The sequence below is a fragment of the Kitasatospora sp. Root107 genome, assembly GCF_001424875.1.
Lineage (GTDB): Bacteria > Actinomycetota > Actinomycetes > Streptomycetales > Streptomycetaceae > Kitasatospora.
Map to the genome: position 1 here is coordinate 1 of NZ_LMCT01000023.1, position 227426 is coordinate 227426.

Annotated in this window: 212 protein-coding genes, 13 tRNA genes, 1 other RNA gene, 4 pseudogenes and 1 riboswitch (1 of these 231 running past the window's edge); of the genes and pseudogenes, 107 read left to right on the top strand and 123 right to left on the bottom strand. The window is 71.5% G+C overall.

The features are described from left to right. The 6 genes from ASC99_RS20030 to ASC99_RS20055 form a co-directional block, all read right to left on the bottom strand. Positions 1-713: maltotransferase domain-containing protein (locus tag ASC99_RS20030; RefSeq protein ID WP_157531643.1), on the bottom strand; the 713-nt coding region annotated here is incomplete at its 3' end. A gap of 41 nt (positions 714-754) precedes the next feature. Then, a complete protein-coding gene (locus ASC99_RS20035) occupies positions 755-1351 on the bottom strand; it encodes a DJ-1/PfpI family protein (protein ID WP_057234002.1) in 597 nt (198 codons plus the stop codon). 19 nt (positions 1352-1370) lie between these two features. Beyond that, complete coding sequence (locus ASC99_RS20040; protein WP_057234004.1) at positions 1371-3041, bottom strand: thiamine pyrophosphate-binding protein; 1671 nt, start codon at positions 3039-3041, stop codon at positions 1371-1373. Positions 3042-3136: 95 nt separating this feature from the next. Further along, positions 3137-3973 carry a type 1 glutamine amidotransferase domain-containing protein gene (locus tag ASC99_RS20045; protein WP_057234006.1) on the bottom strand — a complete coding sequence of 279 codons (837 nt, stop codon included), beginning with the start codon at positions 3971-3973 and terminating at the stop codon, positions 3137-3139. A gap of 155 nt (positions 3974-4128) precedes the next feature. Then, complete coding sequence (locus ASC99_RS20050) at positions 4129-4602, bottom strand: nuclear transport factor 2 family protein (protein WP_057234008.1); 474 nt, start codon at positions 4600-4602, stop codon at positions 4129-4131. 84 nt (positions 4603-4686) lie between these two features. After that, a complete protein-coding gene (locus ASC99_RS20055; protein ID WP_057234009.1) occupies positions 4687-6171 on the bottom strand; it encodes an MFS transporter in 1485 nt (494 codons plus the stop codon). Positions 6172-6475: 304 nt separating this feature from the next. Here ASC99_RS20055 and ASC99_RS20060 point away from each other — a divergent pair, with 304 nt between their 5' ends. From ASC99_RS20060 to ASC99_RS20095, 8 genes are all read left to right on the top strand, one after another. Then, positions 6476-7156, top strand: a complete 681-nt coding sequence (locus ASC99_RS20060; RefSeq protein ID WP_057234011.1) for an SDR family oxidoreductase — start codon at positions 6476-6478, stop codon at positions 7154-7156. Further along, positions 7153-7584, top strand: coding sequence for a VOC family protein (locus ASC99_RS20065; protein WP_057234013.1), 432 nt, complete (start codon positions 7153-7155; stop codon positions 7582-7584). Before ASC99_RS20060 ends, ASC99_RS20065 begins: the two co-directional genes overlap by 4 nt. A gap of 39 nt (positions 7585-7623) precedes the next feature. Further along, complete coding sequence (locus tag ASC99_RS20070) at positions 7624-9096, top strand: ankyrin repeat domain-containing protein (protein WP_057234015.1); 1473 nt, start codon at positions 7624-7626, stop codon at positions 9094-9096. A gap of 43 nt (positions 9097-9139) precedes the next feature. Then, positions 9140-9448, top strand: coding sequence for a muconolactone Delta-isomerase family protein (locus ASC99_RS20075; RefSeq protein WP_057234017.1), 309 nt, complete (start codon positions 9140-9142; stop codon positions 9446-9448). A gap of 35 nt (positions 9449-9483) precedes the next feature. After that, positions 9484-10170, top strand: a complete 687-nt coding sequence (locus ASC99_RS20080) for an EthD family reductase (RefSeq protein ID WP_057234019.1) — start codon at positions 9484-9486, stop codon at positions 10168-10170. 22 nt (positions 10171-10192) lie between these two features. Beyond that, the gene (locus ASC99_RS20085) at positions 10193-10882 is read left to right on the top strand and encodes an SDR family NAD(P)-dependent oxidoreductase (protein WP_057234021.1); all 690 of its coding nucleotides are present in this window, start codon (positions 10193-10195) and stop codon (positions 10880-10882) included. Positions 10883-11024: 142 nt separating this feature from the next. Then, positions 11025-11951, top strand: coding sequence for a TMEM175 family protein (locus tag ASC99_RS20090; RefSeq protein ID WP_157531644.1), 927 nt, complete (start codon positions 11025-11027; stop codon positions 11949-11951). Positions 11952-12045: 94 nt separating this feature from the next. Beyond that, positions 12046-12735: an NADPH-dependent F420 reductase gene (locus ASC99_RS20095; RefSeq protein WP_057234026.1), complete on the top strand. Its 690-nt coding sequence runs from the start codon at positions 12046-12048 to the stop codon at positions 12733-12735. A gap of 87 nt (positions 12736-12822) precedes the next feature. On the opposite strand, the gene ASC99_RS20100 is transcribed toward ASC99_RS20095, so the two are convergent. The 5 genes from ASC99_RS20100 to ASC99_RS20120 all read right to left on the bottom strand — a co-directional run bounded on the left by ASC99_RS20100 (position 12823) and on the right by ASC99_RS20120 (position 20669). Continuing rightward, on the bottom strand, positions 12823-14037 hold the full coding sequence (locus tag ASC99_RS20100) for an IS701 family transposase (RefSeq protein WP_235502848.1): 1215 nt from the start codon (positions 14035-14037) through the stop codon (positions 12823-12825). Positions 14038-14116: 79 nt separating this feature from the next. Next, positions 14117-16279, bottom strand: coding sequence for an AGE family epimerase/isomerase (locus ASC99_RS20105; RefSeq protein ID WP_057234028.1), 2163 nt, complete (start codon positions 16277-16279; stop codon positions 14117-14119). Next, on the bottom strand, positions 16276-18396 hold the full coding sequence (glgX, locus tag ASC99_RS20110) for a glycogen debranching protein GlgX (protein WP_235502847.1): 2121 nt from the start codon (positions 18394-18396) through the stop codon (positions 16276-16278). The genes ASC99_RS20105 and glgX overlap by 4 nt, the downstream gene beginning before the upstream one ends. 112 nt (positions 18397-18508) lie before the next feature. Beyond that, positions 18509-19201, bottom strand: coding sequence for an SDR family oxidoreductase (locus ASC99_RS20115; protein ID WP_057234031.1), 693 nt, complete (start codon positions 19199-19201; stop codon positions 18509-18511). A 124-nt stretch (positions 19202-19325) separates the two neighbouring features. Next, the gene (locus ASC99_RS20120) at positions 19326-20669 is read right to left on the bottom strand and encodes a sugar phosphate nucleotidyltransferase (RefSeq protein ID WP_057234033.1); all 1344 of its coding nucleotides are present in this window, start codon (positions 20667-20669) and stop codon (positions 19326-19328) included. A gap of 368 nt (positions 20670-21037) precedes the next feature. Here ASC99_RS20120 and ASC99_RS38740 point away from each other — a divergent pair, with 368 nt between their 5' ends. The 3 genes from ASC99_RS38740 (at position 21038) to ASC99_RS20130 (ending at position 22755) form a co-directional block, all read left to right on the top strand. Then, entirely contained in the window at positions 21038-21490 is a 453-nt protein-coding gene (locus tag ASC99_RS38740; RefSeq protein ID WP_157531646.1) for a hypothetical protein, read from the top strand. A gap of 150 nt (positions 21491-21640) precedes the next feature. After that, complete coding sequence (locus tag ASC99_RS20125; protein WP_057234035.1) at positions 21641-22582, top strand: metallophosphoesterase; 942 nt, start codon at positions 21641-21643, stop codon at positions 22580-22582. Positions 22583-22681: 99 nt separating this feature from the next. Next, positions 22682-22755, top strand: a tRNA-Pro gene (locus tag ASC99_RS20130). Positions 22756-22839: 84 nt separating this feature from the next. On the opposite strand, the gene ASC99_RS20135 is transcribed toward ASC99_RS20130, so the two are convergent. From ASC99_RS20135 to ASC99_RS20195, 15 genes are all read right to left on the bottom strand, one after another. After that, positions 22840-23988, bottom strand: coding sequence for a site-specific integrase (locus ASC99_RS20135; protein WP_057234037.1), 1149 nt, complete (start codon positions 23986-23988; stop codon positions 22840-22842). Beyond that, positions 23985-24233: a helix-turn-helix domain-containing protein gene (locus tag ASC99_RS40765; RefSeq protein WP_057234039.1), complete on the bottom strand. Its 249-nt coding sequence runs from the start codon at positions 24231-24233 to the stop codon at positions 23985-23987. The genes ASC99_RS20135 and ASC99_RS40765 overlap by 4 nt, the downstream gene beginning before the upstream one ends. Then, the gene (locus ASC99_RS20145) at positions 24226-25593 is read right to left on the bottom strand and encodes a replication initiator (protein ID WP_235502845.1); all 1368 of its coding nucleotides are present in this window, start codon (positions 25591-25593) and stop codon (positions 24226-24228) included. The genes ASC99_RS40765 and ASC99_RS20145 overlap by 8 nt, the downstream gene beginning before the upstream one ends. A gap of 63 nt (positions 25594-25656) precedes the next feature. Then, positions 25657-25827: a hypothetical protein gene (locus ASC99_RS39765; RefSeq protein ID WP_200948367.1), complete on the bottom strand. Its 171-nt coding sequence runs from the start codon at positions 25825-25827 to the stop codon at positions 25657-25659. A 5-nt stretch (positions 25828-25832) separates the two neighbouring features. Continuing rightward, positions 25833-26018: a hypothetical protein gene (locus ASC99_RS20150; protein ID WP_057234041.1), complete on the bottom strand. Its 186-nt coding sequence runs from the start codon at positions 26016-26018 to the stop codon at positions 25833-25835. Between the two features lie 138 nt (positions 26019-26156). Further along, a complete protein-coding gene (locus ASC99_RS20155; RefSeq protein WP_057234043.1) occupies positions 26157-26705 on the bottom strand; it encodes a GGDEF domain-containing protein in 549 nt (182 codons plus the stop codon). Between the two features lie 77 nt (positions 26706-26782). Then, positions 26783-27316 carry a hypothetical protein gene (locus ASC99_RS20160; protein WP_057234045.1) on the bottom strand — a complete coding sequence of 178 codons (534 nt, stop codon included), beginning with the start codon at positions 27314-27316 and terminating at the stop codon, positions 26783-26785. 14 nt (positions 27317-27330) lie between these two features. After that, complete coding sequence (locus tag ASC99_RS20165) at positions 27331-27519, bottom strand: hypothetical protein (RefSeq protein ID WP_057234046.1); 189 nt, start codon at positions 27517-27519, stop codon at positions 27331-27333. A 13-nt stretch (positions 27520-27532) separates the two neighbouring features. After that, entirely contained in the window at positions 27533-27724 is a 192-nt protein-coding gene (locus ASC99_RS20170; RefSeq protein ID WP_057234049.1) for a mobile element transfer protein, read from the bottom strand. 15 nt (positions 27725-27739) lie between these two features. Next, a complete protein-coding gene (locus ASC99_RS20175) occupies positions 27740-28417 on the bottom strand; it encodes a DUF2637 domain-containing protein (protein ID WP_057234050.1) in 678 nt (225 codons plus the stop codon). 75 nt (positions 28418-28492) lie between these two features. Then, positions 28493-28675 (bottom strand): hypothetical protein, encoded by a 183-nt coding sequence (locus ASC99_RS20180; RefSeq protein ID WP_157531647.1) that lies wholly within the window; start codon positions 28673-28675, stop codon positions 28493-28495. Beyond that, the gene (locus ASC99_RS40770; protein WP_157531648.1) at positions 28672-28845 is read right to left on the bottom strand and encodes a hypothetical protein; all 174 of its coding nucleotides are present in this window, start codon (positions 28843-28845) and stop codon (positions 28672-28674) included. The genes ASC99_RS20180 and ASC99_RS40770 overlap by 4 nt, the downstream gene beginning before the upstream one ends. Before the next feature lie 84 nt (positions 28846-28929). Further along, the gene (locus ASC99_RS20185; RefSeq protein WP_057234053.1) at positions 28930-30309 is read right to left on the bottom strand and encodes an FtsK/SpoIIIE domain-containing protein; all 1380 of its coding nucleotides are present in this window, start codon (positions 30307-30309) and stop codon (positions 28930-28932) included. Between the two features lie 5 nt (positions 30310-30314). Further along, positions 30315-30662 (bottom strand): hypothetical protein, encoded by a 348-nt coding sequence (locus ASC99_RS20190; RefSeq protein ID WP_057234055.1) that lies wholly within the window; start codon positions 30660-30662, stop codon positions 30315-30317. A gap of 137 nt (positions 30663-30799) precedes the next feature. After that, positions 30800-31579, bottom strand: coding sequence for a GntR family transcriptional regulator (locus ASC99_RS20195; RefSeq protein ID WP_057234056.1), 780 nt, complete (start codon positions 31577-31579; stop codon positions 30800-30802). A 17-nt stretch (positions 31580-31596) separates the two neighbouring features. Here ASC99_RS20195 and ASC99_RS20200 point away from each other — a divergent pair, with 17 nt between their 5' ends. Continuing rightward, the gene (locus ASC99_RS20200) at positions 31597-32067 is read left to right on the top strand and encodes an NUDIX hydrolase (RefSeq protein ID WP_057234058.1); all 471 of its coding nucleotides are present in this window, start codon (positions 31597-31599) and stop codon (positions 32065-32067) included. Between the two features lie 395 nt (positions 32068-32462). Here ASC99_RS20200 and ASC99_RS20205 read toward each other — a convergent pair whose 3' ends face one another. After that, positions 32463-33623, bottom strand: a complete 1161-nt coding sequence (locus ASC99_RS20205) for a DNA sulfur modification protein DndB (RefSeq protein WP_057234060.1) — start codon at positions 33621-33623, stop codon at positions 32463-32465. A 284-nt stretch (positions 33624-33907) separates the two neighbouring features. Here ASC99_RS20205 and ASC99_RS20210 point away from each other — a divergent pair, with 284 nt between their 5' ends. Next, positions 33908-34135, top strand: coding sequence for a hypothetical protein (locus tag ASC99_RS20210; protein WP_157531649.1), 228 nt, complete (start codon positions 33908-33910; stop codon positions 34133-34135). Between the two features lie 159 nt (positions 34136-34294). Then, positions 34295-34353: transfer RNA gene (locus ASC99_RS38750), tRNA-OTHER, on the top strand. 108 nt (positions 34354-34461) lie between these two features. Here ASC99_RS38750 and ASC99_RS39770 read toward each other — a convergent pair. Next, the gene (locus ASC99_RS39770) at positions 34462-34710 is read right to left on the bottom strand and encodes a hypothetical protein (RefSeq protein WP_057234064.1); all 249 of its coding nucleotides are present in this window, start codon (positions 34708-34710) and stop codon (positions 34462-34464) included. 87 nt (positions 34711-34797) lie between these two features. Here ASC99_RS39770 and ASC99_RS20220 point away from each other — a divergent pair, with 87 nt between their 5' ends. Both ASC99_RS20220 and ASC99_RS20225 read left to right on the top strand, forming a co-directional pair. Next, positions 34798-35499, top strand: coding sequence for a maleylpyruvate isomerase family mycothiol-dependent enzyme (locus ASC99_RS20220; RefSeq protein WP_057234066.1), 702 nt, complete (start codon positions 34798-34800; stop codon positions 35497-35499). A 617-nt stretch (positions 35500-36116) separates the two neighbouring features. Continuing rightward, a pseudogene (locus tag ASC99_RS20225) lies at positions 36117-36878 on the top strand (collagenase); the annotation flags it as partial. Between the two features lie 319 nt (positions 36879-37197). Here ASC99_RS20225 and ASC99_RS20230 read toward each other — a convergent pair. Then, positions 37198-38196, bottom strand: a complete 999-nt coding sequence (locus ASC99_RS20230) for a phosphotransferase family protein (RefSeq protein ID WP_057234069.1) — start codon at positions 38194-38196, stop codon at positions 37198-37200. 164 nt (positions 38197-38360) lie between these two features. Here ASC99_RS20230 and ASC99_RS20235 point away from each other — a divergent pair, with 164 nt between their 5' ends. Both ASC99_RS20235 and ASC99_RS20240 read left to right on the top strand, forming a co-directional pair. Further along, positions 38361-38960 carry a TetR/AcrR family transcriptional regulator gene (locus tag ASC99_RS20235; protein ID WP_057234071.1) on the top strand — a complete coding sequence of 200 codons (600 nt, stop codon included), beginning with the start codon at positions 38361-38363 and terminating at the stop codon, positions 38958-38960. Next, on the top strand, positions 38953-39300 hold the full coding sequence (locus ASC99_RS20240) for a nuclear transport factor 2 family protein (protein WP_057234073.1): 348 nt from the start codon (positions 38953-38955) through the stop codon (positions 39298-39300). Before ASC99_RS20235 ends, ASC99_RS20240 begins: the two co-directional genes overlap by 8 nt. Here ASC99_RS20240 and ASC99_RS20245 read toward each other — a convergent pair. Continuing rightward, positions 39275-39733, bottom strand: a pseudogene (locus tag ASC99_RS20245) (helix-turn-helix domain-containing protein); the annotation flags it as partial. The gene ASC99_RS20240 and the pseudogene ASC99_RS20245 overlap by 26 nt on opposite strands. On the opposite strand from ASC99_RS20245, the gene ASC99_RS20250 reads away from it, so the two are divergent. Beyond that, positions 39721-39915, top strand: a complete 195-nt coding sequence (locus tag ASC99_RS20250) for a hypothetical protein (protein ID WP_057234077.1) — start codon at positions 39721-39723, stop codon at positions 39913-39915. The pseudogene ASC99_RS20245 and the gene ASC99_RS20250 sit on opposite strands and share 13 nt — an antisense overlap. Positions 39916-39929: 14 nt before the next feature. Here the strand turns inward: ASC99_RS20250 and ASC99_RS20255 are convergent, their stop codons facing one another. Further along, a complete protein-coding gene (locus ASC99_RS20255; RefSeq protein ID WP_157531650.1) occupies positions 39930-40622 on the bottom strand; it encodes a TetR/AcrR family transcriptional regulator in 693 nt (230 codons plus the stop codon). 112 nt (positions 40623-40734) lie between these two features. On the opposite strand from ASC99_RS20255, the gene ASC99_RS20260 reads away from it, so the two are divergent. From ASC99_RS20260 to ASC99_RS20275, 4 genes are all read left to right on the top strand, one after another. Beyond that, entirely contained in the window at positions 40735-41370 is a 636-nt protein-coding gene (locus ASC99_RS20260; RefSeq protein WP_057234078.1) for an NADPH-dependent FMN reductase, read from the top strand. Between the two features lie 12 nt (positions 41371-41382). Next, the gene (locus ASC99_RS20265; RefSeq protein WP_082598476.1) at positions 41383-42816 is read left to right on the top strand and encodes a DHA2 family efflux MFS transporter permease subunit; all 1434 of its coding nucleotides are present in this window, start codon (positions 41383-41385) and stop codon (positions 42814-42816) included. Positions 42817-43032: 216 nt separating this feature from the next. Further along, complete coding sequence (locus ASC99_RS20270; RefSeq protein WP_235502844.1) at positions 43033-43773, top strand: ABC transporter ATP-binding protein; 741 nt, start codon at positions 43033-43035, stop codon at positions 43771-43773. After that, a complete protein-coding gene (locus ASC99_RS20275; RefSeq protein WP_057234082.1) occupies positions 43770-46583 on the top strand; it encodes an FtsX-like permease family protein in 2814 nt (937 codons plus the stop codon). Before ASC99_RS20270 ends, ASC99_RS20275 begins: the two co-directional genes overlap by 4 nt. Positions 46584-46674: 91 nt before the next feature. On the opposite strand, the gene ASC99_RS20280 is transcribed toward ASC99_RS20275, so the two are convergent. After that, positions 46675-46944 (bottom strand): hypothetical protein, encoded by a 270-nt coding sequence (locus tag ASC99_RS20280; protein ID WP_057234084.1) that lies wholly within the window; start codon positions 46942-46944, stop codon positions 46675-46677. A gap of 94 nt (positions 46945-47038) precedes the next feature. After that, positions 47039-47464, bottom strand: a complete 426-nt coding sequence (locus ASC99_RS20285) for a hypothetical protein (RefSeq protein WP_057241183.1) — start codon at positions 47462-47464, stop codon at positions 47039-47041. Positions 47465-47749: 285 nt separating this feature from the next. On the opposite strand from ASC99_RS20285, the gene ASC99_RS20290 reads away from it, so the two are divergent. The 3 genes from ASC99_RS20290 (at position 47750) to ASC99_RS20300 (ending at position 50392) form a co-directional block, all read left to right on the top strand. Next, positions 47750-48259, top strand: coding sequence for a hypothetical protein (locus ASC99_RS20290; RefSeq protein WP_057234088.1), 510 nt, complete (start codon positions 47750-47752; stop codon positions 48257-48259). A 64-nt stretch (positions 48260-48323) separates the two neighbouring features. After that, positions 48324-50141 carry a prolyl oligopeptidase family serine peptidase gene (locus ASC99_RS20295; RefSeq protein ID WP_082598477.1) on the top strand — a complete coding sequence of 606 codons (1818 nt, stop codon included), beginning with the start codon at positions 48324-48326 and terminating at the stop codon, positions 50139-50141. Beyond that, positions 50138-50392: a hypothetical protein gene (locus ASC99_RS20300; protein WP_157531651.1), complete on the top strand. Its 255-nt coding sequence runs from the start codon at positions 50138-50140 to the stop codon at positions 50390-50392. The genes ASC99_RS20295 and ASC99_RS20300 overlap by 4 nt, the downstream gene beginning before the upstream one ends. Positions 50393-50404: 12 nt before the next feature. On the opposite strand, the gene ASC99_RS20305 is transcribed toward ASC99_RS20300, so the two are convergent. The 10 genes from ASC99_RS20305 to ffs form a co-directional block, all read right to left on the bottom strand. Next, a complete protein-coding gene (locus ASC99_RS20305) occupies positions 50405-51193 on the bottom strand; it encodes an SURF1 family protein (RefSeq protein WP_057234466.1) in 789 nt (262 codons plus the stop codon). Between the two features lie 277 nt (positions 51194-51470). Next, entirely contained in the window at positions 51471-52511 is a 1041-nt protein-coding gene (locus ASC99_RS20310; protein WP_057234094.1) for a hypothetical protein, read from the bottom strand. Then, positions 52504-53025, bottom strand: coding sequence for a SigE family RNA polymerase sigma factor (locus ASC99_RS20315; protein WP_057234096.1), 522 nt, complete (start codon positions 53023-53025; stop codon positions 52504-52506). Before ASC99_RS20315 ends, ASC99_RS20310 begins: the two co-directional genes overlap by 8 nt. 224 nt (positions 53026-53249) lie before the next feature. Next, the gene (locus ASC99_RS20320) at positions 53250-54314 is read right to left on the bottom strand and encodes an aspartate-semialdehyde dehydrogenase (RefSeq protein WP_057234098.1); all 1065 of its coding nucleotides are present in this window, start codon (positions 54312-54314) and stop codon (positions 53250-53252) included. Then, on the bottom strand, positions 54311-55591 hold the full coding sequence (locus ASC99_RS20325) for an aspartate kinase (protein ID WP_057234100.1): 1281 nt from the start codon (positions 55589-55591) through the stop codon (positions 54311-54313). The genes ASC99_RS20320 and ASC99_RS20325 overlap by 4 nt, the downstream gene beginning before the upstream one ends. A gap of 306 nt (positions 55592-55897) precedes the next feature. Then, complete coding sequence (locus tag ASC99_RS20330; protein WP_235502842.1) at positions 55898-56587, bottom strand: DUF5063 domain-containing protein; 690 nt, start codon at positions 56585-56587, stop codon at positions 55898-55900. Then, a complete protein-coding gene (recR, locus tag ASC99_RS20335; protein WP_057234470.1) occupies positions 56580-57179 on the bottom strand; it encodes a recombination mediator RecR in 600 nt (199 codons plus the stop codon). The genes ASC99_RS20330 and recR overlap by 8 nt, the downstream gene beginning before the upstream one ends. A 163-nt stretch (positions 57180-57342) precedes the next feature. Further along, positions 57343-57681, bottom strand: coding sequence for a YbaB/EbfC family nucleoid-associated protein (locus ASC99_RS20340; RefSeq protein ID WP_082598478.1), 339 nt, complete (start codon positions 57679-57681; stop codon positions 57343-57345). 85 nt (positions 57682-57766) lie between these two features. Continuing rightward, complete coding sequence (locus ASC99_RS20345; RefSeq protein WP_057234104.1) at positions 57767-59920, bottom strand: DNA polymerase III subunit gamma and tau; 2154 nt, start codon at positions 59918-59920, stop codon at positions 57767-57769. A gap of 48 nt (positions 59921-59968) precedes the next feature. Beyond that, an RNA gene (gene ffs, locus ASC99_RS36725) (signal recognition particle sRNA small type) lies at positions 59969-60065 on the bottom strand. Between the two features lie 128 nt (positions 60066-60193). Between ffs and ASC99_RS20350 the strand changes: the two genes are divergently transcribed. Continuing rightward, positions 60194-60278 (top strand) — tRNA-Ser (locus tag ASC99_RS20350). A gap of 107 nt (positions 60279-60385) precedes the next feature. On the opposite strand, the gene ASC99_RS20355 is transcribed toward ASC99_RS20350, so the two are convergent. Beyond that, positions 60386-61516 (bottom strand): GDSL-type esterase/lipase family protein, encoded by a 1131-nt coding sequence (locus tag ASC99_RS20355; RefSeq protein ID WP_057234106.1) that lies wholly within the window; start codon positions 61514-61516, stop codon positions 60386-60388. A gap of 167 nt (positions 61517-61683) precedes the next feature. Here ASC99_RS20355 and ASC99_RS20360 point away from each other — a divergent pair, with 167 nt between their 5' ends. After that, positions 61684-62178: a MarR family winged helix-turn-helix transcriptional regulator gene (locus ASC99_RS20360; RefSeq protein ID WP_057234108.1), complete on the top strand. Its 495-nt coding sequence runs from the start codon at positions 61684-61686 to the stop codon at positions 62176-62178. A gap of 338 nt (positions 62179-62516) precedes the next feature. Then, positions 62517-64628 carry an MMPL family transporter gene (locus ASC99_RS20365; RefSeq protein WP_063857135.1) on the top strand — a complete coding sequence of 704 codons (2112 nt, stop codon included), beginning with the start codon at positions 62517-62519 and terminating at the stop codon, positions 64626-64628. 117 nt (positions 64629-64745) lie between these two features. Here the strand turns inward: ASC99_RS20365 and ASC99_RS20370 are convergent, their stop codons facing one another. After that, positions 64746-65522, bottom strand: coding sequence for a hypothetical protein (locus ASC99_RS20370; protein ID WP_235502841.1), 777 nt, complete (start codon positions 65520-65522; stop codon positions 64746-64748). A gap of 307 nt (positions 65523-65829) precedes the next feature. Here ASC99_RS20370 and ASC99_RS20375 point away from each other — a divergent pair, with 307 nt between their 5' ends. The 5 genes from ASC99_RS20375 to ASC99_RS20395 all read left to right on the top strand — a co-directional run bounded on the left by ASC99_RS20375 (position 65830) and on the right by ASC99_RS20395 (position 69847). Beyond that, positions 65830-66411 (top strand): RNA polymerase sigma factor, encoded by a 582-nt coding sequence (locus ASC99_RS20375; RefSeq protein ID WP_082598479.1) that lies wholly within the window; start codon positions 65830-65832, stop codon positions 66409-66411. Beyond that, complete coding sequence (locus ASC99_RS20380; RefSeq protein ID WP_057234112.1) at positions 66408-66740, top strand: hypothetical protein; 333 nt, start codon at positions 66408-66410, stop codon at positions 66738-66740. Before ASC99_RS20375 ends, ASC99_RS20380 begins: the two co-directional genes overlap by 4 nt. Before the next feature lie 9 nt (positions 66741-66749). Continuing rightward, the gene (locus ASC99_RS20385; protein WP_063857136.1) at positions 66750-68069 is read left to right on the top strand and encodes an acyltransferase; all 1320 of its coding nucleotides are present in this window, start codon (positions 66750-66752) and stop codon (positions 68067-68069) included. A 73-nt stretch (positions 68070-68142) separates the two neighbouring features. Further along, positions 68143-69135, top strand: a complete 993-nt coding sequence (locus ASC99_RS20390; RefSeq protein WP_057234116.1) for a GlxA family transcriptional regulator — start codon at positions 68143-68145, stop codon at positions 69133-69135. Positions 69136-69223: 88 nt separating this feature from the next. Further along, positions 69224-69847 carry an isochorismatase family protein gene (locus ASC99_RS20395; RefSeq protein WP_057234118.1) on the top strand — a complete coding sequence of 208 codons (624 nt, stop codon included), beginning with the start codon at positions 69224-69226 and terminating at the stop codon, positions 69845-69847. Positions 69848-69917: 70 nt separating this feature from the next. Here ASC99_RS20395 and dacB read toward each other — a convergent pair whose 3' ends face one another. The 6 genes from dacB to ASC99_RS20420 all read right to left on the bottom strand — a co-directional run bounded on the left by dacB (position 69918) and on the right by ASC99_RS20420 (position 75944). Beyond that, on the bottom strand, positions 69918-71504 hold the full coding sequence (gene dacB, locus ASC99_RS20400) for a D-alanyl-D-alanine carboxypeptidase/D-alanyl-D-alanine-endopeptidase (RefSeq protein WP_082598480.1): 1587 nt from the start codon (positions 71502-71504) through the stop codon (positions 69918-69920). A 159-nt stretch (positions 71505-71663) separates the two neighbouring features. After that, positions 71664-73019: a carotenoid oxygenase family protein gene (locus ASC99_RS20405; RefSeq protein WP_057234122.1), complete on the bottom strand. Its 1356-nt coding sequence runs from the start codon at positions 73017-73019 to the stop codon at positions 71664-71666. A gap of 48 nt (positions 73020-73067) precedes the next feature. Further along, positions 73068-74522 carry an MFS transporter gene (locus ASC99_RS20410; protein ID WP_057234124.1) on the bottom strand — a complete coding sequence of 485 codons (1455 nt, stop codon included), beginning with the start codon at positions 74520-74522 and terminating at the stop codon, positions 73068-73070. 60 nt (positions 74523-74582) lie between these two features. Continuing rightward, positions 74583-74744, bottom strand: a complete 162-nt coding sequence (locus ASC99_RS38760) for a hypothetical protein (RefSeq protein WP_157531652.1) — start codon at positions 74742-74744, stop codon at positions 74583-74585. Between the two features lie 91 nt (positions 74745-74835). Beyond that, positions 74836-75399: a TetR/AcrR family transcriptional regulator gene (locus ASC99_RS20415; protein ID WP_057234126.1), complete on the bottom strand. Its 564-nt coding sequence runs from the start codon at positions 75397-75399 to the stop codon at positions 74836-74838. 59 nt (positions 75400-75458) lie between these two features. Beyond that, positions 75459-75944, bottom strand: coding sequence for a MarR family winged helix-turn-helix transcriptional regulator (locus ASC99_RS20420; RefSeq protein WP_057234127.1), 486 nt, complete (start codon positions 75942-75944; stop codon positions 75459-75461). Between the two features lie 108 nt (positions 75945-76052). Between ASC99_RS20420 and ASC99_RS20425 the strand changes: the two genes are divergently transcribed. From ASC99_RS20425 to ASC99_RS20435, 3 genes are all read left to right on the top strand, one after another. After that, positions 76053-76898 (top strand): NAD(P)H-binding protein, encoded by an 846-nt coding sequence (locus tag ASC99_RS20425; RefSeq protein ID WP_057234129.1) that lies wholly within the window; start codon positions 76053-76055, stop codon positions 76896-76898. An 18-nt stretch (positions 76899-76916) separates the two neighbouring features. Next, on the top strand, positions 76917-77330 hold the full coding sequence (locus tag ASC99_RS20430; protein ID WP_057234131.1) for a MarR family winged helix-turn-helix transcriptional regulator: 414 nt from the start codon (positions 76917-76919) through the stop codon (positions 77328-77330). A gap of 71 nt (positions 77331-77401) precedes the next feature. After that, a complete protein-coding gene (locus ASC99_RS20435) occupies positions 77402-78163 on the top strand; it encodes a group II truncated hemoglobin (RefSeq protein ID WP_057234133.1) in 762 nt (253 codons plus the stop codon). Between the two features lie 102 nt (positions 78164-78265). On the opposite strand, the gene ASC99_RS20440 is transcribed toward ASC99_RS20435, so the two are convergent. Both ASC99_RS20440 and ASC99_RS20445 read right to left on the bottom strand, forming a co-directional pair. After that, a complete protein-coding gene (locus tag ASC99_RS20440; protein WP_057234135.1) occupies positions 78266-78814 on the bottom strand; it encodes a GNAT family N-acetyltransferase in 549 nt (182 codons plus the stop codon). Between the two features lie 29 nt (positions 78815-78843). Further along, on the bottom strand, positions 78844-79500 hold the full coding sequence (locus tag ASC99_RS20445; protein WP_057234137.1) for a DUF998 domain-containing protein: 657 nt from the start codon (positions 79498-79500) through the stop codon (positions 78844-78846). Between the two features lie 144 nt (positions 79501-79644). On the opposite strand from ASC99_RS20445, the gene ASC99_RS20450 reads away from it, so the two are divergent. The 5 genes from ASC99_RS20450 to ASC99_RS20470 all read left to right on the top strand — a co-directional run bounded on the left by ASC99_RS20450 (position 79645) and on the right by ASC99_RS20470 (position 88200). After that, positions 79645-79968, top strand: a complete 324-nt coding sequence (locus tag ASC99_RS20450; RefSeq protein ID WP_057234140.1) for a YciI family protein — start codon at positions 79645-79647, stop codon at positions 79966-79968. Between the two features lie 60 nt (positions 79969-80028). After that, positions 80029-81990, top strand: coding sequence for a DUF6596 domain-containing protein (locus tag ASC99_RS20455; RefSeq protein WP_082598481.1), 1962 nt, complete (start codon positions 80029-80031; stop codon positions 81988-81990). A gap of 324 nt (positions 81991-82314) precedes the next feature. Continuing rightward, positions 82315-84075 carry a S8 family serine peptidase gene (locus ASC99_RS20460; protein WP_057234142.1) on the top strand — a complete coding sequence of 587 codons (1761 nt, stop codon included), beginning with the start codon at positions 82315-82317 and terminating at the stop codon, positions 84073-84075. A 178-nt stretch (positions 84076-84253) separates the two neighbouring features. After that, positions 84254-87007, top strand: coding sequence for a LuxR family transcriptional regulator (locus ASC99_RS20465; RefSeq protein ID WP_057234144.1), 2754 nt, complete (start codon positions 84254-84256; stop codon positions 87005-87007). Positions 87008-87195: 188 nt separating this feature from the next. After that, complete coding sequence (locus ASC99_RS20470) at positions 87196-88200, top strand: DUF4190 domain-containing protein (protein WP_057234146.1); 1005 nt, start codon at positions 87196-87198, stop codon at positions 88198-88200. 2 nt (positions 88201-88202) lie between these two features. Here the strand turns inward: ASC99_RS20470 and ASC99_RS20475 are convergent, their stop codons facing one another. Continuing rightward, positions 88203-88553, bottom strand: coding sequence for a DoxX family protein (locus tag ASC99_RS20475; protein ID WP_057234148.1), 351 nt, complete (start codon positions 88551-88553; stop codon positions 88203-88205). Positions 88554-88666: 113 nt separating this feature from the next. On the opposite strand from ASC99_RS20475, the gene ASC99_RS20480 reads away from it, so the two are divergent. Beyond that, entirely contained in the window at positions 88667-89110 is a 444-nt protein-coding gene (locus tag ASC99_RS20480) for a MarR family winged helix-turn-helix transcriptional regulator (RefSeq protein ID WP_057234150.1), read from the top strand. A gap of 7 nt (positions 89111-89117) precedes the next feature. On the opposite strand, the gene ASC99_RS20485 is transcribed toward ASC99_RS20480, so the two are convergent. After that, a complete protein-coding gene (locus ASC99_RS20485; protein WP_057234152.1) occupies positions 89118-89897 on the bottom strand; it encodes a TetR/AcrR family transcriptional regulator in 780 nt (259 codons plus the stop codon). A gap of 103 nt (positions 89898-90000) precedes the next feature. On the opposite strand from ASC99_RS20485, the gene ASC99_RS20490 reads away from it, so the two are divergent. Next, on the top strand, positions 90001-90381 hold the full coding sequence (locus ASC99_RS20490; protein WP_057234153.1) for a VOC family protein: 381 nt from the start codon (positions 90001-90003) through the stop codon (positions 90379-90381). Between the two features lie 70 nt (positions 90382-90451). Continuing rightward, a complete protein-coding gene (locus ASC99_RS20495) occupies positions 90452-91057 on the top strand; it encodes an HhH-GPD-type base excision DNA repair protein (protein WP_057234155.1) in 606 nt (201 codons plus the stop codon). On the opposite strand, the gene ASC99_RS20500 is transcribed toward ASC99_RS20495, so the two are convergent. Beyond that, entirely contained in the window at positions 91050-91256 is a 207-nt protein-coding gene (locus tag ASC99_RS20500) for a KTSC domain-containing protein (protein ID WP_057234157.1), read from the bottom strand. The genes ASC99_RS20495 and ASC99_RS20500 overlap by 8 nt on opposite strands. Positions 91257-91298: 42 nt before the next feature. Between ASC99_RS20500 and ASC99_RS20505 the strand changes: the two genes are divergently transcribed. Beyond that, positions 91299-92018: a hypothetical protein gene (locus ASC99_RS20505; RefSeq protein WP_057234159.1), complete on the top strand. Its 720-nt coding sequence runs from the start codon at positions 91299-91301 to the stop codon at positions 92016-92018. Here the strand turns inward: ASC99_RS20505 and pyrB are convergent. Then, positions 92009-93043 carry an aspartate carbamoyltransferase gene (gene pyrB / locus ASC99_RS20510; protein ID WP_057234161.1) on the bottom strand — a complete coding sequence of 345 codons (1035 nt, stop codon included), beginning with the start codon at positions 93041-93043 and terminating at the stop codon, positions 92009-92011. The genes ASC99_RS20505 and pyrB overlap by 10 nt on opposite strands. Positions 93044-93239: 196 nt before the next feature. Beyond that, positions 93240-93779, bottom strand: coding sequence for a YbhB/YbcL family Raf kinase inhibitor-like protein (locus ASC99_RS20515; RefSeq protein ID WP_057234170.1), 540 nt, complete (start codon positions 93777-93779; stop codon positions 93240-93242). A gap of 49 nt (positions 93780-93828) precedes the next feature. On the opposite strand from ASC99_RS20515, the gene ASC99_RS20520 reads away from it, so the two are divergent. Continuing rightward, positions 93829-94536, top strand: coding sequence for a rhomboid family intramembrane serine protease (locus tag ASC99_RS20520; protein WP_057234172.1), 708 nt, complete (start codon positions 93829-93831; stop codon positions 94534-94536). Between the two features lie 112 nt (positions 94537-94648). After that, positions 94649-95803 carry a hypothetical protein gene (locus ASC99_RS20525; RefSeq protein WP_057234174.1) on the top strand — a complete coding sequence of 385 codons (1155 nt, stop codon included), beginning with the start codon at positions 94649-94651 and terminating at the stop codon, positions 95801-95803. 93 nt (positions 95804-95896) lie between these two features. Here the strand turns inward: ASC99_RS20525 and ASC99_RS20530 are convergent, their stop codons facing one another. Further along, the gene (locus ASC99_RS20530; RefSeq protein ID WP_057234176.1) at positions 95897-97429 is read right to left on the bottom strand and encodes a helicase HerA-like domain-containing protein; all 1533 of its coding nucleotides are present in this window, start codon (positions 97427-97429) and stop codon (positions 95897-95899) included. 148 nt (positions 97430-97577) lie between these two features. Between ASC99_RS20530 and ASC99_RS20535 the strand changes: the two genes are divergently transcribed. Both ASC99_RS20535 and ASC99_RS20540 read left to right on the top strand, forming a co-directional pair. Beyond that, positions 97578-97898: a type II toxin-antitoxin system VapB family antitoxin gene (locus ASC99_RS20535; protein ID WP_057234178.1), complete on the top strand. Its 321-nt coding sequence runs from the start codon at positions 97578-97580 to the stop codon at positions 97896-97898. Positions 97899-98106: 208 nt separating this feature from the next. Then, positions 98107-98775 (top strand): LytR C-terminal domain-containing protein, encoded by a 669-nt coding sequence (locus ASC99_RS20540; protein ID WP_057241178.1) that lies wholly within the window; start codon positions 98107-98109, stop codon positions 98773-98775. Positions 98776-98841: 66 nt separating this feature from the next. On the opposite strand, the gene upp is transcribed toward ASC99_RS20540, so the two are convergent. Beyond that, entirely contained in the window at positions 98842-99477 is a 636-nt protein-coding gene (gene upp, locus ASC99_RS20545; protein ID WP_057234182.1) for a uracil phosphoribosyltransferase, read from the bottom strand. Between the two features lie 173 nt (positions 99478-99650). On the opposite strand from upp, the gene ASC99_RS20550 reads away from it, so the two are divergent. From ASC99_RS20550 to ASC99_RS20580, 8 genes are all read left to right on the top strand, one after another. After that, positions 99651-99854 carry a hypothetical protein gene (locus ASC99_RS20550; protein ID WP_057234184.1) on the top strand — a complete coding sequence of 68 codons (204 nt, stop codon included), beginning with the start codon at positions 99651-99653 and terminating at the stop codon, positions 99852-99854. Positions 99855-100051: 197 nt separating this feature from the next. Further along, positions 100052-100615, top strand: coding sequence for a hypothetical protein (locus ASC99_RS20555; protein ID WP_057234186.1), 564 nt, complete (start codon positions 100052-100054; stop codon positions 100613-100615). A 29-nt stretch (positions 100616-100644) separates the two neighbouring features. Next, entirely contained in the window at positions 100645-101142 is a 498-nt protein-coding gene (gene tadA / locus ASC99_RS20560; protein ID WP_057234188.1) for a tRNA adenosine(34) deaminase TadA, read from the top strand. Positions 101143-101186: 44 nt separating this feature from the next. Beyond that, positions 101187-101276: transfer RNA gene (locus ASC99_RS20565), tRNA-Ser, on the top strand. A 473-nt stretch (positions 101277-101749) separates the two neighbouring features. Then, positions 101750-101890, top strand: a complete 141-nt coding sequence (locus tag ASC99_RS39460) for a hypothetical protein (RefSeq protein ID WP_162257901.1) — start codon at positions 101750-101752, stop codon at positions 101888-101890. Positions 101891-101959: 69 nt separating this feature from the next. Beyond that, positions 101960-102253, top strand: coding sequence for a Dabb family protein (locus ASC99_RS20570; protein WP_057234190.1), 294 nt, complete (start codon positions 101960-101962; stop codon positions 102251-102253). A gap of 132 nt (positions 102254-102385) precedes the next feature. After that, positions 102386-103384, top strand: a complete 999-nt coding sequence (locus ASC99_RS20575) for an RNA polymerase sigma factor SigF (protein ID WP_369824343.1) — start codon at positions 102386-102388, stop codon at positions 103382-103384. A 153-nt stretch (positions 103385-103537) separates the two neighbouring features. Continuing rightward, entirely contained in the window at positions 103538-104440 is a 903-nt protein-coding gene (locus tag ASC99_RS20580; protein WP_057234194.1) for an RNA polymerase sigma factor SigF, read from the top strand. Between the two features lie 3 nt (positions 104441-104443). Here ASC99_RS20580 and ASC99_RS20585 read toward each other — a convergent pair whose 3' ends face one another. Together ASC99_RS20585 and ASC99_RS20590 are read right to left on the bottom strand one after the other, a co-directional pair. Further along, on the bottom strand, positions 104444-105334 hold the full coding sequence (locus tag ASC99_RS20585; RefSeq protein ID WP_057234196.1) for a tyrosine-protein phosphatase: 891 nt from the start codon (positions 105332-105334) through the stop codon (positions 104444-104446). Between the two features lie 150 nt (positions 105335-105484). Then, positions 105485-105688 carry a hypothetical protein gene (locus tag ASC99_RS20590; protein WP_057234198.1) on the bottom strand — a complete coding sequence of 68 codons (204 nt, stop codon included), beginning with the start codon at positions 105686-105688 and terminating at the stop codon, positions 105485-105487. A gap of 164 nt (positions 105689-105852) precedes the next feature. On the opposite strand from ASC99_RS20590, the gene ASC99_RS20595 reads away from it, so the two are divergent. Beyond that, entirely contained in the window at positions 105853-106821 is a 969-nt protein-coding gene (locus ASC99_RS20595) for an aldo/keto reductase (RefSeq protein ID WP_057234477.1), read from the top strand. A 122-nt stretch (positions 106822-106943) separates the two neighbouring features. Here the strand turns inward: ASC99_RS20595 and ASC99_RS20600 are convergent, their stop codons facing one another. The 3 genes from ASC99_RS20600 to ASC99_RS20610 all read right to left on the bottom strand — a co-directional run bounded on the left by ASC99_RS20600 (position 106944) and on the right by ASC99_RS20610 (position 112252). Continuing rightward, the gene (locus ASC99_RS20600; protein ID WP_057234200.1) at positions 106944-107882 is read right to left on the bottom strand and encodes a C40 family peptidase; all 939 of its coding nucleotides are present in this window, start codon (positions 107880-107882) and stop codon (positions 106944-106946) included. Then, complete coding sequence (locus ASC99_RS20605; RefSeq protein ID WP_057234202.1) at positions 107879-109102, bottom strand: SPFH domain-containing protein; 1224 nt, start codon at positions 109100-109102, stop codon at positions 107879-107881. Before ASC99_RS20605 ends, ASC99_RS20600 begins: the two co-directional genes overlap by 4 nt. A gap of 165 nt (positions 109103-109267) precedes the next feature. Next, positions 109268-112252 (bottom strand): Ig-like domain-containing protein, encoded by a 2985-nt coding sequence (locus ASC99_RS20610; protein ID WP_057234204.1) that lies wholly within the window; start codon positions 112250-112252, stop codon positions 109268-109270. Between the two features lie 371 nt (positions 112253-112623). On the opposite strand from ASC99_RS20610, the gene ASC99_RS20615 reads away from it, so the two are divergent. After that, positions 112624-113805: a globin domain-containing protein gene (locus ASC99_RS20615; protein WP_057234206.1), complete on the top strand. Its 1182-nt coding sequence runs from the start codon at positions 112624-112626 to the stop codon at positions 113803-113805. An 82-nt stretch (positions 113806-113887) separates the two neighbouring features. Here the strand turns inward: ASC99_RS20615 and ASC99_RS20620 are convergent. From ASC99_RS20620 to ASC99_RS20630, 3 genes are all read right to left on the bottom strand, one after another. Then, positions 113888-113960, bottom strand: a tRNA-Arg gene (locus ASC99_RS20620). A gap of 39 nt (positions 113961-113999) precedes the next feature. Next, positions 114000-114075: transfer RNA gene (locus tag ASC99_RS20625), tRNA-Arg, on the bottom strand. Between the two features lie 129 nt (positions 114076-114204). Next, positions 114205-114298: transfer RNA gene (locus tag ASC99_RS20630), tRNA-Ser, on the bottom strand. 202 nt (positions 114299-114500) lie between these two features. Here ASC99_RS20630 and ASC99_RS20635 point away from each other — a divergent pair. Next, complete coding sequence (locus ASC99_RS20635) at positions 114501-117665, top strand: PAS domain-containing protein (protein WP_057234208.1); 3165 nt, start codon at positions 114501-114503, stop codon at positions 117663-117665. An 85-nt stretch (positions 117666-117750) separates the two neighbouring features. On the opposite strand, the gene ASC99_RS20640 is transcribed toward ASC99_RS20635, so the two are convergent. Further along, a complete protein-coding gene (locus tag ASC99_RS20640) occupies positions 117751-118770 on the bottom strand; it encodes a helix-turn-helix transcriptional regulator (RefSeq protein ID WP_057234210.1) in 1020 nt (339 codons plus the stop codon). A gap of 173 nt (positions 118771-118943) precedes the next feature. Here ASC99_RS20640 and ASC99_RS38765 point away from each other — a divergent pair, with 173 nt between their 5' ends. The 13 genes and pseudogenes from ASC99_RS38765 (at position 118944) to ASC99_RS41950 (ending at position 141263) form a co-directional block, all read left to right on the top strand. Further along, on the top strand, positions 118944-119105 hold the full coding sequence (locus ASC99_RS38765) for a hypothetical protein (protein WP_157531654.1): 162 nt from the start codon (positions 118944-118946) through the stop codon (positions 119103-119105). 191 nt (positions 119106-119296) lie between these two features. Then, positions 119297-119557: an acyl carrier protein gene (locus ASC99_RS20645; protein WP_057234212.1), complete on the top strand. Its 261-nt coding sequence runs from the start codon at positions 119297-119299 to the stop codon at positions 119555-119557. Between the two features lie 31 nt (positions 119558-119588). Further along, a pseudogene (locus ASC99_RS42165) lies at positions 119589-119891 on the top strand (AMP-binding protein); the annotation flags it as partial. Between the two features lie 109 nt (positions 119892-120000). Further along, positions 120001-128973 carry a non-ribosomal peptide synthetase gene (locus ASC99_RS41945; RefSeq protein WP_162257903.1) on the top strand — a complete coding sequence of 2991 codons (8973 nt, stop codon included), beginning with the start codon at positions 120001-120003 and terminating at the stop codon, positions 128971-128973. Between the two features lie 35 nt (positions 128974-129008). Continuing rightward, a complete protein-coding gene (locus tag ASC99_RS20655; protein WP_057234216.1) occupies positions 129009-132956 on the top strand; it encodes a non-ribosomal peptide synthetase in 3948 nt (1315 codons plus the stop codon). 80 nt (positions 132957-133036) lie between these two features. Then, positions 133037-134332 (top strand): MFS transporter, encoded by a 1296-nt coding sequence (locus ASC99_RS20660; RefSeq protein ID WP_057234218.1) that lies wholly within the window; start codon positions 133037-133039, stop codon positions 134330-134332. A gap of 35 nt (positions 134333-134367) precedes the next feature. After that, positions 134368-134556, top strand: a complete 189-nt coding sequence (locus ASC99_RS20665) for an MbtH family NRPS accessory protein (RefSeq protein WP_057234219.1) — start codon at positions 134368-134370, stop codon at positions 134554-134556. Positions 134557-134585: 29 nt separating this feature from the next. Continuing rightward, complete coding sequence (locus ASC99_RS20670) at positions 134586-135632, top strand: MupA/Atu3671 family FMN-dependent luciferase-like monooxygenase (RefSeq protein WP_057234222.1); 1047 nt, start codon at positions 134586-134588, stop codon at positions 135630-135632. Then, positions 135629-136144: a flavin reductase family protein gene (locus tag ASC99_RS20675; protein WP_057234224.1), complete on the top strand. Its 516-nt coding sequence runs from the start codon at positions 135629-135631 to the stop codon at positions 136142-136144. The genes ASC99_RS20670 and ASC99_RS20675 overlap by 4 nt, the downstream gene beginning before the upstream one ends. Further along, positions 136141-137778, top strand: coding sequence for an ABC transporter substrate-binding protein (locus ASC99_RS20680; protein ID WP_057234225.1), 1638 nt, complete (start codon positions 136141-136143; stop codon positions 137776-137778). The genes ASC99_RS20675 and ASC99_RS20680 overlap by 4 nt, the downstream gene beginning before the upstream one ends. 1 nt (position 137779) lies before the next feature. After that, entirely contained in the window at positions 137780-139315 is a 1536-nt protein-coding gene (locus tag ASC99_RS20685) for an amino acid adenylation domain-containing protein (RefSeq protein WP_057234227.1), read from the top strand. Beyond that, entirely contained in the window at positions 139312-140517 is a 1206-nt protein-coding gene (locus ASC99_RS20690) for an ATP-grasp domain-containing protein (RefSeq protein ID WP_057234229.1), read from the top strand. Before ASC99_RS20685 ends, ASC99_RS20690 begins: the two co-directional genes overlap by 4 nt. Then, positions 140514-141263, top strand: coding sequence for a 4'-phosphopantetheinyl transferase superfamily protein (locus tag ASC99_RS41950; RefSeq protein WP_057234231.1), 750 nt, complete (start codon positions 140514-140516; stop codon positions 141261-141263). Before ASC99_RS20690 ends, ASC99_RS41950 begins: the two co-directional genes overlap by 4 nt. 15 nt (positions 141264-141278) lie before the next feature. On the opposite strand, the gene ASC99_RS20700 is transcribed toward ASC99_RS41950, so the two are convergent. Together ASC99_RS20700 and ASC99_RS20705 are read right to left on the bottom strand one after the other, a co-directional pair. Then, positions 141279-142937, bottom strand: coding sequence for a long-chain fatty acid--CoA ligase (locus tag ASC99_RS20700; RefSeq protein WP_057234233.1), 1659 nt, complete (start codon positions 142935-142937; stop codon positions 141279-141281). Positions 142938-143093: 156 nt separating this feature from the next. Then, positions 143094-143990: a DUF1906 domain-containing protein gene (locus ASC99_RS20705; RefSeq protein WP_057234234.1), complete on the bottom strand. Its 897-nt coding sequence runs from the start codon at positions 143988-143990 to the stop codon at positions 143094-143096. A 117-nt stretch (positions 143991-144107) separates the two neighbouring features. Between ASC99_RS20705 and ASC99_RS20710 the strand changes: the two genes are divergently transcribed. After that, positions 144108-145067, top strand: coding sequence for a DMT family transporter (locus tag ASC99_RS20710; RefSeq protein WP_063857137.1), 960 nt, complete (start codon positions 144108-144110; stop codon positions 145065-145067). 212 nt (positions 145068-145279) lie between these two features. On the opposite strand, the gene ASC99_RS20715 is transcribed toward ASC99_RS20710, so the two are convergent. The 6 genes from ASC99_RS20715 to wrbA all read right to left on the bottom strand — a co-directional run bounded on the left by ASC99_RS20715 (position 145280) and on the right by wrbA (position 150612). Beyond that, on the bottom strand, positions 145280-145609 hold the full coding sequence (locus ASC99_RS20715) for a hypothetical protein (protein ID WP_057234236.1): 330 nt from the start codon (positions 145607-145609) through the stop codon (positions 145280-145282). A gap of 488 nt (positions 145610-146097) precedes the next feature. Continuing rightward, positions 146098-147324, bottom strand: a complete 1227-nt coding sequence (locus ASC99_RS20720; RefSeq protein WP_057234238.1) for a 3-hydroxybenzoate 6-monooxygenase — start codon at positions 147322-147324, stop codon at positions 146098-146100. A 76-nt stretch (positions 147325-147400) separates the two neighbouring features. After that, positions 147401-148498 carry a transaldolase family protein gene (locus tag ASC99_RS20725; protein ID WP_057234241.1) on the bottom strand — a complete coding sequence of 366 codons (1098 nt, stop codon included), beginning with the start codon at positions 148496-148498 and terminating at the stop codon, positions 147401-147403. After that, positions 148498-149259: an SDR family NAD(P)-dependent oxidoreductase gene (locus tag ASC99_RS20730; RefSeq protein WP_057234243.1), complete on the bottom strand. Its 762-nt coding sequence runs from the start codon at positions 149257-149259 to the stop codon at positions 148498-148500. Before ASC99_RS20730 ends, ASC99_RS20725 begins: the two co-directional genes overlap by 1 nt. A gap of 33 nt (positions 149260-149292) precedes the next feature. Beyond that, on the bottom strand, positions 149293-149793 hold the full coding sequence (locus ASC99_RS20735; protein WP_057234245.1) for an AtaL-like protein: 501 nt from the start codon (positions 149791-149793) through the stop codon (positions 149293-149295). A gap of 198 nt (positions 149794-149991) precedes the next feature. Further along, positions 149992-150612, bottom strand: a complete 621-nt coding sequence (gene wrbA / locus ASC99_RS20740; protein WP_057234247.1) for an NAD(P)H:quinone oxidoreductase — start codon at positions 150610-150612, stop codon at positions 149992-149994. Positions 150613-151059: 447 nt separating this feature from the next. On the opposite strand from wrbA, the gene ASC99_RS20745 reads away from it, so the two are divergent. Next, on the top strand, positions 151060-151935 hold the full coding sequence (locus ASC99_RS20745) for a shikimate dehydrogenase (protein WP_057234249.1): 876 nt from the start codon (positions 151060-151062) through the stop codon (positions 151933-151935). A 95-nt stretch (positions 151936-152030) separates the two neighbouring features. On the opposite strand, the gene ASC99_RS20750 is transcribed toward ASC99_RS20745, so the two are convergent. Beyond that, entirely contained in the window at positions 152031-153245 is a 1215-nt protein-coding gene (locus tag ASC99_RS20750; protein ID WP_057234251.1) for a transposase, read from the bottom strand. Between the two features lie 303 nt (positions 153246-153548). On the opposite strand from ASC99_RS20750, the gene ASC99_RS20755 reads away from it, so the two are divergent. Then, positions 153549-154397, top strand: coding sequence for a ScbR family autoregulator-binding transcription factor (locus ASC99_RS20755; RefSeq protein ID WP_057234253.1), 849 nt, complete (start codon positions 153549-153551; stop codon positions 154395-154397). Here the strand turns inward: ASC99_RS20755 and ASC99_RS20760 are convergent. Both ASC99_RS20760 and ASC99_RS20765 read right to left on the bottom strand, forming a co-directional pair. Beyond that, positions 154334-155317 (bottom strand): NAD(P)-dependent oxidoreductase, encoded by a 984-nt coding sequence (locus tag ASC99_RS20760; RefSeq protein WP_162257904.1) that lies wholly within the window; start codon positions 155315-155317, stop codon positions 154334-154336. The genes ASC99_RS20755 and ASC99_RS20760 overlap by 64 nt on opposite strands. Positions 155318-155319: 2 nt before the next feature. Next, the gene (locus tag ASC99_RS20765) at positions 155320-156471 is read right to left on the bottom strand and encodes a ScbA/BarX family gamma-butyrolactone biosynthesis protein (protein WP_082598488.1); all 1152 of its coding nucleotides are present in this window, start codon (positions 156469-156471) and stop codon (positions 155320-155322) included. 269 nt (positions 156472-156740) lie between these two features. Between ASC99_RS20765 and ASC99_RS40795 the strand changes: the two genes are divergently transcribed. After that, the gene (locus ASC99_RS40795) at positions 156741-157403 is read left to right on the top strand and encodes a ScbR family autoregulator-binding transcription factor (RefSeq protein WP_082598489.1); all 663 of its coding nucleotides are present in this window, start codon (positions 156741-156743) and stop codon (positions 157401-157403) included. An 84-nt stretch (positions 157404-157487) separates the two neighbouring features. Here the strand turns inward: ASC99_RS40795 and ASC99_RS40800 are convergent. The 8 genes and pseudogenes from ASC99_RS40800 to ASC99_RS20810 form a co-directional block, all read right to left on the bottom strand. Beyond that, positions 157488-157964: pseudogene (locus ASC99_RS40800) on the bottom strand (shikimate kinase); the annotation flags it as partial. A gap of 1 nt (position 157965) precedes the next feature. Continuing rightward, the gene (locus ASC99_RS20780; RefSeq protein ID WP_057234264.1) at positions 157966-159945 is read right to left on the bottom strand and encodes an anthranilate synthase family protein; all 1980 of its coding nucleotides are present in this window, start codon (positions 159943-159945) and stop codon (positions 157966-157968) included. Positions 159946-159996: 51 nt separating this feature from the next. Then, positions 159997-160632 carry an isochorismatase family protein gene (locus ASC99_RS20785; RefSeq protein WP_057234267.1) on the bottom strand — a complete coding sequence of 212 codons (636 nt, stop codon included), beginning with the start codon at positions 160630-160632 and terminating at the stop codon, positions 159997-159999. A 119-nt stretch (positions 160633-160751) separates the two neighbouring features. Further along, on the bottom strand, positions 160752-161525 hold the full coding sequence (locus ASC99_RS20790) for a 2,3-dihydro-2,3-dihydroxybenzoate dehydrogenase (protein WP_057234269.1): 774 nt from the start codon (positions 161523-161525) through the stop codon (positions 160752-160754). 81 nt (positions 161526-161606) lie between these two features. Continuing rightward, positions 161607-162830 (bottom strand): 3-deoxy-7-phosphoheptulonate synthase, encoded by a 1224-nt coding sequence (locus tag ASC99_RS20795; RefSeq protein WP_057234271.1) that lies wholly within the window; start codon positions 162828-162830, stop codon positions 161607-161609. Positions 162831-163207: 377 nt separating this feature from the next. After that, positions 163208-163639: a transketolase C-terminal domain-containing protein gene (locus ASC99_RS20800; RefSeq protein ID WP_057241174.1), complete on the bottom strand. Its 432-nt coding sequence runs from the start codon at positions 163637-163639 to the stop codon at positions 163208-163210. A gap of 155 nt (positions 163640-163794) precedes the next feature. After that, positions 163795-163882 (bottom strand) — tRNA-Ser (locus ASC99_RS20805). Between the two features lie 73 nt (positions 163883-163955). Then, entirely contained in the window at positions 163956-165569 is a 1614-nt protein-coding gene (locus ASC99_RS20810; protein WP_057234274.1) for a S1C family serine protease, read from the bottom strand. A 202-nt stretch (positions 165570-165771) separates the two neighbouring features. Next, a riboswitch (TPP riboswitch) is annotated at positions 165772-165919 on the top strand. Here ASC99_RS20810 and ASC99_RS20815 point away from each other — a divergent pair. The 4 genes from ASC99_RS20815 to ASC99_RS20830 all read left to right on the top strand — a co-directional run bounded on the left by ASC99_RS20815 (position 165912) and on the right by ASC99_RS20830 (position 170012). Beyond that, the gene (locus ASC99_RS20815) at positions 165912-167249 is read left to right on the top strand and encodes a cytosine permease (RefSeq protein WP_057234276.1); all 1338 of its coding nucleotides are present in this window, start codon (positions 165912-165914) and stop codon (positions 167247-167249) included. Its footprint overlaps the riboswitch before it by 8 nt. Positions 167250-167353: 104 nt before the next feature. Next, a complete protein-coding gene (locus tag ASC99_RS20820; protein WP_235502836.1) occupies positions 167354-168163 on the top strand; it encodes a glycerophosphodiester phosphodiesterase in 810 nt (269 codons plus the stop codon). 221 nt (positions 168164-168384) lie between these two features. Continuing rightward, positions 168385-168912, top strand: coding sequence for an ATP-binding protein (locus tag ASC99_RS20825; RefSeq protein ID WP_082598492.1), 528 nt, complete (start codon positions 168385-168387; stop codon positions 168910-168912). A gap of 113 nt (positions 168913-169025) precedes the next feature. Then, positions 169026-170012: a DUF5926 family protein gene (locus ASC99_RS20830; protein ID WP_057234484.1), complete on the top strand. Its 987-nt coding sequence runs from the start codon at positions 169026-169028 to the stop codon at positions 170010-170012. Between the two features lie 206 nt (positions 170013-170218). Here ASC99_RS20830 and ASC99_RS20835 read toward each other — a convergent pair whose 3' ends face one another. Continuing rightward, positions 170219-170938: a bifunctional DNA primase/polymerase gene (locus tag ASC99_RS20835; RefSeq protein ID WP_235502835.1), complete on the bottom strand. Its 720-nt coding sequence runs from the start codon at positions 170936-170938 to the stop codon at positions 170219-170221. Positions 170939-171434: 496 nt separating this feature from the next. Between ASC99_RS20835 and ASC99_RS20840 the strand changes: the two genes are divergently transcribed. Together ASC99_RS20840 and ASC99_RS20845 are read left to right on the top strand one after the other, a co-directional pair. Then, positions 171435-172784 (top strand): PP2C family protein-serine/threonine phosphatase, encoded by a 1350-nt coding sequence (locus tag ASC99_RS20840; RefSeq protein ID WP_057234281.1) that lies wholly within the window; start codon positions 171435-171437, stop codon positions 172782-172784. Positions 172785-172914: 130 nt separating this feature from the next. Continuing rightward, positions 172915-174414: an aminopeptidase P family protein gene (locus ASC99_RS20845; protein ID WP_057234283.1), complete on the top strand. Its 1500-nt coding sequence runs from the start codon at positions 172915-172917 to the stop codon at positions 174412-174414. Positions 174415-174467: 53 nt separating this feature from the next. On the opposite strand, the gene ASC99_RS38770 is transcribed toward ASC99_RS20845, so the two are convergent. From ASC99_RS38770 to ASC99_RS20870, 5 genes are all read right to left on the bottom strand, one after another. Next, positions 174468-175841 (bottom strand): hypothetical protein, encoded by a 1374-nt coding sequence (locus ASC99_RS38770; RefSeq protein WP_057234285.1) that lies wholly within the window; start codon positions 175839-175841, stop codon positions 174468-174470. After that, positions 175838-176503, bottom strand: coding sequence for a SigE family RNA polymerase sigma factor (locus ASC99_RS20855; RefSeq protein WP_082598493.1), 666 nt, complete (start codon positions 176501-176503; stop codon positions 175838-175840). The genes ASC99_RS38770 and ASC99_RS20855 overlap by 4 nt, the downstream gene beginning before the upstream one ends. 109 nt (positions 176504-176612) lie before the next feature. After that, complete coding sequence (locus ASC99_RS20860; RefSeq protein WP_057234287.1) at positions 176613-176813, bottom strand: hypothetical protein; 201 nt, start codon at positions 176811-176813, stop codon at positions 176613-176615. Positions 176814-176934: 121 nt separating this feature from the next. Next, positions 176935-178113: a hypothetical protein gene (locus ASC99_RS20865; protein ID WP_057234288.1), complete on the bottom strand. Its 1179-nt coding sequence runs from the start codon at positions 178111-178113 to the stop codon at positions 176935-176937. A gap of 161 nt (positions 178114-178274) precedes the next feature. Beyond that, complete coding sequence (locus tag ASC99_RS20870; RefSeq protein ID WP_057234290.1) at positions 178275-178742, bottom strand: rhodanese-like domain-containing protein; 468 nt, start codon at positions 178740-178742, stop codon at positions 178275-178277. A 130-nt stretch (positions 178743-178872) separates the two neighbouring features. Here ASC99_RS20870 and ASC99_RS20875 point away from each other — a divergent pair, with 130 nt between their 5' ends. Next, complete coding sequence (locus ASC99_RS20875; RefSeq protein ID WP_082598494.1) at positions 178873-179910, top strand: helix-turn-helix domain-containing protein; 1038 nt, start codon at positions 178873-178875, stop codon at positions 179908-179910. Here the strand turns inward: ASC99_RS20875 and ASC99_RS20880 are convergent, their stop codons facing one another. Beyond that, positions 179911-180681: a MerR family transcriptional regulator gene (locus ASC99_RS20880; RefSeq protein WP_057234292.1), complete on the bottom strand. Its 771-nt coding sequence runs from the start codon at positions 180679-180681 to the stop codon at positions 179911-179913. A gap of 171 nt (positions 180682-180852) precedes the next feature. Here ASC99_RS20880 and ASC99_RS20885 point away from each other — a divergent pair, with 171 nt between their 5' ends. Then, positions 180853-181575 carry an aquaporin gene (locus ASC99_RS20885; protein ID WP_369824342.1) on the top strand — a complete coding sequence of 241 codons (723 nt, stop codon included), beginning with the start codon at positions 180853-180855 and terminating at the stop codon, positions 181573-181575. Between the two features lie 11 nt (positions 181576-181586). On the opposite strand, the gene ASC99_RS20890 is transcribed toward ASC99_RS20885, so the two are convergent. Next, the gene (locus tag ASC99_RS20890) at positions 181587-182195 is read right to left on the bottom strand and encodes a flavodoxin family protein (RefSeq protein WP_057234294.1); all 609 of its coding nucleotides are present in this window, start codon (positions 182193-182195) and stop codon (positions 181587-181589) included. Positions 182196-182229: 34 nt separating this feature from the next. Next, positions 182230-182664: a PPOX class F420-dependent oxidoreductase gene (locus ASC99_RS20895; RefSeq protein WP_369824341.1), complete on the bottom strand. Its 435-nt coding sequence runs from the start codon at positions 182662-182664 to the stop codon at positions 182230-182232. Between the two features lie 179 nt (positions 182665-182843). Between ASC99_RS20895 and ASC99_RS20900 the strand changes: the two genes are divergently transcribed. Together ASC99_RS20900 and ASC99_RS20905 are read left to right on the top strand one after the other, a co-directional pair. Next, the gene (locus tag ASC99_RS20900; protein ID WP_057234494.1) at positions 182844-183977 is read left to right on the top strand and encodes a sensor histidine kinase; all 1134 of its coding nucleotides are present in this window, start codon (positions 182844-182846) and stop codon (positions 183975-183977) included. Next, positions 183974-184609, top strand: a complete 636-nt coding sequence (locus ASC99_RS20905) for a response regulator transcription factor (RefSeq protein ID WP_057234298.1) — start codon at positions 183974-183976, stop codon at positions 184607-184609. The genes ASC99_RS20900 and ASC99_RS20905 overlap by 4 nt, the downstream gene beginning before the upstream one ends. A gap of 31 nt (positions 184610-184640) precedes the next feature. Here the strand turns inward: ASC99_RS20905 and ASC99_RS20910 are convergent, their stop codons facing one another. Beyond that, positions 184641-187043, bottom strand: coding sequence for a right-handed parallel beta-helix repeat-containing protein (locus tag ASC99_RS20910; RefSeq protein ID WP_157531658.1), 2403 nt, complete (start codon positions 187041-187043; stop codon positions 184641-184643). Between the two features lie 249 nt (positions 187044-187292). Between ASC99_RS20910 and ASC99_RS38775 the strand changes: the two genes are divergently transcribed. Both ASC99_RS38775 and ASC99_RS42170 read left to right on the top strand, forming a co-directional pair. After that, a complete protein-coding gene (locus ASC99_RS38775) occupies positions 187293-187448 on the top strand; it encodes a hypothetical protein (RefSeq protein WP_157531659.1) in 156 nt (51 codons plus the stop codon). Between the two features lie 185 nt (positions 187449-187633). Continuing rightward, entirely contained in the window at positions 187634-189082 is a 1449-nt protein-coding gene (locus ASC99_RS42170) for a 1-phosphofructokinase family hexose kinase (protein ID WP_369824340.1), read from the top strand. Here the strand turns inward: ASC99_RS42170 and ASC99_RS20920 are convergent. The 3 genes from ASC99_RS20920 to ASC99_RS20930 all read right to left on the bottom strand — a co-directional run bounded on the left by ASC99_RS20920 (position 189075) and on the right by ASC99_RS20930 (position 191038). Beyond that, positions 189075-189836 (bottom strand): DUF4239 domain-containing protein, encoded by a 762-nt coding sequence (locus tag ASC99_RS20920; RefSeq protein WP_057234301.1) that lies wholly within the window; start codon positions 189834-189836, stop codon positions 189075-189077. The two genes, ASC99_RS42170 and ASC99_RS20920, sit on opposite strands and share 8 nt — an antisense overlap. Positions 189837-190142: 306 nt before the next feature. Next, positions 190143-190215, bottom strand: a tRNA-Lys gene (locus tag ASC99_RS20925). Between the two features lie 121 nt (positions 190216-190336). After that, positions 190337-191038, bottom strand: coding sequence for a DNA polymerase beta superfamily protein (locus ASC99_RS20930; protein WP_255359263.1), 702 nt, complete (start codon positions 191036-191038; stop codon positions 190337-190339). 126 nt (positions 191039-191164) lie between these two features. On the opposite strand from ASC99_RS20930, the gene ASC99_RS20935 reads away from it, so the two are divergent. From ASC99_RS20935 to ASC99_RS20945, 3 genes are all read left to right on the top strand, one after another. Continuing rightward, positions 191165-192349 (top strand): DNA glycosylase AlkZ-like family protein, encoded by a 1185-nt coding sequence (locus tag ASC99_RS20935; protein WP_057234305.1) that lies wholly within the window; start codon positions 191165-191167, stop codon positions 192347-192349. 51 nt (positions 192350-192400) lie between these two features. Next, positions 192401-193150, top strand: coding sequence for an SDR family oxidoreductase (locus ASC99_RS20940; RefSeq protein WP_057234307.1), 750 nt, complete (start codon positions 192401-192403; stop codon positions 193148-193150). 66 nt (positions 193151-193216) lie between these two features. Continuing rightward, complete coding sequence (locus ASC99_RS20945; RefSeq protein WP_057234309.1) at positions 193217-193930, top strand: tyrosine-protein phosphatase; 714 nt, start codon at positions 193217-193219, stop codon at positions 193928-193930. Between the two features lie 16 nt (positions 193931-193946). Here ASC99_RS20945 and ASC99_RS20950 read toward each other — a convergent pair whose 3' ends face one another. The 4 genes from ASC99_RS20950 to ASC99_RS20965 all read right to left on the bottom strand — a co-directional run bounded on the left by ASC99_RS20950 (position 193947) and on the right by ASC99_RS20965 (position 198769). Next, the gene (locus ASC99_RS20950; protein ID WP_057234310.1) at positions 193947-194753 is read right to left on the bottom strand and encodes a TIGR02452 family protein; all 807 of its coding nucleotides are present in this window, start codon (positions 194751-194753) and stop codon (positions 193947-193949) included. Positions 194754-194854: 101 nt separating this feature from the next. After that, positions 194855-197134, bottom strand: a complete 2280-nt coding sequence (locus ASC99_RS20955) for a DEAD/DEAH box helicase (protein ID WP_057234312.1) — start codon at positions 197132-197134, stop codon at positions 194855-194857. An 853-nt stretch (positions 197135-197987) separates the two neighbouring features. Further along, positions 197988-198356 (bottom strand): CrcB family protein, encoded by a 369-nt coding sequence (locus ASC99_RS20960; RefSeq protein ID WP_057234498.1) that lies wholly within the window; start codon positions 198354-198356, stop codon positions 197988-197990. Beyond that, a complete protein-coding gene (locus ASC99_RS20965; RefSeq protein ID WP_082598510.1) occupies positions 198353-198769 on the bottom strand; it encodes a CrcB family protein in 417 nt (138 codons plus the stop codon). Before ASC99_RS20965 ends, ASC99_RS20960 begins: the two co-directional genes overlap by 4 nt. 96 nt (positions 198770-198865) lie before the next feature. Between ASC99_RS20965 and ASC99_RS20970 the strand changes: the two genes are divergently transcribed. The 4 genes from ASC99_RS20970 to ASC99_RS20985 all read left to right on the top strand — a co-directional run bounded on the left by ASC99_RS20970 (position 198866) and on the right by ASC99_RS20985 (position 199619). After that, a complete protein-coding gene (locus tag ASC99_RS20970; protein ID WP_057234316.1) occupies positions 198866-199207 on the top strand; it encodes a metallopeptidase family protein in 342 nt (113 codons plus the stop codon). Between the two features lie 105 nt (positions 199208-199312). Further along, positions 199313-199385 (top strand) — tRNA-Glu (locus ASC99_RS20975). A 59-nt stretch (positions 199386-199444) separates the two neighbouring features. Continuing rightward, positions 199445-199518, top strand: a tRNA-Asp gene (locus ASC99_RS20980). Between the two features lie 27 nt (positions 199519-199545). After that, a tRNA-Phe gene (locus ASC99_RS20985) sits at positions 199546-199619 on the top strand. A gap of 60 nt (positions 199620-199679) precedes the next feature. On the opposite strand, the gene ASC99_RS20990 is transcribed toward ASC99_RS20985, so the two are convergent. Next, complete coding sequence (locus ASC99_RS20990) at positions 199680-200462, bottom strand: alpha/beta fold hydrolase (protein ID WP_057234318.1); 783 nt, start codon at positions 200460-200462, stop codon at positions 199680-199682. 104 nt (positions 200463-200566) lie between these two features. Here ASC99_RS20990 and ASC99_RS20995 point away from each other — a divergent pair, with 104 nt between their 5' ends. Beyond that, complete coding sequence (locus ASC99_RS20995; RefSeq protein WP_057234320.1) at positions 200567-201094, top strand: PadR family transcriptional regulator; 528 nt, start codon at positions 200567-200569, stop codon at positions 201092-201094. 97 nt (positions 201095-201191) lie between these two features. On the opposite strand, the gene ASC99_RS21000 is transcribed toward ASC99_RS20995, so the two are convergent. After that, positions 201192-201395, bottom strand: a complete 204-nt coding sequence (locus tag ASC99_RS21000; RefSeq protein ID WP_045694210.1) for a cold-shock protein — start codon at positions 201393-201395, stop codon at positions 201192-201194. Between the two features lie 340 nt (positions 201396-201735). Here ASC99_RS21000 and ASC99_RS21005 point away from each other — a divergent pair, with 340 nt between their 5' ends. Continuing rightward, the gene (locus ASC99_RS21005; RefSeq protein ID WP_057234322.1) at positions 201736-201954 is read left to right on the top strand and encodes a hypothetical protein; all 219 of its coding nucleotides are present in this window, start codon (positions 201736-201738) and stop codon (positions 201952-201954) included. Positions 201955-201996: 42 nt separating this feature from the next. On the opposite strand, the gene ASC99_RS21010 is transcribed toward ASC99_RS21005, so the two are convergent. From ASC99_RS21010 to ASC99_RS21020, 3 genes are read right to left on the bottom strand one after another with little or no spacing between them, the layout of a single operon-like run. Beyond that, positions 201997-203013: a hypothetical protein gene (locus ASC99_RS21010; protein WP_057234324.1), complete on the bottom strand. Its 1017-nt coding sequence runs from the start codon at positions 203011-203013 to the stop codon at positions 201997-201999. A 47-nt stretch (positions 203014-203060) separates the two neighbouring features. Continuing rightward, on the bottom strand, positions 203061-203414 hold the full coding sequence (locus tag ASC99_RS21015) for a WXG100 family type VII secretion target (RefSeq protein ID WP_057234326.1): 354 nt from the start codon (positions 203412-203414) through the stop codon (positions 203061-203063). A gap of 50 nt (positions 203415-203464) precedes the next feature. Beyond that, the gene (locus ASC99_RS21020) at positions 203465-204322 is read right to left on the bottom strand and encodes a class I SAM-dependent methyltransferase (protein ID WP_063857146.1); all 858 of its coding nucleotides are present in this window, start codon (positions 204320-204322) and stop codon (positions 203465-203467) included. A 119-nt stretch (positions 204323-204441) separates the two neighbouring features. Here ASC99_RS21020 and hrpA point away from each other — a divergent pair, with 119 nt between their 5' ends. Beyond that, positions 204442-208407: an ATP-dependent RNA helicase HrpA gene (gene hrpA / locus ASC99_RS21025; protein WP_082598495.1), complete on the top strand. Its 3966-nt coding sequence runs from the start codon at positions 204442-204444 to the stop codon at positions 208405-208407. Positions 208408-208555: 148 nt separating this feature from the next. Then, positions 208556-208629 (top strand) — tRNA-Asp (locus ASC99_RS21030). A 346-nt stretch (positions 208630-208975) separates the two neighbouring features. Here the strand turns inward: ASC99_RS21030 and bldC are convergent. Both bldC and ASC99_RS21040 read right to left on the bottom strand, forming a co-directional pair. Continuing rightward, entirely contained in the window at positions 208976-209182 is a 207-nt protein-coding gene (gene bldC, locus ASC99_RS21035) for a developmental transcriptional regulator BldC (protein WP_014137253.1), read from the bottom strand. Positions 209183-209709: 527 nt separating this feature from the next. After that, the gene (locus ASC99_RS21040; protein ID WP_057234328.1) at positions 209710-210594 is read right to left on the bottom strand and encodes a hypothetical protein; all 885 of its coding nucleotides are present in this window, start codon (positions 210592-210594) and stop codon (positions 209710-209712) included. A 143-nt stretch (positions 210595-210737) separates the two neighbouring features. Between ASC99_RS21040 and ASC99_RS21045 the strand changes: the two genes are divergently transcribed. Next, on the top strand, positions 210738-211913 hold the full coding sequence (locus ASC99_RS21045) for a Glu/Leu/Phe/Val dehydrogenase dimerization domain-containing protein (RefSeq protein ID WP_057234330.1): 1176 nt from the start codon (positions 210738-210740) through the stop codon (positions 211911-211913). 360 nt (positions 211914-212273) lie between these two features. Next, positions 212274-212525: a DUF3073 family protein gene (locus ASC99_RS21050; RefSeq protein ID WP_057234333.1), complete on the top strand. Its 252-nt coding sequence runs from the start codon at positions 212274-212276 to the stop codon at positions 212523-212525. Between the two features lie 161 nt (positions 212526-212686). Here ASC99_RS21050 and purM read toward each other — a convergent pair whose 3' ends face one another. From purM to ASC99_RS21065, 3 genes are all read right to left on the bottom strand, one after another. Continuing rightward, the gene (gene purM / locus ASC99_RS21055) at positions 212687-213775 is read right to left on the bottom strand and encodes a phosphoribosylformylglycinamidine cyclo-ligase (protein ID WP_057234335.1); all 1089 of its coding nucleotides are present in this window, start codon (positions 213773-213775) and stop codon (positions 212687-212689) included. Between the two features lie 73 nt (positions 213776-213848). Beyond that, positions 213849-215429 carry an amidophosphoribosyltransferase gene (purF, locus tag ASC99_RS21060; RefSeq protein WP_057234337.1) on the bottom strand — a complete coding sequence of 527 codons (1581 nt, stop codon included), beginning with the start codon at positions 215427-215429 and terminating at the stop codon, positions 213849-213851. A gap of 219 nt (positions 215430-215648) precedes the next feature. Beyond that, the gene (locus ASC99_RS21065) at positions 215649-216473 is read right to left on the bottom strand and encodes a diacylglycerol kinase (protein WP_235502833.1); all 825 of its coding nucleotides are present in this window, start codon (positions 216471-216473) and stop codon (positions 215649-215651) included. 126 nt (positions 216474-216599) lie between these two features. Here ASC99_RS21065 and ASC99_RS21070 point away from each other — a divergent pair, with 126 nt between their 5' ends. Beyond that, positions 216600-217883, top strand: a complete 1284-nt coding sequence (locus ASC99_RS21070; protein ID WP_057234339.1) for an adenylosuccinate synthase — start codon at positions 216600-216602, stop codon at positions 217881-217883. A 67-nt stretch (positions 217884-217950) separates the two neighbouring features. On the opposite strand, the gene ASC99_RS21075 is transcribed toward ASC99_RS21070, so the two are convergent. Next, entirely contained in the window at positions 217951-218598 is a 648-nt protein-coding gene (locus tag ASC99_RS21075) for a ScbR family autoregulator-binding transcription factor (RefSeq protein ID WP_063857139.1), read from the bottom strand. 388 nt (positions 218599-218986) lie between these two features. On the opposite strand from ASC99_RS21075, the gene ASC99_RS21080 reads away from it, so the two are divergent. The 3 genes from ASC99_RS21080 to ASC99_RS21090 all read left to right on the top strand — a co-directional run bounded on the left by ASC99_RS21080 (position 218987) and on the right by ASC99_RS21090 (position 221730). After that, positions 218987-219928 carry a ScbA/BarX family gamma-butyrolactone biosynthesis protein gene (locus ASC99_RS21080; RefSeq protein WP_057234341.1) on the top strand — a complete coding sequence of 314 codons (942 nt, stop codon included), beginning with the start codon at positions 218987-218989 and terminating at the stop codon, positions 219926-219928. Then, the gene (locus tag ASC99_RS21085) at positions 219922-220614 is read left to right on the top strand and encodes an HAD family phosphatase (protein WP_235502832.1); all 693 of its coding nucleotides are present in this window, start codon (positions 219922-219924) and stop codon (positions 220612-220614) included. The genes ASC99_RS21080 and ASC99_RS21085 overlap by 7 nt, the downstream gene beginning before the upstream one ends. A 138-nt stretch (positions 220615-220752) precedes the next feature. Continuing rightward, positions 220753-221730, top strand: a complete 978-nt coding sequence (locus ASC99_RS21090; protein ID WP_057234346.1) for a response regulator transcription factor — start codon at positions 220753-220755, stop codon at positions 221728-221730. A gap of 209 nt (positions 221731-221939) precedes the next feature. On the opposite strand, the gene ASC99_RS21095 is transcribed toward ASC99_RS21090, so the two are convergent. The 7 genes in view from ASC99_RS21095 to ASC99_RS21125 are tightly spaced (at most 2 nt apart) and all read right to left on the bottom strand, a layout consistent with a single transcriptional unit that may run on beyond the window. Continuing rightward, the gene (locus tag ASC99_RS21095) at positions 221940-222188 is read right to left on the bottom strand and encodes a hypothetical protein (protein WP_057241173.1); all 249 of its coding nucleotides are present in this window, start codon (positions 222186-222188) and stop codon (positions 221940-221942) included. Then, positions 222188-222994 carry a thioesterase II family protein gene (locus tag ASC99_RS21100; protein WP_057234350.1) on the bottom strand — a complete coding sequence of 269 codons (807 nt, stop codon included), beginning with the start codon at positions 222992-222994 and terminating at the stop codon, positions 222188-222190. Before ASC99_RS21100 ends, ASC99_RS21095 begins: the two co-directional genes overlap by 1 nt. Continuing rightward, positions 222991-224007: a hypothetical protein gene (locus tag ASC99_RS21105; RefSeq protein ID WP_057234352.1), complete on the bottom strand. Its 1017-nt coding sequence runs from the start codon at positions 224005-224007 to the stop codon at positions 222991-222993. Before ASC99_RS21105 ends, ASC99_RS21100 begins: the two co-directional genes overlap by 4 nt. Then, positions 224004-225203: a cytochrome P450 gene (locus ASC99_RS21110; protein WP_057234354.1), complete on the bottom strand. Its 1200-nt coding sequence runs from the start codon at positions 225201-225203 to the stop codon at positions 224004-224006. The genes ASC99_RS21105 and ASC99_RS21110 overlap by 4 nt, the downstream gene beginning before the upstream one ends. Continuing rightward, on the bottom strand, positions 225200-226012 hold the full coding sequence (locus ASC99_RS21115) for a methyltransferase domain-containing protein (RefSeq protein WP_057234356.1): 813 nt from the start codon (positions 226010-226012) through the stop codon (positions 225200-225202). The genes ASC99_RS21110 and ASC99_RS21115 overlap by 4 nt, the downstream gene beginning before the upstream one ends. A 2-nt stretch (positions 226013-226014) precedes the next feature. Next, positions 226015-227217 (bottom strand): acyl-CoA dehydrogenase family protein, encoded by a 1203-nt coding sequence (locus ASC99_RS21120; protein ID WP_057234357.1) that lies wholly within the window; start codon positions 227215-227217, stop codon positions 226015-226017. Continuing rightward, a protein-coding gene (locus tag ASC99_RS21125) for an acyl-CoA dehydrogenase family protein (protein ID WP_057234359.1) crosses the window boundary here: on the bottom strand, positions 227210-227426 show its 3' end. 956 nt of this gene lie beyond the right edge of the window; the window shows 217 of its 1173 coding nt (coding positions 957-1173); its start codon lies off the right edge, out of view — the gene reads right to left on this strand; the stop codon is at positions 227210-227212. The genes ASC99_RS21120 and ASC99_RS21125 overlap by 8 nt, the downstream gene beginning before the upstream one ends.

Genomic DNA, 227426 nt, shown 5'->3' on the forward strand with positions numbered 1-227426 from the left:
CGGAAGGTGCCGGAGACCGGCGGCTGGTTGCCGTCCGGGTCGATCACCGCACCCTCGGACCGCGGGAAGAACTCGTACCACGACCCGAACAACGCCCGCTCCCGATGGACCGTCAGCTCCACCGGCTGCACGGTCGAGAGCAGCTCCCGGAGCGGATGGTCAGCCAACCGTGCGGTGACCGCCGGGGCGTGGGCCGCCGCCAGCCGCTGCGCGGCCGGGACGTCCAGGTCGAGCAGGGTGGCGGCGGCCGTCAGCACGGCGGTCCGCCCCGCTCCCCTGGGGCCGGCCAGGGCCGCCCGGCGCAGCAGCTCCGCGCCCTCCTCCAGGGTGACCTCGACGTCCTGGCCGGCCGGGATCTTGATGTCGGCGCGGTGCAGCCAGCTTTCGACCGGATCGCTCCAGGCTTCCACGGTGTAGGTCCAGCGGCCGGGCACGGTCGGCGTCACGTACGCACCCCAGCGGTCGGTGCCCGGCGCCAGCTCCCGCATCGGGGTCCACGGACCGCGCCGCCCGCGCGGACCGCGCAGCACCACGTTGGCGCCGAGCGCGTCGTGGCCCTCCCGGAACACCGTGGCGCTGACCAGGAACCGTTCACCGACCACGGCCCGGGCCGGGCGGCTGCCCCCGTCGACCGCCGGCTTGACGTCCAGCACGGGTATCCGGCCGATCGGGGTGGGCTGTCTGCGGGGCGCCCCTGCCTTGATGGTGCTCATCTTGCCGATGTCCTCTCACGGTTGGGCGGCTACCCGCCTGGTCAGACCACTTCTCCGAGCCGGCGCCTGGTCCGGGCGGCGAGCTGGTCGATGATGGTGCGGGCGAAGACGTGGCAGTGGTTGCCGGTCCGGGCGGTGACCAGGTCCTCGTCGACGACGACGTCCTGGTCCACGTAGACGCCGCCCATGTTGCGCAGGTCGCCGAGCAGGTTGTTGTGCACGACGGCCTTGCGCCCCTGGATCACCGAGGGGATCGGCGCGGCCAGCCACATGCCGTGGCAGATGATGCCCTTGACGATCGCCGGGTCCGCGAAGGCCCGGCGCAGGAAGGTCACCGCCGGGGGAAGCGCCTGCACGTCCTCGGTGTACCTGAGCCGGTCGGCGACGATGCCGGAGGGCACGATGACGGCGGCGAACTCCCGGAGCCCGTACTCGTCCAGGTCCTCGAAGGACTCGGTGACCTCGAACGGCATCCGGTGCTCGTGCCCCCGGAAGACCAGTCTCTCGTTGCCCCAGAGCCGGGTCAGGAAGCGCACCTCGGCGCCCTCCTCGGCGAACCGGCGCTGGTAGTAGAGGATTTCGGGCTCGTAGAAGTCGCTCTCCATCAGGACCGCGATCTTCTGTCCGGTCAGCCGCATGGCGGCCCCTCCTTCCAGGTCAGTCACGACCGATGACCAGGTCGATCAGGAACGGTCCCGGGTGCGCCAGCGCCCGTGCGATGGCCGGGGCGACCTCCGCCGGCTTCTCCACCCGTACGGCCGGGACGCCCAGCGACTCGGAGAGCGCCGCGAAGTCGATCTCGGGCCGGGAGAGGTCGAAGATGCCGGGGAAGTCGTGGTGCTCGATGTCCTGGCTCCGCCAGTACTGCTCGATGTTGTCGTCGAGCAGCTTGTAGCGGCCGTTGTTGCAGATCACGAACTTGGCGGCGATGTCGTACCGGGCGGCCGTCCACAGGCCCTGCACGGTGTACATGCTGCCGCCGTCCCCGGTGAAGCCGACCACCGTCCGCTCGGGGTGGGCGAGCTTGGCGCCGATCGCGCCGGGGATGCCGACCCCGAGCGAGCCGCCCCGGGTCTGGTGCCAGTGGCCGGGCTCGTTCGGCGGGTTGTACCGGAAGATGCCGGGCGAGGAGGTCAGCGCCTCGTCGAACAGCACGGCGTCGGGCGGGAGTTGGCGGGACAGCTCGCGGCCGAAGTACGCGGCGGTCAGCGGACCGCCCTCGTCGGCGGCCAGGTCGCGGGCGACCGCGTCCGCGTAGGCGGCGGCCTTCTTGTCGGCCAGCCCCTGGATGCGCTCGGCCACCGCCTGCTGCCGCTCGGCGGACTGACGCTCCGTCAGGGCCTCGGTCAGCCTGGCCAGCGAGAGCTTGGGGTCGGCGACCAGACCGAGGTCGACCGGGAAGTTCTTGGCTATCGCCCCGCTGTCGAGGTCGATGTGGACCACCGGCGCGCCCTCGGCGAAGACGCCGTCGAGCAGCGGGTAGACCTCCGGCAGGGCATAGGTGCCGACGATCAGCACGGCATCCGCCGCAGCGGTCACCCGGCTGCTGTTCTCGCCGAACATGTGGCCCAACTGGCCCTGGTAGAGCGGGTGGTCGGCCGGCAGGTTGACCTCCGCCCAGTCCGCCCCCCAGACCTCGGCGCCCCACACCTCGGCGAACCGGGCCAGCTCCGCCTGCGCGTCGGCGAAGTGCACCCCGTCCCCGGCGATGATCAGCGGCCGCTCGGCGGCCGCCAGCAACGAGGCGGCCAGCCCGATCGTCCCGGCGTCCGGGACCACGGCGGTGTGCAGGTAGGAGGTGGGGACGGCCGGCTCGCTGGTCGGCCGGTCCAGCACGTCGGCCGGCAGCACCACCAGCACCGGTCCGTACGGCGGGGTGGCGGCGACCTTGAAGGCCCGGCGCAGCACCCGCAGGGTGGACTCCGGATCGACCACCCTGGTGGCCCACTTGGTGACCGGCTTGGCCATCCCGACCAGGTCGGCGGCCATCTGGGCGTCCATGCTGTCGTACGCGAGGCCGGACTCGCCGACCACCACCACCAGCGGCGCGTGACCCCGCATCGCCTGGTAGAGCATGCCGATGCCGTTGCCCAGGCCCACCCCGGAGTGCAGTTGCAGCAGGGTGGGCGTGCGGGTGGCCCGGGCGTAGCCGTCGGCGATGCCGACCACCACGGCCTCCTGGAGCGCGAGCACGTACTCGATCTCGGGGAAACCCCGCAGCTCGTCCAGGAAGCCCTGCTCCACGGTGCCGGGATTGCCGAACATGTACTTCACGCCGTCGGCTTTGAACTGCTCGAGCATCGCCACCCGGGCGGGCCTGCTGGCCATGGCTTGCGTACCTCTCGATCGGTGGACTGTACGGAGGGGCCGGGAACGGGCGGCCGGCCGGTATGCGCCGGGGCGCGGCCGCCCGTCTCCACGGGTCAGGCCTTGAAGCCCCACTGGCGCAGGCCCTGCTCCAGCACCTCGACGACCTTCTGGCCGGTGAGGTAGGAGTCGGGGGTCGAACGCCCGGTGATGAACGGGTAGTCGACGATCACCGAGGTCTCCTTGCCGAAGTTGCCGTGGTAGGCACCGTCGGGAGCGGTGGCGTCGCGCAGGATGTACTCCAGCGGGTACGGCGGCGGGCCGATCACGAAGTCGGTACCCATGAAGCCGGTGCCGTCCTTGTAGTCGTACTCGATGCAGTGCCCGGTGACGTGCTTGTTGCGGATGATGCTGGCCCGGTCGTCCTGCTCGCGGGCGAAGGCCAGGCAGGCCACGCCGTAGCACTCGGCGGCGATCGGCAGGCCCAGGTTGTAGAAGGCCAGCACCAGGTCGTGCACCCGCCAGTTGTTGGCGAGGTCGACGATCGGACCACTGCCGCCGACGATCAGCAGCGCGTCGTACCGGTCGGCGATCTGCTCCTGGACGTGCTCGCGGCGGTGGTTGTAGCCCTCCCAGGCGCGCAGGAAGTCGTTGCGGCTGCGGTACGGCCGGTCCGGCAGCCAGGACGACAGGTCGAGCGGGTTGTCCAGGCGGTTCGAGCCGTCGAACGCGCGGACCTTCTCGGCCATCTCGGTGCTGGTCACCGAACGGCCGAGCGGCGGGTCGATGTACTCCGGGTCGTAGCTCGGCGGCAGGGCCACCGCGCGCTTGCCGGTCGGGGTCGCGAAGGTGATCTCGTAACCGGCCTTGTCGAAGGTCTCGAGCGGGCCGATCAACTCCTCTCCCCAGTAGCCGTACTCGGAGAGGACGATGAGAATGCGCTTCTTCGCCATCGGCGTTGGTCTCCTTCAAAGGGATTGCGTGCCGGCCACGAGCGGGCTGGTGCCCCGGTGGCCCCACTCCTGTCTACCGGCTCACGAGGACTCCAACTGCCTTTCCAGACAGCCGAGTTGGGCATGCGGTAAGTCGGAGGAAGTACTGTGCGAGGTCAGTCGGCGTAGGTCAGGGCGGCCTTGGTGATCAGGCCGTCCGCGATGTCGAAGGCGTAGTTCGCCCGGAAACCGCCGGAGCCGCCGGGGGCGAAGACCACCAGCATGGTGGTGCCGTTCTCCCGCGGGGTTTCGCGCAGGACGGTGAGCCGCCCGCCGATCACTTCGGAGGCGGCCCAGTGCCGGATCGCCTCGTGACCGCGGATCTCACGGCCGACGTCCACGATCAGGCCGTCGGGATGGAAGGAGGCCACCAGGGCGTCCAGGTTCTTGGCCTCGACCGCGTCGACGTAGCTGCGGGCGGCCGGCGGCAGCGCCTGCAGGGTCTGCGGCGCACTGGTGGTGGGATCGTTGCGGATCGACTGGACCACGGTGGCCCGCACCGGGTCGGAGGAGTAGCCGATGACCAGCGCGCCGGTCACTGCGGCCACGGCCAGCCCGCCGGCGACGAAGGTGACGGTGCGTCGGGACATGGTTCACGCTCCAGGAGATCGGGAGCCCGACCCGCCGGGGACACTGCCCCGGCGGGTCGGACCACGAGGATTCCGGACAGTGGTTCAGCGACTTCCGGCCGTCTCGCGCCCCTCGACGCCGGCCTCGGCCTCGGCCGGGGCGTCGGCGACGGGCTGCTGCTGCGACTGCGGACGGATCCCGAACAGCGCGATCAGCACGCCGGCCAGGGAGAACAGGCCCGCCGCGAGGAAGGCCCAGCGGTAGCTGGTGACCCCCACGCCGGAGCCCTCGGTGACCACGGTCGCCGTCATCACGGCGGTCAGCACGGCGACACCGACACCTGCACCGATCTGGTACGAGGCGGTGATCAGGCCGGAGGCCACACCCTGGCGGTCGTCCGAAACCCCGCTCACCCCGGCGATGTTGACGGTCGGGTAGACCAGGCCGTTGCCGATGCCGTGGATGATGATGGCCGGCAGCAGCACGGTGACGAAGTTCGCGTCGTGGCCGATCCGCAGGAAGAGCAGCACGCCCGCGCCCTGGAGGATCATGCCGACGGCGGTGACGGTGCGGACACCGAACCGGCCGACCAGCGGGCCGGACGCGTACTTGGCGGTGGCCACGATGACCAGGCCGAGCGGCAGGAAGCAGAAGGCGGTCTGGAGAGCGGTGTAGCCCAGGGTCTCCTGGAGGTACAGGCTCGCCACGAACTGCCAGCCGATGGTGGAGCAGGCCCAGACGATGCTCACCAGGTTGGCGCTGCTGAGCGTCGACGAGCGGAAGATCGAGAGCGGGACGAGCGGGGCGCGGTGCCGGGCCTCGATCAGGACGAAGCCGATGAGCAGCACCACGGCGCCGCCGATCGTGCCCAGGGTGGCGACCGAAGCCCAGCCCCAGGCCGGGGCCTGCACCAGACCGTAGACCAGCAGCATCGCACCGGCGGTCGCGGTGACCGCGCCGCCGACGTCGAATCCGCCCCGCCGGCCGGAGCCGGTGGCACGGTCGTCGCCGATGATCAGCGGGCTGGCGATCAGGACACCGAGCGCGATGATGGCGGGCACGAAGAAGACCAGCCGCCAGTTGATCTCGGTCAGCACGCCGGAGAGCACCAGGCCGAAGCTGTAGCCACCGGCCCCGGTCATCGCGAAGATGCCCAACGCCCGGTTGCGCTCGGTGCCTTCGCGGAAGGTCGTGGTGATCAGCGACATCGCCGCGGGCGCGGTGAACCCGGCAGCGACGCCCTTGAGCACCCGGGTGGCCACCAGCAGCGAGCCGTCGGTGAAGAAGCCGCCGAGCATGCTCGCGATGATGAAGACGACGGTCGCCGCGACGAAGGTCCGCTTGCGACCCCACACGTCGGCCACTCGGCCGCCCAGCAGCAGGAAGCCGCCGTAGCCGACCACGTAACCGGAGACGAGCCACTGCAGTGAGCCGTCGGACAGGCTGAGCGCCTGCTTGATGCTCGGCAGCGAGACGCCGAGCACCGAGTTGTCGAGCGAGTCGAGGAAGACCGCCGCGCAGAGCACGAGGAGCGAGAGGTTCTTCCTTCGTTCCGTCAGCGCCGAGGCTGTGCGTTCGATTGTGGTCATGGTGTGTCAGGCTCCTCGCTCTTCCGGATCGGAAGGAACGTCGAGGCGGAGCCCCGCGGAGGACCGCCCCCGCCGGGGCATGACAGTGCGCAAGCAGTTAACTATGAGCGCGAAGAGCTGTCAAACCATCAGTCAATTCATCGTCAGGCCAGGACCCGGATCCGCATCATCCCTGCTCACAGAGCCCAGAGGTCACAAGGCTTGTACCTTGTCACTTTTATGGTTGACTAGAAATGACTGCACTGGTTAAGTCTGCTGACGTTAAGTCCGGTCACCCCTGACCTGCCGCACACCTGGAGGTTTCATGGACAGCCCCATCGCGGTGATCGGCGGCCGTGGCCGCACCGGCCGCCTCGTCGTGCAGAAGCTGCTCCAGCGCGGGGAATCGGTCCGCGTGCTCAGCCGGGGTGCCCGGCACGGCCAGGGCGCCGAGTTCGTCCAGGGCGACGTGCGGGATGCCGGCTCACTGGTCAAGCCGCTGGCCGGGGTCTCGGCCGTGGTCTACGTGGTCGAGCCCGGCACGTCCGACTCCGGCCCCGACAGCCCGCGCGCCACCATGTTCGACGGCGTCCGCAACGCCCTCGCCGCCGCCACCGCCGACGGCAACCGCCCGCACTTCGCGCTGGTCAGCCAGATCTACGTGACCCGGCGCAGCCACTCGATGAACAGCTACGGCCGTCTGCTCGACTGGCGGCTGGCCGGCGAGGACGCCGTCCGCGAGTCCGGCCTGCCGTACAGCGTGGTGCGACCCAGCTGGCTGACCGACCGGCACAGCGCCGGCAATCAGGTCCGGCTCGAGCAGGGCGACACGGGCGACGGCAAGATCTGCCGGGACGACGTCGCCGAGGCCGTCGTCCAGTCGCTGTACACCCCGGCAGGCGCGGGGATCACGTTCGAGATCTACAACGAGTCCGGCAGTGCGGCCACCGACTGGCCGGCCCTGTTCGCCGCCCTCGACCACACCGCCCCGGCGGTGGCCGAATGAGCACCGCCCCCGCCCGGCCGATACCCGCGCTGACCCTCTCCGGCTGCCTCTCGGTCGCCGACCTGGACGCCACCGCCACCTGGTACGCCGAGGCCCTCGGATTCCACACCGTCCGGCGGCACACCTTCACCGAGTTCGGCGCCGAGGTCGCCTACCTCAGCAACGGCACGCTGGCCCTGGAGCTCCTCCAGGTCACCGACGGCATATCGCTGCAGCGGCCGGCCCCGCCGAACCACGGCGCACTGCACGGTCTCACCCAACTCGCGTTCTACGTCAGCGATCTGGACCAGACCGTACGCGAGCTGCGCGAGCGAGGCGTCGAGCCGGTGACCGACATCGCCGATGTGCCCGTGCTCGGTGTCCGGGCCCTGTTCGTGCGCGATCTCGAAGGCCACTACATCGAGTTCATCCAAGCCGACTGGCTCTGACGACCCGTCGGCAACAGCCGCCCACAAGGAGCCTTGCACATGAGCGAAGAGCAGCTGAGCGCCGCCACCCGCGCGGTGGCCGAGCGCTGGTTCACCGCACTGACCACCGGGGACTTCCCCACCGCCCTCGACTGCCTGGCCGACGACGTGGAGTGGGTGAACTACGCCCCCGTGCCCGGCTACAACGACGACATGCCCTGGATCGGGACCCTGCACGGCAAGGACGCCGTCCTGGCGAGCCTCGGCGTCTTCACCTCCCTCGTCGAGGTCGGCGAGGAGGTGCTGGTGCGGCTGAGCGTCGACGGCGAGAACGCGGCCGGCGTGATCCACGAGCGGTCCGTGGTCAAGGAGAACGGCCTGCCGTTCGAGATCGAGTTCATCCAGTGGCTGACCGTCCGGGACGGCCGGATCATCCGCTGGAAGTCGTACACCGACCCGTCCGAGATCGTCCGCGCGCTCCGCGGCGACCACGGCGCGCGCAGCACGCACACCAGCCTGGCGCTGCTGGAGGCCGTCCGCGCCCGGGACACCGCGGCCGTGAACCGGCTGATCGCCCAGGGTGCCGACCCCGGCAGCCGGGACCAGGCGACCGGGCTGACCGCGCTGATGACCGCGGCCGGCCAGGCCGACGCCGCCACCGTCCGGGTCCTGCTCGCCGCCGGGGCGGACCCGCTGACCGCGGACACCCGGGCCGGTGCCACCGCCCTGCACAAGGCGTGCCAGGGCGGCAGCGTCGAGGTCGCCCAGGCGCTGGTCGAGGCGGGCGCCTTCGTCGACGCGGTCGCCCCCACCACCGGCCACACCCCCCTGATGGACGCGCTCTGGTACAAGTTCCCCGACCTGGTGCGGTACCTGCTCGGCCAGGGGGCCGGCCTGGAGGTCTACACCCACTACGGCTTCTCGCTCAAGCAGCACTTCGAGTACGAGCTGAACGTCAACACCCGTGGCAAGGACCTGCTGCTGCAAGCCGAGGAGCACCTCAACAACCGGCGCTCCCAGGACAGTTCGGCCGTCCAGGCGCAGCTTCTGATGGCCGCCGTGGCGGCCGGGGACACCGCTCGGGTGCCCGGCCTGCTGGCGGCCGGCGCTCCGGTCGACGAGATCTTCCCGCGGCTGAACGGCTTCAACGACGGGCACACCCCGCTGCACGTGGCCGCGCGGGACGGACACACCGACATCGTCGTCGCCCTGCTCGCCGCCGGGGCCGACGTCAACGCGGTGGAGCCGTGCTTCGGTGCCGTCCCGCTGCACAAGGCGGTCTACAACGGCCACGCCGCGATCACCGGGCTGCTGGTCGCCCGGCCGGGCATCCAGCTGGACTTCCAGGGCGCCACCAACGGCTACACCCCCCTGCACGACGCGCTCTGGCACGGCTACGAGGACTGCGTGCGGATCCTGCTGGACGCCGGTGCCCGCACCGACCTGGTCGGGCACGACGGCAAGCTCCCGTACGACCTCGCGGTCGAGGTGTTCGGCGACGGGCACCCGCTCGCCATCGAGCTGAAGTCCTGACCACCCGGCACCACCCTTCCCCGCACCACGACAGGAGATCGCCATGCTGTTCTACGTCCAGATGAAGTGGAAGCACGAAGGCCGGATCACCCTCGACGAGCTCTGGGAGCTGGAGCAGGAAGAGGCCGAGCACGCCCAGGAGACCATCAACTCCGGGTTCTGCGTCGGGATCTGGAAGGTGGCCGCGCAGAAGCGGGTCATCGCCATCATCGAGTCCCCGGACGCCGAGGAGCTCGACCGCACCGCGCTCGGCCGACTGCCGATGCGCGAGTACCTGGAGTTCGAGACGGTCTGGCCGCTCCGTGACTACCTCGGCTTCGCCGAGGACGTCAAGAAGCGCTACCAGGTCTGACCCGGCCCGCCTCACCCACACACCACGGAGCCCCGATGATCCATCAGTTGATCTTCGCCCACCCCAAGCCCGGGATGAGCGAGCAGGAGTTCCAGCGCTACTGGCTGGACGTGCACGCCCCGAACTACGCGGCCAAGATCCCGCAGATCCGCAAGTACTGCGTGGACACCCGCATTCCGCTCGGCCCCGAGCCCGCCGACCCGCTCTGGAGCGGCATAGCCGAGATCTGGCTGGACAACGACGAGGACCAGCTCGCCTCGCTGCAGACCCCCGAGTTCCTCGAGGGCGCCCGGCTGGACGAGCCGCGCTGGGCCGCCTTCTGGCGGACCGTCGTGCTGGACACCGACGCGCAGGTTCTGCTCCCCGGCCCGGGCACCGAGCGGCCGGAGGGCACCAAGCTGGTGATCCTGGCCAAGCGCGCCAACGGGACCACGGTGGAGGACTTCCGCCGCCGCAGCCTGGAGGGCCACGCCAAGACGGCGCTGGACGTGCCGGGTGTGGTCCGGTACGTGCAGGGCTTCGTCCGTGACGGCGCGTACGCGATCGGCGAGTCCCTGCTGGACGTCGCCTACCAGCTGAGCTTCGAGAACGAGGAGGCACTGCGCCTGGCGGTGGACTCCGCGGAGTTCGGCCGACTGCTGGCGGACCTGGAAGAGTTCACCGAGCCGCGCTACATCCACCAGCTGGCGGTCCGTGAGCACTGGATCATCGGGGCCGAATAGCCGATCGGGCCGGGAGGCCGCCGTGAACCGTACCGCTCTCGTCACCGGTGCCAACCGTGGCATCGGACTGGAGACCTGTCGTCAACTCGCCACCGCCGGACTGGACGTGGTCCTCTGCTCCCGTGAACCCGACCGCGGCCTGGCCGCCGCGGCCGGCCTGGCGGGGCTCCGCGGCCGGGTACGGGTCGAGCAGCTGGACGTCGAGTCGGCGGAGAGCGTGCTGGCCTGTGCCGGACGGCTCGCCGCCGACGGCGTGCGGGTCGACGTCCTGGTGAACAACGCCGCGGTCTACCCGACCACGGGGTTCTTCGCCGCCGACGAGGACCTGTTGGAGCACACCTGGCAGGTGAACCTGGTGGGTGCCTTCCGGACCTGTCAGGCGTTCGTGCCGGGCATGGCCGAACGCGGCTGGGGACGGGTGGTCAACGTCTCGTCCGGCGGCGGCTCGCTCGACGCGGGCCTCCCCGGGCCACCGTTGTACGGGATCACCAAGGCGGCGCTCAACGCCCTGACGGTGACGCTCGCCTCCACCGTGCCCGCATCGGTGAAGGTCAACGCGGTCTGCCCGGGCTGGGTCCGTACCGACATGGGCGGCGCCGGCGCCCCACTGAGCGTCGCTCAGGGCGCCGACACCGTGGTCTGGTTGGCACAACTTCCCGAGTCCGGCCCCACCGGCGGTTTCTTCCGCGGGCGCAAGCCCATCCCCTGGTAGCCAGTCGGCCCGGGGGCACCGATCCCCCATACCGGTGCCCCCGGGCCGGCGACTCCCCTGGAGGTAGTCGACTGTGAAGAGCAGTCAGCAACATCAGAGCCAGCATCAGCATCAGCACGAGACGGCTCCCGAGCCGGTGGAGATGAACTCCGCCCGTCTGGAGGCGTTCAGCGACGGGGTGTTCGCGATCGCGATCACCCTGCTGATCCTGGACATCCGGGTACCGAAGGAAGGGCCGCTGCTCCAGGGCCTGATCCACGAGTGGCCCGCCTACTGTGCCTACGTCGTCAGTTTCCTGATCATCGGCATGGTGTGGATGAACCACCACACCATGCTGTTCTACATCCGCAAGGTCGACCGGGGCCTGCTGCTGTTCAATCTGCTGCTGTTGATGAACGTCGCGTTCATCCCCTTCCCGACCCACGTGCTCGCCGAGGCGATGAGCTCCGGCGAGGGCGGACGAACGGCAGCGGTGTTCTACGGCCTGACGCTCACCCTGGGCGGTATCCCGTTCAACGCGATCTGGGTGTACGCCTCACGCGGGCACCGGCACCTGGGCAACATGATCACGCCCGAACAGGCCGCCGTGATGCGCCGTCACTTCCTGATGGGGCCGGTGCTCTACCTGGGCGCCACCCTGGTCGGGCTGATCAGCGCGGTGGCCAGCCTCACCATCTTCGGGGTGCTGCTGCTCTTCTACATGATCGAGGTGCTCAGCTCGGTCGGGCACTCCCAGTCCGACGCACAGGCCAGGCCGCCGATCAAGACGGTGGGGGCGGTGGCCGAACCGCCGACGCCCGCGCCGCCGACGCCCGAACTGCCGACGCCCGAACCGTCGGACGCCGTCACGGCATCCGCCCCGGCCCCGGCGGACCAGGAGCATGCGCAGGAGCACGAGCACGAGCAGGACGACTCCGACACCGCCCCCACCCCGCTGCGCAAGCCGACCCCCACCCAGGCGAGCGCGGCACCGGAGCTGCGTGCGGTTTCCACCGTCGTGCCCCGGCCGAGCGTCCCGGTGGCGGTCGGCAGCGGGGAACGCTGCACCAACTGCGGCCGCGCCGACTGACGGCACGTCCGTTCCGCCCGCTGCCCTGCCGAGTCCTGACCGACCCGGCAGGGCAGCGGCGTTCACGCCCGTAGTTCTTCGAAGGAGGACCACCATGCAGTACGCGGTCATCGGTACCGGAGTCGTCGGCCGGACCCTCGCGGCCGGCCTCGCCGCCCTCGGACACGAGGTCACCGTCGGGACCCGGGACGTACGGCAGACCCTGGAGCGCACTGAGCCCGACGGCTACGGCACTCCGCCGTACTCGCAGTGGAGCACCGACCACCCCGGCATCCGGCTCCGCACCTTCGCGGAGGCGGCACACGGCGCCGAGGTGGTGGTCAACGCCTCGGCGGGAGCGGCCAGTCTGGCCGCGCTGACCGCCGCCGGCGCCGACAACCTCGCGGGCAAGCTGCTGATCGACGTGGCCAACCCGCTGGACTTCTCACGAGGCATGCCGCCCACCCTGAACCCGGTCAACACCGACAGCCTCGGGGAGCAGATCCAGCGCGCGTTCCCGGCCGCCCGGGTGGTGAAGACCCTCAACACCATGAACACCGCCGTCATGGTCGACCCCCGGCGGGTGCCCGGCCCGCACAACGTCTTCGTCTGCGGCGACGACGAGACGGCCAGGAAGGAGGCGGCCGGGCTGCTGGCCGACCTCGGCTGGCCTTCGGACTGGGTGATCGATCTCGGCGACCTGACCGCCGCCCGCGGCCTGGAGCAGATCCTCCCGCTGTGGCTCCGGATCTGGGGCACGCTGGGCCACGCGGACTTCAACTTCCTGGTGCAGCGGGCCCGGTGAGCTTCGGCTGAGCGCGCAGCACTGAGCACGAGAGAGCCTCGGGGGGCCGGAACCACCCGAGGCTCTCTCGTGCTCAGTGCTGCGCGCTCAGCCCACCTCGGCCTGGAGCACGGGCTCGGCCGCCGCGCCCTCCAGCTCCTGCAGGGTGTGGAAGCCGAGCGCAGCGGAGGCCAGGGTGACGTGGTGGTGCCAGCCCCGGAACGACCGGCCCTCGAAGTCCGCCAGGCCGTACCGCTGTTGCAGGCGTTCGCAGCCCGTACCCGAGCTGTGCCGCAGCCCGGCGAGCGCGACCACCTCGGCGAGCTGGTCGGCCGGCAGGTTGGTGACCCACTGCGAGCGCGGCTGCGGGCGGCCGAACGGCCACTCCACCACCAGGTTGCGGGCCGGCCGACGGCGGATGCCGGACATCCGGGAGGGCAGCACGGCCGGGCCGCCCGGGAGCCCCAGCACCATGAACTGCGAGTGCCTGCGCCGGGCCGCCGAGCCGTCCCGCCAAGCCAGCACGGTGCCCGCGTTCCGGCTGCCGAGGAGACCGGCCAGGTCGGCGACCGACCGACGGACCGCACCGGGACGGCCCGGCGGGGTGGGGACGGACAGCATCGTGCTCGGGCCCACTTCGAGCAGGTAGGACAGACCCCGGCCCTCCAGGCCGAGCTGCAGCGGCTCGAGGTCCGGCTGGTTGGACCAGTCGGCGAGCACGGGAGCCCGGGGGACGTTCCACTCCAGGATCTGGTCGAGCGACTGCAGGACGTACTCCCAGCGCGGCCGGTGCCGCTGCTCGTCCGGGAGATGGGCCTGCGACCGCAGCTGCTCGTCGGCGTCCCACTGACGGGGCAGCAGCAGGTGCCAGTTGACCGGCAGGCTCCCCTCCGCGTGCACCAGTGAAGTGGCCAGCGCCAGCTGGCAGTTCATCATCCGGCCGGCCGACGGCGCGAACTGCCGGGCCACCCCGACCGACCGGGACCCGTTCTTCTGGAAGGCCACCTCGTCGAAGGCCCAGGCCAGCGGCTCCGTCAGGGCGCTGACCCGCTCGGCGAGGTGGCGCCGGACGTCGTTGCACTCCCAGGTGGACTGGCTGACGAACTGTTGGATCGGCTGCACCACGCGTCGCCCCAGCACCGCTTCGGTGATGTTCGCCGGAGTCCTGCGCCCGGAGCCGTGGAGCAGACCACGCAGGTAGACCTCGCCCCACCGGCGCTGGTCGCTGCGGGCAAAGCAGGCGAAGAGCTCCCGGCAGTAGTCGGAGAGCCCGTCCTGCTGCTCCCGGTCAGGTGCTTCGCGGAGGTGTGCGATCGTGGCCACAACAGTCCTTCGGAGTCTCGGAAAAGGGGCCTGTCCTCCCCCGCGCCGTAGTCAGCAGGGGAGGACAGGCGCTATGGGGTCAGGCGTGTTCGGGGCAGGTGTGGTCCGGGTCCAGCACGAAGGCGTCGGTGGCGATCAGCGCCTGGGTCACCTCCGGCAGCGCCGAACCGACGATCACGAAGTCCACGTCCAGGCCGACCTTGGTGCGCTGGAAGAGCAGCTCGTTGATGGCCGGACGGGCGATCTCGGTGACCTTGCACAGGTGGAACTCCACCCGCTCGGGACCGACCGACAGGGCCTCGCTCATGCCGCGGCGGAACTTCTCCAGTTCCTCCAGGTCGACGATGCCCTCCAGGAAGATGTGCGTCGTCCGGCCGTCGAAGTCGCTGCGGATCCGCAGCCGCATGTCGGCCGGCTCGACCGCGACCCGCACCCGCAACGGCTGGTCGGAGACCGGCAGATTGACCGTCAGCTCCTTCGGGTCGAAGTCCTCGTACGGCTGGTCGTCGATCCACACCCGGTCGATCTGCACCGAACCCGGCGGCAGCAGGTCGGGCGAGACCCGCAGCACCCGGTCCGGGAAAGACTCCGGTAGCGGCCGGAAGTGCAGGGTCAGCGGCGAGGAGGTGATCAGCAGACCGGTGTACGCGGCGGCCAGGTAGCAGAGCTCCAGCGCGTGGTAACCCGCCATCGAGTGGCTGCCCTTGAGCCGCTCGGTGCCGAGCAGGTAGGGGATGCCGTTGGCCAGCACGTTGAAGTAGACGCCGCCGTCGTCGTAGTCGAGGAAGAAGGCGTTGTAGAACGCCGCCGCCTCGCGGGCGAGCCGCTTGTGCTCCGGGTCGCCGGACACCCCGGCCAGGATCAGGTAGGCCAGGATCGACTGCTCCTGCTGCCACCAGGCCTTGCGGTCGTGCCAGACCAGCCGGTGCGCACCGCTGTCCGGGTCCGCCCGGCGCTCGACCACGTCGTACCAGCCACCGCGCTGCTGGTCGCTGCCGACCGACGGCATCATCTCGGCGATCCGCTCGGCCAGCGTCGCGTACTCGGGCTTGTCGCGCAGGGCCCGGATCCGGGTCAGGTTCCAGGCGATCTTCAGGTTGTGGCCGACCACGGCCCGGTCCTGCTGCCAGCCCCAGGTCCGGTCCGGCGTCCAGTCCTCGTGGAACCGCTCCTGGACGAACGGGCTGGCCGGCTCGTCCGGGAAGTGCCGGGCGATGTCGTCGGCGGTCTGCTCCAGCAGCTCGGCGAAGTCCTCCCGGCCGGTGGCCAGGTAGGCGTTGATCAGGTACGCCGGGGCGTGGTCGCCGACCGAGTTCCAGTTCTTCCGGGCCCGGTTGCGACCGAGCGCGTCGGAGCGCGGGTCCATGGTGATCGGGTCCAGGTGGGAGAAGAAGCCACCCCGGTCGTGGTCCTCGAAGTACCGGTGGAACAGCGCCACGGTGTGGTCGATGTCGTTCAGGATCCGCGGGTCGCCGGTGATCCGGTAGGTCTGGGTCGGCCCGGCCAGCGCGTAGATCTGCTCGTACATCGGGATGGCGTCGAAGTCGTCGCCGAACTCGGAGGCGAACACCTTGCGCTGGCCGGCCGGGGTGATGTCGATGCCGTGGTACCAGTAGGCGATGCCCTCCCGGTCGTCGCTCACCCGCATGTGCTCGCGCAGGTAGTCGGTGCCGGACTCGGCCGCGTCCAGGAAGCGCTGCTCACCGGTGAGCAGGTAGGCGGTGGACAGGCCGTAGACCAGCCGGGAGATGGTGTCGGTCTCCTGCCGCACGTCCTGGCCGGCCGAGTCCGGCAGGTGGGTGCCACTGAGCGTCAGCTTGGTACGGAAGTTGCGCCAGTCGTACACCCCGTCGGGGAAGTGCCCGCGCAGGTAGAAGTCCGCTATCTCGGCGGCCTGCTGCACCCACCAGCCGGGCTTCTCGAAGACGTACGTGCCACGGCTCTCCTCCGGGAAGGTGATCTGCCGGGCCTCGATCCGCTCGCCGCCGTCCCACTGGTGGAACAGGCCGTGCACGAAGACGTAGCGGCCCTCGGCGAGCATGTCGCGGGTGGCGCCGGAGGTGTCGCGCACCTCGTCGCCGAGGTTGCGGACGATCTGCGAGCCGAGGAAGCCGTCCAGGTGGATGGTGAACTCGCGGCCGTCGGAGGTCCGCAGGCCGAAACGCTCGCGGGTCGGCTCGTAGGACGTCACGTAACCGGCGATGCTGTCGGAGTACGTACGTCGGGTCTCGGGTGCGCTCATCGGTGGATGCCTCCGTCGTGGGGCAGCGAGGTCAGGACGACCACGCTGCGACCGTGGGCGTGGTAGATGTGGCCGGTCACCGGCTCCTCCGTGCCGGGCGGCAGGATGTCGGCAGGGCCCTCGAACGCCGTGTCGACGGTGCGGGCCCACTGGTGACCGGTGATCCGCGGCAGCTCGAAGTCGAGGCCGAAGTGGAACATGTTGAGGATCACGTGCGTGTCCGGCTCCCCGCCGAACCCGGCCAGGGTGAACGCGAGCACCCGGGCGTCGGAGTCCTCCCAGCCCGGCTGCTCCAACCTGGTGCCGTGCCAGGTGACGTCCGGCAGGTCCCGGTCGTTGCGGCGGCCGGAGAAGAAGTGCGGCTCGCGGACGGCCCTGGTCCGCTTCCGGAAGCTGATCATCTCCTGGAAGAAGTGCCGGGTCTCGGTGTTCTTCTCGGACTGCTCCCAGTCCAGCCAGGCGATCGGATTGCCCTGGCAGTAGGCGTTGTTGTTGCCGTCCTGGGAGTTGCGGAACTCGTCGCCCGCCAGGATCATCGGCACGCCCCGGCTCAGCATCAGCAGCGCGACGTGGTTCTTGATCTGACGGATCCTCAGCCGTTCGATGTCGAACGCGTCGGTGGGCCCCTCGACGCCGCCGTTCCAGCTGAAGTTCTCGTGCGAGCCGTCCGCGTTGGACTCGCCGTTGGCGTGGTTGTGCTTCTCGTTGTAGCTGACCAGGTCGTTCAGCGTGAAGCCGTCGTGGCAGGTGATGAAGTTGACGCTGTTGGTGGGCAGTTCACCACTCTTGCTGAACAGGTCGCGGGAGCCGCCGATCCGGGTGGCGACCGCGCCGACCAGCCCGCCGTCGCCACGCACGAACCGGCGTATGTCGTCCCGGTAGGGCCCGTTCCACTGCGACCAGCGCTTCCCGGGGAACCGGCCCACCTGGTAGAGGCCGCCGCCGTCCCACGGCTCCGCGATGATCTTCGTCTCGGAGAGGATGCCGGACAGCTCGATGCCCCAGAGCACCGGCGGCACGTCCATCTCGTACCCCTCGGCGCCGCGCGAGAGCTCGGAGGCGAGGTCGAAGCGGAAGCCGTCCACGTGGTGCTCGGTCACCCAGTACTCGAGGCACTCGATGATGAACTTGGCGACCGCGGGGTGGTTGGCGTTGATCGCGTTGCCGCAGCCGGTGAAGTCCATGTAGTGCCGGCGGTCCTGCGGCCACAGGTGGTAGTAGGTCTCGTTCGCCTGGCCGCGGAAGCTGATGGTCGGGCCGTGCTCGTTGCCCTCGGAGGTGTGGTTGAAGACCACGTCGAGGATGACCTCGATCCCCGCCTTGTGCAGGGCCTTGACCATGTCGCGGAACTCGGTGATGTGGGTGCACTCGCAGGCGTCCGAGCAGTACCCGGTGTGCGGGGCGAAGAAGCCGAACGGGTCGTAGCCCCAGTAGTTGTGCAGCGGGGCCCCGTTCGGGCCGGTCCGCAGCACCTGCCGCTCGTCGAAGTCGAAGACCGGCAGCAACTCCACGGCGGTGACGCCGAGTTCCTTCAGGTACGGGATCTTCTCCACCACGCCGGTGAAGGTGCCGGGATGGGTGACCCGCGAGGTCGGCGACGCGGTCAGGCCGCCGACGTGCACCTCGTAGATGACCGAGTCGGCCAGCGGCGTGCGCAGCGGCTCGTCGCCCTCCCAGTCGTAGCCGTCCAGGTCCACGACCATGCTGCGCATCGAGTACGCGCAGTTGTCCTCGGGGCCGATCGCCCTGACCCGCTCCCAGAGGGAGTTGACGTTGGCCCGCGCGTAGGGGTCGAGCAGCACCTTGCGGGGGTTGAAGCGGCTGCCCGAGTCCTTGGTGTGGTGCGGTCCGTCCATCCGGTACGCGTAGGTCTGACCGACCGTCAGGCCCTCGACCCGGCAGTGCCAGAAGTGGTAGCTGCGGTGGTGGTCCGGGTCCAACCGGATGACCTGGCTCGGCGCGAGCGCGTCGTACCGGTCGAAGAGCAGCAGCTCGACCTGGGTGGCGTGCTCGGAGTACACCGCGAAGTTGACTCCGGTGGCATCCAGGGTGGCACCGAGCGGCTGGGGGCGCCCCGGGCCGACCTCCAGCTCGGTCGGCCCCGGGGGCGCTTCCATGGGCGCATGACTCATTGTCATTTTCTCTGTCATTTCTGTCGCTGCGACGGGGGAATATCGAGCGGCGGAGCGGGCTCGGCCGATGTTCGGCCGACCCGTTTCAGGCCTGTTGTCAGGCCACCGGGGCGCGGTCCAGCTCGAGCGAGGCGAAGGCCCGCTCCCAGTCCGCAAGCCGCGCGCCGGGCTCGTTGAACAGCTCGAAGGTGAGGCCGCGCGCCGGGATGGAGTACAGGGCCTGTACGACCGCGTCCGCGACGTCCTGCCGGTCGACCTGACCGAAGCCCCGGTCGCCCTGCTCCAGTCGGACCCGCTCGCCCATCGCGTGGTCGTCGATCAGCCACCCCGGCCTGATCACCGTGTAGGGCAGCCCCGACTCGCGCAGCAGTTCCTCGCCGGCCCTGCGCCACTCGAGCAGCCGCCCGTAGGCGTTCAGCGGGTGCCCCTGGTGGGTGGCGTGCAGCTGGCTCACCAGCACCACGTGCGGGCGGGCCCCGGCGGCCGTGGCCGCCTCCAGGACGTTCCGTACGCCCAGGTACATCGTCGCCTCGGGCCGGTTCGGGCCTTCGTCGTCGGTGCCCGGCTCGACCGTGATCACCACCGCCGACGACCAGGCCAGCGGCCCGGCCAGGGTCTCCGGCAGGCGGACGTCGCCCTGGACGAACACCGCGCCTGGCGGCAGGTGACGTCTCGCCAGTTGCACCGTGCGGCCCATGGCCCGCACGCTCTCACCTCGGTCCAGCAGGCGCTGCACGATCAGTCGGCCGAGTCGGCCGGCACCGCCGACCACCACTACCGGGCTGTCCATCGGTTCCTCCTCGTTGCGCTCGAAGCCTTGCCCCGTCGCTCACCGGCCGCAGGAGACGCCCGCGGCCGGGCCTGTCACTCCACCGGCCGGTCACGCCGCCGGAGCTGTCCCGCCTGCGGGCCGGTCAGACCCAGCGCAGGATGTCGTCGGAGCTGGTCAGTGCCGTCCCGGACGGCAGGTTGACCATCGCCGGGACCTTCAACCGGGGGTAGACGCTCACCCCCGACAACCGCGTCCCCGGCCACAGGAACGCCCCGTCACCCACGGCCGAGAAGCCGTCCAGGCGCACCGGCTGCGCGCGCTCCGACCGGATCTCCACCATCGGTCCGACATAGCTGTCCTTGATCTCCGCGTACGGGCCGATCACCGCCGAGTCGCCGCAGGACGCGCCGACCAGGCTGGCCCCCTCGCGGACCTCCGCACCGTCCCCTATGTCCGCGTACTCCAGCCGGACGTCGGCGCCGATGGTGACGTGGCGGCCGATCCTGACCCCCGCACCGATCTGCACCGTGCCGTTGGCGATCTTGTAGGCCAGCGTGGTCCCGGTGACGTCGTCGCGGGTGCCGAGCGAACTCTCGTGGACCCAGAAGCGCGGGCGCTCGCTGTGCGGCCTCGTCATCAGCTGGTTCATCTGCGGGTAGTCGCCGGCCAGCACGTTCCGCAGCGTGACCAGGTAGTCCTCGACGTTGCCGAGGTCGCCGAGCCGGGCGATGTGGTGCGCCGCCACCGGGTGGCCGTTGCGCACCAGCCAGGGCAGCAACTCCCCGCCCCAGTCCAGCCGTTGCTGGGCCTGGCGCATCAACTTCGGCTCCCGGGCGGCGGCCCGCAGCCGCCCGCAGTCGATCAGGTACATCCCCGCGTTGGTCGGGATGAGCCCGCAGCTGTCCCCGCTGATACCGGGGAAGAACTCGTGCACCTGGGCCAGGTTGGGCTTCTCCACGAAACCGGTGACCCGGCCGTCGGGGTCGGTCTGGACGGCGCCGTACTTGCCGGCCACCTCGATCGGGCTGCGGGCGACGGCCGCCACCGTCACCAGCGCGTCATTGGACTGGTGGGTGGCCCGCAGCTCCGCCAGCGAGAAGTCGAAGATCGAGTCGACCGGCAGGACCAGCGCCTCACCCGTGAGGTCCCACTGCTCCAGGTTGTGCAGGGTGGCCGCGCCGGAGCCGACGTTGTACCGGTCGAAGCTGGAGCGCGAGTACCTGACCTCGACTCCGTACCGCTCGCCGTGACCGAGCAGGAGCTTGACCTGGCTGCGGTTCTCCAGCCCCTGCGCGACCACGTAGAACCGACGGATGCCCTGCTCACGGCAGGCGTCGATCACCCACTCGATGAGTCGGCGCCCGGCGAACGGGATCAGCGCCTTACTACGGATGTAGTCAGTGGTTTCCAAGGTGATCGGTTTGGCCCGTTCACCTCTGCCTCCGGCCAGGATGATCCCGACCGTGTCACTGTCTCCCCCGGCCATCGCGTTCCTTCGCCTCGCATCGGCAACCTTGTCCCACGAGATTCAACATGTGCTGTCAAATCTTGTCAATCCCTCAGTTAATCGAGCCCCTCGGCAGGCCGGCGACAACTGCCGAGCGGCCCTCCCGGTGTCCGGATCAGGGCCCATTTGGACCGTCACGCCCCCATTTGAGCCAGCCTCCGGCGAATTTCCCCAATCGTCGTGATCACGACTCGCTGGGAGCATTTCCGGGCAATCGGCCGTGTTTCTCCCTCCTTTCCGCCGGGCAAATAATCGTCATCCACCGTGGCCGACTGATCACCCAATGCGCTATTTTCGATAGACACCATTGGCTGCGGGCCAATGGAACGAGCGGCGGGGGCCACGGCGTGACAGGCGGGATCGGCAAAGGAGCATTGACAGCGCCGCAAAGTCGGCGGGCTGCATTCTTCGATCTCAGGGGCGGCACCGGCGATTCGGTCGATCCCGCCAGAGCAGCGATGTACAGACACCGGGCCGAGGGCGATCTGGTGGTACTCCTGCTCCCGATTCTCGACGCAGAGTCGCAGGACGGCTACAGAGGGGCAGCAGCCGATGTCGTCCTCTATTACTCTCCCGGGCCCGGCGCCCCCAATAGTCGGCTCGCCATTGTTGTCGGGCTCATGGCAACAATGGAACTGTCGGCGTCCCGCTGCTTCGGCTACGGCGACCACCCGGCAAGCGCGGGAATGCTCTGCGCGGTCGGCAATCCACGCGTACTGGGCCACGATCCGGAAATGCGGAAGGTGGCCAAGGACCGGGGCTGGCCCACAATCGAAGCACCGTCTTCCGCGAATTCTTGACGGGACCTGTCAGAATACGTCGTCCGCCGCAGCTCGAAGCCGTTACCCGATCGGTCCGGCCGCAGGCCGAGCCACCACAGCCGTGTGCAGCGCCCGCAGTGCAGGCACCTCCCTGGCGTCCGAACGCCGTCCAGCTGAGATCATGGACCGATGCGACCTCTGTACTCCGTCCCGCTCGGAATCGCCGCCACCGGCGCCGCCTGCCTCGCCTACTCCGCCGGGTTCGAGGTCCGCTCGTTCCGGCTGCGCCGGGTCGAGGTACCGATCCTGCCGAAGGGTGCCAGGCCGGTACGAGTACTGCAGGTCTCCGACATCCACATGGTCAACGGCCAGGCCAAGAAGCAGCGCTGGCTGCAGAGCCTGGCCGGGCTCCGCCCCGACCTGGTGGTGAACACCGGCGACAACCTGTCCGACCCGCTCGGCGTACCCGCCACGCTGGACGCGCTCGGCCCGCTGCTCGACTTCCCCGGCGTGTACGTCTTCGGCTCGAACGACTACTACGGCCCGAGCCCGAAGAGCCCCACCCGCTACCTCGCAGCACTCAAGAGCGGCGTGCACGGCCTGAACAACCCCGACGGCTCCGGCCGACGCGGCATCACCGGCGCCGTCCACAACCCGTGGGAAGACCTCCGCGACGGCTTCGACGCGGCCGGCTGGCTCGACCTCACCAACACCCGCGGCCGGCTGAAGCTCGCCGGCCTGGACGTCGAGTTCACCGGCCTGGACGACCCGCACATCCGCCGCGACCGCTACAGCGAGGTCAGCGGCGGCCCGTCCGCGGACGCCGACCTCTCGGTCGCCGTCGTCCACGCCCCCTACCTCCGGGTCCTGGACGCCTTCACCGCCGACCGCTACCCCCTGATCCTGGCCGGCCACACCCACGGCGGCCAGCTCTGCATCCCCTTCTACGGCGCCCTGGTCACCAACTGCGACATCGACACCCGCCGGGTCAAGGGCCTCTCCGCCCACCGGGCCGGCGGCCACCAGTCCTACCTGCACGTCTCGGCCGGCTGCGGCACCAACCGCTACACCCCCGTCCGCTTCGCCTGCCCCCCCGAGGCCACCCTGCTCACCCTCACCCCCCGCCGCTGACCCCTGCTCAGCGCGCCGGGAAACCGGATTTCGTCTCTCGGCGACCGTCCGGTAGAGTTCTACTCGTTGCACCGGAGACGGAGAGCAACGAAGCAGGACCGGGGTGTGGCGCAGCTTGGTAGCGCGCTTCGTTCGGGACGAAGAGGCCGTGGGTTCAAATCCCGCCACCCCGACCCAGTAGTACGAGGTCAGGGCCCTATCGGAGAGATCCGGTAGGGCCCTGCTTCGTTGTGCGCTACTAACTGAGTGACTGAGCCTCAGAACAGGTCGTCCATCACCACGGCGCCGGTCTGGATCACCGGCCGGATCTGCTTCCGGTAGACCTCCTCGGTGACGGCGGTGCTGGAGTGGCCGACCAGGCGTGAGATCTCCTCCAGCGGCACGCCGTTGTCCGACAGCAGCGACACGAAGCTGTGCCGCAGCTCGCGCGGTGTCCACTCGGCGGCGTTCACGCCCTCCGCCTTGGCGATGGCCGTACGGAAGGCTCGGCGGACGTGGGAGGGGTCGAGCTCCGTGCCGACGGCGGAGTGGAAGACGAGGTTGTTCTCCTGCCACTTGTCGTCCGCCGCGTAGCGGTCCCAGCCCTGGTCCACCCAGTGGTCCCACAGTGCTTCGACACACCGGGCCGGGAGGGCGAGCGTCCGCCGGGACTTCCGGGTCTTGGTGTCCCCGCCGGCGCGGACCGAGCGCCAGACCGCCATGTGCGGCGGGACGGGCGGGGTGGCGTTCGGCTGGCCCTTGAGGAAGACGTGATCCCACGTCAGCGGGCGAAGCTCCTCGGTCCGGGCCCCGGTGAGCAGGGAGACCACGATGTACGCGTATATAGAGGTCTTCTCGGCCGCCTTGAGCACTGCCTCAGCCTGAGCGAACGTCAGTGCCTTCGACGGCCGGCCAGGCTGTCCGGTCGGGACGGAGCACAGCTCCACGACGTTGCGCTTCACCTTGTCCCTGGCCATGGCCCGCTTGACCGCCCGGTTCAGGCACGAGTGGATGGCCTCCAGGGTACGCGTGCTGAGCGTCTTGGACTTCCCGGCGAGCCACCGGTCGACTTCCTCCGCGCTCAGGTCACGGAGCTTGCGAGCACCGAGAGACGGCGTCACGTGGATGCGGCAGAGGCCGGCGCAGGTCTCCACGGTGCGCGGGTCGCGGCCGGTCAGACCGTAGGTCAGCCAGTCGTCCACCGCGTTGGCCACCGTGTAGCCGGTGGGCGCGATGGCGAGTCCGTCCTCGTGATCCCGGAGGATCTCCTTCAGCTTGTTCTTGGCCTCGGTCTTGGTCTTGCCACTCCCCCGCTTCACGATCCGCTTGCCGCTCGGGTCGTAGCCCAGGCTGGCGCTCGCGATCCAGCGCTGTCGCCGTTCGTCCCAGTGAAGCCCGCCATCTCCTCTACTCCTGCGCGCGGTCAACGGGTCACCGCTTCCTGCTCCAGGAGCGCCACGTACTCGGCGATGGCAGAGGCCGGGATGAACCGCGCCCGCCCCTCCTTGACCGTCCGAAGACGGCCGACCCGAATCAGGTCATAGATGACGGTCCGGCTCATGCGCAGGATCAGCATGGCGTCCGGCACTCGATAGAGCACGGGCACCGAGAACGGCCCGGCCTCAGAGCGCCTGTGCGGACGGCGAGTAATGGTCACTGCTGCGTCAGCCACGTGTCGGTTCTCCTTCGGTTCCGGGTGCGGGGGTGAGTGCTTCGGTGAGCCAGCGTTCGCCCGGGGTTAGGCCGACGCCGGCGAACGTCCAGTGGGCGAGGACGAGCGTGGTCGGTTCGGTGTCGTCCTCCGGGGTGGGCAGGGTCGGTGCGTCGGTGTGGGCGGTGGCTTGGGCTTTGCGCCAGGCGGCGCGGGCTTCGCGGAGGGCGCCGAGGGTGGTGGAGTAGCGGCGGGTCTTGGTGGAGAAGTGGCCCCGGAAGCCGAGCATGTGGGCCCAGGCTCGGAGGCGGAGTTCTTCGAGTTCGGGGCGTGCGCCGAGGGTCCAGCAGGTGCGGACGAGGCGGCGGGCGTGCTCGGTGAGGTTGAGGTGGGCGAGTTCGGCGAGGAGTTTGACGGGGCGGTCGAGGGTGCCGGTGGCGGTCTCGGCGCCCTTGGTGGCGTACTTGGCGATGTAGGCGGCGACGGCGCGTTCGGTGAGGGCGGTGCCGGCGGCGAAGTCGGCGGTGCGGATGGTGCGGATGTCAAGCTGCTTGCCGAAGGCGAAGGTGTGGGCGGTGCCGTCGAGGACGGGGCCGGGGATCTCGGTGGCGGTGACGGCTGCGCGGATGGCGTCGGCGAGGAGATCGGGTGTCGCCCAGGACGGGGGCGGGTTGTCGCCGCCTTCGGGACCGTCGAGGCGGATGACGGCGTGGAAGTGGACGGCGCCGCGCTTTTGGTACTCGGCGACCTTGGCGAAGGACACGCGGCCGTGGTCGCGGAACTCGCGTTGGGTGAGGCCGGCGCGCTTGGCGATCTCTCGGCGCAGGTAGATCGAGAAGCGGGCCCAGATCTTGCCTGCGTGGGCGTTCCAGAGCACGGCGGCGCGGTAGTCGTAGGTGTCCGGGTTGAGCGGCGTTCCCAACTCGGGCGCGCCTTCGGCGTGTTGGGTGCCGCAGCGGCAGCGTCCGGTGGTGGGGCGGTTGTGGACGACGCCGAAGCCGGGGGCGGTGAAGGTGGCGAAGACGCGGGGGTGTGCGGTGACCGTGGTGGGGGTGCCTTTGCCGCCGGTGAGTCCGGCGGTGATCAGGTGGTAGGTGTCGCGACGGTAGGTCTCGGCGCAGGCGGGGCAGCGGGTGGTGCGGCGGTTGTTGCAGCGCACGAGCAGGTGGCCGGCGGCGAGGTCGGTGGAGTTGAGGTGGTGGAGGACGGGACCGATCTCGCCGGTGGCGGTGTTGACGCTGTGTTCGGTGCGGTGGCCGTCGAGTCGGACGGGTCGGCCGCAGCCGCCGAGTCCGGCGAGTTGCCGCATGAGGGCGGGCATGGTGCCGAGTGAGGCGAGGGCTGCAAGGTCGGCGAGCGGCGGCGGGGCCGTGGCGGTCATGTGGGTCACCTCCGGTGTGACAGGGCCCGGAGCCGAGGGCGGGTCGGCTCCGGGGCCGTGCGGTCAGGATTTGTCGGCGGGCTTGGTGTGCTGGTCGGTCCAGGTCTCGGCGCAGACCTTGTGGGCGGGCTTGCCCCGGTCGGAGCGGAGGTTGGTGGGCTTGTCGCAGATGCCGCAGGGCTCGGCGCGCGGGGACCAGTGCTTCTTGTCGGACCAGTTGAAGTGGGCGCCCATGGCGATCAGGCCCGGGTGAGGGTGCGCCGGGTGGGGGCGGGGACGGTGCCGGTGCCGTGGCAGGTCGGGCAGTTCACCGGGACGGTGTCGCGGGAGCCGTCGGTCAGCCGGAGGCCGGTGGCGATGGCGACGCTGGCGAAGCCGGAGCAGTCAGAGCAGTGACGGGCCGGGGCGTGGTTGTGCTGGGGCATGATGAAGGTCTCCTTCGTGGGCTTCGGTTCAGGGAGGGTTGCGGTCTCCGGGGTGGCGGGATGCTTGGCGGTGTCGAGCCGCCCCGGGGACCGGTCTTGCTTGTCGGCGACGGGAGTTACCGTCCTGCCGTTCGCGATCTAACGACGGCGGGAGGTCCGGCCGTCGGGCTTGTGGGCGTACATGTCGCGGTCGGCCGCAGCGAGCGCGTCGGTGAGCGAAGGGGCCGGGAGGTCAGCGAGATGGCTGATGCCGACGGAGGCGCTTACCGCGAGCAGGTTGTCGAGGTACGGCACCGGCCTTAGGAGAGCCGTGCTCAGAGCCTCCAAGCGATCGGCGGTGTCCAGGGCGACCACCGCGAACTCGTCGCCGCCGAAGCGGGCGGCGGTACCGGTTCGGCCGCACCAGATGTGCAGGCGTTCGGCTGTCGCAGCCAGGACAGAGTCACCGGCCGCGTGACCGTAGGTGTCGTTGATCGTCTTGAAGTCGTCCAGGTCGATGAGCAGGACCGTGGTGCGCTCGGGGCACGCGCGGGCCAGGTGCTTGGCCCGGATGGTGAAGCCATCCCGCGTGTGTAGGCCGGTGAGCGGGTCACGGCGAGCGGTGGACAGTTGCCGGTAGAGCCAGGTGGTGTGGCTGGTCCAGCCGACGAGGGGAACGCCAGCGGCGAGGATCGGGGCGAGGTCCATGGTGCGGGTCCTTCCGGTGTGGGTTGCGGGCCCCGGGCGGCGGGATGCTTGGCGGTGTCGGGCCGCTCGGGGACCGGTCAGAGACCGAGGGAGAGCGCGCGGGCCGAGGCCCGGTCGAGCAGGTGGTGCACGTCGGCTTGCCGGGTGGTGGCACGGTCGTTGTATTCGTCCGGGGAGCTGACGGGCCGTCCGGTGGCGTGCAGGACTTCCATCACCTGGATGCGGGCCCGGCGGACGGTGTCCGGGGTGCCGTAGCCGTGGGCGAGGACGGCGGCCTGTGCGCCGAGGAGGCAGACCCGGCCGGCGGAGTCCCACAGCGCGCCCTGCACCCAGCCGAAGGCGTTGATGTAGCGCGAGGCGAGGCGGAGGTGATCGGCGATGCTCACCGGGGTCGGGCGAGCCGGGCGGTGAGCGATCCGGTCGAGGAACGTCGGACCGGTCTGCGGGAAACCGGCGTACCAGAGCTGCGCGGTGCTGCCGTAGTTGCAGATCAACGGGCCGACCGCCGTGGCAGCCACCGGGAGGGAGGCGAGATACGCCTCGATTTCCGCGATCAGGCCGGAGGCGTCCGGGGTGAGCGTGATCGGCGGTGCCAGGAGTGTGCTGGTCATGGCGGGTTGTCCCCTCACTTCTCGGTGACGGCGTTGACGCCGGAACGGGTGGTCTCGTCGATGACGGGGGCGAGGAAGGTGCCGGCGAGGTAGAAGCCGAAGAGGGCAATCAGGGCGGCGACCCACAGGCGGATGCCGAGGAGCTTGATCGCGGCGTAGGCGGCGCCGCCCAGGACGAGGACTAGGGGAAGGGTGATGTTCACGGCGGGGCTCCTGTCAGCGGACGGTGCAGCGGTGGGCGCGGGCGGCGATCTCAGCGGCGGGGCGTGAGTCGTAGTCGGCGGAGAAGCCGCAGCGCGGGGCGGTGCAGACGGCGGTGTGCTTCTCGCGGCCGTGGCCGTCGAAGTAGGTGGCGACCTGGACGGGACCGATGCGGATCGTGTTGCGCGGTCGGATCGGGCGGGGCATGGGATGGGCCTCCTGTCAGGCGAGTTGGGCGGCGATGGCGTCGGCGAACTGCGGCGGGACACCGAGGCGGACGCGCAGGGTGGCCGAGTCAATCGGGGAGCCGGTACGGGTCCGGTGTTCGTCGGCGATCTTGCGGGCGTGCTCGACCAGAGCGGCCGGAACAGCCACGGTCGGGATGGCCGGTGTCGGTGCGGCCGGGAGCGCGGGCACTGGTTCGGGAGCCTCGACAGCCTCGGGCGCAGGCTCGGCCACCGGGGCGGGCGGTGGTGCGATCTCGGGCTCGTAGAGCGGTAGTTCGGGCTCTGGCTCGGCCGGGTGCGTGGTGGTGGCGGTGTGCGCCAGGAGTGTGCCGCCGAAGAAGGCGAGGGCTGGCCAGCCGGCGACGAGGATTCGCAGCCAGGCCGGGACATGGTCGAGGTCGAGGAGTCCGGCGGTGGCGACGTTGGCACCGAGGGATGCGGCCAGGGCGATGGCGAACCAGGTCCAGGCGGCCCGCGCGGGGGAGCCGGTGGCCCGAAGGACGCGCATCCGGTGCCAGGCGGCGACCAGGAGCAGATCGACGGAGACGGGGTAGGCCCATGCCTTCCAACCGTGCTGCCCGGCGGCGTTGGCGAGGTCGTGGAGGTGGGCGAAGGACAGGGCGCCGGCAATAGCGGCCTGGACGAGTACGGCGTCCGTGCGGGGCAGTCGCATCGGGCCTTCTCCTTCCGGGAGTTGGGGCCGGGGCCGGGCGGGTATGCCTGCCGCCCGGCACCGGCGGATTTGGGGTCAGATGCTGCGGCCCGCGCAGTCGACGTAGTCGCCGGTGGAGTCCCGGTGCGGCTCGATGCAGCCGCCGTGTACGGGATCACTGGCGATGGGATGTTCGAAGATGCTGCTGTTTCCGGAGTTGGCTTCGGCGTCGGCGGCTTCCTGGTCCCCCCAGTGGTCGGAGGAGAGATAGCGGCTCACCGCTGAGTACCGGAGCCGAGGCAGGTCGGGCACAGGACCTCGACCTCTCCAGCGGGGTGGGTCTGCTTGCCCCGGCCGACGGTGTGGGTCTCAGTGACCCAGCCCTCTCCGGCACAGGCGGAGCACTTGGGCGGTGCGGGCTTGGTGCGGGTGGTTTTCCTGGCGGCCATGAGGCGGGTCCTTCCGGCTTTGGGCATGGCTCGGGTAGGGACTTGGCGCGAAGGCGGTCACGCCGACCGGACGGGAGGGGTGGGTCAGCCAGTGACGGGGCGGGGCTTGACCAGTGACGGGCCGCCGACCGGGGTGGTCACAGGCGGGACGTAGGGGCGGAAGGCCGCCAGCGCAGGCAGGACCGGGGCGAGGTGGGCGGTCTCCCGGCAGATCCGGGCGGCGTCCGCGAGGGACAGGTTCGGGGTCCGCATCCGGGACCAGCCGCCGGAGGAGTCACCGGCCACCGCCACACCGGGCATCTCCGGGGCGATCTGCGTTGCGGCGAGCACCGCCTCGGGCGAGATGTCACCGAGACCCATCTCCGCAGTCGTCTTGTCGTTGACGCGGTGAACTACGCGGCCGGTGAGCTGAGCGCGGAGCATCGTTGCGCCCTTGCCAAGCTCGGAGCCAAACCGCTGACCGCAGACCTCCAGGAACACCCCAGCGGCGCGACCGAGTTGAGCGAGGCGGATGAGCTGGGTGACCATGTGATCCCGGCGCTCCTCGTCCTTGCGGGTGGCGACCAGGAACAGTTCGGCGACCTCATCCACGATCAGCACCAGAGGCACCGGCCGCAGCTTGGCCGGCAGGCCCCAGATGTCCGAGGTGATCTCGTCATCGGGCACCGAACCGGTGATCCCCTGCTGGTCGCGGATCAGGTCGTAGCGGGCTTCCATCTCGGCAACCAGCTTGTCCAGCAGCGCACTTGCCTTGTCCGGGTCGGTCGCCAGCCCGGACAGGCGGGGAGCGAACGGCGCCTGTTCGACACCGAGCTTGCAGTCGATCCCCACCAACGCCACGTCCAGCTTGGCGAGACCGGTGATCAGGTTGCGCATGTACACCGACTTGCCGGTGAGCGTCGCGCCCAGGGTCAGACAGTGCGGGATGGCCCGGTAGTTGCGGACGAAGGCCGTACCGTCGTCCCGCAGCGCGACCGGGACCAGCAGCTCACCGGCCGGCAGCCGACGCGGCATCCGCACGTTGCGGAGCACGTCGAAGCCGGTCATCCGCAGTTCCACCACACCAGGCTTGACCGACGCCACGTGCACGGCGTGCACGCCCCAGGCGTGGCGAAGGCGTTCCGCCGAGGCGGCCACGTCCGCCGGTTCCTGGCCCGGTGCCAGCCGCAGGCGGACCCGCAGACCCGTCGAGGTCGGACGGACGCGGCGGATCTTCGGAGGGACCGGGCGGATCTCCCGTCGGGTGGTCGCCCGGGTGAGCAGGACCCGGAGCCGGGACGGGGCGACGGTGAGGCCGCAGGCATCCATCGTGCTGCCGTAGGTGGCGGAGAACCTCACCGCCGTGACCGGCAGACCGACCGCCGACCAGTACACCGCCGGAGCCTTGACCCGTGCGTACGCCGCACCACCGGCGACAGCGGCCACAGGACCGCCCACCTCGACCAGCGTCAGCAGCTCGGACACGGCACTCAGTCCTTCGCCGGAGCCGGGACCAGGGACGTGATGGCCATCGCTCGGAACGAAATCCCGTGCCGCTTCTGGCCGTTGAACTCGTTCTCCCAGTCACGGGCCTTGAGCCCAGTCACCGCCACCGGGTGACCGACCATCAGCCCCTCGGAGATCCCCGTCTCCGGAACGGTCACGGTGTAGAGGTTCGCCTCACCGTCATCGGCGAGGGTCAGACCCACGGTCATCAGCTTCGCGCCGGTCTCCCGGTCGAGGGCGATCTCGCCCGTCTGCTTGTTCACCAGCTTCGGCGCCGGCGGGATGACAACGAACACGAACGCGGTCGAAGTGTCGATCTTGAAGACGGCCATCATGCAGCTCCTCTAGAAGAGATTCCCTCATACACTCATGTACATGAGCCGGTAGATAGAAGAGTGCCCGACTCCTGTACATGAGTCAACCCGCCACGAGAAAGAATCTTGTGGCGGGCTGTCAGGGTGATGGTCCGTCAGTCGCGAGCTGCGAAGCGGTAGTCGAGAACGAACTGGTCAGCGGCCATGGTGGTGTCGCAGACCTCGACCACGCGGCCTTCGCTTGTGATCGCGTCCCGAACCAGATGGATGACAGGTGAGCCGGGGCTCAGCGCGAGAGCGGAGCTCTCCGCCTTGGTCGCCAGCCGGGCGCGCACGGTCTCCGTGAACTCGGCGAGCACGTAACCGCGTTCCTCCAGGCGGGCGTAGATCCCCCCGGGGCCGGGGTTCTCGGCGAACATCTCGGGGATGTCCTTGACCACATCCCAGGGCATGTACGACGTCGCCTCTTCGGTCGGGACCAAGTCGCGGAAGTACCGCCGCTTCCGGGCGAGCACCTGTGTGCCCGCGGGGATGCTCAGCCGCTCCGCGATCTCGGAGGGTGCTTCAGTTGGGCCAACGAAGAGGACCGTGATTGAGGGCTTGCCACCAGCCTGCTCAGTCTCAGCCAGATAGGCAGCCTTGCCCGCAAGCCGGTGGGCACGGCGGAACCGATCAGAGGACTTGCGCTGCACCGGGGGCCGAGAGCGGACGTAGGAGCCCCGGCCGTGGTGAGTCTCGATCAACTGCATCGTCCGCAATTCGGCAATCGCCTTCCGTACTGTGCCGGACGCGACGCCGTACCTTGCCATCAGCTCAGTTTCACTGGGCACCGCTGCACCGGGTGCCAACGCTCCGGAGCGGATCTGCGCCGCAATGTCGTCCGCGATCTGCAGATACTTCGCCTTGGCCGTAGAGGCCGCTTCACCGCTCGCCATAGTCCTTCTGTTCTCCTATCCTCCTGTACATGAGTAGCAGCCGCCGAGAAGCCCCGTCAACGCCGCTCCACTCCGTGTCGGTGGCCGGCGTCGTGGTCCGTGAGGATGGCCGGGTCCTGGCGATCCGGCGCGCCGACAACGGAACCTGGGAGCCCCCGGGTGGTGTGCTCGAACTCGGCGAGACGGTCGAGGACGGCGTTCGTCGGGAGATCTACGAGGAGACCGGCATCAAGGTCACCGTGGACCGGCTGACCGGGGTCTACAAGAACATGACCCGTGGCATCGTCGCGCTGGTCTTCCGGTGCCACCCCGAGGGCGGGAGCGAGCAGCTCTCGGAGGAGTCGACGGCCGTCGAGTGGCTGACGCCCGAGGAGGCCAGCGCCCACATGGGCGAGGTCTTCGCCGTACGGATCACGGACGCACTCCAGGACGACGCTCCCCATGTCCGTTCCCACGATGGGCGAACGTTGACCATGTCGGGGCGTTGAGTAAAAACCTTCTCTACGGGTTCAAGGCTCGCTGCGCTCGCGGCGCTGGCCGCACCGCTCGCCGTCGCTCCTGTCTTCGCCCCGCTTCGGCGGCGGCCGGCCGCGCCTGGAGGGCGGACGTAGGAGGGGGTGGCCAACCCGCCATGGCTGATGGCGGGCGGCTCCACGGTTTTACCCACCTGCCAGGACCGGGACCCGCACCGAGCAAGACCGGGGGGCCACTCGGCCAAATTGCGGTCAGGCCCAGAAGCCCTGACCGAGTCGCAACAGCTTACGGCCCCCCGATCATGCTCGGACCCAGACCAGACAGGACACCGGCCAAAACCGTTCCACCACCCGCATGCAAACGTCCGCGAGCCGCCTTGTGAGGAGCCGGCTCGCGGACGTATCCACGTCTAGAAGGTCTTGTTGATCTGCTTGAGCAGCCCTTCAGCAGCAGCTTCCCAAGCCGGCCGGCCGGAGCCGATCTTGCCTGTCTCAGGGTCAATCAGGTTGCCAGCGAAGGGAGTCTCCCTGACCGTGATCTTCTCGCCGGGCTTTGGAGCAGGGACGCGACGGTAGTCAACCTTGGCGAGAGCTGCCATCGCAGTCTTGATCGGGATCTTGTAGTCGACGTGCGCACGGTGCACGGCGTAGGCGATGGCATAGAGCACACCTGCGCTCGTTAGGTAGGTCTCCTCTCGCAGGCTCGCTGTGGTCCGATCACCTGCCACCACGGCCGCAATGTCCGGCCACTCCGCAAGGCCACGCCAGAGTTCGGTCAGCGTGTGGGCGGCTTCGGCCTCGTGGGCTTCCACGAAGTCGTTGACAGCCTTGTCCCAGCCCTTGGTGGTGCGCTGAGAGACTCCGATCAAGACCGTTCCGCTGAGGTATCGGATCGTCTTGAAGGAGAAGAGCTTCGCGCTCAGCTTGCCAGGCGAGTCCTTGAAGAACTCCACCCGGTCAGCACCATTACCGAAGATGGCGAGCTCTGGTCGCTGAACCATCTTGATCATCAGCCGGTTGACGGACTGGCGGCGGTCCATGCTCAAGCCGATGCTTGCGGACGGCGGCTTAGCGTTCCGCTGCAGGTCGGTGAAGTCCTGTGCGCGGTTGAGCGGGTTGTCGTCAATCACCACGACCAGTGGTTGTCCGGATGCCCGGATCCGCTGCATGACCGGATCTTCGTCTTCGCTATGTGCCTGGATGACGTCCGAGTAGGCGCCGATCCGGTGCTGGCCGTCACCGACGTCGAACTGTGCTCCGTAGTTGAGGTAAAGAGTGCCCGGCACGATTGCCCGGTTTTCCTTACCGGGTTCCGGCTCAAACCGAGCTTCGGACCGCTTTGCATAGAGGACGACGGCACCAAGGACGAAGTGCTCCTCGCTCTCCAGGTACTCGGCGATGCCCTTGCGGTGAGCCTTGTCCTGGGGGCGGTTCCCGTGCGGTGACGAGCCCACGGGATTCCACGGGTCGGGCTGCGCCACCGTCTTGACCAGTGCCACGGGATCCATGGCAGTGGTCACCATGAGGCGACTCCCCTGCCGGTATCCGATGCCAGGCATCTGTAGCTCCATGACAACTCCCTACGTCAATCCAAACTAAACCGACTACGCGGGACCGTGGCCTCGCCTCTTGCGTAGAGCCTACTACGCGAGATCTAGGCTAGGCAAACGACGTAGCTCCCAAAAATTTTGACGTAGCCGAGTGGTAGGTGAGAGGGAGTCCGAGCCTGCGACGTGACAGAACGGGGGTGCTCCGATAGGCGCCGGCCACTGGCATGCTCACTACGCCATCGGGCGGGAGTCCCGTGGCGGACTTCTTGCGGCGCCCGCATTCTGGTGATCAAAGAGTCCGGGGCGTGGCCGCACAGGAGGAAGCCATGAAGGTACAGGTCAAGATGGACGACGTGGACATCAGGCTTGGCAACAACGGGATCCTGCTGAAGATTTCAGACAACGACGGTAAGCACGTTGGCGACCTGCGCATCGGTAGGGCCACCGCCGAGTGGATGAAAGGCCGTACTCACGAGGGCAACGGCAAGAAGATCTCGATCAGCAAGCTGATCGAGGCTCTGGAGAACCTGTGATCTTGGCGTGGGTCGGCGGCGGATCTGACAACCAGGGCTGACAACGCACACTGCGAAGCTGAGTGTCTAACTGCGCTACAACGAGCCTGTACTTCGGCGGACAACCACGGACGTTCGGGGACTGTCTGTGCAGGTCATCGGCGCTACTCCCCCACGTCAGGGGAGCGCCCGAGTTGGTTCGGGACGAAGAGGCCGTGGGTTCAAATCCCGCCACCCCGACCCAGTAAGACCAGCTCACGCTCCGGGTACCGCAGCGCGGTCATGCTGCCGCCGAAGACGCAGCCGGTGTCCAGGCAGATGGTGTTGTTGACTCCCGGCCGCCCGCCCTACTGACCGTTCCTCAGTAGAGCGCCGGGCCCCGCGACCGGTGACCCGAGCGACATCCGCCGACGGACTTCGAGCGCTTCCTCCCAGAACCGGGTCAGACCCTCGATCAGCTCTTCGGGCACCAGCCCGTCGCGGCCGGCCGGACCAGCCACCTGGCGAAACCGGACTGCCGCCAGTGCACCGCACGCTCCCCCGACGCTGCATTTGCGGACGTACCCGAGATCGCCAATCGCCTGCGCGACCCGCATCCAGGTTGTCTCCGCCACAGCGTCCGGCCGGTTCAGCCCATTGAAGACCGTCCGGTCGAGACGCCAACCCGCCGCTACAGTACGGCCGTGATCAACATCATCGAGGAAGTCACCCGCTCCGGAGCACGGCTCACCAGCGCCCTTGACGCACTGACCGACACGGACGTCCATGCGCCCTCGACGATCCCCGGCTGGACGCGTGGCCACGTCATCACCCACCTGACCGGCAGCGTGGACGCGTACCTCTGGCTGCTGGCCGTGGCCCGTACCGGCGCCGAACCCGGCCCAAGGACAGGTGCCAAGGCTCTCGACGGCACCGACCGCCCAGCCGCCGACCTCGCCACCGACCTGCGCGCCCGCCTCGCCCGCCTGGCCGAAGCCGCCGCGTCGATGCCCACCGAAGCCTGGGACACCCTGGTCACGGCACTGGCCGGCTGGCGACACCCGGCCTGGTACACGCTTCATCGCTGCTGGCGGGAACTGGAGCACCACCACGTCGACCTGGACATCGGCTACCGCCCGGCCGACTGGCCCAGGACGTACGTGACATGGGCCCTCGACGACACCCTCAACACGCTCGCCGCCCACGACTTCCCGCTCAGCCGCGTCGAAGCCCCCGACCTCGGCCGCTCCTGGACTCTCGCCACGACCGGCCCCACCCTCACCAGCACCGGCCATGCCCTCCTCGCCTGGCTCAGCGGCCGCGCGAACGACGCTCCACTCGCCTCCGACCGTCCGCTGCCGGACCCGCCCAACTGGCCGCTACCACCGGCCCCCGGCTGGAACTGAGTACGGTGACCTCCTGAGCCGCGCTCGGCGCGAGCGGCGACACGGACGGGTCACGAACAAGTCCAAGCCGGCCAGGGCTACGGCTGCTGTTCAGCCAGCGGGTTGAAATTACCGCAGCCCTGAGCCGCCACGCTGCGTGCCATCGGGGCGAACCGGCCGTGGGTTCGAATCCCGCCACCCCGACCCGGTTCAGAGGGCCCATCAGCTAAATCTGACGGGCCCTCTGGCGTTCCTGCCGGCAGCGCAGTACAGCTCCGGCGCGGGCGTGGCCGGAGTGACCAGTGAGCTCACTGGCGTGTCCCGCTCTCCTCGCTGCTCCCCGGTCCCGGGGAAGTGTGCGCGGCAGTCCCGGTGAAAAGTATTGAAAAGCAATGTGACGTGTGCCATTTTACTCCGCAGCCCGTCACGGACGGGACGTCCGCTCCAACCCCCAGGAGTGAATCTTGCGTGCCATAGCCACCGCTCTGCTGATCGCGGCCATCGCGGCTACCCCCCTCCAGACCGCCCAAGCCGCCCAGGCTGCGCCCAAGCCGGACCAGGTCTCGACGGACGCGGGCCAGCGCCCCGCCCACGGCAGCACCCAGGGCGCCCCCGGCGCGACCGGGACCACCGGCGGCAGGCTGGAGTCGCGCATCCTGCCGATCGTCCACACCTGCAGCCCGTCGCTGCGGATCCGGGCACAGGAGATGACCGCCGCCCAGCTGGCGGCGACCTGCACGAGCCTGGCCAACCAGGACGCCTACTTCCACAACGTGGTCAAGGACTCGGGTCCGGTCGCGAACGACTACAACACCACCCTGGAGGTCGACGTCTTCAACTCGAGCGCCGACTACAAGGCCAATGCGGGGAAGATCTACGGCATCGACACCAACAACGGCGGCATGTACCTGGAGGGTGACCCCGCCAGGACGGGCAACCAGCCCCGGTTCATCTGCTACGAGCGCACCGACGTGAGCCCCGGCTGGCAGATCTGGAACCTCAACCACGAGTACACCCACTACCTCGACGGCCGCTTCGACCTGTACGGCGACTTCAGCGCCAGCCAGACCACCCCGACCGTGTGGTGGGGCGAGGGCTTCGCGGAGTACATCTCCTACTCCTACCGCGGCGTCACCTACGCCAACGCGGTGGCCGAGGCCGGCAAGCACACCTACTCGCTGCGCACGCTGTTCGACACCACCTACAACAACACCGACACGAACCGCACCTACAACTGGGGCTACCTCGCCGCCCGCTACATGATCGAGAAGCACCCGGCCGACGTCACCGCCGTGCTCGGCTACTACCGCACCGGAAACTGGACCGCCGCGCGCTCCCTCCTCACCTCGCTGAACTACGAGAGCGACTGGAACACCTGGCTGACGGCCGTGGCCGCCGGCGCCTGACCCGTACGTCCGCCGCGACCGGACTCCCCTCCGGTCGCGGCGGACGGTTGTCCTCAGCAGGACCGGGTGCGAATCCCGCCACCACTGCCCGGTTCAGAGGGCCGGTCAGAATCTGACTGCCCCTCTGCCGTCGTGCTCCGGCGTCCGGTCAGGCGCCGGCGTGCCCGAGCGGGCGGGGAGGGCGAGGCGGCGGGCGGCTTCGGTCAGCTCAGCGGGGGTCGCGGCGGCAGCGAAACCGAGGTGCAGGCCGAGAGTCGCAGGTGCCGTAACCCGCGGGTTAGGGTACTGCTTTCCGGTCGGATCTGACTGCCTGTCAGTAGATTGAGGCGAGCACCTGCCCGAGGTTGTACTCGGCGATTCCCGCCATGACCGCGCGGTCCGGGAAGTCGCCGTCGAGGAGTCGGAGCGGGCCCGCGACGAGGGACAGGCGCATCGCCAACGTGTAGAAGGCGAGGCGCTGTTCGTCCAGGCCGCCGCTGTCCAGCCACCGGTAGTGCTCGTCGAAGCGGATCCGCAGGAAGACGTGCTCCCACTCGACGTCGAAGAACATCAGGCCCTCGATGTCGATGAGGACAGGGTGCCCGTCCCCGTCCACCAGGACGTGGTCCGGCCCGAGCTCCCCGTGGATGAGCCCGTACTCCGAGCGCGGGTGCACCGCAGCGGCCAGTCGGCGGACGGTGCCCTCCAGTTGGGAGCGGACGTCGGCGATCCGCAGATCGCGGGCGGCGGCTTCGGCGAGGTCCTCGAGTGCGCGGTCGAGGACGACCTGTTCGCACGAACTCCCGTCGGAGACACCGCCGTTGTCGATCAGCGCGACCTTGCCGAAGCGCGGCCCCGAGTGCCGTCGCAGCACGTCGAGCGCCTCGGCGAGCCGGGCCAGGGTCGGTTCCGCCCGACGCGGGTCGCGGTGGAGCAGTGCCTCCAGGCTCTCGCCCGGCACGTCCTCCACCACCGCGACGTCGGCCGGGTAGTGGGTTCTGCTCCGGTCGGCCAGCCGGATCCGGGGCGTGCGGATCCCGAGGGCGTCCAGGTGTCTGTTCGCGGCCTCGAACAGGTCGATGCCGGAGGCGTGCGAGAAGGGATCCGCATGGTTGTCGGCGGCAGCGACCTGCGAGGTGGGCCAGTAGTTCTCGGCGTCGTCCCAGATGTAGAGGATCGCGGTGGAGTCGTCGTCGTAGGTGAGACGGTAGACGCCCTTCTTGCTGCCGCCCCGCAGCCGCGACACGCTGACGAGGTGACGTCCGGCTCCCCCTGCCGCATGGGCGACTCCGGCCAGCTGATCACGCGTGACAGCCCTGCGCACCACGTCCATCAGGCGTCTCCCCCCGCACGTCGATTGGCCGAGTCGGGGCAGCCGAGACCCGCCTCGGACACCCCGCCCCACCCCGTGATCGCGATCCTAACCGGGCCGGCGACGGCAGGGGCGGCGCGCGTGCTATTTTGTGAGCAGTCGTTCAACTACCAGGGAGGGTAACCGTGGGGCGCAGGCAACTCTGGGACCGGGCCGAGGTGTTGGCCTCCGCCATGGGGTTGTTTCGCCGTCGGGGTTACCAGGGCGCCTCGCTGCGGGACATCGAGGAGGCGACGGGGCTGCACCCGGGCAGCCTGTATCGGACGTTCCAGAGCAAGGACGGGCTGTTCCAGGCCGCTCTGGAGGCCTACAACGAGCAGGTGGTGCAGGGGCGGGTCCGGGTGCACCTGCTGGAACCGACCGATCCGCTGGCGGGCATCCGGTCGTTCTTCACCTCGGCGTTCGGGACCGGTCTCGAACCCGACCCCGGCTGTCTGCTCACCAATACCGCGGTGGAGTCCTTCACCGTCCCCCAGGCTGCCGCGGGGGTGCGGCAGGGCCTGGAGACCATCGAGGCCGGGTTCGCCGACGCTCTGACGCGGGCCCGTGCACTGGGGACCGTTCCGGCCGACCTGGATGTCGAGATGACGTCAGTTCAGCTTCTGACGCTCTATCAGGGGCTCCTGGTGCTGGTCCGGGCCGGCACACCGATCACCAAACTGCACACCGTCACCGATGGCGCGCTCGCGTCGATCGGCCCACGAAAGAGGGACAGCGATGAGTGACTCACAGCAGCTCTGGACGGACTACGCCGCCTGCTGGTCGGCCGAGGAGGGCGAGCGGGTCGCCGCGCTCGGGGAGGTCGCGGTGGACGAGATCGGGTACCGGGACCCGGGCACCGAGGTCAGCGGCCTGACCGAACTGGCCGCCTACATGGCCGGGTTCGCCGCTGCGTTCCCCGGTCACCGGTTCCGCATCGACGAGGTGCTCGACCACCACGACCGCTCCCTCGCCCGGTGGACCCAGCTCAGCGAGCAGGGCGAACCCGCGATGGCGGGCGTCAGCACCGCGCTGCACCGCGACGGCCGGCTCGCCGACGTCACCGGGTTCTTCCTCCCGGCGTGACGGGTCTCTGCTGTCGGCGGTACCGGCCGGGGGCGAGGCCGTACTCCCGCTTGAAGGCGTTGCCGAAGGCGAACTCCGAGCTGTAGCCGACCTGTTCGGCCGGCGCACTGAGCGGGCTGTCCGACTCCCGGAGCAGGCGGGCAGCCGTCGTCATCCGCCACCAGGTCAGGCAGCCGAGCGGCGGTCGGCCGACCATCGCGGCGAAGCGCCTGGCGAAGGCGGCGCGGGAGAGTCCACCCTTGGCGGCGAGGAGTTCGACCGCGGCGCGGATCTCGGGGCGGTGACCGGACCGGGCGGGCAGGTGCAGGGCGTCCGGGAGGTCCCGGAGCAGTGGGTGGGCCCGGGCAGGATCAAGCGGGTAGGCGCCGCACAGGGTGACGGTGGCAGGGTTGGCGCCGTCCGGCCGCCCGCCCACGGACGGTGTGCCGGGAGGCCGCCCGTCGGCGGCTGGTCGACACCGGGTGGCCGCTCGGGATCGTGGACGGCGCGCTCGACTTCCTCGCGGCCCGGGTCGACGCGCCGGAGTCGGTCACCAGCACGGTCCGGGACGTCACCGGCACTCCGGCCCGGAGCCTGCGCGACTGGACTGCCGACCACGCCGACCTGTTTCGCTGACCTCGGCCGGGGGCCTAGGCGCGGCCGGCCCGGTACGCCCGCAGGAAGGCGAGCACGCCACCCTCGATCAGGCGGTCGGTCTCCTCCTTGGGCAGCGGCAGGACGCCGTAGTGCGAGAGCTGCACGATCGAGTGCGAGGACAGCGCCGTGAAGTGCGCACCGGCCATCGCCGCGTCCCCGTGCAGGTCGATCAGGCCCGCGTCGGCCAGGCCGGTCATCGCCTCGGCGAGCGCGCGGCCGACCGGGCCGGGGCCCGCGTCCTTCCATGCCTCCAGCACCTCGGGCGGCACATGGTCGGCCTCGGCGTGGATGTGGCGGACCAGGGCGAAGTGGTTCGGGTAGTCGGCCATCAGGCCGACGAACGCGCGGGCCAGCGCGGTCAGATCGCGCGCCAGATCATCCGGGTGCGGTGGCCGCTCCGGGTCCAACAGGGCCTGCAGACGGGCCAATTGAGCCTCCCGCACCTCCCCCGAAGTCCAGGTGACGACGGTGCGGAAGAGGTCGGCCTTGCCGCCGGGGAAGTGGTTGTAGAGCGTGCGGGTGGAGACGCCGGCTGCGGCCGCGAGCGCGTCGACCGAGGCACGGGCGTAGCCCTCGCGGCCGAAGACCGAGCAGGCCGCACTCGCGAGGGCGATCTGCTTCTCCAGCTTCCGGGGCGAGACCTCGCGCCGGGCCTTCTCCATCCAAGCCTCGTTGCCGCTGCTCACACATGCCTCCCAGGAGAATTACAACGACCGTTGCACTTTCGACAACGCACGTTGTACTTTACCGGAGGGGAGGCCGCGACGGGCGGTCACCCCACGAGGAGGGGACACCACCATGCCTGCCAGCGAAGCCGTACCCGCTGCCGTCAGCACCACCCACGAGGACGCACCGCTGCGCGTGGCGGTCATCATCGGCAGCGTCCGCGAGGGGCGTCAGGGCCCGGCCGTCACCGACTGGTTCGTCGGGGCCGCCGCCGCTCAGGCCGGCCTGGAGCTGGACGTCATCGACCTGGCCGAGGTCAACCTGCCGCTGGTGATGCCCGGTTGGGGTGGTACACCGAGCCCGGAGACCGCCGCCGCGCTGGCGGGCGTGACGCCCCGGCTGGCCGCCGCCGACGCGTTCGTGGTCGTCACCCCCGAGTACAACCACAGCTTCCCGGCCGCGCTGAAGAACCTGCTCGACTGGCACCACCAGCAGTGGCACGCCAAGCCGGTCGGCTTCGTCTCGTACGGCGGACTCGGTGGCGGCCTCCGCGCCGTCGAGCAACTCCGGCTGATCTTCGCTGAGTTGCACGCCGTGACGGTGCGCGACTCGGTCAGCCTGCACGGGCCGTGGTCGGGGCTCGGGCCGGACGGGGCGCCGCGCGACGCCGCCGTGACCGAGGGTGCGGTCAAGGGGATGCTCGGCCAACTCACCTGGTGGGGACGGGCCCTGCGGGGCGCCAGGACCACCCGCCCGTACCAGGGCTGAGGGAGTCGGGGGATGACCACCACAGCGGGTCGGGGGATGACCGCCGCTCAGCTCGTCGAGGCGCCGCAGCAGCCGGCTCGGGCCCTGCCCACGGCCCTCCGCCGCACCCTCACCGTCACGATCATCGGCTCGATGATGGCGGTGCTGGACACCACGATCGTCAACGTCGCCCTGCGCAGCCTGGCCGAGACCTTCCAGGCCCCGCTGGCGACCATCCAGTGGGCCACCACCGCCTACACGCTGGCACTCGCCGCCGTGATCCCGACCGCGGCCTCGGCGATGGGGCGGATCGGTGCCAAGCGCAGCTATCTGACCGCCCTCGCCCTGTTCACGCTCGGCTCGGTGCTGGCCGCCTTCGCCTGGGACGCGGGCAGCCTGATCGCGGCCCGCGCCGTGCAGGGGCTCGGCGGCGGGCTGCTGATGCCGGTCGGCATGACGATGGTGATGCGCGCCGCGGACGGTGCGCAGCTCGGACGGGCGATGGCGCTCGGCGGGCTGCCCATCCTGATCGGTCCGGTGCTCGGTCCGGTGCTCGGCGGCTGGCTGCTCGATGCCGCCTCCTGGCACTGGATCTTCCTGGTCAACCTGCCGGTGGGGGCCGCCGCCCTGGTGCTCGCCGCGAAGCTGCTGCACTCCGATCGGCCGAACGACTCCTCGGCCGCGCCCAAGCTGGACCTCCCCGGTCTGCTGACGCTCTCGCCCGGTCTGGCACTGCTGCTGTTCGGCCTGGCCAGGGGCGGTGAACAGGGCGACTTCACCGCCGCCGGAGCGCTGCTCCCCACGCTGGCCGGGACGCTGCTGGTGGCCGCTTTCGGGTGGCGGGCCCTGACCGCGCGTCAGCCGCTGCTGAACCTGCGGCTGCTGCGCGACCGCAGGTTGGCCGCCGGGATCGGCACGCTCGCGCTGTTCACCGGCGGCTACTTCGGCTCGATGCTGCTCGGCCCGGTGTACTGGCAGCAGGTCCGGGGTGTGAGCGCCACCGAGGTCGGGCTGCTGGGCGCGCCGATCGGGCTGACCGTCGGCCTGACCCTGCAGGTCGCCGCGCGGCGGATCGACCGGGTGTCACCCCGGCGTCTGATCACCACCGGCGTCGCCCTGGGCGCGCTGGGGATGGCCCTGACGGGATTTCAGGTCGGCGTACCGGAGGTGGCCGCCTGGCGGGTGGTGGGCTCGGCGATGGTGATGGGCGTCGGCGCCGGGATGGTGCTGCTGCCGACCATGACGACCGCGACCCGCGACCTGCCGAAGGACCAGCTGGCGGCGGCGAGCACCGTACTGAGCATCAACTCGCAGGTCTGGGCCTCGGCCGGGACCGCGCTCATCTCGGTACTGCTGGGCTCGGCGGGCACGGACCCGGCGGGGTTCAGGCTCACGTACGTGGTCGCGGCGGGCCTGCTGGCGCTGGGGCTGCTGCCCGCCGCACTGCTCCCTGGGCGCCGGGCCTGAGCAGCGGCCGCGCGGGCCGCCACCGCTTGTAGCGCGCCTGCATACCGGGTATACATACTCGGTATGCAGGCGCGTCGGGGTGTTCGACCGGCCGGGTCTGACAGGACAGTGACTGGGGTGCCATCCCCCGGCGGGGCCTATCGGGCCCGGCCGACGGGACGGCAGCTGTGCTGCGCCCGGTACCTCGGGTGACGGCCGACGAGAAGGAGCCGACGAGTGACAGCCACAGAGATCAGGGACACCGAAGGAGCCGTCCTGCACCTGCGGGGCGTGTCCCGGGTGCACGGCCACGGGGCGACCCGGGTGCACGCCCTGCGCGGGGTGGACCTGACGGTCCGTCCGGGGGAGTTCGTCGCGGTGATGGGCCCCAGCGGGTCGGGCAAGTCCACCCTGCTCACGCTGGCAGGGGGGCTGGACACCGCCAGCTCGGGCCAGGTCCGGGTGGAGGGACAGGACCTGGGCAAGCTGTCCAGGACCGCGCTGTCCGCGGTCCGCCGCCGGGCGATCGGCTACGTGTTCCAGGACTTCAACCTGATCCCCGCGCTGACCGCCGCCGAGAACGTCTCGCTGCCGCGCGAACTGGACGGGGTGACCAGCCGCCGGGCCCGGGCCGAGGCGCTGACCGCACTCGCCGAGACCGGCGTGGCCGAGTACGCCGACCGCTTCCCCGACCAGCTCTCCGGCGGGCAGCAGCAGCGGGTCGCGATCGCCCGGGCCCTGGTCGGCGAACGCCGGCTGGTGCTCGCCGACGAACCCACCGGCGCGCTCGACTCGGCCGCCGGGGAGACCGTACTGAGCGTGCTCCGGGCCCGCTGCGACGCCGGGGCGGCGGCCGTCATGGTGACGCACGAACCCGCCCACGCACAGTGGGCGGACCGAGTGGTGGTGCTGACCGACGGTCAGGTGGTGGAGGAGCGTCAGGGTCGCACCGACGCCGGGACGGACGAGACCCGATGAGCCTCTCCGCCTGGCGGGCCGCGCTCCGGATCGCCCGCCGTGACGCACTGCGGGCCAAGGGCCGCAGCGCCCTGATCATCGCCATGATCGCGCTGCCGGTGGTGGGTGTCACCGGCGCGGACATCGTGGCCCGCAGTACCCAGCTCTCCCCGCAGGAGCGCAGCACCCGCCTGATGGGCACCGCCGACGCGTACGTCAGCACCAGCTCGCAGCCCGGCTGGCGGCTGGTGCAGGGCACGGAGCCCACCCTGCGGAACACCTCGATCCTGTCGCAGAACGGGCCGAAGCCCACCCCCACTCCCGAGGAACAGGCCCGCAGCGCCCAGCCGTTGGAACGGCTGCTGGAACAGGCGCTGCCCGCCGAGGCCAAGCTGCTGCGGGTCGAGGCGCCCAACGGCTACCACCTGACCAGCACCACGTACGGCCAGGGCCAGGTGCAGACCTGGGGGATGGATCTGACGGACCCGCTGACGGCCGGGATCACGACGCTCCGTCAGGGCAGCCGGCCCGCCGCGCCGTTCGAGGTCGCGGCGACCACCGGCTTCCTGGCCGACTCCGGCCTGCAGGTCGGCCAGAGCACCACGCTCAAGGGCACCACCCAGCCGCTCCGGATCACTGCCGCCGTCGAGTACCCGGGCGAGCTGAGGGCGAACCGGCTGATCGGCCGCCCGGGCGAGCTGAGCGGGCTGCTCGGCGCCATCCCGGAAGAGGCCGGGCAGGCCACCGCACCCGGCGCGCGGGACTACCTGGTCTCGCTGCCCGGCCATGCCGCCTTCAGCTGGGAGGCGGTGCAGCAGGCCAACACCTACGGCTTCACGGTGGCGTCGCGGGCGGTGCTCGCCGACCCGCCGCCCGCCGCCGCCGTCAGCTCCAGCGCCAACCCCGAGGACGCGCAGGCCGCGCTCAGGACCAGGACCATCGCGGCCACCGCGATCGGTCTCGCCCTGCTGGAGATCGTGTTGCTGGCCGGTCCGGCGTTCGCGGTCGGTGCCCGCCGGTCCCGGCGGCAGCTCGGGCTGCTCGCGGCCTGCGGCGGCAACCGGGCGCACATCCGCCGGGTGGTGCTCGGCGGTGGCATCGTGCTCGGCGGCGCGGGTGCGCTGGCCGGTGTGGTGCTCGGCGGAGCCACCGCCCTGGCCGGCCGGTCCTGGCTGGAGGGCCGGTCCGGAGCGCGCTTCGGGCACTTCGCGCTGAACCCCGCCGACCTGCTGGGCATCGTGGCGATCGGTGTGGTGACCGGCCTGCTGGCCGCGGTCGTCCCGGCGGTGCAGGCCGCGCGGCAGCCGGTGGTGGCCGCGCTCACCGGCCGGGTCACCGCCCGGCCGCCCGCCAAGTGGCTCGCCGTGGCGGGCCTGCTGACCGCACTGGCCGGGGCAGCCCTCGCGCTGTCCGGAGAGCTCTCCTCCTCGGGCTCGCACTCCGTTCTGGCGGGCTCGGTGCTCGCCGAGATCGGGCTGATCGCCTGCACCCCGATGCTGATCAGCCTGTTCGGCCGGCTCGGCCGATTCCTCCCGCTCTCCCCCCGGCTCGCGCTGCGCGACTCGGCCCGCCACCGGGGACGTACCGCCCCGGCGGTCGCCGCCGTGATGGCCGCCGTCGCCGGTGCGGTCGCGGTGCTGACCTTCCAGGCCGGCGGCGACTCGGCCGCCCGGTCCGCGTACGTGGCCTCGGCCCCCTCCGGCGCCGTGGTGCTGAACGCCTACCCCGTCAGGGGGACCGACCCGGCGGCGGCCACCGCGAAGAACGCCGCCGCGCTGCGGGCCGCCGTGGAGGGCTCGGTGCCCGAGCTCGGGCAGCGCGCTGACCTGAACGTGCTCACGTACGGGGTGTGCGACGGCACGCCCGGCTCGTTCTGCGGCCGGGTACGGGTGCTCCCGGCGCCGGGGAACGACTGCCTGGCCTCGGCCGGGCTGGGCCGGCTGCCTTCCGCCACCGATCGGAGCTGCGCCGACACGGCTCCGGAGCCCGACAACATCCGGGACGTGATCAGCGGCGACGGGCCGGTCCTGCACAACCTGCTCGGGATGGACTCGCCCACCGCCACACAGGCCCTGACGAACGGTCAGGTGGTCGTAACGAACCCCGGCTACCTCCGGGACGGCAAGGTGACCCTGGAGCTCACCCGGTTCGGAGCGAGTGGCCCCGAGGGCAACCAGGTCAGCACGGTCAGCCTGCCCGGCGTGGCCGCCCCGGCCACCGCCCAGGCCGCCCGCGCGGTGCTGTCACCGGCCGCCGCCAAGGCCGCCGGGCTGGTCCCGAACGGACAGGAGTCGGTCTGGCGGCCCGCCCGCGCCCTGACCTCGGCCGAGGAGCAGCGCACCACCGGCGCCGTGCTCCAGGCCGGTCCCGGCAAGCTCGCGGTGGAACGCGGCTACCGGGCCGACTCCAGCGACGCCATCGCGCTGGGGCTCGCCATCGCCGCCTCGGCGGTGGCCATCGCCGCCGCCGCGATCGCCACCGGCCTGGCGGCCACCGACAGCCGGGGTGACCTGGCGACCCTGGCGGCCGTCGGCGCCACCCCGGGCATCCGCCGCCGGCTGTCCGCCTTCCAGTGCGCCGTGGTGGCCGCGATGGGCGCCACGATCGGGGCAGTGGCCGGGCTGGTGCCCGCCGCCGCCCTCCAGCGGGTGCAGAGCCTCGGCTTCGAGGCCCGGTTCGGCTCCTCGGGCTCGCTCCGGATCGGCAGCAACCCGCTGGTGATCCCGTGGCCCGAGCTGGCCGTGCTGGTGATCGGGCTGCCGCTGCTGGCCTGGCTGCTCGCCGCGGTCTTCACCCGCTCCCGGGTGGCGCTGACCCGGCGGACGCAGTGACCCGACGGGAGAAGTACTGACGTACGGCGGCCCTGCCGGGGAGACCCGGCGGGGCCGCACCTTTTGCAGGACGTCCAGGCCTACGCACGGTTCACGTGGTACGAGGTCGGCGTCGCAGTTCCCCGAGCCCCTGGTGGCTGATGCTCGATGCCTGGTCCGGGTGCTGCCAGAGCGCGGCCATCAGCTCGGCGATCCGGTCGGCGGTGAGCGGGCCGGTGCTCAGGGCGGCGGCGAGGGCGGGCAGCAGGTCCGGCGGGAGGGTGCGGGGGTCGCCGATCAGGACCGACTCGTCGGGGAAGGTGAGCAGGACGAGGGGAGCGCCGTCGTCGAGTTCGGCGTGGTACCAGGTGACTCTGTTCATGGGCCCCCTCCCGGCGAGACGGAATCGAACGTACACCCGATTATGGGGGCAGACGGGGACGTCGCGGAACCGCAATACCGCATGGGTCCGACAGTCAGCGTTCGCCGGCGCCTTCGGAGCCGGTCCGGGCGGCCACCAGAGCCTCGATCACGGCTCGGACCCGGGGCAGGTCGGCCGGGTCCAGCTCGGCCAGGTGCGCCACGATGGCCCGGGCGTCGGCGGGCAGGCCGGTGAGCTCGGTGGTGACGTAGTCCAGGTACTGGGCCGCGGCGGCGCGCTGGACCTGGAGCAGCGGCAGCCCGAGCCCGGCCGCGAGCGCGCGGAGCACCTGCGGCTCGGGCGCGCGGACCACCTCGTTGCGGACCAGCTTGTGCAGCCAGGTGGTGCCGGGGCGGTATCCGGTGGCCGGGTCGACGGTGGCCTCGGTCAGCCGCCGGAAGGTCACCCCGGGACGGTCGAGCGCCTCGCGCACCAGCCGGGAGAGCGCGTCGCCGGTGTCGCCGGGCGTGGTCACAGGCATCTCGTCGTCTCCCCTCACGGCAGTCGGCCCCTCGCTCCGGCCTGGGCGAGGGCGCGGGCGGTCGGCGGGCGACAGCCGCGTTCGCGAACGAGGCTAACAGCGCCGGACCTGCCGATGCTGCCACTTCCCCGGGCCCATGACCAGCCCGTTCGGTGAGGTGCCCCGCAAATCGAAAAATAATCGAATACGTGTTCGCGTTCGCGAACGCATCTAGGTAAGGTCCTGTCCGCGAGCAACGACCAGCGGTTCAGCGCAGCAGATCAGAGCAGCAGCAGGAGGCCACCCGTGTCCATGCCGACCGAGTTCTTCGGAGTCCCGATCCAGCGGAGTCGCCAGCCGGTCGCCTGCCGGGTGCAGCAACGGCCGCTCTCCGCGCTCCGCCCGCTGTTCGAATCGGTGCTCCGGGACCCGGTGATCACGGCTTTCGGCTGGTCCCAGACCGGCCCGGCCCCGGCCGAGCCCGGCGGCGCCCGGCTCCGGGTCGGGCCGCCCTGGTTCCGCACCGCGGCCGACCGGGCCGAACAGGACCTGTACGCGCTCTCGCTCGACCTCCCGCACCCCAGCCTCGGCGGCCACCGCTACGGTCCAGGCGCCACCCCGATGCGCTGGCGCCGGCTGCCGTACCAGGGGCCCGACCAGGACCGGTTCGACCGGGCCAGGCGGCTGTCCGAGGCACTGGAGTCCGGCTCCTTCGACCGGGCGCTGGCCGAGTCGTTCGGCGGACCGGCCGGCGGCGCCACGGCGGTGACGGTCTGGCGGGACCGGATCAGGGTGGTGCAGTGCGCCTTCGCCTGACCGGCCGGCCGACCGCCCGTCCCCGCCGTTCCGCCGGGCCGCAGGGATCGGGTTTGATGGGGGGATGAGCAACGAGAAGAGCCCCGTACCGGAGTGGGAACAGCGGTTCCGGGCGGCACGGGTCTCCCTGCCCGACTGGGCCGAGCAGGCCCCCGAACGCGCCCTGTACGTCTCCAACTCCACCGGCACGTACGAGATCTACGCCTGGGACCGGTCGGCCGACACCCACCGCCAGGTGACCTCCCGCCCGAACGGGACCACCGATGCCGAGCTCAGCCCGGACGGCGGGTGGATCTGGTGGTTCGACGACACCGACGGCGACGAGCTGGGCGTCTGGCGCCGCCAGCCGTTCACCGGCGGCCCCGACGAGCAGGCCGTGCCGGGCGTGCCCGCCGCGTACGACGCGGGTCTTGCACTCGGCCTGGACGGCACCGTGGTGGTCGGCACCTCGGACGACGAGAACGGCACCACCCTCTACCTGCGCCGCCCGGGCGCCACCGAGCTCGAGAAGGTCTACCAGCACGAGGAGTACGGCGGGGTCGGCGACCTCAGCCACGACTCCACCCTGCTGGCCGTCGACCACACCGAGCACGGCGACGCGATGCACTCCGCGATCCGGGTGCTCCGGCTCGCCGACGGCGCCACCGTGGCCGAGCTGGACGAGGTGACGGGCCGTCAAAAGCCCAGCGGGGTGGCCTGCCTGGGCTTCGCCCCGGCCGACGGCGACACCCGGCTGCTGATCGCCCACCAGCGCACCGGCCGCTGGGAGCCCGCCATCTGGGACGTGGCCACCGGCACCGAGACCGCGCTGGTCCTCCGCGACGACCAGGGCCGGGAGTTCCCCGGCGACCTGTCCGCGCAGTGGCGCCCCGACGCCCGCGCCCTGCTGGTCGAGCACGAGTACGAGGCGCGCAGCGAGCTGTTCTCGTACGAGCTGGCCACCGGTGAGCTGACCCGGCTGGACACCCCGCGCGGCACGGTGTCCGGCGCGACCGCCCGGCCGGACGGGACGGTGGAGTTCCTCTGGTCCTCGGCGGCCGAGCCCTCGGCGGTCCGCTCGACGGCGGGCACCGTGGTGCTGCGGGCCCCGGGCCCGGTGCCGCCGGGTTCGGTGCCGGTCGAGGACGTCTGGGTGGAGGGACCGGGCGGCCGGGTGCACGCACTCGTCCAACGCCCGTCCGGGACCGGCCCGTTCCCCACCCTGTTCGAGGTGCACGGCGGGCCGACCCACCACGACAGCGACTCCTTCGCGGCCGGCCCCGCCGCCTGGCTGGACCACGGCTTCGCGGTGGTCCGGGTCAACTACCGCGGCTCCACCGGCTACGGCCAGGCCTGGACCGACGCCCTGCACGGCCGGGTCGGCCTGATCGAGCTCGAGGACATCGGCGCCGTCCGGGACTGGGCCGTCGACTCCGGCCTGGCCGACCCGTCCCAACTGGTGCTCTCCGGCGGCTCCTGGGGCGGCTACCTCACCCTGCTCGGCCTCGGCACCCAGCCGGACAGCTGGACTCTCGGCCTGGCCGCCGTACCGGTCGCCGACTACCACGCCTCGTACCAGGACGAGATGGAGGCGCTCAAGTCGCTGGACCGCACCCTGTTCGGCGGCTCGCCCGAGGAGGTGCCCGAACTCTGGCACGCCTCCTCGCCGTTGAGCTACGTGGAGCACGTCAAGGCGCCGGTCTACCTCAGTGCCGGGGTGAACGACCCGCGCTGCCCGATCCGGCAGATCGACAACTACGTGACCCGGCTGGAACAGCTCGGCAAGGAGCACGAGGTCTACCGCTACGATGCCGGGCACGGCTCACTGGTGGTCGAGGAGCGGATCAAGCAGCTCCGACTGGAGATCGACTTCACACTGCGACACCTGGGGAGAGCACGTTGACCATCAGACGTGGGGTGGTGGCCTCCACCGCCGTACTGGCCCTGCTGCTGACCGCGGCCGGCTGTTCGTCGAGCTCGTCCGACGACTGCGACGACAACCGGTCGGCGGGCACCGTGGCCGGGACGGTCTCGCCCGTCCAGGCCCAGCTGCTGGCCAAGTCCGGCAAGGGGTCGAAGAGTTCGAAGAAGGCGAAGAGCCACAAGGGCTCCACGCACAAGGGTGCGGACAACGACGACTGCGACGACGACTGACGTCGTCGCCGTTCAGTGCGGGACCGGGTCCAGTCCGAGGGCCCGGTCCCTGGCGTTCTCCGCCTCACGGCGGGCCAGCCGGAACCACATGAAGACCACGAAGCCGCCGAAGACGAACCACTCCAGCGTGTACCCCAGGTTCTGGAACGCCCGCAGGCTCAGGCCGTTGCCCCCCTGCGGCTGCACCGTCGGTACGACGGCCAGCCCGGCCGGCACCGTGTCGGCGGCCACCCAGCCGTCGTACCCGACGTCGGGCAGTACGTTCACCAGCGCCGCCGGGCTGATCGTGCCCAGCTGTCCCTCGGGCAGGCCGCCGGCCACCGCGCCGTTGCTGCCGCTGTTCTCCGGAGCCTGCAGCCGCCCGGTGACGGTCACCTGCTCGGCACCGACCTCCGGCGCGGTCCGCCCTGCGGCCGGGCCCGGCGCCCAGCCCCGGACCACCGCCACGCAGCGGCCGTCGCCCGGGCAGAGCGGGGTGAGCACGTAGTAGCCCTGCTTCCCGTCCACCGTGCGGTTGGGAACGAGCAGTTGGTGAGCCGGGTCGTAACGACCGGTCAGGGTGACCGCGCGGCCGACCGTCTCGGTGGTGACCCTGGCCCCCGAATCCGGCAGCAGCTCGGCGAACGGGACGGCCTCGCCGCCGGTCGCCGCGTCGGCCGAACGGACCGCGTCCCGATGCCGGTTCACCTGGTCCTCGAACCGGCTGAGCTGCCAGGAACCGAGGAACAGGCAGACCACGACCGCCAGGACGGCGACCACGGTGCCGCCGAGCCAGCGCGAAGTCAGGAGAAACCGGTACACACGCACCACGGTAACCACCCCTACACCACCCCCCCGACACCAGGGCCTCCGGCGGGGGCTCGGACACTGCACCCAGGTGGCACACGCCAGGGGCTCGGGGAACTGCGACGCCCACCTCATGCAAGGTGATCCGTACATAGGTGGTCAGGCACTTTCGCAGTGACCCGAACGCCAGATCTCCTCGCCCACGCGGCGGAGCCGCAAGTCAGCAGAGCCCCGAGCCCCTAGACCGTAGATGCTCAAGCGCCTGCCAAAAGCTGAGCACCTGCAAGAAGGCTCAGCCCGTCGCCAGAGGCGAGACGTCCGGGATGCGCTCCGGACCGTTCTGGTAGACGGTGCCCGCACAGGCGTTGGCCAGGGTGGCAACCACCTTCGGCCCCCCCGGTTCCGGGGTGTGGGTGAGCGTGACGGTGGCCCGGCCGGCGGTCGGGCTGGTCGTCGGGTTCGGCGACTCGACCGGCGACGGCGAGGTCTCGGGGCCCGGGGCCTGACTCGGTCCTGCCGACCCCGACGGCCCCGCGCCGACCGCGAACGCGGCCGCCCGAACACCGCCGCCGCCGCCGTCACCACCCGGGCAGGGCGCGTCCGGCACCCAGCCGAACCGGACCTGGTACCCCGCCAGCGGCGGCAACAGCACCGGCCCACCCGCAACCGGTTCGGCCAGCCCGGTGGCCGGCCCGCCGGCCGTGTGCGCGGCCACCTTGACGGTGGCCGAGTCGGCCGCCAGCAGCCCGCCGCCGGCCAGCTCGCAGGCCCGCCCGGAGGTGTTCACCACCCGGAACCAGCCGTACACCCGGCCGTCCGCCTCGACCGCCCCCAGGTGGGAGCTGCCCTGGCCGAGGTCCGCGGGCCCGCAGCCCGGCGTCGGCGCCGTACCCGCCGGCGGCGAGCCGGGGACGCCGGCCAGCGACCCGCTGGTGGTCAGCTCGGGCACCGGACCGGACGGGGAACCGGAGGCCGTGGCGGTGATCACCGGCAGCGGCAGCGAGCTCGGCCGCCCGGCGCCGCTGCTCACCGACGGCCCCGGCGTCACCGCCGAGCGGGACGGGCCGGGCGCGAGCGGACCGTCCACCGGGCCGCCGGAGAGGTCGAGTTGCTGCACCCCGTGGATGGTCGGCAGCGCAGCCGCGGTGAGCAGCGCGACAGCCGCCACGCCCGTCCACCGGGTACGGTGCCTGGCCCGCCGCCGGGGCACCTGGTCGTGCAGCCGGCGCAGCGCCGCCGGGTCCGGCTGGACCTCGGCCACCGCCCGGTGCAGCCGCTCGCGCAGCTCCCGCACCAACGGGTCCTCCCCCGAGGGCCGTTGATCGTCAGTCATCGCTGCTCTCCATCAGCACCCGCAGCGCGGCCAGCCCACGCGAGCCGTACGCCTTCACCGAGCCGACCGAGATCCCGAGCGCGTCGGCCACCTGGGCCTCCGTCAGATCGGCGAAGTAGCGCAGCACCAGCACCTCCCGCTGACGGCGTTGCAAGCGTCGGAGCGCGGTCTTCAACTGGTCGCGCTCCAGCGCATCGTAGGCGCCTTCTTCTGCACTGGCCATGTCAGGCATCGGCTTGGGCAGCAGGCGCAGCCCCAGGATCCGGCGGCGCAGCGTGGAGCGGGACAGGTTGACCACGGTCTGCCGCAGGTAGGCGAGGGTCTTCTCGGGCTCACGGACCCGGCGCCGGGCCGCGTGCACCCTGATGAACGCCTCCTGCACCACGTCCTCGCAGGAGGCGGTGTCGTCCAGCAGCAGGGCGGCCAGCCGGAGCAGGGAGCGGTAGTGCGCCTGGTAGGTCGCGGTCAGATGGTCGACGCTGGCTCCCGCCGCGTCCGCCGCGGCGGTGCCCATCCGGCTATCGGCCGGTCGCGCCGCCACGCGCACCGTGCCCACCCGCACTGCCCCCACCACGTTCGCCACGCATGTTGGACACTTGATCCCCTGTCATGGTTGCCCCCGACTGCGGGATTATTCTCCCGCACCGGCCGGAGTGCCTCCAGTGCCCTTACGAGGGAATCTGACGGATCGTCTCCCGTTCACCCGGACTCAACCTCCACCGGATGACCACACCGGACTCAATCCAGCCGGGCGAACTCCGCCGCCACCAGCTCGGCGATCTGCACCGCGTTCAGGGCGGCGCCCTTGCGCAGGTTGTCGCCGCAGACGAAGAGGTCGAGCGCGGTGGGGTCGTCCAGCGCCACCCGAACCCGGCCGACCCAGACCGGATCCGTCCCGACGGCGTCGTTCGGGGTGGGGAACTCCCCCGCAGCCGGGTCGTCGTAGAGCACCACGCCCGGGGCGTTCTGCAGGATCTCCTGCGCGGCGGCCTGGCTCACCGCGCGCTCGAAGACCGCGTGCACGGCCAGCGAGTGGGTGGTGACCACCGGGATCCGGACGCAGGTGGCGGAGACCTTCAGGCCAGGCAGGCCGAGGATCTTCCGCGACTCGTTGCGGACCTTGAGCTCCTCGGAGGACCAGCCGCCGTCCTCCAGCGTGCCGGACCACGGCACCGCGTTCAGCGCGAGCGGCGCGGCGAACGGACCGTTGTCGCTGACCACGGCCCGCAGGTCACCGGTCTGCTCGCCGACCGGGGTGCCCGCCACCTCGGCGACCTGGGCGCGCAGGGTGTCGACCCCGCTCTGCCCGGCACCGGAGGCGGCCTGGTAGGCGGCGACCACCAGCTCGCTCAGCCCGTACTCGGAGTGCAGCGCGGCCAGCCCGCCGATCATCGTGAGGACGGTGCAGTTGGGGTTGGCGATGATGCCGCGGGGCCGGATCAGCGCCGCCGGGGCGTTCACCTCGGGCACCACCAGCGGGACGTCCTGGTCCATCCGGAACGCGCCGGAGTTGTCGACCACGACCACACCCTTGGCGGCAGCGATCGGGGCCCAGCGGGCGGCGATGTCGTCCGGTACGTCGAAGATCGCCACGTCGATCCCGGCGAACGCCTCCTCGGAGAGCTCGACCACCTCGGTCTCCACCCCACGGACCGTCAGCCGACGGCCCGCCGAACGGGACGAGGCGACCAGCCGGATCTCCCCCCAGACGTCGCGACGGACGGAGAGGAGGCCGAGCAGCACGGCTCCGACGGCGCCCGTGGCACCGACCACCGCGAGGCTCGGCCTCCTCTCCGAGGTCATCGGCCGGTACCGCCGTAGACGACCGCCTCGTCCGTGTCGCTGTCCAGACCGAAGGCGCTGTGCACGGCGCGGACCGCCTCGTTGACGTCGTCCGCCCGGGTGACCACCGAGATCCGGATCTCCGAAGTGGAGATCAGCTCGATGTTCACGCCGGCCTCGGAGAGCGCCTCGAAGAAGGTCGCGGTCACGCCCGGGTTGGAGCGCATGCCCGCGCCGACCAGCGAGATCTTGCCGATCGCGTCGTCGTAGCGGAGCGACTCGAAACCGATCCCGTCCTTGACCCGGCCGAGCGCGTCGATGGCCTTCTGGCCCTCGGTCTTCGGGCAGGTGAAGGAGATGTCGGTGAGACCGGTGGACGCCGCCGAGACGTTCTGCACCACCATGTCGATGTTGACCTCGGCATCCGCGATGGCGCGGAAGATCCGGGCGGCCTCGCCCGGCTTGTCCGGCACGCCGACGACCGTGACCTTGGCCTCGGACGTGTCGTGGGCGACTCCGGAGATGATCGCCTGCTCCATCTCGCCACCTTCGGGCTTGTTCGGATTGATGCTACTGACAATGGTCCCCGGCAGGCCGGAGAAGGACGAGCGTACGTGAATCGGGATGTTGTAGCGCCGCGCGTACTCCACACAGCGGTCAAGGAGCACCTTGGAGCCGGACGAGGCCAGCTCCAGCATGTCCTCGAAGCCGATCCAGTCGATCTTGCGGGCCTTCTTCACCACGCGTGGGTCGGCGGTGAACACGCCGTCCACGTCGGTGTAGATCTCGCAGACCTCGGCCTTCAGCGCGGCGGCCAGCGCCACCGCGGTGGTGTCCGAGCCGCCCCGGCCCAGCGTGGTGATGTCCTTGCTGACCTGGGAGACACCCTGGAAACCGGCCACGATCGCGATGTTGCCCTCGTCCAGGGCGTTCCGGATCCGGCCCGGCGTCACGTCGATGATGCGCGCCTTGTTGTGGACGGCGTCGGTGATGACGCCTGCCTGACTGCCCGTGAAGGACTGGGCCTCGTGGCCCAGCGCCCGGATCGCCATGGCCAGCAGGGCCATCGAGATCCGCTCTCCAGCGGTCAGCAGCATGTCGAACTCGCGCCCGGAGGGGATCGGGGAGACCTGCTCCGCGAGTTCGATGAGCTCGTCCGTCGTGTCGCCCATGGCGGACACCACGACGACGACCTCATGGCCGGCCTTCTTGGTGTCGACGATCCTGCGGGCTACGCGCTTGATGCCCTCGGCATCCGCAACGGATGAGCCGCCGTACTTCTGCACGACAAGGCCCACGTGCGCTCCTCGACTAGTGTCGTTTTCGGGGGACTGGTGGCCCCCGCACCCCCGGTGGAACGGGGGCGCTGCGGTCGGCGCCAGTCTAGCGAGCGGCCTGGGCCCGACCGGCGGTTTCCATATGATGAGACGCGGATATCACGAGGTGGGCAGGGGTCTGCCCGGCCGGACCGGCAGGTCTGCGGGCCGCACCCGGCCTCCCCGGAGAATTGCCGGGGAGGGGGGCGCGACACCTCGGATTTCACTCCGTCGCCCGCACGGTGACTGCTTCGTCACACCGGTGTGGCGCTGTCTGTGCGGCGCTCTTTACAGTCCGAGCTCGGCGGCCATCAAGTCGCCCGCCTGCTGCCCCAGCTGTTCGTCCGTCAGCCCGTCGTCGTCGATGTCCGCACCGTCCGCCGCCGCACCGATCGGGCTGTCCAGCCGGACGTGCGCGATCAGCGACTGCAGCGCCCGAAGCACCGCCGTACAGGTCGAACCCCAGCTGGACAGGTACGAGAACTGCCACCACCAGAGCGCCTCGCTGACCCGGCCCTCCTGGTAGTGCGTCAGACCGTGCCGCAGCTCGGCCACCACGCCCGCCAGATCGTCCGAGATCCGGAACGCGCTCGGCTTCTCCGGCGGCCCGTACGGGTCGAAGACCTCGTGGTAGACGTCGATCGGAGCGAGCAGCGCGGCCAGCCGCTCCCGCAGCTCGACCCCGTCCGGCTCCGGGCCCGCGTCCGGCTCGAACCGGTCCTCCGGCACGACGTCCTCGATCGCGCCCATCCGGCCACCGGCCAGCAGGAGCTGCGAGACCTCCAGCAGGAGCAGCGAGACCACGCTGCCCGGCTCGTCGCCCTTGGCGACCTCGGTCACCGCGAGCACGAAGCTCTCCACCGAGTCCGCGATCTGCACCGCGAAGTCGTCCGGCTCGTGCTTGTGCCCCGTGTTGCCGGGTTGGGTGCTGCTGCTGGGGTGCGTGCTGGGTTGGGTGCTGCTGGGCTGCTCAGACATCGAGAAGTCGTCTCCCTTCGAAGGCCCGTCCGAGGGTGACCTCGTCGGCGTACTCCAAGTCCCCACCGACCGGCAGGCCACTGGCCAGCCGGGTCACCTTCAGGCCCATCGGCTTGCACAGCCGGGCCAGATAGGTGGCGGTCGCCTCCCCCTCCAGGTTGGGGTCGGTGGCCAGGATCAGTTCGGTCACCGTGCCGTCCGCGAGCCTGGTCATCAGCTCGCGGATCCGCAGGTCGTCCGGGCCGATGCCTTCGATCGGGCTGATCGCGCCACCCAGCACGTGGTACCGACCGCGGAACTCACGCGTCCGCTCCACCGCCACCACGTCCTTGGGCTCCTCGACCACGCAGATCACCGCGAGGTCGCGCCGCTGGTCCAGGCAGACCCGGCACCGCTCGGCCTCCGCGACGTTGCCGCAGACCACGCAGAACCGGACCTTCTCCTTGACCTCCAGCAGCGCGTGCGCCAGCCGGCGTACGTCCACCGGGTCGGCCTGCAGCACGTGGAAGGCGATCCGCTGCGCGCTCTTGGGCCCGACGCCGGGCAGCCTGCCCAGTTCGTCGATCAGGTCCTGAACCACGCCCTCGTACAACTTCGCGCCTTCCCTCGGGCCCTGGCCGCCGGCGGTGCCGTCGGCTCCGGTGCCATCATCCAACGAATCGGGCGCCGGACACACCGTCCGACGCCCGACTCACCATAAATCTCGCTCCGTGAACGCTCCGTAAGCGCTCCGCAAGCGCTCCGCCGAAGGAGCGTCAGAACGGCAGACCGGGGATTCCGCCGCCCAGGCCCTGGGCCAGCGGGCCCATCCGCTCGGCCTGCATCTTCTGCGCCGTCGCGTTGGCGTCCCGGACGGCGGCCAGGATCAGGTCCGCCAGCGTCTCGGTGTCCTCCGGGTCGACCGCGGCCGGCGCGATGGTCAGCGCCACCAGCTCACCCGCACCGGTCACCGTCACCTCGACCAGACCGCCACCCGCCGAACCGGCGACGTGCGCCTCCGCCAGCTCGCGCTGCGCCTTGGCGAGCTCCTCCTGCATCTTCTGCGCCTGCTTCAGCAGCTGCTGCATATTGGGCTGGCCACCACCAGGGAACACGGCTCACTCCTGTACCTGTACGACTTACCTGTACTTACCTGTACGACTGCGGAAAGCTTCCGACCCGAGCCTACGTCGGCCGGACTCAGCGGTTGTGGTGAATCTCCTCCAAGACCGTGGCCCCCAGCTCACGGACGATCAGCTCCTGGCTGTTCGCCCCCTGGTCGACCTGGGTGGGCGAAGGGCCGGTGAAGCTGGCGTCGCCCTCCAGGTCGTAGTCGTCCGGCGGGTACTCGTCCGCCGGCGGGCCGTCGACCGGCGTGGGCGCGGGCGCGCGGACGGGCGCAGGCGCCTGACGCGGAGCCGAAGGCGCGGCCGCCTGCTGCGGGGGCGGGGTCGGCTGGACCTGCGGCGGCGCAGCCTGCACCGGTGCGGGGCGCGCGGGCTGCTGCTGACTCTGTTGTTGCTGCGGGGCGCCCCAGCTTGCGGTCGACGGCGGCGGGGTGGTCCCCGTCCCGCCGGCCACGCCGCCGCTGGTGCCGCCGGACGGGTCGACGATGCACTCGACCCGCCAGTCCACCCCGAGGGCGTCGGCCAGCGCCTGCTTCAGCACGTCGTCGCTGTTGCTGCCGACGAAGCTGTCGCGAGCGCCCGCGTTGATGAACGAGACCTGCAGGGTGCTGCCGTCGAAACCCGCGACCTGGCCGTTCTGGCTGAGCAGGATCCAGGTGAATCGGCGGCGGTTCTTCACCGCCTCCAGGATCTGCGGCCAGAGCTGGCGGACCTGGCCTGCGCCCTGCTGGGCGGAGACCGAAGGCTGACCGGCCGTCGGCTGCTGCTGCGGTGCCGGGGCCTGCGGCTGGACCGCAGCGGGTACGGGGGCTGGGGCGGGCGCCGGGGCCTCCTGCGCCGGCGCACCGGCGGACGGGAAGCTGCGCGCGATCGGCCACGCGCCGGGCGCAGCGGCGGGCTGACTCGGCGTCACCTCCACCGGCGGGGCGGGCTGTTGCTGGACCGGCGCGGGCATCGCCTGAGCCACCGGGGCCGGAGCCGGGCCCGGGACGGCCTGCAGCGACGGAGCCTGCTGGACGTGCTGGGCTTGCTGGGCTTGCTGGGCTTGCGGCGCCGCGAAACCACCCGCTGCCGCCCGCCGCTCCAACTTGTCCAGCCGCGCCTGCAGCGACAGCTCGTCCCCGTACGCGCCCGGCAGCATCACCCGGGCACAGATCAGCTCCAGCTGAAGCCTCGGCGCGGAGTTCCCCCGCATCTCGGTCAGCCCGGTGTTGACCAGGTCGGCCGCCCGGCTCAGATCGGCCGGACCGAACCGGTCCGCCTGGGCCTGCATGATCGCGACCCGGTCGGCCGGAGCGTCGATCAGCCCCTTCTCCCCCGCGTCCGGCACGGTCGCCAGGATCACCAGGTCACGCAGCCGCTCCAGCAGATCCGTGACGAACCGGCGCGGGTCGTGGCCACCCTCGACCACCCGGTCGACCACCTGGAACACGGTCGCCCCGTCCTGCACGGCGAACGCGTCCACCACCTCGTCCAGCAGCACCGAGTCGGTGTACCCGAGCAGCGCGGTGGCCATCGGGTACGTGACGCCACCCTCCCCCGCCCCCGCGAGCAGCTGGTCCATCACCGACATCGAGTCCCGGACCGAACCGGCCCCGGACCGGACCACCAGCGGGAACACCGAGTCCTCGACCGCGATCTGCTCCCGCTCGCAGACCTGTGCCAGGTAGTCCCGCAGCGTGCCGGGCGGCACCAGCCGGAAGGGGTAGTGGTGCGTACGGGACCGGATCGTCCCGATCACCTTCTCCGGCTCGGTCGTCGCGAAGATGAACTTGAGGTGCTCCGGCGGCTCCTCCACCACCTTCAGCAGCGCGTTGAAGCCGGCCGAGGTCACCATGTGCGCCTCGTCCAGAATGAAGATCTTGTACCGGCTGTGCACCGGCGCGAAGAAGGCCCGCTCCCGCAGATCACGCGCATCGTCCACACCACCGTGCGAGGCGGCGTCGATCTCGATCACGTCGATCGAACCGGGCCCCCCGGTCGCCAGGTCCGTACAGGACTGGCACTCACCGCACGGGGTCGGCGTCGGGCCCTGCGCACAGTTCAGACAGCGGGCCAGGATGCGCGCACTGGTCGTCTTCCCGCACCCGCGCGGGCCGCTGAAGAGGTAGGCATGGTTGACCCTGTTGTTACGCAGGGCCTGCTGGAGCGGAGCGGTCACGTGCTCCTGCCCGATGACCTCGGCGAAAGTCTCGGGGCGATAGCGGCGGTACAGGGCTAGGGACACACCCCCGACGATATCGGGACAGGCGGACAAACGCGGTCCCCCCGGAAACGCAAGGACCCCTCGTGTACCCGCCAGAGCCCTCTTACCCTTGCTGCCTTCCGGCCCTGGGGGAGTTCAGAGAGATAACGCCACACGAGGGGCTGCCCCAAGAGTAGCGGATCCGCGACCGAAGCCGTACCACCACCCCACCTCCCCGATCCGCAGGCCACCACCCCCACCCACCTGCGGATGGGTGGTCGCGAGCACCCCCGAACATGTACTAAGCTCTCCCACGGAGGATTCGCCTAGTGGCCTAGGGCGCACGCTTGGAAAGCGTGTTGGGGGCAACCCCTCACGAGTTCGAATCTCGTATCCTCCGCACCCGCCCGCCAGGGCAAACGTAAGGCCCCGACCGCCCAGCGGTCGGGGCCTTCGTCATCCCCAGCCTCATCTGCAGTCTCGATGACTCTTCCTGGTGACGTGCTGTCACAGGCGCAGGTAGGCGAGGTCGACGGCGGCGGCCATCGCGTGCGCGCCCGCGTCGTTGAGGTGGAGGTGGTCGCCGCTGTCGAGGTCGGCCCGGATGAATTCCGGAGCGTCCGGGTCCTGGACAGCCGCGGCGACGTCGACGACGGTGTCGAAGGCGGTGGAGGTGCGGATCCACGCGTTGACCTCGCGCCGCACCGAGCGGCCCTCGGGGGTGTCGATACCGGGGTAGATGGTGCCGGCGTACGGGCCCATCGTCATGCCGATGGTGGTCAGCCCGTGCGAACGCGCGCGGCCGGCAAGTGCGGTGAAGCCCGCGATCAGGTCCTCGGCGGTGGCCGGCAGCTCACCGAACATGCCCGGCAGGCCCACGTCGTTGAGGCCGAAGTGGAAGAGCACATGGGTGACGCCGGGCACCTGGAGGACGTCGCGCTCGAAGCGGGCCAGCCCGCGCAGGCCGACCTCGTCGGTCAGCAGGCGGTTGCCGCCGATGCCCTGGTTGACCACCCAGCCGCGGTCGAGCCGCCGGTTCAGCTGGTTGGGGAAGCGCTCGTTGGTGCCGGTGGAGGTGCCGACGCCTTCGAACCAGGAGTCGCCGAACGCGACGGCGATCGCGGTGCCTTCGGGGGCGAGGACGTCGATGCCGGTGACGTAGTAGCGGCCGTCGATCTCCTCGGCACCGCTGAGGTCCGCCGCGACCGCGTTGCCGGGCAGCACGTAGGCGTTCTGCGACGGGGTGTGGGCGTACGTCGCGAGGCCGGTGTCCTCGGGCAGATGGAGAGTCAGCGCCAGGTCGGTCCCGGCGGACACTGCGAGGGCGACCGGGTCGCTTTGGAGCTGCTCGCCGACGGGGATGACCACCTCGGTTGCGCCGCCGAAGCGCAGCGTGGTCTCGGTGGCGGGGTCGACGGCGCTGCCTGTGGTGCGGACTGCGAGCCGTGCCGCCTCGATGACCAGGGGTTCCTTGCCGTACTCGTTGCTGAGGAGGACGCGCAGCGCCTCGCCGCCGCCGTCGAGACGGAGGATCTGACGCAGCGTCTGGTCGTGGAATCCACGGGAGGGCTTGATCTGGATGGCCTCGTGGGGGCTGAGGACTGCGGAGCGGAAGCCTGCTACCCAGGTGGTGGTCATGATGGTGAACTCCTCGTCGTGGTGCGGGGTTGCGCGGTCGATCGGCGTCCGATGGAGCCATTTAGTTGCCGTGAGGAATATCCTCGCAGCAAGCAGATGTTCTACCGTGCGGATCTTCCGCGTGTCAACTATCCGCACAGCAAGCACTTACGGCTAGGATGAGGGGCATGGACCGATCCGATGTCTTCGACGACCCCCGCCTGACTGCGGCCGGCCTGCTCTTCGAAGCCCACGACGGGCTGATCGCGAAGCTGGCGCCGACCCTGGAGAAGGCAGGACTGTCGTCCCTGGACTTCGAGGCCTTGATGCGGTTGAGCCGTTCCCCCGGGGGGCGGTTGCGGATGACCGACCTGGCCGCCCAGTCCTTCCTGTCGACCAGCGGCGCCACGCGGGTTGTGGACCGCCTGCAGCGCGGCGGCCTGGTGAACCGGGAGTCGCGGGCCGACGACCGACGCAGCACCTACGCCGTCCTCACTGCCGAAGGCGCAGACCGACTACGCGGGGCGCTGGCCGATCACCTCGACGAGATCGAGCGCTGGTTCACAGGCCTCTTCACCCCTGAACAGCTGTGCGACCTGGTCACCAACCTGCGGACGCTCCGCGATGTCGTCCACCCGAACGCGGAGATGAACACCGCCCCGCCGCCGACCGCCACAGAGTGATCCCCCGGAGTTCACCCGGTACGGACAACCGTCACGACCCGGCCGAAGACCCCAGCTGCATCGCAGCTGGGGTCTTCGTCGTTCCGCAGTTGCAGTTCTGGTTGAAGCGCAGAACCGGCCCGCGTTTCCTTGCAGCCTGGTCCGCGGTTGCGACGGCGAGCCCTGTCGGACATCAGGGGCCACCGATGAGGCGTGGGTCACATTTTCGGGGGCGGACCTCACAATCCGGGGTCCTGAATCGCTCGTAGTCCGGAACGCATCCGCGACGGGATGCGGGATCTACACCGTTGCCGATCCCGACAACCTCTCGTACGTCGACTGAACGCTGAGGAATCAACATGATGCGAAGAATGGCTTCGTTGCCCGGTGGACGAGTGGGGAAGTGGGTCGTCCTCGCGCTCTGGGCGGTCCTGATGATCCCGGTCCTGATGCTGGCCGGCCAGCTCGGCGACGTCGAGGAGAACGACAATTCGGCTTGGCTGCCCAGTAACGCGGAGTCGACCGAGGTCGTCGCCCAGGCCGAGAACTTCCAGCGTGCCGACACCCTGCCCGCGATCGTGATCTACGACCGGCCCGAGGGCATCACCCCTGCCGACATGGCCGAGGCCCAAGCCGACACCGAAGCCTTCAAGGGCATAGAGAACGTCGTGGGACAGCCGCAGGGACCGTTGAAGGCCCAGGACGGCAAGGCCATCCAGACCGTGGTCCAGCTCCGCAAGGACAAGACGGGCTGGGAAGGGATCGGCAAGACCGTCGACGCGATGCACGAGGTCGGCGAGGAGAACGCCAACGGTCTCGGCTTCCACGTCACCGGACCGGCCGGTCACGCGTCCGACTCGATCAAGGCGTTCAGCGGAGGGGGCGCCTTGACCACGATCACCGCACTGGTGGTCGTCGTGATGCTGCTGCTCACCTACCGCAGCCCGTTGCTGCCACTGCTGCCGCTGCTGACCGTGGGCGTCGCCCTGGTCACGTCGGAGGCGGTGATCTACCTGTTGGCGAAGAACGCCGGACTCGTCGTCAACAAGCAGACCAGTTTCATCCTGACGGTGTTGGTGTTCGGCGCCGCCACCGACTACGCGCTCCTGCTCATCTCGCGGTACCGAGAGGAGTTGCTGCGGCACGAGGACCGGCACGAGGCGATGGCAGAGGCCCTGTACCGCTCCGGTCCCGCGATCATCGCCAGCGCCGCGACCGTCGCGGTCAGCCTGATGCTGCTGATGCTGGCCACGCTCAGCTCCACCCAGGGGCTCGGGCCGGCCTGTGCCGTCGGCGTCCTCGTCGGGCTGCTCGCCATGGTCACCCTGATGCCGGCCCTGCTGGTCGTCTGCGGCCGCTGGATCTTCTGGCCGGTGAAGCCGTCGTACGGATCGGCCGAGGCGGCCAAGGAAGGCATCTGGACCCGGGTCGGCACCGCCGTCTCCCGCCGACCGCGGACCGTGTGGATCGGCACCACGCTCATCCTCGGCATCATGGCGATCGGGGTGTTCGGGCTCAAGGCCGACGGTCTCTCCAACAAGGACCAGTTCACCAGCACACCGCAGATGGCTGTCGGCGAGAAGATCCAGTCCGAGCACTTCCCGGCCGGGTCGGGCGACCCGGTCTTCGTCGTGGCCAAGGCCGCCTCGGCGGAGCAGGTACGAACCGCACTGTCCGGCGTACCGGGAGTCGTCGGTGTGTCGACGCCGATGGTCAAGGACGGCGAGGCCCTCATGCTCGGGGAGCTCAAGGACGACCCCAGCAGCAAGGCCGCGATGCGCACCGTCGAGCAGGCCAGAACCGCGGTCCACAAGATCGAGGGCGCGAATGCCCAGGTCGGCGGCAGCACGGCGATCATGCTCGACACGCAGGATGCGGCCGCCCGCGACTCCAAGGTGATCATCCCCATCGTGCTGGTGGTGGTGCTCCTCATCCTCGCGCTGCTGCTGAGGGCGATCGTCGCGCCGCTGCTGCTCATGGCGACGGTGGTGCTGTCGTTCGGAGCGGCCCTCGGCGTGAGCAGTCTGATGTTCAATCACGTGTTCCACTTCGCCGGCGCGGAAGCCTCCTTCCCGCTCCTGACGTTCGTGTTCCTGGTCGCCCTGGGCATCGACTACAACATCTTCCTGGTCACCCGGGTGCGCGAAGTGGCGGTGCTGCACGGCACCCGGCGCGGCGCGCTGACGGGTCTGTCCACCACCGGGGGTGTGATCACCTCGGCGGGCCTGGTGCTGGCCGGCACCTTCGCGGCGATGGCCTCGCTTCCGCTGGTGTTCGCGGCCGAGCTCGGGTTCGCGGTGGCGTTCGGCGTGCTGCTGGACACCATGATCGTCCGCTCGGTGCTGGTCACCTCGCTGACCCTGGACGTGGGTCGATGGATGTGGTGGCCCAGCAAGCTGTTCAGGCAGCACGACGCCCCCCGGCCGTCGGCGGTCGAGCCCGACCTCGAACCCGCTCTCAAGGCCATGTGACAACCTGCCGCCACGGGTCTTCGGGCACCGGACGGAAAGCCCCCGACCGCCCAGCGGTCGGGGGCTTCGGCGTTCTGTCCCGGAGGACCGGGGTCAGTGCCGGCTGCGGGCCGGTGGTCACTGCAGGATGCCCACCGCCCGGGCCACCACCAGCAGCACGATGATCATTGAGACGGCGGCCTGGGTCATCATCAACAGCTTCACCCACAGGTTCAGCGGCATGGTGTCGGTCGGACTGAACGCGGTGGCGTTGGTGAAGGCGACATAGAGGTAGTCCCCGAAGTAGGGCTGCCAGTCGGGTGCGGCGATCCCCTGCTGCTGCATCTGCGGAAACAGGAAGTCGGGGTAGTCCTTGGTGCCCTCAGCTCGGGCCGCCGGGCCACCCCGGTCCCACTCCCAGTACCAGAGTGCGAAGGCGATCACGTTGGTCACCCACACCGCACCCGCCGTCCCGAGCAGCGCGAGCGCCCCCGACGGTCCGGTACCGTGCAGCAGTTCGCGGACCAGCTTCACCGCTGACCATCCGTTGGCCAGGCTGATCGCGGCCACCAGACTCAGGCCGAGGCCGCGGAGCGCGTACGAGCTGCGGTTGAGGCGGCGGTGCGGGTGGATGGCGGCCAGCGCGAGCAGAAGGGCGATCTCCAGGCCCGGCAGCAGCCAGTGCGGTTCGATGGTCAGCCGATCTGGGAGCACGAGCTGCAGCGCGACGGCGGTCAGGATGGCCAGGGTGACGGCCCAGCGTTCCTCGCCGTCGGTGGGCCGACGCCAGGCCGGCCGCTCGTCGGCGGATTCGAACCCGGGGTCGAGCAGTCCCTCGATCCGGTCGAAGCGACGGTGCAGCAGTTCGATCAGCTCGCGATCCGCCCCTGGGGCGGCGGCATCGTTCTCGCTCATGGCACACATTGTGGAGTGGTCGGCCTCCTGCGGTCCGAAGCCCACTCCGGCATCAGCCACCGAACCGCACACAGCCGTCGGCGATCGGTACGACAGCCCGAGGTGGAGGTGAATCCTTTCCGGGCCTCCTTGCCTCTCATCCACGTGACCGGCCGCACGGGCCGGTGGATACCCGGAGGAGAAGCACCATGGTCGTCGTCGGCATCGCAGTGATCGGCACGTTGCTCGTGGGTGCGTGCACCTGGCACTTGACGAGGCGTCGGAAGAGCCGGACCTGACGAGCGCATTCCGGATGTGAGGAGGGCACATGAACCACCGTCACCCCTGGCCGGACGAGCGGCTGATCGAAGCCGCCAGGGCCGGCGACGTCACGTCGCTCACCGCCGTCGTCATGGAGTCGCAGCCCCATGTACGCAAGTTCGCCCTGTCCCTGTGCGCCACACCGCAGGACGCCGAGGACGCGGCGCAGGAGGCGTTGATCATCCTCTACCGGAAGATCGGCACCCTGCGGGCGACCGGTGCGCTCGCCTCATGGGTGTTCCGGATCGTCCGCAACGAATGTCTTCGGCAGGTGCGGCTGCTCGTCTCCCGCGCCGACGAGGCGTCCGCCGAACCGGAGGCCGGCGCGGAGCCGTCCGCCGAGGAGGCGGTGCTGCGCAGGCTGGAAGCGGAGCGGATCGCGGCTGCGGTCGGTGCCCTGCCGCATGACCAGCGGCAGGTCCTGATCATGCGGGACGTACAGGGCCTGCCCGGCAAGGCCGTGGCCCGTTCGCTCGGTCTGAGCACGCCCGCGATGAAGTCGCGGCTGCACAGAGCCCGCGCGGCACTGCGCCACTCCTTGGCCACGACCGAGGAAATCGTCGATCCACCAGTCGCAGGAGAACGATGACCGTGACGCCCACGAAGGTTCCGCCCGCGCCCGAGACGGGTTTCGCCAGCAAGTCCGTTCCGCGTCACCTGGCGCGCGGCCTGATCGGATTCGGGCTGATCATCGGCTCGATCGCCCTGACCCCCGTCGTCGGCCCGCTCGCCTTGCTGGCGGCGCCGTTCGGCCTGATCGCGCTGCGCGGCTGCCCCGCCTGCTGGACCATCGGCCTGGTGCAGACGATCTCCCGCGGCCGTCTGCAGCGCGAGTGCGTGGACGGTGTGTGCACCCTCACCGCCGCGCGGCGGCCGGCCGTTCAGCCGGGGCACTCGACGGCCAGGGGGGTGCGCTAACCTCCTCGAATGTCCCTCACAACCCAGGCGCCCGCTCCCGAAATACCTGGGGGCCCGGCCGGACCGGCCTCCGGCGCTACCAAGCCGAGGCTGGGCTGGCTAGACGCACTGCGCGGATTCGCCGCACTGGCCATCATGGTCGGGCACTTCGTCCAGAACGTGATGCCCGAGGAGTTCGCCCGCACAGCCGGCAAGTTCGATATCGGGACCTACGCGGTCTTCCTGTTCTTCCTGGTCAGCGGCTACATCGTGCCCGCTTCACTGGAGCGCCGGGGCAGCGTGCGGGGCTTCTGGATCAGCCGGCTGTTCCGGATCTACCCGCTCTGCGTGGCCGTGGTGGCGCTCGGGGTCGTCGTCTGGAAGTTGGGCGACTACACCGACGCGCTGCCGCCGCTGGGCTGGTTCACCATGGACCACCCGGCGATCGCCGCGCTGGGCAACGTGACCATGCTGCACGACTTCCTCGGGGTGGGCGGCACGGTCTTCGTCATGTGGACGCTCTCCTACGAGATGATCTTCTATCTACTGGTGGCGTCGCTGTTCGTCCTGGGCGCGCATCGGCGCAGCGCGGAGCTGTCCACCGCGTTCGCCCTGGTCGCCCTGCTCGCGGTGGGGGCCTTCCCGCTGTACACGATCACCCACGACCTGCCGAGCGTGCGCCGCGCGGTCGTGGTGGCGACCGTCGTCATGGCGGTGGGACTGTTCGCGGTGATGAGCCGTCGCCGGAGTGTGGCGGTCCTCGGCGCGGTGCTGCTCGGTGCGCTGGCGCTCGGTCTGCTGGTCGCCAACAGCCGGATGCCCGGCTGGTTCAGCATGACCATCCTCGCCACCATGTTCGCGGGTACCGCCGTCTACCGCGTGGAACAGCGCCAGATCGGCTGGGTCAAGTGCGCGGTGGCGGCCGCGATCGCCGTCCCGGCACTGCTGTACGTCGGCGGGCGCTACGGCGAGACCGGTGAGGTGACACCCGCGTTCCAGTGGCACTGGGTGACCACCATGCTGGCCACCTGGGCGACCTTCGCGATCGGCATGGCGCTGCGGCGCTTCCGGATGCCCACGGCGCTGACCTGGCTGGGCTCGATCAGCTACTCGGTCTACCTGGTGCACGCCGTGCTGCTGAGCGTGCTGCTCTGGCTGATCACCCCCACCCCGGTCACCTCGCTCTCGATGGGGACCCGGTTCGTGCTCGGCATCGGATTCTGCGCCGCCGTGCTCGCGGTCAGCCACCTCACCTTCCACCTGATCGAACGGCCGGCCCAGCGGCTCGGCACCCGGCTGACCAAGGCCGTCGACCGCCGCGGCGCCCGGCGGTCCGGCTCGCCGGAGTAACAGCCGGGCGGATGTCCGGATGTGACAGGGAATCGTCATTGCGGCCATGCCCGGCGACGGCCACGATGGACGCATGCCCACTCCCCACCGCGTCGTCATCGCGGTCTTCCCCGACGTCGACCTGCTCGATGTCACCGGCCCGGCCGAGGTGTTCGCGCTGGCCAACCGGGAGACGGCCGGCCGGGCCGGCTACCAGGTGCGGCTGGCGGGGCCGGTAGCAGGTGAGGTGCGGACGTCGGCGGGGGTGCGGCTGCTGACCGATCTGACCTTTGATCAGGTCGGGGGGCAGCTGGACACGCTGCTGGTGCCCGGGGCGGTCGAGATGACCGACGACGGGCCGGTGGCGAAGGTCGACCCGGAGATCGTGGCGTGGGTGCAGGAGACCGCACCGCACGCGAGGCGGGTGGCGTCGGTCTGTGTGGGTGCGCACGTACTGGCGGCTGCCGGGTTGCTCGACGGGCGGACGGCGACCACGCACTGGTCGACGGCGGCTCAGTTGGCCGCCGATCATCCGGCTGTCACGGTCGACCCGGATCCGATCTTCGTCCGGACCGACCGCGGCCGGCTCTGGACCGGTGCGGGGATCAGCGCCTGCCTCGACCTGGCGCTCGCTCTGGTGGCGGAGGACCAGGGTGAGGAGGTCGCCCTGGCGGTGGCCCGGCAGTTGGTGATGTACCTCAAGCGGCAGGGTGGCCAGAGCCAGTTCTCGGTACCGCTGAGCCGCCCGGCCTCCGCCCGCCGCGACATCGACGAGCTGCGCCTGTGGATCGCCGACCACCTCGACGAGGACCTGTCCGCGGCTGCCCTGGCAGCCCGGATGTGTCTGAGTGAGCGTCACTTCGCCCGGGTGTTCAAGCAGGAGACGGGCACCGGTACGGCCGACTACGTCCAGGCCGCCCGGGTGGAGGCGGCCCGTCGGCTGCTGGAGAGCACCGACTCACCGCTGGAGCAGGTGGCCACCGTCGCGGGTTTCGGCTCGGCCGAGACGCTGCACCGCGCGTTCCGGCGGCAGCTCGCCACAACTCCGGCCGCCTACCGCCGCCGCTTCCGCACCCAGTCCGCCTGACCCCTCCCCTCCCCCCAGACCCAGACCCCCCTCACACGCGAGCCGTGCGGCTTCGCCATGCCCGAATGACTACTGAGAGGCCCAGAGAATGAGCACCGTCAGCCCGTCCACCACCCTGCGCGACCTGAGCGGCCTGGACAACCGGCCGGCCCGCCTGAGCGACTCCGTCCTGATCATGATCGACTTTCAGAACACCTACCGCACCGGCGTCATGGCCCTCGACGGCGCCGAGGAGGCCCTCGCGGCGGGGGCCCGCCTGCTGGCCCGGGCCCGGGCCGCCGGCACGCCGGTCGTCCACGTCCTGAACGACGGCGGCGAGGGCACCCCGTACGACATCCGCGCCCAGATCGGCGAGATCAGCGACGAGGTCGCCCCGGTCGAGGGCGAAGCGGTTGTGGTCAAGCAGGTCCCCAACGCCTTCCACGCCACCGAGCTGGAGAAGGCCCTGACCGACCTGGGTGCAGCCCCGGGCAGTGGGAAGGATCTGGTGCTGGCCGGGTTCATGACCCACATGTGCATCAGCTACACCGCCCAGGGTGCCTTCAACCTCGGCTACCGGTCGACCGTCGTCGCCGAGACCACCGCCACCCGGGCCCTCCCCGGCCCCGACGGCACCGTCCTGCCGGCCGCTGCGCTCCAGTCCGCTGCCCTGACCACCGTCGCCGACCTGTTCGGCGTCGTCGTCGCCACCGTGGACGACATCCCCGCCTGAGCCGAAGCGCCTGGGCTCAAGCAGCGCGAAGGCCCCGACCGTCCAACAGTCGGGGCCTTCGGAGCCTCCGTCAGGAAGCCCTCTCCGCCTGCTCCTGGAGCAGACCGGCGATCCGTGACTGGTCGTTGATGATGTCGAAGAAGCTGTTGATGTCCGGCGTGGAGGCACCGTTCACGGCCAGGTAGAAGGTGTGCAGCCGCCCGTGCCCCGCGTCGAGGTAGCCCCCGAGGGTCTCGCCGCCGACGGCGAGCCGCTCGTTGACCGCGTCGTACCCGATGACGGAGCCGGGCTTGGCCCACACCTTGCCCTTGCCGGGGCAGGTCGGGCAGCCCTCGCACGCGGTGGCCAGCGAGCCGTCCACGCCGAGGATCGGCAGCGCCTCGCGGAATCGGTCCGCCTCCGGGGTGCCCTGCCAGTAGTGCAGGATCTCGTTCTCCACCCGCGGGGTGACCCGGTCGACGGGGTTGCCGCCGCGGCCGTCGAGCAGCTGGACCTGGGTCGGGTCGATGCCCGCCTGGCGCAGGAAGCCGTTCAGCACCGGGAAGCCCCCGGAGCACTCATGGCTGCCCGCCGTGACGGCCATCAGGCAGATCGTGAGGTTCGCCCCGAGGTTGTGACTGACCTTCAGAATCAGCTTGCCGTACTCGGCGAAGACCGGGGAGACATACGCGCCGACGCGCTGCGTGCCGTCGTACGTGGCGGGCAGCACACCGACCGGGTTCGGTCCGGTCGGCGGTGCGGTGACGGTGACACCCGCCCTGGCCAGGGCCTCGATCAGGGCCGTCCGTCCGAACGCGTTCGGATCCTTGACGTGGGAGATCCGCAGGGTCGGCGGGGCGTCGGCGGCGATCGTGCCCGACAGGGTGATGTGGGTGCCGTCCGGGGAGGCCGCGACCTGGATGTCCGTGGCTCCCCCTGCGGCGACCGTCTGGACGGTCGACTCCACCTGGTACGGCGCGACCTGGGGCCGCCAGCTGAGCTGAGCGGGCGCGCCGGGGGCGGCCGGGGTGGTCAGCAGATCGATAACGTTGTCGTTGACGATGAGCGGGTCCGGACCCGGGTCGAGCCCCTCGGAGGTGGTGAAGAGCCGCGGGTCGACGGCGAGGTCGCCCCGGATCTCGGTGAGCCCGGACGCGCGGACCTGACCGGCGATCTCGTCCAGTCCGGCGAGCGGGTTCTCGGGGGTGAGGGTGGCGCCCGGGACGTCGTTCGCGTAGGTGTGGTCGATCGTGGTGAAGTCGACGCCGCCGTCCGGCTTGGTCCGGCCGCCCATCGTGAGGTCGCCCTGGGCGACCAGGACCAGCGAACCGTTCAGCGCCGTACCGTCGCGGTCGCCGATGGCCTGCACCGGCGTGGTGAACCGGTGCTCGCCGCCGAGGGTGTGCCAGGCCCCCGAGACACTGACCAGCTTGGTCGTCGAGCCGGGGATGAAGAACTGGTCGGCGTACCGCGAGTGGATCACCCGCCCGGTGGCCTCGTCGATCTCCAACAGGCCCCACTGGGCGTGTTGGTAGGCCGGTTTGCTCATGATCGCCGCGATCTCCGGGCCGAATTCGTCGTACTGGTCGGGCGCCGGGCCCGCGGCTCCGACGGTCATGGCCGTGGCCACCGCCGTGGTGAGGGCGGTGGCCATCGTGCGCCAGCTTCGAGGGATCATGAACCCACCTGTTCCGGGCCGCGCGCCCGGGCCCTGACGGTTACTCAGTCCTGGCAGGCATACCGTGGCGAGGCGGGCGACCGAACGTCCTGGCGAGCCGTTCACCCGCTTGCGCCGCATACTGCGGCCGACCGAGCGGGCGACCAGGGCCGGACGGGTTCAGCCGTTCAGGGCGGAGTCCGGGATCCAGGACCCGTGGATCATGGCGGGCACCCGGCGCGGCAGGTGGACGGTGGCGACCGGCGGGAGGGACAGGTCGGAGGCGTCCAGGACCAGCAGCCGGGAGGCGTCGGCGTTCAGGTCGCTGACCACGGTGAGCAGGTAGCCGGCGTCCTCCCCGGTGGCTCCGGCGGCCGGGACGAACAGCGCCTCGCTGGGCAGTTGGCCCACTCCGACCGGACGCAGCTGTCGGGCCCCGGTCGAGCGGTCGTACTTGACCAGCGCGTGGTTGCCGATGCCCTGGTCGTCCGGGAAGGAGAGCGCGTACTGGTAGCGGTGCTCCCGGCCGAGGTACTCCTCGTTGATGGTCGGGAACTCCACCGTCAGGTCGTCGGTGTACTCCTCCCGGACCGTGCCGGCCACCAGGTCGACGGTCCACCGCACGCTGCGGGAGCCGGAGTTGGGCTCGGCCCCGCGGTCCGGCGCACCCACCCACCAGTTCCAGGAGCGCTGCCAGCCGGTCCGCCCCACGGACGGGCCTTCGACCACGATCCGGCCCTGCCGGTCCTCGTAGGCGTTGGCGAGGTGCATCGCGTAGCCCTGGCCGATCTCGAACCAACGGACCTTGCCCGCACCGCCGTTGCCCTGCGGCATGATGCCGATCCGGGTCGGCTGGGTGTCGCTCCAGCCGTACGGGATACCCGAGTGCTCGGTGTGGTCGAAGGTGACCGATCCCTCCAGGAACACCACGTGGTGCTCGGTGATGGCGAAGTCGTGCTTCAACGCGGCGGTGGCGCCCGGGACTTCCTGACTGTGCAGCAGTTCGCCGGTCGGTGCGGCCACGTGGTGGATCAGGTAGGGCGGGAACGGCGAGGAGGCGAAGAAGTGCAGTTCGCCGGTGACCGGGTCCTCCTTGGGGTGTGCGGTCATCGCCGAGGTGAGCTTCCCACCGAAGTCGTACGCACCGACCGTCTCCAGATCGGCCGTCAGCTCGAACGGGAGGTTCGCCTCGCAGAGCGCCAGCAGGCGCCCGCCGTGCTCGATGACGTGCGTACCGGCGGTGCTGGCGGTCAGGTCCGGGCCCTGCTCGGTCAGGTACGGCGCACCGTCCAGCGCCGGGGTGTGCACCCAGCGGTTGCGGTACCACTCGGCGCGGCCGTCGCGGAGCCGGATGCCGTGCACCATGCCGCTGCCCTTGAACCAGTGGGTCGGGGTGATGCCGGGCTTGGGGTTGTGGCTGTTGCGGATCAGCCGGCCGGTCAGCTCGGGCGGCAGGCTGCCCTCGACGGTGAGGCCGGTGGCGGAGATCTCGTCGGCGACGGGGGTGTAGTGGCCGGTCAGGTAGGGCTTGTTCATCGGTGAATCCAGTTCTGTGAGAAGGGAGTTGGGTGATACAGCGAGGGTCTACCGGCCTGCTTCGGCGCGGGCCTCGATGCGGAGCAGCGAGTGATCGAGCGCACCACGGGTCAGCAACGGGCTCAGCACGGCGGCGACGGCGGCCACCCCGGCCGAGAGCAGGAAGACGGTCCGGTAGCCCTCGGTGAGGGCCACGGCGTACGGATGGCCGATCCCGTACGCCGCCGTGCGGGAGGCGGCGAGGGTGGCGAGCACGGCCAGTCCGACCGCGCCGCCGATCTGCCGAGTGGTGTTGACCAGGCCGCCGACGAGCCCCGCGTCCGCTCCCGGTACGCCGGCCACCGCGGCTGCGGTGAGCTGCACGAAGGCGATGCCGAGGCCCAGGCCGATCACGAGGGTGGGGCCGAGCACGTCGGCGGCGAAGCTGCCGTGCGCGGAGATACCGGACAGCCAGGCGAACCCGCCGGCCAGCAACGCCAGGCCCCCGGCCAGCGTCGGAGTGGGACCGAGCCTGCGAGCGATCCTCGGAGCCAGCGAGGACCCGATGATGTTCGCTGCCGCGAGCGGGAGTTGGGACAGTCCGGCCTGCAACGGGCCGTCGCCGAGGACCTGTTGCTGATAGAGCGGCAGGAAGAAGAAGAGTCCGATCCAGACCGCGCCCAGCAGGGCCATCAGCAGGTTGGCGGACCCGACCGAGCCGGTGCGCAGCAGGCGTGGCGGGAGCAGCGGCGCGGGGTGCCGACGCTCGGTGCGGGCGAAGACCACCAGCAGGGCTGCCGCCACCGCACCGCTGACCGCCACCCACGGATCGGTCCAGCCGGAGCGGCCGGCCAGGGTCAGCCCGTAGACCAGCGCGACCAGGGCCGCCGTGATCGTGACCGCGCCGACCAGGTCGATCCTCCGCAGGCCGCCCCCGGACGGGGCCAGGGCGGGCACCAGGCGCACACCTGCCACCAGCACCAGCGCAGCGCTCAGCGCACTGGCGTAGAACACCGACTGCCAGCCCAGGCTCGCGGTCAGGATCCCGCTCAGCAGCACCCCGGCGGCGCCACCGCCGCCGGAGACCGCACCCCACACACCGAGTGCCTTGCCACGCCCCGGCCCCGGCGGGAACACCTGCATCACCAGGGACAGCGCAGCGGGAGCGATGGCCGCGGCGCCCACGCCCTGGACCGCACGGGCCGCCACCAGGTGCCCCGAACTGCCGGCCAAGGCTGCGGCCAGCGAGGCGGCGGCGAAGACCGCCAGCCCGGCGAGCAGGACGCGCCGACGTCCCAGCAGGTCGGCGGTCCGCCCGCCGAGCAGCAGCAGCGCGCCGAAGGCCAGACCGTACGCGTTGATCACCCAGGTCATCCCGCCGGACGAGAGCCCGACCCCGTCGCGGATGGCCGGCAGGGCGACGTTGACGACGGAGGTACTGAGCACCACGACGAACTGCGCGGCGGCCAGGACGGCGAGGACAGTGGCGGGTCGGGTGGTTCGTCCACCCATCGGCTCGGACACGACAGCAACTCCTTGTGTGGTCACTCACTCACTCATTGGGTCAAAAACAAGGACCCCGGGTCACGCGCCCCGCTCGGCGCGCTCCTTGAGGTTGCGCAGCCGGTGGCCAGGCGATGCGCCGTCGGCCCGGAGCCCGCTTGACCACCGAGATGACGTCGGGCTGCCCGGACGGCCCGGGGCGTGCAGGTCGATTCCGACCGGGGCGGTGGTGACGGCGTACATGAAGAATCTCCAGACGGTCCATGGGTAGGCGTATGTGGTTGATCACTCACTTGGCGGTCAAAAGAAACAGCCGGGCCGAGACCCGGCTGCCCTAGAAGTGCCGGATACCGGCGCCGAGCGTGCGCGCCCACGGGGCGTCCACCGCGTCGACGTCCATCGACACCAGCAGGTGGCACAGCGCACCGACCGCGAAGAACTCCTGCACCTGCCGGTCGTCGCCGCCCGAGGCCCCGCGGACGTACTCCACCATGCGGGCGTACCCGGCCCGGACCGCATCGCGGATGGCCGGCTCGGAGACCGCCGCCGCCTGGGCGTGCAGCTGGACCATCAGCAGGTCGTTGTCGCTGATCAGACGGGCGTACGCCTCCCCCATCGCGTCGAGCACCGCCTCGGGCGAGGCGCTCGTGGCATTGGCCGCGCCGACCTCGAGGCTCCCCCGGATCCGGACGAAGCAGTGCCCGACGACGGCGACGAACAAGTCCTCCTTGCTGGGGAAGAGCCGGTAGACGTACGCCTGCGAGATCCCGGCCGCCTTGGCCACCTCCATCGTGCTGGTACCGAAGTACCCCCGCGTGGCGAAGGCCCCGATCGCGGTGCGCAGCACCGTCTCGCGGCGCTCTTCGGCGGTGGACAGTTGGCGTGGTTGCGTTGGCATGTGAGTACTCAACCACTCACACTCACTCGCGTCAACACCTGACGGCGGATCAACTGCCCTCAGCGGTTCCGCAGGGCGTCCTGGCTGGCGACGTACTTCAGCATCAGGCGGGCGAACTCCAGCCGCTCCCCCTCCGGCCAGTCGGCGGTGATCGACTCGAAGGCGGCGCGCTGGTGGCGACGGAAGCGGGCCATCAACTCCCGGCCCTCGGCGCTGAGCTGAAGGACCGTACGGCGGCCGTCCTGCTGAGAGGCGGCGCGGATCAGGTAACCGGCGGCGATGCTGTCGGACACCATCCGGCTGGCCACCGACGGATCCACCCCCAGGTGGGCGCCGACCGCCCCGACGGTGACCTCGCGGGCCTCGCCGTCCTGCTCCGCGGCCTGCTCGGCCTCCAGGACGATATTGAGGACCAAGGTCCGGCTCAGGTCCTTCTGGGAGACCGGATTCTCGACCTCCAGCAGGGCGGACCGTCGGAGTTTCCCGAAGGCCGGGCCCACAGTGTCCAGCAGTCGCTCGGAGGCGCTCGGCTCGTGCTTCGTCATGGCCCCATCGTATCTGGATGACTCTATGAATACATGTGTTGACATGAAAACGTGTGCATGCGAGCATGCATATGTCTTCACCAACGAACCCAGTGAACGGAACACTCCATGACCATCCTCATCACCGGCGCCCGCGGCAAGGTCGGCCAGTCCGTTCTCGGCACCCTGCACGCCGCCGGTCACTCCGTCCGGGCCGCCAGCGCCAAGCCCGCCGAACTGACCGTCCCGGCGGGTGTCGAGGTCGCCGAGCTCGACCTCGGCCGGCCCGAGACCTTCGCCGCCGCGCTCCGGGGCGTCCGGCAGGTCTTCCTCTACCCCCAGCCCGCCGGCATCCACGAGCTGATCGCCACCGCCGAGGCCGCCGGTGTCGAGCACGTCGTGCTGCTCTCCTCCTCCTCGGTGCTCGGCCCCGACGCGGAGCAGGACGCCCTGGCGAGCCACAGCCTCCAGGTCGAACGCGCCCTGACCGCCTCCACCCTCACCAGCACCTTCCTGCGCCCGGACGCCTTCGCCAGCAACGCGCTGGGCTGGGCCTACTTCGTCGGCCGGGCGATGCCGGTCCAACTCGCCTACCCGGACGCCGACATCGCCCCGATCCACCCCGAGGACATCGCCGACGTGGCAGTCGCCGCGCTCACCGGTGACGCACTCACCGGCCGCCAGGTCACGCTGACGGGCGCCGAGACCCTCACCTTCCGCGCGCAGCTCGCCGTCCTGGCGGACGCCGTCGGCCGGGAGATCCCGGTCGAGCGGATCACCCGCACCGAGGCCGAGCAGCAGCTCGGCGGCTTCATGCCCGCAGTGATGGTCGGCGCGCTACTCGACCTCTGGCAGGCCGCCGAACAGCACCCCGCAGTCGTCGCCGACACCACCGAGACCCTGCTCGGCCGCCCCGCCCGCACCTTCCGCCAGTGGGCCGCCGAGAACGCCCACGCCTTCACCCCGCAGCACTGACCTGGACCGGAGCGCATCATGAAGCCCCATCGGGTACTGGCCATCGGCTACTGGCTCAACCGCACCGACCAGGCCCTCACCCGGCGGATGGACACGATGCTGGCCGAGTACGGGATCACCCGGATCGGCTGGCAGGTCCTGAACGTCGTCGCGGACGGGCCGCTGGTCACCGACCCCGAAGTGCTGGCCCTGCTGGCCGCCAACGCCGACACGCCGACCCTGACCGACGCCGTCCGCACGGCCCTCGCCGACGGCTGGCTGACCCGGCCGGCCCCGGACCACCTCGCACTCACCACCGGCGGCCGCGCCCGGCTCGCCACGGTGGCCGAACGGGTCGCCGCCTTCCGTGAGTTGTCGATGACCGGCATCTCCCCCGAGGAGTACCGGACCGCCGTCAGCGTGCTGGAACGGATGACCGGGAACCTGGCCTGAACTCCTGCACCGTCACCGCTTCTCTCCCTCAAGTCCTTGTCTGCGCAACGATGGTGATGTTGAGTCAGGACATGATTGTCGAGTACATCCGGTACCGGATCGCCGAACCGCAGCGCGCCGCCTTCGAGCAGGCGTACCTCCGAGCCGCCGACCCGCTCGGCGCGGCCGAGCAGTGTGTCGACTACGAGCTGGCCCGCTGTACGGAGGAGCCGGCCGCCTACGTCCTGCGGATCCGCTGGACCTCCGCCGAGGACCACCTCGGCGGCTTCCGCAAGGGCGAGCACTTCGCCGCCTTCTTCGCCGAGATCAAGCCGTACGTCGAGTCGATCGAGGAGATGCGCCACTACGAGGTGACCTCCGTCGAGGGCAAGGGCGGATCGACACCGACCCTGTACGAGTGGGCCGGTGGCGCCGACGCCTTCGACCGGCTGTTCACCCGCTTCTACGAGCGCGTCCCCGAGGACGAGATCCTCGCCCCGGTGTTCGCCGGGATGGACCCGCAGCACGCCCAGCACGTGGCGGCCTGGCTCGGCGAGGTCTTCGGCGGCCCGGCCCGCTACAGCACCGAGCTCGGCGGCCACCGGCACATGGCCTCCCGGCACCTCGGCCGGGGCGTCACCGAGCAGCAGCGCAGCCGCTGGGTCGCCCTGCTGCTGGACACCGCCGACCAGGTCGGCCTGCCCGCCGATCCGGAGTTCCGGGGCGTCCTCGCGTACTACCTGGAGTGGGGCACCCGGATGGCGCTGATCTACTCGGGCCCCAATCCGCCGCCGCTTCCCGAGACCCCGATGCCGCGCTGGGACTGGGGCATCACGCCGCCGTACCGGGGCTGACCGCCCGTCAGGCCCTCCGGCGAGGTCTCAGCTCCAGCCCCGTTCCTTGGACAGCAGCCGGCGTCGGGGGGTGTCCGGGCCCCGACGCCGGCTCGGAACAGCTCAGGCGCGCCCCGCCCACTCCTCGCGGAGCAGCCCGAACAGCACCCGGTCGTACCGCTCCCCCGCCACCAGCACGGCGGCGCGGCGGCGCCCCTCCTCCTGGAAGCCGAGCCGGGTGAAGGCGCGGACGGCGCGCTCGTTGCCGCTCCAGGTGTCCAGCTCCAGGCGGTGCAGCCCGTACGCGCCGAACAGGTGGCCGACCAGCAGGGCCAGCGCCTCGGACCCGTGGCCCCGGCCCCAGTACTCCGGCTCGCCGATGGTCACGCCCAGGGTGGCGACCCCGCCGTACGGGTCCAGGTCGCGGTAGTCGGCCATGCCGATCACCCGACCGTCCGTCAGGTCCTCGACGGTGAACACCGCCGACTCGCGCGGCGACAGCCGCAGCATGGTCTCGAAGCCGAGCCCGATCGCCTCCGCCGTGACCGGCCCGAAGCACGGGTCCCCGGCGGCGGCCAGCCGTAGCACCTCGGGGTCGTTGCGCCAGCGCAGGTGGTGTTCCGCGTCCTCGGCGCGCAGAGCGCGCAGCCTGACCAGCTTGCCTTCGAACATGACCACTCCCGAGTCCCGCTGACGGTGCTTCAGCGGGCCTGACGGTACCGGGCGGCGATCACCGAGATCCACAGCATTGCGGCGATCACTCCGACGGCCAGGGTCAGCGTCCCGGCCCGGCCGCCGCTCATCGCCCAGGCGTTGCCGAGCACCAGCGCCGTCCCGGCCACCCGGGAGGCGATGGCGAGACCACGGCTCCCGGCGCGACGGAAGTGCCGGCCCAGCACGTAGCAGGCGGCACCGAGGGCACCGAAGGCCACCAGACCGGCCATCATGTGGCCGTAGCTGTGCCAGGTCAGCGCGGTCGGCATCCCGTACGGCGTGCCGACCGGGAATCCGTCGGCGGGGTCCATCACCAACACCCCGGCGGCGATGATCCCGATGCCGCTGAGGCGGACCAGCCGGGGCACCCAGGTGCCGCCGGCCATGCCCCGCATCACCCGGTGCAGCCCGCTCGCCCCGAGGACGGTGAGGACGCCCGAGACCAGGAAGTTGGTGATCTGGAGCCAGCCGAGCGAGCCGTTGCTCAGCGCGCTGAGCGGGTGCCGGGTGAGGTCGAAGCCCTCCCGGGCGGCGGCCTGGGCCAGCGAGACGGCTGCCCAGAGCGGGGACGCCACCACGGCGCAGGTGAGCAGCGAGCGGGTGCTGACGGCGCGGGCGGCGACGGGGAACTGAACGGTGGTCATGATCGGTGTTTCCTTCCGGGGTTCGGTTTCTCGCTGACACGTCGTCCGGGTGGTGTGACAGGGAATGCCCTGCGTTCCCTGTCACATCACTCCGTTCGACGTACCGGCAGAAGCACCGACACGAACACCCACCGGAGGCACCCCATGCGCTACCTGATGACCACCAACGCCGGCAGCTCCACCCCCGACGAGAAGCTGTTCGCCGAGATGGGCAGGTTCATCGAGGAGCTGACCGCCTCCGGCGTCCTGCTGGCCACCGGCGGTCTCGGCCCGGCCACCATCCGGGTGAGCTCCTCGGGCGACGAGATCACGGTGACCGACGGGCCGTTCGCCGAGGCCAAAGAGGCGGTGGCCGGCTTCGCGCTGGTCGAGGTCCGCTCGCAGGAGGAGGCGGTCGAGCTGGCCCGCCGGTTCCGCCGGATCGTCGGCGACGGCGAGAGCCGGATCCAGGAGGTCTTCACCTCCTGACTGAGGTCCCGTCAGCACACCTGCCCCGGCTTGCTCTCGAGCCGGGGCAGGTGTGCTGTCATGGTGCCCGTGCTGGATACCCGCCGCACGATCGATGCGGTCTGGAAACTCGAGTCGGCGAAGATCATCGCCGGCCTCGCCCGGATGGTCCGCGACGTCGGCCTGGCCGAGGAGCTGGCTCAGGACGCCCTGGTCGCCGCGCTCGAACAGTGGCCGACCACCGGTGTCCCGGACAATCCCGGCGCCTGGCTGACCACGATCGCCAGACGCCGCGCCGTCGACCACATCCGGCGCTCCCAGCTGCTGACCCGCAAACAGGAGCTGCTCGCCCACGAGCTGGACCAGCAGTCGGACCCCGAGCCCGACGACATGCTGCGGCTGATGCTGATCTCCTGTCACCCCGTGCTGCCTACCGAGGCCAGAGCCGCCCTGACCCTCCGGCTGCTCGGCGGCCTGACGGCGGAGGAGATCGCCCGCGCCTTCCTGGCCACCGGACCGACCGTCACCCAGCGGATCGCCACCGCCAAGCGGACGCTGGCCGAGCAGCAGGTCTCGTTCGAGCTGCCCGGGGAGGAGGAGCTCGGCGCCCGCCTGTCCTCCGTCCTGGAAGTGATCTACCTGATCTTCAACGAGGGCTACTCGGCGACCTCGGGCGACGACCTGATGCGGCCCGGCCTGTGCCAGGAGGCACTCCGGCTCGGCCGCCTGCTGGCCGTGCTGGCCCCGCGCGAGGCCGAGGTGCACGGCCTGGTCGCGCTGATGGAGGTGCAGGCCTCCCGCTCCGCCGCCCGCACCGGCCCGTCCGGCGAACCCGTCCTGCTGCACGAGCAGAACCGGGGCCGCTGGGACCAGTTGCTGATCCGGCGCGGCTTCACCGCGATGCTCCGGGCCCGCGAACTGGGCGGGCCGCCGGGCCCGTACGTGCTGCAGGCCGCGATCGCGGTCTGTCACGCCCAGGCCCGCACCGCCGAGGACACCGACTGGGCGCAGATCGCCGCCCTGTACGGGGCGCTGGCCCGGCTGCTGCCGACGCCGGTGGTGCAGCTGAACCGCGCCGTGGCGGTCGGCATGGCCCACGGTCCGCAGGCCGGGTTCGACCTGACCGACCCGCTGACCGGTGACCCCGCGCTGCGGGACTACCACCTGCTGCCGAGCGTCCGGGGCGACCTGCTGGCCCGGCTGGGCCGGCCTGCCGAGGCCCGGCTGGAGTTCCAGCGGGCCGCCGCGCTCACCAGGAACGCCGCCGAACGCACCTTCCTGCTCGGCCGCGCCGAGGCCCTCGCCGCACACGTCCAGGCCGGGCCCACCCTCGGTTCGGCCACCCGCTCGTTCCTGGCCGACGCCGGGCTGGACGCCGCGACGGTCCGTTCGTACGGGCAGACCCTGCGGCGGCTCGGCCTGGCGCTCGGGGAAGGGCTGCCACTGCCCGAGCTGACGGCCAGTCAGGTGGCCGAGGTGTTCGCGACGGCCTGGGGCGGGGCGGCGGCCCGGACCTGGAACCGGCACCGGGCGGCCGTCCGTTCGTTCGCGACATGGGCCGAACTGGCCGGTACCGCCGACCTGTTGGAGCGCCGAGCCGAACCTCGGGGCTCCGTTCCGCCGCTCTCCCCGGGCGGGCTGGACGAGCTCTGCGACCGACCCGGCCTGGCGCTGCGCGAGCAGACCCTGTGGCGCCTGCTGCGCGAGTCGGGCGCCGGGGTGAAGGCGGTGCTGGCCCTGAACGTCGAGGATCTCGACCTGGACGACCGCACCGCCGGGCCCGGCATCGGCTGGCGCTCCGGCACCGCCCGGCTGCTCCCCCGCCTGCTGGACGGCCGCACCCGGGGCCCGCTCTTCCTCACCGACCGCCGCCCAGGCCCGGCTCGCCTCGCCACCGCGGACCTCTGCCCGGAGACCGGTCGCGCCCGGCTCTCCTACGAACGGGCCGAGTACCTCTTCAAGCAGGCCTCCGACGGTCTGACCCTCCGTCGGCTCAAGCCCCTCAAGGGGTCGCTCAACCGGCAGCTGTCGGGCGCGAGTTGACGGTGACCGACCGCTGATGTGGCGGAACTCACCGGAGTCGCCGTACCCCTCGGCGGCAGGACAAGGGGTTTCCCCGTATCGGACGCGTCCCGCCGCCACCTACTGTCTGCGCACCGGCCATCAGCCAGGCGTCCGGTAGCCACCGGCACCGCCGGCCCGCGTCGGGCCCGCACCGCAGCACCCGTACCTGCACCTGCACCTGCACCTGCACCTGCACAGCTCCGCCCCCCCAGGGAGTGCGCCGAAGGTCGCTCCGGCCTGCCCTGGCGTGGGCTGTCGAGAGGAAACACCTTGAACGGTTCCAGCCGAAGACTGATATCCGCCATGGCGGTCTCCGCCGTCCTGCTCGGCGGTACCGCCACTGTGGCCGTGGCCGCTTCGCCTGCTCCGGCCGAGGCAGCACCTGCCGCGTCGGCGGCACCGGTCGAGCGTCTGATCGTCGGCTACAAGTCGACCGCTGCGGAGGCGGGTTCGGACACCGCGGCCGCCGACGACGCCAAGGCCAAGGGCGGCAAGGCCGGCAAGAAGGCGCTCAAGTTCGAGCGCCGGCTGGGCACCGGCGCCGCGCTGGTCAACCTCGGTGGCGGGCTGACCGCGGCCGACGCGGCGGCCGTCATGACGCAGTTCCGGGCCGACCCGGAGGTGGCGTACGTCGAGCCGGACGGCCGGGCGTACCCGCTGGCCACGCCGAACGACACCGAGTACGCGAAGCAGTGGGACCTGTTCGAGCCGACCGCCGGGATGAACGTGCCGGGCGCCTGGGACACCACCACGGGCGCCGGGGTGACCGTGGCCGTGATCGACACCGGCTACGTGGCGCACACCGACCTCGCCACCAACATCGTGGCGGGCTACGACTTCATCGCGGACTCCACAGCCGCCCGGGACGGGAACGGGCGCGACAACAACCCGGCCGACCAGGGTGACTGGTACGCGGCGGGCGAGTGCGGCCAGACGAAGGCCTCCAACTCCTCCTGGCACGGCACCCACGTCGCAGGCACGATCGCGGCGGTGACCGGCAACAGCAAGGGCATCGCGGGCATCGCGTACGGCGCCAAGGTGCAGCCGGTGCGTGTGCTCGGCAAGTGCGGCGGCGCGACCTCCGACATCGCCGACGCCATCACCTGGGCCTCCGGCGGTTCCGTCGCGGGTGTCCCGGCGAACGCGACGCCCGCCAAGGTGATCAACATGAGCCTCGGCGGCTCCGGCGCCTGCGGCAGCACGTACCAGAACGCGATCAACGCCGCCGTCGCGCGCGGCACCACCGTGGTGGTGTCGGCCGGCAACAGCAACGCGGACTCGAGCGGCTTCACGCCCGCCAGCTGCAACAACGTGATCAACGTCGCGGCGAGCAACCGGGCCGGCAGCCGGTCGTACTACTCCAACTACGGTGCCAGCGTGGACATCGCCGCCCCGGGCGGTGAGACCCGGAACGCGACCGACACCCCGGGGACCGTCACCACCCCGGAGAACGCCATCCTCTCCACCCTGAACACCGGGACCACCACTCCGTCGGGCGAGACGTACTCGCCGTACCAGGGCACCAGCATGGCCGCCCCGCACATCACCGGTCTGGCCGCGCTGCTGGCGGCCGCCAAGCCGACCCTGACGCCCGCTCAGATCGAGTCGGTCATCAAGACCAACGCCCGTCCGCTGGCCGGCACTTGCACCGGTGGCTGCGGCGCCGGGCTGGCCGACGCGGCCGCGACCGTGCTGGCCGTGACCGGTACGCCCTCGGGCGGCGGTACCTTCCAGAACACCACCGACGTCGCCATCCCCGACAACGGCGCCGGCGTCACCTCGTCGATCGCGGTCACCGGCCTGACCGGCAACGCCCCGGCGACGCTCAAGGTCGCGGTCGACATCAAGCACACCTGGCGTGGTGACCTGGTCGTCGACCTGGTCGCCCCCGACGGCAGCACCTACCGCCTGCAGAACTCCTCCAGCGACAGCGCGGACAACATCATCACCACCTACACGGTGAACGCGTCCACCGAGGTCGCGAACGGTACCTGGCGCCTGAAGGCCCAGGACGTCGCCTCGGCCGACACCGGCTACATCGACTCCTGGAGCCTCACCTTCTGAGACCGCTGAACCCCTGCTGAACCGGGGACCTGCCGACGCACCCGCGCCGGCAGGTCCCTGACCGTTGCCGCTGATCCGTACGTCACACTCCTGTCCAGCACCCCGTACGACCTCGTATTCTCTCGGCACCGGCGGCACCTGAGCCGGACAGGACAGACCGAGAGGCTGGTGGCCGCACATGGAACCACCCGCACGACCGGACGCCCCGACCGGGCGCGGCGAACTCGTGACGACCCTCGACGAGATGCTGCGGACCGGCGGCCGGGCCGTCCTCAGGAGCGCCACCGGCATGGGCCGGACCACGGTGGCGGAGGCGGTCGCGGCGGCCGCCGAGGCGCGCGGGGAGACCGTGCTGTGGCTGGCCCCGGAGGCCGCCGACCTCGAGGTGGCCGGCACCTCGGCCGCCGCCCTGCTGGCCTCGGTGCCCTGCGCGGCACTGGAGCGGCTGTCCAAGCCGCAGCGGCTCGCGATCGCGATGTTCCGGCGGGAGACCGAGGCCCCGGACACCGGCTGGGACCGGGTCGCCCTCCGGCTCGCGATGGTCGAGGTGCTGCGCGCGCTCGCCGCCACCGGCCCCGTCCTGCTGGTGGTGGACAACGCCCACTGGCTCGACCAGGAGAGCGCTGACCTGCTGCGCTTCGCCCTCCGCCTGGCACCGCCGAGCCTGCGGGTCCTGCTGGCCGAGTCCCTGCACCACGGCGGCGAGGTCGCCGACGCGCTCTGCGGTCTCGGCACACCCCGCGTACCGCTCCGGCCGCTGGACGCCGACGAGGTGTCAGAACTGCTCGTCCGCCGAGGACTTCCGTCCCGGCTGGCCGGCCGGGTGCACCGGGCCAGCGGCGGCAACCCGCGACTGGCGCTGGCCGTCGGCCGCTCGCTCGCCGAGGCGCCAGGACCGGCCCACCACGCGGACACCCTGCCGCTCTCCGGTGAGGCCGGAGAGCTGGCCCGGCGGCTGCTCGCCGAGGCCCCCGCCGATGCGTACCTGACCCTGCTCCACGCCGCGCTCGCCGCCCGGCCCACCACGGCGCTGCTGCGCCGGGCCGGCCGGAACCCGGCCGAGGCCGAGGCCGCGCTGGCCGCCGCCGCCCGGGCCGGGCTGCTGACCGTACGGGACGACAACGCGGTGGTCTTCACCGCCGAGCTGCTGCCGGCCACCCTGGCGGCCGACGCCGGCTGGGCCGGGTGCGCGGCCGCCCATGCCGCGCTGGCCGCCGCCGTCGACGACGTGGTCGAGGCGGCCCGCCACCGGGCGCTCGCCGTGGACACCGCCGACGAGGAACTGGCCGCCGAGCTCACCACGGCCGCCGCGACCTGCCGACGCCGGGGCAACCGTGCGCTGGCGGCCGAACTCGGCCTGCTGGCCGCCGAACGCACCCCCGCCGACCGGCCGGCGGCGGAGCTGGCCAGGCTGGTCGGCGCGGCCGAGGACGCGGGCTGCGCCGGCCGGGCCGACCTGGCCCGCCGGGCCGGCGCGGCGGTGCTCGCCCGCGAGGCCTCGCCCGCCGACCGGGTCCGCGCCAGACTGGCCGTCATCGACTCGGCCGGGCAGGCGCTCGGCGATCTCGACGAGACCTTCGCGCACGTCATCGAGGACGCCGCCGGTGATCCCGCCCTGTGCGCGGCGGTGCAGCTGCGGATCGCCAACAAGCTCAACCTCTACGACGGGGACCCGGTACGCTCCCGGGCGGCCGCGGCCGAGGCGGGCGTGCTCGCGGCCGTCAGCGGCGACCGGGTGGCCGAGGCCATGGCACTCACCGCCCAGGCCAGGATGGGCCGGATCCTCGGCGACCCCGGCGCCGAACGGATCCTGGCCGAAGCGCTCGCCGTACCGGCACCCACCGACCCGCTCGGGATACTGAACTCACCCCGGTACCTGGCGGTCCGTCATGCCCTGTTCGACGACCGGCTGGCCGACGCCCGGACCCAACTCCTGGCCCTGTTGCCCGCGGCGGAACGCTCCGGCTCCGCCGAGGACCTGTTCTCCGTGCTCCGCGCCCTCGCCGAGGTCGAGACCCGACGCGGTCGCTGCCAGAGCGCGCTCGGCTACGCCCGGCGCGCCCTCGACCTGACCAACGAGGCCGGTCTGTCGCCCGGCCCCGCCTGGTACATCGCCGCGATCGCCGAGACGGCCGGCGGCAGCTTCCGCCGCGCCGCCGGGTACGCCCGACGCGGGGTGCAGGCCTCCGAGGAGGAGCAGGACCGGGTGTTCCTGTCCCGCAACCTGCACGCGCTCGGCCTGGTCGAACTGGTCACCGGCGATCCGGTGAAGGCGGTCACCACACTCCGCAGAGTGGGCGGCTCGGAGGCGGGGCAGCAGGTCGTCGACCCCTCGGTGCTGCGCTGGCACGGCGAACTCGCCGAGGCCCTGGTGGCCACGGACGCCCCCGAGGAGGCGGCGGACCTGCTCGACGGCGTACGCCCGGTCGCCGAGCGGCTCGGCCGGACCACCGTGCTGGCGGCACTCGACCGGGCGCAGGCGCTCTGCCTGGCAGCGGCCGGCGATCCGGCCGCCGCCGTCGACCTGCTGGAGCAGACCGCCGCGCGGTTCGCCGAGGCGGACCTTCCACTGGAGCGCGGCCGGACCCTGCTCGCGCTGGCCCGGGTCGAACGCCGCCGCCGCAGACGGGCGCCGGCCCGGGCGGCCCTGCAGGCAGCGACCGAGGTGTTCACCCTCGCCGGAGCCAGACCCTGGCTGGACATCACCACCGAGGCCCCGTCCGTACCGGACACCGGCCTGCTCCGCCCCACCACCCTCACCGAGGCCGAACTCCGGCTGGCCGTCCTGGTCGGCGAGGGCGCGAGCAACCAGGAGGCCGCCGCCAAGCTCTTTCTCAGCGTCAAGACCGTGGAGGCCCGGCTCACCCGGATCTACCAGAAGCTCGACGTACGGTCCCGGGCCCAGCTGGCCACCGCGCTGCGCACCCGCTGACGGAGCGTCAGTCCGGATGCCCGGACCGTGAAGTCGGGCCTTCGCCGGGCACCTGTATGTTGATCAGCCGCCGGCCCGGGCCGGTGACCGGGCCGCGGAAATCGGGTCGCTGTCGCCGGGGGAGCAGGACAGACTTCGGCGTCGAGGCCGAACAGCCGCTCATCGTCTCAACGTTCGAAGGATTTCGGATGACCACTCCTGCCCCGCCCGAGAGCCCGCAGTCCGCCGAGGACCCGGCCGACGCCAACCCGTGGGCCTCACCGAACCCGGGTCAGGGCGAGGCTCCGGTGCAGGACCAGGCCGCCGCCCCCGCCTTCACCCCTGCGCCGGGCGAGGGCCCGGGCGTGCCGTACTGGCAGCCGTACCCGGCACCGGTGCAGCAGCCCCGCAACGGTCTGGGCATCGCCGCGATGGTGCTCGGGATCATCGGCGCACTCTTCGGTCTGGCCCTCATCCTGTTCTGGCTGTCCTGGCTGCCGTCCCTGCTCGCCGTGATCTTCGGTGGTATCGGGCTGAGCCTCGCGCGCAAGGACCTGGCGACCAACCGGGCGATGGCACTCGCGGGCGTGATCCTGGGCGTCACCGGTCTGCTGATATCGGCCGGCACCGGGGCGTTCTTCGCGGTCCGGGTGCACCAGGTCAACGAGGACCGGCGGACATACGAGAACGAGGCGCGCGCTCGCGCCGAGATCGCCGCCAAAGCCGCCGAGGAGCGGGCGGCGAAGGAGCGGGATCGGGTCGAGGCGGAGCTCGCGCGGCTCGAGGCCGAGAAGGCGAAGAAGGCGGCGGACGAGAAGGCCCGGCACCTTTCGTTCGGTGAGTCCTACACGTACGCGGACGGGCTGAAGGTCACGATGGCCAAGCCGGAGCCGTACGTCCCGGACGGCTTCTTTGGCGACATCCCCAAGAACTCCAAGATCATCGAGGTCCGGATCACCGTCGTCAACACCGGGTCCGAGGAGCTCTCGCTCTACGGATCGGGGTCACCGTTCGTCAAGAACACCAAGGGCAACCTGATGTACCACGTGATCGACGGGAGCGGACGAATGCAGTTCCTCGCCAACGCCGTCGCTCCCGGCCAGGATTCCACCGCCCTGTCCGCGTACGCCCTTCCGAACGGCGGGGCCGACCCGTTCTACGTCGAGTTCCACTACGGCACCAAGACCGTCACCTGGACCGGCTCGGCCGGCTGACCTCAGGACGCCGCGACCGCCAGCGTCAGTACGGCCGCCGAGACCACCAGCAGCACCGCGGCCGGGGGCGTGCCCTTGTAGTCCGCGGTGCGCAGGTGTGCGCCGACCGCCCCGACGAAGTAGAGGACGAGACCGATCGCGGCCGCCACTCCGAGCGGCCCGATCCATATCCCGGCCAGCAGACCGAGCGCACCCGCAGCCTCGCAGGCGGCCAGCGGCGGCAGCCAGCCGAGCGGCACTCCGATCCCGGTGAAGCTCGCCACCACCTTCTCGTCGCGCTTCAGCTTGGCCGAGGCGGAGGCCAGCAGGACCAGGGCGAACAGGACTGCGGTGACTGCAAAGGCGATGAACACGACGGACCTCCGGGCGGATCGCGGGCGAATACCGTGGAGGCTAGCAGATAGTTGATGGTCATCAACTATCTGCAGACGCCGACAATCTACCCCCAGGTAGGGTTGTCGGCGTGATGGACGAGCTTCCCGTACTGAGCCTGGCCTTCCAGGGCCACTTCGCCGGCGCCCGGGTCAGGAAGGCGATGGCGGAACACGGGCTGAAGCCCGGCCACGGGCACGTCCTGATGGTGCTTCAGGACCAGGGCTCGGTCGGCCAGCACTGCCTGACCGAGACCCTCGGCGTCGACAAGAGCGTGACCGTCGCCCTGCTCAACGACCTCGAACGCGACGGCCTGGCCGAACGCCGCCGCGACCCGGCCGACCGCCGCCGCCACATCGTGGAGATCTCCCCCCGCGGCACCGCCCTGGTCGCCGAGGTCCACACCACCCTCGCCGCCGTCCAGGCCGATCTCTTCCGCGACCTCACCCCCGCCGAGATCGCCACCCTCAAGTCCGTCCTCGCCCGCCTCCACACCACCCCGGACGACGCCACCACCCCCTGCGACGGCCAGGACTGACCCGGGGTCACTTCCCGGCGGCCCGCTCCGCGATCAGGGCGGCGAAGCCGTCGAGGACGCGGCGGAGGCCGAACTCGTAGGCGTGGTCGGCACTGTAGGCACTCTGGTGAGCCTCGCCCGCAGCAGTGCCGATCCGGGTGGCCAGCGGAAAGCGCTCGGGGTCGAAGACCTTGGCCAGGATCGGGGCGTTGGCCTCCCACCAGTCGGCGTCGGAGATCGCGCTGTCGGCGGCGGCGGCCTGCGTCTCCAGGGCGGTGCGGGCGGTGGAGCGGACGAAGCCGAGCAGGTGGGTGAGGGCGGCGTCGATGTCCAGGTCGGGGAGGCCGAGGCCGTCGAACGCGCTCAGCTCGTGTTCGTACTTGGTGATCAGGCCGGGGCCGAGCGGCGGCCGGGTCGCGGGCAGGGCGGCCACCCAGGGGTGGGCGAGGTAGAGCGCCCGGTTGGCCTCGGCAACGGCGGTCACCCGCTCGCGCCACGGTGCGTCGGTGTGCACCGGCCGGGGCATCCGCTGGAACAACGTGTCCAGCATCAGGTCGAGCAGCTCGGCCTTGCCGGGCACGTACGTGTAGAGCGTCATGGGGGTGACGCCGAGCTGCTGCGCCACCCGCCGCATCGAGACCGCCTCCAGGCCGTCGGTGTCGGCGAGTTCGAGGGCGGCCTGCACCACCGCGTCCACGCTGAGCCCCTGGCGGGGACCGCGCCCGCCGACCGGCGGCCCGCCCGGCTCGCGCCAGAGCAGCGCGAGGGTGCGGGAGGGGTCGCCTGCGCTGCTTCGGTCCTTGGCCATGAGCCCATCCTCTCCTGCTCGGGCAGCCGGGAATAAACCGCGGGCGCTATCGTTGTACGCCGTATAACGTACGCCGTACAGAGTTAACCGACCGAGGAGTACCTTGCAGATCACCGCTACCGCCATCTCGCTCACCGTCGACCAGGTCGAGCCCTCCGCCACCTTCCTGACCAGCCATTTCGGCTTCCATGAGGCGATGGCCGCCGACGGCTTCGCCTCGCTCGCCCGGGAGGGCGCACCCAATGTGATCTTCCTGCGGCGCGGCCTCAAGGTGCTGCCGGAGGACTTCCGGGACCAGCACGCCGCCGGGGTGATCCTGGCCTTCGTGGTGACCGACCTGGCGGCCGAGTACGCCCGCCTCCAGGCTGCGGGGGTGCCGATCACCATGGAGCTGCGCGAGGAGCCGTGGGGCGAGCGCCTGTTCCAGGTCACCGACCCGAACGGCGTGATCGTCCAGCTCGTCGAGTGGGCCACCACCGAGTAGGGCCGACCGGCACCACCGCCCGCCGCGTGCCGCCCGGCTCAGGCCCGGCGGCACGCCTAGGCTGCACCGCATGGCTACCGAGATCCACCTGGCACAGCAGGACGAGGCGGACGAGCTGCTCGGGCGCAGCCCGCTGGCGGCGTTGGTAGGAATGCTTCTTGATCAACAAATCCCGATGGAGTGGGCGTTCACCGGGCCGTTCACGATCCTTCAGCGGATCGGCGGCGACGACCTCGACGCCCACCGGATCGCCGCGTACGACCCCGAGGAGTTCGCCGCGCTGGTGTCCGAGAAGCCAGCCGTGCACCGCTACCCCGGGTCGATGGCGAAGCGGGTGCAGCAGCTGTGCCAGTTCCTGGTGGCGGGGTACGACGGGGACGCCGCGAAGGTCTGGGAGGGTGCGGCGACCGGGGCGGAGCTGTTGAAGCGGCTGGAGGCGCTGCCGGGGTTCGGGAAGCAGAAGTCGCAGATCTTCCTGGCGCTGCTGGGCAAGCAGTACGGGGTGCAGCCGAAGGGCTGGCGGGAGGCCGCCGGGGCGTACGGGGAGCAGGGCGCCTTCCGGTCGGTGGCGGACATCACCGGGCCCGAGTCACTGGTGAAGGTGCGGGCACACAAGCAGGAGATGAAGCAGGCGGCCAAGGTGGAGAAGGCCGAGAAGGCCGCAAAGCTCAAGTGAGCCGCTCGTACGGGTAGTGGTCACGGATGTGCTCGTGGAAGTAGCGGCCGAGACTCGGAGCTGCCAGCAGGGAGCGGTGGACCTCCGGCGGCACGCCCGGATAGCGGTAGACCGAGCCGCTGTGGAACTCGAGCTCGAGCGTCGTGCCCTGATGGCCGACGGAGCGTAGGCAGCTGGATTCCACCTGTTGACGGTTCATGGCGTCTCCGTACCTTCATGGTACGTACGTAATACTGACGATATGTCACCTATCACCGACACCGGACACCGTCTGCTCGCCGATCTGCTCGTGGTGGGCCGGCCGTACCCGCTGGTGCTCGGCGGAGACTGTGCCGCCCGGGCGCACGGCCTGGTGGAGCGGCCGGTACGCACGGTGGAGCTGGCCACCGAGAGCCCGGTGCCGCTGGCGGAGCTGACCCGGACGGTGGCCGACGGGCTGGCGCGGCGCGGCTGGTCGGTCCAGGTGCTGGTGGGTGATCCGCTGGTGTCGGCACTGGCGGCGACCGACCCGGGGACGGCCGAGGTGTACGGGGTGGAGCTCCGGAAGGAGACCTTCTGGCAGCGGCCGGTGCAGGGTCCGGACGGTCCGGTGCTGGCGCTGGAGGACTTGGCCGGGACGGAGGTCCGGGCGCTGGCGGACCGGGGGCTGCCCCGGGACCTGGTGGATCTGCACGCCCTCTCGGACCGCTGGTCCTACCCGGAGCTGGAGACCCTCGGCCGGCACCACACCGGCCCGGACGGGCTGGACCTGACGGAGTTGCAGTCCCGGCTGAGTGGCGCGGACTGGATCGACGACGCGAGTTTCACCGCGCTGGGCCTGGCCCCTGAGCAGGTGTCAGCCCTGCGCGGCTGGGCGCAGGGCTGGGTCGACGACCTCGCCGAGCGGCTGATGGAGGCGACGGAGCCGACCGATCCCGAGGACCGGCCGGCGCTCGAAACCCCGGCTGACGGCTACTTGTAGAACGGCGCGTCGTCCGGCCCGACGTACTCGGGGCGGTACCAGCGGGCCGGGCGGAGCGAGTCGCGGATCTCGTCGGCCACCCCGAGCACCGAGGCGAACAGCGCCATCCGGGTCGGGATGCCCGCGTCGGTCTGCCGGAAGATGGCCAGCCGGGGGTCGCGGTTGAGGTCGGGGCTGAGGTCGTTGGAGCCGGGGCGGCCGTCGCGGGGCAGCGGATGCATGATCACCGCGTCCGCCCGGAACACCCGGTCGGCCAGCGCGGCGTCCACCCGGAAGTCGTCGCTGTAGGGCAGCGGCCGGTCCTTGAAGCGCTCGGTCTGCAGGCGGGTGGTGTAGACGACGTCCGCGTCCTTGAGCCCCAGGCTCGGCTGGTCGCTCTCCTCCACCGTGTGGCCCCGCTCGGCCGCCAGCTCCAGCAGGTGGGCGGGCATGTTCAGCTCGTCCGGAGCGACGCAGACGATGGTCAGGTTGTCGTACCGAGAGAGCAGCTTGACCAGCGAGTGCACGGTACGGCCGTGCCGCAGGTCGCCGACCAGGGCGATCCGGCTGCCGTCCACGGTCTTGCCGAGGCGGCCGAACTCGCGGTGGATGGCGAACATGTCGAGCAGCGCCTGGGTGGGGTGCTCACCCGCGCCGTTGCCCGCGTTGACCACCGGCACGTTGGTGGCGGCGGCGAACTCGTGGATCGAGCTGACCTCGGGGTGCCGCATCACCACCAGGTCGCAGTAGCCGCTGACCACCCGGCTGGTGTCGGCCAGCGACTCGCCCTTGGCGATCGAGGTGACCTCCGTGCCGGTGGTGGAGGTGACGCCGCCGCCGAGGCGGAGGAAGGCGGTCTCGCAGCTGAGCCTGGTCCGCGTGCTGGCCTCGAAGAACAGGCTGGCCATCACGGCGCCTTCGAGCACCCGGGTGACCTGCTGCCCCCGGGCCACCGGCACCAGCAGGTCGGCCAGTTCGAAGAGCCGCTCCAACTCGTCCCGGTCGAAGAGATCGCTGGAGAGAATGTGCTTCCCGGTCAGTGACATGGCGGCTCGGTTCTCCCTGTGGCTGCGCGGTGGATGCCGCCAGTTTACTGGCCCGGCGGCACCCGTCCGGCCTCCCCCGCCCGCCCCCGTGGCACCTGCGGACCGGCCGCCACCAGGACTTTCGTCCCCGTACGGACGGCCGGGGAGGGGCACCGAGGATCGCCCCGGATCCATCAGGTCCGCCGCAGAACGCGGGTCAGGGCCTGGCGTGCTCCACCGTGAGCAGCGCCCGGCCGAGCGTGTGGAAGGTCAGGTTGAACCCGACCACGGCGGCCGGGGTGTCCGGGCCGAGGTCCAGCGCCGGGACGTCGAGCGCGTGCACCGCGAAGACGTACCGGTGGGCCGGCCCGGGCGGCGGGGCGGCGCCGTCGTAGCGGTGGCCGGAGGTGTCGTTGCGGACGTGGAAGGCCGCGCCCGGCAGACTCGCGTCGGACGCGCCCGCGCCGCGCGGCAGTTCGGTGGTGTCGGCGGGGAGGTTGACCGCGAGCCAGTGCCACCAGCCGCTGGCGGTGGGCGCGTCGGGGTCGAAGCAGGTGACCGCGAAGCCCCTGGTCCCGGCCGGGAATCCGGACCAGGACAGCTGCGGGGACTCGTTGCCGCCGCTGTGCACGTGGGCGTCCGGTGTCCGCCCGCCGTCGGTCAGGTCGGCGCTGGTGAGCTCGAACGAGGGTACGGGCGGCAGGAATTCGTACGGGAGCGGCGCGCGCTGGCTCATCGCGGAGGCATCCTCACTCATGGTTGGCAGAGTCTCCCGCAGTCTAGGAGCGCCCCGTAGAGTCACGGTCATGCCAGCCGACAACACGCCCAGCAGCATCCCCGACCCCGCCCGGATGGTGGCCGACGCCCGGCGCGCCTTCTTCGTGATGTTCGGCCTGCTCTGTCTGGTCTGGGCGGTACAGCTGGCCAACTGGCTGACCGACTACCGGCTCACCGTCGAGGGCGGCATCCTGGCCCGCCGTCCCGACCAGCTCGCCGACCTGTTGACCGCGCCGTTCCTTCATGTCAACTGGCAGCACCTGGAAGGCAATTCGGGGCCACTGTTCGTGTTCGGCTTCCTGGCGGCGTACCGGGGCATCAAGCGCTTCCTCGGCCTGACCGCACTGCTGGTGCTGACCAGCGGGGCGGCGGTCTGGCTGTTCTCGGACGACCGGTCGGTGACGGTCGGGGCCAGCGGCGTGATCTACGGGTACTTCGGCTACGTGGTGCTGCGCGGCTTGATCGACCGGAATCTGATCGACAGTCTGATCGGCGTGGTGATGGGCGCGTCCTTCGCCTACATCCTCACCACGGCGGTGCCCGGCACACCCGGCGTGAGCTGGCAGGGCCACCTCGGCGGGCTGGTCGGCGGGCTGGCGGGCGCCTGGATCTTCCGCGCCCGGAAGGGCTCCGACCCGGCACCCGCCCCCGCCCCCACCTCCGTGCCCGGTCAGGCCGAGGCTCCGCCGAGCGAGCGAGCGCAGCTGCTCAAGGAGCTGGACGACCTCGGCCTGTGAGCCGTCCGGGCAGTCCGAGCAGTCCGAGCCGCTCACGCAGTCAGGTATAGACCAATACGGGCATCCCCGGTTAGCGTGGGCTCCCCCGCACCACCTGCCCCGGAGCCGCCCCGTGGAGTCGTCCGTCCTCGCCTTCGCCACCGACCTGATCGACGAGGGCTCCGACACCTTCTTCGGCAACCTGACCGACCGGGCCGGCGTCGGCGGCGTCACCCTCGCGTCCGTCTACCACGAGGCGCGTGACGTCTTCCCGCACAACCCCCGCCGGGTGATCCGCTACCTGGAGCCCGGCGCCGCCTACTTCCGCCCCGACCCGGCCCGCTGGGCCGGCCGACGGCTGACCCCGCTGCCGTCCACCGCGATCGGCGACGGCGACCCGTTCGCCGAGGCGGCCGAGGAGGCCCAGCGGCGCGGGCTCAAGCTGCACGCCTGGACGGTCTTCTGCCACAACGACCGGCTCGGCTTCCGGCACCCCGACGTCTCCCCCGAGAACGCCTTCGGCGACCGCCACCTGACCGAGCTCTGCCCGGCCAACCCCGAGGTCCGCGAGTACGCGACCACCCTGGTCGGCGAGTTCGCCCGGTACGGGGTGGACGCGATCCGGGCCGAGTCGCTGCACTTCCACGGCCTCCGGCACGGCTACCACCACGAGCGCTACTTCGAGGAGCTCGGCCCGGTCGCCGAGGCCCTGCTCGGGGTCTGCTTCTGTCCCCACTGCCTGGCCAACGCGGGCCCCGACGCCGAGCGGGTCCGCACCGTGGTCCGAGCCGAGCTGCGCGCCCGGCTGGCCGACGAACGCCGGGCGGCCGAGCCCCTCGCCCTGGACGAACTGGCCGACGGCGCGGTGGCCGCCTACATCGACGCCTCAGCCCGCACCGTCACCTCACTGGCGGCGGAGGTCGCCGAGGCCGCGAGCGCCGGCGGCATGCGGCTCACCTTCATGGACGGCGGCGGCCCCGGCACCGGCTGGCTCTCCGGCATCGACCTGCCCGCCCTCACCAAGGCCGCCCACCAGATCGAGACCCTCGGCTACGCCACCACCCCCGAGGCCGTCCGGGAGAAGGTCGCCGCGTTTGCTCTGCACGGCGTACGCCCCGAGGAGATGGCGGTCATCCTGCGCCCCATGGCCTCCGACTGCGACAGCCCGGAGAACCTCGCCGCCAAGATCGCCGTCCTGCGCGACCTGGGCGTCCCCGAGGTCGAGTTCTACAACTACGGCCTGATGCGCCTCTCCTCCATGGACCGCATCGGCCGAGCCCTCAGCTGACGCCCCAGCCGCCTACGGTTCAGGGGCTCGGGGAACTGCGACGCCGACCTCGGAAGCGTTGCAGCCACGTATCCGGTCAGGCACTTTCGCCGTTCAGCGCCGCCGCCTCGACGTCCCGAACAGATTCCGCGAGATCTCCCGCCCCAACTGAGTCCCGGCCGAGCGGGCGAAGGACTTCAGCATCGGGTTGCTCAGCAGCGAACCAAGCAGCCCACCGCCCTCCTCAGCGGGTTTCGGCGCAGGGACCGGCTCCGGCTCCGCGACCGCAGGCTCAGGCCGGGCGGTCAGCTTCTCGTACGCCGACTCCCGGTCGACCGCGTCCCGGTAACGCGCCGTCAGCACCGACCCGTCCACCGCCGCCCGCAGCACCGCCTCCTCCACCGGCCCCATCAGCGACTGCGGCGCCCGCAGCCGGGTCGCGGCGACCGGCGTCGGCGCCCCCTTCTCCGACAGCACCGTCACCACCGCCTCCCCCGTCCCCAGCTGGGTGAGCACCTCGGTCAGGTCGTACGTGGACTTCGGGAAGGTGGAGACGGTCGCCTTCAGCGCCTTGGCGTCGTCCGGGGTGAAGGCCCGCAGCGCGTGCTGCACCCGGTTGCCGAGCTGCGCCAGCACGTCCGCCGGGACGTCCTTCGGGGTCTGGGTGACGAAGAAGATCCCGACCGCCTTGCTGCGGATCAGCCGGACGGTCTGGGTGATCGCCTCCAGGAAGCCCTCCGAGGCGCCCTTGAAGAGCAGGTGCGCCTCGTCGAAGAAGAACACCAGCTTCGGCCGGTCCAGGTCCCCGACCTCGGGCAGCTCCTGGTAGAGGTCGGCCAGCAGCCACATCAGGAAGGTGGAGAACAGCCGGGGCCGGTCCTGCACCGCAGGGAGCTCCAGCACCGACACCACCCCACGGCCGTCCGGCGCGGTCCGCAGCAGTTCCGCCGTGTCGAACTCCGGTTCGCCGAAGAACGCACCGGCCCCCTCGTTCTCCAGCACCGTCAACGAACGCAGGATCACCCCCGCGGTCGCCGACGACAGCCCGCCGACGCCCTTGAGCTGCTCCTTTCCCTCCGGCGAGGTGAGGAAGGAGATCACCGCCGAGAGGTCCTTGAGGTCGTACAGCTCCAGGCCGTTCTTGTCGGCGAAGTGGAAGATCAGGCCGAGCGAGGCCTCCTGAGTCTCGTTCAGCTCCAGCACCTTGGCCAGCAGCAGCGGGCCGAAACTGGTCACGGTGGCCCGCAGCGGGATGCCGTTGCCGAGACCGCCGAGCGCGTAGAACTCGGTCGGGAAGCCCTGGCCCTGCCACTGCTGCCCGACCTCCCCGGCCCGGGCCCGCACCCTGTCGTTGGCGGTGCCCGGGGCGGAGATGCCGGAGACGTCGCCCTTGATGTCGGCCAGGAAGACCGGCACACCCTGGGCCGAGAGCTGTTCGGCCATCAGCTGCAGGGTCTTGGTCTTCCCGGTGCCGGTCGCCCCGGCCACCAGCCCGTGCCGGTTGAGCACACCGAGCGGAATCCGGACCTGCGCCCCGGGGTACGCGGCGCCGTCCAGCAGTACCGCGCCGAGCTCCAGCGCGGGTCCGGTGAAGGCGTACCCGGCCGCGATGTCCCGGACGGCGGTGGGCATTTCCTGGGTGGTCATCTGGGCGGACTCCCGCTCGGGTCGGAGGGATCGTCAGAACTGGTACCCCTCAAATGGGGACACTTCCTATGTAATCCCTATGAATCTCCGAACGCAGGCCGCGCCGCGCTTGCTGTGCCTCGGGGCGGCGTGACGGTAGGCTTTCCGTGTGATCTTCAAGCGCATCGGCAACGGACGGCCGTACCCGGATCACGGCCGGACCAGCACCCGCCAGTGGGCGGACGTAGCGCCGCGCCCGGTGCGGCTGGACCAGCTGGTGACCACCAAGGGGCAGTTGGATCTGGAGACCCTGCTGGCCGAGGACTCCACCTTCTACGGGGACCTTTTCGCCCACGTGGTGAAGTGGCACGGCGATCTCTACCTGGAGGACGGCCTGCACCGCGCGGTGCGTGCCGCGCTCCAACAGCGCCAGGTGCTGCACGCCCGGGTGCTGGAGATGGACTACCCACCGGCCCCACCCACCTCCTGACCTGTCATCACCCTTCCGCGCAGCCGTTCGGGTGCCGGTACATCCTTTCGAGTGCGCAGGTACTCCAGATGATGATCATTTAGTACCTTCGCACCCGGAGTGGCACTAATCTGCTGAGTACGGCCGAAAAGTATCCGGCGTTCCGCCCTCCCGGCCGCACCCGTCACCGAGCCTTGCCCTGGCACGAGGGGGAGACCGACCCGTGAGCATGTTGACTCCCCAGGGACTGAAGGGGAAGCAGTACCGGATCACCGGTAACTCCTACCCCCGCCTTGGACGCCCGCCCCGCAGGAGCCGCAAGGTCCTCGCCCTGATCGGCTCGCTGCTCGCCCTCGCCCTGATCGGCCTCGGCGGAGTGCAGCTGGTGGACATCTTCTCCGGCAAGCACCGGGGTACCGCCCAGGCCTGCGCCTCCCCCGCCCCGACCGTCTCCGGCAAACCGCTGGCCGCGCCGGACGCCGCACCCGGTGCGCCGTCGGCACCGCCGAGCAGCACCGCCGTACCGCAGCCGGCCGCCGTCACGGTGAACATCTACAACGCCACGGCCAAGTCCGGCCTGGCCGCGCGGACCGCCGAGGAGTTCAAGAAACGCGGCTTCACCATCGGCAAGGTCGGCAACGCGCCCGCCAACGTCGAGAAGCTGCCCACCACCACCGTCCAGGTGATCAGCGGCCCGGCCGGCCTCGGCGGCGCCACCCTGCTCGCCGCCCAGGTCACCGGCGCCACCAAGACCGCCGACACCCGGGTCGACCCCTCGGTCGACGTGGTGGTCGGCGACGCCTTCACCACACTGCTCGAACCGGCCCAGGCCGCCGAGGCACTGGCCGTCGCCACCAAGCCGTCGCCGGTGGCCTCCCCGCTGCCGGGCAGCTGCTGACCCGCCCGCCGTACGCAGAAGGGCCCCACCTCCGCGGAGGTGGGGCCCTTCTTGCCATCCGCTCGCTCAGCCGGCCGTGCCGTACAGCCGGTCGCCCGCGTCGCCGAGGCCCGGCACGATGTAGCCGTTCTCGTTCAGCCGCTCGTCCACGGCGGCGGTGACCACGGTGACCGGCAGCCCGGCCAGTTCACGCTCCATCACCGCGACGCCCTCCGGCGCGGCCAGCAGCACCACAGCCATGACGTCGGTGGCGCCCCGCTCGATCAGCATCCGGATCGCCGCGACCAGCGTGCCGCCGGTGGCCAGCATCGGGTCCAGCACGTACACCTGACGGCCCGAGAGGTCCTCCGGCATCCGGGTGGCGTAGGTGGACGCCTCCAGGGTCTCCTCGTTGCGCACCATGCCCAGGAAGCCGACCTCGGCGGTCGGCAGCAGCCGGGTCATGCCGTCCAGCATGCCGAGCCCGGCGCGCAGGATCGGCACCACCAGCGGACGCGGGTAGCTCAGTCGGGTGCCGGTGGTGACCGCGACCGGGGTGGTGATCTCCACCCGGTCGGTCCGGACGTCCCGGGTGGCCTCGTACGCGAGGAGGGTGACCAGCTCGTCGGTCAGCCGACGGAAGGTCGGTGAGTCGGTGCGCTCGTCGCGCAGGGTGGAGAGCTTGTGGGCCACCAGCGGGTGGTCGACGACATGGAGACGCATGCTCCGACCATAACGGGCAGCGGCACACATGTACGACCCGCCAGGCCCTCCCCCGGCGCTCTGTGACGCCCTGCACGCCTTCACCACCCCTCCTCCCCGGCGCGCGGCGGCAATCCCGATACCTCCGCATCTCCTGTGGTATTTACCGGACAGTTCTGGGAAAGTCGGACGGTATGAAGAGCACCCCGCACGCCGGGCCCGGCTCGACAGAGCAGCCCGAGGCCCCACCCGAGACCGAAGCGGAACGCCGCCGACGGCGCGCCCGCTTCCTCCGTGAGCTGGCCGAGGCCCGGGAGTTGCGGGCCAGGGTGCAGCCCCGGCGCACCAAGGAGCGCCGGATGCGTGAGGCGCTCCGGATGCGAACCTTCCGAATCTGACGGCGCGTCGGCCGTCCAGCATCCTCTTCCGACACGACCTGCGAAGACGCGCTGCCGAACACTCCCCGCAGGGCCCGGGTTTCTGTCACGATGCCGGAGGGACGGTCCGAACAGCGGGCCGCCTCTGGCGCGGGGGCGGCCAGACCGCGTTCGCCCGAGATCGCCTACAGCCGAGACCAATCTTGGGAGAGTCCCTGGTGGCGTACTTCGCTGCAGTGCTTGCTCGCACCGACGGCGCGTGGGATGTGAGCGAGACAGAGCTGGACAACGTCGAGACCATTGCCGACCTGGCCGACCTGGCCCGGGCGGCGGCCCAGGACGACGAGAGCGTCCTGGTCTTCATCGAGCAGGAGGACGCCTGGTTCGCCGTCCTCCGGGTGGACGGCGAGGAGGATCCGCGGATCTTCGTCTCCGACGGAGCCGCCGCCGCGCGCAGCTCCTACGGCTCCATCCTCACCGACGAACTGATCGACCGGGTCGGCGACGCCGACTTCGACGACCTGGACAGCCTGGTCACCGACCTCGACGACGAGGAAGCGGGCCAGAGCTCCGAGGACGACGACGAGGACGAGTCCGCCGGGGCCACCGGTCCGGGCGGCGTGCCGGTCGGGCCGCTCGGCGACCCGGAGCTGCTGATCGAGTTCGGCCTGACCGCCGAGGGACTGGTCGACCTCAGCGGCGAAGGGGCGATGCCCGGCGACGCCCTGTCCGAGATCGCCGACGCGATCGGCTGCGGCGAGGTGCTGGAGGCGGTGCGGTAGCCGGTCCTGCGGTGCCCGACACTGGTCCCATGCAGATCGCCCCGCTCCCGGCCCCCGTACGCCCCGACCCGGTACGCGACCGCTGGACGGACGCGATGCGCCTCGCCATCGACGAGGCCGCACTCGCCACCGCCACCGGTGACGTACCGGTCGGGGCGCTCGTCCTGGGCCCGGACGGGACGGTCATCGGCCGCGGCCACAACGAGCGCGAGGCCGTCGGCGACCCCACCGCACACGCCGAGGTGGTCGCCATCCGGCAGGCCGCCACCGCCCTCGGCGAGTGGCGGCTGGCCGGCTGCACCCTGATCGTCACCCTCGAACCCTGCACCATGTGCGCGGGCGCCATCGTGCTCGCCCGGGTCGACCGCGTCGTCTACGGCGCCTACGACGACAAGGCCGGCGCGGCGGGCTCCCTGCTCGACGTCCTCCGCGACCCGCGCCTCAACCACCGCCCCGAGGTCGTCCACGGCGTCCTCGCCGAGCCCTGCGCCGACCAGCTCCGCGCCTTCTTCGACTCCCACCGCTGAACTGATTTCGTCCCCGCCCACCCCGTCCGGTAGAGTCTCGTCTCGGTAGCGTGTCCGAGCGGCCAAAGGAGCACGCCTCGAAAGCGTGTGTGGGGGCAACTTCACCGTGGGTTCGAATCCCACCGCTACCGCCAGCTCGACGAAGGGCCCCGATCCACTGGATCGGGGCCCTTCGCGTTTCCCGGAGACACCCCTTGGCGGGGGAGACGAAGAAGGCCCCGCGCTCGGGGCGTTGACCACCAATGCCCGGGGAGTGCGGAGCCTGCTTCTGGTTGGAGGGGGCAACCGTCCCGGGGGGACGGACGGTTGCCCCGGCGGAGTCCCACAACCGGGGTCGTGTCGGGGGGAAGCCACGACGCCCGGTCCCACAGCGGGGAGCTCCGGTCCACGTACCGGTGATTCCTGCCAGATCCCTCGGTACGTGTTCCATCCTGCTGGACGGGGTGCGGGCGGGCATCCGGAGAAGGGCCCCTCTTGCGGGGACCTTCGTCCCGGGGAGTGAACGGGGCCCTCACCTGATGGGCCGTCTGGTGGATAAGCTGCGGGGGCACGTGGTGCGGCGATCGGGAGGCGGGCGGTTCGGGTGGCACAGGCGAAGAGGATCGGCATGTGGATGCTGCTGATCTTCGTGATCTACACGATCATCAGTTCTCCGACCAGGGCGGCCGAGTTGGTCCAGTCGGGGTTCGTCGGGATCTCGGACGCGGCCAAGGCGGTCGGGACGTTCATGACCGGACTGGTGAGCTGACCGGGGTCGTCCCGGGCTACCGTGGGCGGGTTCGAGCAGTACACCCTCACCCCCGCTAGGAGCGGCAGCGTGATCCGGCACCTGGTCCTGTTCAAGCTCAACGACGGCGTAGCGAAGGACGACCCGAGGGCGCTCGCGGGCGCCAAGGCGTTCGACGAGCTCGGCGGTCTGATCCCCGAGCTGCGCGAGTGGGAGTGCGGCTGGAACACCACCGAGCGGGACATCGCGTACGACTACGCGATCAACAGCAAGGTGGAGGACCGCGAGGCGCTGGCCGCCTACATCGGCCACCCGGCCCATCAGGCTGCCGCCGGAAAGTGGCGTGAATTCGCCACCTGGGTGATCGCCGACATCGAGGTCTGATCGTCCAAAACTGAACGATCGTACCCGGAGCACCGTTGGGCCCCCTGGCATGCAGGACGCCGGGGGGCCTTTCCGTGCCCGGCAGCTCTCCCGACAATCGGCCAACACGCCTACCGCCGGTGCTTGCCCGCGATGTGCACGACTTGTGATGCTATGACCGGTTTTGCCGGAACCTGGCGAGGTGATGAGCGAGCGCGGACCACAGCCGGTGGGTCGGATTCGCAGGGACTTGGGAGGGGTGACGTGTCCGTGCAGACACAGGGCAGCAGCGCGCCGGAGACCGGCGAGGAGGCCGTACCGAAGGAGCCCGACGAGGCTCAGCAGGTCGACCCGCTGGTGGAGTTGAGGGAGCGTCCGCCGGGCGCCCGGAGTTCGGTGGACGTCCGGACGCTGACCAGGGTGCTGTTCGAGCGGCTGTCCGAGCTGCCGCCGGGCGCACCGGAGCGCGAGCGGGTACGGGCGGCGCTGATCGAGGCGAACATCCCGCTGGTGCGCTACGCCGCGACCCGGTTCCGCAGCCGGAACGAGCCGATGGAGGACATCGTCCAGGTCGGCACGATCGGCCTGATCAACGCGATCGACCGGTTCGACCCGACCCGGGGCGTGCAGTTCCCCACCTACGCGCTGCCGACCATCCTCGGCGAGATCAAGCGGTACTTCCGGGACAACGTCCGCACCATGCACGTCCCACGCCGGCTCCAGGAGCTCTGGGTCCAGGTCAGCGGTGCCATGGAGGAGCTGACGATCACTCACGGCCGCTCGCCCAAGGTGCCGGAGATCGCGGCCAACCTGCGCATCCCGGAGGAGGATGTCCGGGCCTGCCTGGCGGCCGGCCGGGCGTACAACGCGGCCTCGCTGGAGGCCGCCCAGGAGCACGAGGGCGGACTCGCCCTGCTGGACCGGCTCGGCTACGAGGACTCGGCGCTCGCCGACGTGGAGCACCGGGACATGGTCAGGCACCTGCTGGTGCAACTGCCGGAGCGGGAGCGGCGGATCATCATGCTGAGGTTCTTCGCGAACCTGACACAGTCCCAGATCAGCACCGAGCTGGGCATGTCGCAGATGCACGTGTCCCGGCTACTCTCCAGAATCCTGACCAGACTGCGGACCGGGAACTCCTGGGAGGAGTAGGGTCCTCGCTGCGCGTTACCGCTGAGTGACATCTTGCGACGTTCGGGTTTGCCGGGGCGCGTGGTCCGGTATTGAGCTGGAGGGGTCGTTCGGCTCCGGGAACTGTCACTGGGTGATACCCGTTGAACAGTCAGTCACAAGGGGGTGGGGAGCATGTCCGGAGAGCTGGGCAGTGCGGAGGGCCACGGTATGACGGCGGCTCTCGTGTCGGTGGTCGAGCAGGTGACGGAGCAGCAGCGTCCGGCCCAGCAGATCCCGGCACAGCAGACGGCTTCGCCCGTCCTCACCGTGGACCGCACGCTGGACACCCGGACGCTGTCGCGTTCGCTGTTCCAGCGACTGGCCGTGCTGGAGCCGGGCACCGTCGAGCACACGTACGTCCGCGACACCCTGATCGAGCTCAACCTGCCACTGGTCCGGTACGCCTCCGCCCGCTTCCGCAGCCGGAACGAGCCGATGGAGGACATCGTCCAGGTCGGCACGATCGGCCTGATCAAGGCGATCGACCGGTTCGACCCGGAGCGCGGCGTGGAGTTCCCGACCTTCGCGATGCCCACCGTGGTCGGCGAGATCAAGCGCTTCTTCCGGGACACCAGCTGGTCGGTCCGGGTCCCCCGGCGGCTGCAGGAGCTGCGGCTGGCGCTGACCAAGGCCGGCGACGAGCTGTCCCAGAAGCTCGACCGCTCCCCCACCGTCGCCGAGCTGGCGGTCTTCCTCGGCGTCAGCGACGAGGACGTGGTGGAGGGGCTCGCGGTCGGCAACGCGTACACCGCCAGCTCGCTGGACTCCACTCCCGGCGAGGAGGACGGCGACGGCCCGCTGGCCGACCGGCTCGGCTACGAGGACCTGGCGCTGGAGGGCGTCGAGTACCGCGAGTCGCTCAAGCCGCTGCTGGCCAAGCTGCCGCCGCGGGAGCGGAGGATCATCATGCTGCGCTTCTTCGGGAATCTGACGCAGTCCCAGATCGGCGAGGAGATCGGCATCTCGCAGATGCACGTCTCCCGGCTGCTGACCAAGACGCTGACCCAGCTGCGGGCCGGGCTGATCAGCGAGTAGGCCTCAGAGCAGGAGGTTGGCGCGCAGGCCGGCCAGGACGGTGTCGTCGAGACCGAGACCGTCCTGCCAGAAGTGCCCGAACGAGGTCCAGCCGGTCGCGACCTCCTCGAAGGCCGCCTCCAGGTACTCCCGCTCGGCCCGGAAGACCGGCAGCAGCAGGGTCGGGTCCTTCATCAGGCCCTGGGTGCCGAAGCTCTCCATGATGTGCGCGATCAGCGCGGCCGAGCGGGTGTTGGTGAGCAGGTAGTCCTCGAACACGGTGTCCCGGTCGACGCCGAGCGCGGTCAGCGTGAGCGCGGCCACCCAGCCGGTCCGGTCCTTGCCCGCCGAGCAGTGGAACAGCACCGGCGGGCCGTCCGGCGCGGCCAGCAGCCGCAGCACGGTGGCGAACCGGTCCCGGGCCACCGGGTCGGTGACGAACCAGCGGTAGAGGCCGGTCATCATCCCGGCCGCCTTGCCGTTGCCGAGCAGCGCGAACTGCTTGTCCGCGTCCCGGTCGGCCAGCGCGTCGCGCAGCGCCACGTAGATGTCGAAGTCGGCGGCGAACACCGGCAGGTGGTGCAGGGTCGGACCCTCCATGCCGACCGGCTCGACGGTGAACGGCTCGGTGGAACGCGTGAGCTCGACCAGGTCGGCCGTGGGCAGACCGGGGATCAGGTCGGGGCCCGCCTCCCGGACCTCGTCCGTGCTGCGCAGGTCGACCACCCGGCGGACGCCGGCCGCGACCAGTAGGGCGCCGTCCTCGGCGGTGAGCCGGTTCAGCGCGTCCGCCCGCAGGGCGACACCGTGCCGCAGCACCGCGCCGTCCGTGGTCCGGTAGCCGCCGAGGTCGCGGGCGTTGGCCGCTCCCGACAGCCCGAGGCTGCGGGCGATCTCGGTGGACTGCTGGGTCACGGGGGCCTCCGGTGGCACTGGTGTACGGGTCGCTCGGGCCCGGCCAGTCTAGGTTCTGTCCGGTCGGGCCCGTCGCGTCCGCGCGCAGCGCCGGGCACCCGGCCGGAGCCAGGTGCCCGGGCGCCGCCGAGTGCCTACGTGGCGGAGTGGTTACTTGACGGCCAGCCAGATCACGGCGCCGAGCACCAGCAGAGCGACGACCGCAATGCCGGCGAACAGGCCGGTGCGGTTGCTGTTGCCACTGGCGCTGCCGTAGGTGGTGACCGAACCGGGCGCCTGGGCGGCCGGGGTCTCTTCGACGAACGCCCGGAACATCTGGGTGTTGCCGGCGGGGTCGTAGTCGTTGTCAGCCATGGCAGGACTCTAGCCAACCCTGCCGGTCGGGGAACACCCCGGACCCCTCGTAGGAGTGACCGGCCGCCGGCCGGCGACCGGTGACTGCAACGGGCATGCGACAGCCTCGTGAAGAGTGGCCCCGGACCGGAATGGCGATCCGCGTGATCCGGTTGACTCCGGTCATGACCGACAACCTCAGCGACGCTCCCCACAAGGTGACCCTCGGCGGTTCGGATCTCGCCGTGTCCACCCTCTCGCTCGGCGGCAACGTGTTCGGCTGGACCGCCGACCGGGCGGAGTCCTTCGCCGTACTCGACGCGTACGCGGCCGGCGGCGGCAACTTCGTCGACACCGCCGACGTGTACTCGTCCTGGGTGCCGGGCAACACCGGCGGCGAGTCCGAGACCATCATCGGCGACTGGCTGCGCAGCCGGGCCAACCGCGCCGACATCGTGCTGGCGACCAAGGTCGGCGCCCACCCGGAGGCCAGCGGGCTGTCCGCCGTGACCGTCAAGGCCGCGGTCGAGGACTCGCTGCGCCGGCTCGGGGTCGACCACATCGACCTGCTCTACACCCACCGGGACGACACCGGGACGCCGGTCGATGAGTTCGTCCCCGCCCTCGACCAGCTGGTGCGGGAGGGCAAGGTCCGGGCGGTGGCCGCCTCCAACATCAGCGCGGAGCGGCTCACCGAGGCGCTGGAGTTCTCGGCCCGGGAGGGCCTGGCGGCGTACGTCGCGGTGCAGCCGCACTACAACCTGGTCTCCCGCAGCACGTACGAGGGGCCGCTCGCCGACGTGGTCGCGGCGCACGGGCTGTCCGCCGTGCCGTACTACGCACTCGCCTCCGGCTTCCTGACCGGCAAGTACCGGCCGGGCGGCGGCACGGTGCAGAGCGCCCGGGCGCTCGGCGCCGCGCGCTACCTGGAGGACCCGCGCGGGCCGAAGGTGCTGGACGCCCTCGACCAGGTCGCCGCCGCACACGGCGTGGCGCCGGCCACCGTCGCACTGGCCTGGCTGGCCGCGCAGCCGACCGTCGCCGCGCCGATCGCCAGCGCGCGGACGGTGGAGCAGCTGCCGCCCCTGCTGGCGGCGGGCCGGCTGGAGCTCGAGGCGACGGAGCTGGCGCTGCTGGACGCGGCCTCGGCCTGACGGGGTGGCAGGCTGACGGTGGGTCGGCTGACGGCGCATCGGGGTGCGGGGGCCGCGCGAGCTGACGGATTGGCAGCTCGCGCGGACTCCCGTCGCACCCCGATGAGCGCACGGGCACCGCGCTACGGGCGGCCGAAGTGGGTGGGGAAGTACCCCTTGCTCAGGGTCGAGACGCGGATGGTGGTGCCGGGGCGGGCGGCTTCCAGGTACTTGTTGTCGCCGAGGTAGATGGCGACATGGTGGATGCCCGAGGCCCGGCTGCTGTTGGACCAGAAGATCAGGTCACCCCGGCGGAGTTCGCCCGACCCGATGTGGCTGACGGCCGCGTACTGGTCGTCCGCGACCCGCGGCAGGTTGATCCCGGCCCGGCGGTACGCCTGCTGCACCAGGCCGGAGCAGTCGAAGCCGGACGGGCCGTTGCCGCCCCAGATGTACGGCTTGCCGAGTTGGGCCGAGGCGAAGGCGATCGCCGATTCGATGCTGCCGTCGGCAGGCGTCGAGGGCGTCGTCGGAGGGGCGGGCGTGGGGGCCGGAGTGGTGCTGCCGCCGCCGGACTGGCCGGTGCGGGCCTGGTACACCGAGAGATGGCTGGTGTAGCGCCACTCGCCGCTGCTGTTCTTGAACCAGTACTTCGAGCCATCCCAACCCTGCTGGATACCACCGGAGTTGGTGGACGATCCGGCAGAGGAGGAGCCCGAGCCCGACCCGGTGCGGGACTGGTAGACCGAGAGGTAACTGGTGTAGCGCCACTCGCCGTTGGCGTTCTTGAACCAGTACTTCGAACCGTCCCAACCCTGCTTGCTGGGCGCCGGCATGGCGTTCGCGGTGGTCACCCCCAGCCCGAGCCCGACCACTCCCGCACCGGCCAGCACGGTGGTGGCGACACAGGTGGCACGGACCGCCCGATGTATTCGGCCGCCGTCAGTGCCGCCGGGTCCGGCGGCACTCCGGTCCCCGAGCAGTCGGCGGGCGGCGGCCAGGCAGTGGGCGCAGGTGCACGGTCCGGCGGTCGGGGAGATGTCGGAGAAACCGATCAGGGAGGGGTCGGTGGCTATCTTCACGCGGGCTTTCCTTCCTTCCTCGCGGCCCGGGCGGCCGGCGAGGGTACTGAGGCGGCCACCCCGGCGGGGGCGACGAACGCGACCAGCAGGTGCTCCATCAGCGCGCTGCGGGCCGCCTCGTCCAACTCGTGGGCAGTGGCCCGCTCCAGGCGGCGGACCGCGAGGGCGGCGGCCTCGACCGCGTCGTCCACCAGGACGGTCCGCAGACCGGCGTCCAGGTCGGCGAGGCGGCGGCGGCGCATGCTCTCGGCCACCTCCGGCGCGTAGTCGAGGGCGAGCGGCTGGACCGAGTAGACCTCGATCCCGGCCGGAGCCGCCTCGGCGGCCAGCGACCTGGTCAGCTCGTCGGCGAACCACTGGCCGTCCCGCAGGGCGGGGCCGGGAACGGAGTTGCTGTCGCAGGGCAGGGCACTCGCGGTACGGGTGAGCACCGCGTGCACCTGCTCGCGCAGGTAGTCCTCGTGTTCGGCGATGGCGAGCGTCGCCCTGGCCGTGTCCCGGACCCGCCAGACGATCAGCAGTCGGACCACGATCGGGGTACCGGTGCGGTCGGCGACCTGGACCGGCTCGCTGCGCCAGTGGCGCAGCCGGATGTCCACCCGACGGCGGCGCAGCAGGGGGTTGACCCAGAGCAGGCCGGTACGGCGGACGGTTCCCCGGTAGCGGCCCCAGCGGGTGAGCACCCGGGTCTCGCCACCGGCGTTGACCAGCAGTCCGGCCAGCGTCACCAGCGCCAGCAGTCCGGCCGCCGAGACGGCGGCGATCGAGGCGGCGGTGATCTCAGCCCCGCCACTGGCCTCGGCTGCACCGCTGCGGAGGTCGGGCAGTGCGTCCAGGTGCGGGATCACCCCGGCCCGGGCGAGTACCAGGACCACGCCGGCCAGCGCGGACAGCAGGACCAGCAGTGCGAGCCAGCCGGGCAGCGAACGGGCCTGCTGCTCACGGAGGGTGGCATCGGTCCGGGGCGGACGGCGGCTCGCCCGGGACTCGCTGCTCGACGCGCCGACCGGCTCGGTGACCGGCGTGCTGATCGGCGTGGTGACCGGACCGCCGTCGAGCTCGTCCTGGACGATCACCGGCCGGGCCTTGATCAACGGCTTGGCGACCGCGTCCGCGACCGCCTTGCTGAGCTGGGTGGCACCGCCGCCACGCTGGGGCAGCTCGGGCGGGGCGGGAGGCCAGGAGTTGGGTCGCGGCGAAGATTCGCGGGTGACGTCCATGCACGGTTCCTTGGGGGTCGGTGTGTCGCGCAACGGGCGGCCCGGATCTGACGGGCGGTGCCAGATTCAGGCTAAGTTGATAAGTCATCAAATGCGACATTTAGTGCGCGGCGTGTCGCAGCTTATCTGACGGCGCGTCGGACGACGCGCCGTCAGATCCCCAGCTCAGCGGCGTCGCCGCCCACCCGGACCACGACCGAACACCCGACGGGTGAGCAGTCCGAAGGCCGCCAGCATCAGCAGCACACCGCAGGCCGCCGTACGCCACGTCTCCGAGCTCGGACGCTCGGCGCCGGCCGGCGGCGCGGCGAGGTTGCGCGCCTCCGGGCCCGTCGGGTCAGCCGAAGCCGAGGCAGACGGACTGCCGGAGTCGGACGCCTCGGACTCCCCTGGAGCGGCGGGAGCAGCAGGCGCGGCGGCCTTCGTGGCGGCGGGGGTGGGGCTCGCGCTCACCGTCGGCGAAGTGCTCGCTGCAGGCGAGGACGTGGCACTCGGTGTGGCCACGCCACTCGCCGCCGCCACCACGCCGACCGCCGGAGAGGCCGACCCGTCGACCGGAGCTGCCGCCGAGGCCGACGGTGCGACCGCAGCCACGGACGGGGACGGGGACGGGGGCGGGGGCACAGACGAGGACGGGGATGGCACAGGCGCGACCGAGGGGGCCGGTGACGGAAGCACCACAGGCAGCTGGGCCAGCACCGGCGGAACCACGATCGGCAGAATCGTCGCGGCCTGGTCCGGAGTCAACACCGGCTCACCGAAAGGAGGTTCGACACCGACGACCGACTCCGAAGGCGACGGCACCGACGGAACGGGTACGGGTGTGACCGCAGGCGACGGCAGCACCGGCGACGGCGACGGTACGGCTGAGGGCACCGCAGAGGCCGAGGCAGAGGCAGCCGCCGAAGCGGAAGCGGAAGCCGAGGACGAGGACGAGGACGAGGGCGAGGGCGAAGGCGAACCGGGCACCGACGGCGAAGCCGAAGCCGACGGCACCGCCACCGGCCGCGCCGTCACCGTGACCGCATCCGCCGAGGTGGCGTTGCCGGCCCGGTCGGTGGCGGTGACCACCAGGGTCTGCTCACCCGCCGTCAGGTCCCGGGCGGGCGTGCAGCTCCAGGCCCCGTCCACCCCAGTCACGGCGGTGCACAGGACCACCCGCTCCCCGGCCGTACCGCCCCGGGTGGTGACGGTGACGGTGGAGCCGGGTTCGGCCCGGCCGGTCAGCCGGGGGCGGGCGGAGGTGAGTTCGGTGCCTGCGGTGGGCGAGCCGAGGATCGGCCGGGGCGGCGCCACGGTGTCGACCGTGAGCGGCACCGGCTGGCCGGCCGTCCGGTTGCCCGCGCCGTCGGTGGCCGCTGCGGTCAGCTGGTGCTTGCCGTCGGCGAGGTTCTCGACCGGCAGGCAGGACCAGCTGTGGTCGGCCGCCACGGCGGTGCTGCACAGCTCGCCGGCGATCCGCCCGGCGCCGGGCGCGTTGGCGGCGTCCACCACCGAAACGGTGCTGCCGGGGTCGCCGGTGCCGGTGAGCAGCAGGCCCGGGTCGTTGGTGTACTCGGGCAGGGTGAGCACCGGCGCGGCCGGCGGTTCGGTCTTGACGGTGATCCGGATCTCCTCGCCGCGCAGCACCACGCCGCCCTTGGTGGTCTCCACCGGGGTGAGGGCGTGGCTGCCCGCCGGGAGTGGCGTGTCGGGTCGGCAGCTCCACCGGCCGTCCTTGCCCACGGCGGCCCGGCAGAGCGTGCTGTCACCGGCCATGATCGCGACGGTGGCGCCCTGCACCCCGGCTTCGCCCCGGATCTCCGGGCGGGGATCGGCCACCACGGCTCCGCTGACCGGACCGGTGATCTCCGGCCGGGCGGCTCCGACCGTGAGCTTGATCTGCTGATCGGTCACCTCGCCGGAGTCGGCGAAGCCGCCGGGAGTGACGAGTTGGGCGGAGTTGCGGGCGATCCGCAGCCGGGCCCAGGTCTCACCGACGGCGGCGTTGCCGGGGACGGTCCACTCCAGCCGCGCACTCTTCGCGCCGACCACCACCTCGCTCTGCACTCGTTCGGTGGCGTCGAATCTCCCGTTGTGGTCGAAGTCGATCCAGCCGGCCAGGGTGGCCGGGCCCGGGCCGGGGCTGACCGGCACGGTGAGGCCGTAGTACCGCCCGATCGCCGCCTCGGCGGGGAACTGGACGGTCGGGTCGGCACCCTGGTACTCCCCGCGGCCGGGCTGGAGTTCCGGCGGGGCCGGGTTGGCCCACGGGCTTCGGCGGCTCGCGCCGCCGTCCAGCTCGACCATCGGCTGGTCCCGCTCGCGCAGTTCGGCCGGCTCCTGCGGGGCCGAGCCGCCGGCGGGCACCAGCCGGTGCGCGGAGGCACCGGCGACGGTCGGCCGCACCCCGGCGGTACCGGTGGCGGTCCGCCCGAGGAAGACGTCGGAGACCAGGTGCGAGACGTTCCCGTACCCCTGCGGGGCGGTGCCGACGCCTTCGTCGAGCGTGACGGTGTACGCCTGCGCCAGCGGCTCGGGAGCGGTGCTGGAACCGTCCCGTGGCGTGCTGCGCTGTTCGACCCGGAAGGTCACCGTGCTGACGGTGCCGGAGAGTTCGAGCGTGCCGCTGCCGGGGGTGGTCCCGTCCGTGGCGCCCTCGCCGGTCGGGGTCAGGGCGTTGTCGCCGACCGTCCAGCCGGCCCAGTCGGTGCGGGCGACCAGGCTGGGGGCGCTCGGGGAGCCGCCCGTGACGGTCAGTCGGCTCGCGGTCCCGGTGGAGCCACCCTTGCCGGTGGCCAGTGCGGCCAGTCCGCTGAGGTGCAGCCGGGGATTGCGGACGGCGCGACCGAAGGAGAGCTGAAGGGTGCCGAGGGTGCGCCAGGAGCCGTCGGCCGTCGGGCGTTCCACGCCGAGTTCGAAGCGGGTGGCCGGGTCTCCGCCGCGCAGTCCGTCCGCGTATCCGGGGCCGCCGGTGGCGAGTTTTCCGGGGGCGGTCCGGACCGCGATTCCGGGGAGGGGGGCGAAGTCGAACTGGATGCCGAGACCGGACGGCAGGACCGCCCGGCGCTCGGCGGTCCAGGATTCCGGGGTCTGCTGGGCTTCGGCAGCCGGACCGAGCAGGGTCAGATTCCCGCCGACCAGAAGCCCGGTGGCCGTGATCGCGGCCATTCTCCGGGTGATTCCGTTCCGTCTCGGCGGTCTCGTGGCCCACCGGCCCGAGCTGGTGGCTGACGACTCGGCGGCATGGGAGGACTGTCGGCTCATCCGGCTCTCCTTCGGTGTCGGCCGCCAACCGGTGCGGCAGGCATAAGTTCTGACAAAACGGAATCACGATCTGGAGTCCGTCATACCGTGACACCGCGAGGAATGCCCCAGTGCTACCCGATTGGCGGTCACTCGTCCGGCAGCCTAGGAAACTGACGGGTTATCCGTTTTCAGCCACTCGGGGTTGGTGGCCAACCGGCCGTTACTGTCCGGCGCTTGACCGTTCATTACTGATACCTGTTCGAATAATTCGCAGCTTGCGTAGAATCTGCGCAGTGTCCTTCGACCCCGCGCTCATCCGCGCCAGCTTCGCCGTCGTCGAGCGCCGGGCCGACCAGCTGGTCAAGTACTTCTACGTGCACCTGTTCGCACACAGCCCGGAGCTCCGCCGACTGTTCCCCGCGGAGCTGACCGAGCAGCGCGACCGCCTGTTCAACGCGCTCACCCAGGTGGTGCTCCAGCTCGAACAGCCGGACCAGTTCACCGAGTACCTGCGCGCGCTCGGCCGGGACCACCGGAAGTTCCAGGCTGCCGCCGAGCACTACCCCGCCGTCGGAGCCAGCCTGCTCGCCGCGCTGCGGCACTTCTCCGGCCACTCCTGGACCCAGGAGATCGAGAAGGCCTGGTCCGAGGCGTACACGGTGATCTCGCAGACCATGCTCGAGAGTGCCCAGGCCGACGCCCAGGCCCCGGCCTGGTGGGAGGCCGAGGTGACGGACCGTCGGCGGGCGGCCGCCGACCTGGTGGTGCTCACCCTCCGGCCCGATCGCCCGTACCCCTACACGGCCGGCCAGTACCTCTCGCTCAGCTCGCCCCGGCTCCCCCGGCTCTGGCGCTCGTACACGATCGCGGGCGCGCCGCGCACCGACGGCACCCTGGAGCTGCACGTCCGCCGGGTGTTCGGCGGGCAGCTGAGCAGCCTGCTGGTGAACGACGTACTGCCCGGCGAGACGCTGCTGCTCGGCCCGCCGATCGGGGACACCGTGGTCGACCAGCGCTCCGACCGGCCGCTGCTGGCCGTGGCCGGCGGCACCGGTTGGGCCACCGTCAAGGCGCTGATCGAGCAGCTGGCCCGCGGCCGGGAGCGTTCGGCCACCGTCTTCCTGGCCGCCCGGCAGGACGCCGACCAGTACGACCTGTCGGCCGTCCGGGCCCTGGTCGCCGAACACGCCTGGCTGGAGGTGGTGCTGGCGGCTCCCGAGGACGGCGCCGAGCGGGAGGCGGCGGTGGACCTGCTGCGGACCGGCCTGCGGCACGTCTCCGACTGGTCCGGCCACGACATCTACCTCAGCGGCCCACCGGACCTCGCGCCCGAACTCGCCGAACTGCTGGTCGAGCTGCACGCCGAACCCGAACTGATCCGGTACGACCCCGCGCCGTTGACCGCGCGCAGCGGCCGGCCGCTCTCCTCGTCCGAGTGGTTCCTCACCCCCCGGTCCGCACCGTGGGTCCGGTGACCGGGCGAGTCGGGTGGCCGTGCGAGTTGGGTGGCCGGGAACGGCGAAGGCCCCGGGCGATGAACCCGGGGCCTTCGATCTGTGCGCTCAGCAGGATTCGAACCTGCAACCTCTTGATCCGTAGTCAAGTGCTCTATCCGTTGAGCTATGAGCGCTCGGGCGGCCCAACTGACAGGCCGCAGAGCGGTGGTGCGTGGTGCGCTCAGCAGGATTCGAACCTGCAACCTCTTGATCCGTAGTCAAGTGCTCTATCCGTTGAGCTATGAGCGCTCGCCCCGTGCGGCCTGGGCCTTGCGGGGCGGTGCGGAAGCAACATTACATGACCCTCGACCTGGGGCGAAATCGATTGCCCCGGGCTACGACAGGAGCCCCGCCGGTCTCTGACCGACGGGGCTCCAGTGGCGGAGGCTGAGGGATTTGAACCCTCGATGGGCTTGAAGGCCCAAACCGCATTAGCAGTGCGGCGCCATAGACCGGACTAGGCGAAGCCTCCTCCACGACGGACCACACCGACCAGCGGTGCACTCCGTGCGACTGAGATGATGCCACAACCCCAAGGCCTGACACCAACCACCGACAACGTTACCGGCCGGGTCGTCCACGGCGCAAAGAAGAATGAGATACTCCAGTCTCCCGAGGAGAGCGCGAGCCGCCGGTCGCACGCCGTGATGCAAGCCGTGAGGAGACCTGTCGACGTGAGCAGCAGGCCGATCCGAGGCGCTGCTCGCCTCGCCGCCATACTCGATGCGCTGCCCGACGCCCTGTTGCTGGTGAACAGCAACGGAACAGTGGTGGACGCCAACTCCGCCGCCGTCCAGGCCATGCAGACCCCGGGCACCTCGCTGGTCGGGATGGGCGTGCTGGCTCTGCTGCCCGAGTTCGACCCGAGCCGGATCCCCGGCTCGATGCGGCCCGCCCCGCGCGAGCCCGAGGGGCTGGACCGGCCGGTCCGGATGACCGCCTGCCGGACGGACGGTTCGACCTTCCCGGTCGAGGTCTCCGGCAACGACTTCACGGACGACGGCGAGGCCCGCGGCAGCTCCGGCTACACCTCGCTCTACCCCCAGGACGGCGGCTCCGCCGGTGAGCTGCTGCTCCTGCTGGTCCGCGACCTGAGCAGCCGGCTCGGCGTCGAGGCCGAACTGCGCAGGCAGCACAAGCAGACCGAGATGATCCTGCGAGCTGCCGCCGAAGGCGTGCTCGGAGTGGACCTCGAAGGCCGCGTGGTGCTGGTCAACCCGGCCGCCGCGCACATCCTCGACTACCGGGCCAGCGAGCTGGGCGGCCGCGAGCTGCACCCGCTGATCCAGCACTCGCAGGCGGACGGCAGCCCGCTGGCCCTGGAGGGCTCGGCGCTGCTGGACACCCTGACCTCGGGCCGCAAGCACCGGGTCAGGGGCGCGGTGCTCTGGCGCAAGGACGGACGGGCGGTGACGGTCGACCTGACCACCGCCCCGGTCCGGGACGGTGACCAGCTGGTCGGCGCCGTGATGACTTTCACCGACCGGACCAGGGAGCTGGCACTGGTCGCGCGGAACGAACATCTGACGGCCGTTCTGGAGAGCGAGCTGGGCGGGGCGCTGGAGGCACTGCACCGGCGGATCGACGCGCTGGCCGCCGACCCGGCCGGGCAGCTCTGGCCGGAGGCCAACTGGACCCTGCGGCGGCTGGCCGACGAGTGCCGCCGGTTCGGCACGCTGATCGACGGGGTGCTCACCCACCAACGGTTCGAGAGCGAGGCCGAGACCGGCCAGCAGGAACTGGACCGTCGCCCGGTCGGGCTGGACAAGGTGGTCCAGCGCGCCGTCGAGCAGGCGGGCGAGCTGGTCGGCGCGGGCCGGGTCAGGTACTCGGTGCACGCGGCGGGCGTCGTGGTGGTCGCCGACCACGAGCGGCTCGCCCGGGCCCTGGCCCACCTGGTGGCGGACGTCAGCGGCGTGGCGCTCTCACTGGACACACCCGGCGCGACCACCAACCCCGACGGCGTGGCCGAGGCACCGATGGTGGTGCTGGCCGCCGCCCAGCGCGGCGAGGTCGCCCGGATCGAGGTGCGCGGTCCTTCCCGTACGGTCAACCCGGTCCACCTGCCGATCGCCCGGAGCACGGTCGAGCGGCACGGCGGAGTGCTCCAGCGGCACGAACTCCCGTCCCGGGCCGGCACCACGTACGTGGTGGAACTCCCGCTCGACCCGGCCACGGTGACCGGGGCCGGCGCGACGGTGCACCACCATGTGCCCAAGGAGACCGACACCGCGATGCTGCCGGACCTCCCCGAGGTCCCCCCGGCGGACGTCCCGGAGGCCAAGGAACAGGTAGCCGAGAGCCCGGCGGACAGCACCGACGGGCAGCGGCCCGAGGCGGAGCGGAGCGGCCCGACGGATCGTCAGGCCGAGCCCGCCAGGGGCCCGATCGCCCTCGGCCCCGGCCCGACCACCTCGCCGGTGTCCGAGCCGATGCCCGAACCGATGCCCGCACCGGCGGCCGTGCCGGTGCCCGCGCCGACGTCGGAGCCGGTGGCCGCCGAGCCGGTCGCGGCCGAGGAGGAGAACGGCCGCAGTGGGCGCCGTCGTCGGGGGCTGCCGGAGTCGCTGTCGATCCCCGGGGTGCCCGACCCCGGCACGCCGGTCTACCCCGGCCTCGAACTGGCACTGCCCGAGGTGCCGCCCGCTCCGACCGAGCCGCCGGCCGTCCAGCCGACCGGCCGCCGTCGTCGGCTGGCGCTGCCCGCCCAGTCGGAGCCCAGCCCGGTGCCCGAGCCCCGCAGGGCACTCGAACTCCCTTCCGGCGCAAGCCGGTCCGAACCGCCGGCCGAGCAGCCGCGGACCGAGCCGGAGGCCGCGCCCGAGCCGCCCCGGCCGGTCGGCAGCGGGCTCGGCGAGCTGACCCCGCCGCGCCCCTCGGGTGGCTTCGCGGGGGCGTTCCCGAACGCCTTCCCGCAGCAGTCCGCGCCGGTCGAGCGTCCTGCGCTGCCCGCCCTGGCGAGTGCGCCGGCGCAGAGCAGCGAGCCCCCGGCGCCCGTCGAGCCTCGTACGCCCCCGCGGCCGACCGCCGAACTCGCCCTGGCCGGGCGGGAGTCGGCACCGGTCATGGCCGAGGACCCGCCGACCATGGTGGTGCCGACCGTCGACGGCGGCCCACGCCGGCTGCTGGTCTGGCCCGAGCCCGACCCGTCCACCAAGCAGGCGCTCCAGGACCGCGGCTACCGGCCGGTGATCGTCCGCTCCCGCGAGGAGGTGGACGCCCAGGTGTCCGCGTACCCCGCCGCGCTCTTCGTCGACCCGCTGACCGGGCCGATCACCCGCACCGCCCTGCAGTCGCTGCGGACCGCCGCACTCAACAGCCGGGTGCCGGTCCTGGTCACCGCCGGTCTGGGGCAGGCCACCCGGGACGCCGCGTACGGGGCCGATCCGGCCGTCCTGCTCCGGGCGTTGGCGCCCAAGGACAGTGAGAACCACTCCTCCCGGGTGCTGCTGGTCGAGTCCGACCCGGACATCGCGGCCGCGCTGATCGCCAGCCTGGAGCGGCGCGGCATGCACGTCGAGCACGCCACCGACGAGAACGACGCGGTCTCCCGGGCCAGCAGCGTGCAGCCGAATCTGGTGGTGATGGACCTGCTGCAGATCCGGCGCCGCCGGGTCGGCCTGCTGGACTGGCTGCGCGCCAACGACCGGCTGCACCGCACCCCACTGGTCGTCTACACCTCGGTCGACCTCGACCCGCAGGAACTGCCCCGGCTGCGGACCGGCGAGACCGTACTCTTCCTCGCCGAACGCTCCACCTCCGAGGACGTCCAGTCCCGCATCGTCGACCTGCTCGGCCGGATCGGGAGCCTCGGGGAAGTGAGCGCGGCCCGCAGCTGAGCGGGCAGCAGGGGCCCGGGGCCTGGGCAGCGCAACCGAGCGCGCTGCCCAGCGCGCGACCCCGAGCCCCTGTGCCCCGGGCGCGTCAGCCGACGGAGGGCTCCTCGGCCGCGCCGTCCAGCAGGTCCCGGGCCCGGGTGAGGTAGCCCGCCTGGAAGCGGCTCTCCGCACCGAGCTGCTCGAACAGGTCGGCGATGTACTTGCGGCAGGTCCGCAGGGAGACGCCCAGCCGGCGGGCGATGGTCTCGTCCCGCAGACCCTCGCTGAGCATGGTGAGAATGGCCAGCTTGACGCCCTCGCGCACCTCACCGTCCGCGAGAGCCGGGCTGTACGGGGCGCCCATCTGCCAGTTGCGGTCGAAGGCGGTGCAGAGGAAGGCGACCGTGGACGGATCCCGGATCACGGCGGCCCCTCCCTTGACCTGCGAGTGCGGGAGGAAGACCACCTCGCGGTCGAAGGCGATCATCCGGCCGAACAGCTCGACCTGGGTGCGCACCTGGGCGCCGATCGCGGTGGCCCGCTCGACGTAGACCTGGGTCGGGGCGTGGTGACGCGAGGTGTGCTGGTAGAGCGTGCGCATCCGGACGCCGCGCTCGATCATCGCCAGGTCCCTGGCGATCGACTGCTCCAGCTCCGCGGCCGGACGCCCCCCGCCCGGCTGCGAGGTCATCACCTCCGACCGGCAGGCGTCACTCGCCTCCTCCAGCATCTCGATCACCCGGTCCAGTGACTCGACGAGCTCCAAGGGCACTTCTCTGGCGGCCTCCTGGACACCCGTCGCGTACAGCGCGTTGAGCGAGTCGACGGTGTCCCAGATCGAGAAGATGCCGGCCAGGCCCCGGCGGAGCCTGGACTCGGTGGCGGCCACCTCGGCGCTGGCCAGCTGGGGGTCGACGGGTCTCCAGCCGGGTGGCCCGCCGTTGTGCTGGTCGTCGCCGTCCCGGCTGATCAGTGGCACGGCCGCCAGCAGCTCCAGCGAGCGAGCGACCCGCTCGGGGGAGATGCCCAGACCGACAGCAGCGTCCTCGGCCACCAGACAGCCGTGGGTGACGGCCCATCCGTAAACCTGCATGTCCTCGGCCTGCAGGTCTTGCAGCCGGGCCATGATGTCTGATTTAGGAGTGTTATTCACTCTTTGGTCGCCCTTCATCTTGGTGCAGCTCACCATCATGCGGCCTTCCGAGCTGGACCGCGACCTGCCAATTCATGATGCTTGAGACATGGCCGAACGGGGCGATCCCCCGAGGGCCTTTGCACCGAATCATGGGGGAATAAAAAATGAGCGCCACCCGCAAGCGAATCATCATGCTCTCCGCCGCCCTGGCAGGCGCGCTGGCCCTGGCCCTGGGCGCGACCGTGACCACCGCCGAGCAGCCCGGAAGCCCGTCCACGGTCGTCTCGGCCACCGGGCTCGGCGTCCCCGACACCGGCTGGAGCTAGTCGCCCGCTGCTGCCGCGACGATATCGCGGCAGCAGTGCCGGAAGGCAGAACCGCGGCAGCGGACAGCCGGTCGGCCACCGCGAAATATTAATCAGCATGAATTCAGCACGACAGCAATGTGTCCAGATTTACCGGACCCGACTTGTCATGTCCACGGCTAATGGTTCCCAAGAGTTCGGAGTTGATTCCGGTGTCAGTCCAGAACACGTTCGCCGGGCGCGTCGCCGCCACCGAGATCAGGGCTCTGGTGACGGACATTCTCGGCGTCGAGGTGCCGGGTGAGGGCTCGTTCATCGGGCACGGCGGCGACTCGTTCCACGCGGTGGTGATCGTCTCCCGGATCGAGGAGCAGTGGGGCGTCGAGGTCGAGTTCCTCGACGTCCTCAACTCCACCCCGGACGGGCTGACCGAGACGGTGAACACCGCGCTGAGCGGTCCCGCCCAGCAGTAGAACGAAGGAGTGGCGGCCCGCCGCCGAGATCATGAACGGATCACTGTCATTCGGTCCGAGCACCGCCATCCCCACCGCCGCCACCGCGCACCACGCGGTGCTGGCGGTGGCCGCGCGGACGCCGGACGCTCCCGCGCTGCGGGCGGGCGGACGCGTCGTCAGCTACCACGAACTGGTGGAACGGGCGCGCGCCGTACAGGTGACGCTGGGTCAACTGGGCGTCCGGCCCGGCTCGTTCGTTCCCGTCCTCGCCCGTCCCGGGGAGGCGTTCACGGTGGCGGCGCTGGGCGTCCTGCTGGCGGGCGGCGCCTACGCCGCGCTCGACCCGCAGTGGCCCGCCGAGCGCGTCAACGGGGTCGTCGACGACCTGGCCGCCGCGTTCGTGCTGGACACCACCGGTGCGGGCCTGGCGTCGGCCGCGGTACCCGTCGTCGCGCTGCCCGGTGCCGCGCTCCCTCACCGGCGCCGACGCGCCGGCCTGCGTCTTCTTCACCTCCGGCTCGACCGGCCGGCCCAAGGGCGTGGCCGTGCCGCACCGGGCGGTGCTCCGCAGCTTCCTCGACGGCGGCTACGCGGATCTCGGCCCGGACACCGTCATGCCGCTGGTGGCGGCACCGTACTGGGACGCCGGGACGCTGGAGACCTTCGGCTCGCTGCTCAACGGCGGCTGCGCGGTGGAGGTCCCGGACGGTCTGCTGACCCCGGCCGGGCTCCGCCGACTGGTCCGGGAGGACGGGGTCAACACCCTGTTCCTGACCAGCTCGCTGGCGAACCTGATCCTGGACGAGGACCCCGGCGCCTTCACCGGCGTCCGCCACCTGATGGTCGGCGGCGAGCGGGTCTCCCCGTCCCACCTCGCGACCTTCCTGGCCGAGCACCCCGGCGTCCGGCTGAGCAACTGCTACGGCCCGGTCGAGTCGATGGTGTTCGCCACCACCCACGACGTGTCCGCCGCCGACCTCGACGCGGCCGACGGCATCCCGATCGGCACCGCGATCCGCAACACCGTGCTGGCCGTGCTGAACGCCGAGGGTGGCCTCGCCCCGGTCGGCCAGGTCGGCGAACTGCTGATCGGCGGCGACGGGTTGGCACTCGGCTACGTCAACCGGCCGGAGGAGAACGCCAAGCGCTTCGGTGTCCTGGAGCTGCCGGGCCGGGAGCCGCTGCGGGTCTACCGGACGGGCGACCTGGTCCGGATGACGGCCGACGGCCGGCTCAGCTACCTCGCCCGCGCCGACCGGCAGTTCAAGGTACGCGGCTACCGGATCGAACCGGGTGAGGTGGAGCGGGTGCTGGGCGCCCTGGACGGCGTCCGGGAGTGCTTCCTGCTGCCGGTCCGCACGGCCGATGGCACCGTCACCGGCACCGTCTGCGCCTACACCGCCGAACCGGGACCGGCCCTGACGGCCGAGGAGTTGAGCCGACTGAGCGCGGCCGCGCTGCCCTCGTACCTGCGGCCCGATCGGTTCGTCCGGCTCGACGCCCTCCCGCTCGGGCCGACCGGGAAGGCCGACCTGCGGGCCGTCGAACAGCTGGTCCGGCCGGTGGAGCCCACCGGGACGGCCGCACCCGTACAGGGGCCGGACGGGTCACCGGCGCTGCGCGCGGTCCGCGAGATCCTCGGCGTGCCCTGGCTCGGCCCGGACCAGGACCTGCTGTCCTTCGGCGCCAACTCGCTCCAGATGCTGCGGATCGCCGCCCGGCTGTCCGTCCTGCTGGACACCGAGTTCTCCGCGCGGGACGTCTACCGGCACAGCACCGTCGTCGCCCTGGAGCGACTGGCCGCCCGCCGGCCCGGGCGCACGGCTTCGCGCCCGGGCCGCGATGACGGCCAACTCTCCTCCGGCGAACGCAGGTTCTGGATCGCCGAGCAGTTGGCGCCCGGCGCACCCGGCCACGTGGCGATGAGCCGGATCGAGGTCTCCGGGCCGATCGACGCCGAACGCCTGGAGCAGGCGTTGGCCGCGGTCGCCGCCGCACACCCCGCGCTGCGGACCACCTTCCCGCTCGACCGGAGCCGACCGCACCGTGCCGTGGCCGCGCACCCCGCACTGCCTCCCCTGCTCCGTCGCTCCGGCCCGGGCAAGAGTGAACTCACTTCGCTCACCGATGAGTTGGCCGCATCCGTGCACGACCTGGCGAACGGCCCCCTGCTCGCCGCCGGTCTGCTGACGGAGCGTGCCGACCGGCACACCCTGCTGATCGCCGTGCACCACGCGGTGTACGACGCGCACTCGGAGCAGGTGCTGCTCGGCGACCTCGCCGCCGCCTGGGACGGCGCGGCACTGCCGCCGGCATCCGGGCCCCCGGCCGCCGGACCAGCCGCCGACGCCGCCGACGCCGACCGGGCCTTCTGGCAGGCGGAGTTGGCGGGCCTGGAGCCCCTGGCGCTGCCGGTGGCCACACCGGACCTGCGGCAGCTCTGGACCGCCCCGGTGACCGGGCAGCCGATCGCGCTGCCCGCCGGGACGGCCGGGCTGCTCCGGGCGGCGGCCGTCCGCCACCGCACCCCCGCGCTCACCCTGCTGCTCGCCGCCTGGTGGCGGGCGCTCTCCGGCTGGACCGGCCAACTCGACCTGGCCATCGGCACCGTGGTCGCCGACCGGGCCCCGGCGGACGACCGAACCATCGGGTACCTGGCCAACGGCCTGCCGATCCGGGTGCCCGGACACCCCGGCGCGTCCGGCCCGGAGCTGCTCGCCCTGGTCGGCGACCGGCTGCTGGCGGCGTTCGCTCACGGCACCGCGACCACCGGCCGGACGGTCCCCGCTCTACCAGACCATGCTCGTGCTCCAGCGGGTCAGCGCCCCGGTGCGGCTCGGCGCCGCCGCCCTGCGCCCCCGGCCGGCCCCGCCGCTGGGCCCGCAGACCGAACTCTGCTGCGAGCTGTGGGAGGACGGCGACGAGCTGACGGGTGCGCTGCACGCGCCGCTCGGCCTGCTGCCGCCGGACACCCTCGCCCTGCTCACCGGCCTCTTCGCATCCGAGCTGAACCTGCTGCTCACCAAGGACCTGACATGACCGACACCTTCACCGAGCCCGCCCCCGACCGCACCGCCGTCGCCGGTGCGGCCCCCGGCCTCCCGCTCTCCTCCACCCAGGAGCGGATGTGGTTCGAGGAGCAGCTGCGGCCCGGCGGCTCCGCCTACCTGATGCCGGTGATCTCCCGGGTCGACGGTCCGCTCGACCCGGCCGCCCTGCAGCACGCGGTGGACACCGTGGTGGCCCGGCACTCCGCGCTGCGCACGGTCTTCGCCGACCTGGACGGCACCCCCGTCCAGCAGGTGCTGCCGACGGTCGAGGCGCCGGTGGCCGTGCTGGACCTCCGGGAGCTGCCGGACGCCGCCGAGGCCGGCCGGGAGGCCGCGCTGCGGGAGTCCCGGCGGCCGTTCGACCTGACCGAGGGGCCGCTGCTGCGGGTGCTGGTGATCCGCACCGCCGAGCAACAGCAGCTGCTGGTGGTGACGGTCCATCACCTGGTGTTCGACGGGACCTCGTTCGGCCTGTTCTTCGCCGAGCTGTCGGCGGCCTACCGGGCCGCGCTGACCGGCGGGCAGCCGGACCTCCCGCCAGTCCGCCGCCAGTTCGTCGAGGTGGTCCGCGCCGACCGCGAGCAGCTCACCCCCGAGGCGTTGGACGGCCTGCTCGGCTGGTGGCGGGAGTACCTCGACGAGACGCCCCGGGTGCTCGAACTGCCCACCGACCGGCCCCGTCCGGCCGTCCGGAGCCACCCCGGGGCCCAGCAGCGGCTGTTGCTGGACGCCACGGTCAGCGCCGGGGTGCGCGAGCTCGGCCGGACCCACGAATGCACCCTGTTCATGACGGCGCTGTCGGCCTTCGGCGTGGTGCTCTCCCGGCAGACCGGCCTGCCCGAGCTGCTGGTGGGCACCCCCGTCTCCACCCGCCGGGCCGGGGACCACCGCGTCCTGGGCTGCTTCCTCAACACCCTCCCCGTCCGGCTGGACCTGGGGGCCGACCCGTCCTTCGCCGAGCTGCTCGGCCGGGTCAGGCACAGCGCGCTGGAGGCGTTCGCCCACCAGCGGGTGCCGTTCCAGCAGCTGGCCGCCGACCGCGCCACGGACCGCGACCCCGGGCGGAACGGCCTGGTCCAGGTCTTCTTCAACGTGCTGCCGCCGGCCGCCCCGCTGGAGCTGCCGGACTGCACGGTCGAGCAGCTGCCGTTCCCCGAGATCGACAGCAAATTCGACCTGACCCTCTATGTCTCCACGGTGGACGGGCAGTTGGCCCTGGACGCGGTGTACGACGCGGAGCTGTACGAGGCCGAGCGGGTGACCGACCTGCTGGAGCAGGTCGGCCTGGTGCTGGCTCAGGCCGTCGCCGACCCGGCCCGCCCGCTCGGTTCCTTCGCCCTCGCCACCGCCCGCGCCACCGCGCTCACCCCCGACCCGACCCTCGAACTGCCCGCCGGCTACCCGGGATCGGTACTGGAGCGGCTGGCCGCGCACGCCCGCCGACAGCCCGACCGGCCCGCCCTGATCGGCCCGGACCGCAGCTGGACGTACCGCGAGCTCGCCGAGCAGACCGACCGGACGGCCGCGCGGCTGCTCGCCCGCGGCGTCCGCCCCGGCGACGTGGTGGCGGTTCAGGCGACCCGTGGCCCGGCCGTCGTGGTGGCACTGCTCGCGACCCTGCGCGCCGGGGCGGCTTTCGCGATCCTGGACGCCGACTACCCGGCAGCCGAACTCGCCCTGCGGGCCGCAGAATTGAAGCCGGTCGCGTGGATCTCGGCCGCCCCCGGCCGGGCCGTCGAGAGCTTCATGACCGGCCCGGTGATCCCCTTCGACGCCACGGGTGACCCGCTGCCCGCTCCGGTCGGGCCGACCGCCGGGGACCTGGCCTACGTCAGCTTCACCTCCGGCACCACCGGGCGCCCCCAGCGAGTGCTCGGCGACCACGGCCCGCTCGCACACTTCCTCGACTGGTACACCCGGGCCTTCGCACTCGGCCCCGAGGACCGGTTCTCGGTGCTCTCCGGCCTCGGCCACGACCCCTTCCTGCGCGATGTGCTCGCGCCGCTCTGGGCCGGCGCCGGCGCCGTCTTCCCCAGCGCCGATCTGCGGGACACCGCCGCGCTGGCCGAGTCGCTGCGCCGGGACCGGATCACCGTCACCCACCTGACCCCCGCACTGGGGGCCGCGCTGGCCGCTGCGGACGGCGCGGGCTGGCCCCTCCTGCGGCTGGCCGGCTTCGGCGGCGACGTGCTCGGCCACCGCACCCTGCGGGACTGGGCGGCGCTCGCCCCGGCCGCCGACCTGCTCAACCTGTACGGCGCCACCGAGACTCCGCAGGCCGTCTCGGTGCACCTGGCCCGGCGGGCCGGGCAGCCCGCGCCGGGCGGCGCCGGCCCGGTGCCGCTCGGCCCCGGGATCGACCAGGTGCAGCTGCTGGTACTGGCCGGTGACCGGCCCGCCGCGATCGGCGAGATCGGTGAACTCGTGGTCCGCACCCCGCACTTGGCGCGCTACGCCGAGGGCACCGGCGGGTTCGGCCGGAGTCCGTTCGCGGCCGCCGGTCCCGACCCGGTCTACCGCACCGGCGACCTGGCCCGGCTGCGCCCCGACGGTCTGATCGACCCCCTCGGCCGGGCCGACCACCAGGTCAAGATCCGCGGCCACCGGGTCGAACCGGCCGAGATCGAGGCCGCGTTGACCGCTCAGCCGACCGTCCGGCAGGCCGTGGTGCTGGCCGTGCCGGAACGGTCCGGCGGCCACCGGCTGGTCGGCTACCTGGCCACCGGCGGCGTCCGGCCCGACCTGGCCGAGCTGCGGGCCGAGCTGGCCGCCGCACTGCCCGAGCACAAGGTGCCGTCCGCCTTCGTCGTGCTGGACGAGCTGCCGCTCACCGCGAACCGGAAGACCGACCGGGCCGCGCTGCGCCGGCTGGGCCGCGAGGAGGCCGCGGTCGGCCGGTACGTGGCCCCGGCCGGGGAGCTGGAGGAGCAGCTCGCCGGGATCTGGCGGGAGGTGCTGGGCCGCGAGCGGATCGGCAGCCGGGACAACTTCTTCGCGATCGGCGGCCACTCGCTGCTGCTCAGCCAGGTGCTGGTGCGCGTCCGCCGCACGCTGGGCGTCGCCCTGTCGCTGCGCGAGCTGTTCCAGCACCCGACCGTCGCCGGGCTGGCCGCCCTGGTCGAGCGGACGGGCCGGGGCACGGGCGCCGAGCGGCCGGTCCCCCGGTCCGACGAGCACGCACCAGCCCCACTCTCCTGGACCCAGGAGCGGCTCTGGCTGGAGGAGCAGCTGCGCCCCGGCGATGCCGCGTACAACATGCCGTTGGTGCTGAAGGTGCGCGGGCCGCTTGACCTCGGGGCCCTGCAGATCGCGGTGGACGCCGTACTGCGTCGTCACGCGGTGCTGCGGACCGGCTTCACGCTGGCCGGGGGAGCTCCGGTCCAGCAGCCCACCCTGGGTGCGAGGGTGACGGTGCGTGAGGTGGATCTGCGCACCGCGCCGGACCCGGCCGGGGCGGCGCTGGCCGAGGCGATGCGGGAGACCAAGCGGCCCTTCGACCTGGCCGTCGGCCCGCTGCTGCGGGCGCTGGTGCTGCGCAGCAGCGCGGAGGAGCAGCTGCTCGTCCTGACGGTGCATCACATCGTTTTCGACGGCTGGTCGTTCGGCGTGCTGCTCGACGACCTCTCCCGGGCCTACCGGGCGGCCCTGGCCGACGGTGCGGCGGAGCTCGGCTCCGGACTGCAGTTCGCCGACGTGGCCCGCTGGCAGCGGGCCGAGCCGGACGGCGACGCGGCGGCCGCGCTGCTCGCCGGGTGGACGGAGCAGCTGGCCGGCGTGCCGACCGTGCTGGAACTCCCCACCGACCGGCCCCGACCCGCCGTCCAGGCGCACCGTGGCGCGCGCCGCCGGCTGGTGCTGGAGCCGGTCGTGTCCGAGCGACTGCGCGAGCTGTCGCTGCGGAACGGCGGCACGCTGTTCATGACCCTGCTCTCCGCGTTCGGCGTGGTGCTCTCGCGTTACACCGGCCAGGACCACCTGCTGGTCGGCACCCCGGTGGCCAACCGGGAGCGGGCCGAGTTCGAGGACCTGGTCGGCTGCTTCCTGAACACCGTGCCGGTCCGGCTCGACCTGCACGGCGAGCCCGGGTTCGACGAGTTGGTCCGCCGGGTCACCGACAGCGCGCTGGCCTCCTTCGCCCACCAGGAGGTGCCGTTCGGCAAGCTGGTGGCCGAGCTCGCGCCGGAGCGTGACCTCTCTCGGAGTCCGCTGGTCCAGGTGCTGTTCGCGCTGCAGAACGTCCGGCTCGGCGCCTTCGAGGCGCCCGGGGTGACCAGCGAGCTGGTCGAGGTGTCGGAGGCGAACAGCCAGTTCGACCTGAACCTGCGGATGCTGGACACCGGCGAGGAGATCCTCGGCTGGCTGGACTACGACACCGACCTGTTCGACCCCGCGACGATCGAGCGGCTGATCGAGCACCTCACCAACGTGCTGGCCGCCGTGGCGGCCGACCCCGCCGTGCCGGTGGCCACCGTTGAGCTGCTGGGCCGGGCCGAGCGCCACCGGGTGGTGCGGGAGTGGAACAGCACCGCCGTCGGCTGGGACCTGGAGCGCACCCTCACCTCGCTGCTGGAGGAGCAGGCCGAGCGCTCCCCCGAGCGGACCGCGGTGCGCATCGGCGGGCGGCAGGCGAGCTACGCCGAGCTGCACCGGCGGGCCAATCGACTGGCCTGGCGGCTGCGCGAGCTCGGGGTCGGCCCCGACGTGGTGGTCGGCGTGCACCTGGAGCGCTCGGTCGAGCTGATGGTCGCCCTGCTGGCGGTGCTCAAGGCGGGCGGCGCCTATCTGCCGCTCGACCCCGGCTACCCGCAGGAGCGGCTGGAGTTCATGCTCACCGACTCCGGCGTACCGGTGCTGCTCACCGGCCCCGACGGCGCGGCGGACGCACCGGCCGCCGACGGCGTCACGGTGGTCCGGGTCGGCCCCGAGGCCGGGGCCGGGTACCCCGGGCACGCCCCGGAGCCGACCGCCGGTCCGGACCACATCGCGTACGTGATCTACACCTCCGGCTCCACCGGCCGCCCCAAGGGTGTCCAGGTGCCGCACCGGGGGATCGTCAACCGCCTGCTGTGGATGCAGGACGCCTATCGGCTCGGCGCGGACGACACGGTGCTGCAGAAGACGCCGATCAGCTTCGACGTCTCGGTCTGGGAGCTGTTCTGGCCGCTGCTGGCCGGGGCCGGGATGGTACTGGCCGAGCCCGGCGGACACCGCGACCCGGACTACCTGGCAGGGCTGATCCAGCGCGAGCGGGTGACGGTGTGTCACTTCGTCCCGCCGATGCTGGAGACCTTCCTGACCGCCGCCGCGGCCCCGGACTGCCACTCGCTGCGGCTGGTGGCGTGCAGCGGCGAGGCGCTGCCGGCCGAGCTGGCCCGGCGCTTCCACCGCGCCCTGCCGACCGCCGCCCTGGAGAACCTCTACGGGCCCACCGAGGCGTCCGTGGACGTCACCCGGTGGTCCAGCCGCCCCGGCTGGACCAGGCCCACGGTGCCGATCGGCGCGCCGATCGCCAACACCCGGGTGTACGTGCTGGACCGCTCGATGGCCCCGACCCCGATCGGAGTGCCCGGCGAACTCTTCCTGGGCGGTGTGCAGTTGGCGCGGGCCTACGGCGGCCGGCCGGAGCTGACCGCCGACCGCTTCGTGCCGGACCCGTTCGCCGAGCCCGGCGCCCGCCTCTACCGGACCGGCGACCTGGCCCGCTGGCGGCCCGACGGCACGGTGGAGTACCTCGGCCGGATCGACCACCAGGTCAAGGTGCGCGGTTTCCGGATCGAACTCGGCGAGATCGAGGCGGCGCTGGCCGAACAGCCGGGCGTCGGCCAGGCCGTGGTGATCGTCCGGGAGGACGAGCCGGGCGACCGGCGGATCGTCGCCTACCTGACGCCGACGGCCGACGGCGGCCCGGTGCCCGACCGGGCCGCGCTGCGGGCCGGGATCGGGCGGCTGCTGCCCGACTACATGGTGCCCGGTGCGTTCGTCGCGCTGCCCGCGCTGCCGCTGAGCCCCAACGGCAAGGTGGACCGCCAGGCGCTGCCGGTGCCCGACCGGGACCGGTCCTCGACGGCCGGGTACACCGCGCCGCGCGAGGGCACCGAACAGCAGCTCGCCGAGCTCTGGCAGCAGGTGCTGCGGCTGGACCGGGTCGGCGCCACCGACAACTTCTTCGAGATCGGCGGCGACTCCATGCACGCCGTCCGGGTCGTCGGCCTCGCCCGCGAGCAGGGCCTCGACATCCCGCTGACCGAACTGTTCGCCCATCAGACGGTCGAGGCGGTGGCCGGCTGGCTGGCCTCCCGCACCGAGGTGGCCCAGGAGCAGCGCCCGGTCGCCGCCTTCGGCCTGCTCTCCCCGGCGGACCTGGCCAAGCTCCGCGCCAAGTAGCACCCCCTCCCCGACCGTCCCTGGAAAGGACCGCCATGACCCTCGGCGACATCGTCGACGCCTACCCGCTGACCAGGCTCCAGTCCGGCATGCTCTACCACAGCCTGTTGGACCGGGACACGCCCACGTACCACGACATCTCCGCCATCCGGCTGGCCGGCCGCTTCGACCGGGCCGCGCTGGACGAGGTGTTCGCCGGGGTGATCGCGCGCTCCGACATGCTGCGCAGCTCCATCGACCTGACCAACTTCAGCGAGCCGATGCAGCTGGTGCACTCGGCCGTGCCGACCCCGCTGACCGTCGAGGACCTGCGCGGCCTGCCCGCCGAGGACCAGCGGCGCCGGGCCGCCGAGTGGACCGCCACCGAGAAGGCCACCGCCTTCGACCTGGCCGTCGCCCCGCTGCTCAAGCTGCACGTCCTGGTCTTCGCCGACGACGACTTCCAGCTCAACCTGAGCTTCCACCACGCGATCCTGGACGGCTGGAGCCTGTCCCTGGTGACCTCTCAGCTGCTCACCGGCTACGACGCCCGGCTGGCCGGGCGGGCGACTGAACTCGAAGCAGGGGGCGCCACCGCCCCGGCCACCCGGTTCCGCGACTACCTCGCCCTGGAGCAGCAGGCGCTGGCCGGCCAGGAGGCCAGGGACTTCTGGGCCCGCACGCTCTCCGACACCGAGTTCACCGGCCTGCCCCGGTACCCCGACCAGGACCTGGCCGCCGAGCGCACCGCCCAGGTGTACGAGGTACCGCTGCCGGCCGACCTGACCGCCGGGCTGCGCGCGGTGGCCGCCCGGGCCAAGGTGCCGGTGAAGTCGGTGATGTTCGCCGCGCACGCCCGGGTGCTGGCACTGCTCTCCGGCTCCACCCGGGTGGTGACCGGGCGGGTCAGCAACGGCCGCCCGGAGACCGCCGACGGTGACCAGGTGGTCGGCCTCTTCCTCAACACCCTGCCGCTGGTGGCCGAGGTGGCCGGGGTCAGCTGGATCGAGCTGGCGCAGCAGATCCACCGTCAGGAGAGCGAGGCGCTCGCGCACCGCCGCTACCCGATGGCGCAGCTGCTGCAGGACCTGCGGCGCCCCGAGCTGTTCGAGGTCGTGGTGGACCACCGCAGCTTCCGCAGCTACGACATGACGCTGGAGCAGATCGCCATCACCGGCGGCGAGTTCTTCGAGCAGACCAACTTCCCGTTCACCGCCAACTTCGGCACCGACCCGGCCACCGGCGAGGTCCGGCTGCGGTTCAACTACGACCGGGCCGAGTTCTCCGCCGGGCGGATCACCGAGATCGGCGGCTACTACGCCGCCGCGCTGGCCGCCCTGGTGGCCGAGCCCACCGCCCCGGCCCAGGCCGCCGGGCTGCTCGCGGACGAGCAGCTGACCCGGCTGGTGAGCGGCTGGAACGACACCGCGGCGCCGCGCACCCCGGGCCAGACCCTGCCCGAGCTGCTCGCCCGGCGCGCCGCCGAGCACCCGGACGCGGTGGCGCTGCGCGCCGGCGACACCGTGCTGACCTTCGCCGAGCTGCACGCCCGGTCGAACCGGCTGGCCTGGCGGCTGCGCGAACTCGGGGTCGGCCCCGACGTCCTGGTCGGCGTGCACCTGGCCCGCTCGGCCGACCTGATCGTCAGCCTGCTGGCGGTGCTCAAGGCGGGCGGTGCGTACGTACCGCTCGACCCCGGGTACCCGTCCGAGCGGCTGGAGTTCATGCTCGCCGACGCCGAGGTCTCGGTGCTGCTCGCCGACCCGGAGCTGATCGGCGAGCTCGACCCGGCCGGGGCCCGGGTGCTCGCGGTGGACGCGGCCGCCACGGCCGGGTACCCGGAGCACGAGCCGCCGCTGGCGGTGACGCCGGACCACCTGGCGTACGTCATCTACACCTCGGGCTCCACCGGCCGCCCCAAGGGCGTGCAGATCCCGCACGGCGCCCTGCTCAACCTGCTGCAGTCCTTCGAGCGGGACCTGGAGATCACCGACCGGGACCGGCTGCTGGCGGTCACCTCACTCTCCTTCGACATCGCGGGCCTGGAGGTGTACCTGCCGCTGATGGTCGGTGCCGAACTGATCCTGGCCCCCGACATCGCGGTGGACGGCCCCCGGCTGCGCAGCTTCCTGGAGACCAGCGGCGCCACCGTCATGCAGGCCACGCCGTCCAGTTGGCGACTGCTGGTGGAGGCCGGGCTGCGGGCCGACCCGGCGCTGCGGGTGATCTCCGGCGGCGAGGCGCTGCCGGCCGACCTTGCGGCCGAGCTGACCGCGCGGTTCCCGGTGGTCCACAACGCCTACGGCCCGACCGAGACCACCATCTGGTCCTGCCTCCAGCGGGTGCTGCCCGGTGCGCCGGTCACCCTGGGCGGCCCGATCGCCAACACCCGGGTGCACGTGCTGGACCAGACCTTCGGCCTGGTGCCCGAGGGCGTCCCGGGTGACCTCTGGATCTCCGGTGACGGGCTGGCCCGCGGCTACCTCGGCCGGGCCGACCTGACCGCCGACCGCTTCCTGCCCGACCCGTTCGCCGGCACGCCCGGCGCCCGGATGTACCGCACCGGCGACGTGGTGCGCCGACTGCCGTCCGGTGAGCTGGAGTTCCTCGGCCGCTCGGACCACCAGGTCAAGGTCCGCGGCTTCCGGATCGAGCTGGGCGAGATCGAGTCGGTGCTGGCCCGGCACCCCGGCGTCGGCCGGGTGGTGGTGGTCGCCCGGGAGGACCAGCCCGGTGACAAGCGGCTGGCCGCGTACCTGACCCCGGTGGGCGACGCGCCGACCACCGCCGAGCTGCGGGCCGCCGTCGCCGCCGAGCTGCCGGACTACATGGTGCCGAGCGCCTTCGTGGTGCTGGACGCCTTCCCGCTCACCCCGAACGGCAAGATCGACCGCAACCAGCTGCCCGCACCGGGCCGCGAGGAATCCGCCGCCGGGGCCTTCGTCGAGCCGCGCACCGCGACCGAGCGGGCGCTCGCCGAGATCTGGTCCGACGTGCTCGGCGTGGAGCGGATCGGGGTCACCGACGCCTTCCTGGAGCTCGGCGGCAACTCGATCTCCGCGCTGCGGGTCATCATGCGGCTGCCGGACATCACCGAGGTCGAGCTGCCGGTGGCGGCCCTGTTCGAGGGCGGCACCATCGAGCGGATCGCCCGGATCATCGACGGCGAGCAGGAGGTCGTCAACAGCGTGGTGGTCGCGCTGCGCTCGACCGGCTCCAAGCCGCCGATCTTCTTCGTCCACCCGCTGGGCGGCAGCGTGTTCAGCTACGCCGAGCTGGTCGAGGCGCTCGACCCGGAGCAGCCGTTCTACGCCGTGCAGGCCCCCGAGTACGCGGGTCCGGACGTGCCCAGGCCGGACACCATGGAGGGCATCGCGGCGCTCTACCTCTCCGAGCTGAGGGCGATCCAGCCCGAGGGCCCGTACCACCTGGGCGGCTGGTGCATGGGCGGGATGATCTCGTACGAGATGGCCCGTCAGCTCCAGGCCGGCGGCGAGGAGGTGGCGATGCTCACCATCGTCAGCGCGAGCATCGACGACCCGGTGCCGCCGCGGTACGTGACCTCGGAGTCGGCCGCGATCCTCGGTGCGTTCGGCCACAAGCTGCCGACCACCGAGGCGGTGCTGGAGGCGATGGACGAGGACGCCCGGCTCCGGTACGTCATCCAGCTCACCCACGGCACCGACGACGAGCGCGCCGACGCCGCCACCGTGGACGACCTGCGCCGGCTGGTCCGGCTCTACCAGCGGCACGCCCGGGCCCTGATCACCTACCGCGACACCCCGCGCGAGCCGTTCCGCGGCGACGCGCTGCTGATCCGCGCCGAGACCGAGCTGTTCACCGGCTGGGACTTCGGCTGGAAGGAGCGGGTGGACGGCCGCCTGCTCATCGACGAGTCGCCCGGCAACCACTTCTCGATGCTGGAGCAGCCCAACGTCCCGAAGGTTGCGGCCCGGATCGAGGCCGCCGCGGCGGGACAGCCGAGCGGCGTCGTCGCCGAGTAGCACCGCACCCTCCGGCCGGCCGCGAGCAGTGCGGCCGGCCGGCCCTCCTCCCTCTTCCTCCGAACCCCCAGGAGCACCCGATGCCCACCACCACCGAGACCCCACCGGAACAGGCGCGGGACGCCCGCCCGAGCGTCTGGCGCAACGCCGACTTCACCAAGCTGTGGATCGGCCAGACGGCCTCTCAGTTCGCGGCCCAGATCAGCGACTTCGCCCTGCCGCTGGCGGCGGTGCTGGCGCTGTCCGCCAGCTCGGCCGAGGTCGGCCTGCTCTCCTCGGTGATCCGGCTGCCGTACCTGCTGGTCTCGCTGTTCGCGGGTGTCCTGGTGGACCGGATGTGCCGACGCAACCTGATGGCCGCCGCGGACCTCGGCCGGGCCCTCGTGCTCGGCGCCGTCCCGCTGCTGTACTGGATGCACGAGCTGGGGATCAGCTGGCTGTACCTGCTGGGCTTCCTGGCCGGCTGCTGCACGGTGCTGTTCGACGTCGCCGCGCAGGCCTACCTGCCCCGGCTGGTCGACCGGGAGGACCTCGCCGCCGGCAACTCGGCGCTCGGGACCAGCCAGTCGGCCGCGACCATCGGCGGCCCGGCGCTGGCCGGTGTGCTGGTGCAGTGGCTGACCGCACCGGTCGCGGTGCTCGCCGCCTCGGTCTCCTACCTGGTCTCGGTGCTGAACATCTGGCTGATCAAGCAGCGGGAGCCGGCCGCCGAACCGGCCGCCGCCACCGGTGCGGCCGGGACGCTGCGTCAGGTCCGGGAGGGGCTCTCGGTGGTGTTCCGCAACGAGCCGCTGCGGACCACCACGATCATGGCCTCGATCTTCAACATCTCGTTCACCGGCTTCGAGGTCGTCTTCGTCCAGTTCATGCCGCACACCCTCGGCCTGTCGGCGGGTCAGATCGGCCTGGTGATGGCCGCGCTCGGCCCCGGCTTCCTGGTCGGCGCGATGTTCGCGGGCCGGTTGCCGAAGAAGCTCGGCTACGGCTGCACCATGCTGATCACGGCGAGCGTGGCCAACCTGGTGATGCCGGTGATCGCCCTGGTGCACGGTGGCGGGGCGCTCGCCGTCGGCACCCTGATGGTGGTCAACTTCCTGTTCGCCTCCTTCGGGGTAGCCAACAACGTGACGATGCTGACGATCCGTCAGTCCATCACCCCCGACAGCCTGCAGGGCCGGGTCGCCGCCACCAACCGCTTCGTGGCGATGGGTGTCGCCCCGCTGGGCGCCCTGCTCGGCGGCGTGCTCGGCTCCGCCGTGGGCCTGCGCGGCGCCGTCCTGATCACCACCCTCGGGTTCGGCCTCGCGCTGATCCCCCTGGTCACCTCCTCGATGGTGCGGATCAAGCACCAGCTCCCGGACCCGATCTCCGCATGACCACCCCTTCCTCCGTCGAAAGGCAGCACCACCCCATGTCCGAGCAGGAGTACCAGCCCGTGCACACCGTCGTCGTCAACGCCGAGGAGCAGTACTCGGTCTGGCCGGTCGTCACCCCCGTACCCGCCGGCTGGCGCGAGACCGGCCACCGGGGCACCCGCACCGAGTGCCTGGCCCACATCGAGACCGTCTGGACCGACCTGCGTCCGCTCAGCGTCCGCTGACGGCCCGCGCAACCCCACCGAGGCTTCCCATGGATTTCAGTCTGTTCTACTTCGCCGACGGGGCGATCGGCGGCCCGCGCGGCCGGTACGACCTGCTGTTGGACGGTGCCAGGTTCGCGGACACCCACGGCTTCGCCGCGGTGTGGACGCCCGAGCGGCACTTCCACGAGTTCGGCGGGCTCTACCCCAACCCCGCGGTCACCGCGGCGGCCGTCGCCGCCGTGACCGAGCGGATCGGCGTCCGGGCCGGCAGCGTGGTCGCCCCGCTGCACCACCCGGTGCGGATCGCCGAGGAGTGGTCCGTGGTGGACAACCTCTCGAACGGCCGGGCCGGGGTCTCGCTGGCCTCCGGCTGGAACGCGGTGGACTTCGCGCTCCGTCCCGAGGGCTACGCCGACCGCAAGGACGCCGTGCTGGAGACGGTCCGGACCGTCCGCTCGCTGTGGCGCGGCGAACCGCTCGCCGTCACCGACGGCGCGGGCAAGCCCACCGAGGTCAAGGTCTTTCCGCCGCCGGTCCAGGCCGAGCTGCCGATCTGGGTGACCAGCGCCGGCGGTCCGCAGACCTTCCAGGCGGCCGGCCAGGCCGGCGCGGGTGTCCTGACCCACCTGCTGGGCCAGGACTTCGACCAGCTGGCCGAGAAGATCGCGCTCTACCGCAAGGCGCTGGCCGACCGTCCGGACCACGACGGGTGGCCCGGCCACGTCGCGCTGATGCTGCACACCTACCTCGGCGAGGACGCCGACCAGGTCAGGGAGACCGTCCGCGAGCCCTTCACCGCGTACCTGAAGAGCTCGTTCCGGCTGATCGCCCGGTCGGCGACCAGCATCCTGCAGGGCTTCGACGTGGACAAGCTCCGCGAGTCGGACATCGACTTCCTGGTCCGCCGTTCCTTCGACACCTACTACACCTCCAGCGGACTGTTCGGCACGCCGGCGCAGGCGGCCGCGGTGGTGGAGCGGGCCAAGGCGGCCGGGGTGGACGAGCTCGCCTGCCTGATCGACTTCGGCATCCCGGACCGGACGGTGCTCGCCGGCCTGGAGACGCTGGACGAACTGCGGCGGTCCGTCCAGTGACCGGCACCGACACCCAGCTCTTCCGGCAGGTGGCCGGCCGCTTCGCCACCGGGGTCACCGTGGTGACCACCCGGGCGGCCGACGGCCCGTTCGGCATGACGGCCAACTCCTTCGCCACGGTCTCCCTCGACCCCCGGCTGGTGCTGGTCTGCATCGGCGAGCGGGCCCGGATCCGCGAGCACCTGCTCGACACCGGCAGCTTCGCGGTGACCGTGCTCAGCTCCGGTCAGCAGGCCACCGCCCGCCGGTTCGCCGACCCCTCCCGGCCGAGCGGCACCGCCGCCTTCGCCGACGACGCCTGGGCGCCGGGACCGGTCACCGGGAACCCGGTGCTGCTGGACGGCGCCGGCTGGTTCGACTGCGCCGTCCGGGACATCCACCCGGCCGGTGACCACTCGATCGTGGTGGGCGAGGTACGCGCCCTCAGTCTGCTCCCGGCCGAGCAGCCACTGATCTTCGCCGGCGGCGGGTTCCTGCCCGCCCCCCGTCCCACCCTGGAGGTACCCGCGTGACTCCCCCCGCCACGGGCGACGTGATCGCCCTGGACCCGGCCGCCTCGCGCGGCCCGGCCCCGGCCCAGCCCGGCGCCCGCCGGGGCGGCACCCTGCACATCCTGCGCGACGGCGAGTACGACCACCTCGACCCGCAGCGCAGCTACACGCTCCAGTCGCTGGCCATCGGCCACCTGCTGTTCCGCACCCTGACGATGTTCCGCGAGGACGGCGCCGGTGGCCGGGTGCTGGTCGGCGACCTCGCCGAGACGCCCGGCCGGGACCTCGACGGTGACGGCCGCCGCTGGGAGTTCACCCTCCGACGGGGCGTCAGGTTCGAGGACGGCCGCGAGGTCACCGCCGCGGACGTCGCCCACGGCATCGCCCGCTCCTTCGCCCCGGAGATCTCCGACGGCCCCACCCACCTGCGGAACTGGCTCGGCGAGAACGGCGAGTACCGCGGCCCGTACCAGGACGGCCCGGACGTCCCCGGTCTGGAGGTGACGGGCAGTCACGGTCTGGTGCTGCGCTTCCGCGACCCGCACCCCGACCTGCCGTTCGCCGTCTCCCAGCCGACCACCGCTCCGGTCCCCGCCGACGCCGACACCGGGGCCGACTACGGCCACGCACCGGTCGCCAGCGGCCCGTACCGGATCGCGGAGCACGTCCCCGGCAAGCGGCTCACCCTGGTCCGCAACCCGTACTGGGACGCCGCCACCGACCCCGTCCGGCACGACCACCCGGACCGGGTGGAGATCGAGATGGGCGTCGAGCACGGCGAGCAGAACCGGCGCACCCGGGCCGACCGGGGCATCGACGCGTATGCCGTGGCGGAGAACAACGCGCCCGAGTCGGTGGCCGCCGAGCTGATCGCCGACCCCACGCTGGCCGGCCGGCTGCGCCGCGACGCCACCCCGCTGGTCTGGTACCTGGCGGTCAACACCGCCCGGGTCACCGACCTCGACGTCCGCCGGGCCATCGCCCACGCGGTGGACCGCAGCGGCATCCGGCAGAACATGCTGGGCGAGGCCCAGGGCCGGCTGGTCCACACCCTGCTGCCCGCCGCCACCATCGGCCACCGCGACTACCCGGACCCGTACCCCGCCGGCGAGCACGGCGACCCCCGGGCCGCCGCCGAGCTGCTCGCCGGGCGGAGCCCCGAGCTGCGCATCCTCTGCCGCAGCGGCGACTACTTCATGGCCGGTGGCCGGGCGCTGGCCGAGAGCCTGGACCGGGCCGGTTTCCGCACCGAGCTGGTCGAGATCGACCGCCCCTCGCACAACGCCACGCTCAAGACCCAGGGCCACCCGTACGACCTCTACCTGATGTGCATGGCCGCCGACTGGCCCGGCGCGTCCACCCTGCTCGGCATGTTCGACGGCCGCACCATCGGCCCCACCGGCAACGACAACTTCGTCTACCTGGACGACCCCGGGGTCAACGCCGAGATCGAGCGGATCGGCCGACTGCCCGCCGCCGAGGCGGCGGCCGAGTGGGCCGCGCTGGACGAGCACCTGCTGCGCGACCACGTGCCGATGGTGGCCCTCTTCTCGTACCTGCACGTGGCCCTCAGCGGGTCCAAGGTGGGCGGGGTCTTCACCTCCTCCTTCCTCGGCACGCCGGTCTACTACAACGCCTACGTCGAGGAGTTCTGAGATGGCCGACCGGCCCACCCTCTACGAACGCTTCGCCGACACCGCCGCCCGCCACCCCGGGCTGGCCGCCCTCGAGCTCGGCGAGGAACGCCTCAGCTACACCGAACTCGCCGAGGAGGCCGCCCGGACTGCGGCCCGGCTGCTGGCCGCGCTGGACGGCCGACGCCCCCGGCGGGTCGGGGTGCTGGCCAACCGCAGCGTCGCCGCGTACGCCGGCTACCTGGCGGCCAACCGGCTCGGCAGCGCCGCCGTCCCGCTCAACCCGGGCTTCTCCCCCGAGCGGCTGGCCACCACGGTGGCCCTGGCCGAGCTGGACGTGGTGCTCGCCGACGCCCCCACCGCCGACCTGCCGGTGCCGGTGGTGCGCGCCGACGCGCCGCTGGCCGCCGACGCGGCCGCGAGCGTGCCCGTCCACCTGCCCGAGCCGGACGACATCGCGTACATCGTCTTCACCTCGGGCTCCACCGGCACGCCCAAGGGCGTGCCGATCCAGCACGGCAACGTCGCGGCGCTGCTCGACTACGCGATCGCGCGCTACGAGCTCGGCCCGGGGTGCCGGCTGTCGCAGACCTTCGACCTGACCTTCGACCCGACGGTCTGGGACATGTTCTCGGCCTGGGGCTCCGGCGCGACCCTGGTGGTCCCCACCCGGAACGAGCTGGTCCGCCCGGCCCGCTTCATCGAGCGCCGCCAGATCACCCACTGGTTCTCGGTGCCCTCGGTCATCACCTACGCCGAACGGCTGCGGGACCTGACCCCGGCCGGCATGCCCAGCCTGCGCTGGAGCCTGTTCGGCGGCGAGCAGCTGACGCTGGAACAGATCCGGATCTGGCGGGCGGCCGCGCCGCAGAGCGTGCTGGAGAACCTGTACGGCCCGACCGAGGTGACGGTCGCCTGCACCCAGTACCGGCTGCCCACCCGGCCCGAGGACTGGCCGAGCTCGGCGAACGGGACGGTCCCGATCGGGACGCCCTACCCGCACCTGGACTTCCTGGTGCTCGACGAGGACGGCAGACCGGCCGACGAGGGCGAGCTGTGCGTGCGCGGTTCGCAGCGCTTTCCCGGCTACCTCCGGCCGGCCGACAACAGCGGACGGTTCCTGTCCTTCGCCGACGGCCGGGCCGTGGTGCACGATGCTGACGGTCCGCCAGGTCCCGAGCTCTACTACCGCACCGGGGACCGGGTGTCCCGGGTCGGCGACGCCCTGGTCCACCTCGGCCGGCTCGACCAGCAGGTCAAGGTCCGGGGCCACCGGATCGAGCTGGGCGAGGTCGAGGCCGCGCTGCGCGCGCTGCCCGGCATCGGGGAGGCCGTGGTGCTCGCCCTGCCCGACGCCTCCGGCGAGGTGGCGCTGGAGGCGTGCTACACCGGGCCCGGCCAGGACCCGGTGGCCCTGCGCGGCGCGCTCGGCGGGCGGCTGCCCGGCTACATGGTGCCGCGCGGCTTCACCCGCCTGGACGCCTTCCCGCTCAACCCCAACGGCAAGACCGACCGCCGGGCCCTCGCCCTCGAACTCGCCGAGCGGGGGCAGCGATGAGCGCGACCGTGGTGCTGATCGGAGCGGCGCCGATGGCCGAGGGGTACCTCAGGGCCGCCGAGCGGCTCGGGCTGCGGGTCGGTCTGGTGGAGACCGCCGACCGGGCCGCCGCGCTGCGCGGGCGGTACGACTGCGTGGTGGACACGGCCGAGGTCGACCCGGCCTTCGCCGGGCGCGACGACGGCTGGATCCGGCCCACCGACGCGCTGGTCCGGCGGCTGCGGCCGGACGGTGCGCTCGCCTCCTCGGAGATCCACGTGCTCGCCGGGGCGATGGCCCAGGAGCAGCACCGTCTGCCGGGCCCGGGGCTCGACGCGGCGGCGGTCTCCCGGGACAAGGCCCAGCAGCGCTTCCGGTTCGCCGCCGCCGGGCTGGCGCAGCCGGAGCACCTCAAGGTGCCCCGGTTGTCCGCCGCGACCGACTGGGCGTCAGCTCGGCTGCCCGTGGTGGTCAAGCCGCTGAACCGGGCCGGCAGCGACGGCGTGGAGCGGATCGGCAGCCCCGCTGAGTGGTCCGACGCGGTGCGCCGCCGGGAGGCGGAGGGGCAGCTGCTGGTGGAGGAGTACATCGAGGGTCAGGAGTACTCCTGGGAGGGCCTGGTGGCCGACGGCCGGGTCTGCTTCGGCAGCCTGACCCGCAAACTCACCACCGGCGCACCGGACTTCGTGGAGCTCGCGCACTTCTCCGGGCACGAGCGGGTCGACCCCGGCCTCGGCCGGGCCGCCGACGCGCTGGGCCAGGCCGTCGCGGACGCGATCCGGATGCGCACCGGGATCATGTTCGTGGAGTTCCGCACCCGGGGCGACGATCTGGTGATCATGGAGGTGGCGGTCCGGGCGCCGGGCGACCACTGCATGGACGCGATGTCGATCGCCTACGGCGTGGACCTGTTCGGTGAGGTGCTCAACCTCGCGGTGGGCAGCGCCTTCCGGCCGGCCCCGGAGCTGGAGCCGAGGTACTCGGGCAGCTGCTTCCTGGTCGCCGACCGGCCCGGCGTGCTGGAGTCGGCCGGCGAGACCGAGTGGGCGGCCTGGCCCGGCGTCGTCCGCAGCGGTGTGGACGCCCGGCCGGGTACACCGGTCGGACCGCCCCGGTCCTCCGCCGACCGGCTCGGCTGGGCCCTGCTGGACTGCCCCGATCCGGCCGAACTGACCCGACTGGTGCACCGACTGCGCTCGGTACGGCCCGTGTTGGCCCGATGAGCGGGGGCGCGGGCCAGGCCAGGGTCTGGCGGGTCGAGGTCACCGCACTCAGCGCTGCGGCGGCCACCGAGGCCCGGTGGGTGCTGGACCGGGAGGAGACCCGGCGGGCCGCGACCTTCGTCCGGGCCGCCGACCGGGAGCTCTACCTGGTCGCCCACGTGGCGCTCCGGGTGGTGCTGGCGCAGGCCCTGGGCCGGCCCGCCCACCGGGTGGAGTACGGCCGGGCCGACTGCCCGGGCTGCGGCGGGCCGCACGGCCGTCCGGTGGCCGTCGCCGAGCGGGCGCCGGAGTTCTCGCTCAGCCACACCGACGGGCTGGCGCTGATCGCGCTGGCCGACCGGCCGGTCGGGGTGGACGTCGAGCGGCGCGCCGTCTTCACCGGCTCCGACGGCCCGGACATCGCGGCGCAGCTGCACCCGGCCGAGCGGGCCGCACTGGCCCGGCTGCCGGAACCGCAGTGGGCGGACGCGCTGCTGGCCTGCTGGGTCCGCAAGGAGGCCCACCTCAAGGGCACCGGCATCGGCCTGGCCGACGGCCTGGCCGAACACCACGTGGGCTTCGGCCAGGAGTCCGGCTCCTGGGCCGGCCCCACGCCCGCGGGGCCGGCGGGCTGGGGCCTGGCCGGGGTGCCGGTGCCGGCCGGGTACGGCGCGGCGGTCGCGCTCAGGTCGACGGCCGGGACCGCCCCGCAGGTGCGCACGGACGATCTCGACCTGGCCGGCGCGCTGGCCGCCGGTCGGTGGTGAGCACCGACCGGCCGGTCACTTGCCGAGGAGCGTCACGTCCAGGTCGTCGGCCGCGTACTGGGCCCGGATGACCTTCTTGTCGAACTTGCCGACCGAGGTCTTCGGGACGGACTCGACGATCGACCAGCGCTCGGGCAGCTGCCAGGAGGCGACCCGCTCGGCGAGGAAGGCCCGCAGCTCGGGGAGGCCGACGGTCGCGCCGGGCCGCAGGACCACGGTGGCCAGCGGACGTTCACCCCACCGCTCGTCGGGCACCGCCACCACCGCGGCCTCGGCCACCTCGGGATGGGCCATCAGCTGGTTCTCCAGCTCGACCGAGGAGATCCACTCGCCGCCGGACTTGATCACGTCCTTGGCCCGGTCGGTCAGCGTCAGGTAGCCGTCGGGGGTGATGGTGCCGACGTCACCGGTGCGCAGCCAGCCGTCCGGGCTGAACTTGTCCTCGGGCCGCTCGGGCTCCTGGCCCGCACCGGCGAAGTAGGCACCGGCGATCCACGGCCCGCGCACCTCCAACTCGCCTGCCGCAACGCCGTCGTGCGGCATCCGCTCGCCGCCGGGCCCGATCAGCCGGGCCTCCACCGAGGCGGGGAACAGGCCCTGGCTGACCCGGTAGGGCCACTCCTGTTCCGGCGTCAGACCGGCCGGCGGCTGGGCGAAGGTGCCGAGCGGCGAGGTCTCGGTCATACCCCAGGCGTGCACCACCCGGATGCCGTGCCGCTCCTCGAAGCCGCGCATCAGGGCGGGCGGACAGGCCGAACCCCCGATCACCACCATCCGGAGCGAGGAGGTGTCGTAGGAGCCCGTGTCCAGCTCGTCCAGCAGGCCGTTCCAGATGGTCGGCACGGCGGCGCCCACGGTGGGCTTCACCCGGTCGATCATCTCGGCCAGCGGCTTGGGCTGGAGGAAGCGGTCCGGCATCAGCAGGTCGGCGCCCGACATGAAGGCGGCGTACGGCATGCCCCAGGCGTTCACGTGGAACATCGGGACCACCGGCAGCGCGATGTCACGGACCGTCAGGGCGAAGGTGTCGGCCGAGTTGATCTGCATGCAGTGCAGGTAGACCGAACGGTGGCTGTACGCAACGCCCTTGGGGTCGCCGGTCGTGCCGGAGGTGTAGCAGAGCGAGGCGGCCCTGCGCTCGTCGATCTCGGTCAGCCACGGGTAGTCGGTGGGCCGGTCCGCGATCAGTGCCTCGTAGTCGTGCACCCGGCCGGTGAAGCCGTCCAGCAGCGAGCGGTCGCCGGGACCGTTCACCACGATGTGCTTGAGCGTCGGGTTGAGCTGCGGCAGCACCGCGGCGAGCAGCGGCAGCACACTGCCGTCGACCAGGATCACGTGGTCGGCGGCGTGGTTGATGATGAACGCCAACTGGTGCCCGGGCAGCCGCAGGTTGAGGGTGTGCAGCACCGCGCCCATGGACGGGACGGCGAGGTACGCCTCCAGGTGCTCGGCGTTGTTCCACATCAACGTCGCCGTCGTGGTCCCCTCGGTCACCCCGAGCTCGTCCCGCAGCGCGTGCGCCAACTGCCCGGCCCGCGCCCCGATCTCGGCGTACGTGCGGACCACCGGACCGGTGCCGTCCCAGGTGGTGACGGTGGAGTTGCCGTGCAGGGTCGAGCCATGCGTCAGAATCCGGGCGACGGTGAGCGGTACGTCCTGCATCGTGCTGAACACGCGGGTCCTCCTTGACCGGGCGGGCGGGGCAGCGCGCCACTACTTCTACTGGCGAGTAGTGCGATGCTGCTCGGCCCCGATTCTGTCGTCAAGGCACCGGACTGTCAGCGGCGAAAGTCACGCCTCCCCCGCAGCTCGGGCACAGTCGGCCCGGCCTCAGGTCGCGACCGGTCCGTCCAGCTGGTTCCGGTCGATGCTGAGGGTGGCGCCGCCCCAGGTCTCCTGGACGTTGCCCTGGTACTGGTGGATGCGCTGGCGGTCGGACCACTGGTCCGGGTCGAGACCGCCGGCTCCCGCGGTGTCCGCCCGGCCGTCCCAGCGGGCGTACCAGACCGCGTCGGGGAGCGGGGCGCTGCCCGCGCGGGCGGCGGCGGCCAGGTCGGAGACGCCGGAGTCCGCGCTGGAGTAGAAGCCCGAGCGGAAGCCCTCCAGGTGCAGCTTCCGGGTCCAGCCGACGGTGAAGTCGATCACGCTCTGGGCGCAGGACTGGTCGCCGCGCGGGTAGGACTCGATGTCCAGGTAGACCGGGCTGCCCTGGCCCAGGCCCAGGGTGCGCAGGGCGGCGGCGGCCTCGGCCGCCTCGGCCTGGCCCTGCTGGACGGCGGTGGCCGGGTCGATCCGCTTGGGCTTGTTGCCGAGCCTGCTGCACGGCGCCTGCAGGCCGACGTGAGTGGGCATCAGCTGCCAGCCCATCGCCCGGACCTTTCGGACCCAGTCGGCGGTCAGCCGGGGCTGTGAGCAGCCGCGCTGGCCACCGCTGACGTAGATGCCGACCGCGCCGTAGGGGGAGCTCTGCTTCCAGGCCGTCATGGTCTCCAGCGACGGGGCGGTGCAGACGTCGAAGCCGGGTCCGGCGAACAGCCGCCGGGCCGACTGCGCCCTGGTCCCGGGACGGTCGGCGAGCACGGTGGCCCGGAGCACGACCGGAGCCGGGGCGGCGACCGCCACCGGCTCCGCCGCCGACGCGGTGCTGCCGTCCGGCAGCCCGTCGGTGGCGAGCAGCAGGACGAGGGAGGCCGCAGTGAGGGCAGCGGGGCCCAGAAAGCGCGTCACCTCTCGATACTGACCAATCGTCAGACAAATGCGAGGTCCGGCCGGTGAATTCACCCGTCCGCACCCGCAAAGTCATGTGCTTGCCGGGATTACGGTCCTTACGCGAGACTGATCCGCATGTCCAGCCTCGACCTGTCCTCCGGCTCGGCCGACCATGCCGCCACCGCACTGCCAGCCGGCCACCTCACCGACCACCCCGCCGGTCCCCGATGGTTCGCCCGGGTCCCGGCGCCGGTGCTCTGCGTGGTGGCGATGTTCGCCGTGCAGCTCGGCATCGCGCTGTCCAAGCCGCTGTTCGGACAGCTCGGGGTCGGCGGCGCGACCTTCCTCCGGCTGACCTTCGCGGCGGCCGTCCTGCTGGCGCTGACCAGGCCCCAGCTGCGCGGGCGCGGCGCGCGGGAGCTCGGCTCGACGGCGCTGCTCGGGCTGGCCTCCTCCGGGATGACCCTGCTGTTCGCCGGGGCGGTGGACCGGCTGCCGATGGGCACCGCCGCGACCATCGAGTTCCTCGGCCCGCTCGGCGTGGCTCTGGCACTGTCCCGTCGGCTGACCCATCTGCTCTGGGCGCTGCTCGCGGGCGGCGGGGTCGCGCTGCTCACGCTGCTGGGCGAGGGCGGCCACGGGAGCGGCGGCGGCCTGGACCCGGTCGGACTGGCCTGCGCTTTCGGGGCGGCCGCCTGCTTCGCCGGGTACATCCTGCTGACCGACAGGGTCGGCGCCACCTTCCAGGGCTTTCAGGGACTCGCGGTCTCACTGTCCGTCAGCGCGGTGCTGGTCGCGCCGTTCGGGGCGGTCGAGGCCTGGCACGGGCTGGCCGCCACCCGGTCACCGGTCACGCTGCTGCTCGGGGTGGCCGGGGTGGCACTGCTGCTGCCGGTGATCCCGTACGTGCTGGAGATGACCGCGCTGCGGCGGCTGCCGCAGCGGGTGTTCAGTGTGCTGGTCAGCCTGGAGCCCGCGGTGAGCGCGCTGATCGGTCTGCTGGTGCTGCACCAGCTGCTCGGGCCGGCCCAACTGGCCGGTATCGCCTGCGTGGTACTGGCCAGCCTGGGAGCCACCCTCACCGGCCGGCGCTGAGCCGGGCCCAGGCCGACGACGCGACCCGCTACCGGAGGACATGCCCGTGGGCGGTGCCGACGAACGGCACCGCCCACAGAGATGTACGCGCTGAACCGGGAGTGAGTGACCCTCTCCACCCCATACGGCTCGGTCGGTCGTGCGGCCGGGTGCTCAGCTCACCCTGGCCCGCTCCCGCTGTCCGGCGCCCCCGCCGGACGGTGCGGGACCACTCAGTGGAAGACCGGCGCGAAGACGAAGTTGAAGTCCCGGTTGCCCTGGTCGCTGAAGATGAACCCGGTGTTGTCCTTGACCTGCAGGTTGTTGTTCTGGTTCGACGCGCCGGAGCCGGTGGCCACCTGCTGGGTCTGGTTGTAGTTGCCGGTGACGGTGCCGAAGATGTTCCCGCTGCCGACGTTGGACACCACGCTGCTGTTGGAACCGTCACCCGCCAGGGCTCCGTTGTCGGCCGAGGCGGCGCCGGCGCCCACGAGCAGCAGAGCGGCTGCGAGCGGGGCGGCGGCCAGCAGGCCGACCAGTCGGGTGGTGCGAGTGCGAGCCATGTAAAGCCTCCAGATAGCTGCTGCGGTACTTCACTTCCGGTACTGCGCTTACTGCTTGCAGGAGCTCGTGGCCAGACGAACAACTGCGGGCTGCGACGCCGAGGAACAGGTTTCCGCAACAAATCGACAAAGCGCCAGTACCGGCTCCCCTTTTCGCCCGTTAGCGTGACGTGACCTGCGATCCGCATAGTCCGGGAACAGCCGGTTCGTGGGCAGACACACCGGCGCTCACCTGTGGCTCCCATCGAATGGCGGCAGCGCGGTGCGGTCATCGACCCGGCGCGCGGGCAGGATTGTCGACCGTCCTCGCGCCACCCCGGCGCACTCACTGGTCGCACGCCCCTCATGGCACACGAACCGGCCATTCCGGTCGGCGTGTTCGGCCATGGGACGAATGCATAGGACAGTGATTTGAATGACAGAAATCCTGTCAGTTCGGAAAGAATAGCGGGCCAGACCCCAGGGGGCGTGGGGTCCGGCCCGCCGGCTCAGCGGACGGTGATCGTCCGACGGCCGGTCAGCGGCGGGTCGGTGACCCGGCCTTCGCCGACCCGGGCGCCGTGCAGCCACTCGACCTTCCGGTACAGCTCCTCGGGGGAGAGTGCGGCCAGCATCGTGTTGCGTGCCCGGGCCCGCTCGCCGGCCGGGTGGTAGAGGCGGCGGCCCAGCTCCCGGGCGACCAGCTGGGTGGCGGCGGTGCGCTCGCGCCGCTCGCCGGCGAACTTCTCGAAGCGCTGCTCGAACTCCCCGGCCTCGGTGCCGATCAACTCGCCCAGCACCACCGCGTCCTCCAGCGCCTGACAGGCGCCCTGGGCCGCGTACTGCAGCATCGGGTGCGCGGCGTCGCCGACCAGCACCACCCTGCCGTCGGTCCACCGGTCCACCGGGTCGCGGTCGCAGAGCACCCAGGACCGCCACTCCTCCCCCAGCTCCAGCAGCCGCCGCGGGATCTCGCCCAGCCCGGGGAACGCGTTCAGCACGAAGTCCCGCCCGGTCGGGACGGCGGCCATCGCGTGCCGGGCGCCGTCGTCCCGGGTCGCCGCCAGGTTGAGGTACTCACCGCGGCCGATGGGGTAGTGCACGAAGTGCCACTTCGGCCCCGCCCACAGCGTGACGGTGTTCCAGCGCAGCTCGGCCGGCACCTTCTCCATCGGGATGACGGAGCGGTAGATGGTGTGTCCCGAGACCTGCGGGGCGCCGTCGCCGACCAGCTGCCTGCGCACCGCGGAGTTGATGCCGTCGGCGCCGATCAGCGCGTCGCCGCGCACCTGCTCACCGTCGGCCAGCAGGACGGTGACGCCGTCCCGGGTCTGCCGGTAGCTCCGCACGGCCGCGCCGGTACGGAGCTCGATGCCCGCCGCCGCCCGGGCCGCCGCCAGCAGCGGGGCGTACACGTCGATCCGGTGCACCACCGCGTACGGGTTGCCGAACCGCTCCCGGTACCCGGCGGTCAGCGGCATCCGCACCACCAGCTCCCCGGTGGTGCCGTCCATGAAGCGCAGCTCGTCGATGTACACGGCGCGGTCCCGGACCTCGGCGCCGACGCCGAGCCGGTCGAGGGCGTGGAACGCGTTCGGGCCGAGCTGGATACCGGCGCCGAGCTCGGTGAAGGTGTCACGGCTCTCCAGCACCACCACCCGGTGGCCCTGCCGGGCCACGCCGAGCGCCGTCGCCAGGCCGCCGATACCGCCGCCGGCCATCAGGATCTTCGCCATCGGAGCTGTCCTGCCTTTCGTCGGGTCTGAGCGGATCGGGCGGAGCAGACAGGGGTCGGGCGGATCGGACGAAATCTCAGGCCGCGGTGCCGAACTCGGCCAGCCGGGCCAGTACCCGCTCCAGCAGCTCCGCCCTGGCCAGCCGCAGGTCGGCCAGCGCCTCGTGTTCGGCGGCGGCCAGCAGCTTCGGCAGGTCGACGCCGAACCGGTCCAGGTAGCCGAGCACCTGCTCGGCGTCCGCGTACCCGCCGGCGAACCGGTCCGCCGAGGCGGGTCTGCCGTGCTCGGCGAGGGCGGTCAGGGTCTGTTCGGAGAGCAGGGTGACCGAGTTCGGTGCCACCAGCTCCTCGGCGTACCGGGTGTCCCGGTACCGACGGTCCATCACCTCGGTGGCGTCCCAGAGCAGTCGCTGCGGCCGGGCCCCGCGAGCGGCCAGCCCGTTCCAGCGGGCCGAGCCGAGCTCGCGCTCGTACCGCCGGTAGACCAGCCGGGCCAGCGCGATCCCGCCCTGGCCGCGGAACGCCCGGGCCTCCGGGCTGCCGATCAGGTCCAGTTCGCGGTCCAGCACGGTGTCCAGCAGGCCGACCGGCAACCCGGCCACCGAGTTGATCCGGGAGACGTCCAGGCCGTTCGCGACGGCCAGTTCGAGACCGGACAGGAAGGCCTCCAGCACCTGGCGGTAGCGCTCCTCGGTGAGTACCAGCGAGACGTGCACACCGATCCCCTCGCCCAGGCAGCGGGTGATCGCGGGCAGCGCCTCGGGCGTGGCCGGGATCTCCATCAGCAGGTTCGGCCGGTCCACCGCCAGGTGCAGCGAGCGGGCCTCGGCCAGCGTGAGGCAGGTGCCCTCGACGAACGAGGGGTCGATCCGGGCCGAGACCAGTCCGTCCAGACCGGCCGTCCGCAGGTACACCGGCTCCAGCACCTCGCAGGCCCAGCGCAGGTCACTGACCGTCAGCTCGCGCAGCGCGATGGCGGCTGTGGCCCCCCGGGCGGCCAGCTCGACCAGCTGCTCGCGGTACGTGTCGTCGTCCCCCAGCGCACCGGTGACCCCCACCACGCACCGGTCACGGACCAGCCGGGTCAGCCCGCCGTCCGCCAGCCGGTCGCGGCCGAGGCCGTCCAGCCACAGGGAGACGCCCTCCCCGGAGAGCTCGCGCAGAATCCCGACCATCAGGCGGTGGCACCGCCGTCCAGCACCAGGTCGTGGCCGACCACGAAGCGGGCCTCCTGGCTGGCCAGCCAGAGCACCGTGTCGGCGATCTCCTCGGTCCTGGCGACCCGGCCGAGCGGCACGCCGGCCCTGACCCGCTCGGCGCGCTGCTGCTCGCTCTCGTCGGAGCGCCGGTCCTGGTCGGTGTCGACGGTGCCGGGGCTGATCGCGTTGATCCGGATGCCGTGCGTGATGTACTCCCGGGCGGCGGTGCGGGTCAGCGTGGAGAGTGCGGCCTTGGAGGCCGCGAAGGCACCGAAGCCGGGCACCCGGCCGTGGATGCTGATGTTGGCCGCAGTGTTGATGATGACGCCGCCGCCGTTCGCCTTCATGTGCGCGATCTCGTGCTTCATCAGCAGCCAGGCCCCGGTCAGGTTGGTGGCCAGGATGTCGCCCCAGACCGCCTCGCAGACCTCGGCCAGCGGGCTGGCCTGTCCCATCACACCGGCGTTGTTGAAGGCGACGTGCAGACCGCCGTGCCGCTCGACCGTGGAGCGGATCAGCTTGATGACGTCCATGCCGTGCGTGACGTCGGCCCGGGCGCAGTCGGCGGTGCCGCCCTCCTTCTCGATCAGCGCCACGGTCTCCCGCAGCTCGTGCGGCTCCCGGCCGGCCACCATGACGGTGGCCCCCTCACGGGCGAAGGCCAGCGCGGTGGCCCGGCCGATACCGGAGCCGCCGCCGGTGACCAGGGCGACCTTGCCGTCGAATCGTGCGGTCATCAGGTTCCTCCTGTGGGGGATGGGCAGGGCGGTTCAGGCCGCGTTGGTCAGCCCGGCGGACGGACCGTCAAGGACCGGGCGGGCCGCCCGGATCTCGTCGATCACGGCCCGCAGCGCGTCGGTGAAGTAGGCGTCCGCGGCCTCCAGGAACCTGCTCTCCCGGACCGCCCGCTCGATACCGGCCGGGGCCAGCTCGACCGAGATGGTGAGCGCCAGGGCGCCGTCCTCGGTCCGGTCGATCCGGTTGCCGATCGCCTTGATCTCCGGGTCCCCCGGCTGCCGGTAGAGCACCGACTCGCCCGGCTCGACCTCGACCCGCTGGAACACCGTCCGGCCGTCCCGCACGATGCTGCGGGTGAACCCGCCGGAGAACCGGTCGAGCACCGTGCACTCGGTGATCGCGGGGAGATACGGAACGGGATTCTCCGCCTTCGCCAGCAACTGCCGCCAGAGCCCTCGGGCATCGAGCTGTTCGTACTCCGGAGTCGCCCCGGAATTGACCGGTACGGTCCAGGCGATGGTCACCGCTGACATCTGTCGATCCTCCCACCGGAATTACCGAGCCGTGCTCTCTGTGCAGAACTCTGAATGAATACGACAGTTGCGGCAACAATGGTTCGGCTACTTCGTCAGCTGCCGGGACGGGAAACGGCGCAGGGGATTCCGGAAGGAACTCGGAATCCCCTGCGCCGTTTATGACGGAGCGTCAGCACAGTTCGCCATGACCGACCGTCAGGCGGCGGCGGCCAGGCCGACCTTCAGCGCCGTGGCGATCTGCACCGCGCGGCGGGTCTGGTACGCGATCGCCTCGAGGTTCTCGTCGTTCGGGGCGCCGACCAGGTTGTTGGAGACGTGGCTGGTGCCGTACGGGTTGCCGTTGCTCGGCGCGAACTGGATGCCGTCCGAGTAGCCGGGGGCCACGATGATGGCGCCCCAGTGGTAGAAGGTGTTGTTCAGCGCGAGCAGGGTGCTCTCCTGGCCACCGTGCAGGGTGGAGGTGGAGGTGAACGAGGAGACCACCTTGTTCACCAGCTTGCCCTGGAACCACAGGCCACCGGTGGTGTCGATGAACTGCTTGAGCTGGGCGGCCGGCAGGCCGAACCGGGTCGGGGTGCCGAACAGGATGACGTCGGCCCACTCCAGGTCGTCGAGGGAGACCTCGGCGACGTCCTTGGTGGCCTCGACGTGGTCGGCCCACTCCTGCTTGGTGGCGACCACGGCGGCGGGAGCCAGCTCGGCGACCTTGCGCAGCCTGACCTCGGCGCCCGCCTTCTCGGCGGCCACCGCGGCCTCCTCCGCCAGCTTGTGCACGTGGCCGGTGGACGAGTAGTAGATGATGGCGACGTTGGTCACGGTCGCTGCTCCCATTCGGAATTCGTCAGATTCGGGATCCCTGCGGTCACCCCGTCCCCTCGACTCTCCCGCAGGCCCCGAACCAGCGGCAATCGGGGCCCGTCGACTTCATCACCTTGCACTGTCGACGAATTGACGAAGGTTCAGGGCGCTGACACGAACCCTCCACATCGGGCCCGTCCCGGCGGTCACACCGCGATCGACCGTGTGCCGAAGATGTGAAAAGCCCCCCCGGTGACCGGTGAAGATCACCTCGGCTCGACCGGCCGGATCCGGCGTTTTCGACGGAGTAGCCGGAGGACTGTGTCAGGTCGTCCGCGAAGGTGACTCTGTGTCAACCCGGCCAACCACTCCGGGTACCGAGTACCTATGGTGGGGGGCAACGGGGACGACAATCGGAACTCAACGATCCGGGCGGGCGTTCCCCTGGCGGAAGGAGCACCACCGATGCGCACCGAACAGCCACCCGTGCTGGAGACCGGCGTGCCGCCTCGCCAGACGGCCCGTCGCGCGGCGGTACTCGGCTCCCCGGTCGGCCAGTCGCTCACACCCGTCCTGCACCGCGCGGCACTCGCCGCGATGGGTCTGGACTGGAACTACCAGGCCATCGAGTGCGACGAGACCGGGCTTCCCGGGCTACTGGCGCAGTCGACCGCCGGCCTGGCCGGGCTCTCGCTCTGCATGCCGCTGAAGCGCGCGGTGCTGCCGCTGATCGACGAGGTCAGTGACCTGGCCCTGGACGTCGGCGGCGCGAACACCGTGGTCTACCGGCGCGGCCGCAGCCACGGCGACAACACCGACGTGTACGGGATGCTCACCGCGCTGCACGAGGCCGGGGTCAGCTCACCCGGCACCGCGGTCGTGCTCGGCGGCGGCTCGACCGCCTGCTCGGCGCTGGCCGCGCTGCGCGAACTCGGCGTGCTGGAGCCCGCGGTGGTGGTCCGGGAGCGCAGCCGCGCGGCCGAGGCCACGGCGGCGGCCGGGCGGCTCGGCATCGCGGTGGACGTGCACACCTTCGGACAGCTCGACGAGCTGCTGCCCGGTGCCGGACTGGTGATCTCCACCCTGCCGGCCGGGGCCGCCGACACCTTCGCCGCGGCCGTGATGCACTCCCGCGCGGCGGTCTTCGACGTGGTCAGCTCGGCCTGGCCGACCCGGCTGGTGAAGGCGGCCGGTTTCGCGGGCTCCACGGTGGTCGACGGCCTGTCCTTCGCGGTCCACCAGGCCGCCAGGCAGCTCGAGTTGATGACCGGCCGGAGCGACATCCCGATCCAGACGATGCGGCGCGCCGCACAGACCGAGCTGCTCCACCGGGCGGACTGACGGGGCTGCCGCACCGACCGGCGTACGCCGCGGCAGCCGGACCGGTTCTCCCCGTCCGGGCCGCCGCCCCGCACACCTGCCACCCCCGGTCGCCATCAGGCCGAGAGCTCCTGGGACTTGTCGAAACCCTGCCGTCGCGCGGACGAGAGCACCGAGATCGCGTGGGCCACCGAGCAGAGTGTGGCGTGCCGGTGCCAGCCGGCGTAGGAGCGGCCCTCGAAGTCCCGCATCCCGACCCGCCCGCTGACCTCGGCGAAGTCCTTGGCCACCCGCCGGGTGAGCCGCCCCAGCCGGAGCAGGGCCACCGGCGGTACGTCCACCAGGTTGGACAGCCAGAGTTCGGCGGGCTTTCCCTTGGCGCCCGACCAGCCGCCGACCAGGGCCAGCGCCCGCTCCGGCTGGACCACCGTGCCGGGCCGCCGGATCGTCGGCATGGTGACCCTGGTACCGCTCACGAGTATCGACCTGGTGATCGAGTACTCCGGGTCCACCCAGCCGACCGGACGGGAGAACCGTTTCGCCCATTCGATCAACTGCTGTGCCTGGAAGACCCGTTCACCCCTCCCCGGCAGACTGCCGTCGAAGCCGACCAGCCTGGTCGAGCCGCTCACCCGCATCACGAACGGGACGCCGCGTCGGCAGAACTCCTCGACCAGGACGGCCGCGTCGAGCTCGCGGGCGTCCAGCACGGCCGGCCGACGGCGCAGCCCCCAGTCCGGCGCGGCCAGCTCGACCACACTGTTGACCGCACACAACTCCGGTGTGGTAGCCGAGACTTCGTCCGGGATCTTGGCGCGCTTGCGGCGCTCCTCGTTGGCCAGCCAGTCCGCCGGGAGCACCAGCCCCCAGTTCACCGGCGCGCTCATGTCCTCGCTGGCGAGCCAGACTCCGTACGCCTGCTGGCTGTTGACCACCCGGCCGAGCTCGGTCCGGAAGGACTCCTCAACGCCGACCGAGTGCTCGCCGGCCTTCGGGATCGCCATCGAGTTGAGCACCCAGGCCTGCGGCAGCAGCACTCGGTCCAAGTGCTTGCCCAGCGCCTGCCGGACCGGACCCCAGCGCCAGGACGAGTCGCTGATGAAGTGGTGCAGGCTCTGCTCGGCGGCGCCGTAGCCGGCCACCGCCGCCAGGGCCCGCATCGACTTGCGGCCCTGCACCGAGAGCAGCCCGGAGATGTACCACTCGCCCCGGGCGCGCTGGTCACGGCGCTTCAGCGAGGCCAGCATCCGGCGGGAGAAGTCCGTGACGAAGTCATCCGCCACGTCCCCCCAGATGTGCTCAGGAACGTTCTTGTCGCTTACACCTTCCACAGCCCCCGTCCCCTCTTCTGCGGTCGCGAACCTGGCGGGCTCCGAGCGCCGGATGGCGACGATGAGCCAGATGCGAGGTGCTGGTGATGGATACGATACAGAACCGACTGGTTGGTTTCATCTACTACGTCATCTTGGCACGAGAGGGACCCGACCACAACGTCCGGGCGGGATCCGACCTGATACACCATACTAGATACCGCACAGTTGGTTTGTTACGATGCGGTACAACCCACTTGAACAGTCGCCCCGGGCCGGCCTCTACCGGCCCGTCGCCGACCGACTCCCCGAGGGAGACCATCGATGCCCCGTCAGGAACGGGCGCAGCGCACCCGCCAACTGCTCATCGAGGCCGCCTCGGCCTCCTTCGACCAGGCGGGCTTCGCCATGACGGGGCTCAACGACGTCATCAGACCCACCGGTATCTCCAAAGGCGCGCTGTACTTCCACTTCGGCTCCAAGGAGCAGCTGGCCGAGGCCGTGATGGCCGAGTCCAGAGCCGGACTGCGCGAGGCGATCCGCTCCGCCCGGCACTCCAGCGACTGCCCGCTGCAGTACCTGATCGACCTGAGCCACGGCCTGGCCGGCCGACTGGCCGAGGACGTGGTGTTCCGGGCCGGGCTCCGGCTCACCGACGACGGGGCGCTCGCCGACGGCCTGCGGCCCAACCCGTACCCCGGTTGGACCCTGATGATCGACCGGCTGCTGAGCCGGGCGGCGGCCCGCGAGGGCCTGCGGCCCGAGGTCAGTACGGGCGAGTGCGCGGCCCTGCTGGCGGCCACCGGCGCCGGTGTGGAGTCGCTGGCCAGGCGGGATCCGGACTGGCTCGGCCCCCGGATGATCTCGCTGCTCTGGCAGGCCCTGCTGCCCGCCCTGACCACCCCCGAGCGGCTGGCCAGGCTGCGCACCACCCCGGTCGAGCACGAGCGGGCCACCGTGCCGGCGCCGGGCCGGGCCCACCCGGCCGACGACGTCCGGCCCGGGCGGGCCGACCGCCCGGGCACCCCGGACACGCCGGGCGCGCCGGACGCGCCGGACGCGCCGGACGGTCGGCCTCGGATCGAGGCCGACCGCTCCGGCGCGCCGGGTCATCCGGCCGCTTCCACCGACACACCAGAAGGAAGCAGCAGTTCGCGGTACCACGGGACATGACCGGGGAACCGGGCCGCCAGGCCCGGCCCCGGGTCGCAGCCGGTACGCCGCCAGAGCCGGCTGCTCTCGTACCGGTGCTCCACCGCCATCAGTGACAGCCGTCGCCCCCAGGAGACGGACCCGACGCCCTCCAGCAGCCGTCGGGCCCGCTCCATGGTGATCTCGCCCGCGGGCAGCGGACGGCCCAGCGCCCCGCACACCAGGGTCGCCAACTCCCTGATGGTGATGGGCTCCGGGTGGCTCGCGTGGTAGACCAGGCCACCCGGCACCGGCCCCCAGGACTGCCTGGCCAGCGCCGCGATCGGCCGGGCCAGGTCCTCCACCGCGATGGCCGACATCCGGGCCCGGCCACCGTCGATCCAGTGCGGTACCCGGCCCAGCAGGTCCACCAGCGCCGGGACGACCCAGGTGTCACCCGTCCCGTAGACCAGGTGTGGCCTGATCACCACACCCCCCGCCGCGAGCACCGCCCGTTCGGCCGCCAGCCTGGTCCTGCTGGTCTCCGAACCAGGCACCAGATCGGGCTGACACTCCGTCAAGTTCCGGTGTACGCCGTCCCGGTAGACCGCCGTGGTGCTGAGGTAGAGCACTCGCCGGACCCCCGCCCTGGCGGCTTCGGCGAGCAGTGCCTCGGTACCGCGTTCGTTCACCCGGCGGAGGGAGGCCGGGTCACCACCGATCTGTGACGCGAGATGGACGACCGTGTCCACACCATCGCAGGCGCCGTACAGGGAGGCGGCGTCGGCGAGATTCCCGTGGAACGGGCGTACGGTGCCGAATTCGGCGGCAGAAAGGGACCGGCGATGCGTAAGCACCCTGACCGGCTCTTCAGGTGTCGTTCCGGCGGCGAGCAGGGCGAGCACCCGACTTCCGATGAATCCGGTACCACCGGTGAGCAGTACACCTTTCGGTTGTTCCACCGTCAGCCGACTTTCTGGACCGAAAGAGATTCCTCCCGGGATTCCTCCCGAACTATCTGCCGGGTCATCAGCCGGCCGGTGGCCACCGATACCCCGTCCTGCTCCACGGTGACCCGGACACTCAGTTCACCGTTCGGACCGATCGGCCCCGGGAATGCCTTGACGAATACCGGGAGATGCAGCTCCGCGTAGCGGATGAAATTGGTGTCCATTTCGAACGGGGCGACCGCGGTCACTCCGGCGACACTGTTCGCCGCCTGCCGCATCGCCTCGACGATCACCATGCCCGGCACATGGTCGACCGGGTGGTCGAACAGCACCGGGTGCCGCCGGTCGGCCTGGAGCCGCCAGGTGTACCACTCGCCGGTGGGCACCAGCACCGAGTTGGCCTTGTCGTCCTGGTACTCGCCCTGCGGCGGCACCATGTCCGGCAGCCGCTGGGACAGCTGGGGCGCCCGGAGCCGGGCGTAGGTGTCGGGAGCCATGCAGTCCATCCGCAAGGTCCCCACCCCCAGCCGGGTGGCACCACGGTGGATCACCGTCTGGTACTGCATTCCGGCCATGATTCCCCGGCGGAAGCGGACATCCTGGCAGGTCGCACTGATCGTCAGATTGGCCGGCGTCTGGCCGACCGCCATGGCGGTCGGCTCGGCCCGGTACGAGAGGCTCCAGAGCAGGAACGGGTAGTCCGTCGGAACTCCGTACCCGGCGTGCGAGATCAGCATGGCGGACTGCCTGATCGTCTCGGCCAGCAACAGCGGGTCATAGCATCCTGCGATGGGCCGATAGAAACTGTGCGCCCTCGGCCACTGGGCTCCCAGCAGAAACCGGTCCGCACCGGTCTGCCGCCATCCGGTGAGCATGACCTCGGATATCGAGGCCCGGTGCACAAAACGGCGTGGAACGGTCTGCTCGTGGAGTTCCGGATCCATTTGTTCCATGCCGGCCGACTGCGGCAGGCATCCGTTTTCCGACAGCACTGACCCCATGTGCAATCTCCCCCAGGGATGGGTAATTGAGTCTGCCGCCCGATGGCAGGCGGACGCGCGACGGCAGTCGGATGCTGTCCGAACCGCCGGGTAACCTCGGTGCGTGAGAACGTCGCGGATCCTACGGAGGGTGCGAGGCCCAATGGAGACCTGCTCCGTAGCCATTCATCGTGCGCGCTGCCGCGCCAGGATAGGCTTTGGCAGCAGTCGTCGATCGACTCAGTCGTAGGTTCAGACGCAGTCGGTCGGCAGCGGCCCTGGAACGGACCGCCCGGGCAAAGCGCATGCGAAGCAGATAGTTAGACCAGACAAGTAGTCCCGCCCTCCTCGGCCACTCACCGCGCCAAGCCCTGGTGCGGCGTCGCTCCAGGCAACGATAGAGTACCATCCGGTCGGTTTGTAGTGTGAGGGTGCGCACCAGAAACAGGAGAACGATGGCTCAGCAGGCACGTGCAGTGCACACCAGGCAGCAGATCCTGAACGCTGCTGCCCAGGTCTTCGCCAAGCGGGGGTACGCGGCGGCCACGATGGCCGAGATCCTGACCGTCGCGGGTCTCACCAAGGGGGCGGTCTACTTCCACTTCGCGTCGAAGGAGGAACTGGCCCTCGCGGTCACCGAAGCTCAGTCGCCCTGGCTGGAGGAGCTCGACCTCTCGGGCCCAGGCTTCCAGAGCGTCATCGACCTGACCATCGCCTACGCGCGCGCGCTGCAGAACGACCCGATCATCAGAGCCACCGTACGCCTGGTGATCGAACACGGGGCCTTCGAGAAGCCGCAGATCGAGGCTTGGGAGGTGAACATCAACCTGGTCCGGGATCTGCTGCTGGCCGCCCAGGACGACCTGCTGCCGGGCGTGGACATCAACGTGGCCGCGCCGACCATCACTTCGTCGTTCACCGGTATCCAGCTCACCTCACAGGTGCTGAGCGGCCGGGCCGACCTGCTGGAGCGGGTGGCCGGCTGGTGGGCACTGATGGTGCCCGGGTTGGTGAAGCCGGAGCTGATCCGCGGGCTCGAGCTCGGCGGCTCGGCCAAGACCACTGCCCACCTCACGCCCGAGCGGATCGCCCGTGCCTCGGTGCGCCGCCGCGCCTGACCGGGCCGGTGGCCCGTTCGGTCGGACCGCGGCCGGCGCCAACCCCCGGGGAGAGGGCTGGTCGGCCAGCAGGGTGACGATCCGGGCCACCACCAGGTGGCTCCGGCCACCGGCCGGGACGGTCCAGGTGGCCAGCCGGCGGTAGATCGGGTTGCGGACCGCGAGCAGCGTACGCAGCCGGCCCTCCGGGTCGTCGGCGAGCAGCGGTCGGGTGGCGGCCGAGCCGATCCGGGCCGCCAACTGCTGTGGGGACACCGCAAGATGGACCACCCGATGGCGTCCGAGCAGGCGCTGGGTGGACTCCTCCAGCACCGCTCCGCCGCCGAGCGCGAGCACTCCGGAGTGCCCGGCCAGGGCCCGGTGCACCGCCGTGCGCTCCCGGACCCGGAAGTGCGCCTCGCCCTCCTGCTCCAGGATCTGCCCGATACCGCACCCCGCCGAGCGCTCGATGTCGCGGTCGGTGTCCCGGAACCCGACCCCGAGGTACGCGGCGAGCGCCCGGCCGATGTGGGTCTTGCCCGCACCGGGTGGGCCGATCAGCACGACGACCGGACTGCTCATCTCAGGTCCCTGTGAACTCGAAGGCCGACAGCAGGGTGTACGGAAGTCCTGGTTCGGTGACCGGCCGGGCGGGCGCGTCCAGCAGCGAGACCAGGGTCCCGATGATGATGTCAAGCCCGTCCTGGCTGAGCACCGACTCCGGGTGGAACTGCATCGAGCGGAACCCCGGGCCGCGCAGCGCGTGGATCTCTCCGGTCGCCGGGTCGCGGCTCACCTCGACGGTGCCGTACGGGAGTTCGACCACGTCCTGGTCCGCCCGCCCGGCGAAGGTGTTGTAGAAGCCGACCCGCTCGGCCCGGCCGAACAGGTCGATGGTCCTGGCCACCCCCTGGTTCGGCCGGGCCCGGCGGACCAGGTCGAAGCCGAGCACCGTGCTGAGCACCTGATGACTCAGGCAGACCGAGAGGAACGGCCTTCCGGTTTCGAGCAGTTGACGGGTCGCCCGGTGCAGGTGGGCGATCTTGGGGTGCGTCAGGTCCTGCGGGTCCCCCGGGCCCGGGCCGAGCACCACCAGGTCGTACCCGTCGAAGGAGTACGCCTGGTCGAACCGCCGTACCGTGACGGCGAGTCCGAGCGCCCGCAGTTGGTGGTCCCACATCGCGGTGAAGGTGTCCTCGGCGTCCAGCACCAGCACCCGGCGGCCGATCAGCTCCGGCACCGGGCGGGCTCGCTGCTCGGTGTCCGCCAGCCAGAACGGCGCCAGCCGGACGTTGCGCTGCCGCAGAGCGTCGAGTACATAGGGGTGTTCGGCGAACTCCGGCGGCGCGGCGGCCTGCTTCGGGGCCGGCTCCCTCGCGCCCAGGGCGGCCAGCAGGCCGGCCACCTTGGCCGCCGTCTCGGCCACCTCGGACTCCGGCCTGGAGTCCCGGACCAGGGTGGCGCCCACCCCGATGGTCAGCCGGCCGTTCGCCGAGATGTCGGCGGTGCGGATCAGGATCGAGGAGTCCATGGTGCGGCCGCCCTCGGCGTCCCGGCCGATCAGGGCGGCCAGGCCGCTGTAGTAACCGCGGCCCCCCGGCTCGTACCGGCTGATCACCTTGGCCGCGCTCTCCAGCGGGCTGCCGGTGACGGTCGGCGCGAACAGCGTCTCGCGCAGGATCTCGCGCGGGTCGCGGGAGGTCTCGCCCTCGATGAAGTACTGGGTGTGCGCGAGCCTGGCCATCTCCAGCAGGTGCGGGCCGGTCACCCGGCCGCCCGCATCGGTGATCCTGGCCAGCATCTTGAGCTCTTCGTCCACCACCATGTAGAGCTCGTCCGCCTCCTTGGCATCGGCCAGGAAGGAGAGCACGCCGGGCAGCGTGGGGCCGGACTCGGGGTAGCGGTAGGTGCCGCTGATCGGGTTCATCACCGCGACCCCGCCGGAGAGACTGAGGTGCCGTTCGGGGGTGGCACCGACGAAGGTCCGGATACCGGTGCGGATGACGAAGGTCCAGTACGCGCCGCGTTCCCGTTCCAGCAGCCGGCGGAAGAAGGTCAGCGCGGCGGCCGGGGTGTAGTCGGAGATGTCCGCGACGAAGGCGCGGCGGATCACGAAGTTGGCACCCTCGCCGTTGCCGATCTCGTTGGCCAGGATGCGGCGCACCACGTCGGCGTACGCCGGGTCGTCGATGTCGTACCGGCCGTCGACCAACTCGATGTCCAGATCCGGCAGTTGGCGGAGCAGTTCGGCCAGCGGCACGGAGCCCTGCTCGCGCACGCCGAGCGCGAGCAGCGGAGCCCCGTCGTCGGCGACCGCGAAGCCGCGCTCGGCGATCTGCCGGTACGGGACCACCGCGAGCACCTCGTGCTCGTCCCGGCCGGTCGCCGGGCGGTCGGCCGCCAGCGGGATGTCGGCCAGCCGGGACAGCTCGGTCACCGTGCCGGCGAGCACGTCCACCCGGTCCGGCGAACCGGTCACCGGGCGGTACAGCAGCGCGAACTCGGGCTGCTGCCCGGCCAGGATCCGGCCCAGCAGCGCCGCACCGACCGGGCACTCCGTCATATTCCGTTCCTCCAGTGGTAGTTGCCGGGCTTCGTTCGTGATGGGCCGGGCTCAGTCGAGATCGGTGAGCACGGCCTTGGTGGTCACCGCCATCCCGCAGCGTTCGGCCACGTACGTCAGCGCCGACCGGTGGTACTCCAGGGTGAAGTCGGCGATCGCGTCACCGACCAGGAAGGACTGGATGTCGTAGGCGTAGGCGTCCAAGGTGGTGGCCAGCACCCCGACGTGCGCGTACACCCCGCAGACGATCAGCTGGTCCCGGCCCTGCTCGCGCAGCGACTCCAGCAACCGGGTGCGGTGGAAGGCGCTGTAGCGCCACTTGGTCAGCACCAGGTCGCCCTCGACCGGCCCGATCGGCTCGACCACCTGCCGGTCCTCGGGCGAGGGGGTCATCCCCGGACCCCAGAAGTCGGCCAGCAGGCCGCGCTGTTCGGGTGTCATACCGCCCGGCTGCGCGGTGTAGGCGACCGGGATCGCCAGCTCGGCGGCGCGCTGCCGGAGCAGCGTCACGTTGGCCACCAGCTCGGTGACCGGGGACTCGCCGGCCGGGAAGGGCTTGAGGAAGTACCGCTGCATGTCGTGGATCAGCAGCACGGCCCGCTGCGGATCGACCGTCCAGCAGGCGGTGTTCTCCGGCAGGTCGCCCTGCTGGGGCATCGGGTACGGGCTGATGGTCGGGATGGCCATGCCGGAGTTCCTCTCAACTCTCGTGTCACGGTGTGCGGTTGACGACGGACTGGTGGGGCAGACCGTCGCGGGGGTGGCCGAGCGGTGGGGCGCCCGGCTGGGAGTCAGTGGCCGAGAGGTCAGTGGCCGAGGGCCGCGCCGCCGTCGACGGTGAGGTCGTGCATGGTGATGTGGGCGGCCTGGTCCGAGAGCAGGAACAGCACCGCGTCGGCGATGTGCGAGGGCTGGGCGATCCGGCCGAGCGGGATGCCGACCCGGTAGGCCGAAGCCACTCCGTCGATCGACGCCTGGGCGGCGCTCTCGTCCTCCCAGAGGGCGGACAGCATCGGGGTGTCGGTCGAGCCCGGCGCCACCACGTTGCAGCGGATGCCGAACTTCGACACCTCCAGGCCGAGGCACTTGGTGAACATGGTGGCCGCCGCCTTCGACGCCGCGTATGCCGACATGTCGACCCGGGCGGTGCCGGCCGCGTTGGACGCCACCGTGACGATCGCACCCCGCCGTCCGCCGGCCACCATCCGGTTGACCACCGCCCGGGAGATGAAGAAGACCCCGGTGGTGTTCACCGCGAAGGTGGCGGACCAGTCCTGGTCGGTCAGATCCTTGGCCGCGCCGAGCCGGAGCACCCCGGCACCGTTGACCAGGTAGTCGATACCGCCGAGCTGCTGCTCAACGGCCCCGACCACGGCCTCCACCTCGGCGCTGTCCGTCACGTCGGCCGGGAACGCCTCCGCCCGACCGCCTGCGTTGCGCAGTTCCTTGGCGAGCTCCGCCAGGCGGTCACCGTCACGGTCGACCAGGGCCACCGTGACACCACGTTCGGAGAGCGCGCGCACCACGGCCCCGCCGATTCCGCCGGCCGCCCCGGTGACCAGCGCGACCCTGTTTTCCATTCCATGGACACTCATAGCGACCCCAAAGACCGAGGATGATCGACCGCTGCCGGCCGGTAATGACTGATCCGCTGGGGCCGTTCAGCCCCGCCAGGCCGCCGCGACCTCAAGAGCCTGCTCCGGGTTCAACCGGGGGTCGCAGAAGCTGGTGTACTTGTCGCCGACCTGCGCCAACCCGTGTTCGTTCGGGGCGCATTCGGTGACGTGGTCCGGGGTGGCCTCCAGGTGCAGACCGCCCGGCACCGCGCCGACGCTCAGCAGGGCGAGCTGGAACTGGCGCACCTCGTGCACCACCGTCTCGACCAGCCGGGTCTTCAGGCCGCCGGGCCCGTTCACCGTGTTGCCGTGCATCGGGTCGGTCAGCCAGACCACCGGGTGACCGGCCGCCTTGACCGCCGCGGCCAGTGCGGGCAGCCGGTCCGCGACCTGGTCGGCGCCCATCCGGGCGATCAGGGTGAGGCGGCCCGCCTCACGGCACGGGTCGAGCTTCGCGCAGAGCGTCAGCAGGTCCTGGACGCTCAGGTCCGGGCCGACCTTGGACGCCACCGGGTTGGCCACCGAGGCGAGCAGCGCCACGTGGGCACCGTCCAACTGGCGGGTCCGGTCGCCGATCCAGGGCAGGTGGGTGGAGGCCAGGTAGGCCCGGCCCCCGTCGGTGCGGCGCAGCAGCGGCACCTCGTAGTCGAGCAGCAGCGCCTCGTGGCTGGTCCACACCGGGGCGCCGGCCACCGGGAGACCGGCGGTCGAGCGGGCCCGCAGCGCGGCGAACGCGGTGGCCGCCGCGTCGTAGCCGCTCAGCAGCCGGTTCGGATCCGGGCGGCGGAGCTCCGGATCGGGCTCCGGACTGTTCACCATGTGCCCCCGGTAGACCGGGAGTTCGACCCCGTTGACGGTCTCGGTCGGGCGGGACCGCGGCTTGCCGAACTGCCCGGCCAGCCGGCCGATCCGGACCACCGGACGCAGGGTGTTCATCGAGACCACCCCGGCCAGCGCGTCCAACAGGCCGACCTTGCGGGCCACATAGCCCGGCTCGCACTCGGCCGGATCCTCGGCGCAGTCCCCCGCCTGGACCACCTGGAGCCGGCCGGCGGCCACCTCGGCGAGCAGGGCACGCAGCTCGATGAGCTCCGCGAAGCGGACCAGCCCGGGCCGGTCGGCCAGCTCGCCGGTGACCTCGGCCAACAGCCGGTGGTCCGGCCAGGACGGTTGCTGCTGGGCCGGGAGCGCCTTCCAGTAGTCGAGTTCGCTCTCCGACAACGGCGGACCGGCCTCGGCCGATCGTGCCGCGATGACGTCGCTACTCACTCAGAACCTCCGTGGTCGTTCATTCCTCAGCTGCCCGGAAAGTGCGGCTGCGAATACCGCCGCTGTGTTCTCGAACCGGCGCGGAGGGCAACCTTTCATGAGTCTGAACAGGACAAACTACGAGGTCAACGGCGTGTTTCGAACTCCGTCAGGTGCCGGACACTGTGTCATTGAATACCATCCGGTTTGGTTGTTTTCGAAATGGTGGCAGCCTTGATCAAATTCCCCGACCGACCGATTCCGACACAGTCCGGCAAATTCATCGTCAGATTGCCGTCGGAGGTGGCACCGAGTGTCACCCGGCACCGAGCACGAGCACGACGAAGCGCCGCCCGGACCTGCCGGACGGCGCTGCGCGGAACGGGGGTGACCGAGGGTCAGGCGGCTCGCTCGCGGGCCTTCGCCAGACTCCGACGGGCCTGGGCGGCGACCCGCTCGGGCGTGAAACCGAGCTGCTCGTACAGCGTCCGGTACGGCGCGGTCAGCCCGGACCGGTCCAGGCCGACCACCACCCCGGCCTCGCCGGCCAACGCGTACCAGCCGAGCGTGGAGCCCGCCCCGACCGACACCCGGGCCGCAACTCCCCTGGGCAGCACGGCATCCCGGTACTCGGCCGACTGCCGCTCGAAGCGCTCGACGCTGGTCATCGCCACCACCCGGGTGGCGATCGCGTCGGCCTCCAGGATCTCCCGGGCCCGCAGCGCCACCGGCACCTCGTGCCCGGCCGCCAGCAGGATCACCTCCGGCACCCCGCCACCCGCCTCGACCAGCACGTACCCGCCTCGGCTCTCTCCCCGGATCTCCAACACGTGGGCGGTCCTCTCCGGGCGGCGGGCATCGACGTACCAACCGACTCTCCGTGCAGCACCCCTGACGGTCAATCAGCCCACCCCGACTCCGTCAGCTGCCCCGGGAAACGCCGACGGCCCCCGGCCAGCAGTGCTGGTCGGGGGCCGTGCTCCGGCGGAGAGTGTGGGATTTGAACCCACGGTGACGGGTTACGCCACGACAGTTTTCAAGACTGGTCCCTTAGGCCGCTCGGGCAACTCTCCAGGCGGAGGTCAGCCTAACGGGTCCGGTGGGGATCCGTGCACACCCTTTTGCCGGTGGGGTCACCGGTGTGGGTCAGTTGTCGCCCTTGCGTTCGCCGAGGGTGACGGTGGTCTTGGCGGCCTTGCCGTCGCGGGTGTACTCGACCTCGACCTTGTCGCCGGGCTTGTACGTCCAGATCTCGCTGACCAGGGTCGGGCCGCTGTCGATGACGTGGCCGCCGAGCTTGGTGATCACGTCACCGGCCTTGAGGCCGGCCTGGTCGGCGGGGCCGCCTGCGGTGACGGCGGGGGTCTCGCCGACCGCGGAGCTGCGGATCTGCGCGCCGTCGCCCTTGTACTCGTCGTTGCGCAGCACCCCGAGGATCGCGTACACCGGCGTGCCGCTCTTGATCAGGTCGCCCGCGACCCGCTTGGCCTGGTTGATCGGGATGGCGAAGCCGAGGCCGATCGAGCCGGCCCGGCCGTTGCTGCTGCTGTTGGACTGGATCGCCGAGTTGATGCCGATCACGGCGCCCGAGGCGTCCAGCAGCGGACCGCCGGAGTTGCCCGGGTTGATCGACGCGTCGGTCTGCAGCGCGTTCATGTAGGAGGACTGGGCGCCGGTCTCGTCGCCGGAGGCCACCGGGCGGTCCTTGGCACTGATGATGCCGGTGGTGACGGTGCCCTCCAGGCCGTACGGGGCGCCGATCGCGATGGTGGCGTCGCCGACGGCCACCTTGTCGGAGTCGCCGAGCGGGAGCGGGACGAGCTTGTCCTTCGGCGGGTTGTCGAGCTTGATCACGGCCACGTCGTAGCCCTGCGCCCGGCCGACCACCGAGGCCGGGTAGGACGAACCGTCGGAGAACTTGACGGTCAGCTTGCCGCCGCTGGCAGCCGGGGCGACCACGTGGTTGTTGGTGAGGATGTGGCCCTCGGTGTCGAAGACGAACCCGGTGCCGGTGCCGGACTCCTGCGAGCCCTGCGCCTTGATGGTGACCACGCTAGGCAGCGCCTTGCCGGCGATGCCCGCGACCGACTCCGGCGGGCGGGTGATCGCCTGCTTGTTCTCGCTGGCCTGGACCGTGGTGCTGGTGCCGCGGCCTGACGAGGAGTCGGATCCGCCGTCCCGGTCGGTCACCGAGACGCCGATCGCGCCACCGGCCAGACCGGCCACCAGGGCGACGGCCGCGACCAGCGCGATCAGCCCGCCGCGCTTGCGGCCGGGCGCCGGGGCGGCACCCGGGTACTGGGGGTAGCCCGGCAGGCCGGGGCCGCCGGGACCGTCGATGCCGCCGGGCGGGGTGGCCCAGCTGCCGAGCGGGGTGCCCGCGCCGAACGGGTGGTGCGGCGGCTCGGCGCCCGGCTGGGCCGGCTGGGTCGGCTGAACCGGCGGCAGCTCGGCCGCGGCGACCGGCGGCAGCTCGGTGGCGGCCGGAGCCGGAGCCGCGTACGGGTTACCGGCCTGGGCCGGCGGCGGCGCGTCCAGGTAGGTGGGGGCGGGTGCGGGCGGCAGCACCGGCGGCGGCGCGTCCACGTAGGACGGCGCGGCCGGCGGGGTCACCTTGCCGAAGGACAGCGTCGGCTCGGCGGCCGGCGGGGCGTCCGGAGCAGCAGCCGACACAGTGTCAGCCGGACCCACCACCCCCTGGCCCGTGGAGGTGCGCTCCTCCTCGGGCCCGGTAGACCCACTCGCGTGCTCGGTGCTCACGGACGACCTCCATAGCTGACAGGACCTTGGTCCACAGTTTTTCGTATGCGTGATTCGGTTGTCGTATGAGGCCCGGTGAAGAACTCTTAAGAATCCTTACCCGTTCCCGACACGGCCCCCGAGGGGTCCGCTTCGTCCCGCGATCCGGACGGCCGCCCACTCGCCTTGGTGTTCGGGCGCCCGGCCGCTAGCCTGGCGCTCCAAACTGACACGCGGGAGCTTGGACCGTCCAGGCTGAGAGTGCGCGGAACGACCGTACGCCATGCAGATGCTGGCCCCACGGCGAGGGAGCGCAGACCGCTCGAACCTGTCCGGGTAATGCCGGCGTAGGGAGCTTCGGCCATGACGGCTGTTTCGCCTGCCCCTGTCCAGGAACCGATCGCGCGCGCCGAGGCGCCGCTCGTTCTGGACACCGCACCTCCTCGCACCCTCGACTTCCGGGCGCTGTTCTCGCTCTGGGCCAACCTCGGGGTCAGCCTGATCGGCTTCACCAGCGCCGCCATGGTGATCGGCGCCAAGGGCTCGGAGCTCTCGCTGGCCGCCGCGATCACCGCCACCGTGGTGGGCACCGTGATCGGCACCGCGATGCTCGGGGTGGCCGCCCTGATCGGCGCCCGGACCGGCGCACCCGCCATGACCGTGCTGCGCGGTCTGTTCGGCACCAGGCTGTCCTACGTCCCCACCGTGCTGAACATCGTGCAGTGCGTCGGCTGGGGTGTGTACGAGCTGCTGGTGATCTCGATGGGCGCCCAGGCGGTCACCGGCACCCAGGGCTGGCACTGGCTGTTCGTGCTGCTGGCCGGTGGGCTGACCACCGCGCTGACCATCTGGCCGCTCGGCTCGATCGGGGTGCTGCGCAAGTACGTCACGATCGCCGTCGGCATCGCGATGGTCTACTTCACCGTCCAGCTGGTCCGGCAGGGCGTGCCGAACCCCGGTGCGGGCAACTGGGACGGCTTCCTCTCCGCCACCGACGCGATGATCGCGATGTCGATCTCCTTCGTCCCGCTCGCCGCCGACTACACCCGGCACGCCCGCACCGCCGGGACGGCGTTCTGGGCCACCCTCTCCGGCTACACGCTGGCCCAGGTCTGGTGCTACCTGCTGGGTGCGGTGGCGCTGCTGCAGTCCGACGGCGACCCGAACCTGATCTTCTCCTCCTTCACCGGGGTGGCCGCGGGCTGGGCCTTCCTGCTGGTGCTGGTGGTCCGGGAGACCGACCAGTCCTTCGCCAACGTGTACTCGACCGCGATGTCGATCCAGAACCTGCTGCCGAAGGTCGACCGCCGGCTGCTGACCGGCGGGATCGGTGCGCTGGTGACCGTCCTGGCGCTGTGCATCGACGAGTTCACCGCCTCATACTCCGCCTTCCTCTACCTGATCGGCTCGGTCTTCGTGCCGATGTTCGCGGTGCTGGCGGCCGACTACTTCCTCGGCTCCGGCCGACGCGGCTGGAACCTGGCCGAGGACGCCCCGGCCCGCTGGCTGATGCTGCTGCCGTGGGCGCTCGGCTTCGCGACCTACCAGTTCATCACCCCGACCGCGATCGACCACTGGAGCGGTTTCTGGCACGACCTGCAGTCCGCGGTCGGCTTCGAGGCGCAGCCGTGGACCTCCGCCTCGCTGCTCAGCTTCCTGGTCGCGGCGCTCGCCACCCTGGCGGTCCAGCCCCGCAAGTGACGCGCCGCAAGTGACGCCCGGCCGGTGGCCGCTGCCAGGAACTTCACCCGGAGTTTCCCGTGGCGGCGGCCACCGGCCGTCCGGTGCCTCGTAGGGTTACCGGTGTGGATACCCGGAACCAGCCGTTGACCAGCCAGGACGCCCCGGACCGCAGCGCCGTCAAGGTGATCGCGCACCGCGGTTCCTCGGAGGCCCGTGCCGAGCACACCCTCGCGGCGTACGCGCTCGCCGTGGCGGAGGGCGCCGACGGTCTGGAGGCCGACATCCGGCTGACCGCCGACGGGCAGCTGGTCTGTGTGCACGACCGGACGGTCCGCCGGACCTCGGACGGCAAGGGCGCGGTCTCCGCCCTGACGCTGGCTCAGCTGAACGAGCTCGACTTCGGCTCCTGGAAGGACCCGGCGGCGCCCGAGCCCAGCCCGGTGCTGACGCTGGCCCAGCTGCTCGAGCTGGTCGCGGACGCCGGGCGGCGGGTGGAGCTGGCGATCGAGACCAAGCACCCGACCCGGTACGCGGGGCGCACCGAGGCCGAACTGCTCCGGCTGCTCACCCGGTACGGACTGCTTCCGGACAGTCGGGAGAAGTCCGCGGTGCGCATCATGAGCTTCTCCGAGCTCTCCCTGCACCGGATCCGCCGGGCCGCACCCGCCGTCCCGACGGTCTATCTCTTCGACCGCAGGCTGCCGCTGCTCGGCCGGACCAAGGCGCTGCCCGGCGGCGCCCGGATCGCCGGCCCCGGCATTGACCTGGTCCGGTCCGATCCCGGTCTGGTGCGCGCGCTGCGGCGGGCCGGACACTCGGTGCACGTCTGGACCGTGGACGAGGCCGCCGATGTCGAACTCTGCCTGGAACTCGGCGTGGAGGCGATCATCACCAATCGGCCGCGCGCCGTGCTGACACAACTCGGCCGATAAACGCCCCGCGCGAGGGGCGTGAACTGGCGTGAACTCCGGCGTGAAGTACCGGGAGTGGCCAATTCCGGCCGTTTGGACAACGGTCCGTGAGCAGGTAATCACCATTTGCGTACCGTGAGTTGCGCTGCCCGTTAATGTCCCGCTGCGATCGCCGGATGCCCGTTTCCGACCCATTACCAAGGGGCATCCATCCTTCGGCGAATGCTGAAGGAGGTCCGGGGGTGGCGTTGATGATGGCACACGAGGTGCCGACTTCATCGACCATGGCGGTGCCGCACGGGCCCGCCGGTGTCGGAGCGGCACGACGCCGACTGCGCCGTGATCTGGGCGATCACGAGGTCGCCGAGACGGTGATCGACGACGCGGTCCTGATCCTGTCCGAACTGCTCAGCAACTCCTGCCGGTACGCCCGGCCGCTGGGCCGGCTGGCCGACCTCAAGGACGACGCACCGGCCCCGCTGCCGGCCCCCGTCCTGGTCGGCGTACGGTCCGGCGAGGACGGCGAACCCGGTGGGGTGACGGTCCGTTGGCAGCTGTCCGGGCACGGGCAGCTGACCCTGGAGGTGACCGACGGCGGCGCGGTGACCAGGCCGGTGCCGGCCCGCCCCTCGCTCAGCTCGCGCGGCGGCCGGGGTCTGACCATCGTCGGCCGGCTGGCGGACGACTGGGGCGTACGGGACGCACCCGGGCAGGTGACGGTCTGGGCCGAGCTCCCGGTCGAGCCTGAGCGCGACGCGCGGAGCGCCTGAGCGCCTGAGCGACGCCCCGGAAGAGGGGTGTCCCGGCCGGACCTGACCGGTCCGCCGGGAAAGCTCAGTAGGCTGCCCGGGCAAGCATGTCGCCGTACCGGGAGAGCCGCACCATGGCCAAGAAGGCCGCGAAGAAGTCGCCGCAGAACCGTCCGTCCACCGCCGTGACCTCGGGTGAGATCCCCGTGGTCGGGGCCCGCGAGGACTGCCCGTGCGGTTCCGGCCGCCGGTACAAGGCCTGCCACGGGCGCGAGGCCGCGCACGCGGTCCAGGAGCTGGTCCACCGCCCGTTCGAGGGCCTGCCCGGCGAGGCCGACTGGGTCGCGCTGCGCGAGCTGGTCCCCGCCGCCACCGTCCCGCTCACCCTGGCCAAGGGTGTCGCCGACAGCGCCACCGGACCGGTCCCCTCGGTGACGCTGGCCACCGTGCTGCCGCTGGCCTGGCCCGCGCTGCGCCGCCAGGACGGCTCGATCCTGCTCGGCCTGCAGACCCAGTCCGCCTCCGGCGACCTGAGCCGCGACCTGGCGGACGCCCTGGAGCTGGCCCTGGCCACCGAGCCCGGCAGCCCCGTACCCGCCCGCCGGACCGTCCCCGGCGGCCGCCGCCTGCAGGAACTGCTGGACCTGGAGGCCGAGTTCGTCCCGGCCGTGCACACCGGCTTCGAGTTCTGGCTGGAGGAGGCGGAGACCGCCACCGGCGACGTGGCCGCCTCGCTGGAGCAGGCCAACGCGGCCGCCATCCCGACCGAGAAGCTCAGCAGCGTGCCGTCCGCGTACTGGTGCGCCGCGCCGGACAAGAACCACCTGCGCTGGGCGATGACCGTGCCGGAGGAGCAGCTGCTGAACGCGCTGGCCAAGCTGACCGCCGCCGAGCAGTCTTCGCTCGGCGCGGACACCCGCCTGGTCGGCTCGTTCCGCGCGCACGGTGTGACCGTGCCGGTCTGGGACCTGCCGCAGAGCATGACCGCCGCCGACTGCGAGGCGCCCGCCGCCGAGTTCGCCGAGCGACTGGCCGCCACGCTGAAGGACGAGACCCCGCTCACCGCCGAGCAGCGCCGGGTCCGGGGTCATCTGGTGAGCCGTCAGGTGACGCTCAACTGAGGCTGTTCCAGCGGCCCTCCGCCCGGAATGTGACTCGCATCACATTTTCGGACCGGAGGGAAAACCGCCAGGTGACAGAGTGTGCGGACAAATTGGCGCGCACTCGGATCTTTGTTACCATTTAAACAGTCCGGTCGCTGGTGCATCCCCCGTCGCCAGCGGCCGGATCTTCTTTTCCGGTACGGGAATTGAGCGTGCGCCGTGATTCAGCCGGCCAGCCTGCTCCCGCCAGCCGCAGCCGTACTCGCCGCGATCAGCGCACTCAGCAGACCGCCCACCTCGGGCAGCCACGGCCGCCCGCCGACCGGTGGCCTGACCCAGCGCACGGTGCCCTCCGCCGTCCGGCTGGGCGGCAGGAGCAGGTAGCCGTCCGGACCGTGATAGCGCATCACCCCCGGCACCCACGGCTGTTCGGCCAGCAGCTCCCCCAACTCGGCCAGCGTGTACGGCGCCACCAGCAGCACGTAGCGGTCCTGGGCCAGCAGCACCGGGCCGACCGGCACGTCCAGCACCTCGAAGTACTCCAGCGCCCGGGCGCCCGCGTCGGCCGGCAGGCTGACCGCGCTGACCGTCCGTCCGGTGGCCACCAGCACCGAGGAGTCCGGCGAGCGCTCGGCCCACCACCAGCCCACCATCCGGGAGTCGGTGGTGGCGGCCGGCAGCGGCGGCTCGTACGGATGGGCACCGGGCGCGGGGCAGCCCGGGTCCTCGCAGGAGCAAGGGCCGAGCAGGCCCGGCACCGCGTACGCGCCGGGCAGCACCGGCCAGCCGTACCCGGCCGCGGTCTGTGCCGCCGCCAGCAGGGCCGCCCTGACCCGGCGCCGGCTGCCGGGCCAGCGCAGCCAGAGCGGCCTGGAGGGCGTGCTGTTCCTGGTGTTCCTACCGTGCGCCTTGCTCCGGTTCAGACGGGGACGCGTCCATGGCATCTGCGCTCGTTCCTTTCCGCGACCGTGGGGCTCGGGCAGTCGGACCGTCGACCGCGGCGGCGCCCTGGGTGCGTGGGCGGCACCGGTGTGCGGACGGTTCGGCGGGATGACCGGAACGACAGGGAGGGCTGAGGGCCTGGAGCGGACGGCCCCCGGAACGAGAATCCCGCATGCGACCAGATGGACGCCTGTCGGAGACGGCTGGTTCCACCGTACGGGTGAGTGAGCTCCGGCCTGATCGGGCGGCGGGTCCCCGAACCATACGATCCGGACGGCGGACTGACGGAGCGTCGGGACAGCTGCGCGCTCCCGGAACGGCGGAACCGCCCCCTCCGGCCACCGCGGTACCGGCCGTCCGGCCTTGTCCTGATTCTGGACATGCCCCGATCGGCCTGTGTACAAGTGGTGGATTAATGCCGAGTAGTGACATAGGAATCGTTTTTGGGCGGTCCTGGTGGTTCTGCGTGACACATACCACTGTGTGGGGAGTTGGGACATGACCGACGCCAAGCCTCTGGCGGCGACCGCCACGGTGCTGCCTGACCTCGGCTTCCTGGCCATCAGCGAGACGGCCGGTCTGCAGGACCGGCTGGCCGGACAGCTGTCCGACCTCACCGTCCTGCAGGAGCACACCGAGCTGCTCGCCCAGGCCCGCGGTCTGGCCGACACCCTGGCGGCCGTACTGGCCTCCGGCGCCGCCCTGCTCGGGGCCCGCCGAGGGCTGATCACCACCACCGCCCGGGGCACCGGGCGACCGGTCGGCCTCAACCTGGACCGGTCCGAACTCGGCGCGCTGGAGACCGTCCCGGCCGAGCACGGCCCGTTCTCGGGTCTGCTCAGCCACCCCGCCGAGCCGGGCCGGCTGCTGATCACCGACCTGGCCACCGACCCGGCGGCCGGGCCGAGGTTCCGTCAGGTGGCCGAGCAGCTCGGCCTGGGCGCCTGCTACGCCGTGCCGCTCGGCACCGACCTGGACGGCCCGCTCGGCGCCGTCGTCTGGTTCTACGACGAGCCCGTCGAGCCCGACCCCGGCCGCTGCCTGCTGGTGCACCGGTACTGCGAGTTCGCCGCCCCGCTGCTGGCCAAGCAGCTGGTCTCGGACCGGGCCGAGCAGCAGGCCGAGGCACTCCGCCGGGGCCTGCTGCCCGACCGGCTGCCGGTCTCCCCCGGCCTGCGGCTGGCCGCCCGCTGCGTACCGGCCGCGCTGGAGCGCTCGGCCGGCAGCGACTGGTACGACGCCATCGCGCTGCCCGACGGCACCTTCGGACTCACCGTCGGCAGCGTCTCCGGCGACGGCCCCGGAGCCGGACCGGCCTCCGCCCCCGGCGCAGCCGCCGCGATGGGCCGGGTCCGGGCCGCACTGCGGGCGTACGCGGTGCTGGAGGGCGAGGACCCGGTCTCGGTGCTCGGTGACCTGGAGCTGCTGCTCAAGACCACCGAGCCGAACCGTTCGGCCACCGCGCTGTACGCCTGGGTGCAGCCCGAGGAGCGCCGGATCACGCTGGCCGGGGCCGGGCACTGCCCGCCGATCCTGGTCACCCGGTACGGCGCCAACTTCGTCGAGACCTCGCTCTCCGCCCCGCTCGGCATGCTCAGCTGCTGGGAGGCCCCGGGCGTGGAGCTCGACGCCGAGCGCGGCGACCTGCTGGTGCTCTACACCGAGGGCCTGGCCCGCCGCTGCGGCCCCACCCTGCACGCGGGCCAGAACGCCCTGCGCCGGGCCGCCGCCGACGCCCCGCGCGAGCTGCGGCAGGACCCGGACCGGCTGCTCGGCCACCTGCTGGCCGCCGCCCCGGTGGGTGAGGGCACCGACGACCTGGTGCTGCTCGCGGCCCGCTTCGACTGAGCCCCTCCGGCAAGTGCTCCCGGCCCGATCAACCGTTCGGCCGGGGGTCCGTACCATGGGCCTACGGCCGCCCTCGTGTGTCGCGATCCGACGCGCCCTGGGCGGAACCACTCGCAAGGAGGCGACGTACGTGACCGAGGACCGTAGCCCGGCGGCAGCCGAGAACCCCGAGGGTGCCGCAGGCGGTGACGAGACCGAGGAGCAGCCCATCAAGGGCCGCAAGAACGGGCTGTACGGAGAGATCTCCGACGAGCTGGCCACTTCGATGAAGTCCGGCTGGGCCGACACCGAGCTGCGCGGCCTGGAGCCGGTCGCCCAGGCCCCGTACGCGGCCGAGCGCCGGGCCAAGCTCTCCGCCGCCTTCCCCGGCGAGCGCCTGGTGATCCCGGCGGGCAACCTGCACACCCGGGCCAACGACACCGAGTACTCGTTCCGCGCCGCCAGCGAATACGTCCACCTGACCGGTGACCAGACCGAGGACGCCGTGCTGGTGGCCGAACCGGTCGACGGCGGCCACGAGTTCAGCCTCTACCTGCTGCCGCGCTCCAACCGCGAGAACGGCGAGTTCTGGCTGGACGGCAACGGCGAGCTCTGGGTCGGCCGGCGCAACAGCCTGACCGAGGCCGAGCAGCTGCTCGGCCTGCCCTGCCGGGACGTCCGCAAGGCCGCCGAGGAGCTGCAGGCCGCGCCCGCCGCACCCACCCGGATCGTGCGCCAGTACGACGCCGGCCTGGAGGCCGCGCTGGCCGAGGTGCTGGACGAGGACCGGGACGAGGAGTTCAAGGTCTTCCTGAGCGGCCTGCGGCTGGTCAAGGACGACTGGGAGATCACCCAGCTGCGCGCCGCCTGCGACGCCACCGTCAACGGATTCACCGACGTGGTACGGGAGTTGGGCCAGGCCGTGGCCACCTCCGAGCGCTGGATCGAGGGCACCTTCTGGCGCCGCGCCCGGGTCGAGGGCAACGACATCGGCTACGGCTCGATCTGCGCCGCAGGACCGCACGCCACCACCCTGCACTGGGTCCGCAACGACGGCGACGTCCGCCCGGGCGAGCTGCTGCTGCTGGACGCGGGCGTGGAGACGCACACCCTCTACACCGCCGACGTCACCCGCACCCTGCCGATCAACGGCCGCTTCAACGCGCTCCAGCGCAAGATCTACGAAGCCGTCTACGACGCCCAGGAGGCGGGCATCGCCGCCGTGAAGCCCGGCGGCCGGTTCCGCGACTTCCACGACGCCTCGCAGCGCGTGCTGGCCGAACGCCTGCTCGCCTGGGGCCTGTTGGACGCCTCGGTGTACGACGTCGAGAAGGTCCTGGAGCTCGGTCTGCAGCGCCGCTGGACCCTGCACGGCACCGGCCACATGCTCGGCCTGGACGTGCACGACTGCGCGCAGGCCCGCCGCGAGAGCTACGTGGACGCGCTGCTGGAGCCCGGCATGTGCCTCACCGTCGAGCCCGGCCTGTACTTCCAGCTGGACGACCTCACCGTCCCCGAGGAGTACCGCGGCATCGGCGTCCGGATCGAGGACGACATCCTGGTCACCGCCGACGGCAACGAGAACCTCTCGGCGGGGCTGCCGCGCCGCGCCGACGAGGTCGAGGCCTGGATGGCCGAGCTGAGCAGCTGACGCTCCGCCAGCACGACGGAGGCCGGACCCCGGGGAGGGGTCCGGCCTTCGGATTACTTGACCCGGTGGATCGGGATGACCCACTCCCTGTTGCCGACCGAGTTGAACGTGCCGTCCTTGGTCGGCAGGTAGGCCGCACCGGTGACACCGAGGCCGGCCATCTTGTCCTGGGTGGTGAGTTTCATCCGGTAGGTGACGGTGCGGCTCTGGCCCGGTGCCAGGGCGAAGGCCGCCGCCTTGCCGGTGCCTGCCCAGTCCATACCGCCCCCCTTCCGCAGCGAGGGCAGCACGGTCCAGGAGTTGCCGTCCTTCCGTTCCAGGGTGCCTCCGGGGCCATCGGGCAGGTTGGCCGCAATGTCGTTCCCGAGTGATTCGGCGGCCACTACGGGCTCCACGGCGGCGTAGGTTGTGGCGCTGGCGTTGTACCAGGTGACCGGGAAGGTGATGACCTCGGTGTCGCCCTCCCTGACCGCTGCCTCCTGCCCGAAGGAGACCTTGATGTCGTTCCGGTGGCCCATCTTCAGGGGATCGGCGTGCTTGCTCAGGTCAAGGCTCTGCACGATCGACTCCAGATCGTCCTGGTAGTCGCTGCGCAAACCGTTGGCGGCCACGAAGACCTGCTCCTTGTGGAAGCCCCACATCTGGGCGGTGAACCGCTCGTTCGCGTTGCAGGCCACCTGCCACTCGGTCTTGTTCCCGTAGTGACCGTCGACCGTCAGGGTCGTCCGCTTCGGCTCTCCCAGGCGCTTGTACCCCTCGCCTTCAGGGAAGCGCGGGTTCCCCCACACCGAGCAGTACGGCTGGCTGGACCAACCGGTGGGAGCGTCCAGGAACTGCTCGATCGGCCAGGTCGCGTTCTCCAGCTCCTCTGCGCTGTTCCAGACGACGATCTCCACGCCGTACGGAACGCAGGTCCCGAATCCCTTCGCCGGGATCGCCGACTCCGGTGTGTCGGGGGTGAATACGCAGACCCGGAGGCTGTCCGCACCGGCCACGCCCTCCGTCACCGTCCGCCAGCCCGGGGGGACGTCGAACGTGACGTTGCGGAAGGTGTACGAGGTCGCGGCCGGTGCGCTCGGGCTGTTCGACGGCGAGGCGGAGGCGCTCAGCGAGGGCGAGGGTGACGGGCTGGGGGACTCCTCGGGCGTCGGCGAAGCGCTCAGGCTCGCCGCCGGTGCCGGGTCCTGGTGGCTCGCGGTCGGGCTGCCGGCCAGCGTGAAGTACCCCGCCACCGAGGCCGCCAGGCCGAACATCGCCACGGCGGTGACCACCTGCACCGGCCGCAGCCGGCGCAGGCGCCGGCTCGGTGGCTCGGCCGGGCGGAGGTCGTGCGCCCCGATGGCGGAGGCCCGGGCCGACAGGGCCTCGCGGAGCAGCCGCTCGGTCGGCGACTCGACGCCGTCGGTGCCGTGGTTCTTCTCACTCATCGGGTCTTCTCCAGCTGCTTCTCCAGGGCGTCCAGGGCCCGGCTGGCGGTGGACTTCACGGCGCCCCGGGACAGGCCCAGGGTCTCGGCGATCTGCGCCTCGGACATGTCGGACCAGTAGCGCAGCACCAGCACCTCACGCTGACGCGTGGTCAGCTCCTGCAGGGCGACCAGCACCCGCCGGTGCTCGTCGTTGAGTACCGCGTGCTCCTCCGCCGAGGCCGCGTCGGCCTCGTGCGGCGGCACGTACTCCCGGGCCGTCTTCCGCCGCCGCAGCACCGAGCGGGCGCCGTTCACCACCGAAGTGCGCAGGTACCCCAGCGCGTTGTCCAGATCGCCCAGGTCCTCCCCGTGCCGCTGGTACAGCGCCGTGAACGCCTCCTGCACGACGTCCTCGGCCACGTCCTGACGGTCGACCAGCAGGACGGCCATCCGCACCAGGCTCAACCGCTGCGCGTGGTAGAGCTCCGTCAGCGTCGGCCGGCTCTCGTCGGCCGGTCGGCCGCCGCGCAGCAACCGGAAGCCCGAACGCTTCGCCTCCCCGCGCGGCTGGTCGAGGTCGGTGGGCTCGGCAACTGCCTCGGCCCCGAACAGCAGCCGCCAGACCCCCCGGAGCGCGCCGCTCCCGGAAAGTCCGGGCTGCAGGCCGATCGCTATGGACATCGGTGTTCTACTCTCCCCCAGGACGGAACCCACCAAGGCGGCGAGCTTCCGTCAAAATCAACTGTCATGGTCTGTGACCAGCGCGATTGTGCCATCACGTCGAAACCCACTAGGCGTTGGAGCACCCGGGCGCTGAGGGCGGTACGGGTGCGGGACGCACCGGTCTCAGTCGGCCGAGGCGGCGGCGCGGCGGCGCCACCGGAGCGAGGTCGTGCACGCCGATCGCCCCGGCACGGGCCGCCAGCGCCTCGCGGAGCAGCCGCTCGGTCGGTGCCCCGGTGCCGTCGGTGTCGCTGTTCTTCTGACTCATCGGGCCTTCTCCAGCCAGGGTCCCGGCGTTCCGCGCCTCGGACGCATCCGATCAGGGCCGCGGCCGGGGTTCCTGACGCCACGCCAACTCCGGTGGCTCGAACGGCCCCTGGCGTTCGGGTTCAGAACTTCTCGGCGGCGCTGGGGTGTGCGTCGCCGATGGCACCGACGGTGTACTCCAGCCCGGCGTTGCCACGTCCGACCGTGGTGACCCGGAAGGTGTAGCGCTTCTTGGCCCCGGGCGCGAGCGGGTGGGTCAGCTCCTCCGTCACCACGGCGATCCAGCCGCCGCAGCCTTCCTCGTTCGGCAGCCGGTGCCAGCCTGCGCCGTCCTTGACCTCGAACACCACCTGCCCGATGCCGAGCGGTGCCGCGTTCTCGCGCGGGTCCATCACGTGCAGGGTGGGGGCGGCCTTGGCCATGGTCGTGCCGGTCGGGTTGCCGATCTCCAGCTCGAACTGCTTGCTCTGCCCGGCGACCGGGGTGGTGGGCCTGCCGACCAGTACGGCGGTCGGACGTCGCTTGTCCACCACCGCGACCTTGGCGACGGTCGCGGCGCCGAGTCGGGCGAACGTGCTGTGCAAGGTCGGCCCGTCGAAGGCCTGGGCCTGCAGCCTGAGGGTGCCGGTCCCGTTGGTGGGCGCCAGCTGCATCCGGTACTGAATGGTCCGGCTCTCCCCCGGGCCCAGCGCGAACGCGGCCGCCTCGCCGGTCCCCGCGTGGTCCATCCCGGTGCCCTGGCTCAGGGACGGGAGCTTCACCCAACCACCCGGGTCCTTGCGCTGCAGGGTGCCCTCCACCATCGGCATGACCACGTTGCACGGGTTGCCCTCGTAGGCCATCGCCGAGACCGCCGGGGCCACCTTCGCCTGCCGGGTCTTGGTGTTGTTGGTCCACTTCACCTGGAACGACACCTCCGGGCCACCCACCTGCACCTGACTGCCCTGGGGCAGCCCGAGGAAGGTGGCCACCACCTCCTTGGCCATCGGGGCGACCGGCGCCGACGGCTTGGCGGACACCACGGCGGCGGGCTGCGCCGGCGGCGTGGACGGCACGGTGGCGGACGGGGAGGGCGCGACGGTCGGGGTCACCACGGGGGAGGTTGAAGGGGAGGCGAGGGGCGAGACCAGGTCGGCGACCGGGGCCGCCTTCGGACCCGCCGCCCCGCCACCGCAACCGACCAGACCCACCGCCAGCACGGCCGCCAGCGGGACCGTGACCGCGAGTCCCCGGCCGCGCCGGGTCCAGTTGGTCGCGACGGTGACGTTCTTCTCAATTCGCCCGAAAACGGTCGCACGCATGACGCAGGTCCCCCAAGGAGCCGTAAAGGTCTGGTAGTTGGTGAGAGCTGCCGGGCTCGGCGCTCCCGGCTCCCCTGGCTCTCAACCTGATAGACGTGCATCCCCCGGGGAGGTTGCAGGTCGGTTCAGAACTATTTTCGGCGTCCCCGATCAACAGGCGCTCAGCAGACCAGCCCCAGGTCGGCCGGGGTGGCGGTCTTCGGGTCGACCGGGCGGCGGCCCTCGGTCGGCCAGCCCTCGCGGATCCAGTACTCCAGGCCGCCGATCATCTCCTTGACCTCACGGCCCAGCGCGGCGAGCTTCATCGCGCCCTTGGTGGAACCGTTGCAGGCGGGGCCCCAGCAGTACACCACCAGCAGGCCGGCCGGGAGTTCGGCCACCCGCTCGGCGGTGATCTCGGCGATCGGCAGGCTGATCGCACCGGGCAGGTGGGTCTTGCGGTGGGCGCCCTCGGCGCGGACGTCGATGACGGTGAAGTCCTGCCGGCCGTCCCGCATCGCGTACCAGACGTCCGCCGGGTCGGCCTGGCAGCCGAGCCGCTCGGCGAAGAAGGCGAACGCCCGCTCGGGGGAGAGCGCCGGAATCTCGGTGACGGGGGAAGTGACGGCGGCGGCGGTGAGAGTGGTCATGTCCTGGCTCCGGTCGGTCGGTTGTGCTCGCTGGCTGACGACTCCATCCTGCGATCCGGGCATCGGGAGCCGATAGTGGCGTACACGACTACACTCGCCAAGATCCCGCCAGCCCGACCAGGAGTGCCCGATGGCCGCCCAGCCGCCCGCCCACCCCGTCGCCGTCAGCATCGGCCCCCGCCCCGAGCCGGTGCACACCATCGCGGTGTACGCCTTCGACGGCATGGCCCCGTTCGAACTCGGCGTGGTGGTCGAGGTGTTCGCACTCGCCCGGCCGGAGCTGACCGGCCTGCTGGCCACCCCCTGGTACGGCCTGAAAGTCTGCGCCGACCGCCCGGACACCCCGCTGAACGCGGTCGGCGGCTTCTCGATCACCGCCCACCACGGTCTGGACGAGCTGGCCGCCGCCGACACGGTGATCGTGGTCGCCGTCCCGAACACCTTCAGCGGCGAGGTCTCCCCCGGCCTGGTCGCCGCGCTGCGCACCGCGCACGAGCGCGGCGCCCGGATCGTCTCGATCTGCTCCGGCGCGTTCGCCCTCGCCGCGGCCGGCCTGCTGGACGGCCGGGAGGCCACCACCCACTGGCGGTACGCCGAACTCCTCCAGCAGCGCTACCCGTTGGTCAAGGTCAACCCCGACGTGCTGTACGTCGACCACGGCTCGGTGCTGACCAGCGCGGGCAGCGCGGCTGGCATCGACCTCTGCCTGCACCTGGTGCGCAGCGACCACGGCGCCAAGGTCGCCAACACGGTGGCCCGCCGCTTCGTCGTCCCGCCGCACCGGGCCGGTGGGCAGGCCCAGTTCATCGAGGCCGCCGTCCGCCCGGTCGAGGAGGAGGACGACGGCATCGCCCGCTCCATGCAGTGGGCCCTGGACCAGCTCGCAGAGCCGCTGACCGTCACTCAACTCGCCCGTGCGGCACGGATGTCCGACCGTTCGTACCTGCGGCACTTCACCGCCCGCAACGGCACCAGCCCGATGCGCTGGGTGATCACCCAGCGCATCGCCGCCAGCCTCCCGCTGCTGGAGGACCCGGACGGCACGGTGGAGGAGATCGCCACGGCGGTCGGCTTCGAGTCCGCCGCCACCTTCCGGCACCACTTCGGGCGGACCATGCGGACCTCACCGACCGCGTACCGGCGGGCCTTCGGCCGCGGAGTGGCCTGATCAACTCCCGTCGTGCGCCTCCGCGTTGGCGATGATCGCGGCGTGCAGCCAGTGGGCCAGGCCGGGGGCGATCCGCTCGTAGGTGGCGGTGAACCGCTCGTCGGCGAGGTACATCTCCGCCAGGCCGCGGTGGATGGCGTACCCGCAGTCGTAGTAGGCGTCGGTGATCTGCTGCCGGTGGGCCTCGGCCAGCGCCATCCCCTCCGCGCTGTCGGGGGCGATCCCCGCAGTGAGGGCGGCGGCGTACCGGCCGTTCAGGGCGTCGCCCTCGGCCTTGATCCGCGCCCAGTCCGCCTTGGTGTAGCGGCCGGTGCGGCGCCTGGACTGCTGCCACGCGTCGGACTCGCCGTACTGCTGCTCGGCCTCGGTCTCCCAGCTCTCCTGGTAGTCCCGGCCGAAGACCTCGAACTTCTCCTCCGGGGTCAGCTGAATGCCCATCATGCTCGCCTCCATGGCGTGTTCGACTGCCGCGGCCAGTTCCTGGAGGTGGCTGATCCGCGCGTGCAGCAGTTCGTGCTGCCGGCGCAGGTGCTCGGTCGGGCTGACCGTGCCGTCGTCCAGGATGGCCGCGATCTCCTCGAGGGAGAAGCCGAGTTCGCGGTAGAACAGGATCTGCTGCAGCCGGTCCAGGTCGGTGTCCCGATAACGGCGGTAGCCCGCCGGGGTCCGGCCGCCGGGTGACAGCAGTCCGATCTCGTCGTAGTGGTGCAGGGTCCGTACCGTCACCTTGGCGATCGCGGCGACCTGACCGACCGAGAGGTCCTTGCTCATCGGGTTGCTCCCTCCTTGCCGACCCCGACTCTGCCGCCTCACGTCGCGTGAGGGTCAAGCCCGCGCCGGGCGCACGCCGTACGAGTCTCCGAGCGGGCACCCCGTCGGCGGCCCGACCTTGGGTGTACCGGCCAATTGTCCGGCGGCGGGGGCGCTGGCGACGATGGCGGCATGATGCCCCCCTCGCTGTACCGCCGGCTGGCCGCCGAAGCCGTCGGCACCGCCGTGCTGGCCGCCGTCCTGGTCGGCTCCGGCATCCAGGCCACCGGGCTGAGCCGGGACGGCGGGGTGCAGCTGCTCGCCAACGTGCTGGCCTCGGTGCTGGCGCTGGCCGTGCTGATCGCGCTGCTCGCACCGGTCTCCGGTGCGCACTTCAACCCGCTGGTCTCGGCCGCCGCCTGGTGGACCGACCGCCGCACCGGCACCGGTCTGACCCTGCGTGAGCTGGGTGGCTACACGGTCGCCCAGCTGCTCGGCGCAGCCACCGGGGCCGGGCTGGCCAACCTGATGTTCGAGCGGCCGTTCCTGGAACTCTCCGGCCAGACCCGCTCGGCCGGCCACCTCTGGCTGGCCGAGGCGGTGGCCACCGGCGTGCTGATCCTGCTGGTCTTCGGGCTGCTCCGGGCCGACCGGGGCGGCTACGCCCCGGTCGCCGTCGCCGCCTGGATCGCCGCCGCTGCCTGGGGTACCTCCTCGGGCAGCTTCGCCAACCCGGCCCTCACCGTGGGCCGGACCCTGACCGACAGCTACACCGGCATCGCCCCGGGCTCGGTCCCGGCCTTCGTCCTCGCCCAGTGCGCGGGCGCGGCCGTGGGGCTGGCCCTGGTCCTGCTGCTCTTCGGCCGCGGCCGCGACCGTGCCCCGGCGGACGCCCGGGAGTTGCTGGTGCGTTGAGCCCCCGCAGGTCAGCTCGCGCCCGTGAGGCTCGTACCCGTGAACCCCGTGCCCGTGAAGAAGGTCTCCGCCTCGGCCAGCGCGAGCTCGTCCCGCTGCACGTCACCGGGCCGGCCGCCGGTGCCGAGCAGCACGCCGCCCCAGTGCATGCCCATGTAGTCGCCGGTGAGCCGGAGGGTGCCGATCAGCGGGTCGGCGTCGGAGGGGTTGCCGGAATGCGAGGTGACGCCCCAGAGGGTCCGGTCCTTCATCCGGGCGCGGAAGTCGGTCCCCGGGGCGCGGAACCAGCCGGACCAGTGGTCGAGGTAGAGCTTGACGCTGGTGGAGAGGGTGTACCAGTAGAGCGGCGAGACGATCACCAGATCGGTGGCGCCGACGGTGGCCTCGAAGAGCTCCCGGCTGTTGCCGGTGAGCTCGGGGTAGGTCCCGTCACCGGTGTGCCTGATGTCGTCGAAGGGCTCCAGCGGGAGGTCGGTGAGGCGCAGCCAGCGCTGTCCGACCGAGGCGGGAAGGCGCTCGGCCGCCAGCCGGGCGAGCTGCTCGGTGTTGCCGTCGGAGCGGGCGGAGCCGAGCACGAAGAGGAACTGACGATCTGTCGGAGCCGGGTCATTGGAGATCATCCGGCGATCGTACCGACGGCCCCGGGCGGGACGGTCAGTCGGCCACCGCACGCACCGCGGTGACCTTCTGGATCCGGATCCGGACCAGCAGCTCGCCCGGCACCCCGTTCCGGGCGCCGTACTCCTCGGCCCGGTCCTCACCCATGTAGCGGGCGGCGATCCGGCCCGCCCAGTGCCGGACTTCGGCCAGGTCGTCGCTGAGCGTGGCCCTGCCCCTGACCAGCACGAAGTCGAACGGCGGCCGGTCCTCGTCCACGCAGACCATCACCCGGCCGTCCCGGGCCAGGTTGCGCCCCTTCACCGTGTCGGCGCCGGTGTTCAGCACCAGGTCGTCCCCGTCCAGCAGGAACCAGACCGGGGCCACGTGCGGGCTGCCGTCGGCCCGGGTGCTGGCGAGCTTGCCGGTACGGGTGCCGGCGGAGAGGAAGGCGCGCCACTCGGGCTCGGTCATCTGAGGCATGCGCCCCATCGTGGCCGAGCCGGGACGCGCACCGGGGCGCGGCACGCCGGGTCAGCCGATCGGTTGATGCCCGGTGGGAGCGGCCGGGTGAGGATGGGTACGAAACAGGACGGAACCGACGGACGGAGGAGTGCGCGGTGTCAGCGAAGAGCGCCGGGGACCCGGGCACCGACCGGCTCACCGTGGTGATGTACGGCGCGTTCCTGCTGCTGCTCGGCGCCTCGCTGACCCGGTACCTGCTCCGGCACGGCGACAGCGACCGGGCGGGCTGGGTGATCGGGCTGAGCCTCGCACTGGCGCTGGCCCAACTGCCGGAGCTGCCCTGGCTGCGGGCCGGTGCGCGCCCGGTCCGGGTGGTCCGGCTGGCGGTGGTGGCCGGGCTCTGGGCGGTGCTGGTGCTGCTGGCACCGAGCTTCGCCTGGTGCGCGGTGCCGCTGATCTACACCGCGCTGCGCACCCTGCCCGCCCGCGCCGCGATCCCGCTGGTGGCCGGGCTGACCGCGCTGGTGGTGTACTCCGAGGAGAAGCTCACCGGCCTCGACCCGGTCGGGCTGATCGCCCCGCCCGCCGTGGCCGGGCTGGCCACCGTGGTGTTCCTGCAGATGGAGCGGCAGGCCGAACGGCAGCGCGCGCTGATCGCGGACCTGGTCTCCACCCGCAGCGAACTGGCCGCCACCGAACGGCGCGAGGGCACTCTGGCGGAGCGTCAGCGGCTGGCCATCGAGATCCACGACACGCTCGCCCAGGGCCTGTCCAGCCAGCAGATGCTGCTCCAGGCGGCCGACCGTACCTGGGAGTCCGACCCGGCCACCGCGCGGACCCATGTGCACACCGCCGCCGCGATCGCCGCCCGCAACCTGGCCGAGGCCCGCCGCTTCGTCCGGGACCTGGCGCCCGCCGACCTGGCCGACGGGGCCGGGCTCGACCAGGCCCTGCGCACCCTCGCCGAACGGGAGACGGCGGAGAGCGGACTCACCGTCCGCTGTCACCTGGACGGCGCTCCGGTGCCGCTGCCGGACCTGGTGCAGAGCGCGCTGCTGCGGATCGCCCAGGGCGCGCTGGCCAACGTCCGCGAGCACGCGGGGGCCCGGACGGCCGCGCTCACCCTCTCCTACCTCGGCGACCAGGTGGTCCTGGACATCGGCGACGACGGGCAGGGGTTCGGCCACCCGACCGAGAGCCCGACCGAGTCCGGGGGCCGGGGCCACGGGCTGCCCGCGATGCGGGCCCGGGTCCGGCAGTTGGGCGGCACCCTGACCGTCGAGTCCACTCCCGGCGAGGGCACCGTGGTCACCGCCGCCATCCCCCTGGAGGCACCGTGACCGCCACAACTCCCGTACGGCTGCTGGTCTGTGACGACCACGCCGTGGTCCGGGCCGGACTGCTCGCGCTGCTCGCCAGCGCGGGCGACATCGAGGTGGTCGGCGCGGCCGGCAGCGGCGAGGAGGCGGTCGCGCTGGCAGCCAAACTGGCACCGCAGGTGGTGCTGATGGACCTCCAACTCGGCGAAGGCATCGACGGCGTGGAAGCCACCCGGCAGATCGCCGGACGCCCCGGCGCCCCGTACGTACTGGTGCTCACCACCTACGACACCGACGCCGACATCAACCGGGCGATCACCGCCGGGGCGACCGGCTACCTGCTCAAGGCCGAGCGCCCGGAGGAACTCTTCGCCGCCATCCACGCGGCCGCCGAAGGCCGCAGCACCCTCTCCCCGCCGGTCGCCTCCCGGGTGATGGCCCAACTCCGCACCCCGGCCCCCCAACTCACCGACCGTGAACAGGAGATCCTCGCCCAGCTGGCGCAGGGCCTCGGCAATCGGGAGATCGCCCGCGCCCTGTTCATCAGCGAGGCCACCGTGAAGACCCACCTCGGCCGGATCTACGACAAGCTCGGCGTGGACACCCGCTCGGGCGCGGTCGCCGCCGCCAAGGAACGCCGCCTGCTGCGCTGACGGCCCGTCGGCCGGGCCGCCGGCGCTCAGCTCAGTTCGTGATCTTGAAGACCATGTCGGCCTGCTGGGCGTAGGCGTTGCTCAGAGCGAAGGTGCGGCTGCTCGGACGGTAGATCCCGAAGGTGGTCCGGTTCTTCCACGACCAGTCACCGACCACCGGCAGATCGCCCTTCTCTCCGTAAGCGGCGGTGGAGACACTGCCGTTGTCGTGCCGCAGGGCGAAGGTGTTCACCGCACCCGCAGCCGCGCCGGGCCGGAAGATGCCGAACTGGGCGTGACCGACACCGTCCCAGTCACCGACCACCGGCAGGTCGCCCGGGCTGCCGAAGCGCAGCGTGGTCACCGAACCGTTGTCGTGGCGCACCGCAAGCAGCGCCTCGCTGGGGCGGTAGATCGCCAGCTGGTGGTGACCGTTGTTGTCCCAGTACCCCGGCACCGGGATGTCACCCGGCTCGCCGAACGGCACGGTGACCACGGAGCCGTTGCCGAGCTGCAGCGCGAAGGTGGCGCTGCTCGGCCGGTAGACACCCAGTTGCGCCGGGGCGCCACCCATCTCCCAGCGGCCCACGACCGGGACGTCCCCGGGGTTGCCGAACGACGTGTTGTAACTCGCCTGCGCGGTGACCTTCTGGTAGCTGACGGCCCAGCGGCCGTTGTCGAAGAGCCCGACCTGCGTGGTGGGACCGCCGAAGTAGCCGGTGACCGGCGTGCCGGGCTGCGGACCGACCACGTAGGACTGGGCGCTGCTGCTCGCGGAGCGGCCGTGGTCGTCGTACACGGTCTCGGAGACGGTGTAGGTCCTGCCGACCTCGTAGGTGTGGGTGAGGGCCGGCGGGGTCGGACCGTTCGAGACCACCGCGGGGGTGCCGTCACCGAAGTTGATGACGTATCGGGAGACCGGCCAGGGGCTGGACGACTGGTCCGTGAAGCTCACGGTCGGGACCGACCTGTCCTGCTGCCCGACCGAGAACCCTGCGACGACCGAGCCCACCTTGCTGATGGTCAGCGTTGCGGTGGACTTCCGGACCAGGCCCTGGGTGCTGGTCGCGGTGAGAGTGACGGTGTAGGTACCGGCGGCCGGGTAGTCGTGGGTCACCGGGAGGCCCGGGGAAGCGATCGGAGCGCTCCCGTCACCGAAGTCCAGCGTGACGCCGGCCGACGACCAGCCCGGGTTGTAGGACCCCTGCACCACGGCGCGCAGCGGGTACCCCGGCTCAGCGTGGGCGTAGCCCGACACGGAGGCCCCGATCGGGTCCTGGATCTCGGTCGCGCCCCGGTCGGAGTACCCGGTGCCGGTGCCGGTGTCGGCGATGCCGGGGTGGTTGGCCCGCGGCCTGCCGTTGATGTCGGTGCTCAGCTGGCCGGGGGCCGACTCGTCGGCCGCGTCGGTCAGCCCCACCACGGCGGTGTGGGCGTACTGGTCACCGTTGGCGAATCCGAGCCTCGGGTCGACGGCGTTGTCGTGCCCGCCTTGGCCGAGGGCCTTGAACTCGGCCGGCGACTGGACTGTGCCGCCCCAGGAGTAGGCGGCCTTCCCGGTCCAGGGGTGGACCGTGTTGTAGTCGGCAACGGTCCCGGCGGTCGACCCGGCGGAGACCACCAGCTCGGCGAACTGCGGGCCGACGGCGCAGGAGGTGTAGTCCTCGTTGAGGATGTTGTTCTTGATCGTGCTGCCGGAGGAGTTCCCGGCCAGCACGATCCCGGCCTGGCAGTTCTGCGAGACGGTGTTGCTGGTCACGACCGTGCCGGGGGCATCGGTGACCAGCACCCCGTGCGTGCCGCTGCTGACGACCTGGTTGGTGGTGACGACCGTCCTGGCCGCACCGGCCTCGACCGCGATGCCGACCGTCCCGCTGCTGTGCACCCGGTTGCGGCTGACCGTGACATCTGCGGTCGCACCGGTCAGCCGGATACCGGGAGCGTCGGCGGGAAAGGCGGGCACGCCGTCGACGGGCGGGACCTCACCGGCGTCTTCAACCGTGTTGCTGTCCAGCACGATCCGCTGGGAGTCCCGGACCAGCACGCCCTCCTGAGGGGTGCTCAGGAGCACGCCGGTGACGGTGACGTCGTGCACCCCGGCGATCAGGAATCCGTGCGGAACGGTCCGCGGATCCACCATCGACCAAGGGGTACCGATCAGAACCTCCCGCTCACCCCGGGCGGGGACACCCCGGAAGGTGACCGGCTCCCCGGGGGTGCCCGAGCGGACGGTCACCTGCTCGTCGTAGGAGGTGTAGTAGCCGGTGGCGGCGATCTCCACGGTCTGGCCGGGCTGCACGTCGTCGGCGGCGGCCTGGATGGTGCAGTACGGCTGCGCCGCGGTACCGGTTCCGGCGTCCGAGCAGCTCGCGTTCAGCTTGTCGACGTGGAGCACAGCCGCCTCGGCCTGCGCTGTCAGAACGGGAACCGAGGAGCCGATGACAGCCGAGCTCACGACAGCTGCGGCCAGGCCGACAAAGCGGCGAATTGACACAGTTGATCCCTCTTGGAAAGAAGTGGCGCTGCTTAGCCGGACTTTGACGAACAGATGAGCTGATCATCCCTATCAGTCCGGCGATCAGTATCCACCACGCTTCCGGTCCGCACCATCGGCTTTCGTCCCGTCCGACACCCCGCCGCCGGGGAGTCGGAATCCCTTGTGCATACTGATCGCCGCGCCGCCGAAAGGCCGTCCTCCGACGCTGTGAGCGACGCCGAGACGCAGCCGTACTGCACCATCCAGGCCGCCGCCGCCGACGCGCAGCCGGGCCAGACCGTACGGATCACCGGCGGGTACTACCTGGAGCAGGTAGTACTCCAGCAGTCCGGCACCGCGGAGAACGGCCATCGGCGTCCATGACATCGTCCTCAAGGACCTGTCCTTCCGGTCGCTGCAGGAAGCCGTGGCCGTCAAGGACTCCGACCGGGTCTCGATCACCGGCAGCATCTTCCGAAGATCACCCTATTCGGCGAGCCGAACATCGACCTGATACCCAAATCGGGCTCAACCCGCAGCCGAGCAGCGCGCCCGGCCACCCGCTGGACATGACCGTCCAAGGCATCGTCAACTCCCCCTGGTTTCCCGCCGGCAGCACCCTGGACTTCGGCCACGGCACCCCGGCCGTCGTCCGCACCGGGACGGACGGCCTGGGCATGGCCCCGCACACCTCCGCGGCACCCGGGCGCTGGGCCGCCGGAGACTCGTCCGCGAACGGGATCTTCAACGGCGGTACCTGGGCCCTTCGTTCGACCGCCCAGGGCAGTGTGGCCGATGTGACGAAGGTGAACTTCGGCAACCCCGGCGACCAGCCCATCGTCGGTGACTGGCTGAGCAAGGGCCGCACCACTTTCGGCATCTACCGGCCGAGCATGGCGACCTTCGCCATGAGCGGTGCGTACGCAGGCACCTGGGGCATGGCCACCAGCTGTACTGAGCCCCGCTCCAACCCCGTGCCGCACAGGGCCCGCCGGACACTCCCGGCGGGCCCTTATTGCGCACTGATGCTTGAAAACGCTATAAAGCAAGCACATTCGAGCATCAGGAGCAGCCACGTGCCCAGCCAGACGATCCTGACCGTCACCCTCAATCTGGCCCTGGACGTCACCTACCACCTGGACGAGGTGCGGCAGTTCGGCAGCAACCGGGTCCGCGAGGTGAGCGCGCAGGCGGGCGGCAAGGGCGTGAACGTCGCCCGCACGTTGGCCGCCCTCGGGCACGACACGCTGGTCACCGGCCTGGCGGGAGGCGCGACCGGACAGGCGGTGGCCGCCGAACTGGCCGCCGCCGGCCTGCCCGCCCGACTGTTCACCGTGGCGGGCGAGAGCCGCCGCACCGTCGCCGTCGTGGAACAGCGGGCCGGCGACGCCACCAGCTACCTCGAACCCGGACCCACCGTCACCCCGGCGGAGTGGCAGGCGTTCCTGACCCACTATCAGTCGCTGCTGGCGGGGGTTGGCGTGGTGGTGCTCTCCGGCAGCCTGCCCGCCGGCCTGCCGCCGGACGCCTACCGCGTCCTCGGCGAACTGGCCCGGGCCCGGCAGATCCCGGTCCTGCTCGACGCCGAAGGGCCCGCCCTGCTGCACGGCCTGGCCGCCGGCCCCGCCCTGGTGAAGCCCAACCAGCACGAGCTCGCGGCAGCCACCGGCACCGCCGACCCGTTCGAGGGCGCCAGCCGCCTGCGCGCGCTCGGTGCGCTGGCGGTCGCCGCCTCGCTCGGCCCGGACGGCCTGATCGCCTGTACCCCGGACGGCAGTTGGCGAGCCACCCCGCCGGACCGCGTCCCCGGCAACCCCACCGGCGCCGGAGACGCGGCGGTCGCCGCACTCGCCGTCGGCCTGCTGCACGGCACCCCCTGGCCGGACCGGCTCCGGCAGGCCGTCGCCCTCTCCGCCGCGACCGTGCTCGCCCCACAGGCAGGCCGCTTCGACGCCGAGGCGTACACCCGCCTGCCCGACCTGGTCCAGATCTCTCACCTGCGGGCCGAGGTCAGATGACAGAGAATCGATTCAGCGCGAATTCCAGTGAATCGGGCTCCACGTGAATTCCCCCGCCGAAGGGGTGGTTCATGGCCGACAACAAGGTCAGTACGCTGGACAGCAGGAGCGCCAGCCCGCCGATTCCGAGGACCCCCGGCCAGGTCAGGGTCTGGATCTGGAGCGCGGACGTGGCCACCAGCAGCACGGCGGACAGGATCAGACCGATCCAGAGATAGTTGGGAACTTCCTGGGACACCGCCAGCATCCGCGCGCGCCGAGCGTCCCCCACTTCTCGGAGGGCCACCAGCGAATCCCGCGCGAAAGTCTGTTCCTGCTTGGATCCGCCCTCCGTGTCCTGCAGCACCCGACGCAGCTCGTCGTACAGTGCCTGGGCCCCCGGACTGGACCTGCCCTCCGCCATCGCCGGCCACTCCTCGTCGATCACCGTAGCCGTGTACCGGCGGGCCAGGTCACGCACCTCGGCGCGCGGCTTCTCCGACAGTGGCCGGGTCGCCCAGTAGAGGTTGACGAGGCTTGAACCCTCGCTGCTGACCTCGTCGGCGGCCTTGCTCAGACTCGCTCCGGCGGAGACGATCGAGAGGGCCAGGATAAAGCTGAACAATGTCCTGTTGAGGGCCGAAAAATGTTCGATTCCGTCCTGCAGGCCGGATCCTTCGCGCCAGCGCTGTGGAACATATCTGACCATGAGAAAAAGGGTCAGGATTGAGACGAAGACACATGAGGCGGCCAAGACGATCGCAGATAAGCTCATACGCCCATTCAACCCCACCGGAGCGCGCGAACTGCGGCGCGGAATCAGATATCCACTCCATTGAGTTCACCGAACCGACCGGAGTTTACCGACGGAACATATTCCGATGAATGCGCTCGACACCTGTCAGGTGGAGGAGGGGGACTCCCGTCCGGTGTTCGGCCATCGCACGCCAGGACGGCAACCCGGACCGTCGGCAGGTGGTCCGGCTCGGGCGCTGCCCCCGTGCCAACCGACTGGCGGCACCCGCCCTCGCCACTCCGACAGAAACCCCAGGCCAGAGACTGCCTGACCTGGGGTTGCGTGTGGGCCGCCAGGGGCTCGAACCCTGAACCTACGGATTAAAAGTCCGCAGCTCTGCCAATTGAGCTAGCGGCCCATCAGCCTGCGCCCCCGTCATACCTGGGCGCTGCCACCGAGATCTTACCCGGTGCCCCCTGCAGTCTGGCCAGCCGATTGCCGTACGCGCCGCGCCGCCTCCCCCGCGACCGCGTCGGTCGTCAGGCGACGGCGAGGTGGGCCGCCCGGACCCGGCGGAGCCAGGACTCCGCCGGCGCCTCGTCCGGCGCAGCCGGCAGGACACCGGGCCGGTCGAAGCGGCGCTCGGCGTCGGCGAGGAGCCCCACCGCGAGCTCCGGGCGGTCGGCGATCCGTTCGCCGAAAGCGCGGACCTCGGCCGGGTCGGCGAGCCGGATCTCCAGGAGGCCGGTCTCGTGCAGGGTGACGCCCTGGTGGACCAGACGGATCAGGTGGCGGGCGTGTTTGGCGGCCCGGGCCCGGGTGACCGGGTCGGTGGTGTCCCGGGTGGTCAGTTTCCTGAACTGCTGGGTGGCATAACCGAGATAGGAGTTCCTGACCGCGCGCTCGCTGAGGAAGCTGGTACGGATCGCGATCAGTTCCTCGCCGAGCGGCGTCCGCACTTCGTACAACTCCTCGGGCAGCCAGATCAGTTCAGATGCAGTCGGGTTGCCGCCGAGGGCGAGGCGGCACCACTTGGCCGCCTCGTGCAGGGTGCGGTCCGGTGTGGTGGTGACGTGCGACTCGGACGGGCGGTGCAGGCCGTGGAACTCCTCGGTCGGCGCCGCGAACAGGCCGAGCCGGTCGAGGTCCGAGCCCGCGTGCGCGAGCCCGTACGCGGTGGAACCGACGATGCCGGAGAGCAGGACGTGCATGGGGTTCGCCTCCTCGGCGGCCGCTGGCAGGTCACCGCAGTCTCCCGGCTCCCCCGACCCGGAGTCGAACGGTTATCGAGGGACGAAAGCGGGGCGCCCCGACCCGCCGGGGCGACGCTGCACCCGCCCGGGCCCGGACCCGCCGATACTGGCCCCATGGCGAACAGCGGGATCCCGACGGCGAAGCTCCGCGCCTGGTGGGCGCACCGGCAGTGGCTGGACGGCGGCCACCGGGGTGCCTCGGCCGCCGAGGTGCTGACGGCCACCGGCTGGGCCCGTTCGGTCGGCGGCGCGGGCCCGTACCTGGGACTGTTCGCCCGGGCCGGGCTGGACCGGGCGACGGTGGACGCGGCCGTGGCCGCACTGGAGGTGCACGAGCTGCCGTCCGCCCGGGGCTGCACGTACCTGCTCCCGGCGGCCGACTTCGCCCTCGGCCTGGCGGCCGGGGCCGCCACCCCCGAGAGCGATGTGGCGATGGCCGGGAAGCACCTCGGTGTGAGCCGGGACGAGATCGAGAAGCTCTGCCTCGCCATCTCCCAAGTCCTGTCCGATACCGAGCCGTTGGAGCCGACGGCGATCCGTGCGGCGGTCGGCGACGCGGTCCGCAACCTCGGCGAACCGGGCCGCAGACGCGGCCGGACCACCACCCTGCCGATCGCGCTCGGCCTGCTGCAGGCCCGGGGGCTGATCCGCCGAGTCCCCGTCAACGGCCGTCTGGACCAACAGCGTTACGGCTACGTCAGCTGGGACCAGCCGGTCCGTGGTTCGGCCACCGAGCTGGCCGAACGGTACTTCTCCTGGGCTGCCCCGGCCTCGATCAAGCACTTCCGCTGGTTCACCGGCTTCACCGCCGCCACCGCGAAGGCCGCCACCGCCCCGCTCGACCTGGTCGAACTCCCCGGTACCGAGCTGCTGATCCCGGCCGAACTCCTCGCCGAATTCGACGAGTTCAGCGCCCCAGCCACCCCGTCGTACACGCTGCTGGCCGGGATCGACGGCCTGCACCTGCTGCACCGCGACCTGCCCCGGCTGCTCGATCCCGCCGACGCCGAGCGCTCCTCCCCCGCTGCCAAGGGCAGCCGGGGCTTCGGCGGCGAGGCCGACCCGCAGAGTCACCTGGTGGTGGACCGGGGCCGGATCGTCGGGATCTGGGAGTACGACACCGAGGCGGGCGAGATCGTCCACCAGCTCTTCGTGCCACCCGACGAGGCGCTGCGCGAGGCGGTGGCGCGGGTCGAGACCTTCGTCCGGGACCAGCTCGGTGACGCCCGCGGCTTCAGCCTCGACTCACCCAAGAGCCGCGCCCCGAAGATCGCCGCCATCCGAGCCGCCTCCCAGTAGCCCTGGCAGCCCCGCAACCACCCCCACCAGCTCATCGGTTACGGTCGGCCCATGAGTGATGAAGTGATCCTGATCACCGGCGGCGGCCGAGGCATCGGCGCTGCCACCGCGCTGCTCGCCGCCGAGCGCGGCTACCGAGTGTGCGTCAACTACCGCACCGACGAGGCCGCCGCGGCCGGTGTGGTGGAGCGGATCGAGGCGGCCGGCGGCAGCGCGCTCGCGGTCCGGGCGGACGTCAGCCGCAGCGCCGAGGTCGAGCGGCTGTTCCGCACCGTGGACGAGGAGTTCGGCCCGCTCACCGCCCTGGTGAACAACGCCGGGACGCTGGAGAAGCAGGGCCGCCTGGACGAGTTGGACGAGGACCGGCTGGCCCGGATCTGGACGGCCAACATCACCGGCCCGTTCCTCTGCGCGGGCGCCGCCGTCCGCCGGATGTCCACCCGGTACGGCGGCCGGGGCGGGGCGATCGTCAACGTCTCCTCCGCCGCCTCCCGGCTCGGTTCGCCCAACGAGTACGTCGACTACGCCGCCTCCAAGGGCGCGTTGGACAGCATGACCACCGGCCTGGCCCTGGAGGTCGCCGGCGAGGGCATCCGGGTCAACGCCGTCCGGCCGGGCCTGATCCACACCGACATCCACGCCCTGGGCGGCGAACCCGCCCGGGTCGACCGGGTCGGCCCGCTGCTCCCGATGGGCCGCGGCGGCCGCCCCGAGGAGGTCGCCGAGGGGATCCTCTACCTGCTCTCGCCCGGCGCCTCGTACGTCACCGGCGCCTTCCTCGACCTGGCCGGCGGACGCTGACCAACTGCCCACCGGGTTGCCGAAATTCGCCCTTCCCCCCGTGTCGTGCACGCTACCGTGACGGCCATGACGACCGACCGTGAGTTCGACGCCGCGTCCACCCTCGTCGACGTACCCGACGTGCAGAACTTCCGCGACGCGGGGGTGGGCGGGCTCCGCACCGGCCTGCTGTACCGCTCCGGCTCACTCAACCGGATGACACCGGACGGCGCCCAGCGCCTGAAGGGCCTCGGCGTCCGGACCGTCATCGACCTGCGCACCGCGGCCGAGCTCGCCGTCTGGCCCGACGAGCGCCACGGGCTGACCTACCGGCTGCACCACCTCCCGCTGGTCCCCGACAACGACGGCTCGAAGCCGACCTGGCCGGCCACCCAGGCCGAGGCCTACCCGTTCATGGCCGAGGTCGGCGGCCCCGCCGTGGCCGGCACCATTCGCCGGCTGGCCGAACCGGACGCCTTCCCCGCAGTGATCCACTGCGCCGTCGGCAAGGACCGCACCGGCCTCACCATCGCCGTCATCCAGTCGCTGGCCGGCCTCTCCGACGCCGAGATCATCACCGACTACCTCCGCTCCAACCCGAGCCTCGGCCTCGACCAGGGCCCGGTCCCCTACACCGACGAACACGGCCAACAGCAGTTCACCCACGCCGTCCGCCCCGAGAACCTCCGCGCCGCCCTCACCCGCATCCACGACCTGCACGGCTCCATCCCGAGCTACCTCCACTCCCACGGCGTCACCGACGACGAGCTCGACACCCTGCGGGACGCCCTCCGCCCCTGACCTGCACCGCGGTAGGTCAGCCCCCGAACCGCGCCTCGAAGGCGGCCCGGTTGGCCGACACCGGCGTACGGTCCCAGACCGCGAACACCACCCGGGTGAAGGTCCCGCCGTACTCGGCCAGTGCCAGCGCGAAGGCGTCGGCCACCTCGGCCGGGTCGTTGCGGAAGACGCCGCAGCCCCAGGCCCCGAGCACCAACTCCCGTACCCCGTGCGCCGCGGCAACCCCGAGCACCCGCCCGGCCCGCTCCACCAACACCGCCCGGACGTCGACCGGCCGGCCCTCCGAACGGAGCGTCAGCTGCCCCGCGTTGGGTGCGGGCGAGGTGAGGAACGAGACGGCGTACGGCTGCCGGAGCAGCTCGCGTCGGTCGTCCCGGATCACCGGTACCGCCGGGGACCAGATCACCCGGTGGCTGTAGTGCAGGTCGCCGGAGGCGCGGTGCGCCTCGTAGTAGTCGGGTGCGGCCAGCAGGCAGTGGTAGAGCAGGGCGCTGCGGCAGAGGTCCTCCTCCTGCGCCTTCGCCCCGCGCAGGTAGCCGCCCCCCGGGTTGCGCGCCGAGGCGAAGTTGAGCACCGCGACATGCGAGCCGCCGTCCTCGGTCAGCCGGCGCGCGGCCTGCATGCTGCCCTCGGCCGTCACCTCCGGCACCCCGCCGAAACCTCCGGTGGCCGCCGGCCGATGTGACGGACCGTACGACACCGTCCCGGCCCGGGCAGCGGCCAAGAGCCCGCCCACCTCGACCTCGACGGCTCCGACCCGGTAGCTCCCCCGCTCGGCGATCTCCTCGTTCACGGTGGCCACTTCGTGCAGTCTGCTGCTCATGCCGAGGACGCTAGCGACACCTCGCGTCCACGGCACACGAATAAACCGAACGGGCCCGCCCCACCGAAGTGGAGCGGGCCCGTCTCAGGAGCTACCGAGCGTCAGTTCTTCCAGCGCGGCTTGTTGCGGTCGCCGCCACCGTTGAAGCTGCCGCCACGCGAGTCGCGGTCGCCACCGAACGAACGGCCACCGGAGGGGCGGTCATCGCGGTTGAAGCCACCACCGGTGCCGCCGGACTGCGGACGGCCACCGGAGCGGTGGTCGTCGCGGCGGGCGAACGGACGGCTGCCGCCACCACGGTTGTCGCGGTCACCGAAGGACGGGCGGTCACCGAAGGAACGCGCCGGACGGTCGCCACCGAAGGAGCCACCCGAGGGGCGGTCGTCGCGGTTGAAACCACCGGTACGCGGGGCACGGTCATCGCGGTTGAAGCCACCCGAACGGCCACCGGAGGGGCGGTCGTCGCGGTTGAAACCACCGGTGCGCGGGGCACGGTCGTCACGGTTGAAGCCACCGGTACGCGGGGCACGGTCATCGCGGTTGAAGCCACCGGAGCGGTTGTCCCGGTCGCCACCGAAGGAACGGCCACCGGAGGGGCGGTCGTCGCGGTTGAAGCCACCGGTGCGCGGGGCACGGTCGTCACGGTTGAAGCCACCCGAACGGCCACCGGAGCGGTCGTCACGGTCGCGGTTGAACCCGCCACGCTGCTCGCGGTCACCACGGTCACCACGGTCACCGTACGAGGGACGCTCGTTGCGCGCCTCGCGGTAGGCGGGGGCGCGGTCGGCCTCGACGGCAGCCGGCGCGGCGACGGTCTCGGCAGCCTCGCCGCCCTCCGACGCCTCGTCAGCGACGGTCTCGACGACCGGCTCGTCCTCGATGCCCAGCTCGGCGCGCTCGCGAGCGGCCCGGGCGGCCAGGCGGTCGGCCTCCTCGCGCAGCTCGTTGGCGCGACGCTGCGCACGCTCCAGCGTGCGCGTCATGTCGGCGACCTCACGCTCGGCGGCACCGGCGATCCCGGCGGCCGACTCGGCCTGCACCTCGACCAGCGAGCGGGCGCCGGTGATCCGGGCCACCTCGGGGTCGAAGGCGTGGTCGAGGATGTGACGCGAGGCGTCCACGCCCGCGTCCTCCATCAGACGGAAGACGCCGCGGCGCTGGTGCGGCAGCACCAGGGTGACGACGGCACCCGAGCGGCCCGCGCGAGCGGTCCGGCCGGAGCGGTGCAGGTAGTCCTTGTGGTCACCGGCCGGGTCGACGTTGAGCACCAGGTCGATGTCGTCCACGTGGATGCCACGGGCGGCGACGTCGGTGGCGACGACCACGTTGAGGTAGCCGTCCTTGAAGTCGCCGAGCACCCGGGTACGGGCGCCCTGGGTCATCCCGCCGTGCAGCGCGTCGGCCTTCACACCGGCCTCGATCAGCTGCTCGGCCACCCGGTCGGCACCCATCTGGGTACGGACGAAGATGATCGTGCGGCCCTTGCGGGCGGCGATCGCGTTGGTGATCGGGGCCTTGTCCTTGGGCTTCACCACGAGGATGTGGTGGCTCATGGTGGTGACGGCGCCCTGGGCCGCGTCGACCTCGTGGGTGACCGGGTTCTTCAGGTAGCGCTTGACCAGGCTGTCGATCTCGTTCTCGAGGGTGGCCGAGAACAGCAGGCTCTGGCCGCCGCTCGGGACCTTGTCGAGGATCTCGGTGACCTCGGGCAGGAAGCCCATGTCGGCCATCTGGTCGGCCTCGTCCAGGACGGTGACCATGACCTCGTCGAGCTTGGCGGTGTTGCGGTTGATCAGGTCACGCAGCCGGCCGGGGGTGGCGACCAGGACGTCGACACCGCGCTCCAGCGCGTAGATCTGGTTGGACATCGAGGTGCCACCGCAGACGACCTTGAGCTTGAGGCCGAGCACCGAGCCGAACGGCTCCAGCGCGTCGGCGACCTGCATGGCCAGCTCGCGGGTCGGGACCAGGATCAGGCCACGCGGATGCTTGGGCTTGGTACGGCCCTCGGCGGCGGCGATCCGGGTCAGCATCGGCAGACCGAAGCTCAGGGTCTTGCCGGAGCCGGTACGGCCACGGCCGAGGACGTCCTTGCCGGCCAGCGCGTCCGGGATGGTCGCGGCCTGGATCGGGAACGGGGTGACGACGCCGCGCTTGACCAGGGCCCGCACCACGTCGTCGTGCAGACCGAGGTCGCCGAAGGTGATGGTGGGCTCGGCGTCCTCCGCGGCGGTCTCCTCGACCAGCTCGGCGGAGTCGTCGATGGAGTCGTCCAGGACGGAGTCGTCGAGGATCTCGACATCGGGGGTCTCGACCAGGGTGTCGAGGGCGTCCGAACCGTTCGCGGGCATGGCGAAGCGGTCGTTGTCAACGAGGGACATGCAAAACCTTCCGGAAGTGGCACGCGCCAAAGTCCGGGGTTCTGTTTACAAACCGCCTCTATGCGGTCAGCCACCGAATCGCCGGAACGCGCCAAGGGCGCCAGGGGATTTCAGGGCGCCAATCAAATGAATCAAAGTAACGATCTACCACCATACGGCAGCCTCTGTATCTAAGGCAAACCTGCTGGCCAGACCGCTATTGCCCGGCGGAACTGGGGCTCGGCGCCGCAGATCCGGGGTCACTCACCGAGGGTACCGGAGAGCTCGGGACAACCGGGCTCGGCGAGGGGCTCGACGCATCGCTGGGCGAGGGCTGCGGGTGACTGCTCGGCCCGGCCTCCGTACCGCCCGAACCCGGCCTGGGGCCGTTGGCCGTACCGCTGGGAGCACCGCTCGGCGACTCGCTCCGCCCGTTCTGGGCGGGCGCCCCGGGCGGCGGGGTCATCCCCGGCACGGCGGGTGTGGCTTCGATCACCCCGGCGGGCGTGGACGGGCTCGCGCCCCCTAGGTGCTCCACCCGCTGCCCGCTGCTGCCCCGCCCCGGCAGGTGCGCCCCGCTCCCGCTCTTTCCGGGCGAGCCGCTCCGACCCGCCGGAGCATTGCTCGGCAAAGTGTCGGCGGAGCCACCACCGACCGACATACAGCCCGTCAGCCCGGCTCCCGCCAGGGCCAGTACGAGCACTCCGGCAACCTGCCGCCCCGTCCGCATCCGCACCACCGCCACCTGGGCACCTCCCCTGCTCACCAGCCGCGCCCGGCCACCTGTGGTGACCAACGCGCCCCGGCCCGGCAGGACACGGCCCGGCAACCGATCTCCGCAAGCCGCGCCCCCACCCGCCGGGCTGACGCCCGGTCAGAACGCCCCGGACAGCCCGGACCCCACCCAGACCGCGCCGATCCCGGCCACCAGCGTGGCCAGCACATAGCCCACCGCCCGCCCCCGCGCTCCGCCCTCCACCAAGCGCAGCACGTCGTAGGAGAACGTCGAGTACGTGGTCAGCGCCCCGCACAGACCGGTGCCGAGCAGCAGCAGCCCGCGTGCCGAGCAGATCCCGACCAGCAGCCCGAGCAGTAGCGAACCCAGCACGTTGACCGTCAAGGTGCCCCAGGGGAACCCGCCACCGTGCCTGGTCCGCAGCAGCCAGGCCCGCAGCAGCAGGTCCGTCAGATACCGCGCCGGAGCGCCGACCGCGGCCCCGACGGCCACCAGCAGCCAGTTCACCGGCGCACCGCCGGCCACCGCACCGCCAGCCGCCGGGTGACCGCGCTCCCGGCCCAGACCGCCGCCAGCGCGGTGACCAGCGTGCCGCCGAGGTAGGCCAGCGCCAGGGCCGGCTCGCCGCCCGTCACCAGCCGGTGCCCGTCGACCGCGTACGTGGAGAAGGTGGTGAACCCGCCCAGCACCCCGGTGCCGAGAAACGGCCGGACCAGCCGATGGGGCGTCAGCACCTCGGTGACCAGCACCATCAGCACTCCCATCGCGCCGCAGCCGGCCACGTTCACCAGCAACGTGCTCCAGGGGAAGGCGAGCGGGCCGGCCGGCCAGAGCAGCCCGGCCCCGTACCGTCCGCAGGCACCGATCACCCCGCCCAGGGCGACCACCCCCAGGACCGGCCCCTCACCCCGCAGACTCACCCGATCGCTCAGCACCGGTCCAGTGAATCACCGGCAATCACCGGCGCCGGTGATCTGGCACCGCGTCACCTCACACCCGACAATGAGGCGGTGGACATGACCCGGGACGAGTTCGAAACGCTGGTCGCCGATGCCCTGGACCAGATCCCGCCGCAACTCGCGGCGATGATGGACAACGTCGCCATCTTCGTGGAGGACGAGCCCGACCCGGCGGACCCCGAGCTGCTCGGTCTGTACGAGGGCACCCCGCTCACCGAGCGCGGTGAGTGGTACGCCGGCGTCCTGCCCGACCGGATCATCATCTACATGGGCCCGACCACCCGCCGCTGCGAGACCCACGACGAGATGGTCCAGGAGGTCCGCACCACGGTCATCCACGAGGTGGCCCACCACTTCGGCTTCGACGACCATGAGCTGCACGAACTCGGCTGGTCCTGAGCCCGCCCCCGATTCGGACGGCCGAAACCGTTTTGGCGTTCCCGCCCGGCATCCCATATGCTTCTCACGTCCCCGACCGCTGCTGGTCAGCCGGGCGGGCCGCAAGCCCTCATCGTCTAGTGGCCCAGGACGTCGCCCTTTCAAGGCGGTAGCACGGGTTCGAATCCCGTTGGGGGCACGGCAGTACCGTAGTAAAGTCGGCGTCGCAAGATGCCGAAGCGGATGCGCTCCGCACGAGGTCCTGTGGAGCAGTTGGTTAGCTCGCCACCCTGTCAAGGTGGAGGTCGCGGGTTCAAGTCCCGTCAGGATCGCTCGTCTCGCAAGAGACGGTGCAGTACGGCCAGGTAGCTCAGTTGGTACGAGCGCCCGCCTGAAAAGCGGGAGGTCGCCGGTTCGACCCCGGCCCTGGCCACAACTGCCGAAAGCCCCCGGTGAGTTCACTCACCGGGGGCTTTCCCGTGGGCGGCACCGCTCAGCCCGCCGCGCTCCCGGCGAAGGAGTCCGCGACCGCGCGGGCGAAGCCGTCGGGATTGTCGAACATGATGTTGTGCCCACAGCCGGGCACGGCGGTGACCCGTACTCCCGCCTCCCGCAGCCGGTCGGCACCCGCGGGCTCGCCGTCGGCTGCCGGATGGAGGAAGCTGCGCGGGACGGGCAGTTCGAGCAGCAGCTCACGCAGGCCCGGCGTGCCGCCCAGGGCCCGCGAGGCCGCGCTGCGGTGCAGCGCCTCCCGGCCGGCCAGGCGCATGGTCGCCCACCAGAGCGGACCCACCCGCTCGCGCACCGCACGCCACCCGCCGTCGAGGAACTCGCGCTCGGAGTAGGCGAGCAGACCGCTGCTGTTGGGGTGTGCGAGCTCGGCGGGCGTGACCGGATCGAGGCCGGTGTCGACCAGCACGAGGCCGGCCACCAAGTCCGGGTGACGGGCCGCCAGCACCACGGCCACCGCGCCGCCCATGCTGTGCCCGACGACCTCGGCACCGCTCACCCCCGCGCTGCGCAGTGCCACCGCGACCGCGTCGGCGTGCGCTTCGAGGGTGTAGGGGAAGGCGATGGGACGGTCGCTGATGCCGAAACCGAGCAGGTCGAGCAGCAGGGAGCGCCGGCCGGCCAGCTCCGGATGGGCCACCGCAGCAGCGAAGTACACCGGCGAGCTGGCGCCCAGCCCGTGCAGATAGACCCGGGCCGGTTCGGCGCCGGGGATCTCCACCCAGCGCAGGTGGTCGCCGTCGGGGGTCACGAGGGCATGCCGCATGGCCGTCTCCTTCTCTGGTCGTCCGGGTCCGGCGAGCACCATACCTCGTAGTCGAGGTATCTCGGAAGCGTTATACGGACCGGCGGATCTGGAAGAGTGGGGACATGCTGAAGCTCGCGATTCTCGGCCTCCTCCAGGAGCGGCCGCTGCACGGCTACGAGCTGCGCCGCCACCTCGCCGCGCTGACCGGACACGTTCGGCCGATCAGTGACGGCACGCTGTACCCGGCGATCAAGCGGCTGGAGACGGCCGGGCTGCTGATCCGGGAGACCGAGCCCGGGACGGCCGCCGCCCCCCGGCACACCCTGCATCTCACCGAAGCCGGCCAGGCGGCCCTGCTGGCACGGCTGCGGGCCCCCGAAGAGTTGGACATCACCGACGAGAACCGGTGGTTCACCGTGCTGGCCTTCCTCCGCCAACTGGGTGATCCCGCCGAGCAGGCCGCCGTACTGCGCCGCCGGCTCGCGTTCCTCAACGAACCGGCCAGCTTCTTCTACGACGGCGAACGGCCACTCGGCGCCGAGGAATTCGACGACCCGTTCCGCCGCGGTCTGCTCCTGATCGCGCGGGCCACCACCCAGACCGAGCTGAGCTGGCTGACCGAGACCATCGCCGAGTTGGACGAGCACTGACCGGGCCGGAAAACAGCGCAGCCCCCGAGTGAAGCACTCGGGGGCTGCGACATGCTGCCCCCGGCCGCCGAAGCGGCCGTACGGGCATGGGTCCTACTTAGAGCGGGCGAATGTTCTCCGCCTGCGGGCCCTTCTGGCCCTGGGTGACGTCGAACTCGACCTTCTGGCCCTCGAGCAGCTCACGGAAGCCGTTGGCGTTGATGTTCGAGTAGTGGGCGAACACGTCAGGACCGCCACCCTCCTGCTCGATGAAGCCGAAGCCCTTTTCCGAGTTGAACCACTTCACGGTGCCATTAGCCATTTAAAACTCCTTCAGGGGACTGTCCAGAGCTCACACTTCGCAAGCTCCGCGTCGCCGTGATGGGCCCGCCCGGAGTAAAGAGCCGGGAAACAAAAAACGCGCCTGCGGTCACAACCAGCAGGCGCACACAAGTTCATGGGAACCACAACTGCAACTACCACGACTGTAGCAGGGTTCGCGCCAGTGCGGAGGGATCCGACGCGCCCAGTCTTCGAGGCCTCCCCGAGGGGTCCGACGCCCGGCCTGCTACGGCAGCGAAAGGTCCATGATCCAGAAAATCCGAAAATCCGTTACCGGGCGGCAGGTCCCAGCGCCCGGATTTGGGCGCATACTGACACGGATGACGAATTCAGCGCCACGGCGCCATCTCCCCACCAGCCCCTTCCGCCCCGCGCCCACGCCGCAGATCAAGCGGTTCGCCGTCGGCGATCGGGTCTCCCACGACGAGTACGGCCTGGGCCGGGCCATCGCCGTCGAGGGCGAGCTTGCGGTGCTCGTCGACTTCGGCTCACGGCAGGTGCGCATCACTGCGCCCTTCGCCAAGCTCTTCCTGCTCTGACCTCGGTCGGTCACCGCCGTGTGGCGGTGACCGACCGACGGCTCAGAGATCCTTGCGGCGGTAGAAGCCGTACCGGTTGTCCATCGTCGACACCCGGGAGACCGTCCCGGCCTGGCCGGCGTTCTCGATGGCGATGTACTTGGTGTGCTCGGCGTTCGCCCACCCTCCGAAGAGGATGGTGTGGTCGCCGTTGATCAGCGCGTCGCCCGGCTGCAGATCGCCCTTGCTGATCTTGTACGAGTACTTGTCGGTCATCAGCGCGTCCGTGTTCGGACCACCGTAGGAGCCCGGCGGGATGCCCCAGGCCGCGCTGACGAAGCCCGAGCAGTCCACCCGGTAGCCGGCGGTGATCGCGCCCTGGCTGTAGCCGAGCTTCATGTCGACGCGCTTCATCGCCCGCTCGAGGATCTCCTTGCGCTCCTCCGACAGACCGTCCATCTTCGGCCGGACCAGGGCGCCCTGACCCTCGCCGTTCCTCGGGTGCTTCTTACTGTTGCCGTTCCAGTCTTCCCAGCTGTCGCCGTTGATGTACTTCACACCACGGTCGTCGGTGGTGTGGTCGCCGAACTTCCCGTGGTCCCCGTCACCCTGGTGCCTGCCGCCGCCACCCGTGTTGCCGCCCCCGCCGGTGTTGCCGCCGCCGCCCTTGTCCTTGCTGTTGATCCGGGTCGAGCCGCCGTCACCCTTCGGCTGGGCGTTCTCGCGCTGCTTCATCTCCTCCTGGATCTTGCGGTCGGCCTCGGCGTACTCCTTCATCACCGCCTTGATCTTCTCGGTGTCCTCGGAGATCGCCTTGGTCAGCTTCGCCTTGGTCTCCATCAGGTGCCGGGCCCTGGACTCCACGTCCTTGGCGTCCCGGAGCACGTCGAAGGCGATGCCGAAGCCGACGATGCCGGCCAGCGGGCTGGCGGCCAGGTCGACCGCGACCGCCTTCGCCAGGGTTTCCTGGATCTTGCCGAGCTTCTGCTGCATCTCGGCCATCCGCTGACTGACCTGCTGCCAGTCCTGCTGGATCCTGCCGAGTTCCTGCAACTGCACGCCGAACTGCTCACCGGCCATGGTTCCCCGTCCCCGTTGTCCTCGTGATGATCTTCTGCCGGTGGGCGTCAGAAGCTGGCCAGGCGTTCGACCGCCTTGCTCAGCCCGTCCAGTTCGTCCGCCACCCCGGCCATCTCGCGGACCCGGCCCTGGGCGTGGTTGGTGAACGCGTCGGCGGCGGGGCCGTGCCAGGTGAGCTTGCCGAGCGCCGAGTTGACGTCCGTGCTGAGCTTGTCGAACTCCTTGCCGAGGTCGGCGAGTTCCTTGGCGATCTGGCGCAGTTCGTCCTCGCCGCCGCCGAACATCTCGCCAAGGGCCCAGCGGGCGATCTCGGCGGGTGCCATGACGATGTCCTTGACCACCTTGGCACCTGCCCCGACCAGGTCCTTGGCGTCGTCCCATGCTTCGCTGATGAAGTTCAAAGTGGCTCCCCCGGAACCTCGTACCTGCAGGATGACAATCCGTCAAAAGGCTATCCGAACACCTGAGTCCCGGGGAGTCCGCCCACCACCCGGACTCCGGCCGGTCCACGCACGCCGCTCGCCAGCACGGCGCACGCTTCGAGGACGAGCCGTCCGTCCGCGTCCAGCCGGTCCGCCACCAGGCGGTCGTACGCCCGCTTGAGCGCGGCCAGCACGGACTCCGGCTGGGTGCTGACCACCAGGCCGATGTTGGCCACGCCGCCGGCCGGGCCGGCCCACCAGTCCTCCGGGTCGACCCGGTACGTCCAGCTCAGCTCGGCGGCCTCGACCTGCTGCCAGCCCGCCTCGGTGAGCAGCCCGGCCAGCCCCTCCGGCGTCCGTTCGAAGGCGACCGGGACGGACGGGAAGAGCGGGCGCTCCACCGCGACCGCGTCCAGCACCTCGCCGAACAGGTCCATAGCCCGGTTGGCCCCGCCGTGCCAGAGCGTCACGGCGCCCCGGCCGCCGGGGCGGACCACCCGGCGCAGCTCGGCCAGCGCTGCCACCGGGTCAGCCACGTGGTTGACCACGAAGTTGGCCGTGACCGCGTCGAACTCACGGTCGGCGAAAGGGAGTCCGGGCAGCAGGGCGTGCGAGACCGGCACCTCGGGCAGCCGTTCGGCGGCCACCTTCACCATCTGCGGCTCACCGTCCACCGCCGTCACCGTCGCGCCCAGGGCCAGCGCGGCGGCGGCCACCGAGCCGGTGCCGGTGCCGACGTCCAGCAGTCGCAGGCCGGGGCCGGCCGCCACCCGGTCGAGCAGGGCCGGCACCGCGCCCGCGCAGAGCCCCGCGAAGCCCCGGAGGTAGGCGGCCGGCACGCCGTCGCCGGACCACATCCGGCGCTCGTGCCTGTCGAAGTCCTGCATGTCCACCCCTCACGTAGTCCTGCCGCAGCCTACGACGGGGCCGGTCGAACGGTCTGTGACACTGGAGGTGCTCGAAAACCGAGGTGCGCCCGCCCGCCCCTCCTTGCGAACCTAGAGGGATGTCCGCAGTGAGTTCTCCCCAAGCCCAGCCCACCGATGTACCCACCGTCGGGGAGCTGGCCGCTCGGCTGCCCGAGCTGACACTGCGTGACCAGCAGCGGATCGGCCGTCGACTGGACGGGGCGCGCCGGGTCCGCAAGCCGGAGGCCCGCGACAAGATCGCGGCCGAGCTGGCGGTGGACATCGGCCGCGCCGAGCTCCGGGTCGAACAGCGCCGGAACGCGGTGCCGGTGATCACGTACCCGGCCGAGCTCCCGGTCAGTCAGAAGAAGGACGACATCCTGGCGGCGATCCGGGACCACCAGGTGGTGATCGTCGCGGGTGAGACCGGCTCCGGCAAGACCACCCAGATCCCGAAGATCTGTCTGGAGCTGGGCCGCGGGGTGAAGGGCCTGATCGCCCACACCCAGCCGCGCCGGATCGCGGCCAGGACGGTGGCCGAACGGGTGGCCGAGGAGCTGCACACGCCACTCGGCGAGGCGGTCGGCTGGAAGGTCAGGTTCACCGACCAGGTCGGCCCTGACACCCTGGTGAAGCTGATGACGGACGGCATCCTGCTGGCCGAGATCCAGACCGACCGGGAGCTCCGCCAGTACGACACCCTGATCATCGACGAGGCGCACGAGCGCAGCCTCAACATCGACTTCATCCTCGGGTACGTCAAACAGCTGCTGCCGCGCCGCCCCGACCTCAAGGTCGTGATCACCTCGGCGACCATCGACCCGGAGCGGTTCGCCAACCACTTCGGCGACGCGCCGATCATCGAGGTCTCGGGACGCACCTATCCGGTCGAGGTGCGCTACCGCCCGATCCTGGAGGAGGGCGAGGAGGACACCGACCTGGACCGCGACCGCGACCAGGTGCAGGCGATTTGCGAGGCGGCCCAGGAGCTGCAGGCCGAGGGGCCTGGCGACATCCTGGTCTTCCTCTCCGGCGAGCGGGAGATCCGCGACACGGCCGACGCGCTCAACAAGCTGAACCTCAAGTTCACCGAGGTGCTCCCGCTGTACGCCCGGCTCTCCTCGGCCGAGCAGCACCGGGTCTTCCAGCGCTCCAACAGCCGCCGGATCGTACTGGCCACCAACGTGGCCGAGACCTCGCTGACCGTTCCCGGCATCAAGTACGTGATCGACCCGGGCACCGCCCGGATCTCCCGGTACAGCCACCGCACCAAGGTGCAGCGGCTGCCGATCGAGGCGGTCAGCCAGGCCAGCGCCAACCAGCGCAAGGGCCGCTGCGGCCGTACCTCGGACGGCATCTGCATCCGGCTGTTCTCGGAGGAGGACTTCCTCGCCCGCCCCGAGTTCACCGACCCGGAGATCCTGCGCACCAACCTGGCCTCGGTCATCCTCCAGATGACGGCGGCCGGCCTCGGCGACATCGCCGCCTTCCCCTTCCTCGACCCGCCGGACTCGCGGAACATCAAGGACGGCGTCAACCTGCTGCACGAGCTGGGCGCACTCGATCCGGCCGAGAAGGACCACCGCAAGCGGCTCACCCCGCTCGGCCGCAAGCTGGCCCAGCTGCCGGTCGACCCGCGGATGGCCCGGATGGTGATCGAGGCCGACCGGCTCGGCGTGGTCCGGGACGTGATGGTGATCGCCGCCGCGCTCTCCATCCAGGACCCGCGCGAGCGCCCGGCCGAGAAGCGCCAGGCGGCCGACGAGCGGCACCGCAGGTTCAACTCGGAGACCTCCGACTTCCTGGCCTTCCTGGCGATGTGGCGGTACGTCAAGGAGCAGCAGAAGGAGCTCTCCTCCTCGGCCTTCCGCCGGATGTGCAAGTCCGAGTTCCTGAACTACCTGCGGATACGGGAGTGGCAGGACATCTACACCCAGCTGCGCACCGTGGCCAAGCAGCTCGGCGTCACGATCGAGGAGCCGCACGAGGACGCGGAGCCGGACGCCGACCGGATCCACCAGGCGCTGCTCTCCGGCCTGCTCTCGCACCTCGGCCTGTTCGACGTGGAGAAGCGCGAGTACGCCGGCGCCCGGGGCGCGCGCTTCGCGGTCTTCCCCGGCTCGGGGCTGTTCAAGAAGCCGCCGCGCTGGGTGATGTCGGCCGAGCTGGTGGAGACCTCCCGGCTGTGGGCCAGGATCAACGCCAAGATCGAGCCCGAGTGGGTCGAGCCGCTGGCCGAGCACCTGATCAAGAAGAGCTACAGCGAGCCGCACTGGGAGAAGAAGGCCGGCGCGGTGCTGGCGTTCGAGAAGGTCACCCTCTACGGGATGCCGATCGTCGCCCAGCGGAAGATCAACTACGGGAAGATCGACCAGGAGCTCTGCCGCGAGCTGTTCATCCGTAACGCGCTGGTCGAGGGCGACTGGGAGACCCATCACCAGTTCTTCGGCGAGAATCGCCAACTCCTCAGCGAGGTCGCCGAGTTGGAGAACCGGGCCCGGCGCCGGGACATCCTGGTGGACGACCAGACCCTGTTCGACTTCTACGACGCCCGGCTGCCCGAGGACATCGTCTCCACCCGGCACTTCGACGCCTGGTGGAAGAAGGCCCGGCACGACCAGCCGGACCTGCTGAACTTCGAGAAGTCGATGCTGATCAACGACTCGGCGGACGGCGTCACCGAGGCGGACTACCCGGACTACTGGCAGCAGGGCAAGCTCCGGTTCAAGCTGACCTACCAGTTCGAGCCTGGCAGCGACGCGGACGGCGTCACCGTGCACATCCCGCTCCCGGTGCTCAACCAGGTCACCGCCGAGGGCTTCGACTGGCAGATCCCCGGCCTGCGCGCCGAGCTGGTCACCGCGTACATCCGCTCACTGCCCAAGGCGCTGCGCCGCAACTTCGTACCGGCCCCGGACTTCGCCGGCAAGGCACTGCGGCTGGTGAAGGACCGTCAGGAGCCGCTGCTGCCCACCCTGGAGCACATCCTCAAGCGGATGTCGGCGATCACCATCCCGCCGGAGGCCTGGGACGACGAGCGGGTGCCCGACCACCTGCGGATCACCTTCCGGGTGGTGGACGGCAAGAAGAAGCTGGCCGAGTCCAAGGACCTGGAGGAACTCCGGCTCGGGCTCAAGCCCAAGCTCAAGGAGACGCTCTCCTCGGCCGCCTCCGGCCAGGGCATCGAACAGACCGGCCTGACCACCTGGCCGGCCGGCCTGCCGGTGCTCCAGCGCACCTTCGAGCAGCGCGCGCGCGGCCACTCGCTGCGGGCCTACCCGGCGCTGGTGGACGAGGGCGACTCGGTGGCGATCCGGCTCTTCGACACGCCCGAGGCCCAGCAGCAGGAGATGTGGGCGGGCACCCGGCGGCTGCTGATGCTGAGCATCAACTCCCCCGCCAAGTCCATCCAGCAGCGGCTCGGCAACCAGGCCAAGCTGGCGCTCTCGTACAGCCCGCACGGCTCCATCCCCGCTCTGTTCGAGGACATCGTGGCGGCCGCCACCGACCGGCTGATGGCCCTGCACGGCGGACCGGCCTGGGACGAGGCGTCCTTCACCAAGCTGTACGACAAGGTCAGGGCCGACCTGTACGAGCTGTCCGCCGACACCACGCTGAAGACCGCCACCGCGCTGATCGCCTTCCACAAGGCGTCCAACCGGCTGAAGAGCGTCTCCAGCCCGGTGCTGCTGACCGCCGTCAACGACGTCCGGCTGCATCTGGCCTCGCTGGTGCACCCCGGCTTCGTCACGGCCACCGGCTGGCAGCGGCTGCCCGACCTGAAGCGCTACCTGCTCGCGGTCGACCGCAGACTGGAGGCGCTGCCCAACCACCCGCAGCGCGACCTGCTGCACCTGCACAAGGTCCAGCAGGTGCAGGACGCGTACGGCGACCTGCTCGCCAAGGTGCCGGCCGGCCGGGAGCCGTCGGCCGAGCTGCGGGCGATCCGCTGGATGATCGAGGAACTCCGGGTGAGCTTCTTCGCGCAGGGTCTCGGCACCCCGACGCCCGTCTCGGAGAAGCGGATCCTGAAGGCGATGGAGGCGGCCGCCGCCGGGCTGTAGGGCCTCTCTTTCGGATCACGCCGGCCGCCCGGCGTGATCCGGAAGAGAGGCCCGGGAGCCGGTTCGACCTGGGGGCCCGGGATGCAGTACGATCTGTCTTGTTCGCGAGCGAGAAGCAGACGGACAAGACAGATCGCAGTAACACTCTGGTCCTGTGGAGCAGTTGGTTAGCTCGCCACCCTGTCAAGGTGGAGGTCGCGGGTTCAAGTCCCGTCAGGATCGCCGTTCGAAAGAGGCTCGGAGCCATCAGGCTCCGGGCCTCTTCGCGTTTCCCGCTGATCGGGCGTCAACTTCTACGTCACGGTAGGTCTAGACCACAAGATAACGCCGCTGTGATGGTCGTCACTTATCTTTTCCTGAGGCCGGACAGGTCGGACACCCCTGCAGGGGTTGCTGATTTAATATATAAAATTGCACACGCATTACCCCTCTTTCCCCCCACCCCACACGGGCCCCAATAGGAACACTGCATTCCGGGCAAGCCGAAAGGGGCCGCTTCCCCGACCCGGCGGAGTCAGGGATGCGGCCCCTTGCAGTGAGCTGGCGAAAAGGCCCCGAAGGGGCCTTCTCAGGCTTCGGTGCGCTGTGCCGGAATACCGGCCAGCAGTGCGCGCACCTCCGCCTCGCGATACCGGCGGTGGCCGCCGAGAGTGCGGATGGACGTGAGCTTGCCCGCCTTGGCCCAGCGGGTGACCGTCTTGGGGTCAACGCGGAACATGGTGGCGACCTCTGCCGGCGTCAGCAGGGGCTCGGCGTCAGGGGTACGAGCGGTCATGAGCGGCCTCCTCGGGAGAACCGAACCAGGGCGGTTCTATCCTTCAAATTCTGCACCTTGGCCCGCGATGCCCGAAATGGCATAGACGGGCCGAGTCGGTAATAGGACGAACGGCTTGTCCTGGTGTCTACAACTACACCATTCGTCCAGCCCCATCGGCCAAACCGCCAAAATTGACCCCTCACGGGTTCAAGAGCGACGGATGGCCATGGACCGTCCCATAGCGGACAGTCACCAATCGGTGACAAGCGGTTATGAGAGGACCAGACCCTTCGTTTCCCCGCAAAACAGGCACTACTCCCAGATCCACCCAGAAGTGGACACATCTGAGTGAACTTGGGCTGGTTGTCCCATTTTTACACATAGGCGTAAGTAAGCGTCAACGGTGAGTAGTGTCACGTTCGAGGGGTATTGACCCGAACCGGGACCTTCGTCCCGGACCCCAGGCCCAAAGGTCCCAACCATCATCGCCTGCCGCACTGACACCTGCCCCGACCGGGCCTGACGTCTCGTCAGTGCACCCCGCGTCAGCTCGCGTAGCGGAGCGCGTGCACCCGCCGCCAGCGCTCGGTCACGGTCTCGTACATCCGGGCCGCCTCCCGGCCGTCCCCGGCCCGCAGTGCGGCCACCCCCGCCTCGATCTCGCCGACCGAGTCCTCCTCGGCCAGCCCGGCGCCCAGCAGGTGCACCAGGCCGCCGTAGTCCAGCTCCACCAGCGAGCGCGGGTGGAACTCCTCCAACCACCGCCCCAGCTCCTCCACCCCACTGGCCAGCGCACCGCTCGGCACCCGCTCCCGCAGCGCCCGGTACACCCGGGCCACCCGGCGGCGGGCCTGCGACATCGGCGTCAGGTAGAACAGCGCGGCCGGCCGGTCCGGCGGACCGGCCGGCAGGAAGCAACGGTCCTCGGTGCCGAACGGCAGGAACCAGCGCACCGGCACCTGCCACCGGTTGGTCAGGATCCACGGCCGGTCGTCCGGATGGGCCGCCCGCCAGCGCTCCCGGTCGGCCTGCGCGGCCGCCCGGACCACAGGCGGCAGCACGGTGTCCAGCAGCGCCACCGGGAGCGACTCGGCCAGCTCCTCCATCGCCTGCCAGCTGCGCAGCCTGGTCGCCCACGGACAGACGTAGGTCACCCCGTCCAGCACCCGGACGAAGGCCCGCTCGCTCTCCCGCTCGGGCAGCGCCCGCGGCGTCCGGGCCAGCAGCTCGGCCAGCGCGCCCCGCTGCTCGGCCAGCACCGCCGGGGCCACCGCCTGGGCCGCCTCCACCGCGTCCGGCCCGTACCGGGCCGCGTAGGCCTGCCAGCGGGCCCGCTCCGGGCCCGGATAGGCGGCCAGCGGCTCGTACACGCGCAGATGGGCCGCGTAGGGCGGGAGCACCGAGGTACGCACAGCGGTCACATCCGGCATCGTCGCACGGGGGAGCCGACCGGGTACCCAGGACGGGGCTGAATCGTTGTGCCAAGGGGCAGAACGGGCCACAGCCCCGCGACTAGGCTTCGTCACAGGCGCCCACACCACAGCAGTGGGCCACAGATACTGGAGTCACCACAGTGACCGACGTACAGACTCTGTCCGCTTCGCACCCCGCACCCGGCGTGCTGAGCAGGATCTTCCGTACCGAGCAGGACGGCGCGCCGAACGACGGCCACGAGCAGGTCGTGCTCTGCCACGACCGCGCCTCGGGCCTGAAGGCCATCATCGCCATCCACTCCACCGCCCTCGGCCCGGCCCTCGGCGGTACCCGGTTCTTCCCGTACGTCTCCGAGGAGGCGGCGCTGGAGGACGCGCTCAACCTCTCGCGCGGGATGAGCTACAAGAACGCGCTCGCCGGGCTCGACCTCGGCGGCGGCAAGGCCGTCATCATCGGCGACCCGAGCACGGCGAAGAACGAGGCGATGCTGCGCGCCTACGGCCGCTTCGTGCAGTCGCTGCGCGGCCGCTACGTCACCGCCTGCGACGTCGGCACCTACGTGCAGGACATGGACGTGGTGGCCCGTGAGTGCGACTACGTGACCGGCCGCTCGCCCGAGCAGGGCGGCGCCGGCGACTCCTCGGTGCTGACCGCCTTCGGCGTCTTCCAGGGCATGCGCGCCTCCGCCCAGGCCAGCTGGGGCCAGCCCACCCTGCGCGGCCGCCGGGTCGGCATCGCGGGCGTCGGCAAGGTCGGCCACTACCTGGTCGGCCACCTGGTCGCGGACGGCGCCACCGTGGTGGTCACCGACGTGTCCGAGGCCGCCGTGAACCGGGTCAGGGCCGCCTACCCGGACGTCGAGGTGGTGGCGGACACCGCCGCGCTGCTGCAGGCCCGGCTGGACGTCTACGCCCCCTGCGCGCTCGGCGGCGCGCTGGACGACCACACGGTCGGTGCGCTCGGCGCGGCCGGCACCGCGGTGGTTTGCGGCGCGGCCAACAACCAGCTGGCCCACCCGGGCGTGGAGAAGGACCTGGCCGGCCGCGGCATCCTCTACGCGCCGGACTACCTGGTGAACTCCGGCGGAGTGATCCAGGTGGCCGACGAGTTCGAGTCGCAGCACAAGGGCGGCTACAACTTCGACCGGGCCAAGACCAAGGCCACGAAGATCTTCGACACCACCCTGGAGATCTTCACCCGGGCCGCCGCCGACGGCGTGCCCCCGGCGGTGGCCGCCGACCGGCTGGCCGAGAAGCGGATGCGGGAGATCAGCGCGCTCCGCTCGGTGCTGCTGCCGGGCGCCCGGCAGAGCTGACCGTGGGCTGCGGGGGAGGTCCGCCTCCCCCGCATCACGATGTGGAACCGGATTCTCGATTGGTAGCCCGAACGGGCGATGCCGAGCCCCCGGTCGGGGGATAATCGGTCTTGGAACAACCGGCCTGGGCAGGCTCTGAACAGCCTGCGAAAGCCCGAAAATCCCCTCGTGACCTGGAAGGACCTGGTTTCGGGGGGTGGCAGTGCGCGCCACGTCACACCGGCGACGTACCGTTCGGCGGCGGAAACAGGTACCGTTAATGCTCCAAGGGACGGTTCTCCCACTTCGGGCAGACCGCTCCTGATCATGAACACGTGTCAGACTCGGGGCCGTGAGCCCCATCGTTGAGGGGGTCGACCCATGGGGCGCGGCCGGGCCAAGGCCAAGCAGACGAAGGTCGCCCGCGAGCTGAAGTACAACGGCGGCGGCTTTGACGCCAACCGTCTGTCCAGCGAGCTGGGTGTATCGCCCTCCACTGCTTCGATCAAGCCGGAACCGATCGAGGAAGAGGAAGAGGACGATCCCTACGCGGCGTATGCGGACCTCTACGCCGACGAGGATGACGACGCGGAAGCGGACGCCGGCAGTAGCCAGTCCCGCCGTCGCGCGTAAGAGCCTGACCTGACCGGCTCGGTACCCACGGGTGCCGAGCCGGTCTTCGGCGTTCCCGCGCGGCCGCGTGCGACGTGCGGACGGACGCGCGGACGTGAGGGCCCCGGAAACGCCTGAGGGCCCCCGGAGGGGCCCTCAGGACGGTGGGCTCAAGGCGGTGATCAGCCGATCTGGAAGCCCTCGTACGCGTTGTAGAGCGTCGCGGCGTCACCGTGCTCGTCGGTGCGGTCCACGATGTCGCCCAGCAGCCAGGCCTCCACGTCGCGGTCCTCCAGGATCGCGAGCACCGTGTCGACCGACTCCGGCGGGACCACGGCGACCATGCCGACGCCCATGTTCAGGGTCTTCTCGATCTCCAGGGCGGCCATCCTGCCGACCTTGGCGACGGTCTGGAAGACCGGCAGCGGGGACCAGGTGCCCCGGTCCAGCCGGGCGTGCAGGCCGGCCGGGATGACCCGGGCCAGGTTGGCCGCCAGGCCGCCGCCGGTGACGTGCGAGAAGGCGTGGATCTCGGTGGCCCGGGTGAGCGCCAGGCAGTCCAGCGAGTAGATCCGGGTCGGCTCGAGCAGCTCCTCGCCGAGGGTGCGGCCGAACTCCTCGACCTTGCGGTCCAGCTTCCAGCCCGCCTCGTTCAGCAGCACGTGGCGGACCAGGGAGTAGCCGTTCGAGTGCAGACCCGAGGCGGCCATCGCGATCACCACGTCGCCCGCCCGGACCCGCTCCGCACCGAGCAGCGCGTCGGCCTCGACCACACCGGTGCCGGCGCCCGCGACGTCGTACTCGTCCGGGCCGAGCAGGCCCGGGTGCTCGGCGGTCTCGCCGCCGACCAGCGCGCAGCCGGCCAGCACGCAGCCCTCGGCGATGCCCTTGACGATCGCCGCGACCCGCTCCGGCACGACCTTGCCGACGCAGATGTAGTCGGTCATGAAGAGCGGCTCGGCGCCGCACACGACCAGGTCGTCGACGACCATGCCGACCAGGTCGTGGCCGATCGTGTCGTGCTTGTCCATCGCCTGCGCGATGGCGACCTTCGTCCCGACCCCGTCGGTGGCGGAGGCCAGCAGCGGGCGCTCGTAGCGCTTGAAGGCGGAGGCGTCGAAGAGCCCGGCGAAACCGCCGAGGCCGCCGACCACCTCGGGGCGGTCGGCCTTCTTCACCCACTGCTTCATGAGCTCGACGGCGCGGTCGCCCGCCTCGATGTCGACACCTGCGGCGGCATAGGTGGCGCCGCTGCTCTCGTTGCTGGTCACTGCTGACGGCCCTCTCGGGTCGGGGGTGGTGGGACTGGCGTGGTCTGATCCGACGCGAATGATCAGACCATCCCTACGGACGCCGCAGCGCGTCGCCCGCGCCGTGACCGCCGAGCAGGGACTGGACACCGTCCAGGTCCGAGCCGGTCGGCTTGGTGCGGACGGCGGGCTGCTGCTTGCCGCCGGCGATCTCGGCCTCGAGCAGCAGCTTGCCGAGCAGCGCCGGGTCCGGCAGCTCCATCGGGTAGACACCGTCGAAGCAGGCCCGGCAGAGGTTGTCCTTGGGAATCGTGGTGGCCTCGATCATGGCGTCGATCGAGATGTAGGCGAGGGAGTCCGCGCCGAGCGTGCGGCCGATCTCCTCGACCGTCATGCCGTTGGCGATCAGCTCCGCGCGGGTGGCGAAGTCGATGCCGAAGAAGCACGGCCACTTGACCGGCGGCGAGGAGATCCGGATGTGCACCTCGGCGGCACCCGCCTCGCGGAGCATCCGGACCAGCGCGCGCTGGGTGTTGCCGCGGACGATCGAGTCGTCCACGACCACCAGGCGCTTGCCCTGGATGACCTCGCGCAGCGGGTTCAGCTTGAGCCGGATACCGAGCTGACGGATCGTCTGGCTGGGCTGGATGAAGGTGCGGCCGACGTAGGCGTTCTTCACCAGGCCGGAGCCGTACGGGATGCCGCTGGCCTCGGCGTAGCCGATCGCGGCCGGGGTGCCGGACTCCGGGGTGGCTATCACCATGTCGGCCTCGACCGGGGCCTCCTTGGCCAGCCGACGGCCCATCTCCACCCGGGAGAGGTGCACGTTGCGGCCAGCGATGGAGGTGTCGGGGCGGGCCAGGTAGACGTACTCGAAGACGCAGCCCTTGGGCTTGGCCTCGGCGAACCGCGAGGTGCGCATGCCGTTCTCGTCGATGGCGATCAGCTCGCCGGGCTCGACCTCGCGGATGAAGGACGCGCCGCAGATGTCCAGGGCGGCCGTCTCGGAAGCCACCACCCAGCCGCGCTCCAGGCGGCCGAGCACCAGCGGGCGGATGCCCTGCGGGTCGCGGGCCGCGTAGAGGGTGTGCTCGTCCATGAAGACCAGCGAGAACGCGCCCTTGACCTTGGGCAGGATCAGCTTGGCGGTCTCCTCGATCGAGAGATCGGGGTGGCCCGCGAGCAGCGCCGTCACCAGGTCGGTGTCGTTGGTCGCGGCGGAGCGGCCGGAGCGCGAGACGTGCTCCTCGCCCGGCAGCGCGGCCACCATTTCGGCGAGCTCGGCGGTGTTGACCAGGTTTCCGTTGTGGCCGAGGGCCAGCGAACCGTGAACGGTCGCCCGGAAGGTCGGCTGGGCGTTCTCCCAGACCGAGGACCCGGTGGTCGAGTAGCGGGCATGTCCGACGGCGATATGCCCGTGCAGGGAACCCAGGGAGGCCTCGTCGAAGACCTGGGAGACGAGTCCCATGTCCTTGAAGACCAGAATCTGGGCGCCGTTGCTGACTGCGATGCCCGCGGATTCCTGTCCGCGGTGCTGCAGGGCATAGAGGCCGAAGTACGTGAGCTTTGCGACCTCCTCGCCGGGAGCCCAGACACCGAAGACGCCGCAAGCGTCCTGGGGGCCTTTCTCACCGGGAAGAAGATCGTGGTTGAGTCGTCCGTCTCCTCGTGGCACATCTTCGAGTCTAGGGCAGTTCCGTACGCCTTCCCGAACAGCGGCCGGGTGCGCAATTGGCCGATCCGATAGCAACGCGCGTAGACAAAACCCCTTACCGCTCCGGCGCTTTTCTCGGCAACAATTCGTTGAATGTGCCTCGGGCCTTGCCGCATCCGGACTGCGACCCGGTCGGCGGGCTGACGGGCCGTCGGACGGCGGCCCCGGACGTGACGCTGCTCACGCGAGCGGCAGCAGCAGCTGCCACACCGCCGGATGGACGGTCCAGACCCGCGACCGGACCGGGCCGACCCGGCAGCCGTCCGCCTGGTAGCCGAACCCCCGGCCGGTCACCGAGAGACGGGTGGCCCGGACCGTACGTGGGCCCCCGGCCAGCTGGAGCAGCAGCTCCATCTCGCCGGAACCGGCGGAGAGAGCGGCCTGCAGCCGGTGCACCGGCTCGTCCAGGTCCACCAGCAGCCGGCCGTCCGCCTCGACCCGGAGCCGGGGCTCGTCGGAACCGAGTGAGGTCCCCTGCTCGGCCGCAGCCAGTTTCGCCCATAGCGAACGCAGTCCGGCCGGGCGGCCCGCGGTGTGGGTGTGGATGCTGACTCCGCCGAACGCCACCCCGCCGCCGTCGTCCACCAGCAGGTCGAGCTTGCGGGCGGCGCCGTGCAGGACCGCCCTGGCGGCCGCCACCGGCTGCGCGGGAACACCCAGCGACCGGCCGGCGGCCACCGCCTCGGGCCGGCCGACCGGGACCAGGCCGACCGGGTCGGTGCCCAGCTCACGCTGCCGGTGCAGGGCCTGCAGCACTCGTTGCAGCGCCAGATCAGAACCGATCACAACCGGACGGCGGCGGCCTCGATGAGCCAGCACCCGGTCCAGTTCGGATGGGCTCTCCGGCAGTGCGACCTTCACGTCCGCACCCCCGCTGAGCACGTCCCGGGCGATCCGGACCGACTCGCCGTCGGCCTGCCGGGCCGTCGGGTCGACCAGGACCAGCAGCTGACCAGGGGCGTCCGGATCGACGGCGCGGTCTTCGGGCGTGGACAGCGACGACACGACCGGTCCTTCCTCAGGTAATCTCTCGGTGCAAGAGCCCCTTGCGCTATTGCGCCAGGGGCTTCGTCTATCTCGGGGCAGACTGCGGCCTACGCAGGATGCCCCAACCGGAAGGGGTGTACGCCTGTGCCGGCACTCGTGCTCGTTGGTGCCCAGTGGGGAGACGAGGGCAAGGGGAAGGCGACGGACCTCCTCGGAGGCTCCGTCGACTACGTCGTTCGCTACCAGGGCGGCAACAACGCCGGTCACACGGTGGTCATCGGCGATCAGAAGTACGCCCTGCACCTGCTGCCTTCCGGCATTCTCAGCCCGAACGTGACGCCGGTGATCGGCAACGGTGTGGTGATCGACCCGGGCGTGCTGCTCTCCGAGCTCAGCGGCCTGAACGATCGCGGCATCGACACCTCGAAGCTGCTGATCTCGGGCAACGCCCACCTGATCACGCCGTACCACCGCACCCTGGACAAGGTCACCGAGCGCTTCCTCGGCAAGCGCCGGATCGGCACCACCGGTCGCGGTATCGGCCCGACCTACGCGGACAAGATCAACCGCGTCGGCATCCGGGTCCAGGACCTCTTCGACGAGTCGATCCTGATCCAGAAGGTCGAAGCGGCGCTGCACGACAAGAACCAGCTGCTGGTCAAGCTCTACAACCGCCGCGCCATCCCGGCCGACCTGGTGGTCCAGGAGTACCTCGGCTACGCCGACAAGCTCCGCCCCTTCCTGGCCGACACCACCCTGGTCCTGGACGAGGCGCTGAAGGCCAACAAGGTCGTCCTGCTGGAGGGCGGCCAGGGCACCCTGCTGGACGTCGACCACGGCACGTACCCCTTCGTCACCTCGTCGAACCCGACCGCCGGTGGTGCCTGCACCGGCGCCGGCATCGGCCCGACGAAGATCGACCGGGTCATCGGCATCCTGAAGGCGTACACCACGCGGGTCGGCTCGGGCCCGTTCCCGACCGAGCTGCTGGACGCCGACGGCGAGGCGCTGCGGCGGATCGGTGGCGAGCGTGGTGTCACCACCGGCCGTGACCGGCGCTGCGGCTGGTTCGACGCGGTGATCGCGCGGTACGCGACCCGGGTGAACGGCCTGACCGACTTCTTCCTCACCAAGCTGGACGTGCTGACCGGCTGGGAGGAGATCCCGGTCTGCGTGGCGTACGAGATCGACGGCAAGCGGGTCGACGAGCTCCCGTACAGCCAGTCGGACTTCCACCACGCCAAGCCGATCTACGAGAACTTCCCCGGCTGGACCGAGGACATCTCGAAGGCGCAGACCTTCGCCGACCTGCCGAAGAACGCGCAGGCCTACGTGAAGGCACTGGAGGAGATGTCCGGCGCACCGATCTCGGCGATCGGCGTCGGCCCCGGCCGGACCGAGACGATCCAGATCAACTCGTTCGTCTGATCGGGCAGCAGAACGGCGAAGGGCCCCGCGCGGTGCGTGGGGCCCTTCGCCGTTCTCCGGGTCCGGGTCAGGCGCGCAGCGGGAGCAGCACCAGCTCCCGGACCTCGCGCCAGCGCTCGCGCAGGTCGGCGCGGTCGTACAGGGTGGCCGAGATGTGCTGCATGCCGAAGAAGGTCGAGACGATGGTGCGGGCGGCGGCGCCCGGGTCCACGTCGGGGCGCAGTTCGCCCTGTTCGAGGGCCTGGCCGAGCAAGTCGGCGAGCAGTTCGATCCAGCCGATGTACGGGGTCGGCAGCGGCAGTCCGATCAGGATGGACTCCAGTTGGAGCCGGGCTCCGGCCTGCACCACCACGTCCTCGGCGAACGCCTCGGCGGCGCCGTCCACCATCGCCAGCACGGTGCCGAACGGGCCGGCCTGCTGGGCCCTGGCGCGCTCCAGCAGGGCGGGCCAGCGGGTGTAGTGGGCCTCCACCACGGCGACCGCGAGGACGTCCTTGCCGGGGAAGTGGAAGTAGACGGCTCCCTTGGTCATCTTGGCCGCGGCCGCCACGTCCTGGACCGAGGTGCCGTGGAAGCCGCGAGCTGCGAACAGCTCTGCGGCGCAGTTCAGGACCAGCTCCCGGGTCCGCTGGGCACGGTCCTGCCGGAGGTCGGGACTGCGGCGGGCGCTGGGCGGGGTGCTCTCCCAGCCTGCGAGCTTCGGTGCGTCTTCCACGCTGTGGGCCTTCCGGTGGTGCGTTCTGCTCTGTCGCCGAGGGTATCCCCGGGTGGGGCATTGCAATATACATCCCGGCAGGTATATTTTTGCCCAGCGCCGAACGTGATCACCAAGTCACTCAGGCGTACCGAGGAGTCGGGCCAGGTCATCGCCATCGGCACAGTGACCGCCCCACTCGGCCGGGGACTCGCAGTCCAGCCGGCCGACACCCGCACGACGAGCCGTCCGTACAGCGGACCAGCCACGACCCGTGCCGCACCGCCCGGCCCGCAGCCGGAACATTCCGCTCGGAATACCCACCCTGCCCGCTCCCGGTCGCGCAACGGCGCCCGACCGCCCGGACAGGCCTTGTAGCTCATGGAATTCCCAAGGGGAGGGTTCGTCCATGTCGCCTGCCACCACCACCTGCGCACCATCCGTACCGGCCGCGATCGGAGCGGCCGCGGGGGCCGACTCCGCCCGCCGGCCGCTCACCTTCGACCGGCCCGTGCCGCGGGCCAGCGTGCACAAGAGCGCCGACCGCGAGGTGCTGATCACCGACGCACGGCGGCTGACCGGGGACCGGTACGCGATCGCCGCCCGCTGGTCCAGGAACCACCTGCTCGGCCACCGCCCGGAGGCGCTGACCAGCGATCCGCTGCTGCTGGTGGAGACCGTCCGGCAGGCCGCGATCCACCTGGCGCACCGCTTCCTGGACGTCCCGGCCGGTCATCCCTTCGTGATGCAGGACCTGGACTTCGAGCTCCTCGGCGACCGGCTCCCGGGCGGCGGCCGGGCCGGGCTACCGGTGCTGCTGGACGCCACCTGCGTGCGCCGGATCACCGGGCGGCGGTTCCGGTTCGCGCTGGAGGCCACCCTGCTGGTGGACGGGGTGCGCTGCGCCCGGATGGGGGTCCGCTGGGAGGTGCTGCCGCCCGGGCCGTACGCGCTGCTGCGCGAGCGGGCCGGCCGCCGGGCCGGGGCCGCGCCGGTCGGCCGTCCGCTGCCGCCGGACCGCCGCGACGTCGTACTGGCCGACGATCCGGCACTGCCGCAAGGGAGTTGGCGGCTGCTCGCCGACCCCACCCACCCGGTGCTGTTCGACCACCCGTGCGACCACGTGCCCGGCACCGTACTGCTGGAGGCGCTCCGCCAGGCCGCCGCCAGGACCGTGCCCGGCTGGTCGCCGACCGACGGGCGGCTGGTCTTCCACTCCTTCGGCGAGCACGGCCGGGAGCTGACCGTCTCGGCCCGGGTCGAGGACGGCCGGATCCTCACCCTGGCCACCCAGGACGGCCGCCAGGTCGCCTCCGCGCTGTTCGACGCCCGGACCGTGACCTCGTGCTGACGGAACGTCGGACGGACACCCGCTGCGATCGGCGCGGCCGGGGCCGTCGGGTGGCGACCGGCCAGGCGGTCGCCTTCTTCGACGTGGACGAGACGCTGATCGCCGCCAAGAGCATGGTCGCCTTCTGGCAGCACTGGGCGCCGGACCGCCCGGACGAGCTGGTCACGCTGCTCACCGGGCCGCTCACCAGGGCCGAGCGGAACCGGGCGTACTTCCGGCTGTTCGCCGGGGTGCCCGCGGACCGGCTGCGGGCGGCCGGCCAGGACTGGTACCGGAGCTTCCGGACCGGGCCTGACGCCTTCCTGCCCGGCTCGGTGGCCGCCCTGCGCGGGCATCTGACGGCCGGTCACCGGATCGCACTGGTCTCCGGCTCCTGCCGGGAACTGCTGGCCCCGCTGGCCGAGGAGCTGGGGGCGGAGCTGATCCTGTGCACCGAACCCGAGCTGGACCGGACCGGCCGGCTGACCGGTGAGGTGGCGGAGCCGATGATCGGCGAGGCCAAGGCAGCCGCGGTCCGCCGGACCATCGCCGCCCTCGGCCTGCGGACGGCGGACTGCTACGCCTACGGGGACGACGCCACCGACCTGCCGATGCTGCTCGCGGTGGGCCACCCGGTCGCGGTCGGCACCGACGCCGGCCTGGCGGAGCAGGCGGCCCGGGCCGGCTGGCGGGTGCTGGGGAACTGAAGGGCGGCGGCTCCGGACCTCGGGGTCGCCGCTCACCCGGCCTCCAAAAAATACCTTCCCGTGGGTATATTAATGACGGCCCATCAAGGACCGGAGGAGGACCGCCATGCATGTCCGAGCGGACGGAGCGGAACGAAGATGAACAGCACGCTCGACCTGGCCTGCCTGGGCATCGGCCCGGACGCCCTCCGGGTCTACCTGCACCTGCTCGACCACCCGCGCTGCACCGACCTGCCCGGCGAGAGCGGCCTGACGACCGGAGCGTCCGAGCAGGCGCTCACGGTGCTGGCCGGGCACGGGCTGGTGCACCCCGGTCCCGATGACGGCCCGTGGGCCGTCATCGACCCCGCCGGCGCGGTGGAGCGGCTGATCGAGCGTCGGTTCACCCAGCTCAACGACGACCTGCGCCGGGTCGCCGCCGTCCGTTCCGTGCTGCCGGAGCTCTGCGCCGCCTTCCGGGACGGGCACCGGGACGAGCCGCCGGTGGAGATCGAACGGCTGGAGGGGGTGGCCGAGGTCCGGTCCCGCCTGGACGACCTCGCCTTCTTCGCCCGGCACGAGGTACTGGCGCTGCAGCCCTCGTACTCCCCCGAGATGATCGCGGTGGCCCGGCCGCTCGACCTGCGCTGCCTGCGCCGGGGCGTCGGCCTGCGGACCGTGGTGAGCCAGGAGGCCGCCGAGCACCCGGTGACCCACGCCTACCTGCGCGAACTGTCCGGGCTCGGGGCCCGGATCCGGGTCAGCGACCGCGCGGTGGAGCGGCTGGTCGCGTACGACGAGGAGGTCGCCGTGGTGCCGGTGGACCCGCGGCGGAGCGCGCGCGGCGCGCTGGTGATCCGTCAGCCCGGGCTGGTCTCCAGCATGGTGCGGCTGTTCGAGGAGATCTGGTCCTCGGCGTACGACCTGGAGGGGCCGACCGCCGCCGGTCCGCTCAGCGCGGCCGACCGGGAGGTGCTGCGGATTCTGTGCGCGGTGGACAAGGACGAGATCGGCGCCCGGCAGATGGGGGTCTCGCTGCGGACCTTCCGCCGCTACGTGGCCGATCTGATGCTCCGCCTGAACGCGGCCAACCGGTTCCACGCCGCCATGCTCGCCAAGGAGGCGGGCTGGATCTAGCGGCTGGCCGACCGGTCGGCCGCGCTCGGTCCGTTACTCCCAGCCGTTGCCGTGGTCCATTTCGCTCCCCCGTTCGTCCGTGACGTGCCGTCACGTCGGGTCCGTTGCCCGACTACGTCAAGTCTGCCGCCCCGGCGGGTGGCTCGGACGGGTCGTGGTCACCAGCAAGCTGCCAGCGGGCGACATCTTGGTGCCAGCCCGGCGGACGTTCACCGCTCGGCCAGCCGCCAGGTCCGCAGCGCCGGGTCGGCCAGCGCCCGGGCGACCTCGGCCCGGAGCGCGGTCAGGCTGGGGGCGTACCCGGTCAGCTCCAGCAGGCCGGTGGCCGGCGCGCGATGGACGGTCCGCCACCGGGGCGGCAGGTGGGCCAGCAGCCGGACCGCACCGATCGGGGCGACCCCGGCGGCCAGTGCGTCCTCGGTCCCGACCAGCACCCGGTACGGCGTAGTGCTCTCCATCAACGGGCGACCCTTTCGGCGTACTTGGTAGGTGCACCATCATCTCCGCGCCCGGAGCGTCCACCTGGCGGACCGTCCGTCAGCAAGCTGCGCGGCGCTGACAGCTTGCTGACAGCCGGACCGATTGCCGTCAGCCTGGCGGCCAGCACCGGGAGCAGGTCGGCCAGTCCGTCCCGGTAGAAGTGCCCTCCGGGCAGGGTGAGTTCCTCGAATCCCAGGTCGGTGAGACCGGCCCAGCCGGACAGCAGCTCGGCCGTCACCAGCGGATCGTCCGCGCCGCGCACCGCGAGCACCGGGCAGCCGACCGGCTCAGGACCGGCCGGGCGGTAGCGGGCCGCCGCCGTCACGTCGGCCTGGAGCACCCGGCCGAACAGCAGCCGGGCCGCCGGGTGCGCCCTGAGCACCGGAGGCAGCCCGCCCAGGTCGGCCACCCGTTGCCACAACTCCTGGTCGGTGCCGACCAGTTCTGCGGCGGTGGAGTGCAGCCAGGGCGGCGCCGAGGCGCTCACCAGCAGCAGCTCGGGTGCCCGGCCGAGCGCGTGCGCCCGGGCCGCCCAGGCGGCCCCGAGCAGTGCGCCCATGCTGTGCCCGACCACCGCCCAGCGCTCCCCCGGAGCCGGGGTGTGCTCGGCCACCAGCCGGTCCACCAGCGCGGGCACCGAATCCAGCAGCGGTTCGCCCAACCGGCCGCCCCGGCCCGGTAGTTCGACCGCCACCGGCTGGACGCCGAGGCCGCTCAGCCGCTCCGGCCAGTCCTTGAACACCCCGGCCGAGGCACCGGCCGGGGGGAGCAGGAACAGTTTCATGCGGGCACCGGCACGGCAGCCGCGCCGACGGTGGCCAGCTCGGCGGTCACCACCCGGCCGAGTGCGCCGAGCAGCGCGGTGTCCTTCACCTCGTTGCCCAACTGAGCCGTCCGGCACAGCATCTTGAGCATCCGCCAGGCCCGGACCGCCTCGTTGAGCGCGGCCATCAGGCCCGCGCCGCCGTCCGGCAGCAGCTCCCAGGGCTCGGTGCAGCGGGAGTACGCCTCGATCAGCGCCAGGTAGGCCCGCTCGGTCATCAGCGCGGAGGTGTACGAGTTGGCGAACTGGGCGTAGCGCCGGATGCCGCCCGCCGCCAGCGCGTCGGTGAACGCCTGCCGGTACGCCTCGATCTCCCCGGCCAGCCGGGCCCGGTCGGCCAGGAACTCGTCCACCGCGCGCGCCTCGCGCTCGCGCACCGCACCGGACTGCAGCAGGCCGAGCGCCCGCTCGCCGACGTTCAGCCGGTAGAGCGTGTCGTGCTTCTCGTAGACGTGGAACAGGTTGGAGCGGACCGACTCGACGAACAGCTGCCGGTCGAAGGTGAGCGCCAGCGTACGGGTGCCGACGTTGTCGATGCCCGTCCAGGTCTCCGGGTCGAAGTCGATCACCGTGACCTTGTGACCGTTGGTGCGGTGCTCCTGCAGGTAGTACTCCTGGAAGTGCTCGTGGTAGTAGCTGTCCACCCGGGCGATGCAGTGGCCGTGCTCGCGCACGGTGGCCTCGACGGTGGCGGCCAGGTCGCCCTCCACCGGCAGGTGGTACTTCTCCACCCCGAACTCCTGGAGCAGCACCACGTCCCGGGCCGCCTCGCTGTCCAGCAGGTTGCGGCAGGTCAGACCGCCCCAGTCGGCCTGGATCCGGGGCGCGCCGGCCACCAGCAGGAAGGCGGCGAACAGGCGGCTGGGCAGCAGCTGGGCCAGGCTCACCACGTGGCAGTCGTAGTAGACGCTCTCCACGGCCTCCCACTCCAGGCCGGTGACCCCGGAGCGGTGGCTGATCTGACCGGCGTTCATCTGGTGCTCCCGTAGGCGAGGACGAGCTTGGTAGGGGACCGGAACGAGAAGCCCTCGATCGGGTCGGGGTGCGGCTCGGCGAACCGCAGGCCGGGGCAGCGCTCCAGCAGGATCCGCAGGGCGGTGATCACCTCGGCGAGCGCCATCCGGCGGCCCATGCACTGGTGCCGGCCCGCGCCGAACGACAGGTGGCGGGCGACCGGCCGCTCCGGGTCGAAGACGTCCGGGTCGGGGAAGACCTCGGGGTCGCGGTTGGCCGAGCCGAGCAGGATGGTCAGCAGCGAGCCGCGCGGCACCTCGGTGCCGAGCAGTTCGCCGCCGGTCCAGATCCGTACGGTGCTGTGGATCGGCGGCTCGAAGCGCAGCGTCTCCTCGACGATGCCCTCCAGCAACTCCGGCTCCGCGTAGGCGCGTTCGAGCAGTTCGGGGCGGGAGCAGAGTACGTGCAGGGCGTTCGCGAGCAGCCGGTTGCTGGTGTCGATGGCGGCCGGGATGAGCAGGCCGATCTGCCGGACGATCTCGTCGTCGGCCACCTCGGCGCCCTCGGCGGCGGCGGTCAGCAGTTGGCCGATCACGCTGCCGTCCGGGGCCGGGCGGAGCTCGTCCACCCGGCGGTGCAGCAGCTCCCGCATGCCCGCCCAGGCGGTCACGGCCGCCCGCCGGGTGTCGGGGGTGGCGGCGTCGAAGTAGCCGATCACCGCGTCGGTGCAGGACTGGAACTCGGCCACGTCCTCGGTCCTGACCCCGATGATCTGCGACATCACCCGGATCGGGACCTCGTTGGCGAAGCCGGCCACGAAGTCGGCCCGGCCGCTGCTGCCCAGGCCGTCGATCACCCGGTGCACCGAGTTGGGGACCAGGTCCTCCAGGTAGCCGGGCACCGCGGGCGCGGCGAAGGAGCGGTTCGTCAGCGAGCGCAGGCGGGCGTGCTCGCGGCCGTCCACGTCCATCACGGTCCGGCCGAACAGCACCCGAGAGGCCCGGAACGGGCTCTCCACCGAGGCGTTCTTGTCCTTCAGCACCGCGCCGACCGCCTGATGGGTGGTCACGTAGTAGGTCCGGTCCGGCTCGGACCAGACCAGCGGGCCCTGTTCGCGCAGGCGGGCGTACGCGGGGTAGGGGTCGAGCCGGAAGGCCGGGGAGTCCAGCCCTGCGGTGGCCCGCTCGGCGGTGGCCCGTTCGGCGGTGACGGTCATCGGGCCGGCTCCCCGCTGAGGGCCTCGGTGGTGACCGCGACGAACCGCAGCCGCCAGTAGTCGGCGTACCAGCGGCCGTCCCGGCGCAGGGTGGGCTCGGCCAGCTCGCCGGCCCGGCGGAAGACGTCGTCGTGCTCGGCCTCGGGCAGGTGGGCGACCAGCGCGGAGCCGAACATCCGCAGCCAGTCCACCACCCCCTCCGGGCAGTCGTGCAGCTCGGTCTCACGCGGGAAGTGCTCGATCCGGCTGACCCGGAAGCCGTTGTCCTCCAGCAGCTCGGCGTACGCACCGGGCTCGGGGAAGTACCAGGGCGAGCGCATGCCCGCGTCCTGGCCGCGCTCGGCCAGCGCGGTGCGCAGCGCCTCGACGATCCCGGCGACGTTGCGGGCGCCGCCCATCTCGGCGACGAACCGGCCGCCGGGGCGGAGCGCGGTGCGGACCGAGCGGATCACCTGCTCGGGGCGGGTCATCCAGTGCAGGGCGGCGTTCGAGAACACCGCGTCGACCGGCTCGACCACCTTGAAGTCGTGGCCGTCGGCCAGCACGGCGGGCTGCCGGAGCCGCTGGCTGGCGGCCACCACCATCGCCGGGTCGCTGTCCACCAGCAGCACCCGGGCGCCCCGGCCGCGGATCTGCTCGGCCAGCTCGCCGGTGCCGCAGCCGAGATCGAGCACCGTCTCGCCGGGCTGCGGGGCGAGCAGGTCGAGCACCCCGCCGGCCAGCCGGGAGACATAGCCGAACTGGCTGTCGTAGCGGCCCGCGTCCCAGGCCGGGACCTCGACGGGCTGCTCCAGGATTTCCTGAGTCATCGTCATCCTCTCTCGATCTGCATGAGCATCAGTTCGTCGGTGCCACCGGCCAGGGCCAGCCCGAAGCCGTCGCGCAGCGCCCGTTCGGCCGGGTGGCCGGTGCGGTAGCCGTCGGCGCCGGCCAGCTGGATCGCCTCGTCGGCGACCCGGCGCAGCAGCACCGAGGCCCGGTACTTGCACATCGCGGCGTACGCCGCCGTGCAGCCGCCCTCGACCAGCAGCCGGACGCCCTGGAGCGCGGCCGAGCGGACCTCGGCCACCTCGGCGGAGAGCTCGGCGAGCAGGAACCGGACGTGCTGGTTGGTCAGCAGCGGGCTGCCGAAGGTCTGCCGGTGCCGCGCTCCGCTGACCGCGTCGTCCAGCACCGCCTGGGCCAGTGCGGTCATCCGGACGGTGAGCATCACCCGCTCGTGGATCCAGTGCCGCATCAGGGTCAGCAGGCCCTGCCCGGCCGGGGCCAGTACGGCCAGCACCGGGGCGGAGCGCAGGCTGATCGAGCCGGTGAGCCCGGTGTGGCCGGAGCCCGCCAGCGCGGTCACCTCGACCTCGTCCGCGGTGGCCTGCCGGGTGTCCACCAGCAGCAGGGCCGGGCCGGTACGCGGTCCGGTGTGCCGGTCCGGGTCGTCGGCCAGCACCAGCAGCAGGTCGGCGAACGGGGCGTTGCTGATGAACCACTTCTCCCCGGTGACGGTGAGCCGGTCGCCGTCCCGGCCGACCCGGGTGGTCAGGGTGGAGAGGTCGCTGCCACCGTCCGGCTCGGTGGCGGCCAGCGAGACCGTCACGGTGCCGTCCAGCAGCCCGTCTAGCAGCTCCGGATGGCCGGTCAACAGCCTTGTGCCGACCTCCAGTTGGGTCAGTACGGCGGCGCCGGGAGCACCGTTGGCGACCTGGGCGAAGGCGGTGTGCAGCTGGATCGCCCGGCCGAGCGCCAGGCAGCGCGGGCTGCGGCCGTCCGGCCCGGGAGTGCCGGCCGGCCAGGCGGCCCGGAGCAGACCGGCCGCGCCGAGCGCACCGATCAGCTCCCTGACCGGCGGGACGGCCGGGTCCTCCCAGCGGTCGGTGGCCAGCAGCTCCGGGTGCGCCGCCACGAAGGCGGCCACCCGGTCCGCGTAGTCCTGGTCGGGGTTGGCGGCCGGCTCCCTGCGGGTGACCAGCGGGGCCAGGTCGCGCTGCGGTGCGGTGGCGGTCGAGACGGTGTCAGTCATCCCAGCCCGCCAGCCGTGCCAGGGTGGTCATCATCATTTCGTCCGATCCGGTCGAGATGGAGAACAGCCGGGCGTCCCGGAACGCCCGGTTGGCCGGGCTCTCGGTCAACTGCCCGGCAGCACCGTGCAGATGGAGACACTCACGGGCCACCGTGCGGGCCAGCCGGCTGGACCGGAGCTTCACCGCCGCGGAGGCCGAGCGGTAGTCG

Bases quoted from the DNA above. Each gene is read 5' to 3' on its own strand.
- ASC99_RS20035 (WP_057234002.1), bottom strand. From the start codon at position 1,351: ATGCGGCTGACCGGACAGAAGATCGCGGTCCTGATGGAGAGCGACTTC.
- ASC99_RS20040 (WP_057234004.1), bottom strand. From the start codon at position 3,041: ATGGCCAGCAGGCCCGCCCGGGTGGCGATGCTCGAGCAGTTCAAAGCC.
- ASC99_RS20045 (WP_057234006.1), bottom strand. From the start codon at position 3,973: ATGGCGAAGAAGCGCATTCTCATCGTCCTCTCCGAGTACGGCTACTGG.
- ASC99_RS20050 (WP_057234008.1), bottom strand. From the start codon at position 4,602: ATGTCCCGACGCACCGTCACCTTCGTCGCCGGCGGGCTGGCCGTGGCC.
- ASC99_RS20055 (WP_057234009.1), bottom strand. From the start codon at position 6,171: ATGACCACAATCGAACGCACAGCCTCGGCGCTGACGGAACGAAGGAAG.
- ASC99_RS20060 (WP_057234011.1), top strand. From the start codon at position 6,476: ATGGACAGCCCCATCGCGGTGATCGGCGGCCGTGGCCGCACCGGCCGC.
- ASC99_RS20065 (WP_057234013.1), top strand. From the start codon at position 7,153: ATGAGCACCGCCCCCGCCCGGCCGATACCCGCGCTGACCCTCTCCGGC.
- ASC99_RS20070 (WP_057234015.1), top strand. From the start codon at position 7,624: ATGAGCGAAGAGCAGCTGAGCGCCGCCACCCGCGCGGTGGCCGAGCGC.
- ASC99_RS20075 (WP_057234017.1), top strand. From the start codon at position 9,140: ATGCTGTTCTACGTCCAGATGAAGTGGAAGCACGAAGGCCGGATCACC.
- ASC99_RS20080 (WP_057234019.1), top strand. From the start codon at position 9,484: ATGATCCATCAGTTGATCTTCGCCCACCCCAAGCCCGGGATGAGCGAG.
- ASC99_RS20090 (WP_157531644.1), top strand. From the start codon at position 11,025: ATGAACTCCGCCCGTCTGGAGGCGTTCAGCGACGGGGTGTTCGCGATC.
- ASC99_RS20095 (WP_057234026.1), top strand. From the start codon at position 12,046: ATGCAGTACGCGGTCATCGGTACCGGAGTCGTCGGCCGGACCCTCGCG.
- ASC99_RS20105 (WP_057234028.1), bottom strand. From the start codon at position 16,279: ATGAGCGCACCCGAGACCCGACGTACGTACTCCGACAGCATCGCCGGT.
- glgX (WP_235502847.1), bottom strand. From the start codon at position 18,396: ATGGAAGCGCCCCCGGGGCCGACCGAGCTGGAGGTCGGCCCGGGGCGC.
- ASC99_RS20115 (WP_057234031.1), bottom strand. From the start codon at position 19,201: ATGGACAGCCCGGTAGTGGTGGTCGGCGGTGCCGGCCGACTCGGCCGA.
- ASC99_RS20120 (WP_057234033.1), bottom strand. From the start codon at position 20,669: ATGGCCGGGGGAGACAGTGACACGGTCGGGATCATCCTGGCCGGAGGC.
- ASC99_RS20125 (WP_057234035.1), top strand. From the start codon at position 21,641: ATGCGACCTCTGTACTCCGTCCCGCTCGGAATCGCCGCCACCGGCGCC.
- ASC99_RS20145 (WP_235502845.1), bottom strand. From the start codon at position 25,593: ATGACCGCCACGGCCCCGCCGCCGCTCGCCGACCTTGCAGCCCTCGCC.
- ASC99_RS39765 (WP_200948367.1), bottom strand. From the start codon at position 25,827: ATGGGCGCCCACTTCAACTGGTCCGACAAGAAGCACTGGTCCCCGCGC.
- ASC99_RS20150 (WP_057234041.1), bottom strand. From the start codon at position 26,018: ATGCCCCAGCACAACCACGCCCCGGCCCGTCACTGCTCTGACTGCTCC.
- ASC99_RS20155 (WP_057234043.1), bottom strand. From the start codon at position 26,705: ATGGACCTCGCCCCGATCCTCGCCGCTGGCGTTCCCCTCGTCGGCTGG.
- ASC99_RS20160 (WP_057234045.1), bottom strand. From the start codon at position 27,316: ATGACCAGCACACTCCTGGCACCGCCGATCACGCTCACCCCGGACGCC.
- ASC99_RS20170 (WP_057234049.1), bottom strand. From the start codon at position 27,724: ATGCCCCGCCCGATCCGACCGCGCAACACGATCCGCATCGGTCCCGTC.
- ASC99_RS20175 (WP_057234050.1), bottom strand. From the start codon at position 28,417: ATGCGACTGCCCCGCACGGACGCCGTACTCGTCCAGGCCGCTATTGCC.
- ASC99_RS40770 (WP_157531648.1), bottom strand. From the start codon at position 28,845: ATGGCCGCCAGGAAAACCACCCGCACCAAGCCCGCACCGCCCAAGTGC.
- ASC99_RS20190 (WP_057234055.1), bottom strand. From the start codon at position 30,662: ATGGCCGTCTTCAAGATCGACACTTCGACCGCGTTCGTGTTCGTTGTC.
- ASC99_RS20195 (WP_057234056.1), bottom strand. From the start codon at position 31,579: ATGGCGAGCGGTGAAGCGGCCTCTACGGCCAAGGCGAAGTATCTGCAG.
- ASC99_RS20205 (WP_057234060.1), bottom strand. From the start codon at position 33,623: ATGGAGCTACAGATGCCTGGCATCGGATACCGGCAGGGGAGTCGCCTC.
- ASC99_RS39770 (WP_057234064.1), bottom strand. From the start codon at position 34,710: ATGCGGGTCGCGCAGGCGATTGGCGATCTCGGGTACGTCCGCAAATGC.
- ASC99_RS20230 (WP_057234069.1), bottom strand. From the start codon at position 38,196: ATGGACGTGGTGCGCAGGGCTGTCACGCGTGATCAGCTGGCCGGAGTC.
- ASC99_RS20240 (WP_057234073.1), top strand. From the start codon at position 38,953: ATGAGTGACTCACAGCAGCTCTGGACGGACTACGCCGCCTGCTGGTCG.
- ASC99_RS20260 (WP_057234078.1), top strand. From the start codon at position 40,735: ATGCCTGCCAGCGAAGCCGTACCCGCTGCCGTCAGCACCACCCACGAG.
- ASC99_RS20265 (WP_082598476.1), top strand. From the start codon at position 41,383: ATGACCACCACAGCGGGTCGGGGGATGACCGCCGCTCAGCTCGTCGAG.
- ASC99_RS20275 (WP_057234082.1), top strand. From the start codon at position 43,770: ATGAGCCTCTCCGCCTGGCGGGCCGCGCTCCGGATCGCCCGCCGTGAC.
- ASC99_RS20280 (WP_057234084.1), bottom strand. From the start codon at position 46,944: ATGAACAGAGTCACCTGGTACCACGCCGAACTCGACGACGGCGCTCCC.
- ASC99_RS20285 (WP_057241183.1), bottom strand. From the start codon at position 47,464: ATGCCTGTGACCACGCCCGGCGACACCGGCGACGCGCTCTCCCGGCTG.
- ASC99_RS20295 (WP_082598477.1), top strand. From the start codon at position 48,324: ATGAGCAACGAGAAGAGCCCCGTACCGGAGTGGGAACAGCGGTTCCGG.
- ASC99_RS20310 (WP_057234094.1), bottom strand. From the start codon at position 52,511: ATGACTGACGATCAACGGCCCTCGGGGGAGGACCCGTTGGTGCGGGAG.
- ASC99_RS20315 (WP_057234096.1), bottom strand. From the start codon at position 53,025: ATGGGCACCGCCGCGGCGGACGCGGCGGGAGCCAGCGTCGACCATCTG.
- ASC99_RS20320 (WP_057234098.1), bottom strand. From the start codon at position 54,314: ATGACCTCGGAGAGGAGGCCGAGCCTCGCGGTGGTCGGTGCCACGGGC.
- ASC99_RS20330 (WP_235502842.1), bottom strand. From the start codon at position 56,587: ATGTCTGAGCAGCCCAGCAGCACCCAACCCAGCACGCACCCCAGCAGC.
- ASC99_RS20355 (WP_057234106.1), bottom strand. From the start codon at position 61,516: ATGACCACCACCTGGGTAGCAGGCTTCCGCTCCGCAGTCCTCAGCCCC.
- ASC99_RS20360 (WP_057234108.1), top strand. From the start codon at position 61,684: ATGGACCGATCCGATGTCTTCGACGACCCCCGCCTGACTGCGGCCGGC.
- ASC99_RS20365 (WP_063857135.1), top strand. From the start codon at position 62,517: ATGATGCGAAGAATGGCTTCGTTGCCCGGTGGACGAGTGGGGAAGTGG.
- ASC99_RS20370 (WP_235502841.1), bottom strand. From the start codon at position 65,522: ATGAGCGAGAACGATGCCGCCGCCCCAGGGGCGGATCGCGAGCTGATC.
- ASC99_RS20375 (WP_082598479.1), top strand. From the start codon at position 65,830: ATGAACCACCGTCACCCCTGGCCGGACGAGCGGCTGATCGAAGCCGCC.
- ASC99_RS20380 (WP_057234112.1), top strand. From the start codon at position 66,408: ATGACCGTGACGCCCACGAAGGTTCCGCCCGCGCCCGAGACGGGTTTC.
- ASC99_RS20385 (WP_063857136.1), top strand. From the start codon at position 66,750: ATGTCCCTCACAACCCAGGCGCCCGCTCCCGAAATACCTGGGGGCCCG.
- ASC99_RS20390 (WP_057234116.1), top strand. From the start codon at position 68,143: ATGCCCACTCCCCACCGCGTCGTCATCGCGGTCTTCCCCGACGTCGAC.
- ASC99_RS20395 (WP_057234118.1), top strand. From the start codon at position 69,224: ATGAGCACCGTCAGCCCGTCCACCACCCTGCGCGACCTGAGCGGCCTG.
- dacB (WP_082598480.1), bottom strand. From the start codon at position 71,504: ATGATCCCTCGAAGCTGGCGCACGATGGCCACCGCCCTCACCACGGCG.
- ASC99_RS20405 (WP_057234122.1), bottom strand. From the start codon at position 73,019: ATGAACAAGCCCTACCTGACCGGCCACTACACCCCCGTCGCCGACGAG.
- ASC99_RS38760 (WP_157531652.1), bottom strand. From the start codon at position 74,744: ATGTACGCCGTCACCACCGCCCCGGTCGGAATCGACCTGCACGCCCCG.
- ASC99_RS20415 (WP_057234126.1), bottom strand. From the start codon at position 75,399: ATGCCAACGCAACCACGCCAACTGTCCACCGCCGAAGAGCGCCGCGAG.
- ASC99_RS20420 (WP_057234127.1), bottom strand. From the start codon at position 75,944: ATGACGAAGCACGAGCCGAGCGCCTCCGAGCGACTGCTGGACACTGTG.
- ASC99_RS20425 (WP_057234129.1), top strand. From the start codon at position 76,053: ATGACCATCCTCATCACCGGCGCCCGCGGCAAGGTCGGCCAGTCCGTT.
- ASC99_RS20430 (WP_057234131.1), top strand. From the start codon at position 76,917: ATGAAGCCCCATCGGGTACTGGCCATCGGCTACTGGCTCAACCGCACC.
- ASC99_RS20435 (WP_057234133.1), top strand. From the start codon at position 77,402: ATGATTGTCGAGTACATCCGGTACCGGATCGCCGAACCGCAGCGCGCC.
- ASC99_RS20440 (WP_057234135.1), bottom strand. From the start codon at position 78,814: ATGTTCGAAGGCAAGCTGGTCAGGCTGCGCGCTCTGCGCGCCGAGGAC.
- ASC99_RS20445 (WP_057234137.1), bottom strand. From the start codon at position 79,500: ATGACCACCGTTCAGTTCCCCGTCGCCGCCCGCGCCGTCAGCACCCGC.
- ASC99_RS20450 (WP_057234140.1), top strand. From the start codon at position 79,645: ATGCGCTACCTGATGACCACCAACGCCGGCAGCTCCACCCCCGACGAG.
- ASC99_RS20455 (WP_082598481.1), top strand. From the start codon at position 80,029: ATGGTGCCCGTGCTGGATACCCGCCGCACGATCGATGCGGTCTGGAAA.
- ASC99_RS20460 (WP_057234142.1), top strand. From the start codon at position 82,315: ATGGCGGTCTCCGCCGTCCTGCTCGGCGGTACCGCCACTGTGGCCGTG.
- ASC99_RS20465 (WP_057234144.1), top strand. From the start codon at position 84,254: ATGGAACCACCCGCACGACCGGACGCCCCGACCGGGCGCGGCGAACTC.
- ASC99_RS20470 (WP_057234146.1), top strand. From the start codon at position 87,196: ATGACCACTCCTGCCCCGCCCGAGAGCCCGCAGTCCGCCGAGGACCCG.
- ASC99_RS20480 (WP_057234150.1), top strand. From the start codon at position 88,667: ATGGACGAGCTTCCCGTACTGAGCCTGGCCTTCCAGGGCCACTTCGCC.
- ASC99_RS20485 (WP_057234152.1), bottom strand. From the start codon at position 89,897: ATGGCCAAGGACCGAAGCAGCGCAGGCGACCCCTCCCGCACCCTCGCG.
- ASC99_RS20495 (WP_057234155.1), top strand. From the start codon at position 90,452: ATGGCTACCGAGATCCACCTGGCACAGCAGGACGAGGCGGACGAGCTG.
- ASC99_RS20500 (WP_057234157.1), bottom strand. From the start codon at position 91,256: ATGAACCGTCAACAGGTGGAATCCAGCTGCCTACGCTCCGTCGGCCAT.
- ASC99_RS20505 (WP_057234159.1), top strand. From the start codon at position 91,299: ATGTCACCTATCACCGACACCGGACACCGTCTGCTCGCCGATCTGCTC.
- pyrB (WP_057234161.1), bottom strand. From the start codon at position 93,043: ATGTCACTGACCGGGAAGCACATTCTCTCCAGCGATCTCTTCGACCGG.
- ASC99_RS20515 (WP_057234170.1), bottom strand. From the start codon at position 93,779: ATGAGTGAGGATGCCTCCGCGATGAGCCAGCGCGCGCCGCTCCCGTAC.
- ASC99_RS20520 (WP_057234172.1), top strand. From the start codon at position 93,829: ATGCCAGCCGACAACACGCCCAGCAGCATCCCCGACCCCGCCCGGATG.
- ASC99_RS20530 (WP_057234176.1), bottom strand. From the start codon at position 97,429: ATGACCACCCAGGAAATGCCCACCGCCGTCCGGGACATCGCGGCCGGG.
- ASC99_RS20540 (WP_057241178.1), top strand. From the start codon at position 98,107: ATGTTGACTCCCCAGGGACTGAAGGGGAAGCAGTACCGGATCACCGGT.
- upp (WP_057234182.1), bottom strand. From the start codon at position 99,477: ATGCGTCTCCATGTCGTCGACCACCCGCTGGTGGCCCACAAGCTCTCC.
- ASC99_RS20550 (WP_057234184.1), top strand. From the start codon at position 99,651: ATGAAGAGCACCCCGCACGCCGGGCCCGGCTCGACAGAGCAGCCCGAG.
- tadA (WP_057234188.1), top strand. From the start codon at position 100,645: ATGCAGATCGCCCCGCTCCCGGCCCCCGTACGCCCCGACCCGGTACGC.
- ASC99_RS39460 (WP_162257901.1), top strand. From the start codon at position 101,750: ATGTGGATGCTGCTGATCTTCGTGATCTACACGATCATCAGTTCTCCG.
- ASC99_RS20575 (WP_369824343.1), top strand. From the start codon at position 102,386: ATGTGCACGACTTGTGATGCTATGACCGGTTTTGCCGGAACCTGGCGA.
- ASC99_RS20580 (WP_057234194.1), top strand. From the start codon at position 103,538: ATGTCCGGAGAGCTGGGCAGTGCGGAGGGCCACGGTATGACGGCGGCT.
- ASC99_RS20590 (WP_057234198.1), bottom strand. From the start codon at position 105,688: ATGGCTGACAACGACTACGACCCCGCCGGCAACACCCAGATGTTCCGG.
- ASC99_RS20595 (WP_057234477.1), top strand. From the start codon at position 105,853: ATGACCGACAACCTCAGCGACGCTCCCCACAAGGTGACCCTCGGCGGT.
- ASC99_RS20605 (WP_057234202.1), bottom strand. From the start codon at position 109,102: ATGGACGTCACCCGCGAATCTTCGCCGCGACCCAACTCCTGGCCTCCC.
- ASC99_RS20610 (WP_057234204.1), bottom strand. From the start codon at position 112,252: ATGGCCGCGATCACGGCCACCGGGCTTCTGGTCGGCGGGAATCTGACC.
- ASC99_RS20640 (WP_057234210.1), bottom strand. From the start codon at position 118,770: ATGGCCCGGCTGCAAGACCTGCAGGCCGAGGACATGCAGGTTTACGGA.
- ASC99_RS38765 (WP_157531654.1), top strand. From the start codon at position 118,944: ATGAGCGCCACCCGCAAGCGAATCATCATGCTCTCCGCCGCCCTGGCA.
- ASC99_RS20655 (WP_057234216.1), top strand. From the start codon at position 129,009: ATGACCCTCGGCGACATCGTCGACGCCTACCCGCTGACCAGGCTCCAG.
- ASC99_RS20660 (WP_057234218.1), top strand. From the start codon at position 133,037: ATGCCCACCACCACCGAGACCCCACCGGAACAGGCGCGGGACGCCCGC.
- ASC99_RS20665 (WP_057234219.1), top strand. From the start codon at position 134,368: ATGTCCGAGCAGGAGTACCAGCCCGTGCACACCGTCGTCGTCAACGCC.
- ASC99_RS20670 (WP_057234222.1), top strand. From the start codon at position 134,586: ATGGATTTCAGTCTGTTCTACTTCGCCGACGGGGCGATCGGCGGCCCG.
- ASC99_RS20685 (WP_057234227.1), top strand. From the start codon at position 137,780: ATGGCCGACCGGCCCACCCTCTACGAACGCTTCGCCGACACCGCCGCC.
- ASC99_RS20690 (WP_057234229.1), top strand. From the start codon at position 139,312: ATGAGCGCGACCGTGGTGCTGATCGGAGCGGCGCCGATGGCCGAGGGG.
- ASC99_RS41950 (WP_057234231.1), top strand. From the start codon at position 140,514: ATGAGCGGGGGCGCGGGCCAGGCCAGGGTCTGGCGGGTCGAGGTCACC.
- ASC99_RS20710 (WP_063857137.1), top strand. From the start codon at position 144,108: ATGTCCAGCCTCGACCTGTCCTCCGGCTCGGCCGACCATGCCGCCACC.
- ASC99_RS20715 (WP_057234236.1), bottom strand. From the start codon at position 145,609: ATGGCTCGCACTCGCACCACCCGACTGGTCGGCCTGCTGGCCGCCGCC.
- ASC99_RS20720 (WP_057234238.1), bottom strand. From the start codon at position 147,324: ATGGCGAAGATCCTGATGGCCGGCGGCGGTATCGGCGGCCTGGCGACG.
- ASC99_RS20725 (WP_057234241.1), bottom strand. From the start codon at position 148,498: ATGGTCGGGATTCTGCGCGAGCTCTCCGGGGAGGGCGTCTCCCTGTGG.
- ASC99_RS20730 (WP_057234243.1), bottom strand. From the start codon at position 149,259: ATGACCGCACGATTCGACGGCAAGGTCGCCCTGGTCACCGGCGGCGGC.
- ASC99_RS20735 (WP_057234245.1), bottom strand. From the start codon at position 149,793: ATGTCAGCGGTGACCATCGCCTGGACCGTACCGGTCAATTCCGGGGCG.
- ASC99_RS20745 (WP_057234249.1), top strand. From the start codon at position 151,060: ATGCGCACCGAACAGCCACCCGTGCTGGAGACCGGCGTGCCGCCTCGC.
- ASC99_RS20755 (WP_057234253.1), top strand. From the start codon at position 153,549: ATGCCCCGTCAGGAACGGGCGCAGCGCACCCGCCAACTGCTCATCGAG.
- ASC99_RS20765 (WP_082598488.1), bottom strand. From the start codon at position 156,471: ATGGCTACGGAGCAGGTCTCCATTGGGCCTCGCACCCTCCGTAGGATC.
- ASC99_RS40795 (WP_082598489.1), top strand. From the start codon at position 156,741: ATGGCTCAGCAGGCACGTGCAGTGCACACCAGGCAGCAGATCCTGAAC.
- ASC99_RS20780 (WP_057234264.1), bottom strand. From the start codon at position 159,945: ATGACGGAGTGCCCGGTCGGTGCGGCGCTGCTGGGCCGGATCCTGGCC.
- ASC99_RS20785 (WP_057234267.1), bottom strand. From the start codon at position 160,632: ATGGCCATCCCGACCATCAGCCCGTACCCGATGCCCCAGCAGGGCGAC.
- ASC99_RS20790 (WP_057234269.1), bottom strand. From the start codon at position 161,525: ATGGAAAACAGGGTCGCGCTGGTCACCGGGGCGGCCGGCGGAATCGGC.
- ASC99_RS20815 (WP_057234276.1), top strand. From the start codon at position 165,912: ATGACGGCTGTTTCGCCTGCCCCTGTCCAGGAACCGATCGCGCGCGCC.
- ASC99_RS20830 (WP_057234484.1), top strand. From the start codon at position 169,026: ATGGCCAAGAAGGCCGCGAAGAAGTCGCCGCAGAACCGTCCGTCCACC.
- ASC99_RS20835 (WP_235502835.1), bottom strand. From the start codon at position 170,938: ATGCCATGGACGCGTCCCCGTCTGAACCGGAGCAAGGCGCACGGTAGG.
- ASC99_RS20840 (WP_057234281.1), top strand. From the start codon at position 171,435: ATGACCGACGCCAAGCCTCTGGCGGCGACCGCCACGGTGCTGCCTGAC.
- ASC99_RS38770 (WP_057234285.1), bottom strand. From the start codon at position 175,841: ATGAGTGAGAAGAACCACGGCACCGACGGCGTCGAGTCGCCGACCGAG.
- ASC99_RS20855 (WP_082598493.1), bottom strand. From the start codon at position 176,503: ATGTCCATAGCGATCGGCCTGCAGCCCGGACTTTCCGGGAGCGGCGCG.
- ASC99_RS20860 (WP_057234287.1), bottom strand. From the start codon at position 176,813: ATGAGTCAGAAGAACAGCGACACCGACGGCACCGGGGCACCGACCGAG.
- ASC99_RS20865 (WP_057234288.1), bottom strand. From the start codon at position 178,113: ATGCGTGCGACCGTTTTCGGGCGAATTGAGAAGAACGTCACCGTCGCG.
- ASC99_RS20870 (WP_057234290.1), bottom strand. From the start codon at position 178,742: ATGACCACTCTCACCGCCGCCGCCGTCACTTCCCCCGTCACCGAGATT.
- ASC99_RS20875 (WP_082598494.1), top strand. From the start codon at position 178,873: ATGGCCGCCCAGCCGCCCGCCCACCCCGTCGCCGTCAGCATCGGCCCC.
- ASC99_RS20880 (WP_057234292.1), bottom strand. From the start codon at position 180,681: ATGAGCAAGGACCTCTCGGTCGGTCAGGTCGCCGCGATCGCCAAGGTG.
- ASC99_RS20885 (WP_369824342.1), top strand. From the start codon at position 180,853: ATGATGCCCCCCTCGCTGTACCGCCGGCTGGCCGCCGAAGCCGTCGGC.
- ASC99_RS20890 (WP_057234294.1), bottom strand. From the start codon at position 182,195: ATGATCTCCAATGACCCGGCTCCGACAGATCGTCAGTTCCTCTTCGTG.
- ASC99_RS20895 (WP_369824341.1), bottom strand. From the start codon at position 182,664: ATGGGGCGCATGCCTCAGATGACCGAGCCCGAGTGGCGCGCCTTCCTC.
- ASC99_RS20900 (WP_057234494.1), top strand. From the start codon at position 182,844: ATGTACGGCGCGTTCCTGCTGCTGCTCGGCGCCTCGCTGACCCGGTAC.
- ASC99_RS42170 (WP_369824340.1), top strand. From the start codon at position 187,634: ATGACCGTCCAAGGCATCGTCAACTCCCCCTGGTTTCCCGCCGGCAGC.
- ASC99_RS20920 (WP_057234301.1), bottom strand. From the start codon at position 189,836: ATGAGCTTATCTGCGATCGTCTTGGCCGCCTCATGTGTCTTCGTCTCA.
- ASC99_RS20935 (WP_057234305.1), top strand. From the start codon at position 191,165: ATGGCGAACAGCGGGATCCCGACGGCGAAGCTCCGCGCCTGGTGGGCG.
- ASC99_RS20940 (WP_057234307.1), top strand. From the start codon at position 192,401: ATGAGTGATGAAGTGATCCTGATCACCGGCGGCGGCCGAGGCATCGGC.
- ASC99_RS20945 (WP_057234309.1), top strand. From the start codon at position 193,217: ATGACGACCGACCGTGAGTTCGACGCCGCGTCCACCCTCGTCGACGTA.
- ASC99_RS20950 (WP_057234310.1), bottom strand. From the start codon at position 194,753: ATGAGCAGCAGACTGCACGAAGTGGCCACCGTGAACGAGGAGATCGCC.
- ASC99_RS20955 (WP_057234312.1), bottom strand. From the start codon at position 197,134: ATGTCCCTCGTTGACAACGACCGCTTCGCCATGCCCGCGAACGGTTCG.
- ASC99_RS20970 (WP_057234316.1), top strand. From the start codon at position 198,866: ATGACCCGGGACGAGTTCGAAACGCTGGTCGCCGATGCCCTGGACCAG.
- ASC99_RS20990 (WP_057234318.1), bottom strand. From the start codon at position 200,462: ATGCGGCATGCCCTCGTGACCCCCGACGGCGACCACCTGCGCTGGGTG.
- ASC99_RS20995 (WP_057234320.1), top strand. From the start codon at position 200,567: ATGCTGAAGCTCGCGATTCTCGGCCTCCTCCAGGAGCGGCCGCTGCAC.
- ASC99_RS21000 (WP_045694210.1), bottom strand. From the start codon at position 201,395: ATGGCTAATGGCACCGTGAAGTGGTTCAACTCGGAAAAGGGCTTCGGC.
- ASC99_RS21005 (WP_057234322.1), top strand. From the start codon at position 201,736: ATGACGAATTCAGCGCCACGGCGCCATCTCCCCACCAGCCCCTTCCGC.
- ASC99_RS21010 (WP_057234324.1), bottom strand. From the start codon at position 203,013: ATGGCCGGTGAGCAGTTCGGCGTGCAGTTGCAGGAACTCGGCAGGATC.
- ASC99_RS21020 (WP_063857146.1), bottom strand. From the start codon at position 204,322: ATGCAGGACTTCGACAGGCACGAGCGCCGGATGTGGTCCGGCGACGGC.
- hrpA (WP_082598495.1), top strand. From the start codon at position 204,442: ATGTCCGCAGTGAGTTCTCCCCAAGCCCAGCCCACCGATGTACCCACC.
- bldC (WP_014137253.1), bottom strand. From the start codon at position 209,182: ATGACCGCTCGTACCCCTGACGCCGAGCCCCTGCTGACGCCGGCAGAG.
- ASC99_RS21040 (WP_057234328.1), bottom strand. From the start codon at position 210,594: ATGCCGGATGTGACCGCTGTGCGTACCTCGGTGCTCCCGCCCTACGCG.
- ASC99_RS21050 (WP_057234333.1), top strand. From the start codon at position 212,274: ATGGGGCGCGGCCGGGCCAAGGCCAAGCAGACGAAGGTCGCCCGCGAG.
- ASC99_RS21080 (WP_057234341.1), top strand. From the start codon at position 218,987: ATGTCGCCTGCCACCACCACCTGCGCACCATCCGTACCGGCCGCGATC.
- ASC99_RS21090 (WP_057234346.1), top strand. From the start codon at position 220,753: ATGAACAGCACGCTCGACCTGGCCTGCCTGGGCATCGGCCCGGACGCC.
- ASC99_RS21095 (WP_057241173.1), bottom strand. From the start codon at position 222,188: ATGGAGAGCACTACGCCGTACCGGGTGCTGGTCGGGACCGAGGACGCA.
- ASC99_RS21100 (WP_057234350.1), bottom strand. From the start codon at position 222,994: ATGAAACTGTTCCTGCTCCCCCCGGCCGGTGCCTCGGCCGGGGTGTTC.
- ASC99_RS21105 (WP_057234352.1), bottom strand. From the start codon at position 224,007: ATGAACGCCGGTCAGATCAGCCACCGCTCCGGGGTCACCGGCCTGGAG.
- ASC99_RS21110 (WP_057234354.1), bottom strand. From the start codon at position 225,203: ATGACCGTCACCGCCGAACGGGCCACCGCCGAGCGGGCCACCGCAGGG.
- ASC99_RS21115 (WP_057234356.1), bottom strand. From the start codon at position 226,012: ATGACTCAGGAAATCCTGGAGCAGCCCGTCGAGGTCCCGGCCTGGGAC.
- ASC99_RS21120 (WP_057234357.1), bottom strand. From the start codon at position 227,217: ATGACTGACACCGTCTCGACCGCCACCGCACCGCAGCGCGACCTGGCC.